Source organism: Nocardioides sp. Z13_37 (assembly GCF_058355585.1).
On record NZ_JBZGDV010000004.1, the window covers coordinates 114003 to 343379 of the forward strand.

A 229377-nucleotide genomic window follows, 5' to 3' on the forward strand; every position below is an offset into this window, starting at 1 on the left:
CCGAGAACATGGTCTCCGGCACCGCGACCCGTCCCGGCGACGTGATCACCATGCACAACGGCACGACCGTCGAGATCGCCAACACCGACGCCGAGGGCCGGATGCTGCTCGGCGACGCGCTGTCGATGGCGGTGCAGGACGAGCCCGACGTCGTCGTCGACATCGCCACCCTCACCGGGCACATGCAGCTCGCCCTCGGCGACAAGGTCGGCGCCGTGATGGGCACCGACGGGGAGGTGCAGTCCGTCCTGGCCGCCGGCGCGGCTGCCGGCGAGCAGCACTGGCCGATGCCGATCCCCGAGGAGATGAAGGAGCGCGTCACCAGCTCCAAGGTCGCCGACCTCCTCCAGCACGACTGGGTGCGCTGGGGCGGCGGCCTCTACGCCTCGGCGTTCCTGCGCGAGTTCACCGGCGGCCTGCCCTGGGCCCACCTCGACATCGCCGGCAAGGAGATGAACACCGGCGGCCCCTACGGCCACGTCCCGTCGGGCGCGACCGGCTTCGGCGTCACTACGCTGGTCGAGCTGGCCCGGTCGCTGGCGGACCGGTCGAAGGACTAGATCCCCTCGGCCTTCTTGCGCCGGTTGTAGTCGCGCATCCGCTGCGGCACGCCGACCACCGCCGCGTCGTACGACGGCACCCGGTGGCGGTTGGCGAAGTCGTGGGCCCACCGCACGCTCGGCACCCGGCGGCGGGTCCACTCCCCGTCGTGGGCGACCAGCAGCAGCGTCACGTCGCTGACCGCCGTGCGCGGCTCGACGAACCCCTCGACCCCCTGGCGGGTGGTGACGAACCGCTCGAGGTGGCGCACGTCCTCCCCGTCGGAGGCCCGCACACGGGTGGACCCGGTGCGGGTGGCGTCCTGCGCAGGAGCGCTGGTGCGCGTCTTGCGACGGAGTCGGTCGAACAGGCCCATGGCGCACATTGTGCAGGGAGTGGCCCCATCGCGCTCGCGATCACCGCTTCGACCCGCCCGACCCGGTGTGGACAGCGTCACGAAGAGTGCAAAGATGGACGCGCCCCGAGATGGTCGGTGCGAGTCGAGCACGTGTGGAGGGAATGCAGTGGCGGACGGTGAGTTCGACGTACTCGTCCTCGGGGCCGGATCGGGCGGATACGCCTGCGCCCTGCGAGCGGCCCAGCTGGGCCTGAGCGTCGGACTCGTCGAGAAGGGCAACCTCGGCGGCACCTGCCTCCACGTCGGCTGCATCCCGACCAAGGCCCTCCTCCACGCCGCGGAGGTCGCCGACTCCGCGCGCGACGCCGCCCAGTTCGGTGTGACCGCCTCGCTCGAGGGCATCGACATGGCCGGGGTCAACGCCTACAAGGACAAGGTCGTCGACCGGCTCTTCAAGGGACTCACCGGCCTGATCAAGTCGCGGGGCATCACCGTCATCCAGGGCACCGGCACGCTGACCGGTCCCCGCGAGGTCACCGTCGACGGCACGGCCTACACCGGCCGGTCGGTGGTCCTGGCGTCCGGCTCCTACAGCAGGTCGCTGCCAGGGCTCGAGGTGGACGGCGAGAAGGTCATCACCTCCGAGCACGCGCTGCGCCTCGACCGCGTGCCCGCGTCGGCGATCGTGCTCGGCGGCGGCGTCATCGGCTGCGAGTTCGCCAGCGTGTGGAAGTCGTTCGGCTCCGAGGTCACCATCGTCGAGGCCCTGCCCCGGCTCGTGGCCGCCGAGGACGAGGCCTCCTGCAAGGCGCTCGAGCGCGCCTTCCGCAGGCGCAGGATCACCTTCCTCACCGCGACCTCCTACAAGAGCGTCAAGGTCACCGACACCGGCGTCGCCGTCACCGTGGAGGGCGCCAAGGACGGGGAGAGCGTGATCGAGGCCGAGGTGCTCCTCGTCGCCGTCGGCCGGGGTCCCGCCACCGATGGCCTCGGCTACGCCGAGCAGGGCATCGAGATGGACCGCGGCTTCGTGCTCACCGACGAGCGGTGCCGCACCAACGTCGAGGGCGTCTACGCCGTCGGCGACATCGTCCCCGGTCTCCAGCTCGCCCACCGCGGCTTCCAGCAGGGCATCTTCGTCGCCGAGGACATCGCCGGGCTCGACCCGCGTCCCATCGACGAGACCGGCATCCCGCGGGTCACCTACTCGCACCCCGAGATCGCGTCGGTCGGCCTCGACGAGGCGGCGGCGCGCGAGCTCCACGGCGACGCGGTCACCACCGTGACGTACGACCTCGGCGGCAACGGCAAGAGCCAGATCCTGCAGACCCAGGGCTTCGTCAAGCTCGTCGGTCTCGTCGACGGACCGGTGCTCGGCGTCCACATGGTGGGCGATCGCGTCGGCGAGCTCATCGGCGAGGCGCAGCTGATCTACAACTGGGAGGCACACGCCGACGACGTCGCGCCGCTGGTGCACGCCCACCCGACCCAGAACGAGGCCCTCGGCGAGGCGCACCTCGCGCTCGCCGGCAAGCCGCTCCACGCCCACTCCTGAACCACCTGAGACATCCCTCCCCACCCACACGCGAGCGAAGGAACCACATGGCCTCCGAAGTCACCCTCCCCGCACTCGGCGAGTCCGTCACCGAGGGCACCGTCACCCGCTGGCTCAAGCAGGTCGGTGACACGGTTGCCGTCGACGAGCCGCTGCTCGAGGTCTCCACCGACAAGGTCGACACCGAGATCCCGTCCCCGGTCGCCGGCACGCTGCTGGAGATCAAGGCCAACGAGGACGACACCGTCGAGGTCGGCTCGGTCCTGGCCGTGGTCGGCGAAGAGGGCGAGTCGGCCGGCGACGCCTCCGGGTCGGCCGAGCCCGAGGCGCAGCCCCAGGACGACGCCGAGTCGGAGAAGAAGGCCGAGCAGGAGGAGCAGGTCGCCGAGGAGACCGGCGACCTCCCCGACGGCGACCAGACCCCCGAGTCGGAGAAGGACGACGCCCCCGCCCAGGAGGAGCCCGCTGCCGAGCAGGCGGCGTCCGGCGACTCGTCCGGTGGCTCGTCCGGTGGTGGGGGTGGCGGCGGTACGCCGGTGACCCTGCCCGCGCTCGGCGAGTCGGTCACCGAGGGCACGGTCACCCGCTGGCTCAAGCAGGTCGGTGACGAGGTCGCCGTCGACGAGCCGCTGCTCGAGGTCTCCACCGACAAGGTCGACACCGAGATCCCCTCCCCGATCGCCGGCACGCTGCTGGAGATCAAGGCCGCGGAGGACGAGACGGTCGAGGTCGGCGCCGAGCTCGCGATCATCGGCTCGGGCGACGCCGGGTCGGGCGCCACGTCGGAGCCGCAGTCGGCCGAGGCGCAGCCCAAGGACGAGGACAACGCCGAGAAGAAGGCCGAGCAGGAGCAGTGGATCGCCGACGAGAAGGGCGAGCTGCCCGAGGGTGACGAGACCCCCGAGTCGGCCAAGCAGGACTCCCCCGCAGCCCAGCAGGAGCAGCCGCAGGAGGTCGAGCCCGAGGCCAAGGGCGAGGCGCCCTACGCCCCAGCCCCGCAGGGCGAGCCCGAGCCGCAGCGCACCGACGCCGCCGCCCAGGCCCCCTCGGGCGGGTCTGGCTCGTCGTCCTCGTCGGCCTCGTCCCAGGGCGGCGGCCGCGACCAGTCGGCGTACGTGACCCCGCTGGTGCGCAAGATGGCCGACCAGCACGGCGTCGACCTCGGCTCGGTGCAGGGCACCGGCGTCGGTGGCCGCATCCGCAAGCAGGACGTCCTCGACGCGGCCGCCGCCGCCCAGCAGGCCAAGGCCCCGGCCGAGGCCCCCGCTGCCGCGCCGGCTGCTGCCGGTGCTCCCCCGGCCGCCAAGGCTCCGTCGTCGGCGTCGCCGTCGCCGCTGCGCGGCACCACCGAGCCGCTCTCGCGGCTGCGCAAGGTGATCGCCTCGCGCATGGTGGAGTCGCTGCACGAGGGCGCCCAGCTCACCCAGGTGATGGAGGTCGACGTCACCGTGATCGCCCGCCTGCGGGAGTCGGTGAAGGCCGACTTCCTGGCGCGCGAGGGCGTGAAGCTGACCTACCTGCCGTTCTTCGCCAAGGCTGCGATCGACGCGCTCAAGCTGCACCCCAAGCTCAACGCGGCGATCGACGCCGAGAAGGGCGAGGTCACCTACTTCGACCGCGAGAACATCGCGTTCGCGGTGGACACCGAGAAGGGCCTGCTGACGCCGGTCGTCAAGGAGGCGGGCGACCTGTCGATCGCCGGGCTGGCGAAGAAGATCGCCGACGTCGCCGAGCGCACCCGCACCAACAAGATCACCCCCGACGAGCTGTCGGGCGGCACGTTCACCATCACCAACCTCGGCAGCTTCGGGGCGCTCTTCGACACCCCGATCATCAACAAGCCGCAGGTCGCCATCCTCGGCCCCGGCGCCGTGGTCAAGCGACCCGTCGTGATCGACGACCCCAACCTGGGCGAGACGATCGCGGTGCGCCACATGGTCCACCTCTCGCTGACCTACGACCACCGCCTGGTCGACGGCGCCGACGCCGGCCGGTTCCTCCAGGAGGTCAAGAAGCGTCTCGAGGCAGGCCAGTTCGAGGTCTGATCCCCGCCTGATCCCGGTCGCACGACGCCCCGCCCACGCTCCGTGGGCGGGGCGTCGTCGTCCCCGGCGCGGCCGCGCGGTCCGTCATCCCGACCGGTACGCATGGCCTCGGGTACGCATGACGCAACGGGGCTCAGCCGGGAGAGCCCCGCGTTCGTCCGGCGGCCGTGTCGACCACGTCACAGCGGCGCGAGTCACACGAAAACGAGGCGCGCGATGTCGGTGCGGCGACGTACCGTCTGATGCTTGTGACGGTGACCGAGATGCAGACCCCCGCGGCACCGGCGACGACGTCCGCGACGGCCGGGCTGCCGCCGGGCCGGGTGCCCGTCGACTGGCGGCGCGTGCGGCGTCCGCTGACCTACCTCTGCTTCTCGATGTCCCTGCTGGGCGCCGTCGCCGCGTCCCTCGGCTCGATGGTCGCGGGCAGGCTCGCCGACAGCCCCACCGAGCGCCTCCTGGTGCTCCTGGCGCTGTGTGTGGTGGGCGGCGCGGTGATCGACACGGTCGCCAAGACCGTCTGGGCCACGATCTGCGACCGCGCCGAGGGCCAGCTCCGCGCCGACCTCCTCGACGCCGCGATGGCGCAGCCGCTGTCCGAGCTCTCCGAGCAGGCCGTGGGCGAGGTCCTCGACCGCATCGACGACGACACCTGGGAGGTCGGCCAGCTGATGCGCTGGGGCGTGTGGCAGGCCGCGCGCACCCTCCTCGCCTCCGGCCCGCTGTGGGTGGTCGCCTCGCTCACCTGGTGGCCGGCCGTCTTCCTCTTCCCGCTCACCGCCGTCGTCACGTTCGCCGTGATCCGCCGGCTGCTGCCGCTGGTCGCGCAGCGCAAGGTCATCGAGGAGGCCGCCTGGACCGACCACGCGGCGTCCACCGAGGAGGGCGTCGCCGCCCGCGACGACCTGCGCACCTCGCTCGGCCAGGCCCACGTCCTGCGCCGCAACGCCCACCTGGCGTCCGTCGTCCACCGCACCCTCGACGCTGTCCTGGCCGTCGAGGTGCGCATCACCCGCCGCAGCGGCGGCCTGCTCCACGGCGCCCTGGCCGCGGTCGGAGTGGTCGGGGTGGCGCTGGTGCTCTCCGGCGACCTGAGCACGGCCCGCCTGGTCACCCTCTTCCTCGTCACGACTATGTTCGTCGGCGGCGTCGACATGCTCGCGCGCCACCTGCCCGACCTCCAGGAGGGGTTCGGCGCGGTGCTGCGGCTGCGCGGGATGCTCGCCTCGCCGGCCGAGCCGACGGGCGGCCTGCCCGTGCCCGACGGGCCCCTCGACGTCGAGTTCCGCCACCTCGAGTTCAGCTACGGCACCGGCACGTTCGCCCTCCGCGACGTCGACCTGCTGCTCAGCGCCGGCCACACCTGCGCGCTCGTCGGTCGCACCGGCTCGGGCAAGTCGACGCTGGCCTCCCTGCTCTCCCGCGCGGTCGAGCCCCCGCCCGGCACCGTCTTCCTGGGCGGGATCGACGTCCTCGACCTCGACCTCCAGCAGCTGCGCTCCGCCGTCGGCGTGGTCACCCAGCGCACCGAGGTGCTGGCCGGCACGCTCGCCGACAACATCACCCTCTTCGCCGACGTCCCGCCCGCCGTGGTCGAGGCGGCCGTGGCCGAGCTCGGCCTGACCGACTGGGTGGCCGGCCTGCCCGAGGGCCTTGACACCGTCCTCGGCCCCGGCGGCACCAGCCTGTCGGCCGGCGAGGAGCAGCTCGTCGCGTTCGCGCGGCTGCTCGTGCGCGACGTCAGCGTCGTGGTCCTCGACGAGGCCACCGCCCGCATGGACCCCGTCACCGAGGCCCGCGTGGTGCGGGCCGCCGACCGGCTGATCTCCGGGCGCACCGGCATCCTGGTCGCGCACCGGCTCTCCACCACCGAGCGGGCCGAGCAGGTGGCGGTCCTCGAGTCCGGGCGCGTCGTCCAGCAGGGCCCCCGCGGCCGCCTGGCCGCCGAGGACGGGCCCTTCCGCGACCTCCTTGAGGCAGCGGCCCACGAGCCGGTCGTCGAGGAGCACCACCACGACGAGTCGACGATCGGGTCCGTGCGCCGCAGCACCACTCCCCCGGCGCCGCCCCGGCTCGCCCCGACGCCGAGCCTGGCCCGCCAGGTGCTCCACACGATCAGCATCCAGCCGCAGTGGGGCCTGCTCGGCGCGTTCCTCTTCCTCGCCTCGTCGCTGACCGGCGCGTTCGGCGCGGTCACGGGGTGGGTGTGGGGTCACATCGTCACCGACCTGCAGGCGGGCGAGCGGCCCACCCTGCTGGTGGTGGCCCTGGTCGCCTCGCTCCTCATCGGCCCGCTCCTGCTCGCCCAGGCGTTCCGCTCCTACCCGCATTGGTGGGTGGAGGTACGGCTGCGGGTGCGCGCCGCGGTGCTGCACGGGCAGACCGCGCAGCGCCGGCTGCTCCGCACGCCGCCCGGCGAGGTCGTCGCTCGCACCATGGACGCCGACCGGCTGGCCCGCTACACCGACCGCTGGGTCGACTTCGTCAACGGTCTCGTCGTCGCGCTGGTGACCGCGCTCATCGCCCAGACCTGGCTCGCCGGCGCGGTCCTGCTGACGGTCATGGTCGCCTCGGCGCTGGCCTCCACCCTCGGGCGCCGGGTCGCCGGCCGCTCGGCCGCGGCCGCGTCGACGGCCCGCGCGCGGTTCGGCCAGTCGCTCGTCTCCGCCCTCGAGTCGGCCCGCACGGTCAAGCTGGCCGCCGCCACGCCGCAGGTCCACCAGCACCTGCGCGCCGTCGACGGCGGTCGCGTCGACGCCGCCGTGCGCGAGCACCGCGTCCAGGCCCTCCTCGACGGCGTTCCCGTCGTGATGGTGCAGTGCGGCGTCGTGGCCGCCTGGGCAGGGCTGCTCACCGGCCGCTGGGAGCTCGCGACCGCACTCCTCGTGGCCAACGCCGTCAGCGGCTTCGACTGGTTCGGCCGCGTGGCCGGGTCCGTCGTCACCGAGGCCCCCGGCACCCGCGCGTGGATGAACGCCACCAGCGAGCTCGCCGGCGGCGGCGACCTGATGGACCTGCCGCAGGGCGTCGACCTGGTCCGCGGCACCGGCCCGGTGCCCGCTGCGGCGCACCGCGAGCCGCTGCGCACGCTGACCGTCCGCGGGCTGTCGGCGATCCACGACGACGGCACGCTGGGCGTCGAGGGCGTCGACCTCGACGTGCAGGCCGGCGAGCTCGTGCTCCTGCTCGGCCAGGTCGGCTCCGGCAAGTCGAGCCTGCTCGGCGCGCTCGCCGGGCTCGTCGGCAGCACCGGCGAGATCCGCTGGAACGACCGGCTCGTCGACGACCCGCAGATCGCGCTGCGCCCCGGCCGGGTGGCCCACGTCGCTCAGGTGCCGCGGGTGCTCTCCGGCACGTTCACCGACAACGTCGCCCTCGACCACGCCGACAGGTCGGTGATGCCCGCCCTCGAAGCGGCCCGCATGGGGCGCGACGTCACCGAGGCAGGCGGCCCCGACGCGCTCGTCGGCCACCGCGGCGTACGCCTGTCCGGTGGGCAGGTGCAGCGCCTCGCGCTGGCGCGGGCGCTGGCCACCGAGTCCGACGTGCTCCTGGCCGACGACGTGTCGTCCGCGCTCGACGCCGCCACCGAGATCGAGCTGTGGCAGGCGCTGCGCGCGCGGGGCACCGCCGTCGTGGGCGCGACCAGCAAGGCGGCCGCGCTCGCGCAGGCCGACCGCGTCGTGGTGCTCGACGCGGGCCGGGTGGTCGACCAGGGGCCCTGGCGCGAGCTCGCCGGGCGCTGGGCCCACCTGGCCGGCTGAGACGCGGCCCACGGCCGTCCCGGCGCACCGCCTGCGGGTCCGTCGCGGTGCCCCTCATGCGGTCACGGCGGCGTCGGCGCGGCTTGTGGCCCCATGGTTGGGTGGGGACATGCGCGTCGTCATCGCCGGTGCCTCGGGATTCCTCGGCACCCACCTGTCCGACCACCTCCGGGTGCACGGGCACGAGGTGACCGCCCTCGTCCGCAGCGAGCCGGCCTCCGCGCACCAGTCGCGCTGGGACCCGGCCGAGGGCGTGATCGACAAGGAGCTCGTCGGGCGCGCCCATGCGGTGGTCAACCTCGCCGGGGCGCCCATCGCCGGCAACCCACACTCGAGGAAGTGGGCGGGCGAGGTGCTCGACTCCCGGGTCTCCACCACCCGCCTGCTCGCCGAGACCATCGCGGCCTCCGAGCGCCCGGCGGCCTTCATCGCCGGCAACGGCATCGCCTGGTACGGCGACCACGGCACGTCGGCGGTCACCGAGGACACGCCCAGCGCGGGCGACACGTTCCTCACCCGGGTCTCGCACGCGTGGTCGGCCGCCGCCGACGCGGCGCGTGAGGCCGGGGCGAGGGTGTGCGAGCTGCGCACGGCCCCCGTCATGGACCGCACCTCCCCGCCGTTGAAACAGCTGCGCCTGCTCTTCCAGGCCGGCTGTGGCGCCCGGCTCGGATCCGGCGAGCAGTTCATGCCGATGATCTCGCTGCGCGACTGGATCGGGGCGGTGAGCTACCTCATCGAGTCGCGCGACGTGTCCGGGGCATTCAACCTCTGCTGCCCCCGCACGCCCACCAACGCCGAGTTCACCCGCGCGCTGGCCACGGCGCTGCACCGCAAGGCGTTCCTCGCCGTCCCCGCGCCGCTCATGCGCCGCGCCGCCGGCGACCTGGCCCCCGAGCTCCTCGGCTCCGTGAACGCCCGGCCCGCCGCGCTCGAGCGCGCGGGCTACGACTTCGAGGACGAGGACGTGCGCGAGGTGCTGGCGGCCGCGCTGTCCTGAGCGCGGCCTCCGTCGCGCACCTGTGCCACCAGCCACCTCCCGTCCTCCCGCACCAGCACCACCCGTCGCATCGACGGGCGCCCGGCGGGCAGCGCGACCGGCGTCCCGGCACCGACGGCCGTACCGCCCACAACGCGGTCGGTCACGGCGAACTCCCACCGCCCGTGCGACCGGGCGACCACCCGCAGCGCCAGCACCTGCGTCGTCAGCCCTTCGACCCGCAGCCCTCTGCGGCGGTAGTCGCGCAGCAGGCTGACGTCGGCCGCACCGGCGCCGCCGGCGTACAGCCCCGCGAGCGCCTCGGCGTCCCCCGTCGCCCACGCGGCCGCCCGCTCCGCGTCCCACGCGGCCAGCACCGCCGCAGGGCCGGTGCGCTTGGTCGTGCTGGCTGCGGTGTCCCGGACCTCGTTCTCCGAGCCGGACCGCGGACCGGCCGCCGGGCCGCCCGGGTCGGGACGCGCCAGCACCACCACCAGGGTCGCGACGACCAGGGCGCAGGCCACGGCGGTGAGCGCAGGCAGCAGGCGGCGCGGGTCCATCCCGCCAGCGTGCCGGATCCGCGACCCGCCTGCAGGCGTCATCCACAGCCCCCGTCCTCCTGCGGCCGCTCGGCGCCGACGCCCCCCGCCAGCCCACCCCCACCACGGCGTGCGGCGTACGCTCGGCACATGCCGCCCGAGCACGCCGCCACCACCGCGCTGGACTTCGAGGTCGCCGGGCTCGGCGACGACGCCGTCGACTACCTGGCCGCGTGGGAGCTCCAGCGTCAGGTGCACGAGCACGTCGTCGCCGGCGACCGTCCCGGCACCGTGCTGCTGCTCGAGCACCCGCCGGTCTTCACCGCCGGCAAGCGCACCGACCCGCACGAGCGTCCGCTCGACCCCGGGGGCGCCGACGTCATCGACGTCGACCGCGGCGGCAAGATCACCTTCCACGGGCCCGGCCAGCTCGTCGGCTACCCGATCGTGGCGCTGCCCGACCACGTGAAGGTCGTCGACTACGTGCGCCGGGTCGAGGAGGCACTCATCGCCGTGTGCACCGACCTCGGCGTCACCACGGCCCGCATCCCGGGCCGCAGCGGCGTGTGGCTGCGTGCGGACGACCGCGGCCCGGAGCGCAAGATCGCCGCCATCGGGATCCGCGTCAGCCGCGGGGTGACGATGCACGGCTTCGCGATCAACTGCGACGTCGACCTCGGCTGGTACGACCGCTTCGTCCCCTGCGGGATCGCCGACGCCGGCGTGACCTCGCTGTCGCAGGAGCTCGGCCGCGACGTCACCGTCGCCGACGTCCTGCCCGCCGTGCGCCGCCACCTGGCGACGTACCTGTCGTGGCAGCCCTACGAGGCCACCCCCGACTACGACGCCCGCCCCGAGCCCGGCCGCGGCCCGCGGATCCAGCTCGTCACACCCGGTCGCTGACCGGCGCGTCCCAGAGCGCACCCGCATTCGGTCCTGCCATAGTCCACTCCCACGTGGAGGCGCCCGGTCGGCTCCCGGGAGGGGGCGTCGTGGCGAGCACGGCCAGTGGCGAGCTGGTGATCCAGACCAGCGGGCTGCGCAAGGAGTTCACCGGTCCGCGCGGCACCCGCGTCGCCGTCGCCGACCTGGACCTCGCGGTGCCCCGCGGTGGCGTGCACGGCTTCCTCGGACCCAACGGGTCGGGGAAGACCACGACCATCAGGATGCTGCTCGGGCTCGCCAGGCCCACCGCGGGGACGATGTCCCTCTTCGGCACCCCGGTGCCGCAGCGACTGCCGGAGGTCATGGGCCGCGTCGGCGCCGTCGTGGAGTCGCCCAAGTTCTCCCCCACGCTCTCCGCCCGGCAGAACCTGCTCCTCCTCGCGGGGTCGGTCGGCATCGGCCGGGACGTGGTGGACGACGCGCTGGTGCGAGTCGGGCTCGGCGAGCGGGCCGACGAGCGCTACAAGTCCTACTCCCTCGGCATGAAGCAGCGCCTCGCGATCGCGGCGACCCTGCTCAAGTCGCCCGACCTGCTGATCCTCGACGAGCCGACCAACGGCCTCGACCCCGCCGGCATCCGGGAGATCCGCGAGCTGATCCGCGGCCTCGGCGAGGCGGGCGTGACGGTGCTGCTGAGCTCCCACATCCTGGCCGAGGTGCAGCAGGTCTGCACCAGCGCGACCATCATCGGCAACGGCCGGATGCTGACCTCGGGCAAGGTCGAGGACCTGCTCGGGCGTACGTCCTACCGGCTGCGCGTCGCCGACCCGGGCGCGGCCCGCGCCGCGCTCGAGGCGGCGGGCATGAGCGTGCGACGGGACGCCGACTCGCTGGACGTCGTCACCGACGAGACCGGCGACCGGATCACGCGCCTCCTGGCCGAATCCGGTCTCTACCTGTCCGAGCTCACCCCGGTCCGTGCCGACCTCGAGACGATCTTCCTCGAGCTCACAGCCGACGACCAGATGGGCCTCGCGCCGACGCCGGAGGAGGTTCGATGAGGCTGCTGAGGGTCGAGCTGGACCGGCTGCGCTGGCGACGGGCCGTCGTCGTGCTGCTGGTCGCGTGCGTCGCCCTGCCCCTCGTCCTGCTGGCCGGCTACGCGTGGGAGACGCGCCCGGTGAGCGACGCGGACATCGCGCAGGCCAAGGAGCGCGCTGCGCTGGACGCCGACCAGCCGTGGGTGGCCGAGGAGCTCGCCGCCTGCGAGGACGACCCCGAGATGTACCTCGGCCCCGACGGGGTCGCGGCCGGCTGTGCCGACGCGATCACACCCCGCTACGAGAACTACCTCTTCCGCAGCACGCTCGAGCTCGGCACGCTGCGCACCGAGGTGGGCGCGGCCGCGATCACCATCCTGACCGGGCTGCTCATGCTGATCGGAACGACGTACGCCGGCCATGACTGGAACACCGGCTCGATGAGCAACCAGCTGCTGTTCGAGCCCCGGCGGCTGCGACTGTGGGCCGCCAAGGGTGCTGCCGTGCTGCTCACCGGCGTCCTGGTCGGAGCGGTCGTGCTGGCGGCGTTCTGGGGCCTGGCGGCGCTGCTCGCGTCGAGCCGTGACGTCACGGCGGCGCCCGGAGACTGGGACGCGATCTGGGCGACCCAGGCGCGCGGCGTCCTGGCCATCGGCGTGGGCGGCCTCTTCGGCTACGCCCTCACAATGCTGTTCCGCAGCACGGTGGCGACCCTGTCGCTGATGTTCGGGGTCGCCATCGCCGGGTCGATGCTCCTCGTCGCGATCCTCGGCGACGGCGCGGTCCGCTGGCTGCTCCCCACCACCTTCATGGCCTTCGTGCTGGGCGACTTCTCCTACTACGACCCGTCGGCGTGCACCCAGTTCGCCGACGGTTCGGTGAGCGGCGACTGCCAGCGGGTGCTGTCCGTGGCCGACGGAGGGGTCGCGCTCGCGGTGCTCGTCGGGGTGGCGGTCGTGCTCTCCCTGTGGTCCTACCAGCGCCGCGACGTGCCGTGAGCCGCACGCGCGGTCCTGGTTGGGGAGGCTCGGAGCCCCGTCGTAGAGTGGCAGGTGTGACGACTGCTCCCGCACCCGAAGGACGCAAGCTCCTCCGACTGGAGATCCGCAACGCCGAGACTCCGATCGAGCGCAAGCCGGAGTGGATCAAGACGCGCGCCAAGATGGGCCCCGAGTACACCTCGCTGCAGAACCTGGTGAAGTCCGAGGGGCTGCACACCGTGTGCCAGGAGGCCGGCTGCCCCAACATCTTCGAGTGCTGGGAGGACCGCGAGGCCACCTTCCTCATCGGCGGCGACCAGTGCACCCGCCGCTGCGACTTCTGCCAGATCGACACCGGCAAGCCGCAGCCGCTCGACCGCGACGAGCCGCGCCGCGTGGCGGAGTCGGTGCAGAAGATGCAGCTGCGCTACGCCACCATCACCGGCGTCGCGCGCGACGACCTGCCCGACGGCGGTGCCTGGCTCTACGCCGAGACGGTGCGCGCGATCCACGAGCTCAACCCCGACACGGGCGTGGAGAACCTGATCCCCGACTTCAACGGCAAGCCCGACCTCCTCCAGGAGGTCTTCGAGTCGCGGCCCGAGGTGCTGGCCCACAACGTGGAGACGGTGCCGCGGATCTTCAAGCGGATCCGCCCGGCGTTCCGCTACGACCGCTCCCTCGACGTCATCACCCAGGCCCGCGACTTCGGCCTGGTGACCAAGTCCAACCTGATCCTCGGCATGGGCGAGACCCGCGAGGAGGTGAGCCAGGCGCTGCGCGACCTGCACGAGGCGGGCTGCGAGCTGATCACCATCACGCAGTACCTCCGCCCCTCCCCCCGCCACCACCCCGTCGAGCGGTGGGTCAAGCCGGAGGAGTTCGTCGAGCTGAAGGCCGAGGCCGACGAGATCGGCTTCGCCGGCGCCCTGTCCGGCCCGCTGGTCCGCTCGTCCTACCGCGCCGGACGCCTGTACGGTCAGGCGATGGAAGCGCGCGCCGCCGCCACCGCCTGACAGCATCACCGCTCCACCTGTCGAAGCACCTGTTGAACACCTGACCGGACAAGGCCACCTCATGTCGACCCCCGCCACCACGCCCACCTCGCGCCGTGGGCAGATCATGCAGACCTACCAGATGGCCAAGCGGAGCGACCCGCGCCTGGGCCTGATCGTGATGGGCGTGTTCGTGCTCGGCGCGGCCCTCGGCTTCGCCGTGATGTGGGTGCTGCCGGGCGACGGCCTCCTCGGCTGGATCATGTCCGTCGTCGGCGCCGTGCTCTTCGGCGCGCTCCTCGCGCTGCTCGTCTTCGGCCGCCGCGCCCAGAAGGCGGCGTACACCCAGATGGAAGGCCAGCCGGCCGCGGCCGCGGGCGCCCTGCAGATGCTGCGTCGCGGGTGGAAGGTCGACCCGGTCGTCGGGTTCACCAAGCAGCAGGACGTCGTGCATCGCGTCGTCGGTCCGCCCGGCATCGTCCTCGTCGCCGAGGGCTCCAGCCCCGCCCGCGTCCGCCAGCTGCTCGCCACGGAGCACAAGAAGCACGAGCGCGTGGCCTACGGCGTGCCGATCCACGAGGTCGTGTGCGGTCGCGGCGAGGGCGAGGTGCCGCTGCCCAAGCTGGTGCGCCACGTCCAGAAGCTCGGCCGCAACGTCAAGCCGGCCGAGATGACCGACATCCTCCAGCGGCTCAAGGCCCTCGACGCCCAGCGCGGCAAGCTCCCGCTGCCCAAGGGCCCGATGCCGACGTCGATGAAGGGCATGCGCTCGCAGCAGCGCGGACGCTGACCGCTCGGGTCAGAGCCTGACGGTCCGCGTGCCGGCGGCGACGTCGTGGAGCCCGCGGCCGTCGTACGTCAGCAGCGGCGGTAGGAGCAGCGCGACGAGCACCGAGCGGACGAGCGCACGCAGCAGCGACACCGGCCGACCGGAGCCGTCCGACCTCACCACCCGGAGCCGGGTGGCGAGCTTGCCGAACGACCCGCCTGCCAGGGCGGTGAACACCGCCGACTCGAGGACGAAGAGCACCAGCGTGCCGATGCCGTTGGGGTTGGCCTCGAGGACGCCGGCGGCGACGAGGCCCTCTACCACGGCGAGGCACGCGATCCAGTCGACGACGAGCGCGAGGACGCGCCTGCCGAACGTGGCTGACTCGAGCTCCGGTGTTACAGCGCTGGTCACGAACCCAGCCTAGGAGGCCCGAGCGGCGGCCCATCGGCCGGTCACCTGTTACACGGGCGAAACAATCGGGATACGGTCAGGAAACTGCTCCCCCCTAGCGTGGCGGCACGGTGCAACGAGGCTCCGCTCCCCAACGCAGCAATCGACGTGCGCGCGCCGCCGTCAAGGAGGAACCGAATGTTCAACAACTCCGATGAGCTCCTGAAGTTCATCAAGGACGAGCGCGTCGAGATGGTCGACGTGCGCTTCTGCGACCTTCCCGGCGTGATGCAGCACTTCACGGTGCCCGCCGGCGCGTTCGGTCCGGAGGTGTTCGAGGACGGCCTCGCCTTCGACGGCTCGTCCATCCGCGGGTTCCAGGCCATCCACGAGTCGGACATGTCGCTGCTGCCCGACCCGACCACGGCCTACATCGACCCCTTCCGCACCGCGAAGACGCTGGTCATCAACTTCTTCATCCACGACCCGATCACCGGCGAGGCCTACAGCCGCGACCCGCGCAACATCGCCAAGAAGGCGATGGCCTACCTCGCCTCCACCGGCATCGGCGACACCGCCTACTTCGCCCCCGAGGCCGAGTTCTACGTCTTCGACGAGGTCCGCTTCGCCACCTCCGCCAACGAGGGCTTCTACCGCGTCGACTCCGAGGCGGGCGCGTGGAACTCCGGCGCCGCCGGCACCGCCGACCGCCCCAACCGCGGCTACAAGGTGAAGTACAAGGGCGGCTACTTCCCCGTCGCGCCCTACGACCACTTCGGTGAGCTGCGCGACGAGATGGTCAAGGAGCTCGAGGCGTCCGGCCTCTCCGTGGAGCGGGCCCACCACGAGGTCGGCACCGCCGGCCAGGCCGAGATCAACTACCGCTTCGACGAGCTGCTCAAGGCCGCCGACGACGTGATGAAGTTCAAGTACATCATCAAGAACGTCGCCTGGCGCAACGGCAAGACGGCCACCTTCATGCCCAAGCCCATCTTCGGCGACAACGGCTCGGGCATGCACGCCCACCAGTCGATCTGGAAGGACGGCGAGCCGCTGTTCTACGACGAGACCGGCTACGCCGGCCTGTCGGACATGGCCCGCTACTACATCGGCGGCATCCTCAAGCACGCCCCGTCGCTGCTGGCGTTCACCAACCCCACGGTGAACTCCTACCACCGCCTGGTGCCGGGCTTCGAGGCGCCGGTCTCGCTGGTCTACTCCCAGCGCAACCGCTCGGCCTGCGTGCGCATCCCGATCACGGGCGCCAACCCCAAGGCCAAGCGCATCGAGTTCCGCTGCCCCGACCCGTCGGCCAACCCCTACCTCGCGTTCTCCGCGCTGTTGCTCGCCGGCATCGACGGCATCCAGAACAAGATCGAGCCGCCGGCCCCGATCGACAAGGACATCTACGAGCTGCCGCCGGACGAGATGGCCGACATCGCCCAGGTCCCCACCTCGCTCGGCGCGGTGATGGAGAACCTCGAGCGGGACCACGAGTTCCTCACGGCGGGCAACGTCTTCACGCCCGACCTGATCGAGACCTGGATCGACTACAAGCGCACCAACGAGATCCTCCCGATCCAGCTGCGGCCCCACCCGCACGAGTTCGAGCTCTACTACGACATCTGAGCCGCGCTGAGCGCCGACCTGCGGGTTTGTCCCGTAATCGACGCCTGACCTGCGAAAACGTCCCAAGACACCTTCTGTTGTCTTGGGACGTTTTCAGTTGTCTTGTGGCATGAATGTGGCATGAACGGGGCGACCGCGCGCGGTCGGATCCACTGAGGGTTGGTTCGTTTGCGTAGACATGACGTCGTCGTCGTCGAGTCATACTGCCCTCATGCCGAAGTTCGCGTCGGTCGACGACTACCTCGCATCGCTTCCCGCTGAACAGAGGGAGGTGGTGGAGGAGATCGAACGGCGGGTGCTGCTGGTGGTGCCCGGCGCAGATCGTGTCATGCGCTACGACATGCCGACCTGGCAGGTCGAAGGCGTTTCCCTCGTCCACGTGGCGGTATGGAAGCAGCACGTCTCGCTCTATCCCGTGCCACCGGCAGGCGACTCTGATTTGGACGCCGACCTCGCGCCTTACGCCGGAGCCAAAGGCACGCTCAAGCTGCCGTACCCCCACGTCGACTACGCACTGATCGAGCGGGTCGTGCGCCGGCTGAACGAGACCCGCTCTTCGAAGTAGCGGAGCAGCTCCCCGTAGTCCACGTGCAAGCGGGACCGCGACGCCCGCACCTCGTCAGAGGTGCTGCATTCCGCCGCCTGTCGGCGCAGCTCGATCATCCGGACATGCCGAGATCCGTAGCGCCTCAACCGCGAGATCCGCCGACGCACCGACGTCGTCGGCATCTTCCCCGACCGCGCATCAGTCATCCGACTCGCCGGGGCCGTCCTGGCCGAGCAACACCACGAATGGGCCGAAGGGCGCCGCTACCTCGGACTCGACGTCCTCACCCGATCACAAGCCCTCGACACCACCACCGACGAGGAGACGAACGAACCAGCCCTTCAGGCCATCACGGCCTGACCCACCAACAACGAGAGATCACCCGTCGCACACCACCTCACCGGACTTGACCTCCTGGTCGAGCTGCCCCCGGCTAGGTTCGGCGCATGGGCCGGGTCGCGACGGACGGTGTTCACGTGTCTGGAACCCGCCGGTTTCCGGGCGAGGGTGGCGGCGAAGAACGGCGTTGGACGGGCGCCTCCTTGCACGGGGTGCCGAGGGACTGCACGTAGGAAAGACGGCCACCGGCACAGTGAGCAGCACCGCAGACACCACCAGAAGCACGAAGTCATGAAGTCTCTGAGAAATCCCCTGCTGAGGATTCAGTCACCGCGTGCATGGGTAGAACGCTTGGGGACGGACTCGGGCAGGGGGCACATCGTGGACCAGGTGCAGGTGATGCACGCGGCCTTCGCGAAGGCCAAGGACGACGTGCACGACGCGGCGGAACGGCTGCGCACGGACCGCAACCAGATCGACGGACGCGTTCGCGGGTTCCTGAACGCCGGCTGGTCCGGTGAGGCGGCCGAGTCGTTCTCGGAGGCGTGGGAGGAGTGGAAGGAGTCCGCCGGCGAGGTTCTCACGGGGCTGACGGCTATGCGGGAGCTCCTTGATGAGACCCACCGCGACTTCATCGCCTCGGACGACTCCTCCCAGCAGCGCCTCGATGCGCTGTCGGCGCGCATCATCGACAGGCTGGGCTGAGCCGTGGCCGGACGCATCTTCACCATCGACACCGACGACCTCGACGCCGTCATCTCGGATGTCCAAGCGACCGAAACCGCTCTCGAGACGTTGACGAACGATATCGAGCGGCAGGTCGCCGCCCTGCAGGCCGTGTGGGAGGGCTTGGCCGCTGAGGCGCAGGCCGAGGCTCACAAGACGTGGGAAGAGGGCATGCGGGGCATGCGTGCCGCCCTCGCCGAGCTTCGGGCCTCGGCCAGGAACGCCCACACCAACTACACCGGAGCCGCGGACGCCAACGTGAAGATGTGGGAGTCGTTCTCATGAGGATCGAGGTCGACTCCGGCGGCTACACGAGCGCCGCGACCTCGCTGGAGGCCGCCAACGGTCTCGCAGCCGACGCCTACGAGACGTTGACCGGCAAGCTCGGCGGGTTCGGCGGCATGGGCGGCGACGACAAGTCGTCGGAGGACTTCGTCCCCAACTACGACTCCGGTGCCGCCGCCGCGGTGACCGCCATCGCCGACCTCGTCACGGCGCTCGGGACCCTGGCCATCATCGCCGAGGCCTCGGGCGCCAACCACGCCGACGCGGACGCCGGATCGGTCCACGGGAAGAGAGGCGGCGGGGCTGGTGCGATCGAAGAGGTCGACCCGGTCGAGGTCGCCCCCTACACCCCACCGACGGCGTCGGGGGCGAACGCGGAGGACACCCCGCAGTTCTGGGACGTCATCCTCGACTACCTCGAGGGCTACGCATGGCCAGGCGCCGACACCGGCCGCCTCGGTCAGGCCGCGTCGGCATGGGACGCGGCGGCGTCGTCCCTGGACGGCCTGAGGGCGTACTGCGAGGTCGCCACGACCCAGTTGGGCAACCAGCGTTCGCCTGAGATCCCGGCCGCGAAGAAGGCCGTCGGGGAGGTGAAGCAGGCCGCTGCCGACATCGCTGGCGCCTGCCGGGAGCTCGCGACCGCGTGCCGTGACTACGCGAACCAGGTCGAGGAGACCAAGAGCACCGTCAAGGGCCTGATGAAGGACCTCGCGATCGAGGTCGGCGCCACCGTGGTCGTGGCCGGCATCGGGTCGTTCTTCACCGCCGGCGCCGCTGCCGGCGGAGGTGCCGCGCTCATCGCGGCACGAGCCGCCAACTACGCCCGCCGGGTGATCACCGCACTGGCGGCCATCCGCGCGGTCCGGGCGGTGTTCACCATCGTCCGCACGGTCGACAAGCTCACCGACGTCACCCGCGTCCTGCGCAAGTTCCGCTCCGCCCGGGCGATGCGGCGCCGCCCCACGGGGAAGCTGCCCGACAAGGGCAAGCCGAACTCTTACGGCTACGACGCCAAAGGCAACCGCCTGCCCTACGCGAACTCACGTCCCGATTACGGCAAGGGTCAGGTCGAGGAGGTCTGGGAGAACGCCAAGGACGCCAACGGCGACGTGTGGGTCCTCGACAAGGACGGCAACCGCGTCAAGATCGACTGGAAGCCCGGAGACCCTCAAAAGGGCGTATGGGACATGGGGCACCTGCCCGAACAGGAGTACCGCAAGCTCCGCGACGAGTACCTGTCCGGCAAGATCTCCAAGGAGGAGTTCTTGCGCCGGTACCGCGACCCGGACAACTACGAGGTGGCGCATCCGGGCCGAAATCGCTCGCATGTGGACGAAGCACCATAGCCAGCACACAACGCCGATAGCCACGCCAGAGAGGTAGGCCGAGCACGAAATGGGTCTGTTCAACCGCAGCAAGCCTCGCGACACCGACGCCCTCTACGCTGCGCTGACGCACGGCACCCTTGCCGAGCTCGAGCAGGTGTACGAGCCGGCTTGGGTCAATTACGAGTTCGAGTCAGGCACGCCGCTCACGTTGGCGTTGACCAACAAGGACACGACTCAGCGGGTCGCGATCGCCAACCGGCTCCTCGACGACGGCGCGGACGTGCGCAACGGACGACCGCTGCACGTCCTGCTCGGGCGCAACCAGCACGACTTCGAGGCCGAAGCGCCCCTGCTCGAACGCATGCTGGACGCCGGCGCGGACGTCAATGAGGTGAGCGCCAAGTTCGGCACCCCACTGGAGACCATTGCCGCGAAGTTCAAGTTCAGCGACGTCGACCTCACCCCGTTCTACGACGTTCTGCTCGCCCGTCCCGACCTCGACCTGCTGCAACAGAGCATGGACGGACGCACGGTGTTGGGAAACCTACGGAAATGGGCGGGCGGGCGCGGTGAGCTCGTCATCCGTGCCGAGCAGACCCTCACCGACCGCGGCATCCCCGTCCCGCCGCCAGAGCAGTAGCCCAGACCCGACCACGCGAAGGAACCCATGTCGATCGAGTTCATCCCCGGCGCCGGCGCCTGCCTGGTGTCCAAGAACGTGCTCTCCGGCGCCGGGCGCATCAAGTGGATGGTCCGCGAGGAGTCCCGCGCCGCCGCCGACAACGGCTGGCGGATCTTCTCCCACATCGACACCACCGACTACCTCCACGACGCGAACAACCTCGTCATCACCGACTTCAACTCCGTGTGCGAGCTCGAGCCGGCCCTCATCGGTATCTGGAACCTCCCCGTGGGCTCCGACCTGCAGATCGTCGATGAGGGCAACGGCATCGAGATCGTCAACACCGCCACCGGCCGACCTGTGCCCGCCGACCAGCTCTACGTCCCCGGGACCTGACATGACCTGGCCGCCCCAAGGCTCCGGAGAGGACCCGGCAAGCGACCGGGAGGACGAGTTCTTGGCGTTCACCGGCGACCAGGCGTCCGCGGCTCGCCTGCGCGCGAACCTGAACCGCATCGCAGCCGACCATCCCGACACGGGCATCTCATCCATCGTTGGCGAGGTCCTCGCTGGTCGCCGGCCCATCCGCGACCTCGCCGACGACCCAGAGTTCTCCGACGTCATCCAAGCTGGCATGGACGACTACCGCGACTACCTTGCGTCCTTGACGCCCGAGGAGCGGGCCGAGATGGTTGCGAACGCGAAAGACACGGCCAGCGCAGCGGAGTGATGACCCCCGCCGGAGAGGATCGACCGACCGGCCCCCGCCGAGCGCGCTCGTACGGCACACGGAGGGTGACCGCGTGCTCAGCACGGTCGAGCATCGGCGGTGTGCTCCAACTGCACACCGGTGGGTACGCACCCTTCGTGACCGGTGCTCAGCCGACCTTTGTGATGGTGATGAGGTGGGTCTCGATTCCTGTTTCGGTCTCGTTGAGGGGCGTCATCTGGACCTGCACCCGGTGTCGACCGGGTGCGACCTCTACGGAGCCGATCTCTTCGAGATCGAACGAAGTGAAGGTGACGGAACCGGTTCGTGTCTGCAACTCGAACTGCCCGGCGCCACTGACCCCCGGCGGCTGGTCGCTTTCGCTGTAGCGAACGTCCAGGTGCACGTCACCGGCGGACCCTACGTCGTTGCCCACGCACAGCACGAATGCGCCACGATCGACTGCCATGACGGTCCCACCCGCAGGGAACTCGGGCGGACTGGGAAAGTCGTCGGCGTACGGGTCGAGGTCGTCACCGGGCCAGATGCTGTAACCCCCGTAAAGCAGCAATGCATCGAACTGGGTGTCCACTGTTGTGTTCCTGCCTCTAGGCGCTTGGGTCGGCGAAGACGTAGAAGTTGTCGCCGTTGAGTACCCGGGCGATTTTGAGGAACTTCGAGATGAGCCCGCCCTGCATCGAATTGGCTGGTTGCGGTACATACTTCACGCTGCACCCTGTGGGCGAAGCGCACCCTTGGACGGTCTTGTTGAACGGGTACTCGTCGCACTCCTCGGTGCCCTGTCGGGGCCTGAGACCTCTGCACCGTCGATCCTTCTCTCGCATGTTGGCGCGGGCGCGACTGGCGGTCGAGTCGCGGGTGACAGGATCTGCGGTGAAGGCCATCCCTGGATACCCGCTCGCCAGCGCATCGGCCATGTGTCTTGGTGACAGGGCGCACCACATCTCTGTCTTGTGCTGTCGGCGCAATGTCCATGATGTCGAAGACGGGTGTGTACGTCTCTGCAACGCACCCGGTTGTGCGGGTACGGCCTGCTCTCATCTGGTCGCTGTTGTCGCATCTGACGCTAGGCAGTGGGAGTTCCCCGACTGGTCCGACTCCGTCGTCTGCTCCCGCGCGTTCGGTGCCCTTGAAGGTGAATCGGTACCCACTGCTGACGTTCGTCCGGCCCCCCGTAGACGGAAGGCCTCGCACGACGGTGCTGATGTCGATCCACGACGACGCCTCGCCCTCGTCCAAGGGTTCGGTGACTCCGGTAAGAGAAGAGGAGGAGCAGTCCAGGCTTCCCGGGGGTGGGTCAAGGCACTGCTGCACCCGATCTACGACCAACCCGACTCGGATGCGGTCCACGCCCAGTTCGACCGCGTCGTCGACGCCCTGGCCGAGCAACACCACGAATGGGCCGAAGGGCGCCGCTACCTCGGACTCGACGTCCTCACCAAGGGCCGACTCACCCTCATCACCAGCAACCACTCCGAGGAGGACGCCACCAGCGCTGCCACCAGCGCCTGAACACCATCAACGACGAATCACCGTCGTACACCACCTCACGGGACTTGACCCTTGCCTGCTGGCACGTCAAGGAGCGCTCCAAGACCGCGAACACCTCACCGGTGTGCCGCATATATTGGCGCGGAGCGTGTTAGGTGGCAGGAGCGGATCATCACCTCCGCGGAACGCAGGGGCCGAGCCCGAGTCGTAAGCACCCGCCGGACAGACCGCGTCCCGGACCGAAACCGGCACGTCTCCGCCGCGGCTCAATCCCTACGCGTGCGGCCCGATCGACACCGTGCCGACGGTGAGCTCGGGCCGGGCCTGCTCCACCTCGCCGAGCCGGGCGACCTCCACTTCGAGCGCAGCGCCCTGCGCCTTGGTCAGTCGGCGCAGCGGCTCCACGGTCACCGCGACCCGGCGCCCCGATCTCCGCTGGTGCCATACCCCGCCGACCACCCCGTCCAGGAGCAGCACCGGGTAGTTGCCGGCCTGGCTGCGCGCCAGGGCCCGCTCGGCGGCCCGCCCGGGGAAGAGCAGCGCCCGTGGCTGCGACCCGACCTGGAAGGCGTCGAAGTACGGCAGCAGCCGCAGCGCCGGCGGCTCCGGGGCCTCGAAGTCGGTGTCGCCGCGCCAGACCCAGGCCGGCTCGCCTTCGAGGTCGACCTCGTCGAGGTCGGCCCGCGCGAACAGCGCCCGGGTCCAGGCCGGGGTGGTGGCCAGCCAGCGGGCGAGGTGCTCGGGCGTGGCCGGGCCGTACGCCGCCAGGTAGGCCCGAAGCAGCCGCAGCTGGGCCTCCTCGGCGTCCGGCAGGGTCAGCACGTCCGTCCACCGCGACGGGCTGGCGTAGGCGACCTTGCGGCCGCGGCTGGGACCGAAGCAGAGCACGCCCCGGTGACCCGCGGCGCCCAGCGCTTGGCGCCAGCGCGGCCAGAAGCCGCCGAAGGCAGGCATCGACTCCTCGGCGGCCCAGGGGCCGCAGGCTCGGGCGAGGTGGGCGTCGAGCTCCTCGGTGGTCCGGTCCCCCTCCCGCAGCGCCTCGTCCAGAGCAGCGAGCACGGCCTCGGTCTGGTCGGCCGTGAGCCGCACGCCCTCGGCGTGGCCGCCCTGCGCCGGCACCGAGCCCAGCGCGGCCAGCCACCAGCCCAGGTCAGCGGCCGGGAGCAGGTGCACGGTGCCGCGCGGGCCGAAGGTCTTGACCAGCGAGCGCTCCTCCCACAGCGCCGCCGCCACGTCCTCGCGCGTCGCGCCCGCGACCCGCAGCCCGAGCGACAGCTCGGCCGCCGAGCCGACCTGGGCGTGCACGCCGGCCATCGCCGCGGCCGCCTCCGGCAGCGAGCCCAGCGGCTCTGTGAGCCCGTGCCGAGCCAGCCGGCGGGCGTTGGCGGCCGCGAACCCGGTCACGTCGCCAGGGCCTTGCGGCCTCTTTCGGTTCATCTCTCCGTGGTCCTTCCGCCGGGCATTCGGCAACTGGGCTGTCTGCAACTCGCGTCGCCGCCTGCCGAAGACGCTGCCCGGATGACCGCGAGGAGGTCGTCTCGTTCGTCCGCGCCGATGAAGGCGGCGCCGGCAGCGGTCTCCGTCAGCTGCCGCAGGTCAGCCAGGCCGATCTGCTGGTGTTCGGCCAGCAGCTCGAACTCGCGGCTCAACGTGGTCTGGCTCATGGTCCGGTTGTCGGTGTTGATCGTGACCTTGAAGCCCAGCCGCGCCAGCCGGACCGCCGGGTGCTCCCCGAAACTGGCGACGGCGCCGGTGTGCACGTTCGAGGACGGTGACGTCTCCAGCACGATCCCGTGCTCAAGTACGTAGGTTGCCGTGTGGCCCAGCATGTCGCCGTCGATGTCCTCGACGATCCGGACTCCGTGGCCGAGGCGCTGCGCATGGCAGAGCTCGGCCGCGGCCCGGATGGACTCGACACCGTCGCCTTCGCCGGCATGGATGGTCACGTGCCGCCCGGAGCCGAGGATGCGGTGGAAGATCGGCGCGAACGGGTCCGGGGGGTTGCCCGCTTCGGGGCCGGCGATGTCGAACGCGACGACCAGCGGGTCGCTCGTCGCCTCGAACGTGGCTGCGGCCTCGGCGACACGACCGCGGTCGCGGCTCCCCGACACGATGACCCGGACGTCGATCGAATGTCCCTGCGAGCGTGCCTCGGCGACACCGTCGCGGGTGCCTGCGACTACCGCGTCGAGGGTCTCAGTCATGGACAGCCCGTCGCGCAGGTGCAGGTCCGGGGCGAAACGGGTCTCGGCGTAGACGACCCCGTCGGCAGCGAGGTCTTCCACGTTCTCGCGGGCTACTCGGGCCAGTGCCGCGCGCGACTGCATCACCCCGAACGCCGGGGCGAACCCGGAGAGGTAGTCGGGGAGCGACTGCGTGAAGCGCGCCCGTCCGAACCACGCCGCCAGCTCGACAGGATCATGGGTCGGGAGGTCGAGGTATCCGGTCTGCTCGGCGAGCTCGACGACGGTGGCCGGGCGGATGCCGCCGTCGAGATGGTCGTGGAGGAGGACCTTGGGGAAGGCACGGATGTACTCCGCGAACTTCTCCCGCTCGGCCCGCTCGGCCCGCTCGGCCCGCTCGGCCCGCTCGGCCCGCTCGGCCCGCTCGGCCCGCTCGGCCCGCTCGCCCCGCTCGGCTCGCTCGGTGTTCATCGGGTGGCTCCTATCGCTCGTCACAATGATGCAGCCGGTCCTGACATGGCGGGTCCTCGATTCATGGATGCTCTGAGCCGGCGCTTCGCCGCGCCGGCCGCCACGACCGGTGGCCCGAAAGGCCAGTGCCGCACCGGTCGTTGTAGTCGAGAACGCTACGCGCGAGATCACTTGTCTGACAAGTGGTTTGCGTTTATCAGGTGAGAGAAGGAGGCGGGCTGGTCGTCGCCGCTACGAGGGTCCGCGGTGACCACAGGTCGGCGAGGCGCAGCCACAGGTCGTCGTGGCGTGTCGAGGTGACGCTCCGCAGGCTGCGCCCTTCGGGGTGCCGGCGGATTCGTCCCGCCGAGCGTCCAGACGTGGCGACCTCGACGCGGGCCTCCTCGGCTGCGAACAGCTCGGGCCACACGGCGTACGCGACCGCGCCGACGTCCCATGCGTAGTACTCCCGGAAGCAGACCAGGGAGTACGCCTGGCTGCAGACCTGGGCCGCCGGCTCGTCGCCGGCCCTGACCCGGTGGAGGAACTGCGGGTCCAGCCGCAGCTCATTGGTGACGTCGAGCGGCAGCATCGTCAGCTCGAGGGGCGAGTCGAAGACCGTCGCGACGGCTTGAGGGTCCCAGTAGGCGTTCCACTCGGCCGACCCGTCGTGGCCGAACTCGCGGTTCGGATCGACGTTCCCCGCCACGTCGAGCGCGCCGCCCATCCATACGACCTTGCGGATGCGCGAGAGCAGGTCGGGCCGGGTCGTGCACAGGTGCGCGAGATTGCTCAGTGGTCCCGTGGCCACCACGGTCACCGGTTCCGCGCTGCGCTCGAGGACGTCGATCAGGAGCCCTTCGCCGGTCAACGCGGGGACCGCACCCGAGGGCGGCCGGCCGCGGTTGAGGGCGGGCAGCTCGTTGAGCACGTAGGCGTCTCGCCGCCACTCCGCGGGGAATGCGTTGACCGCGCGCTGGGCGGAGAGCGCGACGGGAACCTCGTCGGCGTCGAAGGTGCTGCACAGCTTTCTAGTCGCCGCGAGCGCCGGTTCGCCGTAGCAGTCGCCGTCGGTCACGATCACCGCGGCCACGTCGAACTGGGGCACGGTCAAGGCCAGGAGCACAGCGACCAGGTCGTCGACGGACCCGTCGTGATCCAGGACGACCGGCAGCCTCGGGCCGGACGCAGCGGGGCCGGTCACCGCGGGCGGAGCCTCTGCACGTGGAAGCTGAAGTCGGTTCCGCGGTGGTAGTCCTTCGACAGCAGGATGGGCGTCCCTCCGCTTCCGGTGTGCTCCTGGGCCAGCAGCAGCCACGCGAACCCTGACGGCTGACCGATGCGCTCGCACATGGCGTCGTCGAGCGTGACGGCCGAGACCTCGGCCATCGCGAAGCTGATCAGGTGCCCCTCGTCTGCGAGCAGCTGGAAGAGCGAGCCCGTCCAGTCCACCTCGGAGATGCGCCGTTCGACCAGTGCACGGTTGAACACGTCCTGGCTGTAGACGACCGCGTCGTTCTCGTGCGTGCGGAGCCGCTCGAGGCGGATGACTGTGTCGCCTGCCGCGAGGCCCAGGCTGGTGCGCTCGTCGGCGGTCGGCTCGTCGAGGCGGACGTCCAGCACCCGGTTGTCGAGCGGGTAGCCGCGGCTGGCCATCATCTCGGTCACGCCTTCGAGCACGGTCAGCGGCCGTTGCAGGGCTGGGCGCATCGTGACGAAGCGGCCGCGGCCTTGCTGCGACTGCACGATGCCGTCCTGCTCCAGCAGCTGGTAGGCCTCGCGCACCGTGGTGCGGCCGACCGAGAACTCCTTCATGAGCTGGGACTCGCTGGGCACCTTGTCGCCGACGGTGAGTCCCTTGGTGACGATGAGGGAGTGGATCTCGTCTCGCAGCACCCGAGGCAGCGACTTGGCGTCCGAGCGTTTCGCAGATCCTGGGGTGGCCGACCTGGTGGTGCTCACTCGTGACCTCGTCGTCCTTGTCGCTGAAGTGCCTTGACGGACGACCCACGACCGCCCTGCACGACAGGTTATCGTACTTGTCAGATGAGTACGAGTAGCGCCACAGCGCCCCGGCGCTGCCCGCGGAGTTCACGGCGTTGTGCTGGGCGCGTGGCGGAGCCGGCCTAGCGAGGAGCAGACGCTTCTCGACGCCGGCAGCGCGCCGCTCACCTGCCGCCAGCTTCCGCGGGACCTCGCCTGAGGGCTACATCGATCTGTCGCGCGAACCCTGCCCTGCGCAGTCTCGACCCGGACGTAAGATCGCCAACAGACTTTTCGGCAGGGCGCCACGGGCACGTGGCACGGGCGCAGGTCAGGAAGGTCTGGCGGCGGCTCTGGCTGCGCGGCGGCGATCGACGAAGGCACGCTGCTTGTGGATCGCGCCGCAAGCTGCCATGGAGCACCAGGTTCGCGAGCCGTTCTTGGTGGCGTCGTAGAACGGCGTCCGGCAGTTCGCTTCGCGGCAGACCTTCATCCGCTGCCAGTCCCCGTCGCGGGCGAGGACCGGTGCGGCGAGGACTCGGGTGAGGCAGCCGGCGACGCCCTCGCTGGACGGCTGCAAGGTCGGGGCGCCGTCGAAGGTGACGGTCAGCTGCAACCTGCTCGCCACATCGGCCAGCGCCGCGATGGCTTCTTCGTCTCCTGGCTGCTCGGCGGTGTTGTGACGCGCCAGCAGGGCGCGCAGCCCTTCGCGGACGGTGCGCGCCACCATCAGGTCCTGCGACGAGACGCCCCGCTCCGTGACGGCGCCGCCGTGCTCGCGGCACCACCGGGCGAGATCGCGCGGCGACTGGAGCCGTTCGTCACCGCCGCCTGCCAGGTGGCCGTACCAGGTGCTGACCAGGTCGCGCACGAGCCCGAGCGGTTCAGGCGGCTGCGGGCCGGGCGGCCAGGACTCTGTCACGTCGATCATCTTTCCACCAAGCGGTCTCGACTGGGTGTAGCGGAGGTGGCCGTTCCCGGCCCCAGGCCCGTCTCACAGGAAGGCTCCCGAGGGTGAGACGGCCACCTTCGTAGCGGCAGAGTCAGGCGGCGGTGGTTGCGCCGGCGGTCCGCTGGGCCAGCACTTCGAGGTAGTGCGGGTTGTGCATGATGCCGAGTACGTTGCCGAACGGGTCGACGACGGACGCCGTGACGAAGCCCGATCCGTCTCCGTGCTCGGTGACGCGCTGGTAGACCGTCGCTCCGAGCTCGACGAGGCGGGAGAGGGTGCCCTCGAGGTCGTCGACGTGCCAGTGCATCACCGCCCCGCCGGGCTGGCTCGACTGGCTGGGCGCGTAACGGCTGTCGATCAGCCCGATCTCGTCGGCGTCATCGCCGATGCGGAACTCGACGTAGGCCGGCTCGGCGGGGGCGGGCGGGTAGGCGAAGTAGGGCTCGACGCCGAACAGGCGGGTGTACCAGCCGCCCGCGGCGCGCAGGTCCTCGGCGTACAGGTTGAGTGTGGCGAAGCCTCGAAACATCTCGGTTCCCTTCGTGACGGTCGGTTGTGACTAGCAATCGCAGTTTGCCGGTCACACATGTGATGTGTCAATGCCTCAGCAATGTGACGGCGCCGGCCGTGCCCGAGACTGCGAAACGACACAAGGTGCGTGCTCGGGTTCGGTCAGGTTCTACGGCCCGGCCGCACGGTCCGCTTCGCGGCTCGGCTCGGCTCGCGGCGCGCGCCCGGTCTGACCTACCCGCCGATCTCAAGGTGTTGTCGTCGGCGCGTACGGCCAGAGCGCCGACCGCGATCCGTTGGCGGTGCGGCCCTTCCAACGGAGCCGGCGTGACGGGCACCGACGCGCCAACCGGGCGGTGGCGGTCGCGCGATGGGACTGGCGCGGAGACCCCTCCGGACCGCTCGGATCCGCGCGCGATTTGGATCCGCGCGGTGTCGCAGGCAGCCGGTGTCGGTGGCCGTCCCTAGGCTCCGGCCATGTCCTCTCAGCGTGATTTCGACTTCGTCTTCGGACGATGGAACGTTCACAACCGCAAGCTCGTCGACACCACCGACCCGGACTGCGGCACGTGGGCCACCTTCGAAGCGGTCAGTGTCGTCACGCCGATCCTTCACGGTGGCGGCCATATCGACGAGATGACCGTGCCGGAGCCATCCGATGGCCGCGAACCGTTCGTGGGCTTCACTCTGCGGCTCTTCGATCCCTCCGAAGGCGTCTGGCGCATCTGGTGGAGCTCGACCCGCCTCCCCGGAGTCCTCGACACCCCGGTCGTGGGCCGGTTCGACGGCGATCGCGGAGTCTTCGAGGCGGACGACACGATCGGCGGCCGACCGGCGCTGGTGCGCTTCGAGTGGCTCAAGCACGATCCGGACCAGCCGCTGTGGCAGCAGTCCTTCTCCTTCGACGAGGGAGCAACCTGGTTCCTGAACTGGCAGATGCACTTCACCCGCGCAGCGTGACGGTGCGCCGCTGGCTTCGGGGCAGCCGCACGACCTCCCTCGAGGCAGTCGCTCTGCAGCTCAACGGGACTCTGGCTCCCCGCACGGTGGCGCAGTCAACGGTCTCGAGCCTCTCGCCACGCTCTGCATCCCAACCATCGCGCCCCCTGCGCCGCCCGAAGGAGACCCGTCCTCGGCGAGCCCAGTACCGCTACGAGGCGCACGTGGCGACGACAAAGTCCTTCATCAGCCCGGCGCACTCCTGGGCGTGGGTCTCGAGAAGGAAATGGCCGGCGTCGAAGACGTGCGTTTGCACCCGATCGAGCGCCCGGTTGTAGCCCAGGATCTCCTCGAGCTCGAAGTACGGGTCCCGTCGACCCCATAGCAGCAAAGTCGGAGGCTGGTGCGTGCGGTGGTAGTCCGCGATCTCGGGGAACCTGGCAACGTGATTCTGGTAGTCGGTGAAGAGCTGGAAGTGGATCTCGATGTTGCCCGGGTGACTCAGCCGGCCCCAGTCGAAATGCCAGTTCTCCGGTGCGTGGAGCTCGCGCAGCCTGCCGGGCAGGCCCCCGATATAGGTGTCGCGCGTGCCTTCGAAGTTGAGCCACTCAGGTAGTCGGGCCCGGTTCTCGGCCGAGGGGTCGGCCCAGAACGCCCTGGGCGCATCCCACTGCTCGCCCAGTCCTTCTTCGTGGGCGTTGCCGTTCTGCACGATCAGCCCCAGGACCCGCTCGGGATGGCGAGTGGCGAGGTAGTAGCCCACCGGGGTCCCGAAGTCGTTGAGGTAGAGGAAGAACGAGCCGATCCCCAACGTGTCGAGGAGCCCTTCGACGGCCCGCGAGAGGTTCTCGAAGCTGTACTCGTACTCCGTCACGTGGGGGGCGGCCGAGAGGCCTTGCCCCGGCAGATCAGGAGCCACCACATCGGCGACCTCGGCCAACTGCGGGATCACCTGTCTGAACATGAGCGACGAGCTCGGCACGCCGTGCAGCATCAGGATGGTTGGCCGCGGCATGAGGTATTGCCTGTCGCCTGCGGCCTCGCCTGCGCGGCGGAAGAAGAGCTCGAGCCCGTCTACGTCCAGGGTTCGGTGCCGGGTCTTCGGAAGCACGGGCATCGGATCAGGCTCCTTTTCGTCGACGCGGCGCTAGCTCCGTGGCGTCACCGCCAATCAACTGATGCTGGTGACGTTAGAGTGGCGGAGGGGTTCCGTTCAACCCCCTGTCGAGCGTTCGGGAAGGCCGAAGGCGCATTGACAGCACACGGCGAGGAGAGGACATGGTCACCAAGGACCCCAGCCACCCCGCTCCCGTGCCGCTAGAGCTGGTTCGACAGTTCGTCAACACTGAGGACGTCTACGGCGGCGAGGACCTGCTCGACGAACCGGGGACCGCGCGGTCCTGGCTCCGCGGCCAGGGTTGGGGAGCCGGATCCGGCGAGATTGGGGAGACCGACCTCGCGGTCCTGCGTCAGCTCCGAACCGCCCTGCGCGATCTGGCTTCCTCGACGGCCTCCGGCGACACACCGCCCCAACCGGCGATCGATGATCTCAACACGCTCGCCCGCGATCACGGGGCTGTGACGCCGTCGCTCCGCCTCGAGGTCGACCGGCCCGGGGACCGGCCGGCGCAAAGGCTTGTCTCGGCGCTGGTTCCCGTGGAGCGGGGATCTGGCGCGGTCGCCGCGGCCCTGGTGGCCGTGCTTGTCTCTGCTGTGCACGACGCGGTCCGGGACGGGACCTGGCGACGGTTGAAGGCTTGCTCCAATCCAGGATGCACATGGTTGTTCTACGACATCTCGCGCAGCCGCACCGGACGCTGGTGCAGCATGAGCGCCTGCGGCGACATGCTGAAGGCTCGCGCGTACCGCGCCCGCATCCGCTCTGGCTCCACCTAGTTGTGATGCCCATGGACGTTGCTGACGTCTTGACGGGGTGAGGACCTCCGGGAGGAGGTGGAGATAGCCGTCTTCAGCGTCCCGGAGGTCCTCGTGTCCCACGCCTGCTCGACCGGCCGCGCTACTTGAACTCGATACGGAGCAGCCGGGCGATGCCGATCGCCAGCGGCACGAGGAGCCAGAGCGTGCCGGTGACGGCGATCTGCGCCCACTCCTCGCCGGTCGGGGACCAGTCGCCGGAGTACAGCGGCATCTGGGCGGTGTTGAACTCGATCCACGGCGCGATTTTCTCGAACGTCGAACTCAGCTCGCTGAGGATGCCGACCGCGGTCGGCAGGATCAGGCTGTAGCCGAAGTAGGTGACGATGGCGCCGGGGGTGTTCATGATCAGCATCGCGATCCCGAACCCGATGAGGATGGTGATCAGGCTGCCCACCACGAACCCGTTGAGCAGCATGTAGCGGGCGATCGACCAGTCCGTCTCGCCGCCTGTGGCGACGCCGAGCAGCTGGCCGAGGACCGCGAGCACCGAGGCGAGCACCATCACCGCGACGCCGAGGGCGACGCCGGCGATCAGCTTGGCCACCACGACCCGGGGCCGGCGCGGCTCCAGGGTGAAGGTGACCAGGCCGTTGCGCTGGCTGGCCTCGCTGGTGACCAGCATGATGACCAGGATCGGCAGGAAGTAGCCGAGCACGGCCCCGGAGATCCCGAGGTAGTTCATGAAGTTCTTGTCCGCGTCGGGCGCCGCGGCGGTGAAGATCACCATCACCACGACGACCAGCCCGAGGATGGACGCGGTGAACCAGCGGCCGGCGCGGGTGTCGAGCGCCTTGCGCATCTCGACCCGGGCCAGGCGGGACATGGGGACCGGCGAGGTGCCGGAGAGGTCGAAGGTCATCGGTGCGGTGGTGGCGCTCATGCGGGGGTCCCTCCGGCAGTCAGGGTGGTGGGGGTGGTCGGGGCGGCGGCCGGGGCGGCCTCGCGCTGGGCGCCCTCGGTCAGCGAGAGGAACAGCTCCTCCAGGCCGCCGTCGCCCGCGCGCAGATCGGTCAGGACGATGCCCTGCTCGACGGAGAGTCGGCCGACCTCGACCGGCGAGGTCTCCACCCGCAGGCCGCTGCCGGCCGGGGTCACGGTGATCCCCTTCTCGCGCAGCGCCTTTGCCAGCAGCTCGTTGTCGAGCGCGGCGACCAGGGACTGCTTGTGGTCGGAGTCCTTGAGCAGCTCGTCCTTGGTGCCCTGGGCCACGATCGTGCCCCGGCCGATCAGGATCATCACGTCGGCGATCTGCTCGACCTCGTGGAGCAGGTGGCTGGAGAGCAGCACCGTCCCGCCGCGGTCCGCGTAGGACTTCAGCAGCCCGCGCATCCAGCGGATGCCGGCCGGGTCCAGGCCGTTGGCCGGCTCGTCGAGGATCAGCACCGACGGGTCGCCGAGCAGCGCGTGGGCGATCCCGAGCCGCTGCTTCATGCCGAGGGAGTAGTTGCGCATCCGTCGCTTGGCCTCGGTCCGGTCCAGCGAGACCAGGTCGAGCATCTCGTCGACCCGCGACATCGGCAGCCCCATCGTCTGGGCCCCGAGGGTGAGGATCTCCCGGCCGGTGCGGCCGGCGTGCTGGGCCGAGGCGTCGAGCAGGACGCCGACGTGCCGGCCCGGGTTGGGGATGTCGGAGTAGAAGTGGCCACCGATGGTGACCCGACCCGAGGTGGGCGGGGTGAGCCCCACCATCACCCGCATCGTCGTGGTCTTCCCCGCCCCGTTGGGGCCGAGGAACCCGGTGACCCGGCCGGGCTGGCAGGTGAAGCTGACGTTGTCGACGGCGGTGAATGCGCCATACTTCCGCGTGAGTCTCTCGACGGTGATCATGGGCGCAAGCCTGCCCGAGGCGCGCGCGCCGCTGCATAGGCCATTCGTCACGGGGGCAGGCAAGCTCAAGTGCGGAGGAGCAGGCGTTCGTGCCCTGTCGAAGATCAACCGACGGACGGCCGAGTTCGAGGCGGAGTCGGAGGGCTGAGCCGGCTGGGTCACGCGGGCACCTGCTCCCGGATCCGGTCGAGCAGCTCGTCGTTGGGCGACGCCCCTGCCGCCCGTATCCCGCCCGTATCTGCCCAGAAGCCGACGGGTTGTGCGCCGTCCTCGAGTAGAAACGGGTAGCCCAGACCGCATCAGTTCCCGGTTGAGACCGAAAGTCACTAGCGCGATAGGTACGCAGCGTTCACGTGGCATAGATATGGCATGCCACTCCCCCGCGGCGCTCTGACCTGCGCAAACACGGCAGGACGAGCTCTACTACGACATCTGATTCCGGGGTCTCGCTGACCTGCGACTAGATGCTTGAAACGGCGTCTGACCTGCGACGACGTCTTCCGACGTCTTCCAGCGTCAGGCGCCGTTCCTCGTCGTCGTACGTCCCACTGCAGCTTCACGTCGACGTCGCCGTCCCTCCCCTAGTCCGTTCGGGCCATGGAGGACGTGGCTGAGGCAGGCCACCGCTAGTCTTCGGCCGGCCGCGACGCGGCACGGCGAACCGGGGCGCCAGCACCATTCGACGAACAGCCGTCCTCGTCCAGCATGACGCGAGGTCGGCTCTGAGGGGGTCAGCTAGATGAGGTTCAGCTCTGTGCGCGTCGGAGGTCGACGGTCCTGGTGGCTAGTGCTGGTGGTGATGCTCGCCGCCAGCACCGCGTTGACCGGGGTCACGAGCACCGGCGTCCAGGCCGCTGGTTCACCCGACGACGTGACGATCTACCCGGTGGGATCGGCTCCCCAGGCCATCGCGGTGGCCGATCTCAACGGTGACGACCTCGCCGACCTTGCCGTGACCGGGTCGGGCGCCGTCTCGATCCTGCTGGGGACCGAGTCGGGTACCTTCGGCGCGGCGACTCCCTACGACCTCGCGCCAGAACCCGGCCGGCCGGAGTCCCTGGCCGTCGGCGACCTCAACGGCGACACCCATCCCGACCTGGTGGTCGGCCTGGGCGGCCACGGCACGGCCCACCACGTGCAGGTGCTGCTCGGGACCGGCACTGGCTCGTTCGGCGCCGCTGTCGAGCACTTCGCTGCCACCGATCCCTGGAAGGTGGTGGTCGGCGAGTTCACCGGCGACGACATCCCGGACATCGTGAGCGCGAACCGCGTCGCTGACAGCGTGAGCGTGCTCGCCGGGGACGGCGCCGCCGGGTTCTCCGCTCCGGAGGAGTACTCCGTCGGTGACTACCCGACGGCGATGGCGGCCGGTGACCTCAACGGCGACACCCACCTGGACCTCGTCACGTCCAACGCGGACAGCAACTCCATGTCGGTGCTGCTCGCCGACGGCGGCGGTTCCTTCGGCCCCGCGACCCACCTCCCGCTCGGCAACTACCCGTCCGACATCGCCGTCGGCCAGGTCGACGGCGACGGTGTGCTGGACGTCGTGGTGTCCGACTACATGGGAGACAGCGTCACCGTGCTGCTCAACGACGGGTCCGGCGGTCTCGAGGCGCTTCCTGAGATCACCACCGACGCAGGGCCCTGGTCCGTCGCGATCGGCGACCTGAACAGCGACCGGATCGCCGACCTCGCGGTCGGCCACTACGACGCCAACACCGTCTCCGTGCTGACCGGGGACGGCACCGGCAGCTTCGGTGCGCAGGTGAACCATCCCTCGCGGCGCTCCTGGACCGTCGAGATCGGGGCCGCCGGCCGGGACCGGCTTCCCGCCCTGGTCTACGCCGGCGAGTCGAACGAGCTCTCCGTACGGCTCTCGAGGCTTCCCGACGTGGTCGTCGACCCCGACCCGAGCCCGACCCCCGGCACCAGCCCGGCCCACGATGTCGAGGCGTCCGCCCCGGCGGCGCGTGCGTCGATCACCAAGGTGGCCGTACGCGGCCCACGCACGGTGCGAAAGGGCCGCCTGGTCACCTACAAGGTGCGGATCACCAACGGCGGGATTCTGGCTGCAACCGGCGTCAGGCTCAAGGTGAGCGGCAAGGGCATTGCGTCCAAGGTCCGCGCCGGGACGATCGCAGCAGGCAGGACCACGACCGTGAAGGTCACGCTGCGGCCGAGGGCTGCGGCCAAGGTCAAGGCGATCTTCCGGGTGACGTCGGCCAACGCGGGAACCTCCCAGGCCAGGCGGACGATCAGGGTGAGGTGACGCCGCGTACGTCGGGCGTCACGGTCGGTCGTCCCCGGTCTCGGGATTGGGAGAACGCAGCCTCAGGGGCCGGTCTGCTTCGTCCTGGTCCCCGCCTTCCTTCTCGGCCGCGCTCGCCTGCATCACCGCGTCGCGGGTGAGGCGCCACCTCGCCGCGGTGCGGGTGTCGGGCTCGGGCACCACTACCGGGAGATCACGACCTTCAGCGCGTTGGTCTCCGCGGCGCGGCCGAAGGTGTCGTAGGCGTCCATCATCTCGTCGAGCCGGAAGTGATGGGTCGCGAACTTCTCCGCCGCCAGCTTGTGCTGGGCGACCAGCTTCAACAGCATCGGCGTGGTCGAGGTGCTGACCAGGCCCGTGGTGATGGTGAGGTCCATGATCCACAGGTCCTGCAGCTGCAGCTCCACGGGCGATCCGTGCACGCCCACGTTGGCGATGGTGCCACCGGGCCGGACGATCCTGGTGCAGGCGTCGAACGTCGCCGGGATGCCGACGGCTTCGATCGCCACGTCGACGCCGAGCCCGTCGGTCATCGCGAGCACCTGTTCGCGCCAGTCCGGGTCGCCGCTGTTGACGGCGTCGGTCGCGCCAAAGCCCAGCGCCTGGTCCAGCCGGTTGGCGTCGAGGTCGAGCGCGATGATCCGGGCCGCGCCGTAGAGGTTGGCGGTCATCATCGCGGCCAGGCCGATCGGTCCGGAGCCGACCACGGCGACCGCGTCGCCGGGCTTCACCCTGCCGTACCTGACGCCGATCTCGAACGACGTCGGGAGGATGTCGGACAGCATGACCGCGGCCTCGTCGCTGACCCCCTCGGGCAGCTTGTAGACGGAGTTGTCCGCGAACGGCACACGGACCAGCTCCGCCTGCGTGCCGTCGATCAGGTGACCGAAGATCCAGCCGATGCCGCTGGCGCCTTCCTCGGCCAGGCAGTGCGAGTAGAGGCCCTGGTGGCAGTACGAGCAGGCGCCGCATGCGCTGACGCACGAGAGCAGCACCCGGTCGCCGACGGCCACCGTGGAGACCGCGGAGCCCGCCTCGATGACGGTGCCGATGCCCTCGTGGCCGAGGATCCGACCGTCGGTCACCACCGGCACGTCGCCCTTGAGGATGTGCAGGTCCGTGCCGCAGATCGTGGTCGTCTCGATCCGCACGATGACGTCAGTGGGTTGCTGGATCTGGGGATCGGGAACGTCCTCCCAAGCCTTGCTGCCGGGGCCGTGGTAGACCAGTGCCTTCATTGCTCCTCCTGATGATTGTCAGTCGTCTGGCGCGACCGGGAGTTCTGCTGGTCCCTCCCCGACCGGCTACGGGCTCTCGGTGTGATCCGTGAGGTCTTCCTGATCCATACTCCGCCCGTGTTCCTGCGATGAACACCCGCTGGACGTGGTCGGCGACGACCTGCGGGAACGGTGAGCACGCGCCTCTGAGCGGGTTGTCAGTCCCCTGACTGCCGACAGGCCTGTTCAGGCGAGGACTCCAAGCCACATACTCCAGTGGTGGCGGCCCCTCCTCAGGGGTGAGGTCGTCCTCTCGTTGACGAGGAGAAGGGACCGACGCCAGATACCTGATGCGGCGCGTTCCAGCCGCTGACCACGACCGACGAGTGTGCTGATGCCTGCGCGCGGTCTCGCGATGCCGCGACCGTGCGCCCTGACGTGACGGGGTGTGCCGAATGGGCCTGGGAGTAGGACATGTCCAGCAGCGGGTCGCGACTGGGTCGCTGCCCGTGTGGGGTGAGGTCGAGGACCTGGTGGTCGCGGCCTACGAGGACGCGAAGGCGCACGACGAAGGGGTGGTGGCCGACTACATCCCCGTCCTGGCCGGGGTCGATCCGAACCTGTTCGGGGTGTGCGTCGTCGACGTCGACGGCGGCACGCACGACGCCGGCGACACGATGGTCGAGTTCTCCATCCAGTCGATCTCCAAGGCGTTCGTCTACGCCCTCGTCTGCGACCGGTTCGGTCACGAGGTCATCCAGGACCGGGTCGGGGTCAACAACACGGGCCTGCCGTTCAACTCGGTGATGGCGATCGAGCTGAACGGCGGTCATCCGCTCAACCCGATGGTCAACGCCGGCGCGCTGGCCACCACCGCCCTCGTGCCCGGAGGGACGCCGGCCGAGCAGTGGGAGTCGATCCGCATCGGGTTGTCCGCGTTCGCCGGCCGGGAGCTGCGACTGGACGGGGAGGTCTACCGCTCGGAGGCAGCGACCAATCAGCGCAACCAGGCCATCGCCCGCCTGCTCGAGAGCTACGGCCGCGTCGAGATCGACCCCGTGGAGGTCGTCGACGTCTACACCAGGCAGTGCGCACTCCTCGTCACCGCACACGACCTCGCGGTCATGGGAGCCACCCTCGCCGACGGTGGGGTCAACCCGATCACCGGTGAGGCCGTCGTGTCCGCGCAGGTGTGCAGCGACACCCTCGCGGTGCTGGCCGCCAACGGGCTCTACGAGCGGTCCGGTGAGTGGCTCTTCGAGATCGGGATCCCCGGCAAGTCCGGGGTGGCAGGCGGGATCGTGACCGTGTCCCCCGGCAAGGGAGGCATCGGCGTCTTCTCACCCCGTCTGGACTGGGCCGGCAACAGCGTGCGCGGCCAGCGCGCCACCGCGTACCTGTCCCGCGCGCTGGGGTTGAACATCTTCGCGTCCGACGCCCACGTCGCCACCACGGAGGAGCTGCGATGAGCACCGAAGCCGCCCCCAGGACCGTCCCCGAGGAGCGAGCCTCCTGGCTGCCCATGGTGGGGTTGTTCCTTGCCCAGGTCCTCATGTCGTTCAACGTCGCGTCACTGCCCGTGTCCCTGGGTGGCATGGTCGACGACTTCGACGTCCCCGCCACCACGGTCAGCACCGCGATCGTCACCTACGGTCTCGCGGTCGCCGCGCTGGTGATGGTGGGCGCCAAGCTCGGCCAACGGGTCGGCTGGGTGCTGATCTTCCGGGTCGTGGTCTCGCTGTTCGCCGTCTCGGCAGTGATGATGATCGCGGCCCCGTCCGTCGAGTGGGTCATCGCAGCACAAGCGTTCGCAGGCGCCTCCGCGGCGATCATCGTGCCCGCCCTCGTGGCGCTGATCGCCGAGAACTACCACGGCAGCCAGCAGGCCACCGCGATCGGCTCACTCGGCTCTGCCCGCGCCCTGTCCGGCGTCAGCGCCTTCTTCATCGGCGGAGCCCTCGGCACCCTGGTGGGCTGGCGACCCTCGTTCATGATCGTCCTCGCCATCGCCGTCGCCGTCCTCGCGCTCAGCTTCACCCTCCGCTCCGACGGCGGGAACCCCGAGGTACGCATCGACCTGGTCAGCGCCGTTCTCGTCGGCCTCGCCGTCGTCGCGCTGACGCTGGGGTTCAACAACCTCAACAACTGGGGCGCCGTCCTCGCCGAGGAAGACGCACCGTTCGACGTGTTCGGGCTCTCGCCGAGCCCGTTGCTCATCCTCGCCGGAGTGCTCCTCGGGCAGAGCTTCTTCGTGTGGACCCGTCGGCGCACCGCGGCCGGCAAGACGCCGCTCATCGAGCTGAGCGTCCTGAGGTCGCCGCAGGAACGCGCCGCGGTGTACGCCATGTTCATCGTGGTGCTGCTCGAGGCGGCCCTCAACTTCGCCGTGCCGCTCTACATCCAGATCGTCCAGGGCCGCAGCCCGTTCGACACCGCGGTCGCCATGATGCCTTTCAACCTCACCGTCTTCATCACCGCGACCCTCGTCATCCGCACCTACAAGCGCTACCCACCGCGCACCATCGGGGTCGTCGGGTTCGTCCTCACCACCACCGCGCTGGCGTGGCTGTCGTTCGTGGTCACGAACAACTGGGAGACCGTCCCCACCATCGCCGGACTCATCGTCTTCGGCATCGGCCAGGGTGCGCTGGTGACCCTCGTCTTCAACGTGCTGGTCACGTCCGCGCCCCGCACGCTCGCCGGCGATGTCGGCTCGATCCGCGGCACGACCCAGAACCTCGCCTCGGCGGTCGGCACCGCCGTCACCGGCGTCATGCTGGTCTCGATCCTGTCGCTGAACATCGCCCAGGCCATCAGCGAGCAACCCGAGCTCAGCCCCGAGCTCGCCGCCCAGGCGGACCTCGACAACGCGGGATTCATCAGCAACGACAACCTGCGCGAGGCCCTCGCCGAGACCGACGCGACCGCCGAGGAGACCGACGCGCTGGTCGATGCCAACACCCAGGCCCGGCTGAACGCCCTCAAGACCGGGCTCCTCATCCTGGCCGGGCTCAGCGCCATCGCCATCGCGCCGGCGTCCCGACTGCCCCGCTACCGACCGCACGAGCTGCCCGACCCGACCGACGTCCACCCGGCAACCGCCGGGGACCCCGCCGACGAGCCGGACCCCGCCTGACGCACGGTCAACGCCGCGTCCGATTTCGGCCGGTCATCCGACCGGCGCGGACCTAGCGTCGGGTGCCGTGACCCCATCGCCGCACCGCGTCATCGAGCCGCGAGTGATGTACTTCGGCACCCCCGTCGTGCTGATCAGCACCGAGAACGCCGACGGCAGCGTCAACCTCGCGCCGATGTCGTCGGCGTGGTGGGTCGGCACGAGCTGCCTCCTGGGCCTGGACGAGACCTCGGCCACGACGCTGAACCTGAGGCGCACCGGCGAGCTGGTGCTCAACCTCGTGGACGGCGCAATGGCACCGGTGGTGAACCTCCTGGCGCTCCGCACGGGCGTACCGGAGGTGCCACCCCACAAGGCCGCCAAGGGCTACACGTACCTCCGGGACAAGTTCGAGCACGCGGGCCTGACACCCCTCGCCTCGGACCTGGTCCGCCCGCCGCGGGTGGCCGAGTGCCAGATCTGCCTGGAGGCGACCGTCACGGACGTCAGGCCCTTCGCCGGTGCCGACTCGGGAGTGGTGGCCGTCGAGGCGCGGGTGGTGCGTACCCATGCCTGGCCCGAGGTGCTCCTGCCGGGATCGGACAGGTACGTCGATCCCCAGCGCTGGGATCCGTTGATCATGAAGTTCACGCACCTCTACGGCGGCGGCACGCCCGCCGGACCCTCCCGGCTCGCGGAGGGTTGGGAGATCCCGGCCGGCTCTCCGCCGACGACCTCGCCCGGGGCGGCGCCCGGTGCGGCGCCCGGTGGCACCCGGATGCGAGCGGACCCGCGACCGGCGACCGTGGTGGGACCACGGCCGGACTCATGAGGGGGTTGACGATGCCACCGATCCGCACACCGGACCGGCGCCTACGCGTCTTCGTCAGCTCGACGCTGGGCGAGATGGCCGATGAGCGGCGGGCGGTCTCGCGCGCGCTGGCGGCGCTGAGGCTGACCCCGGTCATGTTCGAGGCGGGGGCGCGCCCGCAGCCTCCCGGCGAGCTCTACCGGGCCTACCTCGCGCAGAGCGACGTCTTCATCGGCCTCTACTGGCAGCAGTACGGCCAGCTCGTCCCCGGCAAGGACGTGTCCGGCCTCGAGGAGGAGCTCGAGCTCTCCCGGGGGATGCCCCGGCTGCTCTACCTCAAGATGCCCGCCGACGAGCAGGACCCGCGCCTCACCGCGCTGATCCGGCGGATCGAGGACGAGGCGTCCTACCGCCCGTTCCGCACGCCGGCCGAGCTGGGCCGGCTGGTGCGCGACGACCTCGCCCACCTGCTGAGCGAGCGGTTCGCCACGGCGCGCCCCGGTGTCGGAGGGCTGCCCACGCCCGCGGCCACCTCGCGTACGCCCGCTGCCCTCTCCCCCGCACCGCTGCCCGTCGGCACGACGCCCCTCATCGGCCGCGAGCAGGCCGTCGAGGAGGTGGCGCGCCTGCACTCGCGAGCCGGACAGCGGCTGATCACGCTCGCCGGCCCCAGCGGCATCGGCAAGACCAGGCTGGCCACGGCCGTGGCCGAGCGGATCAGCCGTACCTTCGACGGCCAGGCGGTGTTCGTGCCGCTCGAGGACGTCACCGACCCCGGCGGCGTGCTGCCCCGCATCGCCTGGGCCGTCGGGGCCGACCTGGCCGGAGCCCCGCCCGTGGCCGCGCTGAGCGACGTCCTGCGCGACGGCCGGTGGCTGCTCGTGCTCGACAACCTCGACCGCCTGGTCGCCGCGGGCCCGGCCATCGCAGAGCTGCTCTCGCGCAACCCGGACGTCTCCGTGCTGGCGACCAGCACGACGGTCCTCGGGGTGAGGGCGGAGCGGGTCTACCCGGTCCCTCCCCTCCCGGTCCCGGACGAGCAGGCGATGGGCGGGCTCCCCGAGCTGCTCACCAGCCCCGCCGCCCACCTCTTCCTCGACCGTGCGCGCGCCGTCCGCCCGGACATCGCGCTGAGCGACGACGACGTCCTCGACGTGGCGGAGATCTGCCGCCGGCTCGAGGGGGTGCCGCTGGCCATCGAGCTGGCGGCGGCCAGGCTGCGCCTGCTCGACCCGGCCACCGTCCTGCGACGGCTGTCCCGCTCGCTCGACACGCTGGGCACCGGCATGGCCGACCTCCCGGAGCGGCAGCGGACCCTCCGAGCCACCGTGGAGTGGAGCTTCGGCATGCTCGGCGAGGCCGAGCGCTCGCTCGCCGAGGTGCTGTCCGTCTTCGCCGGCGGGTGGAGCATCGAGGCCGCCGCGCACGTCGCGGGCCTCGGCGACGACCGGGCCCTCGAGCTCACCGAGGCCCTGGCCGCGCACAGCCTGCTCCACCTGGAGGGGACGCCCGAGGGTCCGCGGACCCGGATGCTGCACACCGTGCGCGCGTTCACCGCCGAGCGGCTGGCGGCACGTCCCGACGTCGACGAGGTGCACCGGCGGCACGCCGCGTACTACCGCGCGCTCGCCGAGAGCGCCGACGAGGCCCTGCGCGGCTTCCGGCAGAGCTCGTGCGCGACCCTCCTCGCCCGCGAGAACGAGAACATCGCCGGCGCCGTCCGGTGGCACCTCGCGCACGACCCGGCGCCCCTCCCCCGGCTGTTCCGCGTGCTGTTGCCCTTCCGCGTGCTGTGGCCCTTCCTCGGAGTCGGGGACGCCCTCGTCACCGAGGCGCGCTCGTGGGCCGCCGAGGTGGTGCCGATGGCCGACGACCTCCCGACCGACGACCGGGTCGCCGTCCTGGCCGCGTCGCTGGTCTCGGCGCTGGAGGCGGGCGACGCCGAGGCCGCCCTGGCCACCCGGGCCCGGCTCGCGCCGCTGCTCGCCGAGGTCGACGATCCCTACCTCGACGCGTTGTCGCGCCTGCTCATGGCGTGGGTCCCGGTGCTGGTGCGCGACATCGACGAGGTCGGTGCCGACCTGGCCGGCGCCCTCCAGCGGCTGCGCGAGCTCGACGAGCCCCTGTGGACGGCGCTCACCGCGGTCACGGTGGGGTCGGTCGAGTCGGCCCTGGGCCACCACGACGTCGCACGCCGCCACACCCTCGAGGCGCTGCGGCTGGCGTCCCGGTTCGACCACCCGTGGCTCACGACGGTCTCCCTGGTCAGCCTCGCCCGGGCGGCCCTGATGCGGAGCGAGCCCGAGGAGGCGCGCGACCTGCTGGTGCAGGCGCTGGATCTCGACATGTCGGGACAGGGCGTCCACTGCCTGTGCCTGGTGCTGGACTGCGCCGCCGCGCTGGCCCTCGCCGAGGGGAGCAGCGAGCGGGCCGGTCTGCTGACGGGGGCCGGGCAGGGACTGCGGCGGCGTTCGGGCCTGCGGGCGTACGCCTCGATGCGCGGCGACGGGGAGCTGGCAGCGGCGGTGCGGGCGGAGACGGGGGCCGAGCTGTTCGACGAGCTGGTAGCCCGCGGCCGCGGGCTCGACATGGCCGGGGCGCTCGCGCTCCTCCGCGAGGACCTCCACCACGCCCTCGCGACCACCTGAGCCGCCCGGCGCGCAGCCGGGGGCCCGCGCGTCAGCGCTCCAGCGCCTCGCGCAGCTGCGCCCGTGAGGTGATGCCCAGCTTGGCGAACACCTTGCCGAGGTGGTACTCGACGGTCCGCGAGCTGATGAAGAGCTGCGTGCCGATCGCCGGGTTGGAGTGGCCCGCGACGACGAGCTCGGCGATCTGCGACTCGCGCTCGGTCATCGCGCTGAGCGTCTCCGGCGTCCGCCGGCGCGCCCGCTCGCCCGACGCCCGGAGCTCGAGCCAGGCCCGCCTCGCGAACTCGCCTGCGCCAGCCGCGTCGAACACCTCGAACGCCTGACGCAACGGTGTCCGCGAGTCCACGCGCCGCGCCTGTCGCCTCAGCCACTCCCCGTACAGCAGGTGCGTCCGGGCGAGGTCGAGCCTCATGCCGGAGAGCTCCAGCTGTCGCACGGACTCTCGGAAGTGCTCCTCCTTCGAGTGCCCGTCGGTGAGGAGGGCGAGGCACCGGTGCTCGATCCCGAGGGCCCAGGACGATCCGGACGCACGGCGGACGGCGCCGACCAGCTCGATCGCCGACGCCGCCTCGTGGGGACGTCCCACCCGCACCGCCGCTTCCACCACCTCGGGCACCGCCCAGGACGAGACGAACGGGGCGTCGGCCTCGAGGGCGCGTTGCGCGGCACGCAGCGCCTCCTCGTACCGACCGGTGGCGATGTGGACCAGCGAGTGGCCGAGGTCGACGAGGGGCGCCGCGGTCCCGTCGTGCCGCTCCCGCTCCCGGCCGGACCCGTCGTCGGCAGGGCCCGGGGCGTCGCTCCTCGTGCCACGCCAGCCCTGGAGCAGGGTGGGCGCGAGCATCGGCGCGGCCGCGCCCATCCGCCGGGCGAGGTGCGCCGCCTCCTCCGATGCGGCTGCCGCGCGGTCCATCTCTGCCCGCTCGAGGTGCAGGCAGGCCAGCAGGTCGAGTGCCCGCGGCAGGCCCGCCAGGGCACCCGACGTCCGAGCGTCGTCGACATCTCGCCGCGCAAGCGTCGACCACGCTGTGTCGTCCAGCAGGTCCATCGCGGCCAGGGTCGCGAACGGGTGCGCAGCGGACCCGTCGGCACGCCAGGCGTCGAGCGCACGAGCGAGCGCGGCATGCCCCGGCACGCCCCTGCTCCCCCACCGCGCGGCCGATGCCTCGAGCAGCTGCCCGCCCGGCGTGCTGCTGGTGGCGGCGGTGGCCGAGCCGGGGCGGGTGGCCAGGTGGCGCAGGCCCCCGGCAGCACCGGGTCGGCCGTCGCCCGCCACGGCGTCGAGAGCGGCCAGGCGGGCCGTCACGGACCGCTCCGGCTCGGCCGTGGCAATCCGGGCCGCGGCGTCCAGGAGGTCGTCTGCTGCATGCGGATGCCCGGTCCGTGCGCCCACCTCCGCGGCCGTCAGGCGCGCGACGGCCCGCGCGGCGCGGCCGGCGTCCCCGTGCTCGATCTCCGCGACCAGCCGGAGCGCATCGTCGAATCGCCCGCTCCGTGCGTGCAGGCGCGCCGCCCCGAGCGCGCGGCGGGACCGCGCGTGCGGGTCCACGCTGAGCAGCGCGGCTCGCTCCAGGAACGCGGCCGTGGCCGCGACGCCGGCCGTCCGCCTGACCTGCACCGCCCGTCGCTCCAGCGTCCCCGCGACCTCCTCGTCGGGACCGAAGGCGGACAGTGCCCGGTGCCACGCGACGTGGTCGTCCCTCGGGGCCAGCACCTGGGCCAGCGCGCGGTGCGCTTCGCGCCGCTGGCCGTCGGACGCCCACCGGTAGACCAGGTGCCGCACGAGCGGGTGGCTGAAGAGCACGCGGTCGTCGATCTCGACCAGCCCCGTCGCCTCGACGGCACGCGCCACTCCTCCGGGCAGGCCCGCGGCCGTGCAGCCTCGGCGGAACGCCGACACGTCTCCCAGCGGCTCCGCCGAGGCGATGACCAGGGCCGCTGCTACGTCGTCGGGCAGCCCCAGCCGGCGGGCCCGGATCCCGAGCTCCGCGTCGGCGTCGACCTCCTCGACGGCGTCGACCGCGTACCCGCCGGCGAGCGCGGAGACCGTGAGGGCGCGGCCGAGCCGTCCGATGACAGCTGGATTGCCGCGCGCCTCGGCGAGGATCCGCTGCCGGACCTCGGGATCGAGTCGCGCCGGCAGCTCGAGGCCGAGCATGAGCTGCGCCTCTGCGGGCGCGAGCGGGTGCAGGCGCACTTCGTCGAGACCCGCGAGAGCCGCGGTCGGCCCGGTCCCACCGGACGCGATGAGGAAGGCGACCGAAGCACCCGCCACGCGCCGAGCGGCGACGCCGAGCGCCCGCGCAGAGCTCTCGTCGATCCACTCGGCGTCGTCGAGGACGCACAGGGCCGGCTTCCCGGTCTCCGACGCCACGCCCGTGAGGAGGGAGACCAGTCCCAGGCCCACGAGCGCCGGGTCGGCCTGCGCCCCCGGCGCCAGTCCGAGCGCGGCCGCCAGCGCACCCGACTGCGGCGCCGGCAGGGCCGCGACACGATCCACCAACGGACCACAGAGCTGCTGGACCGTGCCGAAGGAGAGAGCGGACTCGACCTCGACACCCGTGGCGCGGAACACCGGGCAGTCCGTCGCGCCGGCGATCGCCTCGTCGAGGAGATGGGTCTTCCCGCTTCCGCGACCGCCACGGATGACGACAGCACCGCCGCGGCCCGCTCGTGCATCGCTCATCACGGTCGCGATTGCGGCTCGCTGCTCGGCCCGGCCCACGGGGAGTCCTCCCTGCGCCGTCCGGGTCGACGGCCCACCCCGGCACGAGCGCGAGTGTCCGGCCGTCGCCGGCCGGGTCACGCCGTGACCGTCCGGGTCCTTCCGCGTCGCCGTCGTCAGATCCGCTGTGAGTGTCATCGTCGTCCTCCATCGCCGGTGTGCCGCCATGCTCCGTCGGCGCGCACCCGCGTCGAGTCCCGTGTTCGCGTAGTCACCTGGCCTCCCCACTCGACCGCGGCCGAGGAGCGCTGCGGACCAGTGACCGGGGAGCGCCCGGGTGCGTACACTCCCGATCCGTGAGCCGGAGCGAGCCACGTGAGCGGCGGTCAGCGGCCTAGCGGCGCCGCGCTCCTCGGCCGTCGGGCAGAGCTCGGCAGGGTCGTGGAGCTCCTCGACAGCGCCCGTGCGGGGCGCAGCGGAGCCGTCCTCGTGCGCGGCGAGCCCGGCATGGGCAAGTCGGTCCTCCTCGCGGCGGCGGCCGAGCACGCCCGGTCGGCCGGCACCGTCATCCACTCCGTGCGCGGGGTCGCCGGCGAGGTGGACTTCGGGTACGCCGGCCTCCAGCGGCTGCTCATCGGGTTCATGGACGGCTACGGCGGGTTGCCGACGGTGCAGCGCGAGGCGCTCGGTGCGGCGCTCGGGCTGGCGGACTCGGGCCCGCCCGACCGGTTCCTGGTCGGTCTGGCCGCTCTCACCCTGCTCGCCGAGGCCGACCCCGGGCGGCCCAGGCTGATCGTGGTCGACGACGCCCACTGGCTCGACCGCGAGTCCCTGGACACGCTGGTCTTCGTCGCCCGGCGGCTCCAGGCCGAGTCGCTGGCAATCCTCTTCGCCGCCCGGCCGGACGGCGCGGTCACGCGCGCCTTCGATGGCATCGCGGTGCTCGAGCTCGACGGGCTCTCGGTCGAGGCAACGACCGATCTGCTCACCCTCGCCTCGGGCGGGGTCGTCGACCCGGAGGTCGGTCGTCGGGTGGCGGCCGGGACGCAGGGGTGTCCCCTGGCCGTCGTCGAGCTCGCCAGCGACCTCTCCCCCGCACAGCTCGTCGGGACCGTCAGCCTCCCCGACCCGCTCCCGATCGGTGACCGGCTCGAGGAGCTCTACCTCCAACGGGTGCTCGCCCTCCCCGCCGCGACCCAGCAGGTGCTCCTGGTCGCCGCCGCCGATCCCGGCGCGCACCTGACCACCGTGCTGTCGGCGGGGGCGCTCGCGGGTCTCGACGCCGACGCCCTCGACGCCGCGCAGATGAAGGGGCTGGTCGACGTCGGCGCCACCATCTCGTTCCGACATCCGCTCGTGCGGTCGGCCGTCTACCGAGGGGCGGCGCCCGCGGAGCGTCGGCGTGCCCACGCGCTCCTGGCCCAGGTGAGCGATCCGGCCGCTGAGCCCGACGCGTGGGTGTGGCACAGGGCGCACGTGGCCAGCGGCACCGACGAGGAGGTCGCCGCCGCGCTGGAGGCCAGGAGCGTCGAGGTCGAACGCCGCGGCCGCTACTCGGCGCACGCCGCGCTGATGACGCGGGCGGCCGCACTCACCCCCGACCCCCGCACGCGGGTGCGCCGTACGCTCGCCGCGGCGAACGCGCTCTCGCTCCTCGGCGCGCTGGGCGAGGCCCACGCGCTGCTCGCCACCGCGCAGCTCGACCACGCCGACCCGCTCACCAAGGCCCACGCGAAGCGGCTGGAGGCCAACCTCATGTCGGGCCTCCGGCCGGCGCACGCGCTCTCGATGCTGCTCGACGCCGCCCGGTCGCTCGAGGCCGTCGACCCACCCCTCGCCCACGAGACCTACGCCGAGAGCCTCTACCTGGCGGCGATCAGCTCCCACCTCGCCGACCGCAGGGTGGTCGAGCAGCTCACGGCGGCGGCCCTGGCGGCGGTGGAACGCCACGTCGACTCGCCCTACGCCGACCTGATCCGGGCACTGGCCGGCCGGCTCACCGGCGACCACGATCCCGCGGCCATCACCCAGGTCCGCACGGCCTTGGCGTCGATGCGCCACGCTGACGCTCCCCGCACCTTCTACAACTGGACGCCGGTCGGCGGACTGCTGGCCGCCGACCTGTTCGACATCGACTGGCACCTCGAGTTCCTCGCCGCGCAGGCCTCCGTGCAGCGTTCCCGAGGGGCGCTGGACCTCCTGCGCGGGACCCTGGCCGGGCAGGGCCAGGCCGAGACGTGGTGCGGCAGGCACGACCGTGCCGAGGCCCTGTGCACCGAGGCGAGCGACATCGCCCGCTCCATCGGTGACGACAACGTCGTGTGGCGAGAGCTCATCCGCGCGGAGCACTCGGCCTGGCGGGCCGACGAGGCAGCGTGCCGGGCCACGATCGAGATGATGCGCTCGCCTGCGGTCGCGGAGACGCGCAACGGACTCCTGGTGAACGCCGCGCACCTGACCCTCGCGATCCTCGAGAACAGCCTGGGCAACTACGCCGCCGCGCTGGAGGCCGCCTGGCCGCTCCTCGACCGCGGGCCCATCGTCAACCTGCGGTCCCTCGCCGAGATCGTCGAGGCGGGGCACCGGTGCGACCGGGACGACGCCGCCGGAGAGGCCCTGCGGCGCCTCGAGCGGATGGCGGCCGCCCGCGGCACCCCGTGGGCAGCCGGGCTCCACTCCCGCGCGGCCGCGATCATGGCGGGCGATCAGGCCGAGCCACACTTCGTCCGCTCCATCGCCGAGCTCGGCGCCACCCCCGTCCGGACCGACCTCGCCCGGACCCGTCTCCTCTACGGCGAGTGGCTGCGACGGCAGAACCGGCGCAAGGACGCCAGGGGCGAGCTCACGGCGGCGCACCGCATGTTCACCGAGATGGGCACACCGCGCTTCGCCAGCCGCGCGGCCAGGGAGCTCGCGGCGACGGGAGCCATCGTCCGGCGACGAGCCCCGTCGACGGGCGGCGAGCCGCTGACGCCCCAGGAGGAGGCGATCGCGCAGCTCGCGGCCGGCTCGGCCACCAACCGGGAGATCGCCGCCAGCCTGTTCCTCAGCGCGAGCACGGTCGACTACCACCTCCGCAAGATCTACCGGAAGCTGGGCGTCGACTCCCGCAGGAAGCTGGGCGTCGCACTGGACGAGCGCTCGAGCAGGTGACGTGGGTTCTGGCCGTCGTCGCCGATCCTCCCACTCCGCCGCTGGGTCGGTCGATCAGGTCCCGCGGGTCGACCGGCGCCCTCGGGCGGTGCGCCGGACCGTGTGCCGCAGCCGCCCTCCGGCCCACACCGCCAGCACTCACGACCAGCGCGTGCTGCTCGGGAACGCTCCACCCGAGACGTACGGCGAGCAGGCGGGTGACGGTGGTCAGGGCGACGCCGAGGACCGCGGCGTCCGGCACGGCGACGTCGAGCGCCACGAGTCCGACCAGCAGGGAGCCACCCGCTGCCGCGGCCACCGCGTAGAGGGACCCGACGTGCAGGAGGGCGACCGGCAGCGCGAGGACCAGGTCGCGGATGACCGAGCCACCAGCACGTACCAGTGGCCGCGGATGACCACCGGCGGCTCGCCGAGCAGGAGGTCGCGCAGCACGCTGCCGCCGAGCGCGAGCCCGACGCCGACCAGGACGGCGCCGAGCACGTCGATCCTGCGGTCGGAGACGGCGCCGGCGAAGAGTGCGCCCTGGAGCGCGCCGAGCACCGTCGCGGCGAGCTCGGTCCACAGCGGGATGCCGAACGGCATGAGCTCGACCATCGCCGCGCGCCTCCTGCCCGGGTCCGGTGCGGTCAGCGAGCCGTCTTCTCGGCGGCCTGGAGGATGACCTCGGTGACGGCGCCGGGCTGGGAGACCGTGATCGCGTGGGACGCCTCGACCTCGACGAGGTGGGCGCCCGCCCGGTCCGCCATGAAGCGCGACAGCTCCGCGGGGACGGCGAGGTCCTGCTCCGCCGCCAGGACCCAGGACTCGATCGACGTCCACGCCGCCCGCGTCGACGGCGCCTCGAAGGCGGCCAGGGCGAGCGGGCGCTGCGTGACCGCCATCTGCAGGGCCACGTCGGCGTCGACGTCGCCGGCGAACAGCTCGTGGAACTGCTCCTGGTCGATGTAGAGCTCCGGCGCCGTCCCGCCGTCCGGGGTCGGGTAGGGCACCGGCTGCGCGGCGTCGCCGAGCCGGGCACCGGGGAACTTGGTGACGAGGTCGACGAGGGTCTCCCCCGGCTCGGGGAGGAAGCTCGCGACGAAGACGAGGGCGGTGACGTCGGGGTGGCCGTCGGCCGCGTGGCTCATCACCACGCCGCCGTAGGAGTGCCCGGCCACCACGATGGGGCCCTCGATGCTGTCGAGGACGCTGCGCACGTACGCGGCGTCGGCCTCGATGTCGCGCAGGGGGTTGGCCGCCGCGATCACGGGGTGGCCGGCCTCGCGCAGCGCCTTGACCGAGCCGTTCCAGCTCGACGAGTCCGCGTAGGCGCCGTGGACCAGGACGATCGTCTGCTTCTGGGGGGTGCTGCTCATGACGGGGTTCCTTTCCTCGCCGGGCGCTCGGTGCGCCCGGGTCATGCCCAGCAGCGTCGTCCTCGGCGACGGGGCGTGGCATCCGGGTGCTGCCCAGCGGGGTCCCGGGTCCACCGCCGGTGCGCCGACCGCCGCGGCCTCGACGCAGGGGTCCCGGGCAGGGACCGACGAGGGTGCGGACCCGTGGATCCCCGGGGGCGACGGACGTCGCGGTGGCACAGGCTCGCCCCATCGACCGAGCCCTGCGTCGCCGCCCATGGTGTGGCGACGCAGCGCACCGAAGGAGAGTGACATGAGTGATGCAGAGCTGGTTCTCGAGCCCCAGGCCGCCGACTTCGCCGCCGCGACCGCCGACCCGCCCTACCTGTTCGACCTCGGACCGACCCAGGGCCGCACGACGGTGGACGAGGTGCAGTCCGGGGAGATCGACAAGCCGCCCGTCCACGACGAGTGGCTCACCGTCGAGGGCGGCCCCACCGGGTCGGTCGAGGTGAGGATCGTCCGGCCCGTCCACCTCGCCGACGAGGTGGCGCCGGTGATCCTCTACCTCCACGGCGCCGGCTGGGTGTTCGGCAACGCCCACACCCACGACCGCCTGGTGCGCGAGCTCGCCGTCGGCGCCGGCGCCGCGGTGGTCTTCCCGGAGTACGACCTCTCGCCCGAGGCGCGCTACCCGACCGCGATCGAGCAGTGCTGGGCCGCGGCGCGCTGGGTCGTCGACCACGGGGCCGAGCACGGGCTCGATGCGACCCGGATCGCCGTCGCCGGCGACTCGGTCGGCGGCAACATGGCCGCCGCACTGACGCTGATGGCCAAGGAGCGCGGCGAGGTCCCCCTCGTGCAGCAGGTGCTGTTCTACCCGGTGACCGACGCGGCCTTCGACACCGCCTCGTACGAGCAGTTCGCCACCGGCTACTTCCTGCGTCGCGACTCGATGGAGTGGTTCTGGGACCAGTACACGACCGACGACGGCCAGCGCGCCGAGATCACCGCCTCACCGCTCCGCGCCACGACGGAGCAGCTGACCGGACTGCCCCCCGCCCTCGTGATCACCGCCGAGGCGGACGTGCTCCGCGACGAGGGTGAGGCGTACGCGCGCAGGTTGCGCTCGGCGGGCGTGCCGGTCGTCGCGACCCGCTACCAGGGCGTCATCCACGACTTCGTGATGCTCAACGCGCTCCGCAGCACCCACGCGGCGGAGGCCGCGATCGAGCAGGCGACCTCGACGCTCCGTGCGGCCTTCGCGCCCGCCCGGGGACCACGCACCACCGACCACCAGACAGGAGCATGATCACGACCAGCAGCTCCCCGCCCGGGTTCGTCGACCAGCTGCGGCGCGTCGGGTACACCGGCGCCGTGTCCTTCCCTGGCGACCAGTCCTACCCGGAGGACCGCGCGGCCTGGAACCTGACGGCCGACCAGCTCCCGGCTGCGGTCGCGCGCCCCGACGACGCCGAGGACGTACGACGCCTGGTGGTCGCTGCCGTCGCGGCCGGGCTGCGGGTGGCCCCGCAGGGAACGGGTCACAACGCCACGCCCCTGGCGTCGCTGCACGACGCCGTCCTCCTCAGGACCGACCGCCTGCGGGGTGTCGTGGTCGACGCCGAGCGCCGTACCGCGACCGTCGGCGCCGGCGTGCTCTGGGAGGACGTCGCGATCGCTGCGGCGAAGGAGGGGCTGACCGCACTGCACGGATCGTCACCGAACGTCGGTGTCGCGGGCTACCTCCTCGGTGGCGGACTCTCCTGGTTCGCCCGGTCCCATGGCCTGGCGAGCAACCACGTCACGGGGATCGACATCGTCCTGGCGGACGGCAGCCACGTGCGCGCCGACGCCGAGCGCAACGTCGAGGTGTTCTGGGCGGCGCGCGGTGGCGGGGGCAACCTCGGCGTGGTCACCTCCCTCGAGATCGAGCTCCTCGAGGTGGAGTCGGTCTACGCGGGCATGATGCTGTGGGACCAGGTCCACGCCGACCGGGTCCTGCGAGCGTGGCGCGACTGGGCGGGCACCGCACCGGAGAGCATCACGACGTCGTTCCGCCTCATGAACTTCCCGCCGGCCCCGGAGGTCCCCGACCTCCTCCGCGGGCGTCGCGTCGTGATGATCGACGGTGTCGCACAGGCCGACGCGGCCCTCGGCTCCGAGCAGCTCGCCCCGCTGCGCGACCTCCGGCCCGAGATCGACACGTTCGCCGTCACCGCCACGGACGCGCTCGTCCGCCTGCACATGGACCCGGAGGACCCCCTCCCGGTGGTGTCCGACTCGGTCGTCCTGGCCTCGCTCGGCGACGACGCGGCCAGTGACCTGCTCGCCGTCGCCGGGCCCGACGCGCCGCCCGCCCTGCTGATCGTCGAGCTGCGCCAGCTGGGTGGTGCCCTCGCCCGGCCCCAGGACGGCGGCGGCGCGCTGAACCACCTGCCGGGCGAGTTCCTGCTGTGGGCCGGGGCGATCACCCCGACACCCGAGGCGGCGGCCGCCGGACGCCGGGACGCCCGCGCGGTCGTGGACGCGGTGTCACACCACGGTGTGCGAGCGGCCTACCTGAACTTCGTCGAGAACCCCACCGACGTCCGGCGTGCCTTCGCCCCACTCACCTGGCGCCAGCTCGTCGGGATCAAGTCCGCGGTCGACCCCACCTCGGTCTTCGTCGCCAACCATCCCGTCCCGACGCTCTACGCGGACGGGGCGTCGACGACCTGACGTGCTTCCCGGCCCTGGCGCTCCTGTCGCCGGGCCGCGCGCCGATCCGCGCGCCGCTCCTTGCGTCGCTCGACGAGGACGTAGAGGGCCGGCACGAGGAGGAGCGTCAGGAAGGTCGAGGACAGCAGTCCGCCGATCACCACCACCGCGAGCGGCTGGGAGATGAAGGCACTGCCGCCGGTGACGCCGAAGGCCATCGGGGTGAGGGCGAGGATGGTGGCGAGCGCGGTCATCACGATGGGACGTACGCGCTTGCCGCCGCCGTCGGCCAGCGCCTCGGCGATGCTGGCTCCCGCCTCGCGGCGCTGGTTGACGAGGTCGATGAGCACGATGGCGTTCGTGACCACGATGCCCACCAGCATCAGCGCTCCGATGAGGGACGGGACCCCGAGCGGGATGCCCGTGACGACCAGCATCAGCATCGCGCCGGTGGCCGCGAACGGCACCGAGACGAGAAGGATCAGCGGCTGGATCAGCGACTTGAACGTCGCGACCATGACGACGTAGACGATCGCGATGGCGATGAGGAGCGCGAGGCCGAGCTGGCCGAACGCCTCCGCCTGGTCCTCCGAGACGCCACCGATCGAGACGTCGGTGCCCTCGGGGAGGTCGAGGTCGTCGACCAGGGCCTGCACGTCGGAGGTCACGGACCCGAGGTCGTCGGCGGCGGGCTCGGCCGTGACGGTGACCGTGCGCTCGCCGTCGGAGCGGGTGATCGCGGTCGCGACGTCGCGCTCGACCAGCTCGGCGACCTGTCCCAGCGTGGCCCCGTCGCCGACGGGAAGCTGGCGGAGCGCGGCGATCGAGTCCGGCCGCGGGCCGCCGACCACGACGACGTCGAGCTGCTCGCCGTCGACGGTGACCTGCCCGACCGGCGGCTGGGCCAGGGCCTGGGCCAGCACGCCGCCCAGGACCCCGGAGGTGAGGCCGGCGGCCTCCGCCTCGGGGCGGGCCCGGACCGAGAGGACGGGCTGCGCCGCCGCGGCGTCGGAGGTCACGGTGCCGATGCCGTCGATGGTCTCCAGCTCGGTCGCCACGATCTCGGCGGCCTCGCCGAGCCGGGACTGGTCGGTCGCGGTCACCACGAGCTCCAGCGCCGAGGCGAAGCCGGCGTCGCCGGCGGCGACGGTGACGTCGCCGGTGGCGTCGGCCAGGGCGGCCTCGATCCGCTCAGCGGCCAGCTCGCCGTCGGCGTCCTCCGCCAGCGTGACGGCGAAGGTCGTGGCGCCACCGCCGAAGATGGCGGCCACGCCCTCGCCCGTGCCGACGGTGCTCTGGACCGTCTCGACCTCGTCGTCCTCGACGAGGACCGACTCGACCTCCCGGGCCGCGGCGTCCTGCCGGTCGAGCGTGGCGCCGGGCTCGAGCTCCTGGGTCACGGTGAGGGTGTTCTGGCCGCTGCTGCCGAGGAAGTTGGTCTTGATGAAGGGGGTCAGCCCCAGCGTGGCCACCAGGACGACGACGGCGACGGCGACGGTGCGCCACGGGCGGCGGACCACCCAGCGCACGGTCGGGTCGTAGGCCCGGCGCAGCCACGAGCGCTCCTCCTTCGCCTCGGCGTCCGCCTGGACCCGGGCGGGGTCGACGACCGTGTCGGGGCTCTTGAGGAACCAGTAGGCCAGCACCGGGATGATCGTGAGCGAGACCAGCAGCGAGGCCAGCAGGGCCAGCGCCACGGTGACGGCGAAGGGGCGGAACAGCTCGCCGACCTGTCCGCCGACGACGCCGATCGGCAGGAACACCGCGGCCGTGGCGATCGTCGAGGAGGTGATGGCGCCGCCGACCTCGCGCACCGCGGTGGTGATCGCGGCGACCTTGGACTCGCCGTACGACAGGTGTCTCTTGATGTTCTCGATGACCACGATCGAGTCGTCGACCACGCGGCCGATCGCGACGGTGAGCGCGCCGAGGGTGAGGATGTTGAGCGTGTAGCCGCCCAGCCGCAGGCCGATCAGCGTCACCAGGAGCGACAGCGGGATCGACAGCGCGGTGACGAGCGTCGAGCGGACGGAGAAGAGGAACAGCAGGATCACCAGGACCGCGAAGAAGAGCCCGAGGGCGCCCTCGGTGGTCAGGTCCTCCACCGACTTCTCGATGAACGGCGCCTGGTCGAAGGCGACGGAGAACTCCGCGCCGTCGCCCAGGTCGTCCTCGAGCTGCGGGATGAGGTCGGCGACCGCGTGGGAGATGTCGACGGTGTTGCCGTCGGGCGTCTTGGTGATCGCGACCGCCAGGCTCGTCTCGCCGTTGGTGCGGGAGTAGGACGTCGGGGTCGTCTGCGCGGTGCGCACCTCGGCGACCTTGCCGAGCGGTCGCGTGCCACCGTCAGGCAGCGATACCGGCACCCGGCGCAGCTCGGCGAGGGTCGTCGGGGTGGTGCCGACCTGGACCGACAGGCTCGAGCCGGAGTCGTCGACGGTGCCGGCAGGCACGAGCGAGGCGTTGGTCGACAGCGCGTCGGACACGTCCGCGGCGCTCACGCCGAGCTGGCGGGCGGCGGGCGTCAGGGTGACCTCGACGCGGTCGGTGGGGGCACCGGAGACGTCGACCTGGCGTACGCCCTCGACGTCCTCGAGCGCGGGCACGACGAAGCGGTCGATGCGCTCGGCGAGCTGGGCGGGGTCGGCGTCCGATGTCACGGCGAGCTGCACCACGGGGAACTGGTCGAAGCTGCCGGCGAAGACGACCGGCTCGACGGACTCCGGCAGGCCCTGCGCGCTGCTCATCGCGCTCTCGGCCTGCTGCTGGGCGCGCTGGAGGTCGGTGCCGTACTCCAGGGTGAGCAGGACCAGCGAGACGCCGCTCGACGACGTCGAGTCGACCTGCTCCAGCCCGTCCACCCCGGCCAGGGCCTGCTCCGCGGGCGCGGTGACCTCCTGCTCGACCGCCTCCGGCGAGGCGCCGGCGTACGGCAGGACCACGCCCACCGCGGGGAACTCCAGGTTGGGGATCAGCTCCTGCTTCAGCGCCCCTGCGGACATCACGCCGAAGATCGCCACCATGACGGTGGACAGGGCGATGAGGGCTCGGTTGCGAAGCGAGAAGGACGCGAGATGACCCACGGGGTGCGGCTCCTGTGTCGGGGCGCACCCGAGGTACGCCAGATAGTTAGCCCGATGCTAACGATATGGTGGTGGCCGTGAACAATCGGGACGAGGACGTCCGCGAGGTGGAGGCACTCTCCTGTCGACTGCAGGAGGCCTTCGCCGACGTCCGCGTGGGCGAGGTGGTGGCCAGCGATCTGTCGGTCCAGCAGCTCAAGGTCCTGATGCTCGTGCAGTACCGCGCCCCGATGACCGCCCACGCGGTCGCCGACGCCCTCGGAGTCAGCGCCGCCACCGTGTCGGGTCTCGTGTCGCGACTCGTGGCGAGCGGGCTCCTCGTCCAGGAGCCGGCCCCGGACGACCGGCGTGCGCTGCTCCTGCGGACGACCCCGGCGGGCGGCGAGGCGCTCGAGGACGTCGCCGCCATGCAGCTGCGGCACTGGCGCGACGTCATGCCCGGCCTCACCGATGCCGAGGTCGCCGGCCTCCGGCTCGGGCTCGCCGGCATCGAGCGCGTGATGCGCGGCCTCGAGGGGCGCACGCCCGAGGGGTGACGCCCTCACCCACACGCACCCGCGCGGCCGCGTCGGGCGCACCCGGAGCGCCGGAGCGCGTAGCGTGGGCGCGCCGCGCAGCCGCCGACGCGGCTCGGACGACCACGAGGAGGCGCGGGCGACGGTGTCCCACGAACAGCCTGCGGCGAGCTCGCCTGCCATCGCGCTCCCCCACCACACCGCCAGGCTCTGCCTGCGGGGCTACCGGCCCGACGACGTGGACGCCTCCCTGGCCTACTACGCCAGGCCCGAGGTGGTCGCCTACGTCCCCTGGGGTCCGTGGACCCGCGCGGAGGCCGAGCAACGGGTCGCCCAGCGGGTCTCGCGCACGCAGCTGCGCGGCCCGGGGTCGGCGCTGTCGCTGGTGGTGGAGCACCAGGGACGCCTGATCGGCGACGTCGTGCTGTGGCCGGCCGACGAGACCATGTCCCGCGGGGAGATGGGGTGGGCGTTCGACCCCGGGGCCGGCGGGCACGGCTATGCCACCGAGGCGGTCGCGGCGCTCATGCGGATCGCGTTCGAGACCTGCGGGATGCACCGGGTACTGGCGCACGTCGACCCCCGCAACCACCCCAGCCTGCGCCTGTGCGAGCGGGTCGGGATGCGACGGGAGGGCCACCTGCGGCAGAACGCCTGGATCAAGGGCGAGTGGGTCGACTCCGTGGTGTTCGGGGCACTGGCTGCGGAGTGGCTCGCGTGACCCGCCCGCACCCGCAGCAGCGGTGGCCGGAGCCGGATCCGCTGCAGGGTGAGGTGCGGATCGTCTCGCTGACGAGCCGGCTGCTCGACCTCGACCTCGCGGCCTACCGGGCGAGTCCGGTCGCGATCCGCACCCACAGCGCCGGGCGCTGGTCCGGCGACCTCGACCGCGACGAGGCCCGCCGGCTGATGGCGGTGCACGAGGCCGAGCGTTCGGCCGGCACCGCCCACGCGCACGCGATCCTCGACGCTGGAGGCCGACGCGAGCTCGGCTGCGTCTACCTCCGCCCGCTCGCGGACTTCCTCCACCGCACCGGCACCCGGTGGCACGCCGAGACCATCGACCCGAACCACACCGCCATCGTCACCTTCTGGCTGATCGACGACCACGCCGCGCGGCCCTCCACGGCTCAGATCCTGAGGGCCGTACGCCAGTGGCTCGGCGGGTGGCGCGCGGCCGACCTGGTCCACCGGTGCCTGCCCGAGGAGACCTCGTCCCTCGCGGCGCTCGAGGCGGCCGACGGCCTGCGCCGCCTCACCGTGACCGGCCAGCAGCTGCCCTACGCCTGGTTCGCCGACGAGCGCCTGCCACGTCGGGAGGCGCCCACCTCCTGATCGGGCGCCCGCCCGGAAAGCGTCAGGACGCGCCGACTCGACCATCGACACGCGTCAGGACGCGCCGCCTCGACCCTCAATACGTGTCAGGACGCGCCGACTCGACCAGGGCCGAAGGACCGGTGGGTTCCGGGGCCGGTGTGCCCCGCCGGCCGGCCCCCGCAGCGGCGAGCATGGCGGTGTGCCGGCCCTGACCCCTCGCACTGCCTGGGCGCTCGCCGTCGTGTCGGTGGCCTGCCGCCTGGCGCTGCGAGCCACCCACGGCGACCTCGTCCCGGACGTCGTCGACCTCGCCGTCTACCGAGCCGAGGCCATGGCGCTGCGGCACGGCTGGGACCTCTACGGAGCACTGCCCGGGGTGCACCTCCTGATGACCTACCCGCCCTTCGCCGCGATCCTCTTCACCCCCCTGTCCTTCCTGCCGATGGCCGTCCTCGGCCCGGCGTCCGTGGTGGCCAACGTGGCCCTGCTCGTGGTGGTGGGCCACCTCGCGCTCCGCCTCGGCGGCGCCGAGGGTCGCCGGCTGCGCACGGGCACGGCCGTCGTGACGGCGCTCGCCGTGTGGTGCGAGCCGGTGCAGGCCACGATCGGGCTCGGGCAGGTCAACCTGCTGGTCGTCGCCCTCGTCCTGGCCGACCTGACCGTGCTCCGCGGCACCCGCTGGGCCGGGGTGGGCACCGGCCTGGCCACCGGGCTGAAGGTGACCCCGGCCGTCTTCGTCGCCTACCTCCTCCTGGCCGGCCCGCGCAGGGCCGGGGCGACGGCCGCCGCGACGGCGCTCGGCACCGTGGCGCTCTCCGCGCTCGTCGACGCGCGCGCGACGTGGGACTTCTGGACGCGGCACCTCTACGACCAGGACCGGGTGGGTCGCGTGGAGAAGTACACCAACCAGTCCATCCAGGGCTGGCTGGCCCGCGCCTTCGGGGACCGACATCTCGAGGGCTGGCAGCTCGCGGTCGCGCTGGTCGTCGTGGTCACCGTCGCCCTCGTCGGCACCGTCGTCGCCGTCCGGGCCGGTCGTGCCGACGACGACCTGGGCGGCGTGGTGGCGATCGCCGCCACGGGGCTCCTGGTCTCGCCGATCTCGTGGACGCACCACTGGGTCTGGTGCGTGCCGATGCTGGTGCTCGGCTGGCAGCGCTCGCGGCTGCTTCTCGTCGCGGTGGTCGCGGCCACCGTGACGTACGTCGTACGGACCCTGCCCGATGACGGGGCGGAGCTGTCGTGGAGCGCGCTCCAGGTCGCCGTCTCCGGTCCCTACGTCCTGCTCGGGCTCGTGGCGCTGGCCGTCGTCGCCCGGAGCGTGCCCGTGACCCGTCGTCCGGCAGGGACCTCGCTGGCGCGTACGGCCTGACGTCGCGGGCGGCGCGCTCGCTCAGGCGCGCAGGACCGGTCCGGCCGCGGTCATGCCGCGCCCGCGGCGACCGGGAGCCCGGACGTGCGCCACTCCAGCATCCCGTCCTCGAGGCGTCGCGCCTCGACGCCGGCCCCGCCCAGGATCCGGACGGCGTCGTGCGCCATCACGCAGAACGTGCCGCGGCAGTAGGCCACCACCGACGGCGCCTGCCGCAGCGCGCCGGCCTCGGCGTCCAGCCTCTCGAGCGGCATGCTCCGCGCACCCGGGATGTGGCCGGCGAGGTACTCCTCGGTGGGTCGCACGTCGAGGAGGGTGACCTCGCCCGTCGCCAGCAGACGCTCGAGCTCGTCACGCGTCACCAGGCCCACCTCGCCGGAGCCGGGCAGGTCGAGGTAGGCCTCGAGGGCGCGCCCGACGTCGGCGGAGCGCTCGCGGGCGACGGCGCGCATCGCGGCGTAGAGGTCGGCGACGTCGTCGCCGGCCAGCCGGTAGAACACCTTGGTCCCCTCGCGCCGGGTCAGCACCAGGTGGGCGAGCTTGAGGACCTGGAGGTGTGCCGAGACCGTGCTCACCCCCATGCCCGCGGCCCGGGCCAGTCCGTCGACCGTGCGCTCGCCCTGCGCGAGCAGGTCGACCAGCTCGAGCCGCTTCGCGCTGCCGAAGGCCTTGCCGACGACGGCGAGCTCGTCGAACAGGTGGTGCCGACGCTCCTGGTTCATCGTTCCTCCAATGATCTTTGGAATATCGTAGGTTGTCTTGCTACGGTCCTCACATACCCCCCAGGGTATTTACCCCGCCTAGGAGGAACCGTGCCCCCCACCGTCATCCCGATCGACACCCCCGGTCTCGGCGACCGCACCTACCTGGCCCACGACGGCGCCGTCGCGCTTGTCGTCGACCCGCAGCGCGACGTCGACCGAGTCCTGGCCGCCGCGGACGAGGCGGGCGTGCGGATCACCCACGTCTTCGAGACCCACATCCACAACGACTACGTCACCGGCGGTCTCGCCCTGGCCGAGGCAGTCGGCGCCGCCTACCACGTCAACGCCGACGACCCGGTCGCCTTCGAGCGCACCCCCGTCCGCGACGGCGACGTCGTCGCGGTCGGCGACACCATGCGGGTCCGCGTGGTCCACACTCCCGGCCACACCCACACGCACCTGTCCTTCGCCCTCTCGGCCGGCGACGAGCCCGTCGCGGTGTTCACCGGCGGGTCGCTGCTCCACGGCTCCACCGGCCGCCCCGACCTGCTCGGCCCGGACCACACCGACGCCCTGGTCCACGCGCAGTGGCACTCCGCCCGGCGCCTCGCCGCGGAGCTGCCCGACGCCACGTCGGTCTTCCCGACCCACGGCTTCGGCAGCTTCTGCTCGGCCACCCAGTCGGACGCCACCGCGAGCACCATCGGCGACGAGCTGCGCACCAACCCGGCCCTGACCAAGGACGAGGCGGCCTACGTCGAGGGCCTGCTCGCAGGCCTCGAGGAGTTCCCCGCCTACTACGCCGAGATGGGCCCCGCGAACTCCGCCGGCCCGCGTCCGGCGGACCTGTCCGACCCCGAGCTCGCCGACCCGGCCGAGCTGCGCCGCCGCATCGACGCCGGCGAGTGGGTCGTGGACCTGCGCACCCGTTCGACGTTCGCCGCCGGGCACCTCTCCGGCAGCGTGAACTTCGGCCTGGACGGCCAGTTCATCACCTACCTCGGCTGGATCCTCCCCTACGACGCGACCATCACGCTGCTCGGCGAGACCCCCGAGCAGGTGGGCGAGGCCCAGCGCGAGATGGTCCGCATCGGCATGGACCCGGCCGCGATGGCCACGGGCAAGCCCGAGGACTGGGCCGGCGGGGCCCCGCTCGGCAGCTTCCCGGTCACCGACTTCGCCGGCCTGGCCGAGGAGCTCCGCGACAACCCGGCCGGAGAGCGCGTGGTCCTCGACGTGCGCCGCCCGGCGGAGTACGACGCCGGCCACATCGCGGGCGCGGTGAACGTCCCCGTCCACGCCGTCCTCACCCACCTCGAGTCGATCCCGCAGCAGAGGCTGTGGATCCACTGCGCCGGCGGCTACCGCGCCAGTGTCGTCGCCTCGGTCCTCGCCGCACGTGGCCACGACGTGGTCGCCATCGACGACTCGTACGACGAGAGCGCCGCCCGGGCCGGGCTCCCGCTCGTCTGACCCCGGCGCGAGCCACCCCACCCCACCCCCCCCCCGCTCAGGAGACACCCCATGACCAGCACCACCACCGAAGCCATCACCCTCGACGCCCACACCCTCCACGAGCGCCTGGCCGACAGCGACCCGCCGCGCATCCTGGACGTCCGCACCCCGGCGGAGTTCGAGACCGCCCACATCCCCGGCGCCTACAACGTCCCCCTCGACACGCTGCGTGAGCACCGTGACGAGCTGCGCCGCCACCTCGACGAGCACGTCGTCCTGGTCTGCCGCTCCGGCGCGCGGGCGACCCAGGCTGAGAGCGCCCTGCGCGAGTCCGGGCTTCCCGGCGTGCAGGTCCTCGACGGCGGCATGGCCAGCTGGGAGGGCATCGGCGCCCCGGTCAACCGCGGCCGGCAGACCTGGGAGCTCGAGCGACAGGTCCGCCTCGTCGCCGGGACCATCGTCGCCACCAGCGTCCTCGCGAGCACCGCGGTGCCGCGGCTCAAGTGGGTCGCCGCTGCCATCGGCACCGGGCTCACCGGCGCGGCGCTGACCAACACCTGCGCCATGGGTCTCGCGCTGTCGAAGATGCCGTGGAACCGCACCGCCGACTCGTGCGACATCGACGCGATCGTCGCCGCGCTCTCCGGGGACGCCGCGGCATGAGCCCCACCGTCGCCGTCGTCGTGGTGCTGGCCGTGTTCGTCGGCGTCTCCCTCGGGATGCTCGGCGGCGGCGGGTCGATCCTGACCGTCCCGCTGCTGGTGTACGTCGCCGGGCTGGACGCCACGGTCGCCATCGCGGCCTCGCTCTTCGTGGTCGGCGTCACCTCCCTCGCGGGCCTGGTCGGCCATGCCCGCCAGGGGCGCGTCAAGTGGCGCACCGGCCTGATCTTCGGACTGGCCGGCATGGTCGGCGCCTACTCCGCGGGACTCGTCGGAGGCCACCTGCCCGGCAACGTGCTGCTCATCGCCTTCGCGGCGATGATGATCGCCACCTCGCTGGCCATGCTCCGCGGGCGCACGAGCCCGCCGGCCCACGCGTCGACGGACCGGGAGCTGCCGGTCAAGCGGATCGTCATCGACGGCCTCGTGGTCGGCGTGGCCACCGGCCTGGTCGGCGCCGGCGGCGGGTTCCTCGTCGTGCCGGCACTGGTCCTGCTCGGCGGGCTGCCCATGTCGGTCGCGGTCGGCACCTCGCTGCTCGTCATCTCCATGAAGTCCTTCGCCGGCCTGGCCGGCTACCTCAGCTCGGTCGCGATGCCGTGGGGGCTCGTCCTGGGTGTCACCGCCGCGGCGGTCGTCGGCAGCGTCGTCGGCGGCCGGCTCGCGGGCAGGGTGCCCGAGGCCCAGCTGCGCAAGGCGTTCGGCTGGTTCGTGCTGGTGATGGGTGCCTTCGTCCTCGTGCAGCAGGGCCCCGCCTGGGCGGCTCCCGTCGCGCTCGCCGCCATCGTCACGGCAGGGCTCGCCGCCGGGGTGTGCTGGCAGTTCGTCCGGGCGTGCCCGCTCCGGCGTGCGATCGCCGCCTAGGGCGGCCTCGCCAGAACGGCGTCGGTCAGCCGCGCGTCTGCAGGAAGACCACGATCGCCAGGATGACCAGGCCGACGACGGCGCTGGCGATCACGATCCAGTGCCAGTCGCGCGACGCCTCCTCCTCGACCATGGGCTCCGGCTCCGGAGCCGGTGGCGGGGCGACCAGCGGGGCCTGCAGGAGCACCGTCGGCGCCATCGACGCCCCGCACCGGACGCATACGTCGGCTCCGAGCAGGTTCTGCTCCGAGCAGGCGGGGCAGGCGGCCGTCCCCACGCTCTGCCGCCCGACGGCGCCCGGCAGGCGGCGCAGCGAGTCGCCGATGCCGCGGTCCTCGAGCACGACCTGTGAGGGGATCCAGAACAGCGGGAAGTCGCACCGGGCGCAGAAGTCGGTGGCCGAACGGCGGTTGAGCGTCACCCGGGCGGGGTGGCCGCACTCGGGACAGGTCACCTCCCGGGTCGCCGGCTCGAGCACCTGCTCGTCGGGGTCAGTCATCTCGGCCGTCACTGCCACTCACCAGTCCTCGTCGTTCTCGGAGTCCCACACGCGCTCGTCGCCGACGTGCAGCTCGGCTCGCACGTGGGCGGGCACCTCGTCCTTCACCATCGCCACGAACGCCTCGGTCGCCAGCGAGCCGGTGCCGGCCACCCACATCCGCACCCAGGCCGTGTCCTGAGGGACCTCGTCGGACCTCCACACGCCGCCGCCCTCCTCGACGCGGGCCTCGCTGCCGCTGACCAGCTCGAGGAACGCGTGCAGTCCCGTCGCGGTGCCGCGCCAGGTCAGCGTCCTGGCCGCGCTGGCCACGATCCTGCGCTGGAGCGCCTCGGGCATCGCGTCGTCGAGGCCCTGCACGCCGATCCAGGACCCGAGCCACCGCACCGTCTCCACCGGCGTCACGGTGAGGTCGACGAAGTGGTCGATCTGGTCGGCGTCCTCGAGCAGGGTCGAGCCGACCTCCTGGAAGATCGACACGAAGCGGACGAAGAAGTCGTTGCTCAGCATCTGCATGGGCAGCTGCTGCAGCAACCAGTCCTCGGGGCGCTGGACGTTGACCGGCCCGGGGACCCGGGTCAGGTTCGCCGACACCTGCGGGACCAGTGTCACCGGACCACCACCTGGTGCCGGGCCGACAGGAACAGCGACTGCCGGTCGAGCCGGATCACCTCGGTCGCCGAACCGAGACGCCGTCCGGTGCGCAGGTCGTACTCGAACAGCAGGCACTCCTCCACCCGCTCGACCCCCTCGACCGACTCCATGAGCTGGGCCACGGTGGCGACGTTGAGGTCGGCGTCGAACGGCCAGCCCGCACCGTCGGGGCCGCCGACCATCGGGTTGATGAAGCGGTTGAGCGCGGAGACGGCGCGCTGCTGGACCAGCCCGGGAGGGCGGCCGGGCTCGGCGTTGATCAGCGCGGCGACCGACACGCCCTGGTAGAAGGGCGTCGTGACCTCGACGGCGGTGCCGATCACCCGGTGGCGGTCGAGGTGGTCGGAGACCACCTGCATGAGCTCCGGCGAGATCGCGTAGTCGTCGAGCCGGTGGGCGTCGGCCTCGCCCCGCACCCGGGGCACCACGAGCAGCTGCACCGTGCCGTTGCCGCGGCGTGCCGACTGGCACCGCGCCCGCGCCACCTCGGTCGTCGACTCGAGGGTGAGCCGCTCGTAGTCGGCTGCGGTGACCGCACGCTGGCCGGTGCGCAGGGTGAGCGGGCCGCGGACCTTGGCCTCGGCGACCGTCTCGGGGTCCACTCCCCCGCTGGCCGTGCTCAGGTTGATGACGCCGCTGACGAACGGCACCGTCGAGCGCATCAGGGTCAGGGTGCGGGCGCCCACGTTGCCGCGCGCGCCGCCGCCGTGCCGGTAGCCGGTGACGCGGATCATCGCGCCGTCGCGCGGGATGGCGCCGTGCTGGCGCACGGTGCCGTCGGGGTAGCGCACTCGCGGGCCGAAGTGGACCGTGCCGCTGGAGGAGTCCCACACGTAGTCGTGGTCATGGGGACCGGAGCTGGCGAAGTCGGCGACCTCGCGCCACGCGCGGACGTCGTCGCCGTCGACGACCTCGACCTGCTCCTCGCCGCGCCGGGGCAGCACCGGGAACCTGGAGACGCCGAACTTCTGACCGGGCTTGCCCTTGCTCCGGCCGATGACCTCGCCCGGGGCGATCTCCGCGTGCTCGGCGCGCACGGTGCCGCCGAGCGCGGCCACCGCGACCTCGCGCACCCGCGGCGACGCCTGGTAGGTCGGCTGGCCGTCGGCGGGGTTGACCAGGCGCGCCCGCAGCCAGAAGGCGGTGTCGTTGCCCACGGCCAGCGGCACGTGCTGGACGGGCATCATCAGCAGGATCTCGCCGGCGCGGTTGAGCCCGCCGGTGGTGTCCTCGTGCACGGTGGCGGAGAGCCAGCCCTCACCGTTCCACACCTCCCAGACCAGCGGCGGGCGGCGGGGATCGACGCCGATGCCCTCGGCCTCGGCCTGCATCGAGATGCGCAGCATCATGCCGGCCAGCGAGTCGCGGAAGCCGAGCAGGAAGGCGTCGTTGGGGGTGATCCGCTCGGACCCGAAGCAGGTGACGCCCTCAGCGGAGAAGCGCAGGTCGTCCCACACGTCGACCGTGCGCCCGGAGTCGGCGGCGACGGTCTTGGCCCCGATCAGCACCGGCGGGGCGATGGTGAGGTCCTCGGTGGTGGTGAACACGACGGGCTCCGCGGCCGCACCGCCGCTGACGCTGGCCACCGTGGTGACCTCGGTCTGAGCCGGGACGACGACCGGTGCGTCCAGCACCGCCGACAGCCAGAACGTGAGGTCGGTGCGGGCGACCGACGGGGGGAACGGCTCGATGCCCACGAGGTTGAGGAAGTGGGTGTAGAGCCGGTCCGGCACCTGGTTGACGCGGTAGAGCACCATCTCGCTCATCCAGGCGAACAGCTCGATGAGCGCGACCCCGGGGTCGGAGACGTTGTGGTTGGTCCACTCGGGGCAGTACTGCGGGATCAGTCTCTTGGCCTCGTCGACGATGTCCTGGAAGGTCCGGTCGTCGAGCCCGGGGGTAGGCAGTGGCATTCACATCACCGTTCGGCGTCGTGGGGGATCAGGTAGAAGGGGTACACGAGGTTGCGCTTGTCGTTGGTCGCACGCACCCGGTAGACGACCTCGATCCGGATCAGGGCGGTGTTGTCGGGGTCGGGCACGGGGTGGACCTCCTCGACCACGATCCGCGGCTCCCACTGGGCCAGCGCGCGGCGCACGGCCTGGGAGATCAGGCCGAGCAGGTTGGGGGTCACCGGCTCGAAGAGCAGGTCCCAGATCCGGCAGCCGAACTCCGGGCGCATCACCCGCTCGCCGGGCGCGGTCATCAGCACCAGCGCGATCGACTCGTCGAGGTCGGGCGCACCGGAGGTCAGCCGGATCGAGCCGGTGTGGTCGACCCCCATCGGCCAGCCGAAGCCGCGTCCGATGAACGTGGGGTCCTGGTTGGAGTCCATGCCGGTGGACTGGCCCGGCATCGCGAGCTCGGACATCAGTTGATCTGCACGATCGCGCCCTTGACTGCCATCGGCCCTCCCGCCTCGAACTTGCCCATCCCCTGCGCCTTCACCTCGGCGACGGCGCCCTCCGCCTTGAACGGCCCGGTGCTCTTGACCGACACCTCGGCCTTGCCCTCGAGCTTGAGGGCGCCGTCGGACGTGATCGTCACGTTCTTGCCGGTGATCGTCACGTCACCGGTGTTGCTGAAGTCGATCTGCGCGCCGGCGCCGTTCTTGATCGTCACCGGCACCTTGCCCACCTCGATCTCCAGCTTGTCGTTGCCCAGCCGGATGACGTGCTCGCCCTTCTTGGACGTGAGCTTGACGTGCTGCTCGCCGTCGGCCTGACCCTCGCCGAACTCGAGGGTGTGTCCCTGCTTGGACGTGATGCGCCGGGCGGCCACCTGCTTGTCCTTGATCACCTCGGCGAAGGGGAACGTGTTCTTCGACGAGTGCAGCCCGCCCAGCACGATCGGCCGGTTGATGTCGCCGTTCTCGAAGCCGACGAGCACCTCGTCGTTGACCTCGGGGTAGAAGACCATCCCCCGCTTGTCGCCTGCGCCGAGGATCACCAGGCGGGCCCAGGCCGACTCGGTCCGCTCGTCGACGGTGGGGAACTTGACCTTCACCGTGCCGTCGTTATCCGGGGACGCGACGTCGGTGACGACCGCCGGGACCAGCGACCGGCCCAACGCCTCGAACCGCGACCCGCCGGGACCGAGCAGGTCGACCAGGCCGGAGGGGCGCAGCGGACCCGACGTCACCCGGGTCTCGAAGCCGCTCGCGGAGTAGACGTGCTCGACGTGGGTGAGCAGGTAGGAGCCGTCGAGCTTCGCCCCCGCCCCGCGGAACTCGAGCTTCACGTGCGGGGCCAGCGCCGGGTTGAACAGGCAGGTGGCGGTCATCACCACGGCTGCGGCGGCCGACTCGGCGCGCAGGCCCTCGGCGATGACCTTGGCCTCGTCGATGCTCACGGGCTGGTGGTCGGCAACGCCCACCGAGGTCTTCCACTGCTCGAGCCTGCCGAACGGCCGGTCCCCGGGCGCGGCGCTCGAGGGCGTGCTCGTGACGGCGATGGCCTTCTGCTGGCCCGGGTCCCACCCCGTCACCTCGACGGTGTCGGGGTTGCGCGAGTTGGCGCGCAGGGAGAAGCCCAGCAGCTCCTGGTCGCCGTACGACACCGACACCGGGCCCCCGGCGCTGTCGGTGGAGGCGACGTTGAGCTGCCCGGTGCCGTCGGTCCACCACACCGCGCCGTGGCGGCGGACCAGGTCGTCGATGACGGCCAGTCCGGTGCCGCGCTGCAGGTGGTAGGGCCCGGGGGCCGACAGGCCCTGCACGCGCACCTGGACGCCCTTGTTCTGCGCGATCCGCTTGATGACGTCGGCCGGCGACTGGTTGAGGGCGGCCACGGTGTCGGTCGACCAGGCCAGCTTGGCGACCGCGTCGTCGAGCGTCACCACGAGCTCGCCGGTCGAGCGGAGCACCGGTCCGCCCGCGCGCATGTCGAACTCCACCGCGGTCACGAAGCCGGTGAAGAGGGGCCGGGACGACTGGGCGGAGTCGCCGGGGGTGATGGTCACCTCCTTGCCGATCTGGAAGGGGCCGGAGTTGGCGAGACTCATCCCCACGTCGTGGAAGCGGAGCGTGGCGCGGCCGGGCAGCCCGTAGCCGTGCTCGATGCGCAGGCCGCTGAGGGCCTCGGCGGCGTCGAACGACAGCGCCGTCCCCTGCACCTCCACCAGCGGGCGCGTGCGCCCGATGCGTCGGGCCTCCTGCGCGACCGACGGCATCAGCCCTCACCTCGCGGGATGCTCACGACCTGGCCCGGCTGGAGGGCGAGCGGGTCCTCCAGCCCGTTGGCGGCCGCGATCACGCGCCAGCGGGTGCTGTCGCCGTAGTAGCGGGCGCTGATCCGGTCGAGGGTCTCCCCCGGCATCACCCGGTGCACGCGGTGCGGCTTGGGGGTGCCCGAGGTGGGGTTCTGCGGGCCGAACGCGTTGGACTTCTCGTACTGCGTCAGCTCCAGTCCCATCGAGGCTCGCAGCGGGACGCCGGAGCTCGAGAAGTAGGTGAACTGCAGCGTCAGGCTGGACACGACGGCAGGGAACGCGTGGAGGTTGCCCCAGTGGAAGGTGACCGTCGGCGGACGCGCGTTGCCGCTGTCCGGGTCGGAGCCGGGCAGGTTGGGGTCGATGTCCATCAGGGCCACGATCTTGCTGGTGTAGTCGGTCACCGGCGCGCCCGTGGCGGTCGTGTCGAAGAACAGGTCGAGGCTCATCGTGCCGGAGTTGGCGCCGGCGAAGCTCAAGGTCTTGACGTCCATGCCCGGCGTCGACTCCGGTGCGCTCCAGTCGTTGGAGCGCGACATCGAGAAGTTCTCCGGGTTGTACATGCACGGCACCCGTCCGCCGCCCTCGATCTCGAGGAATGCCTTCTCGAGCTCGGCCATCAGTACGCCCCCCATCCCCGGCGCTGTCCGCGCCGCTCGAGCTCGTCCACGACCTTGCGCTCGATCCGCTCGACGACCGCGTCGACGAGCTCGTGCATCGGCACACCGGGCACCGGCGAGTCGCCCGCGAGCGGGGACTCCTGCGAGGCCGGCTGCGCCGACGAGGCGCGCCGGAGCGCCGGCGGACCACCCTGCTGCGAGACCATCTGTGACCTGCCTTCTGGAGGGGTGGGGGCGGTGGAGCCCGGGCCGCGGGCGGACCGCGGGGCCGCGGCGAAGAGCGAGGCCGTGGCCTCGAGGAGGGACGGGGCCGCCGTCCGCGAGATCGTCCGCGAGACGGTGCTCGTCGCCGTCGGCGGCGCCGGGGCGGGGCCGGGACCGTGGCCACCGGGAGGTGGGGCGACGGTCAGCCGCTGGCCGGACACCGCGGGACTCGAGAGGACGGTGGTCCGGTCGCCGGGCTGGGCGGGCGACCCTGCGGCGCCCCCGGCGTCGGCGCGGGTGCCGCGGTGCGCGCCCGGACCGGTGCCGTCGGGCATGCCCCACGTGCGCGACCGGGCACCGCCGGCCGCGGTGCTGCCCGCCTGCGCGGCGTCCCGGACCTGGGGCAGCCGGCCGGCCGCCCACCGCAGCACGGTCGGAGCGACCGCCCCGGCGCCGTGCGTGGACCCGGACGCCGCCGCGGGACCGGACGCCGTCGAGGAGGTGGCCGCCGGGCCCGCTGCCGGGGCGGGCTCGGAGCGCACGAGCGCGGTCGCCGTGCGCCCGGGGACCCGCACCGGGCCACCGGCCCAGCGTCGTACGTCGGGGGTGTCGTGCCCGGACCCCGTCGCGGCCTGCCGCGTCTGGTCAAGCGGGGTCGAGGTCGCGTCGGCGCGGGCCGGACCGCCCAGGGTCGAGGCGAGGCGGGGCGCGGCGGTGGCTCCCACCGTGCGCTCCCAGGCCCGCGCGCCCACCGTCGTACGCCGGACCGGCGCCCGTCCGGCAGCGCCGGCGGACTGCACCGCGAGGACGCCGGCCGGCCTGCTCGCCGTGGCCGAGCCGCCGAGCCGGGAGGCGGTCGTGGGCCGGATCTCGGTGGGTGCACCGAACCCGCTGGCCAGGGCGGCGCCGCCGATGCCGTGCCGGGCGACCCGACGCACGGTCAGCAGGTCGGGTGCCGCGGCGCCGACGGTGGCCTCGTTGAGCGGTCGGTCGACCGAGGTCAGGGCGACGACCGTGCCGGCGGCGCTGCGGCGCAACACGGTGCGGGCGGCGGCCGCCGCGGGGGCCGGTGCCGACACCCGGGCGGCGGCCGCCGACTTCCCCGCCGACTCCCCCGCCGGGTGGTCGCCGCCGGACGTCTGGACCGACCGCAGGACGGGCGGCGCGACCGGCTGCGCCACGGGCTGCGCGGTGGTCTGCGAGGTGGCCTGCTCGGTGGGCCGGGCGGTCGCCACCGCCGCCTGGCCGGCCGGTGCCGCCGGCCGCGTGGCGATGCCGGCGCTCGCCCGGCCGGCGCTCGTCGCGGCGGAGGCGGGGTTGCTCTGGCGCATGACCAGGCTCTCCGAGGCCCAGCGGTCCCGCCGTCCGCGTGCCAGGCCGGCCGAGACACCGGCCGGTTGCAGCGAGGGGGCGCCCTGCCGGATCAGCTGGGGTCCCGCGGCCGGCACGGCCACGGGCGGGGTGAGGGACGCACCGACGCCGCGCTCGACCGTCGCCTCCGCGGTGCGCAGGATCGCCACCGCCGACGGGCGGGTGGAGAGCGACGTGCGGCGCAGGGACTCCACGAAGCGGCCTCGGCGCACTCCGGCGGGGGCGGGCAACGCCGACGACGGCGCAGATGACGGCGCAGATGACGGCTCAGGTGACGGCGTCGCACCCGGAGCGGGGTCGGCCGCCGACCCGGCGCTGGGGCCGGACGGCGTGCCAGCGGCGGACGGGTTCGGACCAGTGGATGCGGCGGACGCGGTGGAACCGGTCGGCCGGGTGGGCCCGGCGGGCGCGGCGGACGTGGAAGGCGCGGCCGCTCGGTGGGGCTCGCCGGGGTCCTGCGGGGTCGGCTCGGCGGCGGGTGCGGCGGCCGCGGAGGAGGCGGCGCGCGGCGCCCCGACGGGCTGCGCGGACGGTGCCGAGACGCTGGTCGCGGGCGTGCGGGTGCGGCGCAGCCTGGCCTGGTCGGCCGTGGAGAACACCTGCCCGGCCGCCGACACCTCGGCGTAGCGGCGCACCTTGGCGACCTCGCCGGTGAGCCCGGCGAGCAGGCCCCCGGGCGTGTAGGTCGCCTCGTTGGGCACCGAGCGGGCCGCGCGCGGCAGGACCCGTCGCGGCACGTCGACGTCGCGGGAGGCCAGCGCCGGAGCCAGCCACGACTGCGCGCTGCGCGCGGCCGGGTCCGTCGCGCTCTGCGCGGCCGGCGTGGCGGCAGCCGACGCCTGCGGAGCCGTCGCAGCCGTGGGCGCGACGGCAGTGGTGCGGGCGACGGCGGTGGTGCGGGCGACGACGCCGCCCGCGTGGCGCCGCTGGACGACGCGGTCGACCGCGCCGCTGCCGGTGGACGGCAGGGGCGGCTGTGCGCCGACGGCGCCACCGTCCTCCTCGGGCGCGCGGGGCACCCACCAGCGCGGGGGCCGGACCGCCCCGCCGAAGGTCGGGTCGGGCCCCGCCAGGGAGCGGCGGACCTCCACCGGTCGCGACGTCGACATCGCGAAGCGCGACACGCCCGAGGCCAGCGACCCGATGCGCGAGGGCAGGGGTCGGTGGAGCGGCGGACCGGGCATCCGCATGCGCCGCACGACCGCGGCCCCGAGCCAGTGGGTCGGCGCGGGTGCGGTGGCGGGGTCGGTGGGGGTGGGTGTCATCACGTCCTCAGGACATCGTCTTGGCTCTGAAGCCGTGGTGGCTGATCTCGAGGGACTCCTGCAGCGGGTCGCCGCTGTCGGCGACGAAGCTGGGCCCCTCCCACCTGACGGGGAAGACGTCGAGCAGCGTCCACGACCGCAGGCGCTTGCCCTGGTGGTCCACCGCCGTCACGGCGCCCGTCGAGCGCTCCAGCTTGTTGCCGCTGCCGGCGAACCCCTCGCCCGAGGAGCGCGTGAGCCACTCGAAGAGGGCGTTGGACTCGGTGACGCCGCGCCGGAAGGTGATGTTGGGCCACGACATCCGGCCGGGCAGGTGGTGGGTGAAGCCGTTCTGGCCGCCCTCATTGACCTCCTCGACCGCGATGGTGACCTCGAGGCCCTGCACCTCGCGGAAGACCCCGACCTCGACCCCGTCGAGCTCGAAGAGGAAGCGGTCGGCTGTCGGCAGGTCGCCGCCGAGCGGGCGCTCGGTGGCGGCACCGGGCTGGGGATCCGGCGTGGATACGGTCATCGTTGCCCTCCTTGACCTTCGGTGTTCACAGCTGTTGCTCCCGGACGACCTGCCACGCGCGCTCGTTGAGCGAGAGGACGGATCGGACCATGCGGACCCGATCCATGTGCTCGAGGTCGAGCAGGTCGTCCAGGCCCCAGTGCAAGTGGTAGGCCAGGTAGGCGATCTCCTGCCACAGCGCATCTGCGGGGTAACGCATCATGAGGTGTCGTCAGCTCTGTCTCGGTAGTTCCTGCACGGCGTGGCGGAGGCTTGCGCGGCTCGGGGCCGACCCGCCGACCGGCGCCGGGTCCTCCTCGGACGGCTCGGCCCCACTCGTCGTGGGGACGTCCCCGCTCGGGGCCGGCGTACCGACCCCGAGCAGCGCACTGGACTCCGACGCCTGGATGAGCGCGTCGTACTCGGCCTGGTCACCGAAGTTGATGACCCCGTAGAAGTCCTGGAGGAACGCCAGGTCCACGGCGAAGAGCCCTTCGATGACCGCCGAGTTGATCAGCTCCACGTCGCCGAGCCTCTCGACCACCCGGCTCAGCACCAGGATGGTCAGCCGCGGGTCGTCCGGTCCCTGGACCGTCGGGTCACGCAGCGGCTCGAGCTCGTCGCGGGCCGTCGCCAGGCGCATGGTCCCCTTGCGGTGCAGGGTGCCGTTCCTGTCGACGTACCCACGCGGCAGCGTGAACTCGTACGACGTACGCAGAGCGCTCACTTGGACCGTTCGAGCCGCTCGATGACCAGCGTGATCGTCTCCTTGACGGCCTCGTTGGAGTCGGTGCTCACCGCGTCGGTGGAGATCTTGCTCGGCCAGCCGTTGAAGAAGTCGAAGCGGCCGACCTCGGTGAACGCGGCGTCGTAGAGCACGACCGAGCCGTTCTTGCGGTTGGTGGTGCGGCCCATGCCGGCGAAGCCCTTGCTGCGCACGTCGTTGAACCACGTCCAGATGGGGTCCTTCTTGGCGTCGAGCGGAGCCATCCGGGTGATGGACAGGTCGCCGGCCTTGTGGACGTTGCCGCGGGTCTTGATGGCCTGCGCCTTGCCGCTCTTGCCCACCTGCTGGATGGTCACCACGTCGGCCTCGACGTCGAGACCCGAGACGCCGGACAGGATGATGTTCTGCCCGTCGATCTCGAGGTAGAAGTTCTGCGCGACGATCGGGTCGGTGGAGATGAGGTCGTTCATGCGTTGCTACTCCTAGTCCTGGGGTCCGCCGGGCGTCAGCCCGCGACCTGCTTCTTCTGGCTGATGCGGAACACGACGAACTCGGCGGGCTTGACCGGCGCGATGCCGACCTCGACCACGAGCATGCCGGCGTCGACCGACTCCGGCGGGTTGGTCTCGGCGTCGCACTTGACGTAGTACGCCTCCTCAGCGGTGGTGCCGCTGAGCGCGCCCGCCGACCAGAGTCCGCGGAGGAAGGAGCTGACCGTGCGGTTCACGCCCTCCCACAGCGCCATGTCGTTGGGCTCGAACACCGCGTACTGGGTGCCGTGGAGGATCGTGTCCTCGACCATGTTGAAGAGCCGGCGGACGTTGATGTAGGTCCAGTCGGTGTCCGAGGCCAGGGTGCGCGCGCCCCAGATGCGGATGCCGCGGGTGCCGAACGGGCGGATGCAGTTGATGCCGATCGGGTTGAGCAGGCCCTGCTCGTTCTGGGTCACGTTGCGCTCGATGTCCAGGACGCCCCGGATCGTGTCGTTGGCCGGGGCCTTCCACACGCCGCGGCTGTCGTCGGTGCGCGCCCAGACGCCGGCGATGTGGCCCGACGGCGGCACGAAGACCTCGCTGTTGCCGTTGGTGCCGACCGGGTTGTCGACCTTGATCCACGGGTAGTAGAGCGCGGCGTAGGCGGAGTCGAACATCGCGACCTCGCTGCGCCACTCCTTGATCTGCTGCGGCGTCATGCCGGGAGGGGCGTCGAGCAGCGCCATCCGGTTGCCGTTCTGCTCGCAGTGCGAGATCAGCGCGGTCTGCACCGACTTCCACAGGTTGAGGTCGATCGTGCCGTCCTCGCGCGTGGCCGCGGTGATCAGGTCCGGGACGACGACGATCGTGACGTCCTCGGCGACCGTGAGGCCGTTGATGCCGGCGCGGGCCGACTCGGAGCCGGCGAACTTGCGCCCGTTGACGGCGACCGGGATCGGCTCGCTCTTCTCGAGCGGGTAGGCGCCGGGCTTCACGAGCTCGAGCTGCCCGCTGACGTCGGCGTCCTTGTCGAGGGCCAGGTCGATCTTGATCCTGGTCGACGTGGCGTTGACCTTCGTGGCGACGTTGGAGTCGCCCTTGTCGAAGCTGAGGCCGCTGAACGACTCCACGATGGCGCCGCCCTCGACCACGTCGATGGTGAAGGTGGCGGGGGCGTCGTCGTCGGCGTCACCCAGGTCGTCGTTGCTGACCTGGATCACGATCTCGGCGTCCGGCTCGATGCTGGTCACCGCGACCGGCAGGCCGAGCGCACGGTCCGAGGCCGGCAGCGCCGCGCGGGCCGGCTCGCCGGCGGGCTCGGTGTTGGGGATGCGGCAGATGTAGGCCATCGAGCCGCCGTTGGCGAAGTAGCCGTAGACCGAGAGCGGGAGCACGCAGCCGTCCGCGAACCCGCCGTAGAGGCTCTCGAACTGGTTCCAGCTGGTGACCAGCCGGGGCGCGAGGCCCTGCGGGTCGGAGGGGTCGTCCTTCGGCGCGCTCTGGGTGAAACCGACGAACGCGGTGACGGCCGTGGGTGCTGCCGAGAGGATCTTCTGCGAGGAGACGACCTCCTCGACGTAGACGCCCGGGGCGGTGTAGGTAGGCATGGGGCTCCCGATCTGAGATGTGTGGTGCGCAGCTCTGGTGATGGAGGCCCGGTGCGGGTGGAGCTACACGGGGCCGTGGGGCGGATGGATGGGTGTTCAGTTGTGGTGTGGTGCGCCCGGTGGTCCGGGCGCGGTCCGAGTCAGTTGGCCTGGGTCCGCAGGGAGCCCGGCATGGTCAGCTGGATCACGCCGCCCCACGCGCAGTTGAGCGTGGAGCCCGACACGAGTGCAGGGACGCCGCCCAGGACCGTCTTGGCGGCGCCGGGCTTCCAGGGCCCCGCAGGCAGGGGCACGCACGGCATGGGTGTCAGGACCCCGAGCGCGGCGGCCGTGGCGGCCGCGACGGTGGGGTTGGACAGGCTCGAGCACATGCCGAACGGCGGGACGTTGGCCGCCGGCGCCATGTCGGCGATGGTCGCGGCGGGCTTGCCCTCGATCATCACGCGAGGCGTCGGCGTCGCCGTGAGCACGGCGGGCGCCATCCCGAAGGAGCACATCATCATCGCGCTGGTCGTCACGCACTGTCCCATGGCCGTGTCCCCCTCAGAGCTTCGTTCCAGCGACGGATCCGGTCAGCGGACGGCCGGAGTCGACGGCGAAGCACACGACGCTGCGGTCCTTCTCCTGCCAGCTGCGCGGCGACGGCAGCAGGTAGGTGAAGAAGAGCGAGGAGTCGAGGTAGTCGACGCCGACGTAGTCGCCGAACTCCTGGGCGCAGGCGCCGTCGGCGAAGCTGGTGAGCACGTCGTCACCGGGGAAGACGTCGGCGTTGGACTCGGCGTCGGTCGGCTCCCAGTCGACGACGGCGTAGGCCTCGTGGTCGTGCTCCTGGGCGCACTCGACCTGCTCGAGCTCGCTGATCTGGGCCTTGACCTCGTCGGGGGCGAGGAAGCAGTCGCCGGGCTCGATGGCGAAGACCGACCCCTCCGGCTCGTCCGAGCCGAGCACCGAGCAGGAGGCCAGTGCGGGCACGGCGACGAAGGCCGCGGCGCATGCCGCAGCGCGCCTGGCAACCGTCATGAATCGCCCATCCGGTTGGCCATCGCGGAGATCCGCTCGACGGCGGGCGCCTGGTCCTCCCAGTCGAAGCTGTCGGCACCGACGGTGACCTGCATGGTCAACGACGCCTTCAGCTGGCCGCCGGCGGCCGTCCACAGCTCGCGGGGCAGGGAGCGGTCGTCACCGAGCATCACGTGCACCGACGTGCTCAGCTCGCGCGGGAAGTAGCGGGCGGGAATGGTGTCGGTGCCGGCCAGGATGCTGGCCACGTCACCGAGCAGCTGGTGCTCGTCGCGCGGGCTTCCGGCCCAGGCGCTCACCAGGTAGCCCAGCTGGACCATCGGCTGGGGACGGCGGCGCTGTTGCGGGGCACCTTCCATCGAGCGCACGGTGGCCGACCGCGGCTGCATGCCGCTGCGGTGGACGTCGTGGAGGAACAGGTTCACCGTGATGCGGGACAGCTGCGCCGACCAGTTGCCGGTCGGGGCCTCGAACTTGACGTCCCCCACCTCCTCCGGCAACGGGAGTCGATCGCGGAGCATCTGCTCGAGCCCAGCGTCGACAGCACTGATGAACACGCAGCGCATCGTGGCAGTTGGGCGGAGCGCGCGTCGGCAACCCGCGGATATCGGCGCCAAATAACCCGCAGTGGTCTGGACCTCCGGCCATCGGAACCCTCGCTGGTCTGGACCTCTACCCACGTTTCCGCGCCTTTGACGGGCACCCTCGACGCGCCATCCCTACAGTGACCGCCATGAGCGCCAAGGACTTCGCTCCTCATGAGCACGCGATCGGCGCACCGGTACGCCGGACCGCCACCCCGATGGTCGTGGGCGCCGCCGACGACCGTGCCGAGGTCGAGGCCGACCAGGTCGCCGACCGGGTGATCAGCCGCCTCCAGGGGGCCGAGCACGACGGCCAGGAGCGCCACGTGCACGACGGGTGCCACGGCGTGGCCCGCTCGGCTGCCCCGTCGGCGCCCGCCGGTGCCGAGGTCGGGTTCCACGGAGGCGAGCTGTCCGACGGCCTGTCCGCGCGCATCAACGGCGCGCGCACCGGCGGTCGCCCGCTCGACGACGCGGTGCGCCGTCGCCTCGAGCCCGCCTTCGGGGGATCGCTCGGCGACGTGCGCGTCCACACCGGCCGGGAGGCCGCGGAGCTCAACCGCGCCGTCTCGGCGAAGGCCTTCACCACCGGCAAGGACATCTTCTTCGGGTCCGGGCAGTACTCACCCGACACCCCCGGCGGCGAGCGGATGCTCGCCCACGAGATCGCCCACACCCGCCAGGGCGGCACGGGCGCCAAGCGGATCCACCGCGTCTGGGACTTCAAGGCCAAGCGGATCGACTGGTCCAGGACCCAGAAGGTCGGCACCGTCTCCTCGGGCCAGGGCGTGTTCTTCCTGTCCGACTCCAGCGACGACCGCATGGTCGTCAAGATGGAGAACCAGCCCATCGGGCTCGGCGAGCTCGCCTCGGTGATGAACGAGTCGCTCGCCCACGTGAAGTCGTCGCACCAGCGCCCGATCCCCGGCAACGAGTCCGACCTCGTCGAGCAGCTGGTCACCAGCAGCACGCTGGCCGACCGAGCGTCGTTCGCCAAGGCCGGCAAGTCCTTCCGGGCATTGTCGGACGTGAAGTCGAAGGTCATCGCGCGCAAGGGGCTTCCCGCCGACGACGACCTCTCCAAGATGTCCGACGCCGACCTCGGCCTCGAGGGCCACCGCGCCCAGCTGGCCGAGGACCTCTCGCAGGGCTCGAAGCTGATGGCGATGACCTACGCGGCCGGCGACACGGCCAAGGCCACGGCGACGCAGAAGGACACCCACTCGCTCTACGGCCAGGAGCGCGAGACCCGCATCAGGGCGCTGATCACCGATCAGAAGCACATGACCAGCCTCGGACGACTGACGGCGGTGGACCTGTTCACGGGCAACTGGGACCGGGTCATGGCGGGCAACCTCGGCAACTGGATGTACGAGCCCGACAGCGCCGCGATCACCGCGATCGACAACGTCGACGCCGGCGCCGCGAAGTCGTTCCAGCCCAACGCCGCCTACGATCCTGCCGAGCTGGCGACGGCCGAGCTCACCAAGACCGCGACGAGCGCGGTCAACAAGCTGATCCACATCGCGTTCATCGACGGCGACAAGACCATCAAGAAGTGGATCGCCGACCAGCCGCATGAGCACGGCGCCGCCGTGGAAGCGTTGGAGAACGGGCTCCGCGCAGGCCGCCAGCTCCTCATCAAGACGTTCACCGCGACCCGGTTCTCGGGCAGCTCGAAGTCTCGGGCGCTGAAGAAGTCGATCAAGAAGGCGGGCCGGGCGGCTGGGGCGGTCGACCAGACGGCGGGCAAGGACGACTACTACGCGAACCTCAAGCGGCGAGCCGAGTGGCTCAAGAAGAACTGACCGCCCACTGGACCCACCTCGCTCCGGCGCTGCTCAACGCGCGGCGGAGCTACGAGGCGGATCCAGCCGACCCGGTCGACGCGAGCGGGATCGAGCAGGCCGAGGCCGCCCTGGTCGCGCATCTCGAGGACGCCGAGGGACCGTTCGCGGCCATCGTCGCCTCCGCCGAGCTGGACGACGACGCGATCCGGGTCCTCGCCCTCTGCGCCGCGGTCGAGATGGACCGCCGGCTCCAGCGGATGGTCGGCGAGCTCGCCGGTGACCTCGCCCAGACCCGGCTCGACCTCGACCTCCTCGCCCGCCTGCTGGGCGTCGAGGCCGTCGACGCGCTCGCCGACGACGCGCGTCTCCAGCGCGCGGCCCTGGTCGAGATCGAGCCGCACTCGACCTTCGCGGCCGCCCGGGTGCACGTGCCGCGCCGCGTCCTCTGGGCCCTGCGCGACGACCTGTCCCTCGACCCCGAGCTGCCCCTCGACACCGAGCTGGTCGTCCTGCCCCCGACGATGGTCGGCACCACCGAGTGCGTGCTCGTGCACGGCGAGGACAAGGTCCGTCGCGACCAGGCCGCGATGGCCGCGCTGGCACCGCTGGCCTTCCTGCTCACCACGCCGCCCGCCGACGACCGCGGCTGGCGGGTGCTGGTCCGGATGGCCACGGTCGGTGGCCTGGGCGTGGTGCTCGACCTGCCCGAGGGCGACGTCGCGCCCCTCACCCGGCACTGGGTCGACCGGGCCGACCACCTGAGCATCGCCCTGTGCTCGAGGCATCCCGTGGGCGTGGCCGCTGCGCCGGAGCGCGAGCACGTCGAGATCGCCGCCCCCGCACCCCCGATCACCGGCCAGGAGTGGCACGCGGTGTTCGGCGACGAGCCGCTGCCCGCCCGCCGCCCGACGGCGAGCCAGCTGCAGCAGGCGAGCGGAGCCGCCGGTGGCACGGCCGCCGAGCGGCTGCGCCGGGTCACCACCGGCGCCCTGCTCGCCCACGCCAAGCGCGTGGTGCCACGTGCGACGTGGGACGACCTGGTCCTGCCCGCCGTCCAGGCGCGCCAGCTCCAGTCGCTCATCGACCGCTACCGCCACCGCAGCACGGTCCACGAGGAGTGGGGGCTCTCGCTCTACCCGTCGCCCGGCGTGGTCGCGCTGTTCTCCGGCCCGTCCGGCACCGGCAAGTCGACCAGCGCCGAGGTGCTCGCCCACGAGCTCGGCATCGAGATGTTCCGGGTGGATCTCTCCGCGCTGGTGAGCAAGTACATCGGCGAGACCGAGAAGAACCTCGAGCAGATCTTCTCCGCCGCCCAGGCCGGCGACTACCTGCTGCTCTTCGACGAGGCCGACTCGCTGTTCGGGTCCCGGTCCAAGGTCAACGACGCGCGCGACCGCTACGCCAACCTCGAGGTGTCCTACCTGCTGCAGCGACTCGAGACCTACGACGGCTTCGTGGTGCTCACCTCCAACTTCCAGGGCAACATCGACCAGGCGTTCCTGCGCCGCATCCACGCCACCGTGCACTTCACCCTGCCCAGCGCGGCCGAGCGCGCGCTCATCTGGGAGCGCAGCCTGGTCAAGGCGCCGTGCGAGGACCTCGACCTCGACTTCGTGGCCCAGCAGTTCGACCTCTCCGGCGGGTCGATCCGCAACTGCGCGCTGTCCGCCGCGTTCTCCGCCGCGGCCCGGGGCTCAGGCGTCGGGATGGTCGACGTGCTGCGGGCGGTGGCGGCCGAGATGAACAAGCTGGGCCGTCGCCCCAACGAGACGCAGTACGGCGCCTGGCTCGACGAGGTGCTGCACCACTGATGCGCGTCGAGACCCACCAGCGAGTGCTCCAGGCCGATCCCGGCCAGACCATCGACATCACCGTCGAGGTCGTCAACACGACCGACCTCATCGACGGGGTCACCGCCGACCTGGGCGGGCTCCCCGACGCGGTCGTGCACTCCGAGCCCGCCCTGCTGCGACTGTTCCCCGAGGCCCGCGGCCAGATGCGGCTGCGGGTGACCGTGCCGACCACGGCCAGTGCCGGGACTCACCCCCTGTCGGTGGCGATCCTGTCCACCACCGGGTCGCCGACCCAGTTCGCCGACGTGGAGCTCTCGGTCTCGGCGCGCCCGTCGGTGGAGCTGCACCGCAACCCGCCGGTGGTCCGGGCCCGTCGCAAGGCGCTCTTCGGCCTGGAGGTCGTCAACACCGGCAACACCGGGCTCGACGTCACCCTCGAGGCCGAGCGCGAGGACCGGCGCACCGCCGTGCTCTTCACGCCGCAGCAGCTCACCCTCGCCCCGGGCGAGAGCGTCCCGTGCGAGATGCTCGTGCGCGGCCCGCGGATGCTCACGGGCAGCGAGGTCGACCGGCCCGTCACCGTCGACCTGCGCGCCCGTCGTACGCACTCGATCCCGGCCATGGAGGAGGCCGAGGTCGAGCCCGAGCTGCGGGTGGGCACGGAGGTCGTGCTCCGCCAGCGCCCACTCCTTGGACGCGGACTCGTGACGGTGCTCATCCTGATGAGCATCGTGGGGTTGTGGGCGCTGGCCTTCCTGCTCGGCCTGACGCAGGTGTTCGCCGGGGACCCGCTCACCAAGACGGCCCCGGTCTCGTTCGCCACCAGCTCCCTTGCCTCCGCCGACCGCGACGGCGCCGCCGGACGGGCCGGCGCCGGCGACCCCGCGCAACCCGGGGCCGACCTGCCCGCTGGCGCCCTGCCCAAGTCGGGGCAGGTGCCCGCCGACGTGGGCGGCTCCATCTCCGGCGTCGTGAGCGCGCGCAGCAACCGCGCCCCGGTCGGCCGGATCCTGGTGGAGGCCTACCGCCAGGGCCGGAAGGGACCTGTGCTGGTCAGCTCCGCCGCCAGCCAGGGCGACGGCAGCTTCACCGTGGCGGGGCTGTTCCCGACGAGGTACACGCTGAAGTTCAGCGCCAAGGGGTTCAAGCCGGTCTGGTACCCCTCGGCACCGAGCCGCCGCGGCGCCACGGAGGTGTCCGTCGCCGCGCAGTCCGACACCCAGGGCATCACCGCGACCGTCCGCGGACTGCCGGCGACCATCTCGGGCACCATCGAGCCGGGCGACTCGCTCGACCCGCCGCCGACCGAGGTGGTGGCCCGGATGGTCGACGCGTCCGCCGACGGCACCACGGTCGTGTCCGCGACCGCCCCCGCGGCCCGCGCCACCTCCGACGGCTCGGGCGCCTACACCCTGACCGGCCTTCCGGCGCCGGGCACCTACGAGCTCAGCTTCTCCGCCCCCGGCTACCGCGTGACCAAGGTGCTGACCACCGTCACCGGCGGCGAGACCCGGCTCCAGCCCGGCGTCACCCCCGGCGCCGGCACGGGCAGCATCTCCGGCACGGTCACCGACGGCAAGAGCCCCCTCGGCAACGTCACGGTCGCCACGACCGTGGGCGGCGAGGAGGTCCTGGTCACGACTCCGACGGTCGGGGCCGTCGGCGGCTTCGACCTCGGCAACCTCCCCACGCCCGGCACGTACGTCGTGCAGTTCTCCTCACCGTCGCACGGGTCGGTGACCCGCATCGTCGACCTCGAGGCCGGCGCCTCGGAGCAGGGCATGGTGGTCGACCTGGCCGCCGGCACGGGGAGCGTCTCGGGCCGGCTGGTCGCCCTCGACGGCGCCGGCCTGGGCGGGGCCACCGTCACGGTCGGCGGCACCCAGATCGCGGAGGGGTCCACGCCGCCGTCCACCACGACGCTGTCCAACGGCGACGTGGGCGCCTTCAGCATCTCCGGCCTGCCCGCGCCCGGTGAGTACACCCTCACGTTCACCCTGCCCGGCTACGGCTCCGAGACCGTCCCGGTCTCCCTCGAGGCCTCCGGACCCGCGCCCACCCTGCGCGTCGAGCTGGGCAGTCGCCTGGGTCGGGTCCAGGGGCGGGTCCTCGGACCGAACGGCAACGCCTACGTCGGGGCGACGGTCACGATCACCAACGGCAAGGACACCTGGACGGCGACCACGACCGCACCCGGAGGCGCCCTGCGCAACGGCGGCTACCAGGTCGCCAGCCTGCCCCCGGGCACGTACGCCGTCACCGTCACCGCCGACGGCCTGCGCCAGCAGACCGCGATGGTCACCGTCTTCCCCGGGATCACCTCGATCCAGGACCTGCGGCTGGGGTCGCCCTGATGCACATCGACATCCAGCCCCGCCGCGTCGAGCTCTCCCCCGGAGTGCCGACCCCCGTCACCGTGACGATCAGCAACACCGGCGACGTCATCGGCGGCTACCGGCTCCGCTTCCTCGGGGTGGACCCCTCGTGGGTCGAGGTGGCGAGCGGCGACATCTCGCTGTTCCCCGAGGAGAGCCGGACCGTCACCGCCCTGCTGACCATCCCCGCGGGGCTGCCGGCGGGCGAGCGGCGGCTGTCGGTGCAGGTCAACGAGATCACCGCACCGTACGGGCACCTCGTCGAGGACGTCGTCTTCGACGTGCCGCCCTCGCGCGGGACCCAGCTGACCGCGGACCCGGCCGTGCAGACCGCCGGACGCACGGCCCGCTACAACCTGGTGCTCGACAACACCGGCAACACGCCCCTGCGGGGCCTGCTCCACGGGCAGGACGCCGAGAGCAAGGTCGTCTTCGACTTCGACCCGCCCACCGTCGACCTCGCTCCCGGCGAGCACGCGGTGGTCGACCTGCGCGCCTCGGCCAGGCGCAGGCTCTTCGGCAGCCCCACGATCCGCACCCTCGACCTGCACGTGCTCGACGACCCCGGCTTCGTCGTGCCTCCGCCCCCGCGGTGGGGGCGCCGACGCCGCGAGCCCGCACGGCGCGTGCCCGACGACGTCATGGCCCCGCGCAGCGTCACGTTCGTCCAGCAGGCCGTGGTCTCGCGCGGACCGATGGCGCTGCTCGGCCTGCTCGCCGCGGTCACCGTCTTCGCCGTCGTGATCACCATGGCGCTCTCGCGGATCGTCGGCCAGTCCGCCGCCGACCGCAACCTGGCCCTCGAGGTCGCCGCCGCCCAGAACGCCGCGGCCGGCAGCGGCACCGCCGGGATGTCGGGCACCGTCCGGCTGCTCACCTCCGGCCTGCCGGTGCCCGGGGTGGCGGTCAACGTCTTCGACGCCGACGACACCGACGCGGCGGTGTCGACGACCGCCACGGAGGACGACGGCACCTGGAGCGTGTCGAACCTGCCTGCGGGCGACTACAAGGTCACCTTCCAGGGCGCCGGCTTCGTGCAGCTCTGGTTCCCGCGCGCCACCTCGGCCAGCGACGGCCTCGCCGTCTCGCTCGACTCGGGTGCCCGGCGCGCCGGGGTCGACGTCGACCTGGGCGGCGTGCCCGCCTCGATCTCCGGCACGGTCGTCGGCACCGACGTGGCCGCGGCCACCCTCACCCTGCAGACCCCGATGGACGACACGTCCGGCCTCGTCGGCCTCGACGGCTCGGGGGCGACCGTGCAGTCGGTCCCGATCGGCGCCGACGGCTCCTTCACCCTCTCCGACGTGCCCTCCCCCAGCGTCTACGACCTCGTGGTCGAGAAGCAGGGCTACGCGACGGCGAGGCAACGCGTCGACGTCAGCGCGGGCGAGGAGCGGCGCGGGGTCGAGATCGGCCTCCGTCGCGGCGACGGCGTCATCTCCGGTGTCATCAACAGCGCCTCCGGGCCGCTGGCCGGTGCGACGGTCACCGTCAGCTCGGGCACCACCTCGGTGACGACGATGTCGCTCACCGAGGGCGAGGAGGGCGCGTTCACCGTGCGCGGGCTGCCCACGCCGGGCACCTTCACCGTGGTCGCCTCGCTCGACGACTACGCCACCCAGACCCAGACGATCACCCTCGCCGCCGGCCAGCGGCTCACGGGCGTGTCGATGACGCTCGACCAGTCCTCCGGCTCGCTCAAGGGCATCGTGAGGGCCAAGCCGTTCGACAACCCCGCCGGGGGCGTCCTGGTCACCGTCACCGACGGCAAGCAGACTGTGCAGACCGCCACCGGCACGCGCGACGACCCGGGCAGGTGGAGCGTCGAGGGCCTCGCCGTCCCGGGGACCTACACGGTCACCTTCTCCCGCGACGACCTCGCCTCCCAGACCCTGTCGATCTCCCTCGACGGGTCGGGGCGGATGAGCTCGCAGACCCAGGGCGCCGCAGTGACCGCCGACGGCATGTCGGTGACCATGCAACCGTCCACCGCGACCGTGGAGGGCACGGTGCGCATGCGGTCGCCGTCGGGCACCGCCGCCGTCGGCGAGGTGACCGTGCAGCTCACCTCCGCCTCCGAGACCTACACCGTGACCACGGCCTCGGTGCCCGCCGCCAACCGCGGCGCGTTCCGCATCGAGGGCATCGTGCCCGGCACCTACACGGTCAGCGTCAGCCGCGCGGGGGTCTCCCCGACCTCCACCCTGATCGAGCTCAAGGCCGGCGAGGTCCGCGACTACAGCCCCGTGCTCGCGGTCGCGCCGTCGATCTCCGGGCGCGTCGTCGACGCCTCCGGTGCCAGCGTGGGCCCGGGCTGGATCGTCGAGGTGTTCCGCTCCGACGACTACCCGGCGACCGTCTTCCGCACCACGACGACCGACGCCGACGGCGGGTTCACGTTCCCCGACGTCGACGCCCCCGAGGCGTACGTCGTGCAGGTGCGCCGCACCCGCGGCAGCGCGCCCGCCGGGTCCACCACCGTCCAGCTCGACCGGAGCCAGGCCGTCCGCGTCACCGTGAGGGTGAGAGCCAATGAGTGATCACAGCTTGTCCGACGAGGTGCCCCCGGCGATCGGGGTGCACCCGGCCTGCTCGAGCGCCGCCGGGCACCCGGTGACGATCGCGGTCAACGTGCGCAACGACGCCGACGCGACGAGGGACATCACGGTCGCCGCGCTCGGTGTCGACCCCGCGTGGCTGCCGGAGCAGGCGCGCGTCACCGCTCTGGCGCCCGGCGCCACCGAGACCGTCCGGCTGACGGTCACCCCGGCCGTGGGCACGTTCCCCGCGCAGTACCCGTTGGTCATCAGCGCCCAGGCGCTCGACCCGCGCACGGGGTCCCCCACCGCGAAGCCCGGCATGGCCGAGGTGCGGCTCACGGTCAACCCGCGCACCGCCGTCACGCTCAAGCTCGACCCGGCGGAGTCCTCGCTGGTGTTCCGCCGCCGCTTCGGCGTGCTGGTGCGCAATGCCGGAGCCGGCACGGCGCGGGTGCGGCTGAGCGTCCAGGCCTCGCACGGGATCGTCGTACGCCTGGCCTCGGCCGACGTCGACGTGCTGCCGGGGGCGACCGTCCGGGTGGGCGCCAGCGTCCGGGCGCGTCGAGCACGGTTGTTCGGGTGGGTCGGCCAGCACCAGTTCTCCGTCACCGCGGCCGGCACCGAGGCCGTCAAGCACGTCGAGGGCACCGTCGAGCAGCGACCGGTGATGCCGCCGTTCGGGGCTCGCCTGATCGCCATCGCCACGGTGCTCGCCCTGTGGGCGGGCACGGCGATGTTCTACCTGCCCCAGCTCGGCTCCTGGATCCGGGAGAACTCCCTCCAGGCCGAACGCGCCGCCGGCCCCACGCCGGACTCGGGCCCCGGGGACGAGGAGTGGCCGGCAGGATCCGGGCCCGGCTCGGGGTCGGGACCCGGCTCCGGCTCGGGGTCGGACTCGGGCTCCGGTTCCGGCTCGTCCGGCGGAGGCGCCGGCGGCTCCGGGGCGTCGGGCTCGAGGGGCACCACCGCGACCAACGTCTCGACCAGCAACCGCAGCCTGCAGCTGTCGGGCACCGTCGCGGCCGACCAGCCGGGCGGGGTGCAGGTGCGCCTGGAGCCGACGTCGCTGGTCGACGAGGAGGCCCAGGGCGGGATCGGGATCGGCGTGCCCACCGCGGAGCTGGGCGGCACCGGCATGCGCCTGATGTCGGCCGTCACGCGCACCACCGCCTCGCGCGCCGAGCCGCCGCGCCAGGCCACCAGCACCAGCGACGGGACGTGGGCGTTCGCCGCGGTGCGCTCGCCGGGCTACTACCTGCTGACCTTCTCCAAGGCGGGGTTCCAGACCCGCAAGTACGTCGTCGACTCGTCCTCGGCGCTGGCCAAGGAGCCGCTCGAGGTGGAGATGGCCCCCGGCGACGGGCGCCTGTCGGGCCGCATCGTCGGACCGTCCGGGCCGGTCGGTGGCGCCACCGTGACCATCACCGACGGGACGCACACCGTCACGACCACCAGCAACACCCGTGGCCGCGAGGGCGCGTGGTCGGTCGAGGGCCTGTCCACGCCGAGCGCGTACGTCGTGCAGGCCTCGATGCACAACCTCTCCAGCGAGGCGCGGCTGGTCGAGCTGCCCGCCGGCGGTTCGGCCACCGCCGACCTGCGGCTGGCGGCGGGCGTGGCGACCCTCACCGGGCAGGTCTCCTTCCGCAGGGAGAACGCCAAGCTGGGCGGGCTGGGCGGCGCCAGCGTGACGGTGTCCGACGGCAAGGGCGAGGTGCGCGCCGCGACCGCCCTCACCGAGGGCCGGATCGGCTTCTACACCCTCCCCGGCCTCCCCTCCCCCGGCACCTACACCGTCACGATCGCCGCCGACGGCTACCAGTCGCAGACCCGCCGGATCCAGATCAAGCGCGGCTCCCCTCGCGAGGAGCACTCGGTGCAGCTGATCTCCGCCGCCGGCACCGTCTCCGGCACCGTCAGCAACGCCGACGGGGTGGGCCTCGAGGGGGCCGGGCTGGTGCTCGCCAACGCCGAGCACACCTACAAGACGACCAGCACGTCGAGCCCGCCCGGCGGCTTCGGCTTCGCGGGCGTCACCCCGGGCTCCTACACCCTGACCACGCGGTTCTTCGGGCTGGTGACCGACCACGTCACCGTCGAGGTCAGGGCCGGCAAGGTCACGGCGATCGACCGGATGCTGGGCACCGTCGACGGCGGAGTGCTGCCCGCGCGCTCGCGGATCGTCGGCCGGGTCGTCGACGTCACCACCGGCCAGGACGTGCGCGCCTGCCGGCCCAGCCACCCCGACGCCCCGCGCTGCCTGCGCGCCACCGTCACCGACTCCGCGCCCGAGGCCGGGGAGGGCTCGACGCCCGTCACCACGACGTTCGCCGCCAGCTTCGAGCCCACCGAGCAGTACTCCCTGCCCGAGGCGGGCTCACCGGACGGCCTGCGTCCCGGGCTGCACACCGTGCGGGTCACCGCGCCCGGCTACGAGGCCGCCGAGATCAGCGTCGAGGTCGCCCGCGACTCGGTCGTCAACGCGCCCGAGGTGCGCATGCACCCGGTGCCCCGGATCCAGGGCAGCGTCACCACCCGGGTCGGCAGCCCGCGCAGTCCGAGCTGCGTGTGGGTCGTCGTCGGCACCTCCGACTCCCCCGACCTGCCCGAGTGCTCGGCCGCGATCGCCGCGGGCGAGACCGACTCCGCCGACGTCTCGGCGGGCGACAAGTGCCTGCCTGCGCGCTCGACGTACGAGGGCACCGAGCCCGGCCTGGCCCGCATGTGCGCGGCGACCGGGGCGGCCGGCGACTACCAGGTGGAGGTGCCGACCAGCGGCGCCTACACCGTCCTCGTCGTGCCCTCCGACCCCGAGTACGCCACGCCGGCACCGGTCCAGGTCAACGCCGCGCGCTCGACGACGGTGACCCAGGACGTGGTGATGGACCGCTACGGCCGCGTGCTGCTCCAGGTCAGGGTGCCCGGACCGGCCAACGCGCTGGTCCCGTCGGTGGGGACCACCGTGGTCGTCGACCCCGCGCCCGTGCTCAGCCACGGGCTGACCGACGCGGCCGGCGAGGTGGTCGTCCGCGGCCTCCGGCCCGACACCTACACGTTCTCCGCCACCGACCCGGACAACCGGCGGCAGTCGGGCACGGTCACCCGGTCGGTGGGCTTCAACCAGGACGTCGTCCAGCGCCTCAACCTCACCCAGCCGGTGCCCCACGTGATGGGCAGGGTGCTCAGCCAGGTCTTCGCCCCGGGCGAGCCGCGTCCCGACGCCGACGTGTCCGTCGTGATCCCCGTCGGCTACAACGCCGACGGCAGCTCGGTCTTCACCGACCGGATCGACCTGACCACCCAGGCGCGCGGCTGCTTCGCGATCCAGTCGTCCGCGGCCCCGCCGCAGGACACGCCCGAGTGCGGCGCCCTCCTCGCACCCGCGCTGGTCGAGCGCGCGGTGGTGTCCAACCGCGCGAGCGAGGTCGAGGTCCGGGCCCGCGACTACGAGACGCTCACCCAGACCATGGTCGAGTTCGACGGGATCCGCGACTTCTCCCTGCTCCCGGCCCGGGTGCCGTTCGCCGGCGCGCTCACCCTCGAGCAGGGCGCCGGCACCGCGACCGCACCCGCGTGGGGCACCGCGAGCGTCACGGTGCTCGACCAGCCGCCCGCGACCGGGACGATCACGGTCACGACGACCGACCGGACCGACACCGGCGCCACGCTCACCTGGAGCGACTCCGCCGGCGGCACGGCGGGGTCGCCCATCCGACCCGGCGCCTACCGGGTGCGGGCCAGCATGGCCGGCTACGCGACCACCGAGTCGACGCTGACCTGCCAGGTGGGCGGCGGCTGCGCGTTCGACCCGGCGCTGACGCTGAAGAGGCAGGGCTCGGTCGTCGTGCGGGTCGTCGACGGCGACGGCCAGCGCGTCGACGACGCACGCGTCGTCAACCTGTGGAACGACGTCCCCGCCACCACGGCCACGGGCGAGGTCACCTTCACCGGCATCGACCCCGGCGCCACGGTCGACTTCCGGGTCCAGGCCGCGGGCCACCGGTTCGTCAGGACCGGGACCCCCGGGGTGACGATGACGTGCCGCACCGCAGGCAGCGCGACCGACCGCGACACCGTCGTGGTGGAGGCCGGGGCGACGACCACCTGCACGGTGGCGGTCGACCGCCTCGGCACCATCGCCGGCACCCTGGCGGCCATCGACACCCCGCTCAACCTGTCGGCGCTGGCGGGCAGGACCGTCACCGCGGCGCGCTGCCTGGACGCCGCGTGCGCGACCACGGCCCCTGCGGAGACCCACCTCAGCGGCGTGACCGACGGCACGGGCGGGTTCACCATCACCGGCACCACCACGGTCGAGGGACTCGACACCGGCAGGTGGCGCCTCACGGTGTCCGGCCTGTCGGGCTACCTGAGCACGGGACCCACCATCGTCGAGCTCACCGACCTCGCCCCCGACGACCTGGACGTGACGATCCGGGTGCACCGGGAGCCGGTGGACGTGCGGGTCGAGGTGCGCCTGGGTCCCGACGACCCGGTCGCGGACGCGACGGTCAGCATCACCTACCTCGGGATCACGGCCGCCGGGCCCGCCAGCCAGACCACCGACGGTCTCGGCCTGGCCACCTTCAGCGGGGTCGTCCCGGTCGCGGTCCGGATCTCGGTCAGCGGGGCCGGGATCGTGACGGCGCAGCAGGACGTCACCTTCCCCGATCCCCTGCCCGCGAGCGGCCCCGTCGACTTCGTGATCGACGTCAGCAGGCAGACCGGCACCCTCGACGGCCAGGTCACCGACGCCGCCGCCGGCGCCGGGCTCGACGGCGTGGCCGTCTCCGTCCACTGCAACCCGGCGGCCACGCCCGGCTGCGACCCCGACGCCGTGGTGACCGGCACCGACGACCTGCCCCTCACCACGACGACCACCACCACCGGAGCCGGCGCCACCCCGCCGTCGACGGCCGGCTGGTACTCCTTCAGCACCGTGCCGCCCGGGTCGTACGTGGTGCGCTACACCGTGGCCGGCTACAGCCCGCAGGGCACCGCCCCGGTGACAGTGACGGTCGGCCTCGCGACCACCTCGACCGTCAACCACGCCATGGTGGCCAACAGCCGGTCCGGCGCGCTCGAGCTGACGACCAACAACCCGGACGAGGACCTGTCGGGCTCGCTCGTGGAGCTGGTGCCGGTGGCAGGCACGCCGGGCTCGACGCTGACCTACAACCTGACCGGCACCAACCCGGCCTGGACGGCGACGCTCACCGCGATCCGCTGGGGCTGCTACCGCGTCGGCGTCACGCTCCCCGACAACCACCACGGGGCGGTCGGCGCCCTGACCGGCTCGCCCGGCGACCCGGCCCTGGCCTGCCCCGCGGGCAGCCTCGTCGTGCCCAGGGCGTCGTCGGCCGAGCCGCTCGACCTCCGCATCGCGGTGACCTCGGCCCGGCTCCGGATCACGACCACGGTCACGCCGTACCCCGGGCGCACCACGCCCGCCGTGGGCTACGACGTGAGCGGGGCGCCCTACGACGGCGAGGTCCCCGCCGCCTCCGGCGGCACCGTCGAGGTGTTCCTGCCGCCCGGGACCTACGCGGTGACACCCGCCCTCACCGGGGCGACCCCGCTGTTCTGGAACGTCGAGCCCCGGCCCGGGGTCGACCTGCCCAGCGGTGGCAGCACCGCCCTCTCCTTCGACCTGCAGGAGAAGACCGTCCCGGTGACCATCACGTTCGCCGACCTGCCCCCAGGGGAGATCCCGATGATCCAGATCGAGCCCGAGCCCGGCCAGGCCTGGTATCCCCCGTCCCCGCTGCCCGACTTCGACGTGGCGAGGCAGCAGATGACGGTCCTGCTGCCCCAGGGCACCTGGCTGGTCCGCGCCGACTACTCCGCCGGGCCGGCCGGCGACGCGGTCACCGTGTCGCGCCTCGCCCCGCAGACCGTGACCCTTCGGGGAACGCCGTGAGCCGGCGGCTGCTCGCGATCCTGGTCGCGGCCCTGGTCGCGGCCCTCGTCGCGACGGCCCCGGTCGTCGTCGTGCCGCCGGCCAGCGCCGCGCCGGCGGAGGTGGACCTCGTCTTCGACCTCCCGGCGGACGCCCGGGCCGGCACCACCACCATCACCGTGCGGGCCCGGTCCGGGGACGACCCGGCTCCGGGCACGATCGGCATCGAGGTGCGCGACGCCGACGACGAGCCGGTGACCCCGACGTCGACGGGCCCGACCTCCCCGCCGGGCGACGGCACGACGTGGACCGGCGTCCTGGCGGCCGGCGCCCACACCGTGTCGGCCACCTTCGAGCCCACCGACGCCGCCACCCACTCGGCCGCGACCGGGAGCGAGTCGCTGTCCGTCGGCCTCCACCCCGTCGGCCTCGCGGTCAGCGCCACCCCGGCGACCCGGCGCCACCAGCAGGCCTTCTCCCTCACCGCGACGGCCACCAGTGGCGGCGTCACGCTCGACGCCGACGGACCCGGCACGATCGTGGTGCAGCGCCCCGTGGTGGGTGAGGAGGACACCGAGGAGGAGCCGAGCCTCGAGACGGTGCACACGTACCCCGTCACCTACACCGACGGGATGGCGACCCGCGCGAACGTCCTCCTCGACGCCGGGACCTACGTCGTGACGGCCACCTTCGAGCACGGTCTCGCCACCCACGGCCCGCCAGTCGTCGACGACCTCGCCCTGACGGTCACGCCGCGCGAGGACACGGTCGTGGCGCCGGCCGCTCCCGCCCGTCCCGTGGTCGGCGGGACCTGGGTGGCACCGACCGCGCAGACCACCTCGTCCCGCGCTGCCACCGTCGCCGCCGGCCCCGCGCCGGTCTGCTCGCTGGTCGGAGCCGACGTGAGCTACGACGCGCCCGGGACGTGCACGGTCACGTTCACCACCACCACCGCGGGCGGGTGGGTCGGGACGAGCGTGGACGTCCCGGTGCAGATCCGACGCGAGGCCGACATCATCATCAGCGTCGAGCCCGAGGCTCCCCGCCACCAGCGCGACTTCACGATCACGGCCACGGTGGTCGACGCCGTGACCCGTGCGACGCTCGCCTACTCCGGACCCGGCACCATCGCCGTCTCCGGTCAGGACCCGATCCCGGTGGCGTTCTCCGCCGGCGTCGCGACCACCGGCGCCCAGAGGCTCGTGCACGGCGCCTACACGGTGGGTGCCTCGATCCCGGCCCAGGGCGAGCACCACGGGGTGAGCGTCACCGGCGTCTCCCTCCCGATCGCCAAGGGTGTCCAGGCCGTCACTGCACCCGCGGCCCCCACCGGCGCGGTGGTCGGCGGCCGGTGGCAGGCCCCCGCCGCGACCGTGGAGCCGTCGGGGACGACGCCGGTCGTGACCGCCGGCCCTGCGGCGGTGTGCGCCACCTCGGGTGCCGACGTGGTCTACGCGGGGGCGGGCACCTGCACCGTCACGTTCACCGCGCCGGCCAGCGCCAACCTGGACGAGGCCTCCGCCACCGTCAGCTTCCCCGTCACCGAGCGGACGCTGGCGCTGAGCCTCGACGTGCCGGAGTCCACCGACTACGGACAGGCCGTCGTCCTGACCGCGCAGGTCACCGACACCACGACCGCCTCCCCGGGCACGACGCCCGATGCCTCCGTCGCCGGGACGTTCACGATCACCGTCGACGGCGTCGCGGTGGTGCCGACGATCGACGCCGACACCGGCACCGCGACCTACCGCTTCTCCGCGCCGAGTGCCGGCTCCTACACGATCGCCGCCGGCTTCGTCCCCACGCCGGCCGGGCGCTACACCACCCCGACCACCCGGACCGCGACGCTCGTCGTGCGCGTGGCCGGGCAGGCCGTCGCGGCGATCGAGCCGCCCACCCCCGGCTACCTGGCCGACGTCTGGCAGATGTCGCTGACCCGGGGCGGGTCCGGCAGTCCCGTGGTCCTCACCAGCACCACCCCGACGACCTGCACGCTGACCGGGGCGGTCGACGGCGTGGTGTCCCTCCCCGAGGCCACCACCTCGACCCAGGTGGAGTTCGTCGGCGAGGGTCCCTGCCGGATCGCCGCGACCCAGGCGGCCGTGCCCGGCAAGTACCACGCCGCGGACGACGTGATCGCCGTCGCCGTGGCCAAGGTGCCGGTGGTCATCACGCTCACGATCACCCCCGACCCCACCGTGGGCGAGCTCGTCGTCGTGCGGGCGGCCGCCCGGGCCGGCGGGCGCACGGGCAGCGCGCTCCACGGCAGGGCCGTCGCCGGCAGGGGGCCGGTGAGCATCACCCCCGGCGACACGACGGTCGACCGGGAGTGGTTCGGTGGCGGCGAGCTGGTCTCGCTGCGCCCGGCCAACGCGGGCTCCCACACCGTCTCCGCGTCGTTCACGCCCACCGACACGGCGCTCTACGCCACGCCCACCGTCGTGGTCCGCGACTTCACCGTCGCCAAGGCGTCCCAGACCATCACGGTCCACAATCCGGCTCCGTCACCGGCCTACGTGACCCAGGTGTGGGAGCCACGGGCGACCGGAGGCGGGTCGAGCGAGCCCGTCGTCATCTCGGTCCCACCCTCCTCGCCCTGCAGGGTCGTCGATGTCGGCGACCCCGGCGTCACTCCCCGGCCCCAGGGCGTCGAGCTCACCGGCACCGGCACCTGCGCCGTCTCGTTCTCGCAGGCCGGCGACGACCACCACCGCGACGCCGCGACGGTCGGACCGATCTCGGTCGAGGTCGAGAAGATCCCGGTGCTGCTGACGATCACCTCGTCGGTCGACCCGCGGGTGGGCGCCAAGGCCACGTTCTACGCCTCCGCCTCCTCCGCCCTCGACGGCAGCGCCGTGCCCGGCACCGCCACCTTCGAGGTCACCGGCCCGACCGATCGCGCCGGGGCGCCGGCCGCCACGCTGCCCCCCGTGGAGACCTGGACGGGCAGCTCCGGACGCGCCGATGTCACCGCGCTCCACAGCGGCACCCACGACGTCGCGGTGACCTTCCGGCCCGCCGTCACGCAGACCCACTTCGTCGCCAGCACCACCTGGACCCGGTCCTTCGCCGTCGGCCGGGGCCCCCAGTCCATCCGGTTCGCCACGCCCGCCGACCCCACCCGGACCGTCGGTGGGACGTGGCAGTCGGGGGCGCACACCACCGCCACCGGGCTCGCCGTGACCGGCGAGGTGCTCGTCGAGACCGACGAGCCGGTCTGCTCGGTGAGCGGCACCGACGTGACGTTCGAACGGGCCGGGACCTGCCGCGTCATCTGGTCGCAGGCCGGCGACGACGACTGGCTGCCGGCCACCGAGGTGACGACGGTGGTCGACGTGCGGCCCGACTTCACGACCCTGGAGGTCGAGCTCTCCACCGGCGCCGGCCCCTGGACGCCACTCGCCTCCCCGAGCGACCTGCTGGTCGACCGAGAGGTCGCGCCGCCCGTGGTGGAGAACGTCCTCCGCGTCCGGGCGATGGGTCGCTCGCAGACCGGCGGCGCCGGCCTGGAGGAGCTGACCGGACGGCTGACCGTCACCCTGACGGACCCCGACGGGGCGGTCGTCGCCTGGCTCGACGAGGACGCGACCGGCCACGTCGAGGTGCCGCTGCCGCTGGCGTCCGCGGGGGGCTACACCCTCGACGTCGACTTCGCCCCGGTCGAGAGCTGGTACTACTCGACCGCGACGCGAGACGTCGAGCTCACCGCCTCCCGGCGAGCGCAGGCGATCACGCCACGCGTGGACGTCGAGGGCGAGGCGCTGGTGGGCCAGGTCGTACGCCCGGGCTTCACCGCCACGTCCGGCCTGCCGGTGTCCTACGCAGTGCCGTCGGGGGCGGGGGCCGCGTGCCGCCTCACCCCTGACGCCCTCGGCGTCGAGATGCTGCTCCCCGAGCCGTGCCGGGTGACGGTGACGCAGCCGGGTGACCACGCCTGGGCGGCGGCCCCGGCGGCGCTGCACACGGTGGTCGTCTCGCGGAACCCGACCACGACCACGGTCGTCGCGCCGGCCGACCCGATGGTGGGCGAGCCGACCACCGTGCGCGCCTCGACCACCTCCCACGGCGCACCAGTCGCCGGCGACTTCCGGCTGCTGGTGGACGGCTCCCCGGTGGGCCCCGCGGTGACCGGCGCCGGACCCGAGGTCGACCTGCCGTGGACGCCGACGCTGGCCGGCGACCACACGCTCGAGGTGAGGTTCACCCCGCCGCCCGGCGACGTGAAGTACGTCGAGAGCGCCGCGTCGAGCCCTGTCGACGTGGCCAGGGCGAGCACCCGGATGACCGTGGACTTCTCCGGAGGCACCGTGAGCGCCCGGGTCGGCGCCTCGGGGGCACCCGACGTCGCCAGCGGGACCGTGCGGTTCAGCAGCGCGGGGCGCGTGCTCGCCGACGTGGCGTTGGTGGAGGGGACGGCCGGCCTCGACCACGGGCTGCCGGCCACCGAGGCGCTCGTGGTCACCGCCGAGTACTCCGGCGACGCCAACCGCATGCCCGTGACCCGCACGGCCGCCCGCGGCGTGCCCGCCATCACCGCGACGGTCACACCCGCGGCGCCGGCACCCCAGGGCTGGTACGCGGCGCCCGTCACCGTGTCGTTCGCGTGCAGCACCACCACCGCTCCGCTCACCGCCGCCTGCCCCGCGCCGGTCGTGCTCAGCGCGGACGCGGCCGCGCTGCCCGTCACCCGCGAGGTGGTGGCGACCGACGGTGGTCGCGCCTCCGTGACCACCGCGCCGATCTCGATCGACCGGACGGCGCCGACGGTGCGCATCCTCGGGCCGAAGGACGGCGGGTGGTACCGGGGCAAGGCTCCGGCGCCCACCTGCGAGGCCACGGACGCCACGTCCGGCCTGGCGTCGTGCACCCTCGAGCGGAGCCAGCCCACCCGGCTGGACCACGAGGTGGTGGCGACGGCGGTCGACCGGGCGGGCAACACCTCCACCGCACGCGTGCGCTTCCAGGTGCGCACCACCTGGATCAGCGGGGCCCGGTTCGCCCGCGGCGACTTCGTGGTGCGGGCCCGCTCCCGGATCGAGGTGGTCGCCATGACGCGCGGCCCCCAGCCCCAGCTGATGCTGCCCCGCAACGCGCGCGGTCGTCCTCGTGTCCCCGGGCCGCCCATGGTGGCCACGGAGATCGAGGACGGCGTGACGACCTGGGTGGCGCGCTACCGGCTGCCCGCGAGGTTCAGGAAGGGCCAGCGGATCCGGCTCGGGGTCAAGGACCGGAGCCAGCCGCTGCAGATCGTCCGGGCCCGGCTGCGCTGAGGCCGGTCGCCGCGGGTGGTGCAGCCGCACCAGGGACGCCCGCGCCGTAGTGCCCCAGCACCAGCCGGGATCGGTGCCCGTGCACGACGACGGTCGCCTCGCCGACGGGAAGCCTTGGTCGCACGAGGGCCCAGGAGATCGACCTGGGTCCGTCAGCGAGCGAGAGATGGTCCATGGCGATGAACAGGCACGGCAGCGACACCGCCGACGCGGTCCGGCTGACCGACGTCCACAAGGTCTACGGCAGGCGCGAGAACCAGGTGGTGGCGCTGGACGGCGTCACCACCGAGTTCGCCCGGGGCAGCTTCACGGCGATCATGGGCCCGTCCGGATCCGGCAAGAGCACCCTCCTGCAGTGCGCGGCGGGCCTCGACCAGCCGACGACCGGCTCGGTGCTCCTCGACGGATACGAGCTCAGCGAGCTGGACGAGACCGAGCTGACCATGCTGCGGCGCGACCGGATCGGCTTCGTCTTCCAGGCGTTCAACCTGCTGCCCGTCCTCACGGTGCGGCAGAACGTGACCCTGCCGCTGCGTCTCGCCGGCCGCAGGCCCGCCCGCGGACGGGTCACGCAGGTCCTCGAGCAGGTCGGTCTCGGCGAGCGGAGCCGGCACCGACCGGCCGAGCTGTCCGGCGGTCAGCAGCAGCGGGTCGCCATCGCGCGCGCCCTGGTCACCGACCCGGCCGTGGTCTTCGCCGACGAGCCGACCGGCGCGCTGGACACCCGCACCGCCCGCTCCGTGCTCGCCCTGCTGCGCGACGCGGCACGCGCGGCCGGCCAGACCATCGTGATGGTGACGCACGACCCGGTCGCCGCGTCGTACGCCGACCGCGTGGTCTTCCTCGCCGACGGTCGTCTCGTCGGTGAGCTGCGGGAGCCGACCGCCGAGACCGTCGCCCAGCGGATGACGCACCTCGGCGCCTACGGTGACAGCGACGCCTCCACGCCGGTCGGGCACGCGGGAGGTGCGCACCGATGAGACAGCTCGCGCTGCGCACCCTGCGCTTCCGCCTCGGCACCTTCGTCGCGGCGTTCCTCGCGATCCTCTGCGCCGCGGCGATCGTGATGTCCTGCGGCGGCCTCATCGAGACCGGCATCCGCACCGCCGTGCCGCCCCAGCAGCTCGCCGGCGCCGACATCGTCGTTGCCGGCGAGCAGGCCTACCACGCGACCGGCGGCGATCCGGACGAGCCGGTCATCCTGCCCGAGCGGGTCCGCATCGATGCCGCGCTGGAGGAGACGATCGCCGCCCTCCCGGGCGTGCGGTCCACCGAGGGCCACGTGTTCGACGGCACGCCGCCGCCGGGTCGCGTCGATGCCATCGGCGTCGTCGCCGAGCCCGGGACCGAGCTGGCCGGGCTCCGCGAGGAGATCGACGCCGCGCTCGACGCGCAGACCACGACACTCGTCGGGGACGAGCGGGGGCAGGCCGAGCTGCGCGAGGCCCGCGGCACCGGGGTCAACGTCGTCGCCCTGGCGGGCGTCTTCACGGCCTTCGCGATCCTGGTCACGATCTTCGGCGTGGCCTCGATGCTCGCGCTGTCGATCACCCAGCGTCATCGCGAGCTCGCGCTGCTGCGGGCCGTGGGAGCCACGCCCCGCCAGCTGCGCCGGCTGATCGTCGGCGAGACCCTGGTGCTGGCGGCGATCGCCACCGCGTTGGCCGTCCTGCCCGGCCAGCTCCTCGGCCGGTTCCTGTTCGACCAGCTGGCGGACCGCGGCATCGCCACGGCGGGGGTCGCCTTCCGGCAGGGCTGGATCCCGACCGTGGCCGCGGTCGCCATCGTGATCGTGGCGGCCGTCGCCGGCGCCCTCGGGGCCGGCCGGCGGGCCGCGCGCATCAAGCCCACCCAGGCACTGGCCGAGGCGACGCTCGAGGGCCGGACCACCGGGCCGGTACGCATCGGCCTGGCGATGCTGATGCTCGCCGGCGGCGCCGCCCTCACCATCGTGACGACCACGGTGATGAGCGGCCCGCTCGCACCGGCCACGGCCGCCCCCGCGGTCATCCTGCTCACGATCGGCCTCGCCCTGCTGGCACCGGTGGTGACCCGGATCGCGACGCTCGTCCTGCAGTGGCCCGTGCGGGCCTGGGGCGGCGTGACGGGCGAGCTCGCCGTCCTCAACGCGCACGGCCGCAGCGGCCGCATGGCCGCGGTCACGGCGCCCGTCATCCTGCTCGCGGGAGTGGCCAGCGGGATGCTCTACCTGCAGACGACGAACGACGAGGCCGACCGGCGCGCCTTCGCCGACGGCCTCACCGCCGACGTCGTGGTGACGTCCGACGGTCCGCTCGACCCGGCGCTGGTCGGGGAGATCAACGCCCTGGCGGGCGTCGGCGGCGCCTCCGAGCTCGTCACCAGCGTCGGCTTCGTCGAGGAGCCGGAGGACCGCTCACCGATGGGCGAGGGCTGGACCCTCCAGGGAGTCACCGCCGCGACCGCCGCCGCCACGACCCCGGTCGACGTCACCGCGGGCACGCTGTCCGACCTGACGGGAGACACGGTCGCGATCGACGAGGACCACGCGAGGCAGCTGGGCATCGGCCGCGGGGACACGCTCACCCTGCGGCTGGGCGACAACGCCACGCTCGAGGCCCGAGTGGTCGCGCTCTTCGTCGCGGACGGGGACTTCGACACCCTGCTGCTCCCGGCCGACACGGTCGCTGCCCACACCACCGACGGCTACGCCACCCAGATCGTGGTGACCGCCGCGCACGGCGCCGACCCGGCACGCCTGGAGTCCGACGTGGCGACCCTGCTGGCCGACCGGCCCGGCCTGGCGATCTCCGACCGGGAGGTGCTCTTCCGGCAGTTCGACGAGCAACGCAGGACCTCCACGTTCGCGATCTACCTGATGGTGCTGATGATCGCCGGGTACACCGCGATCACGGTCGTCAACACCCTGGCCTCGAGCACGACGACCCGCCGGCGCGAGTTCGGGCTGCAGCGGCTGGCCGGCTCCACCCGGGCCCAGGTGCTGCGCATGGTCGGGATCGAGAGCCTCCTCGTCGCGGGGATCGGGCTCGCCGCCGGGACCGTCGCCGCCCTCGCGATCGTCGTCCCGGTGAGCGTGAAGCGCCTCGACTCGTGGGTCCCCGCGGGGTCACCGTGGATCTATGCCGGCATGGTCGCGCTGGTCGTCCTGCTGACCCTCGGTGCGACCCTCCTCCCCACCTGGCGCGCGACCCGCGGCCGGCCGGCGGAGTCGGCGCTCGCGATCGACTAGTCGGGGTGGGCCAGCCCGGTCCGGTAGGCGATGACGACGAGCTGCGCGCGGTCCCTCGCGTGCAGCTTCGTCATCGCCCGCTGCACGTGGGCGCGGACCGTGTAGGGGCTGACGACCATCTGCTCGGCGATCTCCTGGTTGGACAGCCCCGTCGCGACCAGGGCGACCATCTCGCGCTCGCGCGGAGTCAGGGCGTCGAGCTCGACGGACCGCGGCGCCTCCGCGTCCACCGGCGTGGCCAGGAAGCGGGACACGAGGGCCCGGGTGGCGGCGGGTGACAGCAGCTGCTCGCCGTCCGCGATCGTCCGGACCGCGTCGAGGAGGTCCGCTGCCGCGATCCCCTTGCCGAGGAACCCGCTCGCGCCCGCACGCAACGCCTGCGCGACGTGCTCGTCGGTCTCGTAGGTGGTGAGGATCAGGACGCGGCTCTCGACCAGCTCCGGATCGGCACAGATCTCCACCGTCGCGCTGAGCCCGTCGTGGTCGGGCATCCGGATGTCCATGACGACGACGTCCGGCCGCAGCTCGCGCGTGAGGCGCACGGCCTCCCGGCCGTCCCCGGCCTCGCCGACGACGGTGATGTCCTGGGCGGCGTCGAGCAGCGTCCGGAACGCCTGCCGGAGCAGAGCCTGGTCGTCGGCGAGCAGGACGCGGAGTGTCATCCGACGCCACCGTCCTCCCTGTCGGCACGGTCGGCGGCCTGCCTCGGAGTGGGCAGCGGGAGCTCGGTGGAGACGAGGAAGCCACCCTCCGGGCGGCGGCGCGCGGCAAGCCTTCCGCCGACCGCCGTCGCCCGCTCGCGCATCCCGATCAGGCCGAAGCCGGTCGGGCTGCCAGGGTCGTAGCCGGGCGACGGCGCCCCGGGGCCGTCGTCGGCGACGGTGAGCAGCACCCGGTCGCGCCGCCAGTCGATCCCCACACGAGCGGAGCGGCTGCCGGCGTGCTTCGTGACGTTGGTCAACGCCTCCTGCACGATGCGGTACGCCGTGAGGTCGAGGCCGGGAGGCAGCGCCGTGGGCGTGCCCTCCTCGTGCACCGACACCTCCAGGCCCGCCCGCCGGAAGGACTCCAGCAGCGTGGGAAGTCGGGCCAGCCCGGGCGCGGGCTCGGCCGGGTCGCCGGGTCCCTCGGGCTCGCGCAGCAGACCCACGGTGGCTCGCAGGTCGTCCAGGGCGTGGCTCGTGGTCTCCACGACCTGCTGGAGGCTGCTCCTGGCCTCGGCGCGCACGGTGTCGAAGAGCTGGTCGGCCACCATCGCCTGCGCGTTGGCGAGGGTGATCTGGTGGGCCACGAGGTCGTGCAGCTCCCGGGCGATCCGGACCCGCTCCTCGCCCACCCGCCGGCGCGCCTCGCCGTCGCGCATGCTCTCGGCCCGCTGGGCCCGCTCCTCGACCGCGGCCAGGTAGGCGCGCCGGTCGCGGACCGACTGACCGAGCAGGCCGGCGACCAGGAGAGCCCCCGACACGACCACCAGCCGACTCACGTCCTCCCAGGAGAAGGCCGCCTCGAAGAACGGGACGAAGACCACGAGCAGCACCGCCGCCGGGAGCAGGACGCCGATCGCCACACGGCGATCGGAGCGCACGGCGAACGCGTAGGCGGCGACCAGCGCCGGGGCCACGATCACCGGCGTGAGCAACAGACCGAGCGGGGCGACGACCAGGCCGCACGCCACCGCGAGTGCCAGCGCCGCCGCCGGGGCGCGGTGCCGCAGCGGCAGCACGCCCGCGGCCACGGCGGCGACGGCGTAGGCGGCGACCGGCGGTCGTCCGACGCTCCCGTCGACGTGGAGGACGCCGCCGAGGACGCAGACGACGAACGCCGTCGCCACCACCGCTGCCTCACGCACCCGCAGGACGATACGGCGCCGAGCGGGCCGGGTCAGGTCACGGGCGGACCAGGCCGAGGTCGCGCCTGCGGCCGGGTCGGTCAGTCCTGGCGGCCGGGACGGTGGGGATGGTCCTCGTGGCGCGGGTCCTGCTCGGGATAGCCGGCCCGGGGCTCGACGCCCTCCGGCTGCGGCTCCTCGCCACCCGCGCTCTGCTCGGGAGGCGCGTCGGCCGGAGCCTCCTGGGCCGAGGTGTCGCGGAGGCCGTCCGCGCCCTGCTGCCCCGGGCCGGTGTGGCCCACCCACTCGCTGCTCGAGCCCATGCCGCCCGCGGCCCCGTCGGGCCCCGAGCTGTTGGGGGTCGACTCCCGCTCGGCCTGCTTCGGCTCGACCTGTTCCGGCTTGTCGTCCGTCATCGGCGCCTCTTCCCTGTCGCGACGGCCGGTCCGGGTGGTGCTGCGTACGCGTGACGCCCGGGCGCGGCCTGCCACCGGCGGTGGTGGCGTCCGGTACCCCCACTCCCCCCTCGCATGTGCGACCCGCCACGGGCGCGTCATGCCCCGACGGTGCGTTCCGCCCGGCCGGTGCGTGACGGGCGCACGGGTCCGCGCCCCGCTGTCGCGCCGCAGGCTCGTGGCCATGATCAGCGACCAGACACCCGCTCCGCCCGTCCGGCCCCCCGACCCCACGGCCCTCCGGCCGCCCGCCCCGCCGGACCACCGCAGCTCGGCCGCCCGGCGCCCGTCGTTGCGCGGCACCGGGCGCTTCGTCCTCCACTACGTCGAGATGGTCGTGGTGATGGTCGTCGGCATGGTGCTGCTCCATCCCCTCTGGACGCTTGCCGTGCGGGACGTCGCCCCCGGCGGAGTCCTGCGCTCGGTCGAGCTCGACACCCTGGCGATGGCCACGTCGATGTCCGTCCCGATGGTGGCCGCGATGCTGTGGCGACGACACTCCACGGCCTCCGTGCTGGAGATGGCAGGGTCGATGTACGCCGGGTTCGTCGTGCTCTACCCGTTCCTGTGGGCGGGCCTCGTCAGCGGGGTGACCGTGCAGGCGCTCGGGCACGCGCTGATGCTGGCATTCATGCTCGTGGCCATGCTGCGGCGCTGGCCCGAGCACGCCTGCGCCCCGGCCGCGGGCCGGCGCCTGTGGCCGGCGCTGCTCGGCCTGGTCGTCGCCGCCTCGCAGGTCGCGACCGGCGTGGACATCGAGGGCACTGCCATCACCGTCGCGGCCGCCGCGTCGTGCTACGTCGCGGCCGCCGCCCTGGACCGCCCGTGGGTGGCCTGGGTGGGGATCCCCGTGTCCGCGCTGGTGGTCGCGGTCGGCGAGCTCGCCGGGGCCACGTGGTGGGTCGGCCTGGCGGGCTATGTCGTGCTGCTGGTGGCGGTGGGGTTGGCGGCGCGGGCGCCGGGCCGTGCGCTGGCCGACCAGGGGCTCGCGATGCTCGTCTTCGGCGGTCTCGCCGTGGTGGCCCTCGTCGTCTCCCCGCGCCTGGGCCTCGCCCTCGCCGGCCTCGTCCTGACCTGCCACGCCGTGTGGGACTGGCGCCACTGGCGCCGCAACGACGTCGTCCCGCGCTCGATGGCCGAGTTCTGCATGCTGCTCGACGTGCCCGTCGGGGTCGCCGCACTCGTCGTGGCCATCGCCGCGTGAGGCCGTCAGTCCACGACGCGGTAGCCGAGCATGACGACGCCGGTGGAGGTCGGGGTGGCGTCGACCAGGGCCAGCCGCTGCGGCGCCGGCAGCTCGCGGAACAGCCGCTTGCCGGTGCCCAGCAGCAGCGGGTGCACGAACAATCGGTAGTCGTCGACGAGGCGCAGCCTCATCAGCTCATGGACCAGCACGCCGCTGCCGAGCACCGCGATCGCCCCGTCGCCCGCGGCCTTCAGGGCGCGTACGCCGTCCGCGAGGTCGCCGGCCAGCGGGCGGGCACCCGACCACGTGAGGTCGGCGGGCGTGCGCGTCGCGACGTGCTTCTCGGTGGCATTGAGGTGGGCCGCCATCGGGTTGGTCTCCGGCTGGTGCGGCCAGAAGGCGGCCATCGCGTCGTAGGTCCTCCGGCCGAACAAGTAGGCCGTGGTCTCCCGGAGGCCCTCGCCCGCGGCCCGCAGCTGGACCTCGTCGAGGTAGGGCGCCCCCCACCCGCCGTGCTCGAACCCGCCGTCGGTGTCCTCCTCCGGCGACCCGAACCCCTGCATCACCCCGTCGAGAGTGACGAACTCGTTGACGACCAACCTGCGCATGGTGCGCTCCTCCTCGCGTGCTGTCGTGGTGCCGGCACCGCGCCGGCCGCCCCACTGTCGGGCACGCGCGCAGGCCTGCGCTTGAACAAATCGGCAGGGCGCGACACGCGCCATACTGGGGCAGTGCTCCGCCCCTCGACCACGCGGACGAGGACGCCGACCGGATGGATCGAGTTCTCGCGTGCGCCCGTGCCCCGCCCGCTCGCCGGCATCGTGGCGGGGCGCTGCGGCAACAGCGAGCACTCCCCGAACGCCGCCACCCGGACGCTGCCGGCGAGCATCGTGGTCCCGCTCGTCATCGCGTGGGGCGACACCCAGGAGCTGACCGAGGTCGCGGGCGGTGAGGGCGCCGGGACGCACGGCTCGTTCGTCGCCGGACTCCGGCCCGGCACGACCCGCACCAGCTTCCGCGGCAGCCAGAGCTGCGTGCAGGTCTACCTCACGCCGCTCGGCGCCTCCCGCGTCCTCGGACTGCCCGGGCGCGAGATCGCCCACCGCGTCACGCCCCTGGCCGACGTCTCCCCCGCGCTCGACGGGCTCGCCGACCGGCTGGCGGAGACGCCCACGTGGGCCGAGCGGCTGGCGCTCGTCGACCGCACGCTGCTCGCCCTCGCGCACGACGGCGACGCCCCCGACCCGCTCACCCGGCAGGTGTGGCACGCGCTGCGCCGGAGCAACGGCACCGCCCGGATCCACGAGGTGGTCCGCGGCACCGGACGGAGCCCGCGGACGGTGACGTCGCGGTTCACCGACGCGACGGGACTGCCGCCGAAGACGGTGGCCCGGCTGCTGCGCTTCGAGCACGCCGGACGCGCCGCCGGCGCGGGGCGACCGCTCGCCGACGTCGCCGCCACGACTGGGTACGCCGACCAGAGCCACCTGACGCGGGACTTCGCGGCCCTCGCCGGGATCAGCCCGCGCGCCTGGGCCGACCGACCGCCGCCGACGCCGCGCGCGGCGCTGGGCGCCCATCCGTGAGCGGCGCGCGCTCCTCGCGGACCGGCGGGCCGTCGGGGTCGCTCACCGGATCCATCCCTGCGACCGGGCGATCGCGATGGCCTGTGCCTTCGACCCGGCGCCGAGCTTGGCCGTCGCCGCCCCGACGTAGTTGCGCACCGTGCCTCCCGCGAGGTTGGTGCGACGCGCGATGACCGAGGTGGGCAGGTCGAGCGCGGCCAGCTGCAGCACCTCCGTCTCGCGCTCGGTGAGCGGGTTGGGCGGCGCGGTGAGCGCGTCGGCGGCGAGCGCCGGGTCGACGTAGCGCACGCCACGGTGCGCGCCGCGGATGACCTCGGCGAGCGTGCCGGCGGGAGCCCCCTTGGCGACGAACGCCACGGCACCGGCCTCGAGTGCCTCGCGCAGGTGGGCGGGTCTCCCCCGCCCGGTCAGCACCACCCCGGCGCACATCGGGGCGACCCTGCGCAGCTCGGCCACCGCGGCGATCCCGTCGAGCCCGGGCATCTCGAGGTCCAGCACGGCCACGTCGGGGCGGTGGCGGCGCGCCAGCTCGACCGCCTGCCTCCCGTCCTCGGCCTGGGCGACGACCTCGAGGTCCTCCTCGAGGTCGAGCAGCGCGCTGAGCGCCGCCCTGATCGTGCCCTCGTCGTCCGCGACGAGGATCCGCAGCGGCTCAGCCATCGCCCACCGGCACCGTCGCGGACAGCTGGAACCAATCGGCGTCGCGGCGCACCGTGAGGTCGCCGCCCGTGGCGAGCAGCCGCTCGCGGAGTCCGGTGAGCCCGGACCCGGCCGACGGCGACCCGGCGCGCGGGCGGTCGTTGCCGACGACCACCGTCACCGAGCCCTCCGCGGTCCCGATGCGCACGCGGTAGCGCTCGGCGTCGCTGTGGCGCAGGATGTTGGTGGTCGCCTCCCTGAGCGTCATCGCGAGCGCGTCGGCGGCCTGCGGGTGCGCCGTCACCGCCTCCACTGTCATCGCCTCCACCGTCACGTCACCCCGGAGCCCGGCCGCGCGCAGCGTGCGCTCCATCTGCTCGACCTCGTCGGCGAGGTCGATCTCGCGGCGTGCCGCCAGCACGCCGCGGAACCGGCCCAGCGCCGACTCGGCAAGGGCGCGCGCCTCCTCGGACTCGCGGGCCGCCCGCGCCGGGTCGGTGGCGACGGTGCGGGCCGCCAGCTCGGACTTGAGTGCGATGACCGTCAGGTCGTGCCCGATGACGTCGTGGACCTCACGGCTGAGCCGGTTGCGCTCGCGGGCCGCCGTCGCGCGGGTGAGCGCGTGCTCGGAGGCGTCGGCACGCAGGAGCAGCTCCCAGAGCCACACCGGCGCCCAGTTGATCGCCGCGAGCCCCAGACCCACGCCCGCTGTGACGAGCAGGTAGTCGGTGCGGTCCGCGCCCAGCCAGCCGGCCACCGCGACACTGGTGGCGCTGGTCAGGACGGCCGCGCCCGCCGCGGCCGGCCAGCACCACACCAGCGGCGCGGTCCCGATGACGCTGGCGCCGAGCCAGGCCCAGGTCGGCCACCGCCCCGCGGCCACCGGCGCGACGAGCGGCACGCTCAGCACCGCCGCGGCGACGAACGCCAGCTGCAGGCGCCGGTGCACGCGGGCGGACGCCCACGGCGTCACCGCCGACCACGTCACCAGGAGCTCGGCGGCGAACAGCAGCAGGACGCCCACCAGACCCGCGACGCGCCAGCCGGCCTCGCTCTCCCGCGACACGCCCACCAGGGGCAGCATCACCACGCTCAGCACCGACGAGACCAGCCACACGACGGTCAGCAGGCGGGCACGCGAGAGGCTGCCCGCGGCCCGTCCGGAGGAGTTCACGTGGTCACGCTAGGGCGTGGCGGCGCACGTCGGAACCATGCACCGCGCACGGCTCGGGCGTGACACAGAGCCCGTCGAGTCGGCGCATCCTGACGCCCAGAGCCCGCCGAGTCGGCTCATCCTGACGCCCAGGACCCGCCGAGTCGGCGCATCCTGACGCCCAGAGCCCGCCGAGTCGGCGCATCCTGACGATTCCGACGTCAGGATGAGACGACTCGACCCCGATCCGATGTCAGGATGAGACGACTCGACCCCGATCAGATGTCAGGACGAGCCGACTCGACCCTGATCGGGTGTCAGTTCTCCATGTCGAAGACCAGCCGCGCGGGCACCGCGCCCGACAGCACCTCCTCGAAGCACGCGTTGACGTCCTCGAGGCGACGCGGCTCGGCGACCACGCGGGTGCGGCCGTTGGCGTGGAGAGCGAAGCAGTCGGCGAGGTCGTTGCGGGTGCCGACGAGAGAGCCCGTCACCGTGATCCCCTTGAGCACCGTCTCGAAGACCGGGAGCTCCAGCCGGTTGTCGGCGGGCAGGCCGACCAGCACGAGGCGGCCGTTGGGGTTGAGCGAGGCGTGCGCGGCACGCATCGCGGCGGGCGACGGGACGGTGACGACCGCGATGTCCACCCCACCGAGGGCCTCGAGCTCCACGGCCTGGTTGCCCCGCGCGTCGACGACGTGGTCGGCGCCCAGCTTCTTGGCCAGGTCGAGCTTGGCGTCCTCGACGTCGACGGCGACCGTGGTGGTGCCGAACACCTTGGCGTACTGCAGGGCCAGGTGGCCCAGGCCGCCGATGCCGACGACCATCGCGGTCTCGTTGGGCTGGGGGTGCGCGACCTTCAGGGCCTTGTAGGTGGTGACCCCCGCGCAGGTGATCGGCGCGGCGTCGAAGGCCGACACGCCGTCGGGCACCGGCACGGCGTGGCTGGCGTAGCCGATCGCGTAGTCGGCGTAGGAGCCGTCGATCGTGTAGCCGGTGAACTCCGGTGTCACGCAGTAGGTCTCCCACCCGGCGACGCAGTAGCGACACCGGCCGCAGGCCCGGCCGAGCCACGGCAGGGCGACCCGCGTGCCCACGGCGGGCGTGTCCACGTCCGGGCCGACCGCCACGACCTTGCCGACGCCCTCGTGACCCGGAATGAGCGGCATCTTGGGCTTGATCGGCCACTCTCCGCGCGCGGCGTGGATGTCGGTGTGGCACAGGCCGCTCGCCTCGATCTTGACCAGCACCTGCCCCGGGCCGGGCTCCGGCGTCGGGATGTCGCGGATCTCCAGCGGCGCGCCCATGGCCGGGACTACTGCTGCTCGCATGTCGTTCTCCTCAGGTCGGTGCTGCGTGGGTGCTACTTGTTCAGCTCTCCTGCGTCCTCGAGGACGAGGTCTTGGGTCGAGAGCCCGCGGTCGGCCGGCACGATCCGCACCGGGCAGTGCGCGTTGGCCATGACGGCGCGCGCGGTCGGGCCGAGGTGCAGAGCGGCCGGCACCCCGCGGGGCCTGCGGACCAGGACGATCTCGTCGACCCACTCCGAGGCGCTCACCAGGGCGTGGGCCGGCTGGTCGTGGACCACCCGCACCTCGACGTGGACGTCGGGGTAGGCCACCCGCCACTGCTCGAGCTCGCGGTCGACCTCCTCGTGGGCGCGGTCGTCCCACTCCGCCTCGGCGACGCGGTCGGCCACCACGTCCTCGTAGAAGCTGGGCAGTCGCCACGCGTGCAGCACCACCAGCCGGGCCCCGCGTGCCTGCGCGGTCGAGAACGCCTCGGCCAGGAGCTCGGGCGAGCCGTCGGGCCGCTTGATGCCGACCAGGACGGTTCCCGTGGCCTCGCCCGTGGGCCAGGTCTCGGGCACCGTGACGACGGGGGCCCGCGAGCTGGCCGCGACGGCGGTCGACACGTTGCCGGTGAAGATTCGGGCGGCCACCGGGCGACGGTCCGCGCCGAGCACCACGAGCGGGGCGTCCTGGCCCACTCCCAGCAGCGCCGGCACCGCGCCCTCGCGGGAGAGGCTCGTCGCCAGCCGGGCCGACTCCGGGACCTGGGCCTCGGTGACGGTCCGCTGCACCACGGCCCGGCCGGCGGTGGTCAGGTCCTCGATCGGCAGGGGGTACATCGGCGTCATCGGCACGTAGGTCGGCACCGCGTGCACGACGTGCACGCCCGTCCCGAGGCGCTCGGCCTCGGCGACGGCGTAGCGCAGCGCCTGGACGCCTGCCCGGGACCCGTCGACGCCCACCACCACGTCGCGGTCCCCTGCTGCCGACCTCCGGTCCTTGTCCATGACAACGCCTCCTCGTCCCGGCGAGCACCTCCCGCCACCCCCATCGTTGGGCGCACCGGAGGTCTTGGGGAGGGCCGAGGGCCCGTCAGGACATGGGACCTTGTGCCCGGACGCCCCTCAGCGCAGCGGGTCGAACGCGACGAGCTCGGCCGGCGTGGCTCCGGTGGCGATGCGCTGGGCGAGGAGCCTCCCGGTGAGCGGACCGAGCGCGATGCCCCACATGCCGTGGCCCCCGGCGACGAAGACGTCCGGCGCGTCGGTCGCGCCGATCAGGGGCAGGCCGTCGGCGGTGCACGGACGGGCACCCACCCACTCGTCGCGTCGGTCGTCGAGGTCGACGCCGTCGAACAACGGGCGCGTCGCCTCGACGATCGCCTCGATGCGGCGCGGGTCGAGCGGTGCGTCGGTGTCGCGGAACTCCATCATCCCCGCGACCCGCAGCCGGGGTCCGTCCGCGGTGGGCAGCGGCGTGCAGGCGACACGCTGGGCCGGGAAGTAGACCGGAGTCCCGGGCAGCCGGTCGCCGCCGACGCTGAACGAGTAGCCGCGCCCCGCCTGGACCGGCTGGCGCACGCCGAAGCGGCGGGCCAGGGGGCCGATCCACGCGCCGTTGGCCAGCACCACGGCGTCGTAGCGCAGCGGCTCGGCGGGGTCGTCGGTGGTGACGTAGGCGCCCCCGGCTGCCTGGCGCACGTCGGTCACGGCGCTCGACTCGCGGATCTCGCCGCCTCGCGCGACGAACGAGTCGGCCAGGGCCGCCAGGAACGCCGGCGGGTCGAGGTAGCGCTGGCCGTGCAGGACGACGGCGCCACCGATGGCCCCGGTGAGCGAGGGCTCGAGCGCGCGGGCCTCGCTGCCGGTGAGGACGTCGTACTTCACGTCCTGTCCGGCGCCGCGCACGTGCTCGAGCTCCTCGACGAGCACGGCGCGCTCCTCGGTGGTGCGGAAGCAGGCGAGGAACGGGTCCGCGGGCCGGGTGGTCGCCGCGACTCCCCCGGCGGCGAGGTCGTCGAACGCCGCGAGCGCCTGGCGGTTCACCGGGGCGTAGGCGCGCATGCCGATGCCCCACCGGCGGGCCGTGCTGTGGCGGACGAACCCGGCGAGGAAGCGCGCGAGCCGCGGGTCGAGGCGCGGCGGGAGGTAGACGGGCGAGGACGGGCTGAGGACGGCGCGCACGCCGTAGGTGAGCACGGCCGGCTCGGGCAGGGGCGCGGTCAGGGAGGGGGTGAGCCAGCCGGCGTTGCCCCAGGAGGACCCGGCGGCGACGTGGCGGCGTTCGTGGACGGTGACGTGGAAGCCGTGCTCCTGGAGGAACCAGCCGGTGGACAGGCCCACCATGCCGGCTCCGACGATGGCGACGCGCTTGGTCATGGCTCTGCTTTCTGACGAGGGGGACGGTCGGGAGGAGCGCGCCGGCGTGACCGCGGCGCCGTCGCGAGATCGGCCGGACGGGCGGGCGGGGACGGCGCGGCGCGACCCGGTGCGGGTGCGCGCGGGACGGGTGCGCGCGGGGTGGGTGCGGGGTGGGTGCGGAATGCGGCGCACCCGGGCGGTCAGGTCAGCGGGGCGGCGGGGCGCGGTCGACGCTGCGCCGCAGGACGTCGAGGCCGCGGACTCCGCGCGCCTCCTCGCTCAGCTCGAGGGCCAGCAGCGCGGCGCCGGACGGCACGCGGGACGGCAGGTGGACGCGGTCGGCCGATGCCGCCGCCACACCTCTGCCGTCCACCATGGGGCGACCCTAGCAACGTCGCGCGGACAGGCCGGTCGGCCCGCACCGGCCCGGAAGGGCGCGGACACGGGCCGACGTGGCTCGACCTCTGGGATCAGCGGCGGACGGTGAACCGCCAGCTCTCCACGGTGCGGTTGCCGAGCGCGTCCTCGACGACGAGGCGCACCGTGTGGCGACCGGGCGACAGGGCCCGCTTGGGCGTCCAGCTCATCCGCTCGCGCCGGGCGTCGTAGCGCACCCCGCCGACCTTCTTGCCGTCGACGAACAGCGTCAGGTCACCGGAGCGCACCCGGGAGTGCCGGTCGGAGACGACCGCGCCCACGGTCGGCGTCCGGTCGCGCGTGGTGCCGGTCGGGGTCACCTTGCGGACCTTCGGCCCGGTGCGGTCGACCGTCCAGGTGGCCGTCGCCGGCGTGGCGTCGGTGCCGCCCGCACCCACCGCGCGGACCCGCACCCGGTGCGAGCCGTCGGCGAGGCCGCGGTAGGTCGTCGGCGACGTGCACGCCCGCCAGGCCGACCCGTCGAGGGAGCACTCGAACGTCGCTCCCCCGGCGCCGGGACCGGTGGCGGTGAACCGGATGGTCGCCGTCCTCGCCCGGGTGGCGTCGCGCGGGGCGCCCGTGATCCTCGTGTCGGGGACCGGCTGCTCGGCCTTGGTGACCGTCACCGTCACGGTGCCGGTGTCGGTGTCGGTGCCGTCGGTCACGACGTAGTCGAACGTGTCGGTGCCGGAGTGGCCGGCGTCGGGGGTGTAGGTCACCGTCCCGTCGGCGGCCGCGACCGCCGTGCCGTGTGCGGGCGTGGTCACCGAGGTGACCGCGAGCTGGTCGCCCGCGTCGGCGTCGGTGTCGTTGGCCAGCACCCTGATGGCGACCGGCGTGCCCTGCGTCGTGGTCGCCGTGTCGTCGACCGCCACCGGCGCCGAGTTGACCGGGTCGACCGGGTCCTCGCCGTCGACCAGGAAGGTGTCGAAGGAGACCTCGTCACCCTCCTGCAGCACGCCCGCGGCGAACACGCCGAAGCGCGGCCCGGCCATCGGGTTGACGACCGGCCTGGGCATCTCCACCCAGGTCGTGCCGCCGTCGAAGGACGCCTCTCCGGCGTAGGAGGTCCCGGTCTTCGTGAGCCGGAACCGCATGTCGGTCAGGTCGGTGCCGTCGGGGATGGCGAGCTCGGGCTGCGGGTCGCCACCCACGATCACGTTGTCGACCTCCGAGCGCAGCTCGACGCGGTTGGGCATCGTCCTGCCGTCGTCGGAGATCACCACGAGCTTCACGTAGTTGGCGTCGTCGCCGTAGGCCATCAGGCCCGCCTGGCTGTAGCCGCCGTCGAGCGTCGACACGTCGGCGTGGGCCTCGAGCGTCCAGTCGTCGCCGGCGTGGTCGGGCGACTGGAGGATGAGGTTGGACTTGCCGGTGCCGCCCTGGTAGATCTCGCCCCTCGTCGTGGTGAGGAACAGCCGTCCCTCGGCCACCCGGCGCGTGGCCGGGTCTCCGGCGACGATCGCGTCCCAGCGGCAGGTGTCGAGCGCGTCGCCGTCGAAGGTGTCGTCGGGGGTGTCGGTCTCGCAGGCCTCGATGACGGTGACGGTGACGGTGCCGGTGTCGGTGCCGCCGTTGCCGTCGCTGACCGTGTAGTCGAACGTGTCGGTGCCGGCGAAGCCCGCGTCGGGCGTGTAGCGCACGGTGCCGTCGGCGTTGATCGTCGCCGTGCCGTGCGCCGGGCTGGTGACGGACTCGACGGAGAGGGTGTCGCCGTCGGGGTCGGTGTCACCGGCGAGCACCGAGATGGTGACCGCCCGCCCGGCCGTGGTGACGGCGCTGTCGTCGTCGGCGACTGGGGGCCTGTTCTCCGCTGCCGCCGGGGTGACCCGGAAGTAGTCGAAGGTCGCCGTGCGGCCCGGCTGCTGGACGCCGATGGCGAACAGGCCGAGGTCCATGTCGCTCCGCGGGTGGGTGACGGTGCCGACGGTCTGCCAGTCGCCCCCGTCGAACGCGATCTCCCCGAGGTAGCTGCCGCCCGTCTTGGTCAGGCGCAGGCGGTACGACGTCACGTTGGCCGGCGCGTCGAGCTGCGGCTGCGGGTCGAGGATCGCCGCGTTGGACTCCGAGCGAAGCTCGACGCGGTTGATCCGACCGGCGTCGGTGTCGGCGATCACGTCGAGCTTGACGTAGTTGTCGTCGTCGCCGTAGACGAGCAGCCCGGCCTGGGCGTAGCCGTCGGTGAACGTCGCCGATACCCGGGTCTCGAGCGTGTAGTCGTCGGTCGTGTTGGCGTCGGACTGCAGGATCAGGTTGGTCGTCCCCGAGGGGTCGGAGTCCTGGTAGAGGTCGCCCCCGGTGGTGGTGATCGTGAGCGCCCCGTCGGCCACCTCGTGGCGCGAGGGGTCCTCGCGGACCGAGGCGTTCCACCGGCAGTCGTCGAGGTCGGCGCCGTCGAACTCGTCGCTCGGGTCGGTGGCGCCGCTCGTGCCGTCGGGGTCGAAGCGGATCCAGTCGAAGGTCGCGGTCGGGCTCGTCGTCGCGCCGCCCGACACCGCTGCCGGACCGATCCGTGGCGTGGCGAACGTGCTCATCGGCGCGGGCCGCCCGACCGGGGAGAACGTCTCGCCGTCGGCGGAGTAGGACGCGCGCAGGTCGGTGCCGTCGGAGGTGAGTCGCACGTAGTAGGTCGACGGGAAGCCGGCGGGGACGCCGCCGAGCTTGTCGGCGGCCTCGTTGCGCGGGTTGCCCTGCGCCTCGTAGATGAACTCCACGTCGCGGTTGCCTCCGGCGGAGATGAGGTGGACCGAGGCCCAGTTCTCGTCGTCGGAGTAGAGCCGCAGCCCGGCCTGCTGGTAGTTCTCCGTCACCTCGGCGGTGACCTTGGCGGTCACCTCGAACGCGCCGTCGGGCGCCTCCTGCACGATGACGTCCTTGGCGAGCCCCGCGGGGTCGCCGGTCGGGCCGTAGAGGCTCCCGGTGTCGATGGGCAGCTGCAGGCCGCCGTCCGCCACGCTCCACGTGCCGCTGTCGCGGATGATGTCCCACTTGCCGTCGAGCGAGGTGCCGTCGAACTCGTCGGACTGCTGGACCCCACAGGCGTTGAGCACCCGGATGGGGACCGTCGAGGAGCCGGAGGCGCCCGACGGGTCGGTGGCGGTCAGGCGGGCGGTGTAGGTGCCCGGCTCGGTGTAGGTGTACTGGGCGTCGAGGGTGGTCGCGGTGTCGCCGTCACCGGGGACCCCGAAGTCCCACCGGTAGGTGAGCTCGTCGCCGTCGTAGTCCGACGCCGTGCCGTCGAAGTCGACGGTCAGCGGGGCGGTGCCCTGGGTGGGGGTGCCCTGCGCGCCGACCTGCGGACGGGAGTTGACCGAGACGCCCTTGCCCGCTGCGTCGAAGAAGTTCAGGTTGAACAGGTTCGTCGCGGCGGGGTCGGCGTTGGTGAACACCAGGAACAGCTCGTGCGTGCCCTGCTGCGCGGACTCCGCGATGTCCATGTCGACGAACTGCCACTGCTGCCAGTCGCCGGTCACGGGAACGGCGACCGAGCCGGCCAGGGGCCCGGTGGGGCTGTCGAGGCGGGCCTCGATGGTGCCGCCGACGCCGGCCGAGGAGATCCGGAAGCGCAGCCGCGGCACCTGGTAGAGGCTGATCGGGGCGTAGGACACGTAGTCGCCCGCGTCGAGGTGGGACAGGTTGTGCGAGCCGCCGAGCGGGTCGGTCGTGGCCTCTGTCTCGACGCCGCGCTGGGTGTCGAAGTGCTCGGCCTGCTTGCGCTTGGGCTGCAGCACGACCTCGTCCTCACCGGTGAGGGCGCGGACCCCGTTGCCGCCCTCGTCGGTGTAGCTGGCGTTGATCACGCCGAAGATGTCGGCCGAGGGGTCGTGACCGCCGTCCGCCACGGTGGGCAGGAGGACGTCGCAGCCGGTGCGCGAGCTGAGCGGGTGGCCGTGCGAGTCGTGGCCGAGGATGTAGTCGATCTCGACCCGGTCGCAGTCGATCTCGCCGTCCTCGGGGTCGGTCACGGTGACCCTGACCCGCACGGAGTCGCCGAAATCGAAGAACGCACCGTCGGGCGGCGTCTCGATCTCGACCGTTGGCCGGGTGTTGCCGACCGTCACGACCGCCGTGGCCACGCCGGTCCGGCCGGTGGAGTCGGTGACGGTGAGGCGGGCGTCGTAGACGCCGTTCTGGGTGTAGACGAAGGTCGGGTTGGGCTGGGTGGAGTCGACCGTGCCGTCGTTCTGGAAGTCCCACTCGTAGCTCACGATCGAGTCGCCCTCGTCGGGGTCGCTCGAGCCGGCGCTGGAGAACTGCACGGTCAGCGGGGCGGTGCCCGAGTCGGGCGTCGCGGTGGCCGACGCCGACGGCGAGCGTGCCCCCTCGTTGATGGCGTTGATCTTGTAGACGGCCGAGTTCTCGTTGCCGGTGAAGTAGCCGCCGTTGCCGTAGTCGAGGACGTAGAGCGAGCCGTCGGGGCCGAACTCCATGTCCATCGCGGCGTAGAGGGTCGAGGAGTCGAAGAACGGGTCGATGCCGACCACGTCGCCCTCGGCGTCCATGGCGATGTCGCGGATCCAGCCGCGGGTCCACTCGCCGGCGAAGAAGTGGTTGTCGAAGTACTCGGGGAACTTCACGTCGGAGTCGAGGTCGGGGTCGTAGTTGTAGACGGGGCCGGCCATCGGGCCCTCGCCGCCGCCGCCGAACTCGTTGGTGGTGACGCCGCCGTAGGTGACGCTCCCTCCGTCGTACTTGATCCAGGCGGGCTGGGCCGGCGGGAGGTTGGTCAGGCCGGTGTTGTGCGGGCTGTTGTTGACCGGCGCCGTGCAGTCGAACTTGGGGCCGGTGCTGTTGGTCGCGAAGTCCCACTCGTTGTAGGTCTCGGCCGGGGTGTTGGTGCCGGTGCAGTAGGGCCAGCCGAAGTTGCCGGCCTCGCGGATCTGGTTGAACTCCACGATGCCGCCGGGTCCGCGGTTGGGGTTGGCGCCGCCGGCGTCGGGTCCGTACTCACCGAGGTAGACGTAGCCGGTGCGCTTGTCGACCGTCATCCGGAACGGGTTGCGGAAGCCCATCGCGTAGATCTCGGGACGGGTCTTGTCCTGCGCGTCGGACGCCTCCGGGAACAGGTTGCCGTCCGGGACGGTGTAGCTCGCCTCGGTCGGGTCCGGGGTGATGCGGAGCACCTTGCCCCGCAGGTCGTTGGTGTTGGCCGAGCTGCGCTGCGCGTCGTACGCCGGGTTGCGGGTGGCGCGCTCGTCGAGCGGCGCGTAGCCGTCGGAGGCGAACGGGTTGGAGTCGTCGCCGGTGGACAGGTAGAGGTTGCCGTCGGCGTCGAAGTCGATGGCGCCGCCGGCGTGGCAGCAGATGCCGCGGTCGGCGTCGACGCGCAGGAGCTGCTGCTCGGTGGAGGGGACCAGGTCGTCGTCGACCATCTTCATCCGCGTCAGGACGTTGTGGCCCTTCCATTCCGCGAACTGCGCGGCCGTGCCCTCGTTGGGGGCGTCGCCGGCAGGCGTCGCGAGCGGCGGCGCGTAGTAGAGGTAGACCCACCCGTCGTCCTCGAAGTCGGGACTGACGGTGAGGCTCTGCAGGCCGTCCTCGTCGTGGGAGTAGATCGGGACGTCGTACAGGAGGGTGGTGTTGCCCTCGAGGTCGGTGAGGAAGATGCGGCCGTCGCGAGCGTTGTGGAGCACGCGGCCGTCGGGCAGCACCGAGATGCTCATCGGCTCGCCGACCTTGTCGACGCCCTTGGCCAGGGTGACCTGCTCGAACGAGGCGTCGGTGGGCGCCGGCGGGGTGCAGCCGTCGGGCGCCTCGCCGGCGGCGTACTGGATGCCGCCGAGCAGGTGCAGGCGGAAGAGGGGCTCGGAGAACGACGCGTCGGTGTGGCCGCCGCCGGTGTAGAAGCTGCGGCCCCCCTCGAACTCCTGGTACCACGCGATCGGGTGGTCGTCGTCGCCCGGAGCGCCGTCGTTCTCGTCGTAGGTCGACTCGTCGAGCGAGGCGATGACGTTGATGTTGCTGTTGTCGCGGGGGCTGTAGTCGGGGCCCCCGCCGTTGACGACGGGGTTGGTCGGCGACTGGAAGTTGTACCACTCGTCGGTGCGCGTCCAGCGTGCCGGCAGCGCGCAGGACGACGGCGTGCTCTGGTCCTCGACGTCGATGGTGGCGGTGGGCGTGCCGGCGGGGTGGCTCTGGAAGTAGGCGCCGACGAGCTGGCCGTACCAGGGCCAGGTGTACTCGGTGTCGGAGGCCGCGTGGACGCCGACGTAGCCACCGCCACCGCGGATGTAGGCCTCGAACGCCGCCTGCTGGGCGTCGTTGAGCACGTCGCTGGTGGTGGACAGCCACACCACCGCCTCGTACTTGGCGAGGTTGGCCTCGGTGAACTGGGCGGGGTCCTCGGTGGCGTCGACGGTGAAGCCGTACTGCGCCCCGAGCCGCCTGACGGCGCGGATGCCGGCCGGGATCGAGTCGTGGCGGAACCCGGTGGTCCTGCTGAAGACGAGGACGTCGTAGGTCGGCTCCACCGCCGCAACCACCTGCTGCGGGGCGGCGGCCGCGGGCGCTACCGACCGCTGCGCGGTGCCGGCCGGCAACGGGGCGGCGGCCGCGGCCGGCGCGGTGGCGATGCCACCGGCGGCGACGGCCACCGCCACCAGTCCCGCGATGGATGTCCTGACACGTGCCGCGGATGTACGGAAGCTGCTCATGCTGTCCTGCCTTCTGGTGGCCGTGCGAGGTTGCTGGCGTCGCCCGGGTGCCGGGCGGCGAGGCCGACTGCGGCGGCAGCGGCGAGGACGGGGAGCCGGGACGAGCACGGCAGGGACCCCGGACGGGGCAGAGGGGAACGCGCCATGGCGACCGTGGCCCCTCTCCCGACGCGGGTGGCCGAGAGCCATCCGTGATGCTCGTCACACTATGGAGCGCGTTTCGTCGGCGTCAACACGCAAGACCCGCTACTTTTCGCGGTCGACCGCCAGAAGCCTCCCAGCGGGGACCGGAAGGACGCTCCCGCCCGGTGCGTCATCCGAACCCGAAGCCATAGGTGCCGATCCGTATGACGTCCGGCGGGCAGGGGCCGAGGCCCGCGCCTACTGCCCGGCGGACGCGCCGGACTCGGCCAGGACGGCGAGCGCCTGTCGGGCGATCTCCCACTCCTCGTTGGTCGGCACCACCAGGACCGCCACCTCGGAGCCGTCGGCCGACACCGTGGCGGCCTCCTTGCGCCCCACGGCGGCGTTGCGCTCGAGGTCGAGCACGATGCCGAGCCGCTCGAGCCCGCCGAGGGCGGCGGCCCTGACGTCGGGGCTGTACTGGCCGACACCGCCGGTGCAGACGACGGCGTGCACCTCGCCGAGCGCGGCGTAGTAGGCGCCGACGTACTTGCGCACGCGGTAGGCGAAGACGTCGAAGGCCAGCGCCGCTGCGGCATCGCCGTCCTCGCGGCGCTGCTCGAGCACGCGGAAGTCGTTGACGCCGGAGAGGCCGAGCACGCCCGACTCGCGGGACAGCGCGCGGTCGATGTCCTCCAGCGACCAGCCGAGCGCGCGGTGCAGGTGCCCGAGGATCGCCGGGTCGATGTCACCGGAGCGGGTGCCCATCACCAGGCCCTCGAGCGGGGTGAACCCCATCGAGGTGTCGATCGACCGACCGCCGCGGATCGCGGCGGCCGACGCCCCGTTGCCGAGGTGCAGCACGATGAGGTTGGTGTCCTCGACCGTGCGGCCCAGCAGCTCGGCGGCACGACGGGAGACGAAGGCGTACGACGTGCCGTGGAAGCCGTAGCGGCGGACGCGGTGCTCGTCGCGCCAGGCCACCGGCACCGCGTAGGTGTAGGCGTGCTCGGGCATCGTCTGGTGGAAGGCGGTGTCGAAGACCGCGACCTGCGGCACGTCGGGGAAGAGCTCTCGCGCGACCCGCAGTCCCTCCAGGTTGGCGGGGTTGTGCAGTGGCGCGAGCGGCACCAGGTCCTCGAGGGTCTCGAGCACGCGGTCGTCGACCACCGCCGGCTGCGAGAAGGAGCTGCCGCCGTGCACCACCCGGTGGCCCACCGCGGCCAGTGCCTCACGGTCGATGGCGGGTCCGTGGCGGCGGAAGGCCTCGACGGTCGAGCGGAGCGCGTCCTCGAAGTCGGCCACACGCCGCTCCTCGACGTACGCCTGGCCGTCGACGGAGTGGGTGAGCCGGCCGGACTCCTCGCCGATCCGCTCCACCGACCCGGTCGCCTCGGCGACGCCGGTGACGCCGTCGAGGAGGCGGTACTTCAGCGACGACGAGCCGGCGTTGAGCACCAGCACCTGAGTGGTCATGAGAGCTCCTGTGCCTGGATGGCGGTGATCGCGACGGTGTTGACGATGTCGCGCACCAGCGCGCCGCGCGAGAGGTCGTTGACCGGCTTGCGCAGGCCCTGCAGCACCGGCCCCACCGCCAGCGCACCGGCCGAGCGCTGCACCGCCTTGTAGGTGTTGTTGCCGGTGTTGAGGTCGGGGAAGACGAAGACCGTGGCCCGCCCGGCGACGGCGGAGTCGGGCAGCTTGGTGCGAGCGACTGCGGCGTCGATCGCCGCGTCGTACTGGATCGGGCCCTCGACCGGCAGGTCGGGCGCCCGCTCACGCACCCGCGCCGTGGCCTCGGTGACCTTCTCGACGTCGGTGCCGCTGCCCGACGTGCCGGTCGAGTAGGACAGCATCGCCACCCGCGGGTCGATGCCGAACGCGGCGGCGGTGCGGGCGGAGGCGATCGCGATGTCGGCGAGCTGCTCGGCCGTGGGGTCGGGGTTGACGGCGCAGTCGCCGTAGACGAGCACCTGGTCGCGCAGGCACATGAAGAACACCGACGACACCACCGAGACCTCCGGCACCGTGCGGATCACCTCGAGCGCCGGCCGGATCGTGTGGGCCGTGGTGTGCACCGACCCCGAGACCATCCCGTCGGCCAGGCCGAGCTCGACCATCATCGTGCCGAAGTAGGAGACGTCCACGACGATGTCGCGGGCCGCCTCGAGCGTCACGCCCTTGTGCGCGCGCCGCTGGTGGTACTCCTGCGCGAACCTCTCGCGCAGCTCCTCGTCGTACGGGCTCAGCAGCCGGGCTCCCGAGACGTCGATGCCGAGGTGTGCCGCCTTGGCCCGCACGGACATCGGGTCGCCGAGCAGGGTGAGGTCGGCGACGTTGCGCCGCAGCAGGACGTCGGCGGCGCGCAGGATGCGCTCCTCCTCCCCCTCCGGCAGGACGATGTGGCGCCGGTCGGCGATCGCGTCGTCGAGGACCTGGTGCTCGAACATCAGCGGCGTGACGACCGACGTGCGGGCCACCTCCAGGCCGCTCATCAGCTCCTCGCCGTCGACGTGCTCGGCGAACATGGTCAGGGCCGTCGCGATCTTGCGCGGGGAGTCCTTGTCGAGGCGGCCGCGCCGGTTGGTCAGCGCGGTCGAGGTGGCGTGGGTGCCGAGGTCGGTGGCCACGATCGGCAGCGCCACGTCGAGCCCGTCGAGCAGCCGGTCGATCTGCTCGGGCAGCGGCAGCCCGCCGTTGAGCACGATGCCGGAGATCTGCGGGAAGCTGGCGGACTGGTGGGCGGTGAGCACACCGAGCACCACCTCGGGGCGGTCGCCGGGGGTGACCACGAGGGCGCCGTCGAAGAGCCGGTCCAGCACGTTGGGCAGCGTCATCGCCGCGACGACGAGGCCCGGCACCTCACGCGCCAGCTGCTCCTCCTCGCCCCGCACGAGGCGCCCGTCGCAGGCCGCCATCAGGTCACCCACCGAGGGGGCGCTCAGCAGCGGCTGCTCGGGGAGCGCGAACGCCGGCACGCCGTCGTGGCGCAGCGCCGTCGCCGTGCGGTCGATGGCGCCGGGGTCGACCCGGTTGGCGATGACCGCGAAGAGCGTCGCGTGGTTGGCGGCGAGCTCGGCCTGGGCCATCGCGGCCGCCGTGCGCAGCTGCTCGACGCCGCGCTCGTGGCCGTTGAGCACCAGCAGCACCGGGGAGCCGAGGTTGGCCGCGACCCGCGCGTTGAACGCGAACTCGGCCGGGGCGCCGACGTCGGTGTAGTCGCTGCCGACGACCACGACGGCGTCGCTCTTCTCCGCGACCTGGTGGTAGCGCGCGACGATGCGCTCCATCGCCGCGTCGGGGTCGGCATGCACGTCGTCGTAGCTGACCCCGGCGCACTCGTCGTACGTCAGCGCGACGGCGTCGTGGGAGACGAGCAGGTCCAGGACGTAGTCGTGGACCTCGCCGGCCGACGCCTCGGCACGGACGACCGGACGGAAGACCGCGACCCGCGCGACGCGGCGCGAGAGCTGTTCGAGCACGCCGAGCGCCACCGCCGACTTGCCCGTGAATCCCTCGACCCCCGCCACGTACACGCTGCGCGCCATGTGTCGAGACTAGACCGCTCGCCGGTCCGCCCCTGAGCCGGTGCGGGAAGCCCTGCCGACCCGCTCGGGGCGAGGGCGGCGGCAGGCAGCGCCGGCGGGCCGCGGGATTGTTGTCCATGGTCTGTCCATGGTTTTCGCATTTCGGCTGTTGGGCAGACGTCGGGCCAGTCAGGATTCTGGCACGCTCGCAACGAGCCACGACCGCGACACCACCCCCGCCGGAAGGAGAACTCGTGGCCACCCTCACCACGCCCCCGCGTCTCGCGCAGGTCCCCGTCCAGCCCACCTCGATCGAGCGTGAGGAGCGCGCCCGTCGCACCTCGTCGATCGTCGACGACCTCCGCCACGCGAGCACCGGGGCCGAGCGCCAGGCGCTCGTGCACGAGCTGATCGAGGCCAACCTCGGCGTGGCCCGCTCGATGGCCGCCCGCTACCGCAACCGCGGCATCGACCTCGACGACCTCGAGCAGGTCGCCCTCGTGGGGCTCACCAAGGCGGCCCGCCGCTTCGACCCGGCCGCCGGTCACGACTTCATGTCCTACGCCGTCCCCACCGTGCGCGGCGAGCTGCGCCGGCACTTCCGCGACTCCGGCTGGATGATCCGGGTGCCGCGGCGCATCCAGGAGCTCCAGGCGCGCATCGGCGCGGTCCAGCACGACCTCGAGGCCGAGCTCGGACGCTCCCCGCGCCCCTCCGAGGTCGCCGCCCATCTCGGCGTCGAGCTCGACGACGTGGTCGAGGCCCTGTCGGCCGACGGCTGCTTCCGCCCCACCTCCATCGACAGCCGCGACGACGAGGACAGCGGGACGATCGCCGATGTCCTCGGCTCCGAGGACCGCGGGTTCGCCTCGCTGGAAGCCAGGCTCGTGCTCGACTCGGCTGTCAGCCGGCTGCCCGAGCGCGACCGCCAGATCATCCACTGGCGCTTCGTCGACGAGCGCACCCAGCAGGAGATCGCCGACCTCGTCGGGCTGACCCAGGCCCAGGTGTCGCGGATCCTGGCCAAGGCCCTCGAGCGCCTGCGCGGCGACCTGTCCGACCTGGCCCCGGCGGCCTGAGCCGCCGGGGAGGGGCGGGCCGCCGGGCTACCAGCCGACCTGCTCGACGTCGGTGATGAGCGCCGCGCCCTCACGCCTCAGGTCGTCGGGCGCGGCGTGCTCGCGCAGGCTGGCGAACGCGAGCCCGGTGCGCTGCTCGAGCAGGTCCAGCGGCACGAGGTAGGTGTCGAACTCGTCGAGGAAGTCGGGCACGGCGCGCTCGAGCCCGTCGAGGTCCTGGGTGAGCACGAACGCCTTGGCCCGCAGCCGGCCGTCGAGGACGTAGACGACCACCTTCCAGTACTCGACGGGCAGCCGGACCCCCCGGTAGAGCGGGTCGGTCGGGGCCAGCACCGGCCCGGCGAACAGGCTCAGCCGCCGGTCCTGCAGCCCGTCGAGTGCCAGCACGGCGTTCTCCAGCAGGCCCCACACCCCGCCGCGTCCCGACTGGTTGAAGTCCTGGTGCTGCGGGGTGATGTTGGTGAAGAAGAACGAGTCGGAGTTGGCCTGCCGGGCCTCCGCGAGAGTGCCCCACAGCAGGTCGGAGCGGCGCGCCACGTGGCCGCGGTCGAGGTCGTTGTCGGCGTACGCCTCCTCGCCGACCTGGGCGTCGGCGGGCAGGCGCGGGTCGAGGCGGAAGCGCTCGCCGGAGCGGCTGATGCTCTCCCCCGGGAACAGGCGCAGGCCGTCGATGTTCCACGCCACCCACCAGGCGAGCCGGCGCTCGGGATGCATGCGGACGGTGAAGTGCGTGTAGTCCAGCGGAGACGCCAGCGCGGGGTCGTCGCCCTCGCCCGGCGCGGGCGCCGTCGGCGGGGCGAGCTCCGCGCCGGCGCCGGGGTCGACGTCGGGGTCGGGCTGCAGGAACCGTGCGTCGTACCCCAGGGCCATGACGGGAAGTCTCGCGCACCAACCCCACGGTCCCGGGCGACCCTCCGCACCTAGAGTCGGGGCATGCCCGACATCGTCATCTGCGAACCCGTGCGCACCCCCGTCGGCCGCTTCGGCGGAGCCCTCGCCTCCCTGTCCGCCGTCGACCTCGCCTCGGCGACCCTCGCCGAGCTGGTGCGGCGCACCGGGCTCCAGGAGGGCGACGTCGACGACGTGGTGCTGGGCAACTGCTACCCCAGCGGCGAGCACCCGGCCATCGGACGCATCGCCGCGCTCGACGCCGGCCTCGGCACCGGGGTGCCCGGACTCCAGGTCGACCGCCGGTGCGGATCGGGGCTGCAGGCCGTGCTCCACGCCGCCGGCCAGGTCGCCACCGGTGCCGGGCGCGTCGTCGTGGCGGGCGGCGCCGAGTCGATGTCCAACGTCGAGCACTACGCCCTCGGCCTGCGCACCGGGGTCCGCAGCGGCGGCGTCGAGCTGATGGACCGACTCGTGCGCGCCCGCGAGACCGCGGGCGGGCGCGACCACCCGGTCGCCGGGGGGATGCTGGAGACCGCGGAGAACCTGCGTCGCGACCACGCGATCTCCCGCGAGGAGCAGGACGAGCTCGCGCTGCGCTCGCAGCAGCGCGCCGGTGCCGCCCAGGAGGCCGGACGGTTCGCCGACGAGATCGTGCCGATCACCGTCCCGGGCCGGCGCGGCAGGCCCGACGTCGTCGTGGACGCCGACGAGCACCCGCGTCCCGACACCACCCTCGAGCAGCTCGCCGCCCTCCGCCCGGTGCGCGAGCGGCTCGACCCCGCCTCGACCGTCACGGCCGGCAACGCCAGCGGCCAGAACGACGGCGCGGCGATGTGCGTGGTCACCACCCGCGAGGAGGCCGAGCGCCGCGGGCTGCGGCCCCTCCTCGCCCTGCGGTCCTGGGCGGTGGCCGGCGTGGGCCCCGAGGTGATGGGCATCGGACCGGTCCCGGCGACCGCCGCCGCCCTCGACCGCGCCGGGCTCACGCTCGACGAGATCGACCTCATCGAGCTCAACGAGGCCTTCGCCGCGCAGGTGCTCGCCTGCCTGCGCGAGTGGAAGGTCGACCCCACCGACGAGCGGCTCAACCCCAACGGCTCCGGGATCTCGCTCGGGCACCCGGTCGGCGCCACCGGTGCACGCATCCTGGCCACGATGGCCCACGAGATGCGGCGTCGCGAGTCGCGCTACTGCCTGGAGACGATGTGCATCGGAGGCGGCCAGGGCCTGGCCGCCGTCTTCGAGCGCGTCGCCTGACCTCCCCCGCGCCCGTGGGGCGGTGAGTGGGCAACCTTTCGCCGCGCGTACGTCCGACGGGCGGTGAGTGGGCAACCTTTCTCCACACGTAGAAGGTTGCTGGCTCACCGCTCAACCCCGGTCGCGCCCCGGCCGCGCGTACGTCCGATGGGCGGTGAGTGGGCAACCGTTCTCCGCCCGCAGAACGTTGCTCACTCACCGCCGTACGCGGCCCCCCGCGGCCCCCCGCGGCCGCGCGCATGGGCGTTGGCTGGGCAACCGTTCTCCGCCCGCACAAGGTTGCGGGCTCACAGCTCAACCCCGGCAACGCCGTCAGTCGGCCTCCCAGTAGGGCCCGGGCAGGTAGTGGTCGGGCTCGACGGTGGTGACCGGGCGGCGCACGGTGCGCCAGACCGTGCGGGTGGTGCCGTCCGGCTCGACCACCGTGCGACGGACGCGGAAGTTGGCGTAGGTCGTGGTGTAGGCATTGCGCGTGTTGCGCTTGTGGTCCCACTGGTAGTTGAAGTTCCGGAGGTACTTCTTCGCCACCTTCGCGCCCCGGATGGTGAACCAGACCTCGTCGTTGGCCGTGCTGAGGCTGGACCAGTTCACCGAGCCGGTGAGCACCATCGAGGTGTTGGGCACGCCGTTGTAGGTGCCCTGGATGACGAGGTACTTCTGGTGGCTGTAGTAGTCGAGGATCAGGTCGTCCACGCCGTCGTTGTTGAGGTCGAAGTTGTCCTCGGTGTTGTAGTCCATCCCGGTGGAGCGCAGGGGGATGCGACCGCGCCTGGTCGGGGCGCCGATGATGCCCTTCGTGCGGTAGCCGATGAGCCCGTAGCTGACCCGCACGTCGCAACCCTGGATCCACTTGCGGCGGATCGCGGCGGCGAGGTAGTCGCCACGCGCGCCCCGCATGGTGTGCATCGACAGGGCCAGGCGGGTGCGGGTGACCTTCCCCGTCACCGGGTCGGTGTTGCGGCACCCGACCCGGTTGAGCATGGTGACGACCAGGTCGTCCTTGAGCGCGGAGACCCTCGGGAACGCGACGACGGTGTGCTTGTCGACGGAGTCGTCGCACGCCGGCCCGACCGGGGTGCCGCAGAACGAGATCGGCGGTTGGCGGGTGTCGTAGTCGCGGCGCATGTCGTTGAAGAGGTCGACGAACTGGCGGAACAGCTCGTGGTCACCGGACGTGAAGTAGAGGTCGTTCCACTGGTGGATGGCGGCGTTGCGCGTCATGTTGGCCGAGCCCACCGCGATCACGTCCTCGCTCGCGCCGGCCTGGCTGAACAGGTAGAACTTCGAGTGCAGGTTGTTGAACTCGTTGGCCGTCCCGCGGCAGCTCTGCTTGCACTTGTAGATGAAGCTGTTGCGACGCGGGTTCTTGCCGATCTCGGCCCGGATCACCTTCATCGCCCTGGTCTCCCAGTGGTCGTTGAGGAGCATCTGGACCCGTACGCCCCGGCGGTGCGCCGCGACCAGCGCCTGGGCGACCGGCACCCGGTCCAGCGAGTAGATCGCGATCCGGATCGTCGACCCCTTCGGGGTGTGGTTGATCGTCTCGATCACCCGCCGCTCGATCTGGAAGTGCCCCTTGCGCAGGTGGGGGTCGTTGAAGAAGGGCCCGCTGAAGGCCTTCCAGCGCGACGGCCTGGCCGTCGCCCGTCCGGCACTCGAGCCGGCACTCAGGCCGGCACTCGGGCCGGCAGCCGGGTCGGCTGGAGCGGCGACGGGAGCGACCGTCCCTCCGGGCACTGCGCGACCGGGGGCGACCGGCCCCAGCGTCGCCGCCACCACCAGGCCGGCGAGCACCAGGCAGAGGCTCCCCACGAACCTCGACATCATCGACACGACCCCCACCTCTCGACGCGTTGTGCTCTTCAGGATAAGCAGACCGGGCGGCCGCTGGGGGCCTCGGCGACGACGTCCTCGGACCGCTCCTAGCACCTCTCCTGCGAGTCCGACAGGGCAGGTCGACTGGCTTGACTCGTTCGAACGCCTGTTCGATCATGGGGCCATGTCGTCAACCCGCTCCGTCGCCGCCCTCGACCCGGGTCGCTCCGTGGTCGAGCAGCTGCGCGAGCGGGTCGCCGCCATGGAGAGCAAGGCCGCCGGGGAGCCCGTCCCCACCCTCCCCGGGCTGGCCGGGCTGGTGCCCCTGCACGCGGGGGCAACCTACGCCGTCGACTCGGCGTCCCTGGCGCTGGCCCTCGCCGCAGGCGCGTCCCGGGCCGGCGAGTGGGTCGGCTTCGCCGGCTGGCCGGACTTCGGCGCCGAGGCCGCCGCCGAGCTCGGGATCGAGCTGTCCCGCACGGTGCTGGTGCCCGATCCCGGCGAGCACTGGCTCGAGGTGACGGCGGCGCTGGTCGACGTGCTCCGGGTCGTGGTGCTGCGCCCCCCGGCCTCCGTCGACGAGCGCACGGCGGCGGTCCTCGACTCGCGACTGCGCACCCGGTCGTCGGTGCTGGTCGTGCAGGGCGACTGGCCGCGCGTGGAGGCCCGGCTGAGCCTCGAGGGGACGACGTGGAGCGGGCCGGCCGCGGGCGCCGGGCAGCTGGAGCAGCGCCGCGCGCACGTCGTCGTACGCCGCGGGGCGCGGCCTGCCCAGCGCGTCGAGCTGGCCTGGCCGGGCGTCCGGCCGGTCGGCCCCGACGCCCCGCGGCGGGTGCGGGAGATCCACCGGGCCTCCGGATGAGGTCGCGGTGAGGGTGATGGTCGTGTGGTGCCCCGACTGGTCGGTGGTGGCCGCGCTCGACGAGGCGGGCAGGTCGCTGCGCTCCCCCGCTGCCGTGCTGGCGGCCAACGCCGTCGAGGTGTGCAACGGTCCGGCGCGCGCGGAGGGCGTGCGCCGCGGGCAGCGGCGGCGCGACGCGCAGGCCAGGTGCCCGGAGCTGCTGCTGCTGCCGGCCAACCCCGACCGTGACGCCCGCGCCTTCGAGCCGGTGCTGGCCACCGTGGAGGACCTGCGTCCCGGGGTCGCGGCGCTGCGTCCCGGCCTGCTGGCCGTCCGGGCACCGGGCAGCTGGTACGGCAGTGAGACGGCCGCCGCCGCCACCGCCTGCCAGGCCATCGTGGACGGCGGCGTGTGGGACGTGCGGGTGGGCATCGCCGACGACCTCTTCACCGCCGAGCAGGCCGCCCGCACGGCCGACGTGCAGGCGTGGACGGTCGTGCCCGCCGGCGGGTCGGCAGCGTTCCTGCGCGACCTGCCCGTGCAGGTGCTCACCGACGACGCGCGCGGGCGCGAGCTCGTCGGGCTGCTGCAACGGCTCGGCCTGCGCACGCTCGGCGACCTCGCCGACCTGCCCGGCGACGCCGTCGAGCACCGGCTCGGCACCTACGGGGCGACCGTGCGCCGCCGGGCACGCGGTGAGGACCCCGCGCTGTTCGCCGCCCGGACGCCGCCGCCCGAGCTCGACGCGGAGGTGGCGTTCGAGCCGGCCCTCGACTCGGTGGAGGCCATCACGTTCAGCGTGCGCACCACCGCCGAGCGCTTCGTCTCCCAGCTGGCCCACCACCAGCTGCTCGCGACGGGGGTCCGGGTCGAGGCGGAGTCCGACGGCGCCGTCTGCTCGTCGCGGACCTGGCTCCACCCCCGGCACTTCACCGCACGCGACCTCGTCGACCGCGTGCACTGGCAGCTGCAGTCGGCGACCGTCGGCGGCTCGCTGCGCGCGCGCAAGCACTCCGGCGTCGTGCGCGCGCCCATCGACCGGGTCAGGTTCGTGCCCGACGTGGTCGAGCCCGCGGCGGCGCACGGCGAGGCGCTGTGGGGCAGCGCCTCCGACGACCTCGTCGAGCGTGGGGTGGCCAGGGTGCAGGGGATGGTCGGCTTCGACGCGGTGCGCCGACCGGTGCTCCAGGGCGGGCGCACGCCCTCCGCGCGCCAGGCGCTGGTGCCGTGGGGCGAGCGTGCCGTCGACCTCCGTCCCGTCGACCGGCCGTGGCCGGGACGGGTGCCGGGGCCGGCGCCGGTGCGGGTCTTCGCCGCTCCCCCGGCGGCCGAGGTCGTCGACGAGGCGGGCCGCGACGTACGGGTCACCGACCGCGGCGTCGTCACCGGCGAGCCGCGCCGGTTCCGGGTCGGCGGCGGGGTGCTGCCCTGGCAGCCGGTGACCGCGTGGGCCGGGCCGTGGCCGGTCGACGAGGGCTGGTGGTCGGGCGCGTCCGGGCCCACCGCCCGCTTCCAGGTCGTCGGCGCCGACGGCCGCGCCTGGCTGCTGGTGCGCGCCCCCGACGGGTGGGCCCTGGAGGCCGGCTATGACTGAGCGCCGTGTGCGTCCGGGCGGTCGCCGAGGCGGGCGTCGTCGCGGACCCGGGGGCGTGCGCTGATGGGCTGGAACAACCCCGCCATGCGGTGGAAGGAGCTCGAGCGGCGCCTGAGCGGGCTGCCGGGCGCCGACGACGCCCCGGTGTCGCGGCGCAAGCGCGCCACCACCCAGGCGCGGGCGATCGAGCGACCCGCCACGGTGACGCCCTACGCCGAGCTGCACTGCCACAGCCACTTCAGCTTCCTCGACGGCGCCAGCTCGCCGGCGGAGCTCGTCGAGGAGGCCGTGCGGCTGGGCCTGACGGCGCTGGCGATCACCGACCACGACGGCTTCTACGGCGCCCCGATGCTGGCCGAGGCCGCCGCGGCCTACGACCTGCCCACCGTCTTCGGCGCCGAGCTGTCGCTCGGGCTGACCGGGCCGCAGAACGGCGTGCCCGACCCGGAGGGCAGCCACCTGCTCGTGCTGGCGCGCGGCGTGGAGGGCTACCACCGCCTCGCCGCGGCCATGACCGACGCGCACCTGCGCGGCGACGAGAAGGGTCGGCCCGTCTACGACCTCGACGAGCTCGGCGAGCGCGGGCGCGGGCGCTGGGTGGTGCTGACCGGCTGCCGCAAGGGCACCGTGCGACAGGCGCTGGCCGCCGGCGGCGAGCCCGCGGCGGCCGAGGCGCTCGACCGGCTGACGTCGCTCTTCGGCCTCGACGACGTGCTCGTCGAGCTCTCCCCGCGACCGGGGTCCGACGCCACCAACGCCGCGCTGGCCGGGCTGGCGGCCGTCCACGGGCTCGACGTCGTCGCCGCCGGCAACGTCCACCACGCCACCCCCGACAAGCACCGGCTGGCCTCCGCGATGGCGGCGGTGCGAGCCCGGCGCAGCCTCGCCGAGCTCGACGGCTGGCTCGACCTGTCGGGCTCGGCCCACCTGCGCAGCGGCGCCGAGACCGCCGCCGCGCTGGCGTCCCACCCCGGGGCGGTCGAGCGCAGCGTCTCCCTGGCCGACGAGCTGGCCTTCGACCTGCGCAAGGCCTCCCCCGCGCTGCCCAAGCGGCAGATCCCCGAGGGCCACACGGCCGACTCCTGGCTGCGCGTGCTCGCCGAGCGCGGCTTCGCCGAGCGCTACGCCGGGGTGCCCCACGAGCGCGAGGCCCGCGAGCGGCTCGAGCACGAGCTGCGGGTCATCGCCGAGAAGGACTTCGCCGGCTACTTCGTCATCGTCCACGACATCGTCGCCTTCGCCCGCGAGCGGCGCATCCTGTGCCAGGGCCGCGGCTCGGCCGCGAGCTCGGCGGTCTGCTACGCCCTGGGCATCACGGCCGTCGACGCGGTCTTCTACAAGCTGCCGTTCGAGCGCTTCATCTCCGCCCACCGCGACGAGGAGCCCGACATCGACGTCGACTTCGACTCCGACCGACGCGAGGAGGTCATCCAGTGGGTCTACGACACCTACGGTCGGCGCAACGCCGCGCAGGTGGCCAACGTCATCGCCTACCGCCCCCGCATGGCCGTGCGCGACGCCGCCAAGGCGCTCGGCTTCTCCCCCGGCCAGCAGGACGCGTGGTCCAAGCAGATCGACGGGTGGACGTCGGTCGTGGCCGGCGACATGGGCGACCCGGCGGCCCACGACGTGCCCCCGGCGGTGGTCGCGCTCGCCGACGAGCTGATGGGCGCGCCGCGCCACCTGGGCATCCACTCCGGCGGCATGGTCCTCACCGAGCGGCCCATCGGCGAGGTGTGCCCCATCGAGCGGGGCCGGATGGACCGGCGCACGGTGCTGCAGTGGGACAAGGACGCCTGCGAGTCGATGGGGCTGGTGAAGTTCGACCTGCTGGGCCTGGGCATGCTCGGCGCGCTCGACCACATGATGCGCCTGGTGGGCGAGCACCTCGGCGAGCACTGGGACCTCGCCACCATGCCCAAGGAGGAGCCGGCGGTCTACGACATGCTGTGCCGCGCCGACTCGATCGGGGTCTTCCAGGTGGAGAGCCGGGCGCAGATCGGCACGCTGCCCCGGCTGAGACCGCGCGAGTTCTACGACCTCGCCATCGAGATCGCCCTCATCCGCCCCGGCCCGATCCAGGGTGGCGCCGTGCACCCCTACGTGCGCCGGGCCACCGGGCAGGAGCCGGTGACCTACGACCACCCCGAGCTGGTGCCGGTGCTCGAGCGCACCAAGGGCGTGCCGCTCTTCCAGGAGCAGCTGATGGCGATGGCGGTGACCCTCGGCGACTGCAGCCGCGACGACGCCGACCTGCTGCGCCGCGCCATGGGCTCCAAGCGCGGCGTCGAGCGCATCGAGTCGGTCAAGCAGAAGCTCTACGCCGGCATGCGGCGCCGCGGCATCACCGGCGAGCTCGCCGACTCGATCTACGTCAAGATCCTCTCCTTCGCCAACTTCGGCTTCGCCGAGTCGCACGCCTTGTCCTTCGCGCTGCTGGTCTACGCATCCTCCTGGTTCAAGCTGCACTACCCCGCGGCGTTCCTCGCCGGCCTGCTGCGCAACCAGCCGATGGGCTTCTACTCCCCGCAGTCGCTGGTCCACGACGCCCGGCGCCACGACGTCGACGTACGCCGTCCCGACGTCACCCGCTCGGCGGCCCAGGCCGACCTCGAGCCCCTCGAGCCCTTCGAGCCCACCGGTGCCGGGCCGGTGGCCGCGACCGGGCTCGACGAGTGCCGCCGGCCGCGGTTCGAGCGCGCCGAGTGGGTGCCCGGCACGCCCGACCCGGTGCCCGCCCACCGGCGCGACGGCTCGCTCGCCGTACGCCTGGGCCTGGACTCGGTGCGCGGCATCGGCCTCGACGTGGCGCGACGCATCGTCACCGCGCGCGAGGAGGCCCCCTTCACCGGCATCACCGACCTCTCCCGGCGCGCCGGGCTGACGTCGGCCCAGCTCGAGGCCCTGGCCACCGCCGGCGCGTTCGAGGCGTGGGGGCTCGACCGCCGCTCGGCGCTCTGGGCGGCCGGCTTCTCCGAGGGCGCCGAGCACCTCCCCGGCACCACCCCGGCCCCGGCCGCGCCCACGCTGCCGGGGATGTCCGAGCCCGAGATCACCCTCGCCGACCTCTGGGCCACCGGCGTCTCCCCGGAGCGGCACCCCGTCGAGCACCTGCGCGCGCAGCTGCGGCGAGCCGGCGTGCGCTCCGTCGCCGAGCTCGCCACCGCCGAGGCGGGGCGGCGCGTCCACGTCGGCGGCCTGATCACCCACCGACAGCGGCCCGGCACCGCCATGGGGGTCACCTTCCTCAACCTCGAGGACGAGACCGGCATGCTCAACGTCGTCTGCTCGATCGGGGTGATGAAGGCCCACCGGCAGGCCGCCCGCAACTCGGTGGCCGTGGTCGTGCGCGGCCGCCTCGAGCGCAACGAGGGGGTCACCAACCTCATCGCCGACCGGGTCGAGGGCATCGACGTCGTGGTCCCAGGCGCCGGCGCGGTGCTGCAGGCCCGCGCCTCGTCCCGCGACTTCCGCTGACGGCGATCGGGACGTCGGGCGCTCAAAGGGTGGGGCGTGTCGGGCTCCGCTGAGCCTATGCTCGACGCGGTCGACCACTCGGGTCGTGTCGGCGACGAGGGGGGCGTGGTGGACAGCGGAACCGTCGAGGAGGACATGGCGAAGCGCGGAAGGATGGCTCACGGCGAGACGGCGGAGCACGACCTCGCCGAGCCGGGGCCGTCGAGCGCCGACCCGGCCGACTTCTCCTACTCCGTCGTCATCCCGGTCTACAACAGCCAGGACGTCGTCGCGCACACCGTCGCCGCCGTCCTCGAGGTCTTCGAGGCCGCGGGCCTGCGCCACCAGGTCGTCCTGGTCAACGACGGCAGCCGCGACGGCAGCTGGGACGTCATCGCCGCCCTCGCCGCGCAGTCGCCCCACGTCGTCGCCCTCGACCTGTTGCGCAACTACGGCCAGCACCACGCCAACCTCGCGGGCATGCGGGAGGCGAGCGGCGACTACGTGATCACCCTCGACGACGACCTGCAGAACCCGCCGGACCAGGCGCTGCTGCTGATCGACAAGGCGATGGAGGGCCACGACGTGGTCTTCGGCCGCTTCGAGCGCAAGCAGGCCCGGGGCTACCGGCGTCTCGGCAGCAGGGCGATCAGCATGATCAACCGCCGTGTCTTCGACCAGCCGGCAGGCCTGGCGGTCTCCAACTTCCGGATCCTGCGCCGCGACGTCGTGGAGCGGATCTGCGCCTCGCGCACCGCCCACCCCTACATCACCGGCCAGGCGCTGATGTTCTCCAGCGACCCGGCCGACGTCCTGGTGCGCCACGACCCGCGCCCGGTCGGCACCAGCTCCTACGGGCTGCGCCGCATCGCCTCGCTCGTGCTGACCATCCTGTTCAGCTACTCCGTCTTCCCGCTGCGCTTCGCCGCCGGCGTGGGGTTCGCGGTCGCCGGCGGCAGCTTCCTGCTCGGGCTCTTCTACCTCGTCCGGTCGCTCTTCGTGGACTCCCAGGTCCCCGGCTGGACGACGATCGCGGTGCTGCTCGCGGTGCTCAACGGCTTCGTCATCATGCTGCTGTCGATGCTCGGCGAGTACGTCGTGCGCACCCTGAACGCCGTCAGCGCCGTCAGCACCTACCACGTCGCGCGCCGGGTCTCCTCGTGAGCGGCTGCGCCCACCGGCACCTGCTCGTGGTCGGTGCTCAGCGGTGCGGGACGACCTACCTCGCCACCGCGCTCGACGCCCACCCCGACGTGGCGATGGCCCGCCCCTCGCCCCCCGAGCCCAAGGTCTTCTGCGACGCGGAGCTGTCGGCGCGTGGCGCCGGGTGGTACCACCGGACGTGGTTCGCGCACGCCGCCGACGAGGACCTGCTCGGCGACAAGAGCACCAGCTACCTCGAGGACCCCCACGCCCCCGAGCGCGCCGCGGAGATGCTCGGCGAGCCGACGCACGTGGTGGTGCTCCTGCGCGACCCGGTGCGCCGGGCGGTGTCGCACTGGCGCTTCAGCACCACGCACGGGATCGAGACCCGCGGGCTCGAGGAGGCGCTGTTGGCCGACCTCGGCGACGACCAGCCGTGGGACCGGCAGCGCTGGTCGGTGTCCCCGTTCGCCTACCTGCGGCGCGGACGCTACGCCGAGCAGCTCGACCCGTGGACGACGACGTTCCCGGCGACGACGCACGTGCTGTTCCTCGAGGAGCTGCTCGCCGACCCCGCCGTGCTGCCCGCGCTGGTGGGCGACCTGGGCCTCGACCCGGGTCGTACGCCGCCTCCCGCCGCGGGGCCGGTCAACGCGAGCGCCGGCGACCTGCCCGAGCTCGACGCAGGGGTGGCCGACACCCTCGCGGGGTACTTCCAGGACAGCGACGCCGAACTCGCGGCCCGGTTGCGGCGTCCGCTGCCGTGGTGAGCGGGACCGACGACGACAGGCTCGACCAGACGCACGACGAGAGGGAGGTGCCGGTGGTGGCACACGCACAGCAGCCGGGACGCGGCCGCACCGGCGGCCTGCCGGACATCGCCTTCAACGTGCCCGCGGTCGTGGGACGCGAGCTCGACTACGTCAAGGAGGCCGTGCTCGGCGGCCACCTGTCCTCCGGGGGCGAGTTCGCCCGGCGGTCCGCGGACATCCTGGCCGCCGACACCGGCTCCCCCGAGGTGCTGATGACCACCTCCTGCACGGCGGCGCTCGAGCTCTCGGCGATGCTGATGGACCTCCAGGAGGGCGACACCGTCATCGTGCCGTCGTTCACCTTCACCAGCACCGGGCTGGCCTACGCCCGCCAGGGCGCCGGGCTGCTGTTCTGCGACATCGAGCGCCGCACCCTCGGCCTCGACCCCGAGCACCTCGCCACTCTGCTGGACGCGCACGTCCGGGCGGTCGTGGTGGTCCACTACGCCGGCGTCGCGTGCGACGTCGAGGCGATCCGCGAGGTCCTCGCCGAGTGGCCCGAGGTGCGCCTGGTCGAGGACAACGCCCACGGCCTGTTCGGCACCTGGCGCGGCGAGCCGCTCGGCAGCCTCGGGCGCTACGCCACGTTGAGCTTCCACGAGACGAAGAACTTCACGTGCGGCGAGGGCGGCGCGCTCGTGCTCAACGACGCGCGCGACGTCGACCGGGCCCGGGTGCTCTACGACAAGGGCACCAACCGCCACGCCTTCATGCTCGGCCAGGTCGACAAGTACACCTGGAAGGACACCGGCTCCTCGTTCGGCCTCTCCGACGTGCTGGCCGCCTACCTCCTCGCCCAGCTCGAGCAGCGCGAGGCGGTGCAGGCCGTGCGGCGGCGCATCCACGACCACTACGAGGCCGCACTCTCGCCCTACGCCGACGAGCTGGGCTTCGAGGTGATGCGTGTGCCGGAGGAGCGGGAGCCGGCACACCACATGTACTACGTGCTGCTGTCGCGCCACGCCCGCCGCAACGACGTCCTCGAGCTGATGCGCAAGTCGGGGGTGCAGGCGACCTTCCACTACCAGCCGCTGCACACCTCGGACGCCGGGCGTGCCTTCGCCGTCCGGGCGACGCAGTGCCCGGTCTCCGAGGACGTCAGCGACCGGCTGCTGCGCCTGCCCTTCCACAACAACCTCACCGACGGCGACCTCGACCGGGTCGTCGCGGCCTTCCTCGAGGCCGGCGCGGCCACCGCGTCGGCCCGGTGAGCGCGTGGTGAGCGGCCCGGTGAGCGCCGCGGCACAGGCGCAGCCCGGCTCCTCCTCGCTGCGCCGCGAGGGCTACTGGTGGCACCGGGCCCGCGCCGAGCTGCTGGACGCCGTGATGGCCCCCCACCTGGGCGCCCCGCGGCGCACCCTCGACGTCGGCAGCGCCGACGCGCCCAGCGTGGGATGGATGCGCGGCGCGCAGCAACACGTCGCCCTCGACCTGTTCCCCGACGGCCTCCGGCCGGGCGAGGGCGTGGTCGGCTCCGCCACCGAGCTGCCGTTCGCCGACGCCACCTTCGACGTGGTCTCGGCGTTCGACGTGGTCGAGCACTGCGCGGACGACGCCCGTGCGGTCGCCGAGCTGCTGCGGGTGCTGGCGCCCGGCGGCCGGATGCTGATCTCGGTGCCCGCCTACCAGTGGGCGTGGTCGGACCACGACGTCCAGGCCGGCCACCACCGGCGCTACACCCGGCGCTCGGTCGTGGGGCTCGTCGAGGGCGCGGGTGCCCGGGTGCTGCGGACGACCTACGCCTTCGGCGGGGTCTTCCCGCTCTTCGCCGCCGAGCGGCTGCGCCGCCGGGTCCGGCCCGCGCCGGCGGGCGACTCACGCCTGCCGGAGGTGTCGCCGGCGCTCGACCGGGTGCTGACCGGCGTGTGCCGGGCGGAGGCGCGGGTGCTGCGCCGCGGCGACCTGCCCTTCGGCTCCTCGGTGTTCGTCGCCGCGGTCAGGCCGCCGCTCTCCGAGCCGGCCTGAGCGCGCCGGCGGCCACCACCGCGAGGAGCGCCGTGGCCACCACCTCGGCGGCGAGGAAGGCGACGGCCACGCGCTCGAGGGGCGCCGCCCCGCCCGCCGCCAGCAGCACGAGCGCCCCGGCGACGACGGCGAGGCACCAGGCGCCGCTCACCCGGCCGGGTCGCTCCAGTGCGAGGGCGCCCACCATCAGCACCACGTTGACCAGGGCCAGGGCGCAGCCCGCGGCCACAAGGGTCGCGACACCCGGCTCGACGTCGACGGAGCGACCGAAGACGGCCCGCACGAGCAGCGGCCCCGCGACGAGCCCGACGACCGCGCCGCTCGCCACGGTGGCGACAGCGACCACGGCCACCCGCCCCGCGAGCGCGCGGAGGGCCCGCCGGTCCCCCGCAGCGACGAGCCCGGTCACGTGGTGGGTGAGCTGCGGCAGCGTGCCCAGCACGACCATGTAGGGCGCGCGGAACAGCGCCAGCGTCGCGAACATGACCGTCACCTCGGCCGGCGCCCCGCCGACCAGCGCCACGACCACCGCTCCCCCGGTGAGCACGCCCTGCGCGAGCAGCTGGGCGGTGGCGGCGCCGCCCAGGAAGGCCAGTGAGCCCGCCCGGTCGGCGGCCTCGCCCGCCGCGCCGAAGTGCCACGCGGCCGGCCAGAGCGCCACCAGCGAGCCGGCGACCAGGGCCAGGCCGTGCGCGACGGGATCGTGCACCCGTGCCAGCAGCAGCACGCCGACGAGCACGCACCGCAGGGCGTTCTCCGCGACGAGGCTCCACGCGACCGCCCCCATCCGGCCGCGGCCGGCCAGGCCGCCGCGCAGCACCCCGACGCCGGCCGAGCCGAGGAACACCAGCGCGACCAGCACCGGGAACCAGCCGTCGTCGCGGCCGAAGAGCCGCTCCCGCAGCAGCCACGACAGCATCCCGGCGGCCGCGGCGACGAGCACCACCACCGTCGCGACCCCACCGGCCGAGCGGCGCACGTCGCCCTCGCGCCCGGCGGCGACGCACCGGGTGATCCAGTGCTGAAGCGGGAACGTGAGGGCCGCGCCCGCCAGCGCCCACGCGGTCCACAGCACCGAGACCGGGGCCGCCGCGCCGGCTCCCAGCGCACGGGTGACCAGGGCGAAGACGAGGTAGGCCAGCAGCCCGCTGACCACCGAGCCGGCGGCGAGCAGGGCCGGTGCCCGGCGCCCGCTCATCCGGCGGGGGCCGGCGCTCGGGCGAGCGGACTGCTCGGGTCGTAGCCCGCCGCGGCCCGCAGGTCGGCGATGGTCGCCGGCCCCAGCGAGGCCCGGGCGTACCAGTCCCACAGCGGCGCGCTGCCGACGTAGACGTAGGCGGGCCGGAGGGAGTCGCGCCACCCCGTCGAGACCGTCTCCCCGACCGCGACGAGGTCGGGGCCGTCGGCCACCAGGTCGCGGCGGAAGCCGGCCAGGCCGCCGGGCCAGGTGTCGTCCATGTAGTCCTGCAGCCCGCTGCGGAACATCTGGTAGCGGGTGGGGTTGGTGAGGCCGGCCAGGACGAGCGGCTGCGGGGCCTCGACCGAGGTGATGGTGGCGCCGGGGGGCAGGGTCGCCAGCACGGCCTCCGTCGCCTCGCGCTGCTCGCGCAGCGTGTCGTCGTGCGAGGTCAGCGAGTACGCCAGGGCGAGCACCACCCCGCCGAGGGCGAGGGCGAGCGCGACGGCCACCCGTCCTCGTGGCGCGAGCCGGTGCGCGGCCACGGCGAAGGCCGCTCCGAGGCCGAGGGCGGAGAAGGGCAGCACCGGGAACAGGTCGGGCCAGGCGTCGTACTCCCGCCAGATCCAGGCCAGCCCGGCCAGCAGGCCGGCCGCCATCCCCGGCAGCACCCGCAGCCCCGGCTCGGCGTCGCGGGCGCGGCGCGACACCGCGGCCAGGGAGACCAGCACGAGCAGGACCGCCCCGGCGAGGAGCAGCCACACCGTCACGCCGTAGGCGACCTGCAGGTCGTCCCACACCCGGTCGAGGTCGTCGGTGAGCGGATCGGGCACGGTGTAGCGGCGGTTGATCCCGTAGAAGCCGTCGTAGGCCTCGCGGAGCGACCCGGCGAGGGCGAACCAGGCGCCGATCACGCCGACGGGAACGAGCCCGCCCGCGGCCACCAGCACCAGGGCTCGCACCCGGTGCCCGTGGGCGAGCAGGAGTGCCGTCACGACCACGGCGGTGACGGTGCTGAAGAACGCCGTCTGCAGGCACAGGGTGGCCAGGCTGGTGAGCACCCCCGCGGCGAACCAGCGGCGCCGGGTCGCCGCCCAGAGCGCCGCGAGGACGAACAGGGTCATCGGGGTCTTCTCGCGCGGCCCGCTCGAGGCGTACTGGATGAAGCCGTGGAAGGCGAGCATCGCGCTCGCGGTGACGAGGCCCGCCGGGCGGGAGCCGAGCAGGTCGCGACCGAGCAGGTAGGACACGCACACCGCGGCCGTGGCGATGAGCATGAACAGCACGCGCATCGTGACCACGTCGTCGAGGCCGCCGGCGCGCGCCACGAGCGCCCCCACCCCCGGCAGCACGTGCGCCAGCGGGCCCGCGCGGTTGAGGACCCCGAGGTAGGGCGGCACGCCGTCCGCCACCTGCTGGCCGGCATAGCTGTAGATCCCCAGGTCGCGGGTCAGCGCGCCGTGGAAGCCGTGGAGCACGTAGACGACCACCGAGACGACCCCGACCACGGGGACGAGCGGGTCGACGGCGCGCAGCCGGGCGGCCCCTCCGCGCCGGACGCCGTCGGACCGGTCGGGGCGAGGGGGCACGCCGCCACCCTACGGGGGAGCCGCCCTGATGCTGTGGTGGTCCGCCCGGCCTTCTAGGATGGTCACCAGCAGAGGGTTCAACGCGTCCTTGGAGGTGGGTTCGGCGCGTCGTACCGACGCACCCTGAAGGACCCCCGTGACCCCCCTCGCCTCCTACCGCCGACTCCTGTCGATCGCCGGCCCGGCCTACGTCCTCGTGGCCTTCGTCGGCCGCCTGCCGCTGGCGATGAGCCAGCTCGGCACCCTCCTGCTCGTCTCCACCGCCACCGGCAGCTACGGCCTCGGCGGGCTGAGCGCCGGCGCCCTGGCTGTCGCCAACGCCGCGGGCGCCCCGGTCGCGGGGTCGCTCGCCGACCGCATCGGGCAGCGCCCCGTCGTCCTCGTCCAGTCGCTGCTGGGCGCCGCCGGGCTGGCCCTGCTCGTCGCGGTCGTCGGTGCCGATGCCGCCGACGGGCTGGTCGTCCTCACCGCGGCGGCCACCGGGCTGGTGCTCCCCCAGGTCGGGCCGCTGGCCCGAGTGCGGTGGCGCCCGCTGACCCGCACGACCGGCGCCCACCAGCGCCGGCTCGTCGACGCCGCCTTCTCCTACGAGGGCGCCGCCGACGAGGCGTCGTTCGCGATCGGCCCGGCGCTGGTGGGCCTCTCGGTGGCCGTCGTCTCGCCGTCCGGGGCGCTCCTGCTCGCCGCGGTGCTGCTCGCCGTCTTCGGCTCCGCGTTCGCGCTCGACCCGTCGGCGCGCCTGACCCACGAGACGGAGCGGGCCGTCGGCTCGGGCCGGCTCCTCGCCCCCGCCTTCCTCGTGCTGGCCGCCGCGCAGATCTCGATCGGCATGCTGTTCGGCGCCACCCAGACCGGCGCGACCGTGCTCGCCACGGAGGCCGGGACGCCCGGCGCGGCCGGGCTGGTGCACGCCACCCTCGGTGTCGGCAGCGCGGTCGCCGGTCTCGCCACCGCCTACGTCCCCGAGCGGATCGGTCACGAGCGCCGCGCCCTCGTCGCCGCCTGGTCGCTGCTCGTGCTGTCCCTGCCGCTCCTTGCCGTCGGCTCCCTGGGCGCCACGACCCTGACGGTGCTGGTCCTCGGCTGTGCCGTCGCGCCCTACATGATCGCCGTCTTCTCCCTCGCCGAGCGCGCCGTGCCGCCCGCCCGGGTCGGTGCGGCGATGACGACGCTGGCCAGCGCGACCGGGCTGGGCTACGCCCTCGGCTCGAGCCTCGCCGGCCGCCTCGCCGACGAGTCGGGCGCCACTGCCGCGTTCGCCGTCACGGTCGGCGCGACGGTGCTCGCGGTCACGCTGATGTCGACCCAGCAGCGCCGGCTCCGCACGGCAGCGGCCGACCGGAGCCCCTCGCCGGCGACGCCCGACGAGCACCGGACGGACGCCCCGGTGGGCGGCAGCCGCTAGGTTGGACCCGTCCACCGCGCGGAGGCACCCGGTCCCGCCCTGGCTGGACAGGTCGGAATCCCCATGGTGGAAGCTTCAGGACGACAGCTCGATCCCGGCCGGCACGAGCAGCTGGCCGCCCTCCTCGACGACGTGCTGGTGGCCCGGCGCAACCTCGACCAGTCGCGCCACGCGACCCGGCTCGCCGAGCAGCAGCAGCTGCGCCAGGCCCTGCTCGACGCGCTGGAGGCCTACGCCTCGGCGCTGGCCGCGGCGGGTGCCCCGCTGCCGCCACGGCTGCGCGCGGAGATCGAGCTCTACAAGGGCCTCCGCGGCCGGATGTGACTCACCCGGCGGGCGCCTCGGCGCCCGTCTCCCACACCCGTACCCAGTCGACGTACATGTGCTGCGGCAGCCGCCGCTCCTTGATCTTCGGGATCTCGTAGTTGGCCGCGATCAGGCTGAGGATGGGGAACTGCGACACGGCGGACGTCCGCCCGCGGATCCGCCGCGTCTCCTTGCCGTCGATGCGGAAGACGAGCGTGCGCGGCGTCCACTCGACGGAGAAGACGTGGTAGTTCCTCGACCATCCGTCGTGCCGGCCGGTGAGGAAGGAGCGAGAGTCGGGGATCCAGCCGCCGGTGGCGATGCGGCGCCTGCCCTCGTAGCGGTGCACGAAGGAGGCGAGCCCGCCCTGGGGGTGGTGGTCGCCGAAGTACTCGACGACGTCGATCTCGCTGCCGAGGGCGCGGGCGTGCATCCCGTCGACCGGCTGCAGCCAGAAGGCGCCGTGCTGGCCGCGCAGCCGGTGGAACCTCACCCGGGCGGCCGCCACGCCGTAGCGGAAGGCGAAGGCGTGCTGGGTGCCGATGTGGCCGTTGAGCCGGTAGCCGAACCGGCCCGGCCGCGCGTCGCGTCCCCGGATGCGGCACCTCGTCGTGGCGTCCGGGTCCTTGACGACGCTGAGCCGCACGGCGCCGCCTCCCACGCTGACCGCGCTCGGGTCGCCCTTCGCGCACGAGCGGCGGCTGCCGTCGGCGTACTCGCGGCCGCGGTGGTTCCACACCGGGTCGAGCTGGGAGCCGGAGAACTCGTCGGTCCACGTCGGGACCAGCCAGCGTGCCGTGCTGACGGGCGCGCTCCGGAACGGGCTGGTGCGGCCGGACGCCATCGCCTTGACCCGGTAGGTCAGCACCGCGGCGCCGTCGGCCGCCGCGGCCGCGAACTGCACCCGTCCGGCGCCGTCCTGCCGGCGGGTGCCGACCGCCCGCCACGAGGCGCCGTCCTGCACCTGCAGCTGGACGCGGCGCCCGGGCCGGACCGGGCGAAGCGTCGCGACCACGGCCGCGCGTGCCGCGTCGGGGCTGGCGAGCGAGCCGCCCGGCTGCACGACCTGCGGCAGGGCCTCCAGCCGGATGCGCTGGTGGGCGCTCGCGCGCACCGAGACGCTGTCCGGCGCCCCGTCCGCCGTCGCGTGGGCCGATCCGTGGGCCGATCCGTCGGCCGAGTCGTCGGCCGAGTCGTCGGCCGAGTCGTCGGCCGTGCCGGCCGGTGCCCACGTGAGCAGGGACGCCGGGAGCAGCAGGGCGCTCACCGTGCCGACGAGGAGGCGGACCGCCCGGGAGGACGGTCGGGCGCGAGGTCGGACGGGCGGGCGGACGGACATGGCGACCTCGGGTGTCGAGCGCGACGAGCGGGCGGTCGCGGAGGGGTGGAGCTGGTTGCGAGTGGGACGCCCAGGAGGTGCCGTTGGTTGTGGCGGTGGTTGTGGCGCTGGTTGTGGCGGGGGTTGTGGCGGGGGTTGTGGCCGGGGCTCAGGTGCGGAGGGCGGCGGCCTCGCGTGCCAGTGCGGTGACGCGGTCCCAGTCGCCGGCCGCCAGCACGGCGGCGGGGGTCAGCCACGACCCGCCGACGCAGCCGACGTTGGGCAGCGAGAGGTAGGCCGACGCGCTGGCGGCGGTGATGCCCCCGGTCGGGCAGAAGCGGGCCGCGGGCAGCGGCGAGGCGAGGGAGCCGAGGTAGGCCGCTCCCCCGGACGCCTCGGCGGGGAAGAACTTCATCTCCGAGAAGCCCGCGTCCAGCACGGCCATCGCCTCGGAGACCGTCGCGGTGCCGGGCAGGGACGGGACCCCGGCGGCGGCCATCTCCCGCAGCAGGTCCGGCGTGGTGCCGGGCGAGACCAGGAACTGCGCGCCCGCCTCCACGGCCCGGCCGACGAGGCCGGGCGAGGTGACCGTGCCGGCCCCGACGCGGATCTCCGGCACCTCTGCCGCGATCAGGTCGATGGCCTCGAGCGCGACGGGGGTGCGGAGGGTCAGCTCGATGACCGGCAGCCCTCCGGCGACCAGCGCCCGCGCGAGCGGCACGGCGTGGTCGAGGTCGTCGAGCACGACGACCGGCACCACGGGTGCCAGGGACAGGACGGATCCGGTCACGGGCCGGGCGCGCAGGTCAGACGGGCTGGGCAAGGGGGGCCTCCTCGGTGGGGACGGGCAGGGGACGGATGACGCTGGCGCCGGTCTCGGCGGTGCCGACGATGGCGCGGAAGCCGGAGAAGAGCTCGCGGCCGGTGCCCGCCCACTCGACGTCGAGGGGTGCGCGGCCGCTGGCCGGGCGGTGCGCGAGCTCGGTGTCGTCGAGCTCCACCTCCAGGACGCCCCGGTCGGCGTCGACGGTGACCAGGTCGCCGTCGCGGACCCGCGCCAACGGCCCGCCGAGGGCCGCCTCGGGAGTCACGTGGATGGCCGCGGGGACCTTGCCGGAGGCGCCCGACATGCGCCCGTCGGTGACGATGGCGACCTGCTGGCCGCGGTCCTGCAGCACGCCCAGGGCCGGCATCAGCTTGTGCAGCTCGGGCATGCCGTTGGCCGCCGGCCCCTGGTAGCGCACCACCGCGACGAGGTCGCGGCCGTCGAGGCGACCCTCGGCGAAGGCGGCCAGCAGCTCGGCCTGGTCGTCGAAGACCACCGCGGGCGCCGTCACCACCCGGTGCTCGGGCTTGACCGCGGACGTCTTGACCACCGCGCGCCCCAGCCGTCCCGACAGCATCCGCAGGCCGCCGTCGGGCGCGAACGGCCGGTCGGCGGCGCGGAGCACGTCGGTGTCGAGGGACGACTTCGGTCCCTCCTCCCACACCACGCGGTCCCCGTCGAGGCGGGCCTCGCGGGTGTGGCGCCACAGCCCGCGCCCCGAGACGGTGAGCACGTCGTCGTGGAGGTAGCCGTGCGTGAGCAGCGTGTGCACCAGGAACGGCGTGCCGCCGGCGGCGACGAAGTGGTTGATGTCCGCCGAGCCGTTGGGGTAGATCCGCGTCAGCAGCGGCACGGCCGTCGACAGGTCGGACAGGTCGTCCCACGTGAGCGTGATGCCCGCGGCCGCGGCGATCGCGACGAGGTGCATCGTGTGGTTGGTCGACCCACCGGTCGCGAGCAGGGCGACGCAGGCGTTGACGATCGTCTTCTCGTCGACCAGGCGCCCGACCGGGGTGGGCTCGCCGCCGGCGTGGGTGATCGCCACGGCGCGCGCACCGGCGGCCCGGTCGAGCGCCGCGCGCAGCGGGGTGTCGGGGTTGGCGAACGTCGCGTCGGGCAGGTGCAGGCCCATGACCTCCATCAGCACCTGGTTGCTGTTGGCGGTGCCGTAGAAGGTGCACGTGCCCTTCGAGTGGTACGACGCCGACTCGGCCTCGAGGAGCTCCTCGCGCCCGACCTTGCCCTCGGCGTAGAGCTGGCGCACCCGCGCCTTCTCGCCGTTCGGGAGCCCGGACGTCATCGGACCGGCTGGCACGAAGACGGTGGGCAGGTGGCCGAAGGACAGCGCGCCGATGAGCAGCCCGGGCACGATCTTGTCGCAGACGCCGAGCATCATCGCCGCGTCGAACATGTCGTGCGAGAGCGCGACGGCCGTCGACATCGCGATGAGGTCGCGGCTGAAGAGCGAGAGCTCCATGCCGGCGCGACCCTGGGTGATGCCGTCGCACATGGCGGGCACTCCCCCGGCGAACTGCGCGAGGCCACCGGCCCGCACGATCGCCTTCTTCAGCACCTCGGGCACGTCGCGGAACGGCTGGTGGGCCGAGAGCATGTCGTTGTAGGACGAGACGATCGCGACGTTGGGCTTGCGGCCCGACTTCAGGCCGGACTTCACGGGCTCGTCGGCGGCGGCGAAGCCGTGGGCGAGGTTGGCGCACGCGAGCTTGCCGCGGGCCGGGCCCTTGACGGTCGCGGCGTTCGTGCGGGCGAGGTAGGCGGCGCGCGTCGCGGCGCTGCGCCGCGCGATGCGGTCGGTGACCTCGGCGACCACCGGGTGGACGCGGGCCTGGGATGCGCTGGTGCTCATGGTGTCTCCTGCCAGGATCGGCCGTCGCGCTCGAGGAGCGTGGCGGCGGCGATGGGACCGTGGGTGCCGGCGGGGTAGGTCCGCGGCCGGTGGGAGGGCTGTGACCAGCGCTCCAGCACCGGAGCGACCCAGGCCCACGCGGCCTCGACCTCGTCGCGGCGCATGAACAAGGTGGTGTTGCCGCGCACGACGTCCATGAGCAGCCGCTCGTACGCATCGGGCGAGCGGCCGCCGAACGCAGCGGCGTAGCTGAGGTCGAGCGAGACCGGGCGCAGCAGGATGCCGCCGGGTCCGGGCTCCTTGGCGGTCATGTGCAGCCGCATCCCCTCGTCGGGCTGCACCCGGATGTGGAGCCGGTTGGCCTCGGTCGTGCCCTCGCTGTGCGGGAACATCGCGTGCGGTGGCTCCTTGAAGACCACGACGATCTCCGAGACCCGCTCGGGCATCCGCTTGCCCGTGCGGAGGTAGAACGGCACCCCGGCCCAGCGCCAGTTCTGCACCTCGGTGCGCAGGGCGGCGAAGGTCTCGGTGCTGCTGGCATGGCCCACCTCGTCGGTGTACGACGCGGCGGGACGCCCGTCGCACAGCCCCGCGGCGTACTGCCCGGCGACGGTGTCGCGGTCGACGAGCTCGGGCGTCATCGGCCGCAGGGCCTGGAGCACCTTGAGCTTCTCGTCGCGCACCGTCTCGCGGTCGACGTAGGTCGGCGGCTCCATCGCCACCAGGCACAGCAGCTGGAGGAGGTGGTTCTGCACCATGTCGCGCAGGGCCCCCGAGCGGTCGTAGTAGGAGCCGCGCTCGCCCACCCCGATGCACTCCGAGACGGTGATCTGCACGTGGTCGACCCACCGGCTGTTCCACAACGGCTCGAGGAACGTATTGGCGAACCGCGTCACCAGCAGGTTCTGCACGCTCTCCTTGCCGAGGTAGTGGTCGATGCGGAAGATGCTCGACTCCTCGAAGACCCGCCCGACCGCGGCGTTGACCTGCCTCGCCGTGGCGAGGTCGCTGCCCATCGGCTTCTCCAGCACCACCCGCGAGCGCTGCGTCACGAGCCCCGCTTCGTCGAGGTGCTCGCAGATCGTGCCGAAGAGCCCCGGGGCGACGGCGAGGTAGAAGACCCGGATGACGTCGTCGGAGGCGGCGCCGTCCTTGAGGCGGTCGTGCAGCCGGTGCCAGGCCGCCACGTCGGCGACGTCGAGGCTCACGTGGTGCAGGCGGGCGAGCAGCCGCGCCACGACGTCGGCGTCGAGGTCGGCGGGCTCGACGTGCTCGCGCAGCGCGTCGGCCACCAGCGCGCGGTAGCCGTCGTCGTCGACCGTCGCGCGGGACACCCCCACCACCCGGAACCCGTCGGGCAGCTGGCCGTCGCGGTCGCGCAGGTAGAGCGCAGGGAGCAGCTTGCGGAGGGCGAGGTCACCCGTGCCGCCGAAGACGGTGAAGTCGCAGGGCTCCACGGGGCTGATCGCGTCCATGCCGCACGACCCTACGGAGGGTTGTGTCTCTTGGCAACGGATCTTATGTCTTTTCAAGACATATTTGCGGGTGCCACAATCGGACCCACCATGACCCCGAGCCCTCCGCCCTCCGCCGCTCCGGCCGTGCCCGCGGCGACCGCCGGCGAGGTGCTGGCCCTGATCCGCTCCGGCCGCGCGGCCACCCGCGGCGCCCTCGGTCGGGTGACCGGGCTCTCCCGCACGGCGGTCAACGCCCGCCTCACTGCGCTCGCGGACGCCGGGCTGGTGCTCGAGGGCGGCGAGGAGTCGGCCACCGGCGGGCGCCCGGCCACCACCCTCGTGCTCAACAGCGCCGCCGGCCTGGTCCTCGGCGTCGCGGTCGGCCGCAGCCGGTCGCAGCTGTCGGTGTGCTCGCTCGACGGCGACGAGCTGGCCGCGGTCAGCCTGGACCAGGAGACCGGGCAGGGACCCGACGTCCTGATGCCGCTCGTGGCCGAGCACCTCGACCGGATGCTGGCCGAGGTGGGCCGGCGCGGCGGCGACGTGCGCGGTGTCGGCATGTCGCTGGCCGGGACGGTCGACCCGGCGCGCGCGATGAGCGTCGACTCCCCCGCGCTCACCGGGTGGGACGGCGTGCCGCTCGCGCCCTACCTCCGGCAGGTCACCGACGCGCCCCTCACCCTCGACAACGACATGCGGGTGATGGCGCTCTCACAGCTTCCGCCCGCTCGAGGCGACGTCGCGCCGACGGTGCTCGACCACGACGAGGCCCTCGTGCTCAAGGCCTCCACCGGGATCGGGCTGGCGATCGTCACCGACGGTCGGCTGGTGCGCGGGCACCGCGACGCCGCGGGCCAGCTCGGGCACGTCAAGGTGCCCGCGGCCGCCGGCCTGCGCTGCCGCTGCGGCGAGACGGGGTGCCTGGAGACCGTGGCGAGCGGCTGGGCGCTGGTCGAGCGGCTGCGCGAGGCGGGCGACGACGTCGGCCACGTGCGCGACCTCGTGGCCGCGGCACGTCGCGGCAACGGCCGGGCCCGGTCCGTCGTCCGCGAGTCGGGACTCCACATCGGCGAGGCGCTGGCCGCGGTGACCACCGTGCTCAACCCGCGCGTCGTCGTGGTGGGCGGCGACATGGCGGGCGCCTTCGACACGTTCTCCGCCGGGCTGCGCGAGGGTGTCTTCGGCGCCACCACCGCACTCGCCGGCCGCGACCTGCAGGTGGTGCCCGCGGCGTACGGCGATCGCGCCGGCCTCGTCGGCTGCGTGCGGCTCGCGCTCGACTCGGTGCTGTCCCCCCGCGCGGTCGACTCCGCGCTCGCCCGGCAGGCCGGCTGAGGACCCACGCGGCGAGGAGGGCGACCCGGGTGCCCACTTCTTGAGCACCCGGGTCTCAGCGCTGGCGACCTCCGGAGACCACCACCACCTGCGACTGGCGGTACCCCTGTTACGACGACTCATGCCGTGCACCGCTGCGGGGTTGCCGCGCTGGACGGCGGCGGGGCACGGCCGGGGTTACGATCGGCACCGTGGCCTCACAGCCGTCGCGTGCCGGCCCAGCGATGCACTGACCGGATCGGAACCGCCATGACCGAGAGCACCCTGTCCCTCGCCGAGGGGCTGGCCCAGGCAGCGGCCACGATCAACCGGCGCACGACCTTGGAGGAGACGCTCGACGCCATCGTGCTGGCGACGCGCTCGTCCGTGCCGGGGTTCGACCACGTCGGCATCTCGATCACCCACCGCGACGGCACCATCGAGACGCGGGCCGGCACCGGGCCGCTGGTGTGGGACCTCGACAGCATCCAGTACGAGCTGCGCGAGGGCCCCTGCTACGACTCCGTCACCGACGCGCACGACATCGTGGTCGAGCACCTGCGCCACGACCAGCGCTGGCCCCACTACGTGCCGCGCGCCGTCGAGCACGGCCTGCGCTCCCAGCTCGGCATCCACCTCTACGACGACGGCCGCACCCTCGGCGGGCTCAACCTCTACTCGACCAGCTCGGACGACATCGACCCCGACGCGGTCCAGGCGGCCCGGCTCTTCGCCACCCACGCGTCCATCGCGCTGGGCCACGCCCAGGAGCAGCACCACCTCCAGGAGGCCATCGCCTCGCGCAAGCTCATCGGGCAGGCCATCGGCATCGTGATGGAGCGCTACCACATCGACGAGGACCGGGCCTTCCAGTTCCTGGTGCGCGCCTCCTCGACGAGCAACCACAAGCTGCGCGACGTCGCCGAGTCCCTCGTGCGCTCGACCAACGAGAGCGTCCGCGGCGACTGAGCGGCCGCGGCATGCCGGTGCGCCTCGCGGGGTACTGACGAGCGTGGAACCGATCCCCGAGACGCTGCGCGCCCTGGACGACCTCGATGCCCACGTCGACGACGTCGCCTTGTCGAAGACCCTGGCAAGCGCCACGGAGACTGCCCGCCGCGTCGCGCCGGGACTGGTCGGGGTGAGCCTGGCCTCTCGCGAGCTCGGCGTGACCTTCACCCTGGTCGCGTCCGACGAGGAGATCGCCACCCTCGACGCGGTGCAGTACGTCAGCAGCGGTCCGTGCGTCGACGCCATCGACCTCGGCCACGGCATCACCACCTCTCCCGGCGGCCTGCTGAGCGAGTCGCGCTGGCACGCCTTCGCCCGGGCCAGCGCCGCAGCCGGGGTGCAGAGCACCCTCACGCTCCCGGTCGTCGTCGACGACGAGGTGGTCGCGACCGTCAACCTCTACGGCGCCGCCCCCGACACGTTCGTCGACCGGCACCAGCAGCTGGCCGACGCCTTCGGGGCCTGGGCCCCCGGCGCGGTCACCAACGCCGACCTCTCGTTCACCACCCGCACAGTGGCGCAGGAGGCACCGGCGCACCTCGAGGAGTCGGCGCTGCTCGACGCCGCCACCGGGCTCGTCGCGGCCCAGCGCGACATCCCCGTCGCCCAGGCGCGCGCCGACCTCGAGGACGCCGCCCGCCGTGCCGGCGTCCCCGCCGTCCGCCTCGCCCGCGTCATCGTCGGGCTCCACGACGACTGACGCACCCAGCCAGCACCCGCCACCCGAGACGTATGACGCAGGTCTCGCAGCCGCCGACGAAGCGGAGGTCCGGGCCCCGGGCCGGTAGATTCGCGCGGTGCCCGACACCCGCCCTCGCCGGACCTTCGCGGTCATCAGCCACCCCGACGCAGGCAAGTCCACGCTGACCGAGGCGCTCGCCCTGCACGCCCGGGTCATCACCGAGGCGGGGGCCGTGCACGGCAAGGGCGACCGGCGGGCCACCGTGTCGGACTGGATGGCGATGGAGAAGGCCCGCGGCATCTCGATCACCTCGGCCGCGCTCCAGTTCGTCTACCGCGACCACGTGGTCAACCTCGTCGACACCCCCGGTCACAGCGACTTCTCCGAGGACACCTACCGCGTGCTGTCGGCCGTGGACTCGGCCGTGATGCTGGTCGACGCCGGCAAGGGGCTCGAGCCGCAGACGCTCAAGCTCTTCAAGGTCTGCGCCCTGCGCGGCATCCCGGTCATGACGGTGATCAACAAGTGGGACCGCCCGGGCCTCTCGGCGCTCGAGCTGATGGACCTGATCCAGGAGAAGATCGGGCTGCGGCCCACGCCCCTCACCTGGCCCGTCGGGGAGGCCGGCGACTTCCGCGGCGTGCTCGACCGACGTACGGGCGAGTTCGTGAAGTACACCCGCACCGCGGGCGGCGCGACCCGGGCGCCCGAGCGGCGGATGGGCGCCGACGAGGTCGACGACGCCGACGCGGCGACCTGGGCGGCTGCCGTGGAGGAGCACGAGCTGCTCTCCCTCGACGAGGCCGACCACGACCAGGAGCGGTTCCTCGCCGGCCAGACCACGCCCGTCATGTTCGCCTCGGCACTGCAGAACTTCGGCGTGGCCCAGCTCCTCGACCTGCTGCTCGACATCGCCCCCGACCCCAGTGCCACCATGGGCGTCGACGGGTCGGTCCGCGAGACCCGCGACGACTTCAGCGCCTTCGTCTTCAAGGTGCAGTCGGGGATGAACAACGCCCACCGCGACCGCCTCGCCTACGCCCGCGTCGTGTCCGGCACGTTCGAGCGCGGCATGGTGGTCACCCACGCCGGCAGCGGGCGCCCGTTCGCCACGAAGTTCGCCCAGTCGGTCTTCGGCCGCGACACCGCGGCGGTCGAGACCGCCGAGCCCGGCGACATCATCGGCTTCGTCAACGCCCAGTCCCTCCGGGTGGGCGACACCGTCTACGTCGGCGACGCGATCGAGTACCCGCCGGTGCCGACCTTCGCGCCCGAGCACTTCGTCACCGCCAGCGCCGGCGACATCGGCCGCTACAAGCAGTTCCGCCGCGGCATCGAGCAGCTCGACCAGGAGGGCGTGGTGCAGGTCCTCCGCTCCGACCTGCGCGGCGACCAGAACCCCGTCCTCGCCGCCGTCGGCCCGATGCAGTTCGAGGTCGTCGAGGACCGGATGACCCACGAGTTCAACTCGCCCATCCGGTTCTCCCGGCTCGACTACCAGGTCGCCCGCCGCACCGACGCCGACGGGGCGAGCGCCCTGGCCGGCAAGCGCGGCGTCGAGGTGCTCGAGCGTCGCGACGGCACCCGGCTCGCCCTCTTCGTCGACCAGTGGCGGGCCATGGTCACCGCGCGCGACAACCCCGACATCATGCTCGAGCCCCTGCCCGCCGGCGGCGGCTGACGTACGGACGGTCCCCGCCGTCGGCGTACAGTCGAGGAGGTGACCTCGGCTCCCTCCCCGACCCTCGTCCTCGACGGCCGCTTCGCGCGCGAGCTGCCCGAGCTGGCCCTGCCGTGGCAGGCCGTCGACACCCCGGATCCCCGGCTGCTCGCCCTCAACGCGCTGCTCGCCGCCGACCTCGGCCTCGACCCGGACTGGCTGCGCGCCGACGGCCTCGGGCTCCTCACCGGCACCCTCCTCCCCGAGGGCGCCACTCCTGTGGCGCAGGCGTACGCCGGCCACCAGTTCGGCGGCTACTCACCGCGCCTGGGCGACGGCCGCGCCCTCCTGCTCGGCGAGCTCGCCGACGACGCCGGGCGGCTGCGCGACCTGCACCTCAAGGGCTCGGGCCGCACGCCGTTCTCCCGCGGCGGCGACGGTCTCGCCGCGGTCGGGCCGATGCTGCGCGAGTACGTCGTCAGCGAGGCCATGCACGCCCTCGGGATCCCCACCACCCGCAGCCTCGCGGTCGTCGCCACCGGCCGTCCGGTGCGGCGCGAGACGGTGCTGCCGGGCGCCGTGCTGGCGCGGGTGGCGAGCAGCCACCTCCGGGTGGGCACGTTCCAGTACGCCCGCGCGACCGACGACGTCGACCTGCTGCGCCGCCTCGCCGACCACGCGATCGCCCGCCACCACCCGGCCGCGGCCGAGGCCGACCACCCCCACCTCGCGCTCTTCGACTCCGTGGTCGCCGCCCAGGCCGCGCTGGTGGCGCAATGGATGCACGTCGGGTTCGTCCACGGCGTGATGAACACCGACAACATGACGATCTCCGGCGAGACGATCGACTACGGCCCGTGCGCGTTCATGGACGCCTTCGACCCCGCGACGGTCTACAGCTCCATCGACACCGGCGGGCGCTACGCCTACGGCAACCAGCCCGTCGTCGCGGAGTGGAACCTCGCCCGCTTCGCCGAGGCCCTGCTCCCGCTCCTCGCCGACGACCAGGACGCGGCGGTGGCGCTCGCGGTCGAGTCGCTCGGCAGGTTCCGCGACCTCTACTCCACCGCGTGGTCGGTCGGGATGCGCTCCAAGCTGGGCCTGCCCGACGACGTCGACCCGGCCGAGGCGTCGAGCATCGTCGCCGACCTGGCCGGCCTGCTCCAGGCCGAGCACGTCGACCACACGTCGTTCTTCCGCGCCCTCGGCGCCGCCGCCCGCGGGGACACCGAGCCCGCCCGCGGCCTGGTGCTCGACCTCGCGGCCTTCGACGCGTGGGCCGCCCGGTGGCTGCGCCTGGGACCCGACGCGACGGCGATGGACCGGACCAACCCGGTCTACGTGCCGCGCAACCACCTCGTGGAGGAGGCGCTCGACGCCGCCACCGCGGGCGACCTCGCCCCGTTCGACCGGCTGGTCGAGGCCGTCACCTCGCCCTACGACGAGCGTCCGGGGCTGGAGCGCTACGCCGAGCCGGCTCCCGATTCGTTCGCCGGCTACCAGACCTTCTGCGGCACGTGAAGGGCCCGGCGGACGTTCCGCGCTGAGCAGAACGCGCCCGGCGACCGACGCCGAGCGGCTAGGTTCGAGTGCATGGGAGACATCGTGCGGTTCCCCGATCCCGCGACCGGTCACGACGGCTCGGACGGCCGGGTGCGCCGGCAGCCCGATCGGGTGGACCGGTTGGAGCGGGCAGCCGACCGGGTGGACGAGCCGGAGCCGCTGTGGCGCGAGCTCGTGGGACGCGAGCTGCACCGCGAGCGCCGTCGGCGCGGCGAGCGGCTCGTCGACGTCGCGGGCCGCGCGGGCGTGTCGGTGCAGTACCTCTCCGAGGTGGAGCGTGGCCTCAAGGACCCGTCGTCGGAGATGTTGCACGCCATCGCAGGCGCGCTCGAGCTGAGCGTGCGGCGCCTCGCGGTGCGGGCCGGCCGCCCGGACGCCCTCGCCCTGGCCGCCTGAGCCGGGCCGAGCCGCCCGAGGCCCCGGCCCCGCTGCGTCAGCCGAGCGCCGGGCCCTGCTCGTGCAGCACGGTGTCGACGATCCCGTAGTCGACCGCGGCCGCTCCCGGCAGCACGAGCGTCCGGTCGGTGTCCTGCCGGATCTGCTCGGCCGTACGGCCGGTGTGCCGGGCCAGCACCTCCTCGAGCAGCAGCCGTACGCGGGCCACCTCGTCGGCCTCCAGGATCAGGTCGGGGATGGTGCCGCGTCCCTGCGTCGCGGGCTGGTGCAGCACCACCCGGCCGTGGGGCAGGATCGCGCGGCGACCGGGCGCTCCCCCGGCCAGCAGGACCGCGGCGGTCCACGCGGCCTGGCCGACGCAGACGGTCTCGACCGGGGGCCGCACGAACTGCATCGCGTCGTAGATCGCCAGCATCGCGGTGATCGACCCGCCGGGCGAGTTGACGTAGAGGCTGATCGGGAGCTCGGAGTTCTCCGAGGCCAGGTGGAGCAGCTGGGCGATGACCGTGTTGGCCACGCCGTCGTCGATCTCGGTGCCGAGGTAGACGATCCGCTCGGACAACAGGCGGGAGTAGAGGTCGAGCGTGCGCTCGCCGCGCGGCGTCTGCTGCACGACGTACGGGATCGCGTAGCTGCTCATCGCGCACCCGCCAGGCCGACGGTGCGGGCGCGCGTGGGCGTCACGTGGTCCATCGAGCTGATCACCTGGTCGACGAACCCGTAGGCCAGCGCGTCGGGGGCGCTGAACCACCGGTCGCGGCGCGAGTCGCGCTCGACGGTGTCGCGGTCCTGCCCGGTGTGCTCGGAGATGAGCCCGAGGACGGTGTCGCGCGTGTGCCGCAGGTCGTCGGCCTGGATCTCGATGTCGACAGCGGTGCCGCCGATGCCCGCTGACCCCTGGTGGAGCAGGACCCGGGAGTGCGGGAGCGCGTAGCGCTTGCCCGGCGTGCCGGCGGAGAGCAGGAACTGCCCGGCGCTGGCGGCCATGCCCATCGCGAGCGTGCTGACGTCGTTGGGGATCAGCCGCATGACGTCGTGGACCGCGAGCATCGACGACACCGAGCCGCCCGGGGAGTTGATCCAGAGGCTGATGTCGGCGCGGGGGTCCTCGGCGGACAGGAGCAGCAGCTGGTGCATGAGCCGGTTGCCGTTGTCCTCGCGCAGCTCCTCGCCCAGGACGATGATCCGCTGGAGCATCAGGCGTCGGACGAGCTCGTCCTCGATGCCGGAGGTGGTGTGGGTGGTCATGCCGCCAGCCTGACCGGTGCCGGGCGTCCGCCACAGGGCGTTCTGCGGGGGGCGGATCCGCCTGGAGCGGAGTCGGGTCAGTCGGTCGGCGACGAGGTGTCGCAGAACGAGTGGTGCTCGTGGGCGACCACCCAGCGTCCGTGCTCGCGGCGCACGCCCAGGGTGAGCCGCAGCCGCTGGTCGGGGCGGGCTGCGAGCTGCTCGGGGGTGCCGCAGCGCAGCAGCGCGAAGGCCCAGGCCACGTCCCCGCCGGCCTCCACCTCGAGCTCGTCGATCTCGAAGAGCGCCCCCGAGCGCTGCCACTCGAAGAAGGGCGGCCACACCTCCCGGTAGGCGGCCAGCCCGCGTACCCCCGCGTGCGGCGGCGGCACGTCGAACATCACGATGTCGTCGGCGTGGTCGGCCAGCACGCCCTCGAGGTCACCGTCGTGGACCGCCGTCGCCCACCGGTGGACGAGGTCGCGCACCTGCTCGGTGTCCGTCATGGCACTCCCCTCCGCACGGCTCGGGTCGGCGCCCATCGCACCCCCTCGCGGGTGCACACGTCAACCGGCGCAGCGGCGTGCTCAGAGCCGCGCGATCAGTCCGCCCAGCCGACAGCGGAGCCGGCCCAGCACCGCGCCGCGGGGATCCTGCGGTCGTGCCGCGCTCGCGGCGACGACCTCGCTGCGGAGCTCGTCGGCCGTCGGCCTGCGGCCGTGGACGCGGATGAAGTGGTGGACGGCGCAGTGCTCGTCGGGAGACAAGCGGACGGTGGCGGCTCGGCGCATCACGATCCCCCCGTGCGAAGGAGACGACGCCCGCTGCTCAACGTCGGTCCCGGCAGTACCCCGTGCGCGGCCGTCCCACACGCGCACACCGCGCGGATGACGCAGCCGCGTGGTGGCCGCGGGGGCGGCTCAGCGCAGGCGGATGCGGATCGGCCCCGTGGCCGTGGACGGGTCGACGACCCGGCCGCCCTGGGTGATCTCGACCTGGCCCCGGTCGACCAGGCGCCGGGCCGCCCTGCGCGCCGGCTCCATCAGCTCACGCCACGAGTCCGCGTCGCCGACCGCCCGCGCCGCGTCGGACGGGCAGATCGTCGAGGTGCGCGCGCGTCGCGCCAGCAGGTCGAGGATGCTCGCCTCGAGCCGCCGGTCCACGTCAGCTGTCAGGTCAGCCGTCGCGGACGCATCTGGTGTCGCGTCGGGTGTCGAGTCGGCGGGCATGCCACCAGCGTGCGCCGGTCACGCCGGCCCGACCTCACCCCCATGGGCAGCCTCCGGCATAGCCGCCACGGTTCGGTGGTTGTGGCCCTACGTACCCGTTCGACCACCATCACACCGGAAGGCACTCCCATGCGCGCACTCGTCCAGCCCAGGTTCGGCGACCCCTCCGAGGTGCTCTCGGTCCAGGAGGTGCCCGACCCCGAGCCCGGGCCGGGCCAGGCCCTCGTGCGCGTGCTGCTCTCGCCGATCCACAACCACGACCTCTGGACGGTGCGTGGCAGCTACGGCTACAAGCCCGAGATGCCGGCCCGCGCCGGCACCGAGGCGGTCGGGGTCGTGGAGGCGCTCGGCGAGGGCGTGGACGGCCTCGCGGTGGGCCAGCGCGTCGCCACGGGCGGCAGCTTCGGCGCCTGGGCCGAGCGGGTCGTCGCGCCCGCGGCGGCGCTGACGCCGGTGCCCGACGGCCTGAGCGACGAGGCCGCCGCGCAGCTGGTCTCGATGCCGTTCAGCGCGATCGCGCTGCTCGACTTCCTCGAGGTCTCCGAGGGCGACTGGATCGTGCAGAACGCCGCCAACGGCGCCGTCGGCCGTCTGGTCGCGCAGCTGGCCGCGGCGCGCGGCGTCAACGTCCTGGGCCTGGTCCGCCGCTCCGACGGCGTCACCGAGCTGCGTGAGCAGGGCATCGAGCGGGTCGTCGCGACCGACGACGACGGCTGGCGCGACCGGGTGCGCGAGATCGTCGCCGAGGCGCCCGTCGTCGCCGGTGTGGACTCCGTCGGAGGCGCCTCGGCGGGCGACATCGTCTCGCTGCTCGCGGAGGACGGGGTGCTGGTGGTCTTCGGCGCGATGGCGTCGCCCACGATGGAGATCGGCTCGGGCGACGTGATCTTCAAGCAGGTCACCATCAAGGGCTTCTGGGGCAGCAAGGTCTTCCCCGCCATGTCGCGCGACAAGCGGGCCGCCCTGATGGGCGAGCTGGTCACCGGCATCGCGTCCGGGGCGCTGACGCTGCCGGTCGAGAAGGTCTACGGCCTCGACGAGATCGCCGACGCCGCGCGTGCCAGCGCGACGCCGGGGCGACGCGGCAAGGTCCTGCTCCGTCCGTGACCCGTGACCGCCGGCGCCCGGGGTCACGCGCACCCGAGGCCACGGCCCCTAGGCTGGGCGCACGGGGCGCGAGGAGCGACCCGAGGGCTACCGGACGACGGGACGACGATGCGACGAGGCGTGGGCGCGGCAGTCGCCGTGATGGCGGGCGGGCTGCTGCTGGCGGCCTGCGGCACCGGCGAGGCACCCAGCCGGGCGAGCGCCACCGACCCGTCCGCCTCGGCCGAGCCCACCACCGAGCCCACCACCGAGCCCACCACCGAGCCCACCACCGAGCCCACGACCGAGCCCACGACCGAGCCCACCACCGAGCCCACCACGGAGCCGACGACCGAGCCCCCGACGCCCGACGGGCCGCCGTTCGGTCCGGCCACCGAGGTGCAGTTCAACAAGCCCTCGGGCGAGTGGGACCTGCAGCTGGCGGACGTGCGCCTCGGGGAGCACGACGGCTTCGACCGGCTGGTGCTGGACTTCGCCGGCAGCGGCGCGCCGGGCTGGGGCGTGGAGTACGCCGACCGGGCCGTCGCCGAGGGAAGCGGCGAGATCGTGCCGCTCGCGGGTGACCGCGTCCTGACGATCAGCGCGTCCGGCACCGCCATGCCCGAGCCGGGGTCCTACGAGACCCCCCGTCGCCTCGGGCCGTCCGGCGACCTCGCCGAGGTCCGCGTGGGTGGCTGGTTCGAGGGATACGTCCAGGTGTTCGTGGGCCTCGACGGCGACGCGCGCCCCTTCCGGGTGTTCGCGCTCGCCGACCCGGCGCGCCTCGTCGTCGACGTCAGCCACCCGCCCTCCTGACCGGGCCGCGGCACCTCACCCGCCCACCGGTCAGCCGACCCGCATCTCGCCGAGCTCGTTCCAGCCGTCCTGGTCGACCTCGGTGCTCACGATGTCCGGGGTGCGGGTGAGGTACTGCGGGAGCTCGGCCTGGGCGGCCTTGAAGTGCTCCGAGCCGACGTGCGCCGCCCCGGCCGCACCGTCGCGGAAGGCCTCGACGAGGACGTACTCGCGGGGGTCGGCCAGGCTCCGCGACCAGTCGAACCACAGGCAGCCCTCCTCGGCGCGCGTCGCCTCGGTGAAGGCGCGCGAGAGCTCGGGCCAGTCGTCGGCGTGCTCGGGCTTCACGGGGAACTTCGCGGTGATGAAGATCAAGGTCTCACTCCTCGGGTGGACGGGGTTGTCACCCCCGAGCCTAGGACGCGGTCGTACGCGGGCCGGTCGCTATCGTGGGCGCATGACCGGCCCGGCGCACCCCACCGCTCGATGACGCGGTCCCGACGCCTGCTGCTCGTCGTCGACGCGCCGTCGCTGCTGCACCGCAACCACCACGCGCGTTCGCACACCGGGCTGCGCGACCGCCAGGGCCGGCCCATCTGGGCGCTGCACGGGATGCTGCGCCAGATCCTCGAGTCGATCGACTCGTTCGCTCCCGACGCGGTGGTGTTCGGCCTCGACGACCGCACCGGCTCGCTGCGCCGCGACCGCTACCCCGACTACAAGGCCGGGCGGGCCGAGAAGGACCCCGAGCTCGTCGACCAGCTCGACCGGGCCGCCGCGCTCCTCGACGCGCTGGGGCTCGCGACCGTGACCCCGCCCGGGCTGGAGGCCGACGACGTCAACGCCTCGGGGGCCACCTGGGCCACCGCCAACGGCTGGGACTGCGTGATCATCACCTCCGACCGCGACGCCTTCGCCCACATCAGCCACCACACCCGGGTGCTGCGCCTCATCGACGGCGGCATCCACGGCTCGCCGATGCTCAACCCCGCGCGCCTGTTCGACCTCTACGGCGTCCGCCCGGCCAACTACCTCGCGTTCGCGGCGCTGCGCGGCGACTCCAGCGACAACCTGCCCGGCGTGCAGGGCATCGGCGAGAAGACGGCCGCGATCCTGCTCGACGTCGCCGGGTCGATGGACGCCGCCTGGGCCGATGTCGACCACAACGACGGCGACGGGCTGCGTGCGGCGCTGGACGACTGGGCGGCCGAGACGGGCGGTCGTCGCGTCGGCGGCACCGTCGTACGCCGCCTGCGCGCGGACGGTGCCCGCGAGCGCTACGACTTCAACGTGGCGATGATGTCGGGGCGTGACGACCTCGACCTCGGGCTGACGCCGGACGTGCCCGGCTCGCGGGGGCTGCTGCCGCTCGACCTCGACCGGGTGACCCAGGTGGTCGGCTTCCTCGACAACGACTTCACCACCGACTTCGCGGTGCGGGTGCTCACCGGCCGCCCGGCCTCAGGCTGACTCCCGCCGCTCGTCGCCCGGCTCGTCGCCCGGCTCGTCGAGCCGCGCCCGGAGCCGGTCGACCTCGTCCTCGAGGTCCAGCACCCGCGCGACGCCGGCGAGGTTGAGCCCGTCGGCCAGCAGGTCGCGGATCCGCTCGAGGCGCGCGACGTCGTCGGCGCTGTAGAGCCGCGTGCCGCCCGCCGTGCGGTCGGGGCTCAGCAGCCCGCGCCGCTCGTAGACACGCAGGTTCTGGATCTCCATGGAGACCATCGAGGCCGCCACGGAGATGGCGTACACGCCGTGGTCGTCAGCCGCCACGCGGGGCACCTCCTGGGTCGTCGTCGGTCGTCCTGGTCGCCTCCCTCGCCGGTGTCGCCGAGGGGCTTGCCCAAGTCTGACAGATGGGCTATAAGAAACCTGTAACCAACGATACAGGTCGTGGACCGAGGGTCCACCCCGGCAAGAACCAGGAGGAGACGATGTTGCTTCGCACCACTGACCCGTTCCGTGACCTCGACCGGCTCACCCAGCAGCTGCTGGGCACGACGAACCGTCCCGCGGTGATGCCGATGGACGCGTGGCGCGAGGGTGACCGCTTCGTCATCGAGTTCGACCTCCCCGGCGTCAACGCCGACAGCATCGACCTCGACGTCGAGCGCAACGTCCTCACCGTGCGCGCCGAGCGGGTCGCCCGCAACGGTGACTGGGAGGCGCTGGCCTCCGAGCGCCCGCGCGGCGCGTTCAGCCGCCAGCTCGTGCTCGGCGACAACCTCGACCTCGATCGCATCGAGGCGTCCTACACCGACGGCGTGCTGCGGCTCGTCGTCCCGGTCGCCGAGAAGGCCAAGCCCCGCAAGATCGAGATCACGCAGCCGGCGTCGGGGCGCAGCAGCGAGCACGCCGAGCTGACCGCCTGATCTCCCGTCCGGGGTCGCGGGACCGCAGCCCTTGCGCAGTGTGCTGCGGTCTCGCGACCGCTCCACGTCCGGACCGGCAGACCGGGCGGACCCGACAGACCCGGGCGGCGAGCCGATCAGTTGCCGCTCGTCACCACGATCGGCACGATGACGGCCGTCATCATCGCGGTGTTCATCGCCGCGACGGCCTTCGCCACCGCCCCACCCGCGACGACGTCGGTGGAGATCTCCTCGATGCGCCGCTTGAGGTCCTTCCTGCCCAGGGTGCCCTTCTCGGCCTCGAGCACCTTCGGCGCCACCTCGAGGCCCTGCAGGATGCAGAGCAGGCTCGCGTCGGCGGGCGTCGGGGTGCTGCCCTGCAGGACGACCCGCAGCCTCTCGCGGAGGCGTCGCTCCGGCTCCGGGTCGCGCACGGGGTACTTCTCCGGCACCAGGCCGAGCGCGCGCTTCTCCTCGATGCCGATCGTCCCGGCCGCGTTCAGCGCCACGGCCACCTCACGCTCGACAGCGAGCTTGCCGTCGGTCACCAGCGACGACAGCTTCTTGCCGTCCTTCTGCTCCAGGCGCCGCATCGCGGCGTCGAGCGCCGGGTGCCCGACCGGTCCCGGCACGAGCACGGTCATCCGGGGGTCCTTGTCCTCACTCAGGGTGATCCGCTCGGCGACCACCAGGTCGGTGATGACGGCAGCGGCCAGGCCGTAGCCGCGCTGCGCCATGGCGCTCTCGGGCTTGCCGTCGTCGCGTCGCAGCAGCAGGAACAGTTCCTCGCAGATCAGCATGCCGGCCAGACTAGGTCGCGCGCCGGTCGGGGGGATCCGTCTCCTGGTGGAGATCCAGCGACAGGATGCGCGCCGTGAGGTCCACCGCTGGGCCGAGGAGCAGGATCACCGCGAGCGTCCCCACGCCCACGGTCGCGCCGAGCAGCCAGCCGCCCAGCGCTCCCCCGCCCTGCACGACGCTGTAGCTCCACCGGAAGGGCACCGGCGGGTCCCAGGCGAGCGCCGCCGCCTCCGCCGGGCCGGCGCCGGTGTGGCTGCCGAGGTAGAGGGCGATGCCCACCGCGAGCACCGGGAACGCCGCGACGAGCAGCGCCACGCGCCACCCCAGCGCGTCGGGCGTCTCGAGCAGGTCGAGCACCGCCGACACGACCACACCCACGAGCACCACCTGGACGACCGTGCCGACCCCCGGGCGGACCCCGCGCAGCATCGCCAGCAGCACCAGCACCACGCCGACCACCAGGTTGACGATCCAGAAGGCCACCCCGGAGGTGAGGGTGAGGCCGTTGACGAACGTCGAGTAGCCGTCGGAGCCCAGGTCCGCCGCCAGCAGCAGCGCGACGCCGGTGCCGAGCACGACGCACCCGACGAGGAGCATGGCCGTACGGCGGGGGCTGGGGATCACGGGCGACAGCATCGCAGGGCCCGTCGTGGGTTCGGTGCCGTGGCAGCGATGTGGACGGCCGCACCCGTCTTCCACGACCGGGCGGGCGCGTCGTACGTTGGCGACTCCCTGACTCGGAAGGCACCACCCATGCGCTCTCGGCCCACCCGCCTCGTCCTCGCCGCCGTCGCGGCCCTCACCGTCGCCGGACTCGGCGGGGCCGCCCTCGCCCCGCCCGCCACCGCGGGGCCGGGCAGCACCAAGCCCGGCAAGCCGGGGAAGGCGGGCCAGCCGCACCGGTCCACGGAGGTCCGCTTCGCCACCTTCAACGCCTCGCTCAACCGCGGCACCGAGGGCCGGCTGGTGGCGGACCTCTCGACGCCCGGCGACCCGCAGGCCGCCGGAGCAGCAGAGACCATCCAGCGCGCCGACGCCGACGTGGTCCTGGTCAACGAGTTCGACTACGCGGCGGACGGCGAGGCGGCCGAGCTGTTCCGCGACAACTACCTCGCCGTGGGCCAGAACGGCGCCGCTCCGGTGGACTACCCCTACTACTACGTCGCGCCGAGCAACACCGGCGTGCCGAGCGGCTTCGACCTCGACAACAACGGCGTCGTCGGCACCCCCGGCACCCAGGCGGGCGGCGACGACTCGCTGGGGTTCGGCCTCTTCCCGGGCCAGTACGGCATGGTCGTCTACTCGAAGTACCCGATCGCCACCGAGGAGGTGCGTACCTTCCAGCGGTTCCTCTGGAAGGACATGCCGGGCGCGGCGCTGCCGGACGACCCGGCCACCGCCGCACCGGCGGACTGGTACTCCCCCGCCGAGCTCGACGTGCTCCGGCTGTCGTCGAAGTCGCACTGGGACGTGCCGATCCGCATCCCGGGCCGCACGCCGGTCCACTTCCTCGTCTCCCACCCGACGCCCCCCAGCTTCGACGGCACGGAGGACCGCAACGGTCGGCGCAACCACGACGAGATCCGCTTCTGGGCCGACTACGTCAGCGGCGGCAGGGCGGCGTCCTACATCTACGACGACGCCGGCCGCACGGGTGGCCTCGGGCGCGGCCAGGACTTCGTGATCGCGGGCGACCAGAACGCCGACCCGTTCGACGGCGACTCCTACGACCGGGCGATCCTCCAGCTGCTCGAGCACCCGCGGATCCAGGACCCCCACCCGAGGTCGCCCGGCGCGGTGGAGCAGGCCCGGCTCCAAGGTGGCACCAACGTCGGCCACCGCGGCCCGGCCGCCGAGGACACCGCCGACTTCGACGACGACCCCACCAGGGACGGACCCGGCAACCTGCGCGCCGACTACGTGCTGCCGAGCAGCCGCCTCGCCGTCGCGGGCGCCGGCGTCTTCTGGCCGGTGGCGGCCGACCCGCTGTTCCGCCTGGTCGGCACCTACCCCTTCCCGGTCACCGACCACCGCCTGGTCTGGCTCGACGTGCGGACCGGGCACCGGCACGGGCACGGGCACTGACGGTCCCCGAGGGGCCGGCGGACGTTCACGCACTGTCCACCCGCCGGTCCCTCGGGGCGTCACCCCGGATGAGGAGAGTCGGGCCGTCCGCCCGTCCCACTCCCCCGGAGGCCGCCATGCCCGAGCGCCCCACGCAGCACCCCACGCAGCACCCCACGCAGCACCCCACGCAGCACCCCACCCAGAGCCCCACCCGTGCCCCGCTGCCGATGGCGGGGCTCACCCACGGTGCCCGCAGCGCGGTGACCTGCCACCTGCGGTGCGGTGACGCCTGCGCGGCCCCGGCGCCCAACACCACCGAGACCACCTACTTCCGCGACATCGCCGCGACCGTCCTCAGCCGCCGCTCGGTGCTCGGCACCGGCCTGTCCGTCGCGGCGCTCACCGCCGTGCCGGTGGCGCACGCCGCGGCGACCCCGCGCCCGCCCGCCGGCCCGGCTCCGGACAAGGGCGGGCACGGCAGGCCCGGCCGGCTTGCCTTCACCCCCATTGCGCCCGCCGCGACCACCGTCGACGACGTCACGGTGCCCGCCGGGTACCGCTGGAACGCCATCGTGCGGTGGGGCGACCCGATCCTGCCGGGCGCCCCGGCGTTCGACGGCAGCCGCCAGACGCCCGAGGCGCAGGCCGTCCAGTTCGGCTACAACAACGACTACCTCGACATCATCGAGACCAACCGCGCCGGCACCGAGGCGCTCCTGGTGTGCAACCACGAGTACACCAACGAGGCCATCATGTTCCCGCCGGGCACCGACCCCGCGACCGCGATCCGCACCGCGTGGGCCGCACACGGCATGTCCGTGGTGCAGCTGCGCCGCCGTCGGCGCGGCGACGTGTGGACCTACGTCCCCGGGGCGCCCCTCAACCGCCGGATCACCCTCGACACCCCGTTCGCGGTCGACGGTCCCGCCGCCGGGTCCGACCTGCTGAGGACCGCGGCCGACCCGTCCGGGCGCACCGTGCGCGGCACGATGAACAACTGCGCAGGCGGGACGACGCCGTGGGGCACCGTGCTCTCGGGCGAGGAGAACGTCAACCAGTACTTCCGCGCCACCGGCACCGACCCGCGGGAGACCCGCTACGGCCTGTCCCCCACCCAGGACTCCCGCAACTGGCGCTCGGTCGACCCCCGGTGGGACGCGACCACGGCCGACTACCGCAACGAGCCCAACCGGTTCGGCTGGATCGTCGAGGTCGACCCGACCGACCCGAGCTCGGTGCCCGTCAAGCACACCGCGATGGGTCGCTTCAAGCACGAGGGCGCCAGCGTGGTCGTCAGCTCCGACGGGCACGTCGTGGCCTACATGGGCGACGACGAGCGCTTCGACTACGTCTACCGGTTCGTCTCGCGCGACACCATGCGCCGCGGCGCCGGGACGAAGGCCCGTCGGCACAACCTCCGGCTGCTGTCCGAGGGCGACCTGTCGGTGGCCCGGTTCAGCGGCGACGGCCTGGCCGACGGGGTGAGCGACGGCACCGGGGAGTGGATCCCCCTCACCCGCGGCGGCCGCTCGGTGGTGCCCGGCTTCTCGATCGAGGAGGTGCTCGTCTACACCCGCCTCGCCGCCGACACCGTGCAGCCGACGAAGATGGACCGTCCCGAGGACGTCGAGCCCAACCCGCACAACGGTCGCGTCTACGTCGCCTGCACCAACAACACCGACCGCGGCAAGGTCGGCAAGGAGGGACCGACCGAGCCCAACCCGCGCGCGGCCAACAAGGACGGCCACGTGGTGGAGATGATCCCCACCGGCGGCGACCACACGGCCGACACCTTTGGCTGGAACCTGTTCCTCATCTGCGGCGACGCCGCCTCGGCCGGGCGCTACTTCGGCGGCTGGACCGGGCCGGTCTCACCCATCTCCTGCCCCGACAACGTCGCCTTCGACAGCCGCGGCAACCTGTGGGTCTCCACGGACGGCCAGCCCAGCGCGATCCGGCTCGGCGACGGGCTGTTCAAGGTGCCGGTCGAGGGCCCCGAACGCGGTCGCGTGCAGCAGTTCCTGGCAGTGCCGGCGGGGGCGGAGACGTGCGGCCCGGTGATCCGCGACCGGGACGACTCGGTGTTCGTCGCCGTGCAGCACCCCGGCGAGGACGGCTCGTGGGCGGCGCCGCAGTCCCGCTTCCCCGACTACGTGCCCGTCGGCGCGCGGCCCGTGGCCGGGGCGTTCGCCGGCCCGCGGCCGGCCGTCGTGCAGGTCACCCGCGCCTGAGGACTGCGGGCGGGCTCCCCGCGAGCGCCCGCTCGGCCCGCACGTGCGCGGCGGCTGGCGGGACAGGTCAGACGTAGTCCTTGGCCACGTAGCGGCCGTCCGGGGTGATCGGGTCGTCGACGTTGATCGCCTCGACGGCCTCGGTGAGCTCGGCCTCCGCGAGCGGCGGGCGACGGTCGAGGTGGATCCCGGCGATCATGCACCGCACCGACCCGCCGGCCAGCTCGATGGTCGGGATCTCGACCGAGACGATCTCGCACGTCTCCTCGATCGCGGCCACCTGCTCGGGGCGCAGCGAGCGCCGCGCGCGGGCCGACATCGCCATCACGTAGCGACGCCTGCCGTCCGGCGTACGACCGCACAGCTCGACGGCATTGCCGGCGAACTCGCGGACCTGCGCCTCGGTGAGCTCCACGATCGTCCGCCCGGTGACGGCGAGGCGCTCGCGCACCTGCTCGCGTCGGTGCTCGTCGGGGATCATCTCGAGGGCGATCAGCGCGACGTCGGTGCCGATGCAGGCCAGGACGTTGGTGTGGTAGACCGGCACGCCGTCGGAGTCGACGGCGTCGAAGGCCATCGGCTCGTAGTTGAAGTCGGTGCAGAACCGCTCCAGCACGGCGACGTCGGCGCGGTGGCTGCGCGCGGTGTAGGCCACCCGCGAGACGTGGTCGAGCACCATGGCGCCGGTGCCCTCGAGGAAGACGCCGTCCGGCTCCAGGCCGGAGTAGTCGATGATCGCCTGCACGCGGTACTCCGACTTCAGCAGCTCCAGCACGTCGGCGCGCCGCTCGTGGCGGCGGTTGGAGGCGTACATCGGGTAGACGGCCACGGTGCCGCCGGCGTGGGTGGAGACCCAGTTGTTGGGGAACACGCTGTCGGGGCGGGTGTGGTCGTCGTCGTCGAAGACGTGCACCCGTACGCCGACCTCGCGCAGCGCGGCGGCCAGCGCGTCCATCTCCGTCAGGGCCTTCTCCGCCGTCGTGTAGTCGGACTGGCCCTCGGGCGCCTCGGACTGGAACGCGTTGTCGGCCGCGGTCGCGGGGTTGGGGACGAAGCTGGTCGCGCGGACGAGGATCACAGCGTTTGGGGCCTGGGCACTCACGGGAGGAATCTAGGCCACGGCCCCGCGACGCCCGGAGGCGCGGCGGGCACCGCCCGGCTAGGGGTGAGCCGAGCCCAGCCCCACGGCAACGGCCATGGTGTCGGCCACCTCGGCGGGGTCGCGTCGGCCCGCCGTCTCGTAGCAGGTCAGCTCCGTCTGCACCCACCCCGGCACGTCGGCGCCGCTCCACAGCCCGCAGGGGACGAGGCCGCGCTCCTCGACGAAGGCGATGACGCGCTCGTTGACCTCGTCGGCCGTGCCGGGTGCGTAGGCGAGGAAGGTGGCGATGTGGGGCTCGTCGGGGACCGTGCGGAAGCCGCGCTCGCGCAGCGCCGCCGCGAGCCCGACCGCCCAGGCACGGTGCGCACCGAAGCCGGACAGGTGCTCGTCCAGGCCCTTGAGCCCGCCCAGCGCCGCGGCCGTCATGGAGTAGATCGTGCCGCCCATCCGCTGCCGCCACGACCGCAGCTCCCCGACCAGGTCCTCGGGGCAGGCGACCAGCGCGCCGCTGGAGCCGCCGAGCCCCTTGTAGAGCGAGACGTAGACGGAGTCGAAGAGCTCGGCCACCTCCGCCAGGTCGCGCCCCCAGTAGGAGACGGACTCCCAGATCCGGGCGCCGTCGGCATGCAGCCGCACGCCCCGCTCGCGGGCGGCGGCGGAGAGGGCGACGAGCTCGTCCCACGGCGGTAGCAGGCACCCGGCGTCGCGCAGCGGGAGCTCGACCAGCGCCGCCCCGAGGCGCCCGCCGATGGCGGCGAGGTCGTCGGCGGTCGCGGTGTGGGGACCCGTGGTGAGCCACTCGAGGTCCAGACCCAGCACCCGCCGGGGACCGTCCTGCTCGTGCCGCACGAGGTGCGAGAGGTCGGGCAGGGCGACGCGGCGCGAGGCCGCCCGGTCGCACCAGGCGCGCAGGGTGACCTGCTGGGCCATCACGCCGCTGGGGAACATCACGGCCGCCGGCTTGCCGAGCAGGTCGGCGACCCGGTCCTCGAGCGCGGCGACGGCACCGCGCTCGCCGTAGCGGTCCCACCCGATGTCGTGGGCCTCCGCGAAGTCGGCCAGATCGCGCAGCATCGCGGCGGGCGTCGACGGCGGGCGGTGGAAGATCCACTCGGCGCCCGCCGACGCCGCCCGGAAGCGGTCGTGGACCTCGCTCACGCCGGGGTCAGGACTGGCGCTTGAACCAGTAGGTGGTCTCGACGCCCGGGATGACCTGCACCAGCTCCCAGCCGTTGAGGCCGAGGGTGGACAGCAGGTCCTCCCACGACTCGGTGTCCTCGACGAGGGCCTCGGGGTCGGCGTTGTAGCCGCCGACCTCCACGTTGCCCTGGTCGTCGACGGTGATCTCGAGGTGTGCCCAGGAAGCCATGGGGTGATCCTGTCACGTCCGCTCAACGACCGAGCGGCCACTCCGCCAGCACGTGGCACCGGTCGGTCTCCCACCAGGCGAGCTGGAGCCGGTCGAGCACGACGTCGACGGGCACGACGCCCGCGAGCAGGGCCGCCGTGGAGGCGAGGTCGACGTCGTCGGATGCCGCGTCCACGGTCAGGTGGGGGCGCACGTCGGTGCCGAACTCCCCGCCGTACGGCGGCCAGGCGGGGAACGCGGCGACCAGGCGCGCGGTCAGCTCCCGCAGTGGCGCGTCGGGCTCGGGCACGAGGTGGATGATCCCGCTGGGGAACTGGTCCAGCCGCGCCAGCCTGACCTCGACGGGCGGGGTCGCCGCCGCGAGTGCCGCGACGGTCGCGAGGTCGGCGTCGGTCGGGCTGGGCGCGAAGGGGCCCAGCGCGGTGATGTGCGCGTGCCCGAAGCGCGGGTCGGCGGAGACGAAGCCGGCGTCGTAGTGGGCGGTGCGCTGGCGCACCCACTCCTCCAGCGCCGGCACCGGGAGCTGCAGGACGGAGTGGCCGGTCACACGGGCAAGCCTGGCAGGCGGGCCGCACGCGCGCCTCACTAGGCTGGTGGCGCCATGACCCAGTCCTTGCACGTCGCCCCGCCCTCGTCCGAGACCGCCGCCCTCGCCCGCGATCGCCTCGCCGCACTCGCCACCCCGCCCGGGGCCCTCGGCCGCCTCGGCGAGCTCGGGGTGTGGCTGTGTGCCGCCCAGGGCGTCGTCCCCCCGCTTCCGCTGACCGACGTACGCCTCGTGGTGCTGGCCGGCGACCACGGTGTCGCCGCCCACGGGGTGTCGGCCTACCCCGCGGCCGTCACCGAGGCCATGGTGCGCACCCTCGTGGCCGGGAGCGCGGGCGTGAGCGCGCTGGCGCGGGCGCACGGCGTGGCGGTGAGCGTGGTCGACGTCGCCGTCGACGCCGACCTCGACGACCTGCCCGACGCGGTCACCGCCCGCAAGGTGCGCCGCGGCTCGGAGCCGATCCACCTGGCCGACGCCCTCACGCGCGACGAGGCCGAGCGCTCGCTGGCGCTCGGCGCCGAGCTGGCCGCGGAGCAGGTCGCCGACGGCGCTCAGCTGCTCATGACCGGCGACCTCGGCATCGGCAACACCACGGCCGCGGCGGCGCTCGTGGCGGCCACCCTCGGGCTGCCCGCCGACGAGGTGACCGGTCGCGGCACGGGCATCGACGACGAGGGCTGGCACCGCAAGCGCGACGTGATCGCGCAGGCGCTGGCTCGCGTGCAGGGCCGCACGTCCGACCCGGTCGAGGTGCTCGCCGCGCTCGGCAGCGCCGACCTGGCCGCCACCGTCGGCTTCCTGGTCGAGGCGTCCAGGCGGGGCGTCCCGGTGCTCCTCGACGGCCTGATGGCGCTCGCCTGCGCGGTCGTGGCCGAGGCGTACGCGCCGGGTGCCGCGGCCTGGTGGCTGGCCGGGCACCGCTCGACGGAGCCGGCGCAGGCGCACGCCCTCAAGTCCCTGGGCCTGGAGCCGGTCCTCGACCTCGGCATGCGCCTGGGCGAGGGGTCCGGCGCGGTCGCCGCCGTCCCGGTGCTGCGCTCGGCGATCGCCGTCCTGCGCGACGTGGCGCTGCTGTCGGAGATCATGCCTTCGTGATCCTCCGCGACGCCTGGCTGCTCGCGACCGGGACCCTCACGGCCGTGCGGGTCCCGCCCCCGGGCCGGGTCGACCGCGGGGTCGCCGGGCTGGCGATGCTCCTCGCGCCGCTGGCCGTGCTGCCGCTCGCTGCCGCCGCGGCGGTCGTCGTGCTGGCCGGCGGCTGGATCGGCCTGCCGCCGCTCGCGACGGCGTACGGCGTGGTGCTGACGCTGGCGCTGGGCACCCGGGCGTTCCACTGGGACGGGCTCGCCGACACCGCCGACGGACTCACCGCCTCCTACTCCCCCGCCCGCTCGCTCGAGGTGATGCGCACCGGCCCGGTCGGCCCGGCCGGCGTCGTCGCCGTCGTGCTCGTCACGGGGCTCCAGGCGGCCGGGCTCACGGCCGTCGTGCGCGACGACCAGGGCTGGTGGGTCGTCGGGCTGCTGGTGTGCGTCTCGCGCGTCGCGCTGGCCGTGTCGTGCGTGCGGGGTGTGCCCACGGCCCGCGCCGACGGCCTGGGTGCCACCTACATCGGCTCGGTGCCGGTCGTCGCCGCCGTCGCGTCCGTCCTGGTGTGCGGCGCCGTCGTGGCCCTCGCGGGCCACGGCCTCGGCTCGGGCGCCTCGACCGTCGTAGGGCTGCTGGCAGTGGTGGGCGTCGTGCTCGCCCTGCTGCTGCGGTGCGTACGCCGCCTCGGCGGGATCACCGGCGACGTGCTCGGCGCGGCCGTGGAGGTCTCCTTCGCCGTGCTGGTGCTGGCGGCGGCCACCGCCTGACCGGCGCCCGGGGGCCGGGCGGTCCGGTCAGTCGCCGGAGCCCGGCTCGGCCATCCTCCGGTGCATGGCCGCCTTGAGCTTGTCGGGCATCGCCTTGCCGGCGGCCTCCTGGACCTTGGTCTTCAGCCCGCCGCCGACCACCCGGTCCTTGCCGCCCATCAGCGCCTCGAAGCCCTGCCGGGCCACCTGCGCGGGGTCGTCCTTCTTCGACGTGCCGACCGCGGTGTCGTCGGCCATGTCGGCGCGCTCGAAGAAGTCGGTGTCCGTCGGGCCGGGCATCAGCGAGGTGAGCGTGACCCCCGTGTCCTTGAGCTCGTTCTGCAGCGCCTCGGTGAAGGACTGGAGGAACGACTTGGACGCGTTGTAGACCGCCTGGAAGGAGCCCGGCATGGTCGAGGCGATCGACGACGTCACCAGCCCGCGGCCCGCGTCGGCCGCGACCATGTCGCGCAGCACGAGCTTGGCCAGGCGCACCGTCGAGACGACGTTGAGGTCGATGATCGAGAGCTCGTCGGCGAGGTCGGTGTCGACGAACGCGCCGCCCTGTCCGTGACCCGCGTTGAGCGCGATGGCGGCCAGCGGGCGGCCGTCCGCGCGGATGGCGGAGTAGAGGGCGGCCACGCCCTGCTCGTTGCGCAGGTCGACCTGCACCGCCTCCACTTCCCCGCCGCCCTCGGCCCGCAGGACGGCCGCGGCGACCGTGATCTCGTCGTCCTCGGCCGCGACGAGGAGGTCGAAGCCGTGCTCGGCGAACTGCTTGGCGAGCTCGAGGCCGATGCCGCTCGAGGCGCCCGTCACGACCGCGAGCGGGCGATCGCTCCCCACCGTGGAGTCGGCGGTCGTGTCGGCGGCCGCGTCGCTGGCGGTGTCGGCGGGACGGGACGGGGTCGGGTCGTCGGCGGTCATGTCGACCCGTACCCATGCGGCTGCGTCCGATCCGCGGCGACCTGACAGGATCGCGCCATGCGGATCCTGGTCACCGGCGGCGTGCGGTCGGGCAAGTCCACCCACGCCGAGGACCTGATCGGCGGCGCACCTGCCACCTACGTCGCCACCGGCACGCCCCCCGACCGGGAGCAGGACCCCGACTGGGCCGCGCGGATCGACGCCCACCGCGCCCGCCGCCCCGACTCCTGGGGTACCGTCGAGACGCAGGACCTCGCCGGCGTCCTCGCCGAGGCCCGCGACCCGCTCCTCGTCGACTGCCTCGGCACCTGGCTCACCGCGATCATCGACGCCCACGACGCGTGGGAGGACGACTCCGACGCCGTCCACGACCTGGTGCTGGCGCGCGCCGACGAGGTCGTCGAGGCGCTCGTGCGGTGCGAGCAGGACGTCGTCCTGGTGACCAACGAGGTCGGCCTCGGCGTGGTGCCCGAGCACCGCTCCGGACGCCTCTTCCGCGACCTGCTGGGCGTGGTCAACCAGCGCGTCGCCGCCGCCTGCGACGAGGTGCACCTCGTCGTCGCGGGCCGCGTGCTGCGGCTCTGACCGGCTCTGACCGGATCTGTACCTGTAGACGGCCGCGATCACCGCCGCACGTTCCTCCCTGCTGTGGTGCAATCGCGCCATGGTGAACCTGATGGCCGTCCCCCCAGGGCTCTACCGAGGGACGGTGACCGGGACAGAGAGCGGGGACTGTCAGTGCCGTCTGGACGTACGCCGACTGACCGAGCACGCGATCAGCGTCGACTACGAGGCCGTGGGTGTCTCCGGACTCCAGCACGTCGAGCACACCATCGTGACGGAATCGGCTCTGCACGTCGCCGCCAGCGAGCTCCCCACGGTCGTCACCTTCCAGCGAACGGGTCCCGGACGCTACGTCGCGGACGTTGAGGGACCTGCCATGGAGATCCATGCAGGTTGGGACGGCGTCTGCCTGACCTGGGCGTGGCACTGGGCTCCTCCGGGCGAGGAGCCACGCGAGCAGTCGCGCGCGGTCGCGCGCCCAGTGCGCTGACGCCAGGAGCGCGCGTTCATCTGCCTGCGGGTCAAGGCTTCGAGAGGTGGCCGCATGCGTGCGCTTGCACCGCCCAGCCGACCGTCGTCGCCGCCGCGGTTGCCGGACGGGCTGACTCTGCGCTCGCCCCCTTCAGGTGACGGCGGCCGCCGGATGGTTGGGCTTGATCATCGCGCACCGCAAGGAACCGTCGATCCCCGGAAGCGACGCCTCGTGTGCCATCGTCCGAGCCAGTTCCGGGCCGACGTGGTTGCCTGCGAGAACCTGATAGCCGAGACGGAGGTAGTACGGGCCGTTCCACGGGACGTCTCTGAAGGTCGTCAACGTGGTGGCAGGAAGCCCGGCGTCGCGACCCCCGGCTTCCACGAACTCGAGCAAGGCCCGACCGATACGTCGACCGGCGTACGCGGGTGCTACCGACACCTGGGCCACGTGCGCGTTCCCGTCGAGCACCTCCGCGGTGATGTACGCCGCGATCTCCGACCCGAGCTGCGCCACCCAGACCTGCGCTCGCTCAATGGCTTCGCGCAGATCGCCCCTGTCCGGCACGTCCTCAGCGACCTGTGACATGCCGACGGTGTGGAACAGCTGCCCCGCCTTGACCTCCACATCGACCAGACGCTCCACGTCGCTCTCAAGAGCCGGACGAATGGTCGGGACGGTCACGGCTCCCACGCTCTCACACGTCATGGACGGGCGATCGTCGCATGGGCTGGACCGTCCCGCGCCTCACCCCACCACCGCTCATCGGCTGCTTGTCTCATCGACGCAGGCGCGGCAACGGGCCACCTCCGAGATCGCGGGTGACGTTGAGGTCCTCCCTGTAGGCGAGATGCTTCAGGAGTCGACCGAGCGTCAGCTCTGACCCGCCCCCTACCGTGGGTCACGTGACCTTCTGGCAGCTGGCCTTCGACGCGAACGACCCACGGCGGCTCGCGCGGTTCTGGGCGGCGGCGCTGGGCTACCGACCGACCCCGCCTCCCAGCTCGGCCACCACCTGGGACCGGCACTACCGATCACGCCTCGGTGACGACGACGCCTTCGACGACCGGATCTTCGACCCCGCAGGTCTGCGCCCGCCCATCTGGTTCCAGAAGGTTCCCGAGCCGAAGGCGGGCAAGAACCGACTACACCTCGACCTCTACCCGACGGGTCGTGACGACACGATGCCCATGGAGCGGCGAGTCGAGCTGGTCGAGGCACGGGTGGTCGACCTGGTCGGCCTCGGGGCGGCTGTGGAGCGAAGGGCACAATGCCTCGACCCCGGTGAGTCGTTCTACTACGTCGTCATGCGTGACCCCGAGGGCAATGAGTTCTGCGTCAGCTGATCGCGGCATGACAGTGCCGGTACATGCGAAACTGGCGCACGTGCGCCGTGCCGCAGTCGTGCTCACTCTGGCCCTGGCAGGGTGCAGCCTCGGTCCGTCTGTCGACGAGCCGACGGCGCCGTCCCCCCGCGCCGAGCGCATCGCTCCGCCACGCGAGGTCTTCCACGAGGACCGTCCCTACCGGCTCCAGAACTCGATGCGCGGCCTGCGACTGGCGGCGCGGGCAGCCACCTGGATCGACATCGACTCCAACTACTGCTGGGACGCTGCTCGACGACACCGCGTCCCCATCGCCACCCATTGGCCGTACGTCTACCGCGAGCGGTTCGACGACCCCCTGGGCCTCATCAGCCCGGACGCGGCCTTCGCCGACCTGACCCTTCCGGAGGTCCGCCGGCTCAGGTCCGGCGACCCGGTGCCCTACCGGGTCTCGACGATGGTGGAGATCGTCCGCGCGGCGGCCCGCGTCGGGTTGACCGGCATCGAGTGGGAGGTCAAGGGTGGACCGGCCTTCGAACGGCCCGGCACCTACAGCCGAGTTCTCGATGCTGCGAGCGAGGCCGGCATCGCGATCAACGTCAAGACGCTGGCCCACATCGGCGGCAGGGACGCCGCTCTGCGCCGACTGCGAGCCGCCAAGCGGGCAGGGGCCGTGACGATGCTCCTCGGCAGAGGCGACCGGCCACCCCGGATCACGGACTCGCAGTCCCGCTACATCGACTTCGTGCGGTGAGCCGGCACGACCGCTCACGACCACCGCGGCATGAGCGGACCGCCGGGTGTCAGCCCGGGCCGTAGGGGTGTGGTCTGACGTCGGCCGGGACTGCCCCGGCACGTGCCGCCTATCTGCGTCGGTGGAAGCGGAGGTCGCCGTTGGGGAGCCGGTCGGCGCGGTCGTCGGCGTCGTGGACGCGGTGATGGTGGTGGCTGCAGAGCAGGACGCCGTTGTCGAGGTCGGTGGGTCCCCCGTGGTGCCAGGGATCGAGGTGGTGGGCCTCGCACCAGGTGCCGGGGATGTCGCAGCCCTCGGCACGGCAGGTGCGGTCGCGCACCAGGAGCGCCTTGCGCTGCGCGGGGGTGAAGAGGCGCCGGACGCGGCCGAGGTCGATCGGCATGCCCTCGCCGCCGAGGACCGCCGGAAGGATCCTGGCGGTGCACGCCAGGCGCCGCGCCTCGGCGGCGGTGATCCGGTCCCCCGTGAGCTCGTCGCCCGGCACCAGCCCCGAGCCGAGCAGGTCCGCCGTGGCGAGCTCAGCCCTGAGCGACTCGAACGGGATCGTGACGACCACGGTCGTCGCGTCGCCGCCGTGGATCGGCAGCCGACCGGCGTCAAGGGTCTCGAGGAGCTGGATCCAGGCCTCGCCCATCCGGCGCGGGTGCGGAAGTCGCTGGGCGACGTCGGCGTCAGCCGGAGCAGACAGGCGCGGGTTGGTGAAGGACTCCAGGTAGGTCGCCCATCGCGTCGCCGCGGCATCGGGGAGCCGGCCGGAGATGCGGGTCGTGCCGTCGCCGAGCCGGCGCATCGTCAACCGGGTGTGCTCGCGGGCGTGGGCCTCGAGGTCGGCGAGTCGAGCGGCCTCCGCCCTCTCGGCGACCTCGGGCGCAACGACGTCGAGGATGCGGCGTCCGATGCGACCGAGCTCCGTGGGGCCGAACTCCGCCGCACGGTCGACGAGGTGGGCCTCGGCCAGCGACACGGTCGCGGCGTCGACGGCAGCGGGCAGCGCGGTGAGCGCACGATCGATCACGCGCGCCTGCGCCAGGCTCACGGCGCCCTCCCGCATGGCGGCCGCGAGGACCGGCCGGTCTCGGTCCAGCGCCTCGGCCAGCCGCAGGTCGGACCGCGCGTCGGCGAAGGACGTACGGGTCTGCTGCGCCAGCCAGCCGGCAGCGTCCCGGGCGGCGGTGTCGGCCGCGAGGTCACCGGCATCGGCGAGGATCCGCAGTCGCAGCTCGGCCAGCTGTCCCTCGGCCCGGGCGAGATCCCGCAGCGCCGTCGCCTTGTCGTCGGTGCCCATGAAGGTCGGGTTGGCGTCGCGCACGGACTTGAGGCGGGCGCGTACGTCAGCGACGGCGGCGACGATCGGGTGCATCACCCACGGCCTCCCTCCGACGACGACGGTCCACCGCGCACGCGGCTGCAGATCGGTCGTCGCTCCTGGAGGCCCGGATCCCCGGGCTATTACGTCACCCTCGCAACTCACCCCCCGAGCCCGGGTTGAGCGCACTGGTGACTGAGTCCTGGTGGCCCGAATCTGCGAGGAGCGTGAGGACTATTCTACCCCCGTCCACCGCATATTCGCAAGCATGTTCGAACGCTGCGAAGAAGTGGACGCCGCCGCCCTGAGCACCCAGCCCCAGCGGGGCGAACGTGAGCCCGCACCGCGTGCGCATGGAGCCGGCCGCGCCCGAGCGCCTATCGTCGGACCATGACGGGACGGGTGGCTGAGGTGATGCTGCGGTCCCCGATCGTCCTGGACGAGGCGGCGACCGTGGCCGACGTGCAGGAGGTCCTCGCCAGCTCCCACGTCCACATGGTGCTGCTCACCGGCACCGGCCGGGTCGGCGAGCCGTTGCTCGGCACGCTCGTACGCAGCGACCTCGCCGCCGTTGGGCCCGGGGAGGCTGCGCTCGCCCACGCTCGGGTCGACGGGCGCACCGTCGGCGCCGACCTGCCCGCCGAGCAGGTACGCCGGGCGATGCGCGCCGTGGGCGAGCGGCGCGTCGCCGTGGTGGACCGTCAGGGGCTGCTGGTCGGGCTGCTCTGCCTCAAGCGCCACGGCGGGGGCTTCTGCACCGACGACGGCGTCGCCTCCCGGCGCGCCGAGCGCACCGACCGCCCGGGCGCTCAGGCCAGCAGGACGTAGCAGCCCAGCGCCACCAGCCACGACACGAACGAGCCCAGCAGGAAGTACTCGGTGAGCTGGTGGATCCGCTCCTGGTCGCGCCGCGACGACAACTCGGGGAAGCGCAGCAGCCCCTTGGCCGCGACGACCACGCTGGCCGCCGTCACCTGCCCCCCGAGGGCGAGGGCGAGGATGAAGACGCGCTCGAGCGGGCCGAGCAGCCGCCCGCCCTTGAGCCGGGTGGGCGGCATCCCGCCGTCGGAGCGCGGGTTGATGGTGCCGGTCGCCTTGAGGACGAGCCGGACGAGCACGTTGCCGGTGGAGAGCTGGACCGTGAAGGCGCCGAGCAGCAGCAGGAAGCGGTCGGGACCGACCCCGTCGAGGTCGCCCACGGCGAGCGAGTCGAGCCACCGGGCCAGCGGGCCGGAGGCCTCGGGCGCGAGCCCGGAGCAGGCGATCGCCCCCACCAACGCGACCAGGAAGACGCCGAGCGGCAGCCGCGCGGCCTTCGGGCCCGGGTGGCCGAAGCCCCACGTGACCGTGAGGCCCCACAGCAGCACCACGACCGCGATGGCCAGCAGGGCAGCCACGTCACGCCCCGACGTCAGCCCGGCCAGCAGTCCGGTGCACAGCGCCACCAGCGCCCCGACGCACTCGGGCAGGTAGCGCGTGCGGCGCGCCGCGTGGGTCAGGTCGGTGACCGCGAACCCGATCAGCAGGATCCCGAGCCAGCTCATCGGTCTCCCTCCTCCTCCGGGTCGTCGCCCCGGCCGGCGGGCGCGAGCAGGTCGTGGGCCGCGACGATCGACGCCAGCCCGTCGGCGCGCACCCGCTGCGACACCGCGGACGCGCTGATCCCCATGGCGTCGGCGATGTCGCGCTGGGTCTCGTGGGACAGCAGACCACGCAGCACCGACACCGAGCGCTCCGACAGGCCGCTGACCCGCTCGTCACGCAACACCAGCCCGGCGTTGACGAGGGCCGGGTCGGCTCCCCCGACGGCGCCGTCGGCCGCGACGTACGCCGTGCGCAGCCACCGTTGGGCCGGGCTGCGCTCCGCGCTGGCCGCGGCCTCGATCGCCACCCGGGCCGCCCACCACCCCGGTCCGTCCTCGATCCCGGACTCCGCGTCGAGGACGGTCGTCGTCCCCCAGCCGATGCCGTGGCGCACGTCGTGGTCCGGGAGCAGCCGCACCCGGACCAGGAGGGTGGCCCGCACGGCCTCCGCGACCGTCGCGAAGGAGCCCTGGTACTCGTCCCCGACGGTGACCCACAGCGGCCGGAGCGGGCGCAGCATGTCGTTGACCTCGCCCAGCGCCGACTCCAGGCGCTGGTGCAGCTCGGTGCGGTCGTGGGAGGATCGGGACCCGACGAGGTCTCCGATCAGCGTCGCGACGGCAGCCCTGGGCATCCCTCGATAATGAAGGTCATCGCTTCATTTGTCCATAGATGAAGCACATCGCTTCATTCCCAGAAGACGCGCTCGACCACGGCGTGGGCGCGCCGGGTGGTGCGCAGGTAGTCGTTGACCATCTCGTCCGACGCGCCCTGCGGGTAGCCCAGCACTCGCGCGACCGCACCCCGTTCGAGGGCGTCGCTGGGCAGCTGGTCGGCCGGCTTGCCGCGCACGAGCGTGACGGCGTTGCGCACCCGGCTCACCAGGCGCCACGCCTCCGCCAGCGTCGCCGCGTCGGCCTCGGCGATCAGCCCGGCCTCGACCGCCGCCTCCAGCGCGGGCAGCGTCTGGGTGGTGCGCAGTCCCTCGACCCGCCCGGCGTGGCGCATCTGCAGCAGCTGCACGGTCCACTCGACGTCGGCCAGCCCACCGCGGCCGAGCTTGAGGTGGGTGTGCCGGTCCGCGCCGCGCGGCAGGCGCTCGTCGTCGACGCGCGCCTTGATCCGGCGCACCTCGATCACCGCGGACTCGGGGATCCCGTCGACGGGGAAGCGCAGCGGGTCGATGAGCTCGGTGAAACGGGCGCGCAGGCCGGGGTCGCCCACCACCGCGTCGGCCCGCAGCAGGGCCTGGAACTCCCACACGTGCGACCACTTGGCGTAGTAGGCGGCGTAGGACTCCACGGTGCGCACCATCGGGCCGTTCTTGCCCTCCGGGCGCAGGTCGGCGTCGATCTCCAGCGGCGGGTCGCTGGCCGGGAGCGAGAGCAGGCGCCGCACCTCCGAGACGACCGCCGTCGCGAACGACGCCGAGGCCTGCGTGTCCGCACCACCGGCGGGCTCGTGCACGAACATCACGTCGGCGTCGCTGCCGTAGGACAGCTCGAACCCGCCGTAGCGACCCATCGCGACCACGGCGATCCGGCTGGCCGGCTCGTCCAGCCCTCGCTGGCGGCGCACCGCCTCGATCGCGATGTCGAGCGTCGCCTGCAAGGTGGCGTCGGTCAGCCGGCTCAGCCCCTGGCCGACCAGCGCCACGTCGGTGCCGGCGACGAGCTCGCCGCACGCGATGCGCAGCAGCTCGCGCCGGCGCACCGACCGCACGGCGGCGACCGCGGCCTCGGGCGAGTCGGCGCGCTCGGCGACCGCCTGCATCTCCGCCAGCGCCGCCTCGGCGCTCAGCGGCACGAGCGACTCCCCCAGCATCTTCACGCCCTGCGGCTCGCGCTCGAGCAGGTCGGTGGCGTAGCGCGAGGTGCCGAGGACGACGGCGAGCCGCTGGGCGACCTCGCCCTCGTCGCGCAGCATCGTGAGGTACCACGGGGTGCGACCGAGGCTCTCGCTGATCCGCCGGAATCCGAACAGCCCGGCGTCGGGGTCGGGCGAGTCGGCGAACCACCCCAGCAGCACCGGCAGCAGGGTGCGCTGGATGTCGGAGGTGCGCGAGACCCCGCTCGTCAGCGCCTCGAGGTGGCGCAGCGCGGCGCGCGGGTCGGCGTAGCCCAAGGCGGACAGCCGGTCCTCCGCGGCCTCCAGCGACAGTCGCGCCTCGGAGCCCGGGAGCTTGGCGACGGCCCCGAGCAGCGGGCGGTAGAAGAGCTTCTCGTGCAGCCGGCGCACCTCGCGGCGGTGGTGGCGCCAGCGCCGGTCGAGCTGGGTGGCGGGCTCGGAGAAGATGCCGATCGAGCGGCCGAGCCGGCGCAACGACGCCTCGTCCTCCGGAAGCACGTGCGTGCGCCGCAGCTGGTAGAGCTGGATCCGGTGCTCGAGGGTGCGCAGGAACGTGTAGGCCTCGTGCAGCTTCTCCCCGTCCTCGCGCCCGACGTAGCCGCCGTCGGTGAGGCGGCTCAGCGCGCTGAGCGTCGCGCCCTCGCGCAGCGACGGGTCGGCCCGGCCGTGGACGAGCTGGAGCAGCTGCACGGCGAACTCGACGTCGCGCAGGCCGCCGGAGCCGAGCTTGAGCTGCCGCTCGGCCTGGTGCGCCGGGATGTGGTCGACGACCCGTCGGCGCATGGCCCGCACGTCGTCGACGAAGCCGTCGCGACCCGCGGCGCTCCACACCATCGGGGCCACCATCTCCCGGTAGCGCCGACCGAGGTCGGCGTCCCCCGCGACGGGCCGCGCCTTGAGCAGCGCCTGGAACTCCCAGGTCTTGGCCCACTTCTCGTAGTAGCCCTGGTGGCTGGCGAGGGTGCGCACGAGCGGCCCCTGGCTGCCCTCGGGGCGCAGGTTGGCGTCGACCGGCCAGATCGTGCCCTCCCGGGTGTGGTCGGAGCAGATCCGCATCAGGTGCGAGGCCAGCTGGGTGGCCGCGCGCAGGGCGGCGCCCTCGTCGGCCCCGGGGGCCGGCTCGTGGACGAAGACGACGTCGACGTCGGAGATGTAGTTGAGCTCGTGGCCGCCACACTTGCCCATCGCGACGACCGCGAGGCGCACCGTGTGGGCGGTCTCGCCCACCCGTGCGCGGGCCACCGCCAACGCGCCCTCGAGGGTCGCGGCGGCGAGGTCGGAGATCTCGGCGGCCGCGTCGTCGAGCCCCACGTGGTGGGCGAGGTCGCGCGAGGCCAGCCGCAGCAGGTGCCTGCGGTACTCCACGCGAAGCGCGTCGACGGCCTCGGCGTCGGGGAGCCCGGCCACCGGCTCGTGGGCGTGCGGGTCGGCGCCCACCGCGCGCAGCATCGCCTCGCGCAGGGCGTACGCGGCGGGGCGGGTGGTGCCCAGGGTGGGGTCGGTCAGCTCGCGCCAGTGCTCCGGGTGACGGACCAGGTGCTGGGTCAGGGCGGCGCTGGCGCCGAGCACGCTGCACAGCCGCATCGCGGTGCCCTCGTCGTCGGCCACCTCGGTGAGCATCTCCGCGCCGGTGCCCTCGGCCTGCTCGTCGAGGGCCTCGGCCAGCCGGAGCAGGCCCTCGAGCGCGGCGTCCGGGTCGGCCGACGCGGCGAGCTCGTCGGTCAGCGGCGGACCCGCCTCGCCGAGCCGCGCGATCCCGCGCGCAGCGGCGGCGCCGTCGACGAAGCCCTTGCGGACGTACGACCCCGGCGTGTCCCCCATCTGCGTCAGTCCGCCGGGCTCAGAGGACCGGCAGCATCCGGTCGCGCTCGTAGGCGGAGACCTGGGTGCGGTACTCCTCCCACTCGGCGCGCTTGTTGCGCAGGAAGAAGTCGAAGACGTGCTCACCGAGCGTCTCGGCCAGCAGCTCGGAGTCCTCGGCGATCCCGATGGCGTCCCACAGGCTGCGCGGCAGCGGCGCGATGCCGAGTGCCCTGCGCTCGCGCTCGGTCAGCGACCAGACGTCGTCCTCGGCCTCGCGGGGCAGCTCGTAGCCCTCCTCGATGCCCTTCATGCCCGCGGCCAGGACGACCGCGAAGGCGAGGTAGGGGTTGCAGGCCGGGTCGATCGTGCGCAGCTCGATGCGGGTGGACTGGCCCTTGTTGGGCTTGTACATCGGCACCCGGATCATCGCCGAGCGGTTGTTGTGGCCCCAGCACACTCCCGACGGGGCCTCGCCGCCGCCGAGCAGGCGCTTGTAGGAGTTGACCCACTGGTTGGTGACCACGCTGATCTCGCCCGCGTGGCGCAGGATCCCGGCGATGAACTGCCGGCCGGTCTTGGAGAGCTGGTACTGCGCGCCGGCCTCGAAGAAGGCGTTGCGATCGCCCTCGAAGAGCGACACGTGGGTGTGCATGCCCGACCCGGGGTGGGTGGTGAACGGCTTGGGCATGAAGGAGGCCCAGATCCCGTGGCCGAGGGCGACCTCCCGGATGACCGTGCGGAAGGTCATGATGTTGTCGGCGGTGGTCAGCGCGTCGGCGTAGCGCAGGTCGATCTCCTGCTGGCCCGGGCCGCCCTCGTGGTGGCTGAACTCGACCGAGATGCCCATCGCCTCGAGCATCGTGATGGCCTCGCGGCGGAAGTCGGCGCCGCGCGACTGGGCGGTGTGGTCGAAGAAGCCGCTGCGGTCGACCGGCTGCGGCTCGTCGCCCTTCCCCGGCACGTCCTTGAACAGGTAGAACTCGATCTCGGGGTGGGTGTAGAAGGTGAACCCCTTGTCGGCGGCGGTGCTCAGGGTCCGCTTCAGCACGTGGCGCGGGTCGGCGTACGACGGGCTGCCGTCGGGCATCACGATGTCGCAGAACATCCGCGCGGTGGCCGGGCCGCCGTCCTCGCCGGTGCGCCAGGGCAGGATCTGGAACGTCGAGGCGTCGGGGTGCGCGAGCATGTCGGACTCGTACACGCGGGCGAAGCCCTGGATGGCCGAGCCGTCGAAGCCGATGCCCTCATCGAAGGCGTTCTCGAGCTCGGCCGGTGCGACGCTCACGCTCTTGAGGAAGCCCAGCACGTCGGTGAACCACAGCCGCACGAACCGGACGTCACGCTCCTCGAGCGCCCGGATCACGAAGTCCTCTTGCTTGCCCATGCCACCACCCTAGGGCCAGCGCGACGCGAGGGTCGGAGGGTGTCAGCAGCCGAGTCAGAAACCCGCGTCAGACGGCATCCCGCCGCCGATCAGCGCCTCGCGCCGGGCCCTGTCGGCGACCTGCAGCTCGCGCAGCAGGCGCCGCAGCTGGGCCTCGTCGGCCACCAGCCCGAAACGGAGGTGGATGCCCGGCGGGTCGGGCTCGCGGTCGGTCGGCAGCAGCAACCGGCTCAGCCGCCACCGGTAGGACGGGGCGCCGGACACGGCGGTCAGGACCAGTGCGGCCCAGCGGGTGCCGAGGTTCTCCGGCACGACGGCGCCCACGTCGTCCCACGCCAGCTCGCTGTCGATGCCGGTGCCGTGCAGCTCGACGAGGTCGGCGGAGATACGCAGCTCGGGCCGGCGCGACCACGCACGCCACATCTCGGCGGCCAGCACCAGCACGAGCAGCCCCAGGACCCCGGCCACCACGCGCACCCCGGTCCGCTCGTCGAGGAGGGCGGCCATGGCGAGGCCGACCCCGAGCGTCGTCAGCACGAGGGCGACCACGGGGGCCTGGCCCCGCTCGCCGAGGGCCAGGGCCCAGGCGGGACGCCCGCGCAGCTCGGTGCGCCGCCACGTCGAGGTGCTGCGCCGCTGGCCGAGGGCGACCATCGCCGCCACGGAGAGCATGAACGCCCCCAGCACGACGTTGAGCAGCCGCTGCTCCGCGCGGGTCGCGGCGAGGTAGAGCGCCCCGGCTCCGATCACGCCCGTGACCAGGACGGTGAAGACGCCGACGGGTCGTGACGTGAACGCGTGGCTCCCGGCCACCCGCTCAGAAGATCGAGTCAAAGACGTCTCCCACTCCCTCGCCGATCGCACCGAACGTGTCGCCGATCTCCTCGACGCCGTCGACCACCGCACCACCCCAGTCGCCGAGCGAGTCGGCACCGGAGTCGAAGAGGCTGTCGATCGCCCCCGAGGTGAAGGCGCCCACCACCGTACCGACGGCGGCTCCGACGACGACGCCGGCGGCGGTGCCGACGCCGGGGATCGGCACGAAGCTGCCGATGACGCCGCCCATGTAGGCGCCGGACGCGGTGCCGGCGAGGATCGACGCGGCAGCCGGCACGGCGTTGGAGGTGATGGCCTGGGCGGGCCCCTCCTCCTCCCAGTCGGAGGCGATGCCGTAGCCCGCGGTGGCGATGTCGATGACCCACAGCCCGCGGGTGAGGCCCTTGGGCAGCTCCCAGCTCGACAGCGCCCGACGAGCCGACGGGTGGGCGTCGTCGAGGCGGTCGGCCTCGTCCATCAGTTCGTAGAAGCGACCGGGGTCGGTGACCCGTCCATCGGGGGTGCGGAGCGCGTCGGCGTGGGCGCGCAGCTCCGCCGCGCGCGCCAGCATCCGGTCGACCTCGCCGGTCAGGTGCGGCGTCGCGCGACGGATGAGCTCGAGCTGGATGCCGGCCGAGATCAGCTGGCCCGAGATCCCGACGTAGGCCGAGTCGTGGCGCTGCCAGGCCGATGCTCCCGCCTCGAGCGCGCGCTGCCACGCGTCCCACGCCGCCGTGGCGTCCTTGACGCACGTGTTCCACACCTCGACCTTGCGGTTGTGGCTGCGCACCGCCGCGTCGCGTGCCTCCCAGGCGTCCCACTCCGACGGCGTGGCGTCGGGCGTGGGCGACTGGCCGGCGGACGGCGGTCCGGCGCCGGGGTTGCGCACCACGAGACCGTCGACCACGAGGTCGCCCGCGCGGGCGGCGGCGCGCACGTCTGCCATCGCGTCCTTCGCGGTGCGCATGTCCTCGGCGAGGCCGTCGACGAGCGTCGCGACGTGGCCGGTGATGCTCGCGCCCTCGTCGCCGGACTGCGCCAGCTCGCGGGCCCGGCCGGCGAACGCCGTGCCGGCCTCGCCCTGCCAGTCGCCCGCGGCGTCGGTGCGCTGCTGGGCCACGGTGGTGGCGAGGTCGTCGAAGCCGGTGCGCAGGTCCTGCCGCAGCCACCGGGCGACGGCTCGGACGTTGGCGACCTCACCCTCGATCTCGGTGTCGAGGTCACCCATCGGTTCTCAGCCCGTCGATGAGGAACGACGCCGCCTCGTGGGCGTCGACCGTGGCCACCGTGCTGTTGCAGTCCTCCACGGCCGCGGCGATGGTCGTCGACTCGAAGGCGAGCCGAGCCGCCGCGTCGCTGGCCGCGGCCAGGATCATCAGCAGGAGCGGCTCGGCCTGCCCCGTGCCGCCCGCACCGGGACGCGAGGTGCCGACGGCGTCGAACGTGGTGCCGGCCTGGCCGAGCTGCTGGGCCACCCGGGTCAGGGTGGCGTGGTCGACGACCAGGTTGGACGCGCCCCCGCCGCCCCCGCCGCCGTCCACGGCGTTCATGCCCGGACCCCCGGCTCCGGGGCGCGCCGCTCCTCGGGCACGTAGACGTCGGTGTAGACGACGTCGAACGGCCGGACGTCGTGCAGCATCTGCAGGTCCTGTAGGGGCAGCCCGAACCAGGGCTGGTCCTCGCCCTGGCACGCATGCAGGCGGTCGAGGGCGGAGTAGACCAGCACGGCCGTGCGGCCGTCCTTGGTCTGCCGGTAGACCGCCTCCGCATAGCGCCCGTCCTGCACGTGCGAGACGCAGGGGATGTAGAGGAAGGGCGGGTAGTCGCGCGGGAGCCGACGCGGCTCCGCCGGGCCGGTGTCGGTGACGTCGCTCATGCGCAGGATCCTGCCCGGGCACGAGCCGCCCGAAACCGCTCGGCCCGCCGTCAGCGGCAGATGTTGATGTCCTGCGACCCGAGCACGCCGTCCCACACCTCGCGCATCGGCGCGAGCCAGCTCTGGGTGGTCGGCACGAAGGCGATGCTCCCGTCGACCTTCTTGCGCACGCCGTCCACGCGCACCTTCTCCACGACGAGCGGCACGGTGACCTTCCGGCTGCGCACGCCCTCCCAGCACGCGGACGCCTTCCGCTTGGTCACGGCCTCCTCGAGCGTGACCGGATCGCCGACGCGCTCGCCGTTGTAGCGCCACGCGACGGTGGTGACGTAGCCGGTCTGGCCCTCCCAGGGTGCGACGACGGTGGCGGACATGCCCCACGTGCGCTTGGTGGCGATGCGGAACCTCACCCGGCCGTCACGCACCTTCCTGGCACGCGACTCCCACACGTGGACGACGTCGGCGTCGAGCGTCCTGCGGGCGTTGACGAGCTGGATCTCGCAGCCCTCGCAGTCGTCGACGGTGAAGGTCAGCGTCGTGCGGCCGGCGGCGCGCTCGGTGGGCTGGTCAGGGGCCGGCCGTGCGTGCGCGGGTGCGGACGCCAGCGAGCCGGCGAGGACCGCGACGCCCGCGAGCGCGGTGGCCCGGGCCAGGACGGTGGTGCGGACGGTCGATCGGATGGTGGTGGTGCGGTGGGTCATCTCTGTCTCCCCCTGAGGTGGTGTCACCGCTTGTGACGCGGCTGTGGTCCACCAGGTTGCACCGCGATCGGGCGCAGGGGTCAGTCATCTCCCAGCGTGTTGCGCTCGAGGTCGGCCAGGGTGGGCCGCCCCCGGTTGCAGAAGACCTCGAGCTCGACGGAGCTGCGACCGTCGCTGAAGACCGCCTCGACGTCGTCGTCCGGGCCCTGCTCCCAGCTCACCGCGCGCCAGCCGCCCTCCTTGTCCGGGCGCACGCCGACGCCGTACGCCCAGGTGTCGCGGCACTCGACGACGAAGGCCCCCCACTCGCCGGTGATCTCGTCGGACACAGCCGGAGCGTCGGGCTCGGGGACGGAGGGGGACGGCACGGAGGTGTCGCGGGCGACCTCGTCGCCCACCGGGCCGCGGTCGCGGATCGTGGCGCCCACCGTCGACACCGCGAACACACCGGCGATCACGGCCACGACCGTGGCCGCGCCCCACAGGCCGACGAGCATCATCCGACGTCTCACGGGGCGCATCTTGCCGGTTCGCCGGTCAGCGTGGGGTGAGGACGCGGTTAAGGCGCGGCTAAGGCCGCAGTGGTGCGCTCCCGGGACGGTACGGTCGTTGGGTGGCCGAGGTGCTGATCATCGAGGACGACGACCGGATCAGGCCGTTGATGGTGCGGGGCATGCGCGAGTGCGGCCACACGGTCACCTCGGCGCCCACCGGGATGGGCGGGCTGCAGCTCGCGGTCGACTCCTCCCCCGACCTGGTCGTGCTCGACCTCGGGCTGCCCGACGTCGACGGCACCCAGGTGCTGTCCATGCTGCGGGCGGTGAGCGAGGTGCCGGTGATCATCGCCAGTGCCCGCGCCGACGACCCGTCGCTCGTCGGCGCCCTCGACGCCGGCGCCGACGACTACGTCGTCAAGCCCTTCACCAGCGCCCAGCTCGACGCCCGCGTCCGCGCGGTGCTGCGTCGCGCCGCGGCCGGTCGGCGGCGGCCCACGACGCTCACCGTCGGCGGTCTGACCATCGACCTGGCCGGACGTCGCGTGCACCTCGACGGCAGGGAGATCGAGCTGACCCCGCGCGAGTTCGACCTGCTCGCCCACCTCGCCGAGCGGCCCGGCGAGGTGGTGACCAAGCGGGACCTGCTGGTCGAGGTGTGGCGCCAGCCGTGGGGCGGCTCGGACAAGACCGTCGACGTGCACCTGTCGTGGCTGCGCCGCAAGCTCGGCGAGACGGCCACCTCTCCGCGCTACCTGACCACCGTGCGCGGCGTCGGCGTACGACTCGCCGCGCCCGGGCCCGACGAGGCCGGGACCGACTGAGGTGCGCCGCAGCCTCCTCCTGACGGCGGCGGCCGCCATCTCGATGGTGCTGCTCGCGATGCTCGTGCCGATGATGATCCTGGTGCGCAGCTACGCGCTCGAGGACCGGCTGGCCCGCGCCGCGCTGGAGGTCCAGGCGGTGGAGACCGTGGTGTCGGGCCAGGACGCCGGTGCGGTCTCGCAGTACGTCGATCGGCTCAACGACTCCGACCGCGACACGCGGGTGACCGTGCTCTACCCCGACGGCCCCGAGATCGGCCCCGACCCCGGGCAGGGCGCGCTGGTCCTCGACGCGCGCAACACCGGCCGCGCGCGCGTCGACGACGTGCCCGGCGGGTCGCAGCTCCTCGTGCCGGTCTCGCGGGGGGGCAACTCCGCGCTCCCCTCGCAGACCCCGGTGATCCGGGTGGTCGTGGACGAGCCCGGCCTCGACTCGGCCGTCGGGGTGGCGTGGGGGCTGCTCGCCCTGCTCGCGCTGGTGCTGCTGGCCGGGTCGCTGGCCGTGGTCGACCGGCTGGGACGCTCGTTCGTGCTCCCGATCCGGCAGCTCGCCCGGCACACCAGGTCGCTCGGCGGCACCGGCGTCGTCGCCCCGCTCCCCGCCGTGTCGGGACCGCCCGAGGTGCAGGAGCTCGCCAGCGCGGTGGACCGGCTGGTCGGTCGCATCCAGCTGCTCCTGGCCCGCGAGCGGGCCAACGTCGCCGACCTCTCCCACCGCCTGCGGACGCCGGTCACCGCCCTGCGGCTGCGCGTCGAGGCGGTCGACGACCCCGTGCTGCGCCACCGGCTCGGTGGCGACCTCGACGCCCTGCAGGCCACCGTCGACGAGATCGTCCGCGAGGCCCGGCGCTCCGAGCGCGAGGGGCTGGACCCCCGCACCGACGCCGTCGCGGTGGTCACCGAGCGCATACGCCACTGGGAGCCGCTGGCCGAGGACCAGGGGCGCCCCTACGACCTCCACCTCGCGCCGGCCGGGCCCCTGCTGCGGGCGAGTCGCGCCGACCTCGAGGCCCTGGTCGACGTGCTGCTCGACAACGTCTTCTCCCACACCCCCGACGACGCGGCCGTGCGGATCACCCTCGACGCGGACGACGACGCCGTCGAGCTGGTCGTCGAGGACGCCGGCCCGGGCCTGCCGCCGGGGCTCGACGCCACCGGTCGCGGGTCGAGCGGGACCGGCTCCACCGGCCTGGGCCTCTCGATCGCGGCGCGCACGGCGGAGAGCTGCGGCGGCGAGCTGGAGGCCGGCCGCTCGGACATGGGAGGAGCCCGGGTCGCCGTCACGTTGCGGACGGCCTGACCCGGGCTCCGGTGGAGCTGTCAGCGCACGGTGACCTTCAGCGAGCAGGACTTCCCGCCGGCGGGCGTCACCGTCAGCTTGAAGGTGTCCTTGCCGGGGGTGTTGCGGCGGAACGTGTCGAGGCTGAGCTCGCCCTCGTTGTCCGCGCGCAGCACGCGGGAGACCGCCAGCTTGCCGTCGTGACGGATGGCCACTCGCCACTGGCTCCCCGGGCGGGCCCGGTCGATGTCGGCGTCGACCTCGAAGCCGCGGCCCTCGCGGTCGACGTTGAGCTCGAACGTCGCGCCGGCGCAGGTCCCGCGCCGCTCGACGTCGGCGCTGGCGGGCGCCGCGACGAGGACGGTGGTGCCGGCCGCGGCGGTGGCGACGAGGGCGGTGGTGGCGATGAGCGTCTTCTTCATGGGTTTCTCCTCAGGTCGGGTGACCCGGTCGGGCCGCGCTTCGTGGCGGATCAGGAACCGATCGTGGCCGTGCAGGGCTCCCCGTCGGCGGGGGTGAAGGTGACGGAGTACGACGCGTCGCCGGAGTCACCGGAGCTGAAGGCGTCGACGTCGATCTCGCCGTCCTCGTCGGTGGTGCGGACGCCGCTGAGCAGGGACGTGTCGCCGCGGGTCAGCTCGACCTGCCACTCCTCGCCCGGTCCGGCCGACTGCAGCTCGGCGCTGACCTCGGTGCCGCCGTCCTCGCTCTCGGTGCTGAGCTCCCAGGTCGCGCCGCCGCACGTGCCGCGCTCGGTGGCGCGCTCGTCGGCCGCGTTGTCCACGAACCACCACACGCCGAGCCCGATCACGACCGCCGCGATCACGACCACAGCGATGACTACGTTTCTCCGCACAGTTCCTCCTTCGTCATTGGACGCCCGAGTGGCGCCTGTCGACAAGAGGCTCCCGGCAGGGGGGCTAAGTGCGCTCCAGCCTGCCGCTAACGGCAGGCAAAGCCCTCAGGAGGTCGGGACGTCCCGCTCGATCTCGGCGAGCCACGCGGTGCCCTTGGCGTCGCTGGGCATCCGCCAGTCGCCTCGGGGGCTCATGGTGCCGCTCGCGCTGACCTTCGGCCCGTTGGGCAGCGCCGAGCGCTTGAACTGGTTGGCGAAGAAGCGCTTGACGAAGACCTGCAGCCAGGTCCGGACCTCCTCGAGCGAGTACGCCACCCGCGCGTCCTCGGGGAACCCGGGCGGCCACTCCCCCGCCGCGGCGTCCTGCCACGCGTGCCAGGCGAGGAAGGCGATCTTGCGGGGCCGGAAGCCGTGGCGCACGACGAGCGCGAGGGTGAAGTCCTGCAGGTTGTAGGGGCCGACGGTGTCCTGCGTGGCCTGCGGCCTCTGCCCCTCCTCGACCGGGATCAGCTCGGGGGTGATCTCCTGCTCCAGGATCTCGGCGAGGACCTCGTTGGCCTCCTCGAGCTCCCCGTGGCTGATCACCCAGCGGATGAGGTGCTGCACGAGCGTCTTGGGCACGCCGGCGTTGACGCTGTAGTGCGACATCTGGTCGCCGACGCCGTAGGTGCACCAGCCGAGCGCGAGCTCGGAGAGGTCGCCGGTGCCGACGACGATGCCCCCGCGCTGGTTGGCCAGCCGGAAGAGGTAGTCGTAGCGGAGCCCGGCCTGGACGTTCTCGAAGGTGACGTCGTAGACCTTCTCGCCGCGGCTGTAGGGGTGGCCCATGTCGGCGAGCATCTGCTCGGCGGCGGGGCGGATGTCGATCTCCTCGAACGTGACGCCGAGCGCCTGCGAGAGCCGGGTGGCGTACGACTTGGTGGTCGAGCCGGTCGCGAAGCCGGGCATCGTGAAGGCCAGCACGTCGCTGCGCGGGCGGCCGAGCCGGTCCATCGCCTTGCACGCGACGATCAGCGCGTGCGTGGAGTCGAGGCCGCCGCTGACGCCGATCACGGCCTTCGGCGCGCCGATCGCGTTGAGCCGCTGCTCGAGCCCGGAGACCTGGATGTTGTAGGCCTCGTAGCAGTCGAGCTCGAGGCGCTCGGGGTCGTCGGGGACGAACGGGTAGCGGTCGACCTTGCGCATCAGCCCGATGTCGCCGGCCGGCGGCTCGAGCTCCCACTCCACGGTGCGGAACCGGTTGACCCGCTCGTGGTGGGTGCGCCGGTTGTCGTCGAAGGTGACCTGCCGCATCCGCTCCTGCCGGACGAGGTCGAGGTCGACGTCGACGACCGTGCGGCGCGCGCCGTCGGGGAACCGCTCGCTCTCGCCCAGCAGCGAGCCGCACTCGTAGACCATCGTCTGGCCGTCCCAGCTCAGGTCGGTCGTCGACTCGCCCTGGCCTGCCGCGGCGTAGACGTAGGCCGCGGCGCACCGCGCGCTGGCGCTGCGCACCAGGAGCCGGCGGTCCTCGGCGCGGGCGATGGTGATGGGCGAGCCGCTGAGGTTGGCCAGCACGGTGGCCCCGGCGAGCGCGGCCTCGGCGCTCGGCGGCACCGGCACCCACAGGTCCTCGCAGACCTCGACGTGCAGGTCGAGGCCGGGCACGTCGAGGCAGCGGAAGATGAGGTCGGGCCCGAAGCGGACCTCCTGGCCGGCGACCGTGACCCACTCCAGGTCGCGGTCATCACCCGGGGCGAACCAGCGGCGCTCGTAGAACTCGCGGTAGTTGGGCAGGTAGGACTTCGGCGCCACGCCGAGGACCGACCCGCGCTGCACCACGACGGCGCAGTTGAAGACCCGGTTGCCGTGCACCACCGGCGCCCCGATGACGAGCATCGTCATCAGGTCGGCGCTCGCCGCGACGATCTCGGCGATCGCCTCGTCGACGCCCGCCAGCAGGGTGTCCTGCAGGAAGAGGTCGTCGACGGAGTAGCCCGTCAGGCACAGCTCGGGGAACACCGCGACGGCGACCGAGTCGTCGTGGCAGGCTCGCGCCTGCTCGAGCACCTCGGCGGCGTTGGCGGCGGGGTCGGCCAGGTGCACCGGCACGGTGACGGCCGCGATGCGGGCGAAGCCCTGGGCGTAGGCGGAGTAGAAGTCCACGCCGCCACTCTAGGGAAGCGGGCCGCTCGAGATCCCACCCCTCGGGTCCGGACCGGGAACGAGCCGGTCGCACGCCCTGGCGCGCGCGTCGGCGAGGACCGGAAATGGGTGGGCCGACCCGCCCGACGCGCCCTACGGTGCGGTCATGGTCCTCGACATCAGCCCCTGCGCCTCTGACGAGGACCTCGAGGCGTGGCGCCAGGTGCGGATCGCGGTCGTGCCCTACGAGCGCACCCAGTCCGTGGAGGAGCTGCGCGCGTACGACGGGCCCGACCGGCTGCTCGTCCTCGCCCGGCAGGACGGGGTCGTGGTGGGCCACGGGCTCGCCCAGCGCTCGGACACCGCCGAGGGCGGCTCGGTGGTGCCGCGCGTGCTCCCCGGCAACCGCAGGCGCGGCGTCGGCACCGCCCTGCTCGACCGGCTCGTCGAGCACGTCGCGGGCCTCGGTGTCGCGGTGCTGCGCGCGGGCGCGGACGACGAGGGCTCGCTCGCCTTCGCGCGGCGCTTCGGCTTCGAGGAGGTCAACCGCGAGGTCGAGCAGACCTTCCGCATCGACGGCCCGATCGCGGTGGCACCGGCCCCCGAGGGCATCGAGGTCGTCACCGCGCAGGAGCGGCCCGGGCTCTGGGAGGCGGCCTTCGACGGCCTCGGGCTCGAGGCGCTCGCGGACTTCGCCGTCGACACCCCGCTCGACGTGACGCCGGAGCGCTGGGCGACCTCCTGGCTCGTCGACCCGATGTTCCTCGCGCTGCACGACGGGCAGGTCGTCGGGTGCGCCGGCCTGGGGCGCGACCCCGACGAGCCGACCCGTGCCGAGAACGGCCTGACCGCCGTACGCCGTGCCTGGCGCGGGCGCGGGCTCGCCGTCCACCTCAAGCTGCGCGCCCTGGCGTGGGCGGCCGACCACGGGATCCACGAGGTCTACACCTGGACCCAGGACGGCAACGCCGCGATGCGCGCCCTCAACACCCGGCTGGGCTACGCCACCACCCGGGTCGGCATCCAGCTCGCCCGCGCCCTCTCGCCCGGCGAGCCACCCTTTACCGGCGCCCTCGCGCAGCCGTAGCGTCGGCGCCGTGCGCCAGACCCTCCGCAGCACCCCCCGCAGCACCCTCTGCCTCACCCGGTGGTCCCTCCCCGTCGTCGTCGCCGCGCTCGTCGCCGGCCTCGTCACCCTCCCGCCGCCGTCGGCGACGGCCGGCGACGCCGTGGCAGGTCGCGACGGGCGAGCCCCGCAGCTGCGGGTCCGCACCGTCGTCCGCGGGCTCCAGCACCCCTGGGACGTCCAGCAGGCACCGGGTGGCCGGCTGCTCGTCTCCGAGCGCGACCGCGCCCGGCTCAGCGTCGTGCGGAAGGGGAAGCGGCGGACCCTCGCCGACCTCTCGAAGCAGGTCTGGGTCTCCGGGGAGACCGGCCTGCTGTCGATCGCCGTGGACGCCGGGTCGCGGACCTTGTGGGCCTGCCACGGCGCCAGGACGCCGCGCGGCAACGAGGTGCGGGTGACGCGGTGGCGGGTCGACCCGACGTGGCGCCGGCTCTCGCACCGGCGCATGGTCATCGGCGGCCTTCCCGCGACCTCGGGGCGCCACGGCGGCTGCCGGCTGCTGCTCGACCGCGACAGCGACGCCCTGTTCGTCGGCACCGGCGACGCTGCCGTCGGCACCAACCCGCGCTCCCTCGACTCCCTCGGCGGCAAGGTGCTGCGGGTCCACCGCCGCACCGGAGCGGCGATGCCGGGCAACCCGTTCGCGGACGCGAGCGGCGCCCGCCGGTTCGTGTGGACCTACGGCCACCGCAACGTCCAGGGCCTCGCCCAGCGCGACGACGGGACGGTCTGGTCGGTCGAGCACGGCAGCCACCGCGACGACGAGGTCAACCTGCTCGTCCCGGGCGGCGACTACGGCTGGAACCCGGTCCCGGGCTACGACGAGACCGTGCCGATGACCGACCAGTCGCTCCCGGGCCAGCAGCAGGAGGCCGCGTGGTCCTCGGGCACCCCGACGATCGCGACCTCCGGCGCCAGCTGGGTGCGCGGCGCCCAGTGGGGACCGCTGGAGGGGACGCTCGCCGTCGCCGCGCTGAAGGGCTCCGCGGTCCTCTTCCTCCGCTTCGACGACGCCGGCCGGCTCACCTCCGTCACCCGTCCGCCCCGGCTGCAGCGCCTGGGCCGGCTGCGCTCGGTCACAGCGGCGCGCGACGGCGACCTCCTCCTCACCACCGACAACGGCGCGCGCGACCGGGTCGTCCGCGTCTCGCCGCGGTGAGCGTGACCGCCGCCACAGCGCCCTACCCGCCGGTCGCCACTAGCCTGACGAGTGGTCCGTGGACTCCAGCAGGGAGCCGCGAGATGACGAGGAGCGAGCATGGCTGAAGAGACTGCCCCCTACGGCTCCGGCCCGGCACCGTCGGCGCCCGTGAGGCGCGTACGCACCCATCACCTGCGGGAGATGAAGGAGCGCGGCGAGAAGATCACCATGCTCACGGTCTACGACATGTACACCGCGGCCGTCTTCGACGAGGCCGGCATCGACATCCTGTTCATCGGTGACTCCGCGGCCAACAACGTCCTCGGCTACGAGACGACGCTGCCCGTCACCGTCGACGAGCTCATCCCCCTCGTCCGCGCGGTCTCGCGCACCGCCCGGCGCGGACTGGTCCTCGCCGACCTGCCGTTCGGCTCCTACCAGGCGTCGCCGGAGCAGGCCTTCCACACGGCCGTCCGCTTCATGAAGGAGGCCGACGCCCACGCCGTCAAGCTCGAGGGCGGCGTCGAGGTGGCGCCCCAGGTGGAGAAGCTGTCGACCAACGGCATCCCCGTCATGGCCCACATCGGCTTCACCCCGCAGAGCGAGCACGCCCTGGGCGGCTACCGGGTCCAGGGGCGCGGCGAGGCGGCCGACCGGATCCTGGCCGCCGCGCACGCGATGGAGGACGCCGGCGCCTTCGCCGTGGTGATGGAGATGGTGCCCGGCGACGTCGCCGCGCAGGTCAGCAAGGAGCTGACCATCCCGACCATCGGCATCGGCGCCGGTCCGGCGTGCGACGGCCAGGTGCTCGTGTGGCAGGACGCCTTCGGCCTGCGCACGGGCCGGATGGCGCGCTTCGTCAAGCAGTACGCCGACGTGCACGGCGTGCTGCTCGAGGCGGCGCGGGCCTACGCCGACGACGTACGCGGGGGCACGTTCCCCGGCCCCGAGCACACCTTCTGAGGCCCCCGGTCCGGCCCGCCCGCGCGGCCGCCGGCGGGCCGGTGGCGGTGACAAGTCGGCCCCGGCACGGGAGGATCGAGGTCCCGACGACGCGAGGAGCCCGACGTGAGCGAGACCCCGGCCGGCAGGACGGCAGCCAAGAAGTCCCCGGCGAAGAAGTCCGCCACCACGAAGTCCGCGGCGAAGAAGTCGACCACGAAGAAGTCGACCACGAAGAAGTCCGCGGCTAGGACCTCAGCCGCCAAGACCTCAGCCGCCAAGAAGTCGCCCGCCAAGACCTCAACCGCCAAGAAGTCGCCCACCTCGACGTCCGCGGCCAAGAAGTCGCCCACCTCGACGTCCGCGGCCAAGAAGTCCGCGGCGAAGAAGTCGACAACCAAGAAGTCCGCCACGAAGTCCGCCACGAAGTCCGCCGCAGGGAAGTCCACAGCTGCAAAGAAGTCGCCGGCCACGGCGCCGGCGCGCACGTCGGTCCCCCCGCCCGCTGGGCAGTCGACGCCGAGGCCCACGGCCAAGCCCATCGCGTCGTCGGCGCGGCGCTCGCCCGCCGAGCGCGCGGTCGACGCCGGCGCCCAGGCCATCAGCACCGCCGCGATGATCCAGAAGGTCGCCCAAGAGACCGCCGAGCGGGTCGCGGCCGAGACGGCCGCGCGGGTGAGCAAGCAGTACGAGGCGGCGATCGCCGACCTCACCCGCACCCTCGACAAGAACACCAAGCGCGCTCTCAAGAGCGTGCGGGCGGCCGCCGACATCGCTCAGGCCGCCAACCCCGTCACGAGCAAGAAGGCCAAGAAGAAGAAGTGATCAGCTGCTGGGGGTCCTGTCGCTGACGCCATCCCCCGCGGCGGGACCGTCGTCGTCGTTCCAGTTCGGGTCGTTGTCCCACTCCTCGTTGCGCTCCTCGACCTTCTCGAGCGCGCGGGAGGCCTCGGCCGCCGAGGCGTAGGGGCCGAGCCGGTCGCTGTTCTTGCAGCCGTCGCGTCCCTCGACCGTGCGGTGGGTCAGGCAGAACCAGTATTCGTTCTCGCTCATGGGCCGAAACTACACTCGGGCCGTGCCAGCCGTATCCCCCGCAGAGGTATCCGCACGGCGTGCCGTGCCCGCCCACATCGTCCGCCCGGAGTACGTCGACCAGCCGGCGCCGCAGCGCTTCACCGGCGAGGAGGTCAAGGACGCCGAGACGATCGAGCGGATGCGGGTCGCCGGCCGGCTCGCGGCCCAGGCGCGCGAGCTCGTCGGCTCCCACGTCGTGCCCGGCGTCACGACCGACGAGCTCGACCGGATCGGCCACGAGTTCCTCTGCGACCACGGCGCCTACCCGTCCACGCTCGGCTACCGCGGCTTCCCCAAGTCGCTGTGCGCCAGCGTCAACGAGGTCATCTGCCACGGCATCCCCGACGCCCGCGTCGTCGAGGACGGCGACATCGTCAACATCGACATCACCGCCTACCTCGACGGTGTGCACGGCGACACCAACGCCACCTTCCTCGCCGGCGACGTCGACGAGGAGTCGCGGCTGCTCGTCGAGCGGACGAAGGAGGCGCTCGACCGGGCGATCAAGGCCGTCAAGCCCGGTCGCCGCGTCAACGTCATCGGCCGGGTGATCGAGGCCTACGCCCGACGCTTCGGCTACGGCGTCGTCCGCGACTTCACCGGTCACGGCATCGGCACCGCGTTCCACTCCGGCCTGGTCATCCCCCACTACGACGACGAGCGCTTCGACGACGAGATCCGGGTCGGGATGACGTTCACCATCGAGCCGATGCTCAACCTCGGCACCCCCGACTACGACATCTGGGACGACGGCTGGACGGCCGTGACCAAGGACCGCCGCCGCTCCGCGCAGTTCGAGCACACCCTCGTCGTCACCGACGATGGCGCCGAGGTGCTCACGCACCCCTAGACTCCACCGTGAGTGGGTCGGCCGGGCGGCCGCGGTCCACCGCCTCGGCGAGAGCCGGGGTGGCGGGTCGAGGAAGGTCCGGGCTCCACAGGGCAGGGTGGTGGCCAACAGCCACCCGGGGCAACCCGCGGGATCAGTGCCACAGAGAACAGACCGCCTCCCTCTCCGGAGGGCGGTAAGGGTGAAACGGTGGTGCAAGAGACCACCAGTGCGCCGGGCGACCGGCGCAGCTAGGCAAACCCCACCCGGAGCAAGATCAGACAGGATGCGTCCGAGGGCGGCCCTCCCGAGCATCCGGGTAGATCGCACCAGGCGGCCGGCAACGGTCGTCGCAGATGGATGGTCGCCCCCGCGCAAGCGGGACAGAACCCGGCCTACAGGCCGACCCACTCCTTACACCCTACTGACCTGCGAAAACGCAGAGTTCAACCCCTAGTAGTCCGCAGGGAGTCCGCAAGAGATCCCAGCACGAGGTCGACGGCCTCACCTGTCCGGTCGTCGGAGTCGGGCCACAGGTGGCTGTATGTGTCGAGCGTCTCAGCGGCGCTGGCATGGCCAAGACGCTCCTGCACGACCTTCACCGACTCAGCGTGACGGATCAGCAGCGAGGTGAACCGCCCCGGCATGTCCGGAGACTCTGGCCGTCTGCCTCGGTCTCTTCGGGCGGGGACGTCCCTGCAGCGCTCAGCAGCCCATCTCGTCACGGTGGCCAGACCCCAATCGCGAGGCAGGCCAAGATGTCAAGGAGCCGTCATCAGCCCTCGCCACTCCCAGCACCGCGAAGCGCCTGGTCGACAAGCCGGGGCACGAGAGCTTCGTCAAAGGGGACTCTGAGCACGAGCAATCGGTGGTAACAGGCACCCCAGAGTTGATCGACGATGATGTCCAGGTCTGCGTCGTCGCGCAGTTGCCCCCGCCTCTGGCCAGCCAGCAATCGCTGGCGAGCCAGTTCGCGTCGAGGGCGCGCGTATCGCTCCGCCCAAGCCTGTGCGATATCAGGGTCCATCTGGGCGGCGCCGACCAGTTCGGAGACGGGCGTGGCCGCGCCATCTTCGATCAGCCACCGCACGAACGACGTCAACTGGGTCACGAGGTCCTCGCGCACATCGCCGGTGTCGGGGAAGTCCAGCACTGGAGCGCTTTGGGTGAAGTACGCCTCCGCTGCGAGCGCTCCCGGCGAGGGCCACCACTTGTACAACGTCATCTTGCTCGAACCAGACTCCTCCGAGACCCGGCCGAACGTCACGGCAGCAAGCCCGTCACGCAGGAGGATCCGCCCTGCCGCGTCGAGCACTCCGGCGCGAACCTCTGCTGCTGGCCGCCGGCCACGCCCCCTGCGGGCCGTCGTGGACTGTTCGGACATCGCCACCTCGTCTCTCCGAGCCACGGTACATCTGTACTCATTGTACATTTCACCCGAACGGTCGTAATGTACTTCTCGTCCACATAATGACAGGGAGTCACACCATGAGCAGCACTATCGACCGCGTTGCCATGGTCACAGGCGGCTCCGGCCGCATTGGCCGGGTCAGCGCGCGACGTCTGGCTGCAAACGGCGTTGCCGTCGCCGTGCACTACAACGGCAACAAGGATGGTGCCGACGAGACCGTCGCGGGCATCACCGCGACCGGAGGCAGTGCGGTGGGCTGTTCGAAGCCGGCACCAGCGATGACGCTGTGCCGCCGAGCGCCACTCGGCGCGCGATCACAGCCGCCGCGGCCACCAGGGAACCCACGGCGATCGCGACACTCGGCGAGCCCGCCGAGCTGGCCACAGGTCTCGAATCGCCTTGGGGCCTGACCTTCGTGCCCGACGGTTCGGCCCTCGTCTCCGGTCAAGGACGTGTACTCCAACAAGATCGTGGGCTACTCGATCAACTCGCGGATCAAGGCGTCGCTTGCGTCTCGGCGATGCGAAATGCGATCGCCCTGCGCTCACCGACCGGCACGATTGCCACTCCGACCGAGGAGGTCTAGTCCGCGCGAAGAAGACCCAACAACTGCACGAACAACGGCCTGATCGGGTCGATGGCCCGCTCCTACGGCGCCGGGGACAACGCCAGCATGGAGAACTTCTTCTCCGCTCAACACCCGACGCTGGGACACCCGCGAAGACCTACCCCTGGCCATCGTCACCTGGATCGAAACCAAGTACAACGCCGACGTCGCCAACGCGCCCTCGGAAAGCTCACCCCGCTGGAGTTGAGATCTACGCGGCCGCAGAAGCGGCCTGACTACCGCAAACCCCGAGTGTCAACCAGACCGGGGGCAGTCCCGCACGCCCCCATCGAGTTCAGAAGGAGCACCACAATGTCCAACCCCCACAACACCCCGAGCAGCCCCGCCGACGGCGGCGCCGCAGTCCGTCCCGCTGTCGCGCTGAACCCGGTCGGCCCACCGACCAAGCACCAGCTCGCCCTGATGATCTGGATCGCCGTCTTCCCGACGCTCACCGTCATCAATCTGATCATCGGTCCGTACCTGAAGGACACCAACACCGTGCTGCGCACGTTCGTGCTCGTGACTATCGCCGTTCCCATCGTGATCTACGTCCTGATGCCGCGTTTGCACCGCATCCGTGGACGCATCCTCGCCCGGCGCGCCGCCTGACGGCACCAGATGCAGGGCCAACCCAGTCTCGTCGCAGATACGCAGAGCCCCGGACGCCGGCCCGCCACGACGGCACGAGCACAGCTCGAGCCAGGCACCGCGGCCACAGCCCCTGGGAGGCGGGGCGTTCCGCCTCCCAGAGGCTGCGGCCGTCACCAGCGGCCGTCATCACAGCGTGCGGACGAATCACCACTCTGTCTACCAAGACCTGATCCGGTAGCCCAGACACCTGGTGCCTGACCCGTTCTCCGGACACGGGTGGTGTGGTGATCATGCCGCTCCGTCGGCGGCGGTGTGACCAGCAGCGACCTGTTGGTGCTGCCACGATCCAGTAGTGCTCGGCGCAGGGCACCAGGTCACGCTCGGTGCCGGCCGCCCGGACGTCGATGTCGGGAAGGTCGTCGACGCCACTGCGGCGACGAAGACGCCCGACAGCTCCTCGGCGATCGCGCGCAACGTTCGCTCGTCGATCGTCGAGCGCTGTTCCACGCCGTCCGGGTCACCAGGGTCGGATCGTCCGGCGCGATGGGCATCACACCGCCCGCACCTCCGACATCTCCGTCGGCGTCGACCTCTCCCGCGAGGCGCTCACAGTGGCGGCCGAGCGGCGTCCCGGGAGCGGGCGGGTGCTCGTCTGCGCCGGTGACGAGCCGGGGGCGAGTGCCATTCACAGTGCATGGTCGTCGACGGTGGTACCGGCTAGACCTGCTCGAGTTGCTGGTGCGCGCGCAGGTTGCTAGAGAACGTGGCCGTGTCCCGGCGGGGTGATTTGGAGCACCGCACGGCGGTGGGTGGAACTGGCGCAGCCGCCGGCGGCCATCGGATCGTGCCCAGCGGTGGCAGCTGCCTCGGCTGTAAGTAGCGGCAGGGACTGTGGCGCCAGAGGACCGTTCGTGCTGTGCAGAGGGTCGCCCCCCGCAGTCCGCAAACAGTCCGCAAGAGCTTCATCGACAGCCATTGGTGACCATCTACCGGTTCTGCGTTTTCGCAGGTCCAGAGCCCTATAGGCGTCGACAACCGCTGGTCGCACCTACGCGAGGTCCATCTCGGCCTAGGGCGTGTTGCTAAAGGGTTGGGGTGGCGTGGGCGGGCAGGCTTGTCGACGTGTCGCGTGATGTGATCTCAGACGAGGCGTGGGCGGTGATCGGCCCGCTGTTCCCGCCGGCGAAGGCTACGGGCCGTCCGCCGGTGGATCGGCGCGTAGTGGTGGAGGCGACGGCGTGGCGGTTCCGGAAGGGCGCTCCGTGGCGGGACGTGCCGGAGCGGTTCGGGAACTGGAACACGATCTACAAGAACTTCAACCGGTGGTCCGAGCAGGGCGTGTGGGCGCGGGTGCTGGAGAAGACGCAGTCACTCGCGCAGCGGTCCGGGGACCTGGACTGGGTCGCGTCGATCGACTCCACGATCGTGCGCGTGCACCAGCATGGCGCGACGCTTCCCCGCGCCACAGGGGGCTTTGTCGAACTACAAGAAGTTCGGTGACGAGCCTCCTGATCATGCGATCGGCCGCTCCCGCGGCGGGCTGACCACGAAGAGCCACCTGGTCTGTTACGGGAAGGGGCGTGCGCTCGCGTTCCTTTTGACGCCGGGACAGACGGCGGATACGAGCATGCTCATCGACACGCTCTCGGAGATCCGTATGGCTGGCCGCACAGGCAGGCCCCGGTCCCGGCCGGACCGACTGCTCGCTGACAAGGGCTACCCGTCTCGGGCGAACCGGGCGTGGCTGCGCGAACACGGGATCGCAGCGACGATCCCCGAACGCGACGACCAGATCGCGCACCGCCGGAAGAAGCCGGGACGCCGGATCGACTTCGGTGATGAGCAGAAGGAGCGCTACAAGGGTCGCAACGTCGTCGAACGGTGCTTCAACAAGCTCAAGCAATGGCGAGGCATCGCGATGCGCTCAGACAAGACCGCCCGGAACTATCACTCCGCTCTCTGCCTCGCCGCCATCCTCCACTGGGTCAGCACCACACGCTAGAGTTCGTGGGCCATGCTCGGGGCTCTCTGCCACTCGGGCAGGGGGCGTGGAGGTCTACCTATTGTCGTGTGATGCGGGAGTTCGCTCGGCTTAGGATCGGATCATGCCGTCCGTTTTCTCCGTTCGCCGCCCGTCAGGCCGGTCGCTGACTGGTCTCGTCCATGGTCCGGCGGACGGGACACCGATTCTGTTCATCGCCGGGGCGGGAACCGGCAAGTCCATGGTGTTCGGTGAGGATTTGCTTGATACTCGCGGGATCCGGTTGATCACGATGGATCGTCCCGGCATGGGTGGTTCGGACCCCGATCCCACCCGCACCCCCGCGTCCACAGCAGACGACTATCGCGCGTTCGCCGCCGCCGTGCTCGGCGTAACCAAACCCAACGTTCCCATTGTTGCGAACTCGCAGGGCGCAGTGTTCGGTCTGGCCGCGGCCGCCCAGGGGTGGGCACAGACTCTTGTTCTGGCCTCACCAGCAGACGAAGTAGCCAACCCGTCGGTGCGCGCGCTGCTTCCCGAGGCTGCGCGTGCTCTCCCCGATCTCGCGCAGAGTACACCAGACGCCGCCCGGGACCTCCTGCGTTCCTTCACACCGCATGCCATGCGCGCCATGGTCCTGGACGGGTCCGACGCGCAGGACCGTGCCGTCTACACCTCACCTGCCTTCGACACCCTCTACCAAACCGCTCTCGCGGAGGGCTTTGCGAGAGACGGCAGCGGGTACGTCGCCGACACAATCATGGCAATCGCACGCTGGCCCATCGATCTTGCCGCGATCACGACTCCTGTCACCGTGCTCTTCGGCGCCCACGACCAGGTTCACTCCCCCGATCACGGTGCGCTCCTCACAACCCGCCTCCCAAACGCTCAACGAACCGTTATAAGCAACGCCGCCGGCGCACTCCTCTGGACACACTCCGACCTAGTGTTCAACACAGCGCTCCAGCAACCGGACATGCTTTAGCAACACGCCCTACAGGCCGACCCACTCCCCCCGGCCTCGTCCGCCGCCAGTCGGCGGCGCCTAGCGGTTCGGCTTCACCAGCGGGAACAGGATGGTGTCGCGGATGCTGCGCCCGGTCAGGTTCATCACCAGGCGGTCGATCCCCAGCCCCATGCCGCCGGTCGGCGGCATGCCGTACTCGAGCGCCTCGAGGAAGTCCTCGTCGACCTGCATGGCCTCGGCGTCGCCGGCCGCGGCGAGCAGCGACTGCGCGACCAGCCGCGCGCGCTGGTCGACCGGGTCCACCAGCTCGGAGTAGGCCGTGCCCTGCTCCGCGCCGAACATCACGAGGTCCCACTTCTCGGCCAGCCGCGGGTCCGTCCGGTGCGGACGCGTCAGTGGGGCGTTCTCCTTGGGGAAGTCGGTGTAGAACACGGGCGTGGTGGTCTGCCCTTCGCAGAGCTCCTCGTAGATCGCCTCCAGCACCGGGCCCCACGACGGGTCGAGGTCGACCTCGAGCCCGATGCGCTCGGCGTGCCGGACGAGCTCGGAAAGCGGGGTGTCGGCGGTGACCTCCTCCCCCAGCGCGTCGGACACGGCCCGGCAGACGGTGCGGACGGGCCACTGGCCCGAGAGGTCGACCTCGACGACCGCGCCGTCGGCGCCGGCGCGGCGGGCCACCGGTGAGCCGTAGACGGCCGTCGCAGCCTCCTGGATGAGCTCCTGGGCCAGGATCCGCATGCTGTCGTAGTCGGCGTAGGTCTCGTACACCTCGAGCGAGGTGAACTCCGGGTTGTGCTTGACGTCGGCGCCCTCGTTGCGGAACTGCCGACCGATCTCGAAGACCCGCTCCATCCCTCCCACCACCAACCGCTTGAGGTGCAGCTCGGTCGCGATGCGCAGGTAGAGGTCGAGGTCGTAGGCGTTGATGTGGGTCTCGAACGGTCGCGCGTTGGCCCCGCCGTGGATCGTCTGCAGGATCGGCGTCTCGACCTCGGTGAAGCCTCGCGCATGCAGGCCGTCGCGGATGCTGCGGACGATGGCGGCGCGCCGGTAGGCCATCGTGCGGGAGTCGGGCCGGACGATCAGGTCGACGTAGCGCATCCGTACGCGGGCGTCCGGGTCGGTGAGCCCCTTGTGCTTGTCGGGCAGCGGGCGCAGCGACTTGGCGGCCATCAGGAGCGACGTCGCCCGCACGCTGAGCTCGCCCGTGTGCGTCGTGACGACCTCGCCCGTGACGCCGACGTGGTCGCCGAGGTCGATGGAGTGCTCCCAGAACGAGAGCTGCTCCTCCCCCACGTGGTCGGCATCGACCATCATCTGGAGGTCCCCGCTCCCGTCGCGGAGGGTCGCGAACCCCACTCCCCCCATGTCGCGCTTGAGGAGCACCCGGCCGACCACCGAGACCTGGTGACCGGTGTCGACGTCCGGGCCGAGGTCGCCGACGAGCGAGCGCACCTCCGCGAGCGTGTGCGTACGCGGCACGGTGACCGGGTAGGGCTCCACGCCGTCGGCGCGCAGCCGGTCGAGCTTGTCGCGCCGCACCCGCATCTGCTCCGGGAGGTGCGCACTCGACAGCGCCTCGGCCACCACGTCGCGCTCGGGGCGCATCAGTGCCAGGACGGCCGCTGCGTGCTCGTTCCCGCCGGTCGCGAACGCGTGCTCCCTCGTGTTGTGACGCAGCAGCGCGATCGACGGGGCCGTCAGGAACCCCTCGGCGCTCCCGGCGGCCGTTCCGACCCGGGGCAGGTCGGAGGCGTACTCGAAGCCCATGTAGCGGGGCTGCCACTCCGGCTGGTACTTGGCGTTGGAGCGGTAGAGCGACTCCAGCTGCCAGTTCTTGCTCGCGAGGAGGAGGGCCTGGCGCCAGACCTTGGCCACAGGTCCCGCCCCGACCTCCGCACCTCGCTCGAAGGCCTCGCGGAACATCGCGAAGTTGAGCGACACCGGGCCGACGCCGAGGCGCGGCGCCTGCTCGGCGAGGCTGGCGACCATCAGCTCGACCAGACCGTTGTCGGCGGTGGGGTCGCGCCGCATCAGGTCGAGGGACAACCCGGTGCGGCCCCACGGGACGAAGCTCAGGAAGCCACGCAGCCGACCGTCGGCGTCGTGCGCCCGGACCAGGACGCACTGCCCGTCGAGCGGGTCGCCGAGCCGTCCGAGCGCCATCGAGAATCCCCGCTCGTCCCCGCCGTCGCCGCGCCACTGACCGGCGGCGTCCGCCAGGGCGGCGAAGTCGTCCTCGCCGAGCGTGGCGTGGCGGACGACCGTCGCGGTGTACCCGCGCCGGTGGAGTCGCGAGACCGACTGGCGCACGGGCTTCATGCCGGCCCCGTTGAGGGAGAAGGCGCCCATGTCGACGATCGCCTCGTCGCCGATGTCGAGCATCGTCAGGCCCGCGTCGGCGTAGGCCAGCGCACCCTCGTGGCCGGCCCCCATGACGGCGAGCGACCACCCGCTCCGGCGCGCCTCCCGGCGCCAGCGCTCGATCGCGTCCGGCCAGTACTGCGGGTCACCGATCGGGTTGCCGCTGGCGAGGCTGACCGAGCCGACGACGCGGTAGGACACCCCGGCCCGGGCGGTCGTGGGGTCGCCGGTGTCCCAGACGACCGACTTGTCGCGCCGCGTCGCGAAGTAGCCGAGCGAGTCGTGGTCGCCGGAGTCGCGCAGCATCGCGCGCACCGTGGCCTCCTCGGCGACGTCGAGCAGCCGGCTGTCGCGGGGCGAGCGGAACAGCAGGACCGCGGTGGACAGCACGACCGCCGTGCCGGCCAGGCCGATGACCGCGCGCACCCACCAGGGGACGGTGACGTCGGTGCCGGGACCGACCCGGCCGACGTCGACCACAATGGTGTTGAGGACATACCCGACCGCCTCACCGAGGTCGGCCGCCGTGCCGAAACGCTGGGTGAGCAGCGCTCCGCCGACGAGCACGACGGCGCCGCCGACGAGGAAGAGCGCCGCGGCCGACCAGAGGGTGCTGGCGACGCTGCGGGCGACGAACTGGGGCCGTACGCGCACCGCGAGCACGAGGACTGCGGTGACGACCACGAAGCCGACGCTGGCCGGCACGACCCGCTCGCCCTGGACGATCGACAGCACCCGCCCGACCTGCGGCACGACCAGCCACCAGACCACCAGGACCCACCACGCCGCCCGTAGGCGACGCCGCAGCGCCACCGCGACGACGAGGACGAGCGAGGCGTAGACCACGCTCGGCACCACCGGCACCAGCAGCAGCGAGACGACGTCGTCGTTCCGCGCGAAGTAGCGCCCCCACGCGGGGACGAGCGCGACGACGAGCACGACGAGCGCCAACGCGTAGGCGGCCGAGGCGAACAGGTCCGGCCATCGGTCGTCGGCCGGTGTGTGCTGCGGGACGCTGCGCTGGGGGGACGCGTCCGCGGGCTCCTGGCCGGACCTCGTGCTCATCGCTCATCGGTCCTTGCCTGGGCGGAGGCAGGTCCCTGCTCGTCCGGTCCGGCCGCGCGCGCGGGCCTCGAGCTCGGGTCGAGGTGGTGGGGGTGGGCGGCGACGACACCCAGGCAGACGATCCAGGCGCTCACGAAGAGGATGTGGACGCGTTGCGCTGCGCTGGCGATCCACAACGCGTCACTGAAGTAGCCGAAGTAGGCGAACAGGCTGGTGAAGACGACCCCGCCGACCCAGAAGTCCCAGAAGGCGACCCGACGCAGCCACACGGGGCCGGTCTCGTGGGTCGCGCGCCACACCGCCGCCATGCCGACGAAGAGCGCACCCTCCGAGACGATGCTGGCTCCGTTGTGGATGAGGGACTGCGCCAGCTGGCGCGGGGCGTCGCAGGTCCCGCCCGCTCCGCAGGGAGTCGGGACCGCAGCCGCGGCGGCCGCTCCGAGCGCGAACACGACGGTCCCCCAGATGGCGACCTCGCGCCACCGTCCGGGCGGGAGCAGCGAGCGTACGCGCGGCAGGAGCGCCACGACCAGCACGCCGCACACCACGTCGGTGACCCGCAGCACCACCGCGTGGGGCTCGCCGGGCGCCCCGAGCGTGCTGACGACCAGGTCCATCCCCTCGAACCCCCGCAGGATCCAGTCGAGGATGAAGTTGGCGTAGAGCAATCCCGCCACGCAGCCGACGACCAGCAGCCCGGGACGACGATCCGACCGCTCGCGGCTCACGGGTGCCCGCTTCGTGCCCGAGCACGGCGGGCGACGGTGGACCCGTCGCGAGGCACGACGTGAGTGGAGGGCGCGACAGCCCGCAGGTCGGCCGGCCGCCAGCGCGCCACACCGTGGCGCTCGCTGTCCGTGTGGGACATGTCGAACAGTGTGCCGGACGAGGGTCCGGGCCGGTCGCGTCGCAGCCGCGCCCGCCCCGGCGCGTCGGACAGGACGAACCCCGATTGGGTCGGCGACTCACGCGGTGGCCGCGAGGCCGCCGCGGACTTCCTCCTGTCCGACAGGACGTACGACCTGGGCGAGCACCCAGCGGACGTAGCTCTGCTCGAGCATCACCTGCTCCCACGTGAACCGGAGCACCCGCCACCCGTGGAGCACAAGGAGGTTGTAGCGGGCGCAGTCGCGCGCGTGGGCGCCTCGGGTCGCGTGGAAGGTCCACGAGTCGGCCTCGATGACGACCCTGAGGGCCGGCACGACGAGGTCGGGGTGCACGGTCCCCGTCCCCAGATCGACAGCGAGCTGCGGGTGCACGTCCAGCGCGGCGTCGAGGCACAGCGCCCGGAGGACGGACTCGAAGGGGTTGGCGGCTCGGCCGTCCGCGTGGCGCAGGACCCGTCGCACCGCACCGGCTCCCGCGCCGCGCACGCGTACGGCGTCCAGCTCCGCGCGCGTCACGTCACCGCGCAGGGCCGAGTCCGCGATCGCGAGGGCCTCGTCGAAGGGGAGGTGACGCGCGCAGTCGACCACCGTCCTGAGGGGACCGGTGACTCCGACTGCCGCGTCGTCCGCCGCGACGGGCATCCACACCACCCGCGCGCCCTCGCGACGATCGGGCGCCAGGTGACGCCGGGGGCTCACCGCGACCTCGGGCACGGGTGGTGGCAGCTTCATCGCCCAGCCGTGGTGCGCGGCGGCGCTGCGCAGGCACACGACGCCCGCCAGCTCGCTGGCCGCTCGCCGGGCGTCCTCGGAGGTGGGGAGCACGTAGCGCCCCCGCGCGACCCGCACCACCTCGCCGGTCTCCACCGCGGCCCGGAGCGTGCGGCGCGTCGTCAGCCGCAGGAGCTGCTGGTGCGTGGCCTGGCCACCGCACCGCACCAACGCCTCCACGGGACCCATGCGGTCAGCCTGCCGACATCGCCGCGCCCTCGCTCGCGCCCTCCACAGCCGGGCCTGTCAGACAGGACGAAGCCGGGCCCGCGCACCGGCGTACGCGCGCGCGGCCGGCGTCGGCCGGACTTCCTCCTGTCCGACGCGCCGGGGCCTCAGGCGAGCCGGAACTCCACCTTCCGCGTGCGCGGGTCGGCGACCACCAGCTCGACGGTGACCTCCTCGCCGAGGGGCAGGTCGGTGGTGGCGGTGACCCGGGACTCGATGGCGGGGTCCTGGATGGTGATGTCGCCCTTCTGCTTGCTCTTGTCGTCGAGGTCGACGACGACGGCGGCGAAGCGCTCGCCCACCCGCTCGTGGAGCAGCTCGGCCTCGCAGAGGTCGACGACGGCGTTCTCGTAGCGGTTGGCCCGGCGGCCCGACTCGGTCATCGTGTCGGGCAGCCCGGCCATCGCCTCGACCACCCACGCCGGAACCTCGGTGCCCGCGCAGAGCGCCACGCAGATCTCGCCGGCGTAGCGGTCGGCGAGGCGGCGCAGCGGCGCCGTGACGTGGGCGTACTCGGAGGCGAGGGCGGAGTGCTGGGCCTGGGCGGGCAGCTCGCCGTTGAACACGACGTAGCCGGCACCGCGCAGCAGGCGCGTGCACGCCACGATCATCGCGGCGTGCGTCGGCCTCGACGGGTCGAGCGTGCGGATGAAGTCGGGGTAGAGCTGCTCGGCCGGCCACGCGATGCCGAGGGCGCGGGCGGTGCGGTGGAGGCGCTGCACGTCGCGTGGGTCGGCCGGCGGCAGGGTGCGCAGGATGCCCGTGCGGGCGTAGACCATCAGCGACGCCGCGGCCATCCCGGTGAGCAGCGAGATCTGCGCGTTCCAGGTCTCGACCGGCGTGAGCCTGCGGAACTCCAGGTCCCAGTGGCCGTGCTCGTTCTCGACGAGCTCCTGCTCGGGCAGGGGCAGGGAGACCCCGCCGCGGGCGGCCTCGCGGGCCAGGCGCAGCTCACCGACCTCCTGCAGCAGGCCGACCACCTCGGACGCGCGTCCGGCGTCGAGGTCGGCCTGCACACCCTCGTAGGAGAGCTTGGCGCGCGAGCGGACCAGCGCCCGCTGCACGTCGACGTCCGTGCCCTCGCCCGTCTCGTCCACCTTGATCGTCCACAGCAGGGCCGGGCGGACCTCGTCGGGGAGCAGGGACGCCGCTCCCTCGCTCAGCACGGGCGGGTGCAGCGGGATCTTGGAGTCGGCGCCGTAGAGCGTCTCGCCGCGACGGTTGGCCTCGACGTCGACGGGGTCGCCCGGTGCGACGAACGCCGCCACGTCGGCGATCGCGTAGTGGACGACGTAGCCGGTGCCGTCGCGCTCGATGTGCATCGCCTGGTCGAGGTCGCGGGCCGACTCGGGGTCGATCGTCACGAACGGGATGTCGGTGCGGTCGAGCCCGGGCAGCCTGGGCGAGGCGGCCGCCTCGGCGGCGGCGCGCTCGACGGCCTCGGGGAACGCCGCCGACACCTCGAGCTCCTGCTGGATCGCCGCGATCCCGTCGCGCATCTCCTGCGCCGTGACGCTGTCGCCCGACGACCGGACCTTCACCACACGGTTGCTCGGCATGCCCGCACCCTAGCCGTGGGCCCGACGCGGCCGCTGCCTACGCTTGCGCCCGTGCTGATCCTGCTGCCACCCAGCGAGGGCAAGACCGCTCCCCGCCGGGGCAAGCCCCTCGACCTCGACACGCTGTCGTCGCCGTCACTCACCCCGACCCGCACGGCGCTGCTCGACTCGCTCGTACGCCTGTGCCGCGACGACCCGGACGCGGCGGCCGCCGTGCTCGGCCTCGGCCGCGCCCAGCGCGACCTGGTGCAGCGCAACGCCAGCCTCATGGACGCCCCGACCGCCCGCGCCGACGCCGTCTACACCGGCGTGCTCTACGACGCGCTCGGCTTCGCGACGCTCTCCCCCGCTGCCCGCCGGCGCGCCACGTCGCGCGTCGCCGTCACCAGCGCGCTGTTCGGCATCGTGCGCCCCGGCGACCGGATCCCGGCCTACCGGCTCTCCGGCGACGCGTCCCTGCCCGGCACCGGGTCGGTGGCCGGCGCGTGGCGCGAGGTGCTCGGCGAGGCCGTCACCGACGCGCTCGGCCCGGGGCTGCTCGTCGACCTCCGCTCCGGCACGTACGCCGCCTTCTGGCGGCCCGACGAGGCGCTGGCCCGCCGCGTCGCGACCGTGCGCGTGCTCCACGAGTCCGACGGCCGGCGCACGGTCGTGAGCCACTTCAACAAGGCGACCAAGGGCCGGATCGTCCGAGCCCTGCTCGAGGACGGAGCCAACCCGCGTACGCCGCGCGCGCTCGCCGACGCGCTCACCGGACTGGGCTGGAGCGTGGAGGTCGGCGAGCCGACCGCCAGGGGCACCCAGCTCGACGTCGTCGTCACCGCCGTCTAGCGCAGCGGGATCGCGTCGGTCGCCTCGAGCGGGTCCATCCCGCAGAGCGCGAGCATGTCGGCGATGATCGAGCGCACCTGCGCGAGGATCACCTCCGCCGACAGGTCGTCGCTGTGCTCCACCTGCGCCGTGGCGCGCCCGAGCGAGATCAGGTCCTCGATGACGGCGGCGGCCATCCGGTCGGCGACGAGCTCGTCGGCGACGCGGTCGCAGAGCCCGGCCAGGTCACGCATGAGGGAGGCGTACGACGCCGGGACGGGCTCGCGGCGGTGAGAGGCCACCGCCACCCGGCGCACCACGACCCGGGTGTTGCGCAGGGCCACGTCGAGCGGCTCGACGAGCTCGGCGAGCCGGCGCTGGTGCTCGCCGTGCCGTCGCCGGAAGGGCGAGGAGCTCACCACCGACAGCCCCTCCTCCGACGCGGCGCGCAGCTCGGCGATGAGCACGTCGGTGGAGCGCGCATCGCGCAGCGCGGCCAGCGCCCGCTCGACGTCGCCGTCGCCGAGCCGGTCGGCGCTGGAGCGCAGCAGGTCGGCGATCTTGCGCACCACCACCGCGGCCTGGTCGCGCGGCTTGCGGAGCGGCGCCCGGGGCACGACGGTGGCCGCCACGAGCGCCACCGCTCCCCCGATGATCGCGTCGGTCCAGCGCAGGAACGCGTCTCCCGGGGCGGGGGCGAGCGCCGCGACCACGATGCCCTGCACGGCCGCCTGGATGACCAGCAGCTGCCCGGCGTCGAGCAGCAGCGCGATCGACATGCCGGCGGCCACGATCAGCGCGATCTGCACGCCGCCCGACCCGATCAGGTGGGTCGTCGCGTCGCCGAGGAAGACCCCGAGCGCAACGCCCACGGTCACCTCCGCGACCCGGCGCTGCCGCTGGCCGTAGGACATGCCGAGGGACACGACCGCCGCGATCGGCGCGAAGAACGGCAGCCGGTGGCCGAAGACGTCGGAGGCGAGCCACCACGCGACGCCGGCGGCGACCGCGCACTGCCCGATCACCCAGCCCTTCGCCCGCAGCCGCGCCACCCGGGCGCGCCACGACCTGCGGCTGCGCTCCGCGACCACCTCGGCGTCGACGAAGCGCACGACGCGTCGTCCTCTCAGATGCCGGACTCGTCGGTGCGCACCAGGATGCGCTGGCACTCCTCGCACCGGATGACCTCGTCGGCCGGGGCGGAGCGGATCCGCGACAGCTCGGAGGCGTCGAGGCCCATGTTGCAGCCGCCGCACTGGCGGCCCCGCAGCAGGGCGGCGCCGATGCCCTTCTGCTCGCGCAGCCGCTCGTAGAGCGCCATCAGGTCATCCGGCATTCCCTCGGTGGCGGGGCCTCGGGCGGCGGAGACCTCGTCGAGGGCACGGTCGATCTCGGCGAGCTTGTCGTCGCGGGCCGTGACGAGCTCGGCGAGCCGCGCGTCGATGTCGTCGGCGCGGATGCCGAGGCCGTCGAGCACCTGCTGGGCCTCCTCGAGCTTCTCCATCACCTCCAGCTCGGCGTCCTCCAGCGTCGAGATGCGCCGCTCGAGCGAGACCAGCTCGTGCTGCATCCGCTCCAGGTCCCTGGGGTTGGTGATCTGCCCGGTGTCCATCCGGGTGCGGTCGCGCTCGCGGCGGGCCTTGACCTGCTCGACCTCGCGATCGGCCTTGGCCTGCTCGACGGTGAGGTCGTCGACGACGATGCGCGCGTCGCGGACCCGGTCGGTGAGCTCGGTGCGCTCGGTCTCCAGCGCGCTGATCTCCGCCAGCTCGGGGATGTGGGATCGCTGGTGCCGCAGCTGGGCGGCGCGCGAGTCGAGCTCGGCGACGCCGAGGAGCGCGACCTGGTGGGTGGGATCGGCCTTCAACGGCTCTCCTGCTTCAGTGACGGAACGTCCACGGATCGGTGCACCGCGTGCTGACCCGGGTCTCGACCCTATCGTCCAGCGCTCGGCGCAGCCGAGCCTCCACCACCGGCAGCCAGGTCCACTCCGCCGCCCAGTGCGCGACGTCGACCAGTGCGGGCCCTCCGTGCTCGAGGAACTCCCCCGCCCGGTGGTGCCGGAGGTCGCTGGTGACGTAGGCGTCGACGTCGCTGTGGGCGAGCTCGTCGAGCAGGAAGTCGCCCGCCCCGCCGCACACCGCGACGCGGCGCACCGGCCGCTGCGGGTCGCCGGCGACGCGTACGCCGTGGGCGGTGGCGGGCAGCGCGGCTGCCACCCGTGCCGCGAACTGCTCCAAGGTCGTCTCGTCGACGGTGCCCGTGCGCCCGGTGCCGGTCGGGGCGAGGCCCGGGTCGGCGAGGGAGACGACGTCGTAGGCCGGCTCCTCGTAGGGGTGGGCCGCGAGCATCGCCCGCACCACGTCCGTACGACGACCGCGCGGCGCCACCGCCTCGATGCGCGCCTCCTCGACCACCTCGAGCCCGCCGACCGCGCCGATCGCGGGCGTGGCGCCCTCGAGCGGGCGGAAGCGGCCCTCGCCGGTCGAGGTCCACGTGCAGGAGTCGTAGTCGCCGAGCCGGCCGGCCCCCGCGCCGGTCATGGCCGTGCGGACGGCGTCGGCCTGGGGCAGCGGCACGAAGACGACGACCTTGTCGAGCGGCTGCGCGGGCGCCGGCCGGATCGGCGCGAGGTCGCGCAGGCCGAGGGCGAGCGCCAGCGCCTCGGAGACGCCGGAGGACGCCTGGTCGGCGTTGGTGTGGGCGGCGAGCAGGGCGCACCCGCCCGCGGTGAGCGTGTGCAGCGTGCGCCCCTTGGGGGTGTTCGCGGCGACCGAGCTGACCGGGGTGAGGAACAGCGGGTGGTGCACCACGAGCAGGTCGGCACCCCACTCGACGGCCTCGCGGGCGACCTCGACGGTCGGGTCGACGGCGAACATCACCCGGGCGACGTCCGCGGCCGGGTCGCCCGCCACCAGGCCCACGGCGTCCCACCCGTCGGCCGTGCCGGGCGGGTACCACGCGTGGAGCAGGTCGACGACATCGGCGAGGCTGGGCATCTGCGCAGGCTAGACGACGACGCGCACGGCGGGCGGCGGGGCTAGTTGACCTGGCGCTCCTGCGCCTGCCAGTAGGGCTGGCGCAGCTTGAACTTCTGCAGCTTGCCCGTCGCCGTGCGCGCGAGCTCGTCGCGGAACTCCACCGAGGTCGGGGCCTTGTACCCGGCCGCCTTGTCCTTGCACCACGCGATCAGCTCGGCCTCGTCGACGCTGGCGCCGTCGGCCAGCACGACCAGGGCCTTGATCGTCTCGCCCCACTTCTCGCTCGGCACGCCGATCACGGCGACCTCGGCGACCGCCGGGTGCGAGAAGAGCACGTCCTCGACCTCGATGGAGGAGACATTCTCGCCGCCGGTGATGATCACGTCCTTCTTGCGGTCGCTGATCGTCAGGTAGCCGTCGTCGCCGATCACCCCGCCGTCGCCGGTGCGGAACCAGCCGTCGACCAGCGCCTTCGCGGTCTCGTCGGGGCGCTCCCAGTAGCCCTCGAGGATCACGTTGGAGCGCGCCAGCACCTCGCCCTGCTCGTCGGTGCGCAGGCGTACGCCGATGGCCGGGGCACCAGCGCGCACCAGCTTGGCCGCCCGGTCCTCGGCCGACAGGTCGTCCCACTCGGCGCGGCCGCGGTTGACCGTGAGCAGCGGCGAGGTCTCGGTGAGGCCGTAGATCTGGACGAACTCCCAGCCGAGCTCCTCCTCGACGCGCACGACGGTCCTGGTGGGCGGCGGGGCGCCGGCCATGATGATCCGCACGCGGTCGCGTCCGGGGATCTCGCCCTCCCAGTCCTGCGCCGCGTCGAGCACCGCGGCCGCCACGGCGGGCGCCGCGCACATCACGGTCACGCCGTGCTGCTCGACCCGACGCAGGATCTCGGCGCCGTCGACCTTGCGCAGCACGACCTGCGGGACCCCCAGCCCGGTCATCGCGAACGGCATCCCCCAGCCGTTGGCGTGGAACATCGGCAGCGTGTGCAGGTAGACGTCGCGGTCGCTCACCCCGGCGTGCAGCCCGAAGGTCACCGCGTTGGTCCACAGGTTGCGGTGCGTCAGCTGCACGCCCTTGGGCCGGGCGGTCGTGCCGGAGGTGTAGTTGATCGTCGCGGTCGCGTTCTCGTCGGGCTGCCACTCCCGCGGCTCGGTGCCGGGCGCGGCGAACATCGTCTCGTCCTGCCCGAGCACGAACGTGTGCTCCACGTCGATGCCCCGCAGCGACTCCACCAGCTCGGGGTCGACGTAGAGCACGCGCGCGCCGGAGTGCGACACGATGTAGGCGATCTCGTCGGGCCGCAGCCGGAAGTTGATCGGCACCAGCACCCGGCCCGAGCCGCACACGCCGAAGAACGACGTGAGCAGCCGCGCCGAGTTGTGGCTGATGACGGCCACCCGGTCACCGACCTCGAGGCCGAGCTCGTCGAGGCGGGCCGCCTGGCGCCGCGAGAGCTCGTACGCCTCCGCATAGGTCACCGTGCCGAGCGACTCGGCCGGCTGGTCGGGCTCGTCGATGAAGCCCGGGCGCTCGCCGTAGACGGCCGCCGCGCGCTCGATGAAGTCGGTGACGCTGAAGGGGACGATCATGGACCCACTGTGGCACGCGTCACGCGCGCCGATCGAGGCCCGAGCGACGGGCGGCAGCCAGGCCGCGACGAGCGGACGGGGCCCGGACCGGACGGCTTGCTAAGAAAGCTCTCATCCGCCTCTCACACCGACCCCACGGCAGGCGGCCACCATCGCGCCATGGGACGGGTGACGAAGGTGCTGTTGCTCCTGGCGGTGGTGGTGCCGGTGACGGCCTACGTCGCCGGGTCGCTCGCCTCGCCCGGGGCTCCCGCACCGACCGACCACAGCCCCGTGATCCTGCGCGACGCGCCGACCGACCCGCCGAGCAGCGTCCCCGCCGACCCGCCGGCCCAGTCGCCGGACCGGTCGTCGGGTCCGCCCGGCGACGCACCGGACAGCGACGGACCGGACGGCGACGGACCGGACGGCGCGAGCGAGCGCGACGACGACGACGCACGGGTCGTGACGCCGCAGCCGACGCCGGTCCGGGAGGATGACGACGACGAGCGGGACGACGGGGCAGACGACGGGCCGGGTGATGACGACAGCGATGACCGGGACGGGGACGACCGGGAGGACGGGGACGACGGGGACGACTGACGGCGACCGCCGCGGCCTCACCCAGGTCTCGGTCCGCACCCGCATCGCCGTCGTCATCGCCGTGCTCACCGCGGCGGCGATGACCGGCGCGGGGGTGCTGGTGTACGCCTTGGAGTCCGCACGCATCGAGCGGCAGGTCAGTGACCAGATCAGCCAGGAGATCGCGGAGTTCCGCGCGCTGCGGACCGACCCCAACTCCGGGGAGCCCTTCGACGACGTCGGCCGCGTCCTCAACGTCTTCCTGACCCGCAACGTCCCCGACGACGACGAGATGCTCGTCGGCTACGTCCGCGGACAGGTCCCCGAGCGGACGGTCAACCGCTACGGCCAGGAGGTCCTCGACGAACCCGCCTACCAGGACGCCCTGGCCGACCTCGAGGGAGTCGGGGGCACGCGGGTGATCGACTCCCCCACGTTCGGCGAGACCTGGGTGACCCTCGTCCCTGTGACCAACACCCAGGGCGACGGCTCGTTGGTGCTCGTCAACTTCCTCCGCGACGAGCACGAGGAGCTCGACCGGACGCTGCGCACCTACACGCTCATCGCGCTGCTGTCACTCGGGCTCATCACCGCCGTCGCGGCGCTGCAGTCGGGGCGGCTGCTCGCTCCGCTGCGCACCCTCGAGGGCACCGCCCGCGAGATCACCGCGACGGACCTCTCCCGTCGCATCCCCGAGCGCGGCAACGACGACATCACCGCCCTCACCCGCACCATCAACGGCATGCTCGAGCGCCTCGACGCCGGGTTCGCCGCCCAGCGCCAGTTCCTCGACGACGCCGGCCACGAGCTCAAGACCCCGCTCACGGTGCTGCGTGGCCACCTCGAGCTGCTCGAGCACGAGGACCCGGCAGAGCTCGCCCAGACACGCGAGCTGCTGCTCGACGAGGTCGACCGGATGTCGCGGCTGGTGACCGACCTGATCCTGCTCGCCAAGAGTCGTCGCCCCGACTTCCTCGTCCTCCGTCAGGTCGACCTGGCCGACCTCACGCGCACGGTGCTCGCCAAGGCCACCGCGCTCGGCGAGCGGGACTGGTGCCTCGACGGCGTCGCGACCGGACGAGCGGTGCTCGACGAGCAGCGCCTCACCCAGGCACTGCTCCAGCTCGCCGACAACGCCGTGAAGCACACCGACCCCGGTGACGTGGTCGCGATCGGCTCCGCGCGCGAGGGCGGCACCGTCCGCCTGTGGGTCCGCGACACCGGCGACGGCATCCCGGTCGAGGACCGGGACGTGGTGCTCGAGCGCTTCGGCCGAGGCCAGGTGCGCGTGGGCGACGACGGCTTCGGTCTGGGGCTCAGCATCGTGCGCGCGATCGCCGACGCCCACGGCGGCGACGTACGCATCGCCGACGCCGAGCCTCGGGGCGCACACGTGGAGGTCGTGCTGCCCGACCGGGCGGCGGAGCCGACGAGCGACACCGAGAGGAAGGACGCACGATGGCCCAGATCCTGATCGTGGAGGACGAGGAGCGGATCGCCTCGTTCGTGGCGAAGGGCCTGCGGGCCGAGGGCCACCAGCCCACCGTCGCCACCGACGGTCCCAGCGGCCTCGACGAGGCGTTGTCGGGCCGCTACGACCTGATGGTCCTCGACATCGGGCTGCCCGGCATCGACGGCTTCGAGGTGCTCGACCAGCTGCGCTCGCAGGGCAGCCGGATGCCGGTCATCGTGCTCACGGCCCGCGACTCGGTGACCGACACCGTCACCGCGCTCGACAGCGGCGCGGACGACTACATGGCCAAGCCGTTCCGGTTCGCCGAGCTGATGGCGCGGACCCGGCTGCGGCTGCGCTCCCTCGCCCCGCCGGACGCGCCCGCCGGGGACGACCTGCTGACCGGCGCCCTGCGCCTGGACCGGCGCACGCGCCGCATCTCCGGTCCGCACGGCGACTGCGAGCTGTCCGCCCGCGAGTTCGCGCTCGCCGAGATCTTCCTGCTCAACCCCGGCCAGGTCCTCACCCGCGAGCAGCTGCTCGACCTGGTGTGGGGCTACGACTTCGATCCCGGCTCCAACGTCGTCGACGTCTACGTCGGCTACCTCCGCAGGAAGCTCGGCCCCGGCACGATCGCCACCGTGCGCGGGGTCGGCTACCGCCTCGACGCCTGAGCAGGATGTGCGAGCGGGGGTGTCGGGGTGGCTAGCCCCGGATCCTGAACCCGGCGAGGGAACCCCGCGGCAGCCCCGCGAGCACCGGCTCCAGTGCCTCGGCAACCTCGTGCGGCATCGGGCGGGCGTCGGGCTCGCGCTGCAGGCAGGCGTGGATCGTCTCGGCGACCACCGCAGGGACGTCGTCGGGCAGCGCGGCGGGTGCGTCGACGAGCTGGGGGAACCGCCGGCGCACGTCGCCGGAGTCGGGATCGACGGGTGCGAACGGGCGCCGACCCGCGACGGCGTGGAAGAGCGTCGCGCCCAGGCCCCACACGTCGGAGGCGAACGACGGCACCGCGCCGCCGTGCTCCCGCGCCGCGCCCGGGTCGCACTGCTCGGGGGCCATGTAGGCGTCCGTGCCGATCGGGTGACGCAGCCGGCGGGCGTCCTCGACCGGCCGCGCGACCGAGAGGTCGATGAGCCGGGCCGGCGCTCCCATGATGACGTTGCTCGGCTTGATGTCGAGGTGGGTCCACCCGATGTGGCGGAAGTAGTGGAGGGCCGAGGCGACGTCGATGGCGAGCGGGAGGTACTGCTGCTCCTGCAGCCGTCCGTAGCGGCGGACCAGGCTGGAGAGGCGGGGTCCGTCGACGTGCTCGAGCACCACATGGGGCCGGTCTGCGTGCTGCCCGTCACGGAGGCCGCGCACGACCACCGGGTGATTGACGGTGGTGAGGGCGAGGACCTCTCGGCGCAGGCCGCGCCGGGAGGACCCGTCCTTGAGCTGGGAGGGACGGAGCACCTTCACGACGACGGGCGACCACGTCACCTCGTCGAAGCACAGCCACGCCTCGTAGGCCGCCCCTCCGCCGAGGCGGCGCAGCGCACCCAGCCCGGGCGCGAGGAGCTCGCCCTCGGCGAGGTGCCAGCCGTCGTCGTTCCTGCCCATGGTGTCGCCTCCCTCCCCGGCACCGATCAGCGGCGGGTGTCGTTGCGGCTGCGGTCGTTGGTGTGGTTGGCGGTCTTGTCCCGCGTCTTGTCGCCCCCGTCGCGGGTCCAGTCGCGGGTCTTGTCGCCGCGGCTCCTGTCGCGGTCGCGGCTCACGTCGGTGACGCGGCTGTTGGTGTGGTCGTCGGTGTCGCGGCTCTGGCCGGTGTACGACGGGCTGTTGGTCCGGGTGTCGTCGTCATCGTCGTTGGTGTCGTCATCGTCGTCGTCGGCGACCAGGACGAGTGACGGCGCGTCGTCCTCGCGCTTGGTGACCTCGTCCGCGGTCGAGGAGACGACCGGCGACGACATGGCGACCAGGCCGAAGGCGGTCAGGCCGGCGACGCCGAGCAGCGTGGTGGGGAGGATCTTCCTCATCGTGGTTCCTCTCGTCGGGGGGCCGGTGCGGCCCCGGTGCCCGACAAGCGTGCGGCCGCGGCGTGAGCCGATCGTGAGGCCGCGATGAGAGGCCTCTCATCCGACTCCCTCGTCGAGGACCGGACGCCCACGAGACGGAGAGGGGCACGAGAGGGGTGCGTCGGGACGGTTTCGAACCGCCGACCGCTCGGGTGTAAACCGAGTGCTCTACCGCTGAGCTACCGACGCGCAGTGGCACACCCTACGGGACCGCGCACCGCGCCCGGCAACCGATCGGAGCGGGGCGTCGCGCGCCCCGGACCTTGCCCGGGGGCCGTGTCCGGGACCTTGCCCGGAAATGAGTTGAACCGCTGGCGTCTCGGGTCACCAGCGGTTCAACAAGGACAACAGTACATGGCCCCCCAAAAGGGGGGCCACGAATCGCGGAAAAGGGGATGATCTGTCTAGACCGCAGCGGCCCGGAGGCGTGCAACGACGCTAGAGAGCCGCGTGCAGCTCGCGCAGGTGCTCGTCGAGGTCACGACCGTCGAGGCTGGCGTTGTGCACCGACCAGCGCAGCCGGCCCTCGCGGTCGATGACGTAGGACGAGCGGCGCGGGGCGCCCTTGGTCTCGTCGAAGACCTCGTAGGCGGACGTGACTGCGCCGTGGGGCCACCAGTCGGACAGCAGCGGGAAGTTGAGGCCCTCGGCGTCGGCGAAGGTGCGCAGCGCGTAGACCGAGTCGCAGGAGACGGCCAGCACCTCGGTGTCGAAGGTGAGGAACTCGTCGAGCCGGTCGCGGACCCCCGACAGCTCGCCGGTGCACACGCCGGAGAAGGCGAACGGGAAGAACATCAGCACGACCGCCTTGCGGCCGCGGAAGTCGCTGAGCCGCACGTCCTGGCCGAACTGGTCGCGGAGCGTGAAGTCGGGAGCCTCGCCACCCATGCACAGTCCGTTGCTCGTCACGCTGGTTCCTCGCCGTCCTTCTTCTCGTCCCACCGGGCCAGGTCACGCTTGAGGACCTTGCCCGTCGCGTTGCGCGGGAGCTCGTCGACGAAGATGATCTCGCGCGGCACCTGGTAGCGGGCCAGGCTGGCCCGCACGTGCTCGCGCAGGTCGTCCTCCGAGACCTCGCCGGTGCGCACCACGAAGGCACGCAGACGCTGACCATAGTCCTCGTCGGCGACACCGACGGCGGCGACCTCCCCCACCGACTCGTGCGCGACCAGGCAGTCCTCCACCTCCTGCGGGAAGACGTTCTCGCCGCCGGAGACGATCATGTCGTCGTCGCGGCCCGCGACGTGCAGCCGGCCGGCCCGGTCGAGGTGGCCGACGTCGCCGGAGCACATGAGCCCGTCGACGACCTCCTTGGACCCGCCGCTGGTGTAGCCCTCGAAGAGGAGGCCGTTGCCGACGAAGATCCGCCCGGTCTCGCCGCGCGGGACCTCGTGGCCGGCGTCGTCGAGGATCCTCACGACCGTGCCGTGGGGTGGGCGGCCCGCGGACGTCGGGTCGGCCCGCAGGTCCTGCGGCGTCGCCACCGATGCGTAGGCGACCTCGGTCGAGCCGTAGATGTTGTAGAGGTTGTCGCCGAAGCGGTCCATCCACTCCCCCGCGAGCGTCGCCGGCAGCGCCGACCCGGACGACGCGACGATCCGCACGCGGGACAGGTCGACGCGGTCGAGCTCGGCAGGGTCGAGGGCGAGCATCCGCTGGAGCATCACGGGGATCACGACCAGCGACTCGCAGCGCTCGGACTCGGTGGTGCGCAGGGCCTGCCACGGATCGAAGCCGCGCCGCAGCACGACCGTCGAGCCGAGCAGCATCGACAGCGCCAGGTGGGCGAAGCCCCACGTGTGGAACAGCGGCGCCGCGATGTGGGTGCGGCGTCCGGCCCGCAGCGGCATCCGCGAGAGCAGCGACACCGCCGCGTCGACCCCCGCCTCCGGGCGCGGGGCGCCCTTGGGCGTGCCGGTCGTCCCCGAGGTCAGGATCACCACCCGGGCGTGGCGGGCCGGCGGGTGCAGGTCGCCCTCGTCGTACGCCGCCACCAGCCGCTCGAGGGTCTCCCCGCTCGCCGCGCCCCCGGCGCCGGCATCGCCAGCGTGGTCGTCGGTCCACGCCAGCACGCGGCGCCCGACCTCCGCGCCGGCGAGCAGGCCGGTGAACTCCTCGTCGTGCACGACCAGGCGCGGCGCCTCGCGGGCGAGCACGTCGACGAGCTGGGGTCCGGCGAAGGCGGTGTTGAGGTAGAGGATGTCGGCACCCAGCTTGGCGACCGCGACCGACGCCTCGACGAAGCCGCGGTGGTTGCGGCACATGATCGCCACCGCGTCGCCCTCGGCGACGCCGCGCTCGGCCAGCGCGCGGGCCAGCGAGTTGGAGCGCCGGTGCAGCTCGCCCCAGGTGAGCTCGCCGAGGTCGTCGACGATCCCGACCTGGTGCGGGGCGCGGGCGGCGAGGCTGGCGAAGCCGCCGGCGGGGCCGGTGCCCCAGAGCACGACCGTGCGCCCGAGGTCGAGCAAGGTGCGCGGGCCGTAGGGGCGGATCACGCCCGAGCGGCCCAGCACGCGGACGGTGGTGGCCGCGCCGGACGCCCGACCCACCAGGGTCGAGGCGACGGCGCGAGCCGTCACGCGGGGGTCTTCGGGGCGACCAGCCGGGTGGCCTGCCAGTCCTTGCTGACCGCCGCGGTGGTCGTCTGCGCGAGCCCCGCGATCGGGGCCGCCTCGGCGATGTCGGCCGCGTCCACGGTGCCGGGCCGGCCGACCTTCGGGGTGAGGAGCCAGATCGACCCGCCGCCGACGAGGTCGGTGAGCGCGTCGACGAGGCCGTCCACGAGGTCACCGTCGTCGTCGCGCCACCACAGCAGGACCGCGTCGACGACGTTGCCGTAGTCGCCGTCGACCATGTCGGCGTCGATCGTGTCCTCGACCGCGACGCGAAGCTCGTCATCGGTGTCGTTGTCCCAGCCGAGTTCCTGGACGACCATGCCGGGCTTGAGCCCCAGCCGGTCCCCCGCTCCTGTCACCGGGGCAGAATCGCCCACCGTCGAGCTCACGCAGTGCCTCCCATGTCCGGGTGCCCGACCGTTGTGGCCAGGCGGTGCGCACAGTCCACAGGAACACGGCAGGCGCCGCAACCCCGGCCCACCCCCGTGCGTTGTCCGAGCGTGCGTACGCCCGCCCTCCCGCGGCCGACCGGAGGCCTCGGGACGGCGCTCCGACGGCGCGCGCCCGCGCGCGCGGTGGGACTACCCGCCGGTAGATTTCGTGGCGCGGTGGAGCGTGACACGATGAGCAGGTGAGTGACGCCGAGAAGTCCAGCGAGAAGTCCAGCAAGAACCCGGCCATCGCGTCGGTCATCCACGAGGGCCTCCCGACCCAGCTGCCCGACATCGATCCCGACGAGACGCAGGAGTGGCTCGCGTCGTTCGACGCGATGCTGGACGACCGCGGCCGCGACCGGGCCCGCTACCTCATGCTGCGACTGCTCGAGCGGTCGCGCGAGAAGCAGGTCGGCGTGCCGGCGCTGCGCTCGACCGACTACATCAACACCATCCCGCCCGAGCGCGAGCCGTGGTTCCCCGGCGACGAGGAGGTGGAGCGCCGCATCCGCGCCTTCATCCGGTGGAACGCCGCGGTGATGGTGTCCTCGGCCAACCGTAAGGGCCTCGAGGTCGGCGGCCACATCGCCACCTACCAGTCCTCGGCCAGCCTCTACGAGGTCGGCTTCAACCACTTCTTCCGCGGCAAGGACCACGAGGGCGGCGGCGACCAGGTCTACATCCAGGGCCACGGCTCGCCGGGCGTCTACGCCCGCGCGTTCCTCGAGGGCCGGCTGAGCGAGACGCAGCTCTACCGCTTCCGCCAGGAGGTCCAGCACGGCAAGGGCGCCGGCCTGCCGTCCTACCCGCACCCGCGCCTGATGCCCGACTTCTGGGAGTTCCCGACCGTGTCGATGGGCCTCACGGCCATCAACTCGATCTACCAGGCCCGCTTCAACCGCTACCTCGACAACCGCGGCATCAAGGACACCGACCAGCAGCGCGTGTGGGCGTTCATGGGCGACGGCGAGATGGCCGAGCCCGAGTCGCTCGGCGCCATCCGCGTCGCGGCGCGCGAGGAGCTCGACAACCTCACCTGGGTCATCAACTGCAACCTCCAGCAGCTCGACGGCCCGGTCACCGGCAACGGCAAGATCATCCAGGAGCTCGAGGCCAACTTCCGCGGCGCCGGGTGGAACGTCATCAAGGTCGTGTGGGGCCGCGAGTGGGACGCGCTGCTGGCGCGCGACGTCGACGGCGTCCTGGTCAACCAGATGAACTCCACGCCCGACGGCGCGTTCCAGACCTACTCCACCGAGGACGGCGCCTACGTCCGCGAGCACTTCTTCGGCGGCGACCCGCGTCTGCGCTCGATGGTCGAGCACATGTCGGACTCCCAGATCGAGAAGCTGCCGCGCGGCGGCCACGACTACCGCAAGGTCTACGCCGCCTTCGACGCCGCGACCAAGCACACCGGCCAGCCGACGGTGATCCTCGCCCACACCATCAAGGGCTGGACGATCGACGCCCTCGAGGGCAAGAACGCCACCCACCAGATGAAGAAGCTCACCCTGGGCGACCTCAAGAAGTTCCGCGACCGGCTCTACCTGCCGATCAGCGACCGCGACCTCGAGGAGTCGTACGAGAAGACGGGCGGCGCCCCGTTCTTCCACCCCGGCTCCGAGGCCCCCGAGATCGAGTACATGCTCGAGCGCCGCAGGGCCCTCGGCGGCTCGATCCCGCGCCGCGTCAACCGCGCCTCCGCGCTCAAGCTGCCCGGCGACGACATGTACGCCGAGCTCAAGCAGGGCTCGGGCAAGAACAAGATCGCCAGCACGATGGCCGTCGTGCGCCAGCTGCGCGACTGGATGAAGGACCCCGGCATCGGCGAGCGCATCGTCCCGATCGCGCCCGACGAGTACCGCACCTTCGGCATGGACTCGATGTTCCCGAGCGCCAAGGTCTACAACCCGGGCGGGCAGCAGTACGAGTCAGTCGACCGCAAGCTGCTGCTGTCCTACAAGGAGTCCGCGCAGGGCCAGATGCTCCACGAGGGCATCTCCGAGGCGGGTGCCGTCGCGTCGGCGACCGCCGCCGGCTCGGCGTACTCCACGCACGGCGAGCACATGATCCCGTTCTACATCTTCTACTCGATGTTCGGGTTCCAGCGCACGGGTGACTCGATCTGGGCGATGGCCGACCAGCTCGCCCGTGGCTTCCTCATCGGCGCCACGGCCGGCCGCACCACGCTCACCGGCGAGGGCCTCCAGCACGCCGACGGCCACTCGCCGCTGCTGGCGGCGACCAACCCGGCGGTCGTGCACTACGACCCCGCGTTCGCCTACGAGATCGCCCACATCATGCAGAGCGGCCTCGAGCGGATGTACGGCACCGGCGGGCCCGAGGGCCACGGCGAGGACGTCATCTTCTACCTCACCGTCTACAACGAGCCGGTCTCCCAGCCCGCCGAGCCGGACGACGTCGACGTCGAGGGGATCCTGCGGGGCATCCACAAGGTCGGCTCCGCCGAGGGTGAGGGCCCGCGGGTCCAGCTGATGGCCTCGGGCGTCGGCTACCCGTGGATCGAGGAGGCGGCCCGCCTGCTCGCCGAGGACTGGGGCGTCCAGTCCGACCTGTGGTCGGTCACGTCGTGGAACGAGCTGGCCCGCGACGGTGCCGCGGCCGAGCAGTGGAACCTGCTCAACCCGGGCGAGCAGCGCCGCACCCCCTACGTCAGCGACAAGCTCGCCGACGTGCGGGGCCCGGTCGTCGCCGTGTCCGACTACATGCGGGCGGTCCCGCTCCAGATCGCCCGCTGGGTGCCGGCCGACTACCGCGTCCTGGGTGCCGACGGGTTCGGCTTCGCCGACACCCGCCCGGCCGCCCGGCGGTTCTTCCACATCGACGCGGTCAGCGTCGTCGTCCAGGCGCTCCAGGCCCTGGCCGACGCCGGCGACTTCCCGGTGGACAAGGTCGTCGAGGCCGCCCAGCGCTACCGGATCGACGACCCCACCGCGACCCAGGACATCAAGCAGGAGGGCGGCGACGCCTGACGGCTCGCCGACGTCCCACGAGCGCCGACGCCCGCCCGACCCGGAGCACCGTCCGGGTCAGGCGGGCGTCGCGCGTACGTCGTCCAGCGGCACGACCGGCGCGTCGCCGGCCCGCGCCTCGGCCGGCGGGACCGGCGCCCCGCCGTGCAGCAGCTCGCGCCACCGGTCGCGATCGTGGCGGCTGGGCTCCGTGGTGCGGATGAAGTCGCGCACGATCCTGGCGAACCGCTCGGGGTGGTCGCGGTGCGGGAAGTGGCCGGCGTCGGGGATGATCTCGACGCGCGCGGTCGGCGCGAGGGCGCGGGCGGTGTCGGCGTGGCGGGCCGGGATGACCATGTCGTCGGAGCCCCACACGACGCACATCGGCATCGCCTCGGTCAGGTAGGCCCGGTCGGCCATCGTGACGACCTGGCCCTTCCAGTCCACGACGGCCCGCACGACGTGGCGGATCGCCGCCCGGGCGCTGGGGTCCTTGAACGAGTCGTAGATCGCCGCGACCTCGTCGAGGTCGCGCAGCCGGGCCACCCCGGTGCCCGCGAGCACACGGAGGGTGGTCGTGGCGGCGTGGCGCAGGCCCGGTGCGGCGAGCACGCCCATCACCTGGTGGAACCCCGGCGTGGTGATCGCGCGGATGGCCGGGTGCACCTCGGGGCCGAGGCCGCCGGACCCGACGAGCACCAGGCGCTCGGTGCGCTCGGGGTACTGGTAGGCGAACTGCATCGCCACTCCCCCGCCGAAGCTGTGCCCGACCACCGTCGCGGTGTCGATGCCGAGCACCGTCAGCAGGTCGCGCATGCCGTTGGCATAGCCGCCGACGCTGTAGTCGGCCCGCGGCTTGTCGGACGCGCCGTGTCCCAGCAGGTCGGGCGCGAGCACGGTGTGGGTCCGCGACAGCGAGGTGATCACCGGGTCCCAGGTGGTGTGGTCACACCCGAGGCCGTGGAGCAGCAGCACCACGGGGCCCGATCCGGCACGGACGAAGGCGCGCCGGTGGCCGTGCACGGTCACGTGCTCGACCTGCGGGGTGCTCTTGCGGGACACTCTCGACCTCCCACTCGGCCGCGGGCGCGGACTGTCGCGGATTCAACCAGAGTGGATGACCACGTACCCCGTCCGGCTCGCACCGATGCGGACTCGTGACCATCGGCCCACGCGGCAGCCCACACCGCGGGAGCCGTCCGCGTCGCGTCGGTGCGCTTGGTGGGAATCCCACTACCCGGCCGGTCCCACTACAGTCGTGCCGTGTCCGCGTCCAGACGTCGCGCAGCCGAGGCGCTGCGCAACTCCACAGGAGCGCTCAGCACGGCCGCCACGGCCCGGATGTCCACCGACCTCCCGTGGTTCGACGACCTGAGCGCGGAGGACCGGTCGTGGGTCGGGCTCATCGTCCAGGCCGGCATCCGCGGCTTCGTCGACTGGTACGACCGGGAGATCGAGGCGTCCGCGCACGACCCGCTCGACGTGGTCGTGTTCGGCGCCGCGCCCCGCGAGCTGACCGGCGTGATCTCGCTCCAGCAGACGGTCGAGCTGGTGCGGCTGAGCATCCGGGTCGTCGAGACCACCATCGACGCGCTCCTCCACCCCGAGGACGCCCGCGAGGTGCACGACGCGGTGCTGCGCTACGCCCGCGAGGTCGCCTTCGCCACCGCCGCCGTCTACGCCCGCGCCGCGGAGTCGCGCGGCGCCTGGGACGCCCGCCTCGAGGCCCTGGTGGTCGACGCGGTCGTGCGGGCCGAGGCCGACGAGGCCGTGCTCTCCCGAGCGAGCGCGCTCGGCTGGGGAGCCCACGGCGACGTCGCCGTGGTGCTGGGCTCCACGCCTCCGCACCGCGCGGAGCTCGACGTCTTCGAGTCCGTACGCCGCTCGGCGCGCGCCGGCGGGATGGACGCCCTGTGCGCCACGCAGGGCGACCGGCTGGTCGTCGTGCTGGGCGGCGTGAGCGACCCGTTGCAGGCCGCGACCCGGCTCCTCGAGCACTTCGGCGACGGCCCGGTGGTGGTGGGGCAGGTGACCGCCGACCTCGCCCACGCCAGCGCCTCGGCCCGCGACGCCCTGTCCGCCCACCGGGCGGCCACCGGCTGGCCCGACGCCCCCCGACCGGTGGCCAGCCGCGACCTGCTCCCCGAGCGGGCACTGGCCGGCGACGGGCACGCGCGCCGCCACCTCGTCGACGAGGTCTACCTTCCCCTGGTCAAGGCTCGCGGCACCCTCCTCGAGACGCTCGGGGCATGGTTCGAGCACGGCTCCTCGATCGAGGCGACCGCGCGTGCGCTCTTCGTGCACCCCAACACCGTGCGCTACCGGCTGCGCCAGATCACCGACACCACCGGCTGGTCGCCGACGCGTCCCCGCGAGGCGTTCGCGCTCCAGCTCGCCCTGATCCTGGGACGCCAGTCCGGACGCACGGAGTTGTAGGAACCCTACAAGGATCCGGGGGTCAGATTCGTGGGCGGCGGACCAGCGGCGCCCGGCCCCGACCCGGCAGAGTGGGCGTGTGCTCGTCATCGTCGCCCCCGGCCAAGGGGCCCAGTCCCCCGGTTTCCTCACGCCCTGGCTGGAGGACCCCACCTTCGCCGCGCGGTTCGACTGGCTGGCGACCGTCGCCGACGTCGACCTGGCGCACTACGGCACCCAGGCCGACGCCGAGACCATCCGCGACACCAAGATCGCCCAGCCGCTGCTCGTGGCGACCGGCCTGGTCGCGGCACTCGACCTCTTCCCGCACCCGGGCGACGCGTTCGCCCGCATCGGCGCGGTCGCCGGCCACAGCGTCGGCGAGCTGACCGCCGCGGCGGGTGCGCGGGTGATGACCGCCGAGCAGGCGATGGTGCTGGTGCGCGAGCGCGGCAACGCGATGGCCGACGCGGCCACCACCACCGCCACCGGGATGACCGCCGTCCTCGGTGGCGACCGCGACGAGGTCCTCGCCGCGATCGAGCGCCACGGGCTCACCGCCGCCAACGACAACGGTCCCGGGCAGGTCGTCGCCGCCGGCACGACCGAGCAGCTGGCCGCGTTCGCCGACGACCCGCCCGCCAAGGCGCGGCTCATGCCGCTGAGCGTCGCGGGAGCGTTCCACACCGAGCACATGGCCCCCGCCGTCGACCGCCTCGCCTCCCTCGCCCGCTCGGTCTCCACCCACGACCCGCGCACCCCGGTGATCTCCAACCGCGACGGCCAGGTGGTCCACGACGGTCGGGACGTGCTGCGCCGCATCGTCGGGCAGATCGCCAACCCGGTCCGCTGGGACCTCTGCCTGGAGACGATGGGCGACCTCGGCGTCACCGGCATCCTGGAGATGCCGCCCGCCGGCACGCTGACCGGCATCGCCAAGCGCGCGCTCAAGGGCGTGGAGACCTTCGCCCTCAAGACGCCCGACCAGCTCGACGCGGCCCGCGAGTTCTGCGACAAGCACGGCGAGGCCTCGATGATCGAGACCACCCCGACCTGGCGGATGATCGTCTCGCCCGCCAAGGGCACCTTCCACCTCTCCGCCGAGGCCGCCCAGCTCCACCTGCTCGCGCCCGGCGCCACGATCGGCGCGGTGGCCAGCCTGCGCGACCGCACCGACATCACCGCGCCGCACGGCGGCTCCGTCGTCGAGTGGCTCGTCGAGGACGGCGACCTGGTCTCCCCCGGCCAGCCCCTCCTGCGCCTGCACCCCGAGGCCTCGCTCTGATGGCGGCGATCACCGCGGCGACCGGCGCCGCCCACGCCCGCATCCTCGGCCTCGGCGTCTACCGCCCCTCCCGCATCGTGCCCAACTCCGAGGTGGTCGAGGCGATCGACTCCAGCGACGAGTGGATCCAGCAGCGCTCGGGCATCCGCACGCGCCGCTTCGCCACCCCCGAGGAGACGGTGCAGATGATGAGCGTCGCCGCCTCGCGGCAGGCCCTCGAGCGCGCCGGCATCAGCCCCGAGCAGATCGACTGCGTCGTCGTCGCGACGGTCAGCCACCTGCTCCAGACCCCGGCCATCGCCCCGGCGATCGCCACCGAGCTCGGCACCGACCACGCCGCGGCGTTCGACATCTCGGCCGCGTGCGCCGGCTTCTGCCACGCCGTCGCGCTCGGAGCCGACATGGTGCGCGGCGGCAGTGCCGGGCACGTCCTGGTGATCGGCGTCGAGCGGCTCTCCGACATCACCGACATGAGCGACCGCGGCACCGCCTTCATCTTCGCCGACGGCGCAGGCGCCGCGGTGATCGGCCCGAGCGACGTCGCCGGCATCGGCCCGGTGGTGTGGGGCTCCGACGGCGAGCAGTACGACCTCATCCGCCAGCGCGAGGACTGGCGCGATGTCGTCGGCGACGACGACACGCCCGGGTCCGGCGTGATGCCGCACCTGACGATGCAGGGCAACCCGGTCTTCCGGTGGGCCTCCTTCACGATGGCCAAGGTCGCCCAGCAGGCCCTGGACGCCGCCGGCGTGAGCGCCGACGACCTCGACGTCTTCGTCCCCCACCAGGCCAACATGCGCATCATCGACGCGATGGCGCGCTCGATGAAGCTGCCCGAGCACGTGCGGATCGCCCGCGACATCGCCGACCAGGGCAACACGTCGGCGGCCTCGGTGCCGCTCGCCCTCGACCGGATGATGCTCGAGGGCGACGCCCGCAGCGGCGACACCGCCCTCCTCATCGCCTTCGGCGCCGGCCTGGCCTACGCCGCGCAGGTCGTCACCGTCCCCTGACCCGGCACCTGCGCTGGCGCACGACGAGGCGCACGACGAGACGCACCGAGCATCCCCCCACAGACCCGCACGACGCACATACCGAGCAGCACCCACACAACAAGAAGGGAAGGCCCCATGGCCAGCACCGAAGAAATCCGTGCCGACCTCGCTGAGATCGTCAACGAGGTGGCCGGCGTCGACGCCGACGACGTCCAGCTGGACAAGTCCTTCGTGGACGACCTCGACGTCGACTCGCTCTCCATGGTGGAGGTCGTCGTGGCCGCCGAGGAGAAGTTCGGCGTGACCATCCCCGACGACGAGGTCAAGAACCTGAAGACCGTGGGCGACGCCGTCGCCTACATCGAGCGCGCCCAGGGCTGACGCTCATCCCCTCACGTCACGGGTGGCCGGAGTCCAGCCCGGCCCCCGTGACCCAGGAACCACCAACCCCGCGAGAACGGAACCTCACCTGATGCCCTCGACCCGCGTAGTCGTCACCGGCCTCGGCACCACCTCCCCCCTCGGCGGGGACGTCGCCTCCACGTGGCAGGCGATGCTGTCCGGCACCTCCGGCATCGTGCGCCTCACCGACGAGTGGGTCGACCAGCTGCCGGTGAAGATCGGCGGCCGGGTCGCCGTCGAGCCGTCCGAGGTCCTCGAGCGCGTCAAGGCGCGCCGGCTCGACCGCTCCAGCCAGTTCGCCATGGTCGCCGCTGACCAGGCGTGGGCCGACGCGGGCCTGGAGGGCTCCGGCCTCGAGCCCGAGCGCCTGGGCGTGGCCATCGCCTCGGGCATCGGCGGGGTCACCACGCTCCTGGCCAACTACGACGCCCTGCTCGAGAAGGGCGCCCGTCGGGTCTCCCCGCTGGCCGTGCCGATGCTGATGCCCAACGCGCCGGCCGCCAACGTCAGTCTCAAGTACGGCGCCCGCGCCGCCGTGCACGCGCCCACCTCCGCGTGCGCGTCGGGCAACGAGGCCATCTCGATGGCCGTCGACCTGATCCGCCTCGGCCGCGCCGACGTCGTGCTGGCCGGCGGCACCGAGGCCGCGATCCACCCGCTTCCCATGGCGGCGTTCGCCAACATGATGGCGCTGTCCAAGACCGCCAGCGACGACGGCGGCGACCCGACGACGGTCTCGCGCCCCTGGGACACCGGCCGCGACGGCTTCGTCCTCGGCGAGGGCGGTGCCGTGCTCGTGCTCGAGTCCGAGGAGCACGCCCGGGCCCGCGGCGCGACGATCTACGCCGAGGTGCGCGGCGCCGGCATCAGCAACGACGCCCACGACATCGCCCAGCCCGACCCCGAGGGTCGCGGCGGCACCCGCGCGATCCAGATGGCGCTGCGCGAGGGCGACGTCGACCCGGCCACGGTCGTCCACGTCAACGCCCACGCCACGTCCACGCCGAAGGGCGACATCGCCGAGGGCCTCATGCTCCACACCGTGCTCGGCGAGCACGTCGACCGCTGCGTGGTCACGAGCACCAAGTCGATGACCGGACACCTGCTCGGCGGAGCCGGCGCGCTGGAGGCGGTCGCGACCGTGATGGCCCTCCGCGACCGGGTCAGCCCGCCCACGATCAACCTCGACGACCTGGACCCCGAGGTCGA

General features: G+C 73.0%; 198 protein-coding genes, 1 tRNA gene, 1 other RNA gene and 3 pseudogenes (2 of these 203 running past the window's edge). 100 read left to right on the plus strand and 103 right to left on the minus strand.

Going from position 1 to position 229377, the window contains the following annotated elements; all coding sequences use genetic code 11:
• Nucleotides 1-560, plus strand: partial view of a leucyl aminopeptidase gene (locus AC4H2S_RS11835; RefSeq protein WP_491497179.1) — the end only. The gene continues 955 nt to the left of window position 1, outside the view; the window shows 560 of its 1515 coding nt (coding positions 956-1515); the start codon falls outside the window, past its left edge; the stop codon is at nucleotides 558-560.
• On the opposite strand, the gene AC4H2S_RS11840 is transcribed toward AC4H2S_RS11835, so the two are convergent.
• Nucleotides 557-916, minus strand: a complete 360-nt coding sequence (locus AC4H2S_RS11840) for a hypothetical protein (protein ID WP_491497180.1) — start codon at nucleotides 914-916, stop codon at nucleotides 557-559. The genes AC4H2S_RS11835 and AC4H2S_RS11840 overlap by 4 nt on opposite strands.
• Before the next feature lie 148 nt (nucleotides 917-1064).
• Here AC4H2S_RS11840 and lpdA point away from each other — a divergent pair, with 148 nt between their 5' ends.
• The 4 genes from lpdA to AC4H2S_RS11860 all read left to right on the plus strand — a co-directional run bounded on the left by lpdA (nucleotide 1065) and on the right by AC4H2S_RS11860 (nucleotide 9262).
• Nucleotides 1065-2453: a dihydrolipoyl dehydrogenase gene (lpdA, locus tag AC4H2S_RS11845; RefSeq protein WP_491497181.1), complete on the plus strand. Its 1389-nt coding sequence runs from the start codon at nucleotides 1065-1067 to the stop codon at nucleotides 2451-2453.
• 47 nt (nucleotides 2454-2500) lie between these two features.
• On the plus strand, nucleotides 2501-4498 hold the full coding sequence (gene sucB, locus AC4H2S_RS11850) for a 2-oxoglutarate dehydrogenase, E2 component, dihydrolipoamide succinyltransferase (protein WP_491497182.1): 1998 nt from the start codon (nucleotides 2501-2503) through the stop codon (nucleotides 4496-4498).
• 263 nt (nucleotides 4499-4761) lie between these two features.
• Nucleotides 4762-8262 (plus strand): ATP-binding cassette domain-containing protein, encoded by a 3501-nt coding sequence (locus AC4H2S_RS11855; protein WP_491497375.1) that lies wholly within the window; start codon nucleotides 4762-4764, stop codon nucleotides 8260-8262.
• Nucleotides 8263-8371: 109 nt separating this feature from the next.
• On the plus strand, nucleotides 8372-9262 hold the full coding sequence (locus tag AC4H2S_RS11860) for a TIGR01777 family oxidoreductase (protein WP_491497183.1): 891 nt from the start codon (nucleotides 8372-8374) through the stop codon (nucleotides 9260-9262).
• Here AC4H2S_RS11860 and AC4H2S_RS11865 read toward each other — a convergent pair.
• The gene (locus AC4H2S_RS11865) at nucleotides 9208-9801 is read right to left on the minus strand and encodes a hypothetical protein (RefSeq protein ID WP_491497184.1); all 594 of its coding nucleotides are present in this window, start codon (nucleotides 9799-9801) and stop codon (nucleotides 9208-9210) included. The two genes, AC4H2S_RS11860 and AC4H2S_RS11865, sit on opposite strands and share 55 nt — an antisense overlap.
• A gap of 129 nt (nucleotides 9802-9930) precedes the next feature.
• Here AC4H2S_RS11865 and lipB point away from each other — a divergent pair, with 129 nt between their 5' ends.
• The 5 genes from lipB to AC4H2S_RS11890 all read left to right on the plus strand — a co-directional run bounded on the left by lipB (nucleotide 9931) and on the right by AC4H2S_RS11890 (nucleotide 14470).
• Entirely contained in the window at nucleotides 9931-10683 is a 753-nt protein-coding gene (gene lipB, locus AC4H2S_RS11870) for a lipoyl(octanoyl) transferase LipB (RefSeq protein ID WP_491497185.1), read from the plus strand.
• Between the two features lie 89 nt (nucleotides 10684-10772).
• Nucleotides 10773-11726, plus strand: coding sequence for an ABC transporter ATP-binding protein (locus AC4H2S_RS11875; protein ID WP_491497186.1), 954 nt, complete (start codon nucleotides 10773-10775; stop codon nucleotides 11724-11726).
• Nucleotides 11723-12703: a hypothetical protein gene (locus AC4H2S_RS11880; protein WP_491497187.1), complete on the plus strand. Its 981-nt coding sequence runs from the start codon at nucleotides 11723-11725 to the stop codon at nucleotides 12701-12703. The genes AC4H2S_RS11875 and AC4H2S_RS11880 overlap by 4 nt, the downstream gene beginning before the upstream one ends.
• A gap of 56 nt (nucleotides 12704-12759) precedes the next feature.
• The gene (gene lipA / locus AC4H2S_RS11885; protein ID WP_491497188.1) at nucleotides 12760-13701 is read left to right on the plus strand and encodes a lipoyl synthase; all 942 of its coding nucleotides are present in this window, start codon (nucleotides 12760-12762) and stop codon (nucleotides 13699-13701) included.
• Between the two features lie 61 nt (nucleotides 13702-13762).
• Nucleotides 13763-14470, plus strand: coding sequence for a DUF4191 domain-containing protein (locus AC4H2S_RS11890; RefSeq protein ID WP_491497189.1), 708 nt, complete (start codon nucleotides 13763-13765; stop codon nucleotides 14468-14470).
• Between the two features lie 9 nt (nucleotides 14471-14479).
• Here the strand turns inward: AC4H2S_RS11890 and AC4H2S_RS11895 are convergent, their stop codons facing one another.
• Nucleotides 14480-14863 carry an RDD family protein gene (locus AC4H2S_RS11895; protein ID WP_491497190.1) on the minus strand — a complete coding sequence of 128 codons (384 nt, stop codon included), beginning with the start codon at nucleotides 14861-14863 and terminating at the stop codon, nucleotides 14480-14482.
• Between the two features lie 177 nt (nucleotides 14864-15040).
• Here AC4H2S_RS11895 and glnA point away from each other — a divergent pair, with 177 nt between their 5' ends.
• The 9 genes and pseudogenes from glnA to AC4H2S_RS11940 all read left to right on the plus strand — a co-directional run bounded on the left by glnA (nucleotide 15041) and on the right by AC4H2S_RS11940 (nucleotide 21051).
• Nucleotides 15041-16471, plus strand: a complete 1431-nt coding sequence (gene glnA, locus AC4H2S_RS11900) for a type I glutamate--ammonia ligase (RefSeq protein WP_491497191.1) — start codon at nucleotides 15041-15043, stop codon at nucleotides 16469-16471.
• Nucleotides 16472-16682: 211 nt separating this feature from the next.
• Nucleotides 16683-17036 (plus strand): iron chaperone, encoded by a 354-nt coding sequence (locus tag AC4H2S_RS11905; RefSeq protein WP_491497192.1) that lies wholly within the window; start codon nucleotides 16683-16685, stop codon nucleotides 17034-17036.
• A gap of 120 nt (nucleotides 17037-17156) precedes the next feature.
• Nucleotides 17157-17378, plus strand: a pseudogene (locus AC4H2S_RS11910) (transposase); the annotation flags it as partial.
• A gap of 360 nt (nucleotides 17379-17738) precedes the next feature.
• Entirely contained in the window at nucleotides 17739-18062 is a 324-nt protein-coding gene (locus AC4H2S_RS11915) for a WXG100 family type VII secretion target (protein WP_491497193.1), read from the plus strand.
• A 3-nt stretch (nucleotides 18063-18065) separates the two neighbouring features.
• Nucleotides 18066-18368 carry a WXG100 family type VII secretion target gene (locus AC4H2S_RS11920; protein ID WP_491497194.1) on the plus strand — a complete coding sequence of 101 codons (303 nt, stop codon included), beginning with the start codon at nucleotides 18066-18068 and terminating at the stop codon, nucleotides 18366-18368.
• The gene (locus tag AC4H2S_RS11925) at nucleotides 18365-19717 is read left to right on the plus strand and encodes an HNH/ENDO VII family nuclease (RefSeq protein WP_491497195.1); all 1353 of its coding nucleotides are present in this window, start codon (nucleotides 18365-18367) and stop codon (nucleotides 19715-19717) included. Before AC4H2S_RS11920 ends, AC4H2S_RS11925 begins: the two co-directional genes overlap by 4 nt.
• A gap of 49 nt (nucleotides 19718-19766) precedes the next feature.
• Complete coding sequence (locus tag AC4H2S_RS11930) at nucleotides 19767-20339, plus strand: ankyrin repeat domain-containing protein (RefSeq protein WP_491497196.1); 573 nt, start codon at nucleotides 19767-19769, stop codon at nucleotides 20337-20339.
• A gap of 27 nt (nucleotides 20340-20366) precedes the next feature.
• The gene (locus AC4H2S_RS11935; protein ID WP_491497197.1) at nucleotides 20367-20717 is read left to right on the plus strand and encodes a DUF2185 domain-containing protein; all 351 of its coding nucleotides are present in this window, start codon (nucleotides 20367-20369) and stop codon (nucleotides 20715-20717) included.
• A gap of 61 nt (nucleotides 20718-20778) precedes the next feature.
• Complete coding sequence (locus tag AC4H2S_RS11940) at nucleotides 20779-21051, plus strand: hypothetical protein (RefSeq protein WP_491497198.1); 273 nt, start codon at nucleotides 20779-20781, stop codon at nucleotides 21049-21051.
• 148 nt (nucleotides 21052-21199) lie between these two features.
• On the opposite strand, the gene AC4H2S_RS11945 is transcribed toward AC4H2S_RS11940, so the two are convergent.
• Together AC4H2S_RS11945 and AC4H2S_RS11950 are read right to left on the minus strand one after the other, a co-directional pair.
• The gene (locus tag AC4H2S_RS11945) at nucleotides 21200-21622 is read right to left on the minus strand and encodes a hypothetical protein (RefSeq protein ID WP_491497199.1); all 423 of its coding nucleotides are present in this window, start codon (nucleotides 21620-21622) and stop codon (nucleotides 21200-21202) included.
• 16 nt (nucleotides 21623-21638) lie between these two features.
• Nucleotides 21639-21968: a NucA/NucB deoxyribonuclease domain-containing protein gene (locus AC4H2S_RS11950; RefSeq protein ID WP_491497200.1), complete on the minus strand. Its 330-nt coding sequence runs from the start codon at nucleotides 21966-21968 to the stop codon at nucleotides 21639-21641.
• A gap of 373 nt (nucleotides 21969-22341) precedes the next feature.
• Between AC4H2S_RS11950 and AC4H2S_RS11955 the strand changes: the two are divergent.
• Nucleotides 22342-22563, plus strand: a pseudogene (locus AC4H2S_RS11955) (hypothetical protein); the annotation flags it as partial.
• A gap of 252 nt (nucleotides 22564-22815) precedes the next feature.
• On the opposite strand, the gene AC4H2S_RS11960 reads toward AC4H2S_RS11955, so the two are convergent.
• The 6 genes from AC4H2S_RS11960 to AC4H2S_RS11985 all read right to left on the minus strand — a co-directional run bounded on the left by AC4H2S_RS11960 (nucleotide 22816) and on the right by AC4H2S_RS11985 (nucleotide 28639).
• A complete protein-coding gene (locus AC4H2S_RS11960) occupies nucleotides 22816-23946 on the minus strand; it encodes a winged helix DNA-binding domain-containing protein (RefSeq protein ID WP_491497201.1) in 1131 nt (376 codons plus the stop codon).
• Between the two features lie 29 nt (nucleotides 23947-23975).
• Nucleotides 23976-25367 (minus strand): adenosine deaminase, encoded by a 1392-nt coding sequence (gene add / locus AC4H2S_RS11965; RefSeq protein ID WP_491497202.1) that lies wholly within the window; start codon nucleotides 25365-25367, stop codon nucleotides 23976-23978.
• A gap of 25 nt (nucleotides 25368-25392) precedes the next feature.
• A complete protein-coding gene (locus AC4H2S_RS11970) occupies nucleotides 25393-26379 on the minus strand; it encodes a nucleoside hydrolase (protein WP_491497203.1) in 987 nt (328 codons plus the stop codon).
• The gene (locus tag AC4H2S_RS11975) at nucleotides 26376-27137 is read right to left on the minus strand and encodes a GntR family transcriptional regulator (protein ID WP_491497204.1); all 762 of its coding nucleotides are present in this window, start codon (nucleotides 27135-27137) and stop codon (nucleotides 26376-26378) included. Before AC4H2S_RS11975 ends, AC4H2S_RS11970 begins: the two co-directional genes overlap by 4 nt.
• Nucleotides 27138-27489: 352 nt before the next feature.
• A complete protein-coding gene (locus AC4H2S_RS11980; protein ID WP_491497205.1) occupies nucleotides 27490-28089 on the minus strand; it encodes a CGNR zinc finger domain-containing protein in 600 nt (199 codons plus the stop codon).
• A 112-nt stretch (nucleotides 28090-28201) separates the two neighbouring features.
• Nucleotides 28202-28639, minus strand: a complete 438-nt coding sequence (locus tag AC4H2S_RS11985) for a VOC family protein (RefSeq protein WP_491497206.1) — start codon at nucleotides 28637-28639, stop codon at nucleotides 28202-28204.
• A 458-nt stretch (nucleotides 28640-29097) separates the two neighbouring features.
• On the opposite strand from AC4H2S_RS11985, the gene AC4H2S_RS11990 reads away from it, so the two are divergent.
• A complete protein-coding gene (locus AC4H2S_RS11990; RefSeq protein WP_491497207.1) occupies nucleotides 29098-29580 on the plus strand; it encodes a hypothetical protein in 483 nt (160 codons plus the stop codon).
• Nucleotides 29581-29770: 190 nt separating this feature from the next.
• Here the strand turns inward: AC4H2S_RS11990 and AC4H2S_RS11995 are convergent, their stop codons facing one another.
• Nucleotides 29771-30670 carry an alpha/beta fold hydrolase gene (locus AC4H2S_RS11995; protein WP_491497208.1) on the minus strand — a complete coding sequence of 300 codons (900 nt, stop codon included), beginning with the start codon at nucleotides 30668-30670 and terminating at the stop codon, nucleotides 29771-29773.
• A 167-nt stretch (nucleotides 30671-30837) separates the two neighbouring features.
• Here AC4H2S_RS11995 and AC4H2S_RS12000 point away from each other — a divergent pair, with 167 nt between their 5' ends.
• Entirely contained in the window at nucleotides 30838-31455 is a 618-nt protein-coding gene (locus AC4H2S_RS12000) for a CGNR zinc finger domain-containing protein (RefSeq protein WP_491497209.1), read from the plus strand.
• 121 nt (nucleotides 31456-31576) lie between these two features.
• On the opposite strand, the gene AC4H2S_RS12005 is transcribed toward AC4H2S_RS12000, so the two are convergent.
• Together AC4H2S_RS12005 and AC4H2S_RS12010 are read right to left on the minus strand one after the other, a co-directional pair.
• Nucleotides 31577-32377 carry an ABC transporter permease gene (locus tag AC4H2S_RS12005; RefSeq protein WP_491497210.1) on the minus strand — a complete coding sequence of 267 codons (801 nt, stop codon included), beginning with the start codon at nucleotides 32375-32377 and terminating at the stop codon, nucleotides 31577-31579.
• Nucleotides 32374-33324, minus strand: a complete 951-nt coding sequence (locus AC4H2S_RS12010) for an ABC transporter ATP-binding protein (protein ID WP_491497211.1) — start codon at nucleotides 33322-33324, stop codon at nucleotides 32374-32376. Before AC4H2S_RS12010 ends, AC4H2S_RS12005 begins: the two co-directional genes overlap by 4 nt.
• 799 nt (nucleotides 33325-34123) lie before the next feature.
• On the opposite strand from AC4H2S_RS12010, the gene AC4H2S_RS12015 reads away from it, so the two are divergent.
• Nucleotides 34124-35596, plus strand: coding sequence for an FG-GAP repeat domain-containing protein (locus tag AC4H2S_RS12015; RefSeq protein ID WP_491497376.1), 1473 nt, complete (start codon nucleotides 34124-34126; stop codon nucleotides 35594-35596).
• A gap of 182 nt (nucleotides 35597-35778) precedes the next feature.
• Here AC4H2S_RS12015 and AC4H2S_RS12020 read toward each other — a convergent pair whose 3' ends face one another.
• Nucleotides 35779-36834, minus strand: coding sequence for a zinc-dependent alcohol dehydrogenase family protein (locus AC4H2S_RS12020; protein WP_491497212.1), 1056 nt, complete (start codon nucleotides 36832-36834; stop codon nucleotides 35779-35781).
• A 488-nt stretch (nucleotides 36835-37322) separates the two neighbouring features.
• Here AC4H2S_RS12020 and glsA point away from each other — a divergent pair, with 488 nt between their 5' ends.
• The 4 genes from glsA to AC4H2S_RS12040 all read left to right on the plus strand — a co-directional run bounded on the left by glsA (nucleotide 37323) and on the right by AC4H2S_RS12040 (nucleotide 43387).
• Entirely contained in the window at nucleotides 37323-38282 is a 960-nt protein-coding gene (gene glsA / locus AC4H2S_RS12025) for a glutaminase A (protein ID WP_491497213.1), read from the plus strand.
• Nucleotides 38279-39949: an MFS transporter gene (locus tag AC4H2S_RS12030; protein ID WP_491497214.1), complete on the plus strand. Its 1671-nt coding sequence runs from the start codon at nucleotides 38279-38281 to the stop codon at nucleotides 39947-39949. The genes glsA and AC4H2S_RS12030 overlap by 4 nt, the downstream gene beginning before the upstream one ends.
• A gap of 67 nt (nucleotides 39950-40016) precedes the next feature.
• Nucleotides 40017-40760, plus strand: coding sequence for a flavin reductase family protein (locus AC4H2S_RS12035; RefSeq protein WP_491497215.1), 744 nt, complete (start codon nucleotides 40017-40019; stop codon nucleotides 40758-40760).
• Between the two features lie 11 nt (nucleotides 40761-40771).
• Complete coding sequence (locus AC4H2S_RS12040) at nucleotides 40772-43387, plus strand: ATP-binding protein (RefSeq protein WP_491497216.1); 2616 nt, start codon at nucleotides 40772-40774, stop codon at nucleotides 43385-43387.
• Between the two features lie 31 nt (nucleotides 43388-43418).
• Here the strand turns inward: AC4H2S_RS12040 and AC4H2S_RS12045 are convergent, their stop codons facing one another.
• Nucleotides 43419-46280: a helix-turn-helix transcriptional regulator gene (locus AC4H2S_RS12045; protein ID WP_491497217.1), complete on the minus strand. Its 2862-nt coding sequence runs from the start codon at nucleotides 46278-46280 to the stop codon at nucleotides 43419-43421.
• A gap of 147 nt (nucleotides 46281-46427) precedes the next feature.
• Between AC4H2S_RS12045 and AC4H2S_RS12050 the strand changes: the two genes are divergently transcribed.
• Nucleotides 46428-49205: an ATP-binding protein gene (locus AC4H2S_RS12050; RefSeq protein ID WP_491497218.1), complete on the plus strand. Its 2778-nt coding sequence runs from the start codon at nucleotides 46428-46430 to the stop codon at nucleotides 49203-49205.
• A gap of 207 nt (nucleotides 49206-49412) precedes the next feature.
• Here AC4H2S_RS12050 and AC4H2S_RS12055 read toward each other — a convergent pair whose 3' ends face one another.
• Both AC4H2S_RS12055 and AC4H2S_RS12060 read right to left on the minus strand, forming a co-directional pair.
• Nucleotides 49413-49799 (minus strand): TRIC cation channel family protein, encoded by a 387-nt coding sequence (locus AC4H2S_RS12055; RefSeq protein ID WP_491497219.1) that lies wholly within the window; start codon nucleotides 49797-49799, stop codon nucleotides 49413-49415.
• A 32-nt stretch (nucleotides 49800-49831) separates the two neighbouring features.
• On the minus strand, nucleotides 49832-50560 hold the full coding sequence (locus tag AC4H2S_RS12060) for an alpha/beta fold hydrolase (RefSeq protein WP_491497220.1): 729 nt from the start codon (nucleotides 50558-50560) through the stop codon (nucleotides 49832-49834).
• Nucleotides 50561-50852: 292 nt separating this feature from the next.
• Between AC4H2S_RS12060 and AC4H2S_RS12065 the strand changes: the two genes are divergently transcribed.
• Nucleotides 50853-51851 carry an alpha/beta hydrolase gene (locus AC4H2S_RS12065; RefSeq protein WP_491497221.1) on the plus strand — a complete coding sequence of 333 codons (999 nt, stop codon included), beginning with the start codon at nucleotides 50853-50855 and terminating at the stop codon, nucleotides 51849-51851.
• Nucleotides 51848-53260 carry an FAD-binding oxidoreductase gene (locus AC4H2S_RS12070; protein WP_491497222.1) on the plus strand — a complete coding sequence of 471 codons (1413 nt, stop codon included), beginning with the start codon at nucleotides 51848-51850 and terminating at the stop codon, nucleotides 53258-53260. Before AC4H2S_RS12065 ends, AC4H2S_RS12070 begins: the two co-directional genes overlap by 4 nt.
• Here the strand turns inward: AC4H2S_RS12070 and AC4H2S_RS12075 are convergent.
• The gene (locus AC4H2S_RS12075; protein WP_491497223.1) at nucleotides 53233-56322 is read right to left on the minus strand and encodes an efflux RND transporter permease subunit; all 3090 of its coding nucleotides are present in this window, start codon (nucleotides 56320-56322) and stop codon (nucleotides 53233-53235) included. The two genes, AC4H2S_RS12070 and AC4H2S_RS12075, sit on opposite strands and share 28 nt — an antisense overlap.
• A gap of 77 nt (nucleotides 56323-56399) precedes the next feature.
• Between AC4H2S_RS12075 and AC4H2S_RS12080 the strand changes: the two genes are divergently transcribed.
• The 4 genes from AC4H2S_RS12080 to AC4H2S_RS12095 all read left to right on the plus strand — a co-directional run bounded on the left by AC4H2S_RS12080 (nucleotide 56400) and on the right by AC4H2S_RS12095 (nucleotide 59526).
• Nucleotides 56400-56858 (plus strand): MarR family winged helix-turn-helix transcriptional regulator, encoded by a 459-nt coding sequence (locus AC4H2S_RS12080; RefSeq protein WP_491497224.1) that lies wholly within the window; start codon nucleotides 56400-56402, stop codon nucleotides 56856-56858.
• A gap of 124 nt (nucleotides 56859-56982) precedes the next feature.
• Nucleotides 56983-57558 (plus strand): GNAT family N-acetyltransferase, encoded by a 576-nt coding sequence (locus AC4H2S_RS12085; RefSeq protein WP_491497225.1) that lies wholly within the window; start codon nucleotides 56983-56985, stop codon nucleotides 57556-57558.
• Nucleotides 57555-58172 (plus strand): hypothetical protein, encoded by a 618-nt coding sequence (locus tag AC4H2S_RS12090; RefSeq protein ID WP_491497226.1) that lies wholly within the window; start codon nucleotides 57555-57557, stop codon nucleotides 58170-58172. The genes AC4H2S_RS12085 and AC4H2S_RS12090 overlap by 4 nt, the downstream gene beginning before the upstream one ends.
• 181 nt (nucleotides 58173-58353) lie before the next feature.
• Nucleotides 58354-59526, plus strand: coding sequence for a glycosyltransferase 87 family protein (locus AC4H2S_RS12095; protein WP_491497227.1), 1173 nt, complete (start codon nucleotides 58354-58356; stop codon nucleotides 59524-59526).
• Nucleotides 59527-59576: 50 nt separating this feature from the next.
• Here AC4H2S_RS12095 and AC4H2S_RS12100 read toward each other — a convergent pair whose 3' ends face one another.
• Nucleotides 59577-60248: an ArsR/SmtB family transcription factor gene (locus AC4H2S_RS12100; RefSeq protein WP_491497228.1), complete on the minus strand. Its 672-nt coding sequence runs from the start codon at nucleotides 60246-60248 to the stop codon at nucleotides 59577-59579.
• A gap of 90 nt (nucleotides 60249-60338) precedes the next feature.
• Between AC4H2S_RS12100 and AC4H2S_RS12105 the strand changes: the two genes are divergently transcribed.
• The 3 genes from AC4H2S_RS12105 to AC4H2S_RS12115 are packed head-to-tail and all read left to right on the plus strand — an operon-like array spanning nucleotide 60339 to nucleotide 63211.
• Nucleotides 60339-61703, plus strand: coding sequence for an MBL fold metallo-hydrolase (locus tag AC4H2S_RS12105; RefSeq protein ID WP_491497229.1), 1365 nt, complete (start codon nucleotides 60339-60341; stop codon nucleotides 61701-61703).
• Between the two features lie 51 nt (nucleotides 61704-61754).
• Nucleotides 61755-62348: a rhodanese-like domain-containing protein gene (locus tag AC4H2S_RS12110; RefSeq protein WP_491497230.1), complete on the plus strand. Its 594-nt coding sequence runs from the start codon at nucleotides 61755-61757 to the stop codon at nucleotides 62346-62348.
• The gene (locus AC4H2S_RS12115; RefSeq protein WP_491497231.1) at nucleotides 62345-63211 is read left to right on the plus strand and encodes a sulfite exporter TauE/SafE family protein; all 867 of its coding nucleotides are present in this window, start codon (nucleotides 62345-62347) and stop codon (nucleotides 63209-63211) included. Before AC4H2S_RS12110 ends, AC4H2S_RS12115 begins: the two co-directional genes overlap by 4 nt.
• 25 nt (nucleotides 63212-63236) lie before the next feature.
• Here the strand turns inward: AC4H2S_RS12115 and AC4H2S_RS12120 are convergent, their stop codons facing one another.
• The 15 genes from AC4H2S_RS12120 to AC4H2S_RS12190 all read right to left on the minus strand — a co-directional run bounded on the left by AC4H2S_RS12120 (nucleotide 63237) and on the right by AC4H2S_RS12190 (nucleotide 76907).
• Nucleotides 63237-63710, minus strand: a complete 474-nt coding sequence (locus tag AC4H2S_RS12120; RefSeq protein WP_491497232.1) for a hypothetical protein — start codon at nucleotides 63708-63710, stop codon at nucleotides 63237-63239.
• 18 nt (nucleotides 63711-63728) lie between these two features.
• The gene (locus tag AC4H2S_RS12125) at nucleotides 63729-64304 is read right to left on the minus strand and encodes a phage tail protein (protein WP_491497233.1); all 576 of its coding nucleotides are present in this window, start codon (nucleotides 64302-64304) and stop codon (nucleotides 63729-63731) included.
• A 14-nt stretch (nucleotides 64305-64318) separates the two neighbouring features.
• Complete coding sequence (locus tag AC4H2S_RS12130) at nucleotides 64319-66277, minus strand: putative baseplate assembly protein (protein ID WP_491497234.1); 1959 nt, start codon at nucleotides 66275-66277, stop codon at nucleotides 64319-64321.
• Nucleotides 66278-66282: 5 nt separating this feature from the next.
• On the minus strand, nucleotides 66283-66735 hold the full coding sequence (locus tag AC4H2S_RS12135) for a GPW/gp25 family protein (protein ID WP_491497235.1): 453 nt from the start codon (nucleotides 66733-66735) through the stop codon (nucleotides 66283-66285).
• Entirely contained in the window at nucleotides 66735-68534 is a 1800-nt protein-coding gene (locus AC4H2S_RS12140; protein ID WP_491497236.1) for a phage baseplate assembly protein V, read from the minus strand. The genes AC4H2S_RS12135 and AC4H2S_RS12140 overlap by 1 nt, the downstream gene beginning before the upstream one ends.
• The gene (locus AC4H2S_RS12145) at nucleotides 68534-69193 is read right to left on the minus strand and encodes a CIS tube protein (RefSeq protein WP_491497237.1); all 660 of its coding nucleotides are present in this window, start codon (nucleotides 69191-69193) and stop codon (nucleotides 68534-68536) included. Before AC4H2S_RS12145 ends, AC4H2S_RS12140 begins: the two co-directional genes overlap by 1 nt.
• Nucleotides 69193-72036 (minus strand): hypothetical protein, encoded by a 2844-nt coding sequence (locus AC4H2S_RS12150; protein ID WP_491497238.1) that lies wholly within the window; start codon nucleotides 72034-72036, stop codon nucleotides 69193-69195. Before AC4H2S_RS12150 ends, AC4H2S_RS12145 begins: the two co-directional genes overlap by 1 nt.
• Nucleotides 72037-72040: 4 nt before the next feature.
• Nucleotides 72041-72544, minus strand: a complete 504-nt coding sequence (locus tag AC4H2S_RS12155; protein ID WP_491497239.1) for a phage tail protein — start codon at nucleotides 72542-72544, stop codon at nucleotides 72041-72043.
• 25 nt (nucleotides 72545-72569) lie between these two features.
• Entirely contained in the window at nucleotides 72570-72743 is a 174-nt protein-coding gene (locus AC4H2S_RS12160) for a DUF6760 family protein (RefSeq protein WP_491497240.1), read from the minus strand.
• 12 nt (nucleotides 72744-72755) lie between these two features.
• Nucleotides 72756-73250 carry a hypothetical protein gene (locus tag AC4H2S_RS12165; protein ID WP_491497241.1) on the minus strand — a complete coding sequence of 165 codons (495 nt, stop codon included), beginning with the start codon at nucleotides 73248-73250 and terminating at the stop codon, nucleotides 72756-72758.
• On the minus strand, nucleotides 73247-73720 hold the full coding sequence (locus AC4H2S_RS12170; protein ID WP_491497242.1) for a phage tail protein: 474 nt from the start codon (nucleotides 73718-73720) through the stop codon (nucleotides 73247-73249). Before AC4H2S_RS12170 ends, AC4H2S_RS12165 begins: the two co-directional genes overlap by 4 nt.
• Before the next feature lie 35 nt (nucleotides 73721-73755).
• On the minus strand, nucleotides 73756-75330 hold the full coding sequence (locus AC4H2S_RS12175) for a phage tail sheath family protein (RefSeq protein ID WP_491497243.1): 1575 nt from the start codon (nucleotides 75328-75330) through the stop codon (nucleotides 73756-73758).
• 140 nt (nucleotides 75331-75470) lie between these two features.
• A complete protein-coding gene (locus AC4H2S_RS12180) occupies nucleotides 75471-75848 on the minus strand; it encodes a DUF4280 domain-containing protein (RefSeq protein WP_491497244.1) in 378 nt (125 codons plus the stop codon).
• Nucleotides 75849-75873: 25 nt separating this feature from the next.
• Nucleotides 75874-76350, minus strand: a complete 477-nt coding sequence (locus AC4H2S_RS12185) for a septum formation family protein (RefSeq protein ID WP_491497245.1) — start codon at nucleotides 76348-76350, stop codon at nucleotides 75874-75876.
• Nucleotides 76347-76907, minus strand: a complete 561-nt coding sequence (locus AC4H2S_RS12190) for a Pvc16 family protein (RefSeq protein WP_491497246.1) — start codon at nucleotides 76905-76907, stop codon at nucleotides 76347-76349. The genes AC4H2S_RS12185 and AC4H2S_RS12190 overlap by 4 nt, the downstream gene beginning before the upstream one ends.
• Nucleotides 76908-77083: 176 nt before the next feature.
• On the opposite strand from AC4H2S_RS12190, the gene AC4H2S_RS12195 reads away from it, so the two are divergent.
• The 8 genes from AC4H2S_RS12195 (at nucleotide 77084) to AC4H2S_RS12230 (ending at nucleotide 99830) form a co-directional block, all read left to right on the plus strand.
• Nucleotides 77084-78742 (plus strand): eCIS core domain-containing protein, encoded by a 1659-nt coding sequence (locus tag AC4H2S_RS12195; protein WP_491497247.1) that lies wholly within the window; start codon nucleotides 77084-77086, stop codon nucleotides 78740-78742.
• Nucleotides 78724-80535, plus strand: a complete 1812-nt coding sequence (locus tag AC4H2S_RS12200; protein ID WP_491497248.1) for an ATP-binding protein — start codon at nucleotides 78724-78726, stop codon at nucleotides 80533-80535. Before AC4H2S_RS12195 ends, AC4H2S_RS12200 begins: the two co-directional genes overlap by 19 nt.
• A complete protein-coding gene (locus AC4H2S_RS12205) occupies nucleotides 80535-82871 on the plus strand; it encodes a carboxypeptidase regulatory-like domain-containing protein (RefSeq protein WP_491497249.1) in 2337 nt (778 codons plus the stop codon). Before AC4H2S_RS12200 ends, AC4H2S_RS12205 begins: the two co-directional genes overlap by 1 nt.
• Nucleotides 82871-85432, plus strand: coding sequence for a carboxypeptidase regulatory-like domain-containing protein (locus AC4H2S_RS12210; protein ID WP_491497250.1), 2562 nt, complete (start codon nucleotides 82871-82873; stop codon nucleotides 85430-85432). Before AC4H2S_RS12205 ends, AC4H2S_RS12210 begins: the two co-directional genes overlap by 1 nt.
• Nucleotides 85425-91352 (plus strand): carboxypeptidase regulatory-like domain-containing protein, encoded by a 5928-nt coding sequence (locus AC4H2S_RS12215; protein WP_491497251.1) that lies wholly within the window; start codon nucleotides 85425-85427, stop codon nucleotides 91350-91352. The genes AC4H2S_RS12210 and AC4H2S_RS12215 overlap by 8 nt, the downstream gene beginning before the upstream one ends.
• Nucleotides 91349-96601 (plus strand): hypothetical protein, encoded by a 5253-nt coding sequence (locus AC4H2S_RS12220; protein WP_491497252.1) that lies wholly within the window; start codon nucleotides 91349-91351, stop codon nucleotides 96599-96601. The genes AC4H2S_RS12215 and AC4H2S_RS12220 overlap by 4 nt, the downstream gene beginning before the upstream one ends.
• 173 nt (nucleotides 96602-96774) lie before the next feature.
• Nucleotides 96775-97581, plus strand: coding sequence for an ABC transporter ATP-binding protein (locus AC4H2S_RS12225; protein ID WP_491497253.1), 807 nt, complete (start codon nucleotides 96775-96777; stop codon nucleotides 97579-97581).
• Nucleotides 97578-99830 carry an FtsX-like permease family protein gene (locus AC4H2S_RS12230; RefSeq protein WP_491497254.1) on the plus strand — a complete coding sequence of 751 codons (2253 nt, stop codon included), beginning with the start codon at nucleotides 97578-97580 and terminating at the stop codon, nucleotides 99828-99830. The genes AC4H2S_RS12225 and AC4H2S_RS12230 overlap by 4 nt, the downstream gene beginning before the upstream one ends.
• Here the strand turns inward: AC4H2S_RS12230 and AC4H2S_RS12235 are convergent.
• From AC4H2S_RS12235 to AC4H2S_RS12245, 3 genes are all read right to left on the minus strand, one after another.
• On the minus strand, nucleotides 99827-100492 hold the full coding sequence (locus AC4H2S_RS12235; RefSeq protein ID WP_491497255.1) for a response regulator: 666 nt from the start codon (nucleotides 100490-100492) through the stop codon (nucleotides 99827-99829). The genes AC4H2S_RS12230 and AC4H2S_RS12235 overlap by 4 nt on opposite strands.
• Nucleotides 100489-101679 carry a sensor histidine kinase gene (locus AC4H2S_RS12240; RefSeq protein WP_491497256.1) on the minus strand — a complete coding sequence of 397 codons (1191 nt, stop codon included), beginning with the start codon at nucleotides 101677-101679 and terminating at the stop codon, nucleotides 100489-100491. The genes AC4H2S_RS12235 and AC4H2S_RS12240 overlap by 4 nt, the downstream gene beginning before the upstream one ends.
• 80 nt (nucleotides 101680-101759) lie before the next feature.
• Entirely contained in the window at nucleotides 101760-102074 is a 315-nt protein-coding gene (locus tag AC4H2S_RS12245; RefSeq protein ID WP_491497257.1) for a hypothetical protein, read from the minus strand.
• A gap of 223 nt (nucleotides 102075-102297) precedes the next feature.
• Here AC4H2S_RS12245 and AC4H2S_RS12250 point away from each other — a divergent pair, with 223 nt between their 5' ends.
• Entirely contained in the window at nucleotides 102298-103317 is a 1020-nt protein-coding gene (locus tag AC4H2S_RS12250) for a hypothetical protein (protein ID WP_491497258.1), read from the plus strand.
• A gap of 5 nt (nucleotides 103318-103322) precedes the next feature.
• Here AC4H2S_RS12250 and AC4H2S_RS12255 read toward each other — a convergent pair whose 3' ends face one another.
• Nucleotides 103323-103907 carry a dihydrofolate reductase family protein gene (locus AC4H2S_RS12255; protein ID WP_491497259.1) on the minus strand — a complete coding sequence of 195 codons (585 nt, stop codon included), beginning with the start codon at nucleotides 103905-103907 and terminating at the stop codon, nucleotides 103323-103325.
• A 189-nt stretch (nucleotides 103908-104096) separates the two neighbouring features.
• Between AC4H2S_RS12255 and AC4H2S_RS12260 the strand changes: the two genes are divergently transcribed.
• Entirely contained in the window at nucleotides 104097-104885 is a 789-nt protein-coding gene (locus tag AC4H2S_RS12260) for an AraC family transcriptional regulator (protein WP_491497260.1), read from the plus strand.
• 42 nt (nucleotides 104886-104927) lie between these two features.
• On the opposite strand, the gene AC4H2S_RS12265 is transcribed toward AC4H2S_RS12260, so the two are convergent.
• The 9 genes from AC4H2S_RS12265 to pta form a co-directional block, all read right to left on the minus strand.
• Nucleotides 104928-105545: a response regulator gene (locus AC4H2S_RS12265; RefSeq protein ID WP_491497261.1), complete on the minus strand. Its 618-nt coding sequence runs from the start codon at nucleotides 105543-105545 to the stop codon at nucleotides 104928-104930.
• Nucleotides 105538-106698 carry a sensor histidine kinase gene (locus AC4H2S_RS12270; RefSeq protein WP_491497262.1) on the minus strand — a complete coding sequence of 387 codons (1161 nt, stop codon included), beginning with the start codon at nucleotides 106696-106698 and terminating at the stop codon, nucleotides 105538-105540. The genes AC4H2S_RS12265 and AC4H2S_RS12270 overlap by 8 nt, the downstream gene beginning before the upstream one ends.
• A gap of 296 nt (nucleotides 106699-106994) precedes the next feature.
• Nucleotides 106995-108008, minus strand: a complete 1014-nt coding sequence (locus tag AC4H2S_RS12275; RefSeq protein ID WP_491497263.1) for a zinc-dependent alcohol dehydrogenase — start codon at nucleotides 108006-108008, stop codon at nucleotides 106995-106997.
• A 32-nt stretch (nucleotides 108009-108040) separates the two neighbouring features.
• Nucleotides 108041-108976, minus strand: coding sequence for a universal stress protein (locus AC4H2S_RS12280; protein ID WP_491497264.1), 936 nt, complete (start codon nucleotides 108974-108976; stop codon nucleotides 108041-108043).
• Nucleotides 108977-109093: 117 nt separating this feature from the next.
• On the minus strand, nucleotides 109094-110347 hold the full coding sequence (locus tag AC4H2S_RS12285) for an NAD(P)/FAD-dependent oxidoreductase (RefSeq protein ID WP_491497265.1): 1254 nt from the start codon (nucleotides 110345-110347) through the stop codon (nucleotides 109094-109096).
• A gap of 187 nt (nucleotides 110348-110534) precedes the next feature.
• Complete coding sequence (locus tag AC4H2S_RS12290) at nucleotides 110535-110705, minus strand: hypothetical protein (protein WP_491497266.1); 171 nt, start codon at nucleotides 110703-110705, stop codon at nucleotides 110535-110537.
• 94 nt (nucleotides 110706-110799) lie between these two features.
• Nucleotides 110800-117399, minus strand: a complete 6600-nt coding sequence (locus tag AC4H2S_RS12295; protein ID WP_491497267.1) for a ThuA domain-containing protein — start codon at nucleotides 117397-117399, stop codon at nucleotides 110800-110802.
• A 381-nt stretch (nucleotides 117400-117780) separates the two neighbouring features.
• Entirely contained in the window at nucleotides 117781-118998 is a 1218-nt protein-coding gene (locus AC4H2S_RS12300) for an acetate/propionate family kinase (RefSeq protein WP_491497268.1), read from the minus strand.
• A complete protein-coding gene (pta, locus tag AC4H2S_RS12305; RefSeq protein ID WP_491497269.1) occupies nucleotides 118995-121070 on the minus strand; it encodes a phosphate acetyltransferase in 2076 nt (691 codons plus the stop codon). The genes AC4H2S_RS12300 and pta overlap by 4 nt, the downstream gene beginning before the upstream one ends.
• 233 nt (nucleotides 121071-121303) lie before the next feature.
• Between pta and AC4H2S_RS12310 the strand changes: the two genes are divergently transcribed.
• Complete coding sequence (locus AC4H2S_RS12310) at nucleotides 121304-122128, plus strand: SigB/SigF/SigG family RNA polymerase sigma factor (protein WP_491497270.1); 825 nt, start codon at nucleotides 121304-121306, stop codon at nucleotides 122126-122128.
• A gap of 27 nt (nucleotides 122129-122155) precedes the next feature.
• On the opposite strand, the gene AC4H2S_RS12315 is transcribed toward AC4H2S_RS12310, so the two are convergent.
• Nucleotides 122156-122998, minus strand: a complete 843-nt coding sequence (locus AC4H2S_RS12315) for a DNA/RNA non-specific endonuclease (protein WP_491497271.1) — start codon at nucleotides 122996-122998, stop codon at nucleotides 122156-122158.
• A 63-nt stretch (nucleotides 122999-123061) separates the two neighbouring features.
• Here AC4H2S_RS12315 and AC4H2S_RS12320 point away from each other — a divergent pair, with 63 nt between their 5' ends.
• Nucleotides 123062-124276, plus strand: a complete 1215-nt coding sequence (locus tag AC4H2S_RS12320; protein WP_491497272.1) for an acetyl-CoA C-acetyltransferase — start codon at nucleotides 123062-123064, stop codon at nucleotides 124274-124276.
• A 312-nt stretch (nucleotides 124277-124588) separates the two neighbouring features.
• Here the strand turns inward: AC4H2S_RS12320 and AC4H2S_RS12325 are convergent, their stop codons facing one another.
• Nucleotides 124589-126103: a phospholipase D-like domain-containing protein gene (locus tag AC4H2S_RS12325; RefSeq protein ID WP_491497377.1), complete on the minus strand. Its 1515-nt coding sequence runs from the start codon at nucleotides 126101-126103 to the stop codon at nucleotides 124589-124591.
• Nucleotides 126104-126275: 172 nt separating this feature from the next.
• Here AC4H2S_RS12325 and imuA' point away from each other — a divergent pair, with 172 nt between their 5' ends.
• From imuA' to AC4H2S_RS12360, 7 genes are all read left to right on the plus strand, one after another.
• Nucleotides 126276-126953 (plus strand): DnaE2-dependent mutagenesis accessory factor ImuA', encoded by a 678-nt coding sequence (gene imuA' / locus AC4H2S_RS12330; RefSeq protein WP_491497273.1) that lies wholly within the window; start codon nucleotides 126276-126278, stop codon nucleotides 126951-126953.
• Nucleotides 126954-126969: 16 nt separating this feature from the next.
• Nucleotides 126970-128526, plus strand: a complete 1557-nt coding sequence (locus AC4H2S_RS12335) for a DNA polymerase Y family protein (protein ID WP_491497378.1) — start codon at nucleotides 126970-126972, stop codon at nucleotides 128524-128526.
• A 63-nt stretch (nucleotides 128527-128589) separates the two neighbouring features.
• On the plus strand, nucleotides 128590-132003 hold the full coding sequence (locus AC4H2S_RS12340; protein WP_491497274.1) for an error-prone DNA polymerase: 3414 nt from the start codon (nucleotides 128590-128592) through the stop codon (nucleotides 132001-132003).
• 105 nt (nucleotides 132004-132108) lie between these two features.
• A complete protein-coding gene (locus AC4H2S_RS12345) occupies nucleotides 132109-133146 on the plus strand; it encodes a glycosyltransferase family 2 protein (protein WP_491497275.1) in 1038 nt (345 codons plus the stop codon).
• Nucleotides 133143-133895 (plus strand): sulfotransferase family protein, encoded by a 753-nt coding sequence (locus AC4H2S_RS12350; protein ID WP_491497276.1) that lies wholly within the window; start codon nucleotides 133143-133145, stop codon nucleotides 133893-133895. The genes AC4H2S_RS12345 and AC4H2S_RS12350 overlap by 4 nt, the downstream gene beginning before the upstream one ends.
• On the plus strand, nucleotides 133892-135148 hold the full coding sequence (gene rffA, locus AC4H2S_RS12355) for a dTDP-4-amino-4,6-dideoxygalactose transaminase (protein WP_491497277.1): 1257 nt from the start codon (nucleotides 133892-133894) through the stop codon (nucleotides 135146-135148). The genes AC4H2S_RS12350 and rffA overlap by 4 nt, the downstream gene beginning before the upstream one ends.
• 19 nt (nucleotides 135149-135167) lie before the next feature.
• Entirely contained in the window at nucleotides 135168-135902 is a 735-nt protein-coding gene (locus AC4H2S_RS12360; RefSeq protein ID WP_491497278.1) for a class I SAM-dependent methyltransferase, read from the plus strand.
• Here the strand turns inward: AC4H2S_RS12360 and AC4H2S_RS12365 are convergent.
• Together AC4H2S_RS12365 and AC4H2S_RS12370 are read right to left on the minus strand one after the other, a co-directional pair.
• The gene (locus AC4H2S_RS12365; RefSeq protein WP_491497279.1) at nucleotides 135874-137100 is read right to left on the minus strand and encodes a polysaccharide biosynthesis protein; all 1227 of its coding nucleotides are present in this window, start codon (nucleotides 137098-137100) and stop codon (nucleotides 135874-135876) included. The genes AC4H2S_RS12360 and AC4H2S_RS12365 overlap by 29 nt on opposite strands.
• A complete protein-coding gene (locus AC4H2S_RS12370) occupies nucleotides 137097-138668 on the minus strand; it encodes a hypothetical protein (protein ID WP_491497280.1) in 1572 nt (523 codons plus the stop codon). The genes AC4H2S_RS12365 and AC4H2S_RS12370 overlap by 4 nt, the downstream gene beginning before the upstream one ends.
• A gap of 136 nt (nucleotides 138669-138804) precedes the next feature.
• Between AC4H2S_RS12370 and AC4H2S_RS12375 the strand changes: the two genes are divergently transcribed.
• Complete coding sequence (locus AC4H2S_RS12375; RefSeq protein ID WP_491497281.1) at nucleotides 138805-140073, plus strand: MFS transporter; 1269 nt, start codon at nucleotides 138805-138807, stop codon at nucleotides 140071-140073.
• Nucleotides 140074-140136: 63 nt separating this feature from the next.
• The gene (locus AC4H2S_RS12380) at nucleotides 140137-140397 is read left to right on the plus strand and encodes a hypothetical protein (RefSeq protein WP_491497282.1); all 261 of its coding nucleotides are present in this window, start codon (nucleotides 140137-140139) and stop codon (nucleotides 140395-140397) included.
• Nucleotide 140398: 1 nt separating this feature from the next.
• Here AC4H2S_RS12380 and AC4H2S_RS12385 read toward each other — a convergent pair whose 3' ends face one another.
• From AC4H2S_RS12385 to zwf, 4 genes are all read right to left on the minus strand, one after another.
• Nucleotides 140399-141646, minus strand: coding sequence for a glycoside hydrolase family 16 protein (locus AC4H2S_RS12385; protein ID WP_491497283.1), 1248 nt, complete (start codon nucleotides 141644-141646; stop codon nucleotides 140399-140401).
• Between the two features lie 220 nt (nucleotides 141647-141866).
• Complete coding sequence (eda, locus tag AC4H2S_RS12390; protein WP_491497284.1) at nucleotides 141867-142520, minus strand: bifunctional 4-hydroxy-2-oxoglutarate aldolase/2-dehydro-3-deoxy-phosphogluconate aldolase; 654 nt, start codon at nucleotides 142518-142520, stop codon at nucleotides 141867-141869.
• Complete coding sequence (gene edd, locus AC4H2S_RS12395) at nucleotides 142504-144390, minus strand: phosphogluconate dehydratase (protein ID WP_491497285.1); 1887 nt, start codon at nucleotides 144388-144390, stop codon at nucleotides 142504-142506. Before edd ends, eda begins: the two co-directional genes overlap by 17 nt.
• Nucleotides 144387-145865, minus strand: a complete 1479-nt coding sequence (gene zwf, locus AC4H2S_RS12400; protein ID WP_491497286.1) for a glucose-6-phosphate dehydrogenase — start codon at nucleotides 145863-145865, stop codon at nucleotides 144387-144389. Before zwf ends, edd begins: the two co-directional genes overlap by 4 nt.
• Nucleotides 145866-145955: 90 nt before the next feature.
• Here zwf and AC4H2S_RS12405 point away from each other — a divergent pair, with 90 nt between their 5' ends.
• From AC4H2S_RS12405 to AC4H2S_RS12430, 6 genes are all read left to right on the plus strand, one after another.
• Entirely contained in the window at nucleotides 145956-147182 is a 1227-nt protein-coding gene (locus AC4H2S_RS12405; protein WP_491497287.1) for an ROK family protein, read from the plus strand.
• Between the two features lie 249 nt (nucleotides 147183-147431).
• On the plus strand, nucleotides 147432-148130 hold the full coding sequence (locus AC4H2S_RS12410; protein WP_491497288.1) for an ANTAR domain-containing protein: 699 nt from the start codon (nucleotides 147432-147434) through the stop codon (nucleotides 148128-148130).
• Between the two features lie 43 nt (nucleotides 148131-148173).
• Nucleotides 148174-148872, plus strand: a complete 699-nt coding sequence (locus AC4H2S_RS12415) for a GAF domain-containing protein (protein WP_491497289.1) — start codon at nucleotides 148174-148176, stop codon at nucleotides 148870-148872.
• 97 nt (nucleotides 148873-148969) lie between these two features.
• A complete protein-coding gene (locus AC4H2S_RS12420) occupies nucleotides 148970-150535 on the plus strand; it encodes a peptide chain release factor 3 (RefSeq protein WP_491497290.1) in 1566 nt (521 codons plus the stop codon).
• 39 nt (nucleotides 150536-150574) lie between these two features.
• Complete coding sequence (locus AC4H2S_RS12425) at nucleotides 150575-152035, plus strand: protein adenylyltransferase SelO (RefSeq protein WP_491497291.1); 1461 nt, start codon at nucleotides 150575-150577, stop codon at nucleotides 152033-152035.
• Nucleotides 152036-152107: 72 nt separating this feature from the next.
• Nucleotides 152108-152473, plus strand: coding sequence for a helix-turn-helix domain-containing protein (locus AC4H2S_RS12430; protein WP_491497292.1), 366 nt, complete (start codon nucleotides 152108-152110; stop codon nucleotides 152471-152473).
• Between the two features lie 37 nt (nucleotides 152474-152510).
• Here AC4H2S_RS12430 and AC4H2S_RS12435 read toward each other — a convergent pair whose 3' ends face one another.
• From AC4H2S_RS12435 to AC4H2S_RS12455, 5 genes are all read right to left on the minus strand, one after another.
• On the minus strand, nucleotides 152511-153113 hold the full coding sequence (locus AC4H2S_RS12435) for a ClpP family protease (RefSeq protein ID WP_491497293.1): 603 nt from the start codon (nucleotides 153111-153113) through the stop codon (nucleotides 152511-152513).
• The gene (locus tag AC4H2S_RS12440) at nucleotides 153110-153721 is read right to left on the minus strand and encodes a ClpP family protease (RefSeq protein ID WP_491497294.1); all 612 of its coding nucleotides are present in this window, start codon (nucleotides 153719-153721) and stop codon (nucleotides 153110-153112) included. The genes AC4H2S_RS12435 and AC4H2S_RS12440 overlap by 4 nt, the downstream gene beginning before the upstream one ends.
• A 77-nt stretch (nucleotides 153722-153798) precedes the next feature.
• Nucleotides 153799-154206 (minus strand): YybH family protein, encoded by a 408-nt coding sequence (locus AC4H2S_RS12445; RefSeq protein ID WP_491497295.1) that lies wholly within the window; start codon nucleotides 154204-154206, stop codon nucleotides 153799-153801.
• Between the two features lie 81 nt (nucleotides 154207-154287).
• Entirely contained in the window at nucleotides 154288-154491 is a 204-nt protein-coding gene (locus tag AC4H2S_RS12450; protein WP_491497296.1) for a hypothetical protein, read from the minus strand.
• Nucleotides 154492-154620: 129 nt separating this feature from the next.
• Nucleotides 154621-154929, minus strand: coding sequence for a DUF3253 domain-containing protein (locus AC4H2S_RS12455; protein WP_491497297.1), 309 nt, complete (start codon nucleotides 154927-154929; stop codon nucleotides 154621-154623).
• Nucleotides 154930-155058: 129 nt separating this feature from the next.
• On the opposite strand from AC4H2S_RS12455, the gene AC4H2S_RS12460 reads away from it, so the two are divergent.
• A complete protein-coding gene (locus AC4H2S_RS12460) occupies nucleotides 155059-156036 on the plus strand; it encodes a zinc-binding dehydrogenase (RefSeq protein ID WP_491497298.1) in 978 nt (325 codons plus the stop codon).
• A gap of 23 nt (nucleotides 156037-156059) precedes the next feature.
• On the opposite strand, the gene AC4H2S_RS12465 is transcribed toward AC4H2S_RS12460, so the two are convergent.
• On the minus strand, nucleotides 156060-156410 hold the full coding sequence (locus AC4H2S_RS12465; RefSeq protein WP_491497299.1) for a glycine zipper domain-containing protein: 351 nt from the start codon (nucleotides 156408-156410) through the stop codon (nucleotides 156060-156062).
• Nucleotides 156411-156462: 52 nt separating this feature from the next.
• On the opposite strand from AC4H2S_RS12465, the gene AC4H2S_RS12470 reads away from it, so the two are divergent.
• Entirely contained in the window at nucleotides 156463-156831 is a 369-nt protein-coding gene (locus tag AC4H2S_RS12470; protein WP_491497379.1) for an AMIN-like domain-containing (lipo)protein, read from the plus strand.
• 30 nt (nucleotides 156832-156861) lie between these two features.
• Here the strand turns inward: AC4H2S_RS12470 and AC4H2S_RS12475 are convergent, their stop codons facing one another.
• A complete protein-coding gene (locus AC4H2S_RS12475) occupies nucleotides 156862-157185 on the minus strand; it encodes a putative quinol monooxygenase (RefSeq protein WP_491497300.1) in 324 nt (107 codons plus the stop codon).
• 111 nt (nucleotides 157186-157296) lie between these two features.
• On the opposite strand from AC4H2S_RS12475, the gene AC4H2S_RS12480 reads away from it, so the two are divergent.
• Entirely contained in the window at nucleotides 157297-158280 is a 984-nt protein-coding gene (locus AC4H2S_RS12480; RefSeq protein ID WP_491497301.1) for a 5'-3' exonuclease, read from the plus strand.
• Here the strand turns inward: AC4H2S_RS12480 and AC4H2S_RS12485 are convergent.
• Nucleotides 158272-158580: a MerR family transcriptional regulator gene (locus AC4H2S_RS12485; protein ID WP_491497302.1), complete on the minus strand. Its 309-nt coding sequence runs from the start codon at nucleotides 158578-158580 to the stop codon at nucleotides 158272-158274. The genes AC4H2S_RS12480 and AC4H2S_RS12485 overlap by 9 nt on opposite strands.
• 161 nt (nucleotides 158581-158741) lie before the next feature.
• On the opposite strand from AC4H2S_RS12485, the gene AC4H2S_RS12490 reads away from it, so the two are divergent.
• Nucleotides 158742-159179 (plus strand): Hsp20/alpha crystallin family protein, encoded by a 438-nt coding sequence (locus AC4H2S_RS12490; protein ID WP_491497303.1) that lies wholly within the window; start codon nucleotides 158742-158744, stop codon nucleotides 159177-159179.
• 116 nt (nucleotides 159180-159295) lie between these two features.
• On the opposite strand, the gene AC4H2S_RS12495 is transcribed toward AC4H2S_RS12490, so the two are convergent.
• Together AC4H2S_RS12495 and AC4H2S_RS12500 are read right to left on the minus strand one after the other, a co-directional pair.
• Complete coding sequence (locus AC4H2S_RS12495; protein ID WP_491497304.1) at nucleotides 159296-159958, minus strand: GOLPH3/VPS74 family protein; 663 nt, start codon at nucleotides 159956-159958, stop codon at nucleotides 159296-159298.
• Nucleotides 159959-159968: 10 nt separating this feature from the next.
• On the minus strand, nucleotides 159969-160583 hold the full coding sequence (locus AC4H2S_RS12500) for a DUF6198 family protein (RefSeq protein ID WP_491497305.1): 615 nt from the start codon (nucleotides 160581-160583) through the stop codon (nucleotides 159969-159971).
• Between the two features lie 129 nt (nucleotides 160584-160712).
• Between AC4H2S_RS12500 and AC4H2S_RS12505 the strand changes: the two genes are divergently transcribed.
• Together AC4H2S_RS12505 and AC4H2S_RS12510 are read left to right on the plus strand one after the other, a co-directional pair.
• Nucleotides 160713-162044, plus strand: a complete 1332-nt coding sequence (locus AC4H2S_RS12505) for an endonuclease/exonuclease/phosphatase family protein (protein ID WP_491497306.1) — start codon at nucleotides 160713-160715, stop codon at nucleotides 162042-162044.
• Between the two features lie 116 nt (nucleotides 162045-162160).
• Nucleotides 162161-164257, plus strand: a complete 2097-nt coding sequence (locus AC4H2S_RS12510) for a PhoX family protein (protein ID WP_491497307.1) — start codon at nucleotides 162161-162163, stop codon at nucleotides 164255-164257.
• Nucleotides 164258-164324: 67 nt separating this feature from the next.
• On the opposite strand, the gene ctlX is transcribed toward AC4H2S_RS12510, so the two are convergent.
• Genes ctlX through AC4H2S_RS12530 form a run of 4 tightly spaced genes read right to left on the minus strand, consistent with a single transcriptional unit; the run spans nucleotide 164325 to nucleotide 167275 of the window.
• The gene (ctlX, locus tag AC4H2S_RS12515) at nucleotides 164325-165359 is read right to left on the minus strand and encodes a citrulline utilization hydrolase CtlX (protein ID WP_491497308.1); all 1035 of its coding nucleotides are present in this window, start codon (nucleotides 165357-165359) and stop codon (nucleotides 164325-164327) included.
• A 57-nt stretch (nucleotides 165360-165416) separates the two neighbouring features.
• The gene (locus AC4H2S_RS12520; protein WP_491497309.1) at nucleotides 165417-166517 is read right to left on the minus strand and encodes a threonine aldolase family protein; all 1101 of its coding nucleotides are present in this window, start codon (nucleotides 166515-166517) and stop codon (nucleotides 165417-165419) included.
• A 7-nt stretch (nucleotides 166518-166524) separates the two neighbouring features.
• Nucleotides 166525-166728, minus strand: a complete 204-nt coding sequence (locus AC4H2S_RS12525) for a hypothetical protein (RefSeq protein ID WP_491497310.1) — start codon at nucleotides 166726-166728, stop codon at nucleotides 166525-166527.
• Nucleotides 166729-166750: 22 nt separating this feature from the next.
• Nucleotides 166751-167275, minus strand: a complete 525-nt coding sequence (locus tag AC4H2S_RS12530) for a 2'-5' RNA ligase family protein (protein ID WP_491497311.1) — start codon at nucleotides 167273-167275, stop codon at nucleotides 166751-166753.
• A gap of 54 nt (nucleotides 167276-167329) precedes the next feature.
• On the opposite strand from AC4H2S_RS12530, the gene cobT reads away from it, so the two are divergent.
• Nucleotides 167330-168370: a nicotinate-nucleotide--dimethylbenzimidazole phosphoribosyltransferase gene (gene cobT / locus AC4H2S_RS12535; RefSeq protein ID WP_491497312.1), complete on the plus strand. Its 1041-nt coding sequence runs from the start codon at nucleotides 167330-167332 to the stop codon at nucleotides 168368-168370.
• Nucleotides 168367-169131 (plus strand): adenosylcobinamide-GDP ribazoletransferase, encoded by a 765-nt coding sequence (locus AC4H2S_RS12540; RefSeq protein WP_491497313.1) that lies wholly within the window; start codon nucleotides 168367-168369, stop codon nucleotides 169129-169131. The genes cobT and AC4H2S_RS12540 overlap by 4 nt, the downstream gene beginning before the upstream one ends.
• 27 nt (nucleotides 169132-169158) lie before the next feature.
• Here the strand turns inward: AC4H2S_RS12540 and AC4H2S_RS12545 are convergent, their stop codons facing one another.
• Entirely contained in the window at nucleotides 169159-170037 is an 879-nt protein-coding gene (locus tag AC4H2S_RS12545) for an SDR family NAD(P)-dependent oxidoreductase (RefSeq protein WP_491497314.1), read from the minus strand.
• 57 nt (nucleotides 170038-170094) lie between these two features.
• On the opposite strand from AC4H2S_RS12545, the gene cobU reads away from it, so the two are divergent.
• On the plus strand, nucleotides 170095-170622 hold the full coding sequence (gene cobU / locus AC4H2S_RS12550) for a bifunctional adenosylcobinamide kinase/adenosylcobinamide-phosphate guanylyltransferase (protein WP_491497315.1): 528 nt from the start codon (nucleotides 170095-170097) through the stop codon (nucleotides 170620-170622).
• Between the two features lie 91 nt (nucleotides 170623-170713).
• The gene (locus AC4H2S_RS12555) at nucleotides 170714-171091 is read left to right on the plus strand and encodes a hypothetical protein (protein WP_491497316.1); all 378 of its coding nucleotides are present in this window, start codon (nucleotides 170714-170716) and stop codon (nucleotides 171089-171091) included.
• 132 nt (nucleotides 171092-171223) lie between these two features.
• Here the strand turns inward: AC4H2S_RS12555 and AC4H2S_RS12560 are convergent, their stop codons facing one another.
• Nucleotides 171224-171757 carry a GNAT family N-acetyltransferase gene (locus AC4H2S_RS12560; RefSeq protein WP_491497317.1) on the minus strand — a complete coding sequence of 178 codons (534 nt, stop codon included), beginning with the start codon at nucleotides 171755-171757 and terminating at the stop codon, nucleotides 171224-171226.
• Nucleotides 171758-171978: 221 nt separating this feature from the next.
• Between AC4H2S_RS12560 and AC4H2S_RS12565 the strand changes: the two genes are divergently transcribed.
• The gene (locus AC4H2S_RS12565) at nucleotides 171979-172419 is read left to right on the plus strand and encodes a VOC family protein (RefSeq protein WP_491497318.1); all 441 of its coding nucleotides are present in this window, start codon (nucleotides 171979-171981) and stop codon (nucleotides 172417-172419) included.
• Nucleotides 172420-172459: 40 nt separating this feature from the next.
• Nucleotides 172460-173152, plus strand: coding sequence for a hypothetical protein (locus tag AC4H2S_RS12570; RefSeq protein ID WP_491497319.1), 693 nt, complete (start codon nucleotides 172460-172462; stop codon nucleotides 173150-173152).
• A gap of 109 nt (nucleotides 173153-173261) precedes the next feature.
• Here AC4H2S_RS12570 and AC4H2S_RS12575 read toward each other — a convergent pair whose 3' ends face one another.
• Nucleotides 173262-174512, minus strand: coding sequence for an HNH endonuclease signature motif containing protein (locus AC4H2S_RS12575; protein ID WP_491497380.1), 1251 nt, complete (start codon nucleotides 174510-174512; stop codon nucleotides 173262-173264).
• Nucleotides 174513-174848: 336 nt separating this feature from the next.
• Between AC4H2S_RS12575 and AC4H2S_RS12580 the strand changes: the two genes are divergently transcribed.
• Complete coding sequence (locus AC4H2S_RS12580) at nucleotides 174849-175286, plus strand: CBS domain-containing protein (RefSeq protein ID WP_491497320.1); 438 nt, start codon at nucleotides 174849-174851, stop codon at nucleotides 175284-175286.
• On the opposite strand, the gene AC4H2S_RS12585 is transcribed toward AC4H2S_RS12580, so the two are convergent.
• From AC4H2S_RS12585 to AC4H2S_RS12630, 10 genes are all read right to left on the minus strand, one after another.
• Nucleotides 175268-176002 carry a hypothetical protein gene (locus tag AC4H2S_RS12585; RefSeq protein WP_491497321.1) on the minus strand — a complete coding sequence of 245 codons (735 nt, stop codon included), beginning with the start codon at nucleotides 176000-176002 and terminating at the stop codon, nucleotides 175268-175270. The genes AC4H2S_RS12580 and AC4H2S_RS12585 overlap by 19 nt on opposite strands.
• Nucleotides 175999-176676 carry a SatD family protein gene (locus AC4H2S_RS12590; RefSeq protein ID WP_491497322.1) on the minus strand — a complete coding sequence of 226 codons (678 nt, stop codon included), beginning with the start codon at nucleotides 176674-176676 and terminating at the stop codon, nucleotides 175999-176001. The genes AC4H2S_RS12585 and AC4H2S_RS12590 overlap by 4 nt, the downstream gene beginning before the upstream one ends.
• A gap of 53 nt (nucleotides 176677-176729) precedes the next feature.
• Nucleotides 176730-179711 (minus strand): bifunctional [glutamine synthetase] adenylyltransferase/[glutamine synthetase]-adenylyl-L-tyrosine phosphorylase, encoded by a 2982-nt coding sequence (locus tag AC4H2S_RS12595; RefSeq protein WP_491497323.1) that lies wholly within the window; start codon nucleotides 179709-179711, stop codon nucleotides 176730-176732.
• A 19-nt stretch (nucleotides 179712-179730) separates the two neighbouring features.
• A complete protein-coding gene (locus AC4H2S_RS12600) occupies nucleotides 179731-181077 on the minus strand; it encodes a glutamine synthetase family protein (protein ID WP_491497324.1) in 1347 nt (448 codons plus the stop codon).
• A 54-nt stretch (nucleotides 181078-181131) separates the two neighbouring features.
• Nucleotides 181132-181890 (minus strand): hypothetical protein, encoded by a 759-nt coding sequence (locus tag AC4H2S_RS12605; protein WP_491497325.1) that lies wholly within the window; start codon nucleotides 181888-181890, stop codon nucleotides 181132-181134.
• Between the two features lie 4 nt (nucleotides 181891-181894).
• Entirely contained in the window at nucleotides 181895-183121 is a 1227-nt protein-coding gene (locus tag AC4H2S_RS12610; RefSeq protein ID WP_491497326.1) for a hypothetical protein, read from the minus strand.
• Complete coding sequence (locus AC4H2S_RS12615) at nucleotides 183114-183443, minus strand: hypothetical protein (RefSeq protein ID WP_491497327.1); 330 nt, start codon at nucleotides 183441-183443, stop codon at nucleotides 183114-183116. Before AC4H2S_RS12615 ends, AC4H2S_RS12610 begins: the two co-directional genes overlap by 8 nt.
• Nucleotides 183440-183769 carry an SAV_915 family protein gene (locus AC4H2S_RS12620; RefSeq protein WP_491497328.1) on the minus strand — a complete coding sequence of 110 codons (330 nt, stop codon included), beginning with the start codon at nucleotides 183767-183769 and terminating at the stop codon, nucleotides 183440-183442. Before AC4H2S_RS12620 ends, AC4H2S_RS12615 begins: the two co-directional genes overlap by 4 nt.
• Before the next feature lie 50 nt (nucleotides 183770-183819).
• Nucleotides 183820-184470 (minus strand): hypothetical protein, encoded by a 651-nt coding sequence (locus AC4H2S_RS12625; protein WP_491497329.1) that lies wholly within the window; start codon nucleotides 184468-184470, stop codon nucleotides 183820-183822.
• Between the two features lie 80 nt (nucleotides 184471-184550).
• Nucleotides 184551-184982, minus strand: coding sequence for a hypothetical protein (locus AC4H2S_RS12630; RefSeq protein ID WP_491497330.1), 432 nt, complete (start codon nucleotides 184980-184982; stop codon nucleotides 184551-184553).
• 101 nt (nucleotides 184983-185083) lie between these two features.
• On the opposite strand from AC4H2S_RS12630, the gene AC4H2S_RS12635 reads away from it, so the two are divergent.
• Nucleotides 185084-185788, plus strand: coding sequence for a response regulator transcription factor (locus AC4H2S_RS12635; protein ID WP_491497331.1), 705 nt, complete (start codon nucleotides 185084-185086; stop codon nucleotides 185786-185788).
• Nucleotide 185789: 1 nt separating this feature from the next.
• On the plus strand, nucleotides 185790-187088 hold the full coding sequence (locus AC4H2S_RS12640) for a sensor histidine kinase (RefSeq protein ID WP_491497332.1): 1299 nt from the start codon (nucleotides 185790-185792) through the stop codon (nucleotides 187086-187088).
• 20 nt (nucleotides 187089-187108) lie between these two features.
• Here the strand turns inward: AC4H2S_RS12640 and AC4H2S_RS12645 are convergent, their stop codons facing one another.
• From AC4H2S_RS12645 to AC4H2S_RS12655, 3 genes are all read right to left on the minus strand, one after another.
• Entirely contained in the window at nucleotides 187109-187489 is a 381-nt protein-coding gene (locus AC4H2S_RS12645; protein ID WP_491497333.1) for a hypothetical protein, read from the minus strand.
• A 50-nt stretch (nucleotides 187490-187539) separates the two neighbouring features.
• On the minus strand, nucleotides 187540-187923 hold the full coding sequence (locus tag AC4H2S_RS12650) for a hypothetical protein (protein ID WP_491497334.1): 384 nt from the start codon (nucleotides 187921-187923) through the stop codon (nucleotides 187540-187542).
• Nucleotides 187924-188028: 105 nt separating this feature from the next.
• The gene (locus tag AC4H2S_RS12655; RefSeq protein ID WP_491497335.1) at nucleotides 188029-190068 is read right to left on the minus strand and encodes an NAD(+) synthase; all 2040 of its coding nucleotides are present in this window, start codon (nucleotides 190066-190068) and stop codon (nucleotides 188029-188031) included.
• Between the two features lie 145 nt (nucleotides 190069-190213).
• Between AC4H2S_RS12655 and AC4H2S_RS12660 the strand changes: the two genes are divergently transcribed.
• The 4 genes from AC4H2S_RS12660 (at nucleotide 190214) to AC4H2S_RS12675 (ending at nucleotide 194081) form a co-directional block, all read left to right on the plus strand.
• Nucleotides 190214-191134, plus strand: coding sequence for a GNAT family N-acetyltransferase (locus AC4H2S_RS12660; protein ID WP_491497336.1), 921 nt, complete (start codon nucleotides 190214-190216; stop codon nucleotides 191132-191134).
• A gap of 10 nt (nucleotides 191135-191144) precedes the next feature.
• On the plus strand, nucleotides 191145-192332 hold the full coding sequence (locus tag AC4H2S_RS12665; protein WP_491497337.1) for a PQQ-dependent sugar dehydrogenase: 1188 nt from the start codon (nucleotides 191145-191147) through the stop codon (nucleotides 192330-192332).
• A gap of 99 nt (nucleotides 192333-192431) precedes the next feature.
• Nucleotides 192432-193277: a 3-methyl-2-oxobutanoate hydroxymethyltransferase gene (gene panB / locus AC4H2S_RS12670; protein ID WP_491497338.1), complete on the plus strand. Its 846-nt coding sequence runs from the start codon at nucleotides 192432-192434 to the stop codon at nucleotides 193275-193277.
• A 105-nt stretch (nucleotides 193278-193382) separates the two neighbouring features.
• Nucleotides 193383-194081, plus strand: a complete 699-nt coding sequence (locus AC4H2S_RS12675; RefSeq protein ID WP_491497339.1) for a hypothetical protein — start codon at nucleotides 193383-193385, stop codon at nucleotides 194079-194081.
• Here AC4H2S_RS12675 and AC4H2S_RS12680 read toward each other — a convergent pair whose 3' ends face one another.
• Complete coding sequence (locus tag AC4H2S_RS12680; RefSeq protein WP_491497340.1) at nucleotides 194082-194309, minus strand: hypothetical protein; 228 nt, start codon at nucleotides 194307-194309, stop codon at nucleotides 194082-194084.
• Here AC4H2S_RS12680 and map point away from each other — a divergent pair.
• Nucleotides 194308-195180 carry a type I methionyl aminopeptidase gene (map, locus tag AC4H2S_RS12685; RefSeq protein ID WP_491497341.1) on the plus strand — a complete coding sequence of 291 codons (873 nt, stop codon included), beginning with the start codon at nucleotides 194308-194310 and terminating at the stop codon, nucleotides 195178-195180. The two genes, AC4H2S_RS12680 and map, sit on opposite strands and share 2 nt — an antisense overlap.
• A 13-nt stretch (nucleotides 195181-195193) precedes the next feature.
• An RNA gene (gene rnpB / locus AC4H2S_RS12690) (RNase P RNA component class A) lies at nucleotides 195194-195573 on the plus strand.
• Between the two features lie 361 nt (nucleotides 195574-195934).
• On the opposite strand, the gene AC4H2S_RS12695 is transcribed toward rnpB, so the two are convergent.
• Nucleotides 195935-196543, minus strand: coding sequence for a TetR-like C-terminal domain-containing protein (locus tag AC4H2S_RS12695; protein ID WP_491497342.1), 609 nt, complete (start codon nucleotides 196541-196543; stop codon nucleotides 195935-195937).
• A 470-nt stretch (nucleotides 196544-197013) separates the two neighbouring features.
• Between AC4H2S_RS12695 and AC4H2S_RS12700 the strand changes: the two are divergent.
• The 5 genes and pseudogenes from AC4H2S_RS12700 to AC4H2S_RS12720 form a co-directional block, all read left to right on the plus strand.
• Nucleotides 197014-197381: pseudogene (locus tag AC4H2S_RS12700) on the plus strand (transposase family protein); the annotation flags it as partial.
• A 108-nt stretch (nucleotides 197382-197489) separates the two neighbouring features.
• Complete coding sequence (locus tag AC4H2S_RS12705) at nucleotides 197490-197789, plus strand: putative antibiotic biosynthesis monooxygenase (protein WP_491497381.1); 300 nt, start codon at nucleotides 197490-197492, stop codon at nucleotides 197787-197789.
• A gap of 1104 nt (nucleotides 197790-198893) precedes the next feature.
• Nucleotides 198894-199271 carry an IS5 family transposase gene (locus tag AC4H2S_RS12710; protein WP_491497343.1) on the plus strand — a complete coding sequence of 126 codons (378 nt, stop codon included), beginning with the start codon at nucleotides 198894-198896 and terminating at the stop codon, nucleotides 199269-199271.
• Entirely contained in the window at nucleotides 199246-199773 is a 528-nt protein-coding gene (locus AC4H2S_RS12715) for an IS5 family transposase (RefSeq protein ID WP_491497344.1), read from the plus strand. The genes AC4H2S_RS12710 and AC4H2S_RS12715 overlap by 26 nt, the downstream gene beginning before the upstream one ends.
• 103 nt (nucleotides 199774-199876) lie before the next feature.
• On the plus strand, nucleotides 199877-200737 hold the full coding sequence (locus tag AC4H2S_RS12720) for an alpha/beta fold hydrolase (protein ID WP_491497345.1): 861 nt from the start codon (nucleotides 199877-199879) through the stop codon (nucleotides 200735-200737).
• Nucleotides 200738-200797: 60 nt separating this feature from the next.
• Here the strand turns inward: AC4H2S_RS12720 and lysX are convergent, their stop codons facing one another.
• From lysX to AC4H2S_RS12740, 4 genes are all read right to left on the minus strand, one after another.
• Nucleotides 200798-204148 carry a bifunctional lysylphosphatidylglycerol synthetase/lysine--tRNA ligase LysX gene (lysX, locus tag AC4H2S_RS12725; protein ID WP_491497346.1) on the minus strand — a complete coding sequence of 1117 codons (3351 nt, stop codon included), beginning with the start codon at nucleotides 204146-204148 and terminating at the stop codon, nucleotides 200798-200800.
• A complete protein-coding gene (locus AC4H2S_RS12730; protein ID WP_491497347.1) occupies nucleotides 204145-204876 on the minus strand; it encodes a DUF998 domain-containing protein in 732 nt (243 codons plus the stop codon). The genes lysX and AC4H2S_RS12730 overlap by 4 nt, the downstream gene beginning before the upstream one ends.
• 237 nt (nucleotides 204877-205113) lie before the next feature.
• Nucleotides 205114-205995 (minus strand): DUF559 domain-containing protein, encoded by an 882-nt coding sequence (locus AC4H2S_RS12735; RefSeq protein WP_491497348.1) that lies wholly within the window; start codon nucleotides 205993-205995, stop codon nucleotides 205114-205116.
• A 146-nt stretch (nucleotides 205996-206141) separates the two neighbouring features.
• A complete protein-coding gene (locus tag AC4H2S_RS12740) occupies nucleotides 206142-207593 on the minus strand; it encodes an RNB domain-containing ribonuclease (protein WP_491497349.1) in 1452 nt (483 codons plus the stop codon).
• Nucleotides 207594-207644: 51 nt separating this feature from the next.
• Between AC4H2S_RS12740 and yaaA the strand changes: the two genes are divergently transcribed.
• A complete protein-coding gene (yaaA, locus tag AC4H2S_RS12745; protein ID WP_491497350.1) occupies nucleotides 207645-208424 on the plus strand; it encodes a peroxide stress protein YaaA in 780 nt (259 codons plus the stop codon).
• On the opposite strand, the gene AC4H2S_RS12750 is transcribed toward yaaA, so the two are convergent.
• Genes AC4H2S_RS12750 through AC4H2S_RS12765 form a run of 4 tightly spaced genes read right to left on the minus strand, consistent with a single transcriptional unit; the run spans nucleotide 208421 to nucleotide 212976 of the window.
• Nucleotides 208421-209515 carry an FUSC family protein gene (locus tag AC4H2S_RS12750; protein ID WP_491497351.1) on the minus strand — a complete coding sequence of 365 codons (1095 nt, stop codon included), beginning with the start codon at nucleotides 209513-209515 and terminating at the stop codon, nucleotides 208421-208423. The two genes, yaaA and AC4H2S_RS12750, sit on opposite strands and share 4 nt — an antisense overlap.
• A gap of 14 nt (nucleotides 209516-209529) precedes the next feature.
• Nucleotides 209530-210270: a zinc ribbon domain-containing protein gene (locus AC4H2S_RS12755; protein WP_491497352.1), complete on the minus strand. Its 741-nt coding sequence runs from the start codon at nucleotides 210268-210270 to the stop codon at nucleotides 209530-209532.
• Between the two features lie 13 nt (nucleotides 210271-210283).
• Complete coding sequence (locus AC4H2S_RS12760; RefSeq protein WP_491497353.1) at nucleotides 210284-211402, minus strand: Nif3-like dinuclear metal center hexameric protein; 1119 nt, start codon at nucleotides 211400-211402, stop codon at nucleotides 210284-210286.
• A 41-nt stretch (nucleotides 211403-211443) separates the two neighbouring features.
• Nucleotides 211444-212976 carry an AMP-binding protein gene (locus AC4H2S_RS12765; protein ID WP_491497354.1) on the minus strand — a complete coding sequence of 511 codons (1533 nt, stop codon included), beginning with the start codon at nucleotides 212974-212976 and terminating at the stop codon, nucleotides 211444-211446.
• Between the two features lie 159 nt (nucleotides 212977-213135).
• On the opposite strand from AC4H2S_RS12765, the gene AC4H2S_RS12770 reads away from it, so the two are divergent.
• The 3 genes from AC4H2S_RS12770 to AC4H2S_RS12780 are packed head-to-tail and all read left to right on the plus strand — an operon-like array spanning nucleotide 213136 to nucleotide 215664.
• Nucleotides 213136-213558, plus strand: coding sequence for a hypothetical protein (locus AC4H2S_RS12770; protein WP_491497355.1), 423 nt, complete (start codon nucleotides 213136-213138; stop codon nucleotides 213556-213558).
• Nucleotides 213497-215011, plus strand: coding sequence for a sensor histidine kinase (locus AC4H2S_RS12775; RefSeq protein ID WP_491497356.1), 1515 nt, complete (start codon nucleotides 213497-213499; stop codon nucleotides 215009-215011). The genes AC4H2S_RS12770 and AC4H2S_RS12775 overlap by 62 nt, the downstream gene beginning before the upstream one ends.
• Nucleotides 214996-215664 (plus strand): response regulator transcription factor, encoded by a 669-nt coding sequence (locus tag AC4H2S_RS12780; RefSeq protein ID WP_491497357.1) that lies wholly within the window; start codon nucleotides 214996-214998, stop codon nucleotides 215662-215664. Before AC4H2S_RS12775 ends, AC4H2S_RS12780 begins: the two co-directional genes overlap by 16 nt.
• 31 nt (nucleotides 215665-215695) lie before the next feature.
• Here the strand turns inward: AC4H2S_RS12780 and AC4H2S_RS12785 are convergent, their stop codons facing one another.
• From AC4H2S_RS12785 to AC4H2S_RS12810, 6 genes are all read right to left on the minus strand, one after another.
• Nucleotides 215696-216595 carry a serine/threonine-protein kinase gene (locus AC4H2S_RS12785; RefSeq protein WP_491497358.1) on the minus strand — a complete coding sequence of 300 codons (900 nt, stop codon included), beginning with the start codon at nucleotides 216593-216595 and terminating at the stop codon, nucleotides 215696-215698.
• Between the two features lie 26 nt (nucleotides 216596-216621).
• The gene (locus AC4H2S_RS12790) at nucleotides 216622-217011 is read right to left on the minus strand and encodes a hypothetical protein (protein ID WP_491497359.1); all 390 of its coding nucleotides are present in this window, start codon (nucleotides 217009-217011) and stop codon (nucleotides 216622-216624) included.
• A gap of 156 nt (nucleotides 217012-217167) precedes the next feature.
• Nucleotides 217168-217239: transfer RNA gene (locus AC4H2S_RS12795), tRNA-Val, on the minus strand.
• A gap of 249 nt (nucleotides 217240-217488) precedes the next feature.
• Nucleotides 217489-217959 carry a peroxiredoxin gene (locus AC4H2S_RS12800; protein WP_491497360.1) on the minus strand — a complete coding sequence of 157 codons (471 nt, stop codon included), beginning with the start codon at nucleotides 217957-217959 and terminating at the stop codon, nucleotides 217489-217491.
• On the minus strand, nucleotides 217956-219629 hold the full coding sequence (locus AC4H2S_RS12805; RefSeq protein WP_491497361.1) for an AMP-binding protein: 1674 nt from the start codon (nucleotides 219627-219629) through the stop codon (nucleotides 217956-217958). The genes AC4H2S_RS12800 and AC4H2S_RS12805 overlap by 4 nt, the downstream gene beginning before the upstream one ends.
• On the minus strand, nucleotides 219626-220024 hold the full coding sequence (locus AC4H2S_RS12810) for a DUF3052 domain-containing protein (RefSeq protein WP_491497362.1): 399 nt from the start codon (nucleotides 220022-220024) through the stop codon (nucleotides 219626-219628). The genes AC4H2S_RS12805 and AC4H2S_RS12810 overlap by 4 nt, the downstream gene beginning before the upstream one ends.
• Before the next feature lie 272 nt (nucleotides 220025-220296).
• Between AC4H2S_RS12810 and aceE the strand changes: the two genes are divergently transcribed.
• Complete coding sequence (gene aceE / locus AC4H2S_RS12815) at nucleotides 220297-223092, plus strand: pyruvate dehydrogenase (acetyl-transferring), homodimeric type (protein WP_491497363.1); 2796 nt, start codon at nucleotides 220297-220299, stop codon at nucleotides 223090-223092.
• A 57-nt stretch (nucleotides 223093-223149) separates the two neighbouring features.
• Here aceE and AC4H2S_RS12820 read toward each other — a convergent pair whose 3' ends face one another.
• The gene (locus AC4H2S_RS12820) at nucleotides 223150-224133 is read right to left on the minus strand and encodes an alpha/beta fold hydrolase (RefSeq protein WP_491497364.1); all 984 of its coding nucleotides are present in this window, start codon (nucleotides 224131-224133) and stop codon (nucleotides 223150-223152) included.
• Between the two features lie 201 nt (nucleotides 224134-224334).
• On the opposite strand from AC4H2S_RS12820, the gene AC4H2S_RS12825 reads away from it, so the two are divergent.
• The 5 genes from AC4H2S_RS12825 to AC4H2S_RS12845 all read left to right on the plus strand — a co-directional run.
• Nucleotides 224335-225507 (plus strand): PucR family transcriptional regulator, encoded by a 1173-nt coding sequence (locus AC4H2S_RS12825; protein ID WP_491497365.1) that lies wholly within the window; start codon nucleotides 224335-224337, stop codon nucleotides 225505-225507.
• Between the two features lie 79 nt (nucleotides 225508-225586).
• On the plus strand, nucleotides 225587-226771 hold the full coding sequence (locus AC4H2S_RS12830; protein ID WP_491497366.1) for an acyltransferase domain-containing protein: 1185 nt from the start codon (nucleotides 225587-225589) through the stop codon (nucleotides 226769-226771).
• Nucleotides 226771-227784 carry a beta-ketoacyl-ACP synthase III gene (locus AC4H2S_RS12835; protein WP_491497367.1) on the plus strand — a complete coding sequence of 338 codons (1014 nt, stop codon included), beginning with the start codon at nucleotides 226771-226773 and terminating at the stop codon, nucleotides 227782-227784. The genes AC4H2S_RS12830 and AC4H2S_RS12835 overlap by 1 nt, the downstream gene beginning before the upstream one ends.
• 117 nt (nucleotides 227785-227901) lie before the next feature.
• Complete coding sequence (locus tag AC4H2S_RS12840; protein ID WP_172260204.1) at nucleotides 227902-228147, plus strand: acyl carrier protein; 246 nt, start codon at nucleotides 227902-227904, stop codon at nucleotides 228145-228147.
• A gap of 91 nt (nucleotides 228148-228238) precedes the next feature.
• Nucleotides 228239-229377 carry the 5' portion of a beta-ketoacyl-[acyl-carrier-protein] synthase family protein gene (locus AC4H2S_RS12845; protein WP_491497368.1) on the plus strand. It continues 112 nt past the right edge of the window, so the window shows 1139 of its 1251 coding nt (coding positions 1-1139); the start codon lies at nucleotides 228239-228241; its stop codon lies off the right edge, out of view.

Coding starts and splice junctions, on each gene's coding strand:
- AC4H2S_RS11840 (WP_491497180.1), bottom strand. CDS start 916: ATGGGCCTGTTCGACCGACTCCGTCGCAAGACGCGCACCAGCGCTCCT.
- sucB (WP_491497182.1), top strand. CDS start 2,501: ATGGCCTCCGAAGTCACCCTCCCCGCACTCGGCGAGTCCGTCACCGAG.
- AC4H2S_RS11855 (WP_491497375.1), top strand. CDS start 4,762: ATGCAGACCCCCGCGGCACCGGCGACGACGTCCGCGACGGCCGGGCTG.
- AC4H2S_RS11860 (WP_491497183.1), top strand. CDS start 8,372: ATGCGCGTCGTCATCGCCGGTGCCTCGGGATTCCTCGGCACCCACCTG.
- AC4H2S_RS11865 (WP_491497184.1), bottom strand. CDS start 9,801: ATGGACCCGCGCCGCCTGCTGCCTGCGCTCACCGCCGTGGCCTGCGCC.
- lipB (WP_491497185.1), top strand. CDS start 9,931: ATGCCGCCCGAGCACGCCGCCACCACCGCGCTGGACTTCGAGGTCGCC.
- AC4H2S_RS11880 (WP_491497187.1), top strand. CDS start 11,723: ATGAGGCTGCTGAGGGTCGAGCTGGACCGGCTGCGCTGGCGACGGGCC.
- AC4H2S_RS11890 (WP_491497189.1), top strand. CDS start 13,763: ATGTCGACCCCCGCCACCACGCCCACCTCGCGCCGTGGGCAGATCATG.
- glnA (WP_491497191.1), top strand. CDS start 15,041: ATGTTCAACAACTCCGATGAGCTCCTGAAGTTCATCAAGGACGAGCGC.
- AC4H2S_RS11905 (WP_491497192.1), top strand. CDS start 16,683: ATGCCGAAGTTCGCGTCGGTCGACGACTACCTCGCATCGCTTCCCGCT.
- AC4H2S_RS11925 (WP_491497195.1), top strand. CDS start 18,365: ATGAGGATCGAGGTCGACTCCGGCGGCTACACGAGCGCCGCGACCTCG.
- AC4H2S_RS11930 (WP_491497196.1), top strand. CDS start 19,767: ATGGGTCTGTTCAACCGCAGCAAGCCTCGCGACACCGACGCCCTCTAC.
- AC4H2S_RS11935 (WP_491497197.1), top strand. CDS start 20,367: ATGTCGATCGAGTTCATCCCCGGCGCCGGCGCCTGCCTGGTGTCCAAG.
- AC4H2S_RS11950 (WP_491497200.1), bottom strand. CDS start 21,968: ATGGCCGATGCGCTGGCGAGCGGGTATCCAGGGATGGCCTTCACCGCA.
- AC4H2S_RS11980 (WP_491497205.1), bottom strand. CDS start 28,089: ATGATCGACGTGACAGAGTCCTGGCCGCCCGGCCCGCAGCCGCCTGAA.
- AC4H2S_RS11985 (WP_491497206.1), bottom strand. CDS start 28,639: ATGTTTCGAGGCTTCGCCACACTCAACCTGTACGCCGAGGACCTGCGC.
- AC4H2S_RS11990 (WP_491497207.1), top strand. CDS start 29,098: ATGTCCTCTCAGCGTGATTTCGACTTCGTCTTCGGACGATGGAACGTT.
- AC4H2S_RS12000 (WP_491497209.1), top strand. CDS start 30,838: ATGGTCACCAAGGACCCCAGCCACCCCGCTCCCGTGCCGCTAGAGCTG.
- AC4H2S_RS12005 (WP_491497210.1), bottom strand. CDS start 32,377: ATGAGCGCCACCACCGCACCGATGACCTTCGACCTCTCCGGCACCTCG.
- AC4H2S_RS12010 (WP_491497211.1), bottom strand. CDS start 33,324: ATGATCACCGTCGAGAGACTCACGCGGAAGTATGGCGCATTCACCGCC.
- AC4H2S_RS12015 (WP_491497376.1), top strand. CDS start 34,124: ATGCTCGCCGCCAGCACCGCGTTGACCGGGGTCACGAGCACCGGCGTC.
- AC4H2S_RS12020 (WP_491497212.1), bottom strand. CDS start 36,834: ATGAAGGCACTGGTCTACCACGGCCCCGGCAGCAAGGCTTGGGAGGAC.
- AC4H2S_RS12030 (WP_491497214.1), top strand. CDS start 38,279: ATGAGCACCGAAGCCGCCCCCAGGACCGTCCCCGAGGAGCGAGCCTCC.
- AC4H2S_RS12040 (WP_491497216.1), top strand. CDS start 40,772: ATGCCACCGATCCGCACACCGGACCGGCGCCTACGCGTCTTCGTCAGC.
- AC4H2S_RS12045 (WP_491497217.1), bottom strand. CDS start 46,280: ATGGCGGCACACCGGCGATGGAGGACGACGATGACACTCACAGCGGAT.
- AC4H2S_RS12055 (WP_491497219.1), bottom strand. CDS start 49,799: ATGGTCGAGCTCATGCCGTTCGGCATCCCGCTGTGGACCGAGCTCGCC.
- AC4H2S_RS12060 (WP_491497220.1), bottom strand. CDS start 50,560: ATGAGCAGCACCCCCCAGAAGCAGACGATCGTCCTGGTCCACGGCGCC.
- AC4H2S_RS12065 (WP_491497221.1), top strand. CDS start 50,853: ATGAGTGATGCAGAGCTGGTTCTCGAGCCCCAGGCCGCCGACTTCGCC.
- AC4H2S_RS12070 (WP_491497222.1), top strand. CDS start 51,848: ATGATCACGACCAGCAGCTCCCCGCCCGGGTTCGTCGACCAGCTGCGG.
- AC4H2S_RS12100 (WP_491497228.1), bottom strand. CDS start 60,248: ATGAACCAGGAGCGTCGGCACCACCTGTTCGACGAGCTCGCCGTCGTC.
- AC4H2S_RS12110 (WP_491497230.1), top strand. CDS start 61,755: ATGACCAGCACCACCACCGAAGCCATCACCCTCGACGCCCACACCCTC.
- AC4H2S_RS12115 (WP_491497231.1), top strand. CDS start 62,345: ATGAGCCCCACCGTCGCCGTCGTCGTGGTGCTGGCCGTGTTCGTCGGC.
- AC4H2S_RS12120 (WP_491497232.1), bottom strand. CDS start 63,710: ATGACTGACCCCGACGAGCAGGTGCTCGAGCCGGCGACCCGGGAGGTG.
- AC4H2S_RS12130 (WP_491497234.1), bottom strand. CDS start 66,277: ATGCCACTGCCTACCCCCGGGCTCGACGACCGGACCTTCCAGGACATC.
- AC4H2S_RS12135 (WP_491497235.1), bottom strand. CDS start 66,735: ATGTCCGAGCTCGCGATGCCGGGCCAGTCCACCGGCATGGACTCCAAC.
- AC4H2S_RS12140 (WP_491497236.1), bottom strand. CDS start 68,534: ATGCCGTCGGTCGCGCAGGAGGCCCGACGCATCGGGCGCACGCGCCCG.
- AC4H2S_RS12145 (WP_491497237.1), bottom strand. CDS start 69,193: ATGGCCGAGCTCGAGAAGGCATTCCTCGAGATCGAGGGCGGCGGACGG.
- AC4H2S_RS12155 (WP_491497239.1), bottom strand. CDS start 72,544: ATGACCGTATCCACGCCGGATCCCCAGCCCGGTGCCGCCACCGAGCGC.
- AC4H2S_RS12160 (WP_491497240.1), bottom strand. CDS start 72,743: ATGCGTTACCCCGCAGATGCGCTGTGGCAGGAGATCGCCTACCTGGCC.
- AC4H2S_RS12170 (WP_491497242.1), bottom strand. CDS start 73,720: ATGAACGACCTCATCTCCACCGACCCGATCGTCGCGCAGAACTTCTAC.
- AC4H2S_RS12175 (WP_491497243.1), bottom strand. CDS start 75,330: ATGCCTACCTACACCGCCCCGGGCGTCTACGTCGAGGAGGTCGTCTCC.
- AC4H2S_RS12185 (WP_491497245.1), bottom strand. CDS start 76,350: ATGACGGTTGCCAGGCGCGCTGCGGCATGCGCCGCGGCCTTCGTCGCC.
- AC4H2S_RS12195 (WP_491497247.1), top strand. CDS start 77,084: ATGAGCGCCAAGGACTTCGCTCCTCATGAGCACGCGATCGGCGCACCG.
- AC4H2S_RS12205 (WP_491497249.1), top strand. CDS start 80,535: ATGCGCGTCGAGACCCACCAGCGAGTGCTCCAGGCCGATCCCGGCCAG.
- AC4H2S_RS12210 (WP_491497250.1), top strand. CDS start 82,871: ATGCACATCGACATCCAGCCCCGCCGCGTCGAGCTCTCCCCCGGAGTG.
- AC4H2S_RS12215 (WP_491497251.1), top strand. CDS start 85,425: ATGAGTGATCACAGCTTGTCCGACGAGGTGCCCCCGGCGATCGGGGTG.
- AC4H2S_RS12225 (WP_491497253.1), top strand. CDS start 96,775: ATGGCGATGAACAGGCACGGCAGCGACACCGCCGACGCGGTCCGGCTG.
- AC4H2S_RS12230 (WP_491497254.1), top strand. CDS start 97,578: ATGAGACAGCTCGCGCTGCGCACCCTGCGCTTCCGCCTCGGCACCTTC.
- AC4H2S_RS12235 (WP_491497255.1), bottom strand. CDS start 100,492: ATGACACTCCGCGTCCTGCTCGCCGACGACCAGGCTCTGCTCCGGCAG.
- AC4H2S_RS12245 (WP_491497257.1), bottom strand. CDS start 102,074: ATGACGGACGACAAGCCGGAACAGGTCGAGCCGAAGCAGGCCGAGCGG.
- AC4H2S_RS12250 (WP_491497258.1), top strand. CDS start 102,298: ATGATCAGCGACCAGACACCCGCTCCGCCCGTCCGGCCCCCCGACCCC.
- AC4H2S_RS12255 (WP_491497259.1), bottom strand. CDS start 103,907: ATGCGCAGGTTGGTCGTCAACGAGTTCGTCACTCTCGACGGGGTGATG.
- AC4H2S_RS12265 (WP_491497261.1), bottom strand. CDS start 105,545: ATGGCTGAGCCGCTGCGGATCCTCGTCGCGGACGACGAGGGCACGATC.
- AC4H2S_RS12275 (WP_491497263.1), bottom strand. CDS start 108,008: ATGCGAGCAGCAGTAGTCCCGGCCATGGGCGCGCCGCTGGAGATCCGC.
- AC4H2S_RS12280 (WP_491497264.1), bottom strand. CDS start 108,976: ATGGACAAGGACCGGAGGTCGGCAGCAGGGGACCGCGACGTGGTGGTG.
- AC4H2S_RS12285 (WP_491497265.1), bottom strand. CDS start 110,347: ATGACCAAGCGCGTCGCCATCGTCGGAGCCGGCATGGTGGGCCTGTCC.
- AC4H2S_RS12290 (WP_491497266.1), bottom strand. CDS start 110,705: ATGGTGGACGGCAGAGGTGTGGCGGCGGCATCGGCCGACCGCGTCCAC.
- AC4H2S_RS12295 (WP_491497267.1), bottom strand. CDS start 117,399: ATGAGCAGCTTCCGTACATCCGCGGCACGTGTCAGGACATCCATCGCG.
- AC4H2S_RS12300 (WP_491497268.1), bottom strand. CDS start 118,998: ATGACCACTCAGGTGCTGGTGCTCAACGCCGGCTCGTCGTCGCTGAAG.
- pta (WP_491497269.1), bottom strand. CDS start 121,070: ATGGCGCGCAGCGTGTACGTGGCGGGGGTCGAGGGATTCACGGGCAAG.
- AC4H2S_RS12315 (WP_491497271.1), bottom strand. CDS start 122,998: ATGGCCCTGGGGTACGACGCACGGTTCCTGCAGCCCGACCCCGACGTC.
- AC4H2S_RS12320 (WP_491497272.1), top strand. CDS start 123,062: ATGCCCGACATCGTCATCTGCGAACCCGTGCGCACCCCCGTCGGCCGC.
- AC4H2S_RS12325 (WP_491497377.1), bottom strand. CDS start 126,103: ATGATGTCGAGGTTCGTGGGGAGCCTCTGCCTGGTGCTCGCCGGCCTG.
- imuA' (WP_491497273.1), top strand. CDS start 126,276: ATGTCGTCAACCCGCTCCGTCGCCGCCCTCGACCCGGGTCGCTCCGTG.
- AC4H2S_RS12335 (WP_491497378.1), top strand. CDS start 126,970: ATGGTCGTGTGGTGCCCCGACTGGTCGGTGGTGGCCGCGCTCGACGAG.
- AC4H2S_RS12340 (WP_491497274.1), top strand. CDS start 128,590: ATGGGCTGGAACAACCCCGCCATGCGGTGGAAGGAGCTCGAGCGGCGC.
- AC4H2S_RS12365 (WP_491497279.1), bottom strand. CDS start 137,100: ATGAGCGGGCGCCGGGCACCGGCCCTGCTCGCCGCCGGCTCGGTGGTC.
- AC4H2S_RS12380 (WP_491497282.1), top strand. CDS start 140,137: ATGGTGGAAGCTTCAGGACGACAGCTCGATCCCGGCCGGCACGAGCAG.
- edd (WP_491497285.1), bottom strand. CDS start 144,390: ATGAGCACCAGCGCATCCCAGGCCCGCGTCCACCCGGTGGTCGCCGAG.
- zwf (WP_491497286.1), bottom strand. CDS start 145,865: ATGGACGCGATCAGCCCCGTGGAGCCCTGCGACTTCACCGTCTTCGGC.
- AC4H2S_RS12405 (WP_491497287.1), top strand. CDS start 145,956: ATGACCCCGAGCCCTCCGCCCTCCGCCGCTCCGGCCGTGCCCGCGGCG.
- AC4H2S_RS12410 (WP_491497288.1), top strand. CDS start 147,432: ATGACCGAGAGCACCCTGTCCCTCGCCGAGGGGCTGGCCCAGGCAGCG.
- AC4H2S_RS12430 (WP_491497292.1), top strand. CDS start 152,108: ATGGGAGACATCGTGCGGTTCCCCGATCCCGCGACCGGTCACGACGGC.
- AC4H2S_RS12435 (WP_491497293.1), bottom strand. CDS start 153,113: ATGAGCAGCTACGCGATCCCGTACGTCGTGCAGCAGACGCCGCGCGGC.
- AC4H2S_RS12440 (WP_491497294.1), bottom strand. CDS start 153,721: ATGACCACCCACACCACCTCCGGCATCGAGGACGAGCTCGTCCGACGC.
- AC4H2S_RS12445 (WP_491497295.1), bottom strand. CDS start 154,206: ATGACGGACACCGAGCAGGTGCGCGACCTCGTCCACCGGTGGGCGACG.
- AC4H2S_RS12450 (WP_491497296.1), bottom strand. CDS start 154,491: ATGCGCCGAGCCGCCACCGTCCGCTTGTCTCCCGACGAGCACTGCGCC.
- AC4H2S_RS12455 (WP_491497297.1), bottom strand. CDS start 154,929: ATGCCCGCCGACTCGACACCCGACGCGACACCAGATGCGTCCGCGACG.
- AC4H2S_RS12460 (WP_491497298.1), top strand. CDS start 155,059: ATGCGCGCACTCGTCCAGCCCAGGTTCGGCGACCCCTCCGAGGTGCTC.
- AC4H2S_RS12480 (WP_491497301.1), top strand. CDS start 157,297: ATGACGCGGTCCCGACGCCTGCTGCTCGTCGTCGACGCGCCGTCGCTG.
- AC4H2S_RS12490 (WP_491497303.1), top strand. CDS start 158,742: ATGTTGCTTCGCACCACTGACCCGTTCCGTGACCTCGACCGGCTCACC.
- AC4H2S_RS12495 (WP_491497304.1), bottom strand. CDS start 159,958: ATGCTGATCTGCGAGGAACTGTTCCTGCTGCTGCGACGCGACGACGGC.
- AC4H2S_RS12505 (WP_491497306.1), top strand. CDS start 160,713: ATGCGCTCTCGGCCCACCCGCCTCGTCCTCGCCGCCGTCGCGGCCCTC.
- AC4H2S_RS12510 (WP_491497307.1), top strand. CDS start 162,161: ATGCCCGAGCGCCCCACGCAGCACCCCACGCAGCACCCCACGCAGCAC.
- AC4H2S_RS12525 (WP_491497310.1), bottom strand. CDS start 166,728: ATGGCTTCCTGGGCACACCTCGAGATCACCGTCGACGACCAGGGCAAC.
- cobT (WP_491497312.1), top strand. CDS start 167,330: ATGACCCAGTCCTTGCACGTCGCCCCGCCCTCGTCCGAGACCGCCGCC.
- AC4H2S_RS12545 (WP_491497314.1), bottom strand. CDS start 170,037: ATGACCGCCGACGACCCGACCCCGTCCCGTCCCGCCGACACCGCCAGC.
- cobU (WP_491497315.1), top strand. CDS start 170,095: ATGCGGATCCTGGTCACCGGCGGCGTGCGGTCGGGCAAGTCCACCCAC.
- AC4H2S_RS12555 (WP_491497316.1), top strand. CDS start 170,714: ATGGCCGTCCCCCCAGGGCTCTACCGAGGGACGGTGACCGGGACAGAG.
- AC4H2S_RS12575 (WP_491497380.1), bottom strand. CDS start 174,512: ATGCACCCGATCGTCGCCGCCGTCGCTGACGTACGCGCCCGCCTCAAG.
- AC4H2S_RS12580 (WP_491497320.1), top strand. CDS start 174,849: ATGACGGGACGGGTGGCTGAGGTGATGCTGCGGTCCCCGATCGTCCTG.
- AC4H2S_RS12585 (WP_491497321.1), bottom strand. CDS start 176,002: ATGAGCTGGCTCGGGATCCTGCTGATCGGGTTCGCGGTCACCGACCTG.
- AC4H2S_RS12590 (WP_491497322.1), bottom strand. CDS start 176,676: ATGCCCAGGGCTGCCGTCGCGACGCTGATCGGAGACCTCGTCGGGTCC.
- AC4H2S_RS12595 (WP_491497323.1), bottom strand. CDS start 179,711: ATGGGGGACACGCCGGGGTCGTACGTCCGCAAGGGCTTCGTCGACGGC.
- AC4H2S_RS12600 (WP_491497324.1), bottom strand. CDS start 181,077: ATGGGCAAGCAAGAGGACTTCGTGATCCGGGCGCTCGAGGAGCGTGAC.
- AC4H2S_RS12610 (WP_491497326.1), bottom strand. CDS start 183,121: ATGGGTGACCTCGACACCGAGATCGAGGGTGAGGTCGCCAACGTCCGA.
- AC4H2S_RS12615 (WP_491497327.1), bottom strand. CDS start 183,443: ATGAACGCCGTGGACGGCGGCGGGGGCGGCGGGGGCGCGTCCAACCTG.
- AC4H2S_RS12620 (WP_491497328.1), bottom strand. CDS start 183,769: ATGAGCGACGTCACCGACACCGGCCCGGCGGAGCCGCGTCGGCTCCCG.
- AC4H2S_RS12625 (WP_491497329.1), bottom strand. CDS start 184,470: ATGACCCACCGCACCACCACCATCCGATCGACCGTCCGCACCACCGTC.
- AC4H2S_RS12645 (WP_491497333.1), bottom strand. CDS start 187,489: ATGAAGAAGACGCTCATCGCCACCACCGCCCTCGTCGCCACCGCCGCG.
- AC4H2S_RS12660 (WP_491497336.1), top strand. CDS start 190,214: ATGGTCCTCGACATCAGCCCCTGCGCCTCTGACGAGGACCTCGAGGCG.
- panB (WP_491497338.1), top strand. CDS start 192,432: ATGGCTGAAGAGACTGCCCCCTACGGCTCCGGCCCGGCACCGTCGGCG.
- map (WP_491497341.1), top strand. CDS start 194,308: ATGGGCCGAAACTACACTCGGGCCGTGCCAGCCGTATCCCCCGCAGAG.
- AC4H2S_RS12680 (WP_491497340.1), bottom strand. CDS start 194,309: ATGAGCGAGAACGAATACTGGTTCTGCCTGACCCACCGCACGGTCGAG.
- AC4H2S_RS12695 (WP_491497342.1), bottom strand. CDS start 196,543: ATGTCCGAACAGTCCACGACGGCCCGCAGGGGGCGTGGCCGGCGGCCA.
- AC4H2S_RS12705 (WP_491497381.1), top strand. CDS start 197,490: ATGTCCAACCCCCACAACACCCCGAGCAGCCCCGCCGACGGCGGCGCC.
- AC4H2S_RS12720 (WP_491497345.1), top strand. CDS start 199,877: ATGCCGTCCGTTTTCTCCGTTCGCCGCCCGTCAGGCCGGTCGCTGACT.
- lysX (WP_491497346.1), bottom strand. CDS start 204,148: ATGAGCACGAGGTCCGGCCAGGAGCCCGCGGACGCGTCCCCCCAGCGC.
- AC4H2S_RS12735 (WP_491497348.1), bottom strand. CDS start 205,995: ATGGGTCCCGTGGAGGCGTTGGTGCGGTGCGGTGGCCAGGCCACGCAC.
- AC4H2S_RS12740 (WP_491497349.1), bottom strand. CDS start 207,593: ATGCCGAGCAACCGTGTGGTGAAGGTCCGGTCGTCGGGCGACAGCGTC.
- AC4H2S_RS12760 (WP_491497353.1), bottom strand. CDS start 211,402: ATGCCCAGCCTCGCCGATGTCGTCGACCTGCTCCACGCGTGGTACCCG.
- AC4H2S_RS12765 (WP_491497354.1), bottom strand. CDS start 212,976: ATGATCGTCCCCTTCAGCGTCACCGACTTCATCGAGCGCGCGGCGGCC.
- AC4H2S_RS12770 (WP_491497355.1), top strand. CDS start 213,136: ATGGGACGGGTGACGAAGGTGCTGTTGCTCCTGGCGGTGGTGGTGCCG.
- AC4H2S_RS12775 (WP_491497356.1), top strand. CDS start 213,497: ATGACGACAGCGATGACCGGGACGGGGACGACCGGGAGGACGGGGACG.
- AC4H2S_RS12780 (WP_491497357.1), top strand. CDS start 214,996: ATGGCCCAGATCCTGATCGTGGAGGACGAGGAGCGGATCGCCTCGTTC.
- AC4H2S_RS12785 (WP_491497358.1), bottom strand. CDS start 216,595: ATGGGCAGGAACGACGACGGCTGGCACCTCGCCGAGGGCGAGCTCCTC.
- AC4H2S_RS12790 (WP_491497359.1), bottom strand. CDS start 217,011: ATGAGGAAGATCCTCCCCACCACGCTGCTCGGCGTCGCCGGCCTGACC.
- AC4H2S_RS12835 (WP_491497367.1), top strand. CDS start 226,771: ATGGCGGCGATCACCGCGGCGACCGGCGCCGCCCACGCCCGCATCCTC.
- AC4H2S_RS12840 (WP_172260204.1), top strand. CDS start 227,902: ATGGCCAGCACCGAAGAAATCCGTGCCGACCTCGCTGAGATCGTCAAC.